Origin of the sequence: Microvirga tunisiensis (assembly GCF_009296175.1) — a bacterium.
In the GTDB taxonomy this organism is placed as follows: Bacteria; Pseudomonadota; Alphaproteobacteria; order Rhizobiales; family Beijerinckiaceae; genus Microvirga; species Microvirga tunisiensis.
The window spans coordinates 1-230,686 of the sequence record NZ_VOSK01000001.1; the positions used below are offsets into that span (position 1 = coordinate 1).

The window sequence follows — 230,686 nt, forward strand, 5'->3', positions numbered from 1 at the left end:
GGCGGCTATCTCGCGCGTGGGCATGATCCGCCGCCAGGCAACACCGTCATGTGGAGAGGACTTTCGCGCCTGATGGACATCGAACTCGGCGCCAGGATCGGAGCGCAAATCTATGGGTAATTAAAAGTCCGCGAACACTGGGTGGCAGCGTGAGGTGTCGGCGAATGCCTTGAAGGACTAGTGAGCGAGGGCGGTGGGTAAGTTGAAACCGACTGACAGCCTTGCTGGACAGAAAACCAAATTCCGCAATCTGGAGGAAATCACGATGACCATAAGAGTAACTCGTCGCACTGCTTTGACTTGGGCTGCTGGCTCTTTGACCTGTTTAGTGATGCCCGGAGTGTCGTTGGGTCAGTCCGCGGCCAAGCGTGCAACGCTTCTAATGGGTGCTCCTGGGCCGCGTCTCAGCTTGGCCCCTAGTTACATCGCCGAGTTGCTTGGCTTCTATAAGGAAGAGGGCCTTGAAGTCAGTCGGATTTTCATGCGTAGCGGTCCTGCAGGGATGACCGCATTGGTTTCTGGAAGCGGCGATGCGTACTACACGGCTCCAGGTGAGATGATCGCCGCTGCGGCACGTGGGCAGAAGTTCAAAATAGTAATGGCGCAGAGCTCTGCGCATACGCTGTACCTGGTGCTCACCAAAGGCTATGCGGCCAAGTTCGGTCTTACGGAAAACATGCCTTACGAAGAGAAGCGGAAGATCGCGGCTGCCAACTTCAAGGGGATCCGGTGTGGCGTGACGTCGCCTGGGAGTATCACAGACGGATTTGCACGGCAGGTGATCTCCAGCCTTGGGCTTAACCCCGCCAAGGATGCGCAAATTGTGCCCACCCAGTCTACGGAGAATGCCGTATCGGCCGCAGCGAACGGCGCTATCGACGCGTTCGTCGCGCTCCCACCAAACGTCGACCAAGCAGTTGCAGAGATCGGAGCCGTGCCGATATTCAGCGTAACCAAGGATGAGGTTCCGGGGTTCAAGTCACTCGGTGGCTTTGTAATCGAGGCGCGGGCGTCGGACGTGGAGAGCAATCCGGAGCTATTTCAGGCTCTGGTGAACGCCGAGGTTAGAGGCCTGCGCTACATCATCGAGAAATCAGAGGAAGCTGCGAGTATTATCTACAAGGCGCAATATGCGTCTATGATGAGTCCCGACACTTGGCGCACGATGTGGACAAAGAACTTCCCACAGTTCCAGTCTCCCTACTTCACAAAGGAGAGCATTGAAGCGTGGATTAGTCTGGGCATGGTACCGAACGTTACCGACCTGAAATCCATCGATGCAGCCTCACTCGTTGACATGCGTTTCGTCGACAAGGCAGTGCAGCAGATTGGCTGGAAGGTTCCAACCTAGAGCAATAGCGGTTCTGATAGAGCCGGCGCACCCATGCTATCTCTTCGTGATGGGGCTGCTTTCGTCGCCCGTGAAGAATGTTATGCCGGCTTGAGTCATGCGCGCTGAGGCGATGGAGCATATCCGACGAGCATCAGGACAAGGGCGCACAAAAGTGCCGCCAGCCATCGCAGCAGGAGTGAGAAGTTGTATCCGGCCGCTGCCAGAACGGCGTTGATGCGGTCGCCTTCTCGGCCTTTCAGATGATTGCGCCCCATCCGGTGTTCGGCTTTCAGGTGGCCGATCACCGGTTCTATCGCGGCCCGCCGCTTCATCTCGCGCTTGAGAGCCGCTGTGGTCCGGCGTACCTGGCCCGAGATCCAGACCTGGAAGCGGTTTGGGTGATTGTGCCCGCGATAACCCTTGTCGACATGCGTGCGCTGGACTTCAACCCCGGTCATCGCCGCCACATCGGCCACCGCGGCCGCCAACGTGTGACCGTCATACGGGTTGCCGTGCAACGCCCGGGCATGCAGCACGAACTGACCGCCCTTGGGCTGTGTGACCGGAGTGGCGATGCTCACCTTGCAGCCGAACTCATACGGTGTGCGGGCTTTGCCCTTGCCGATGCACTCCACTTCGGGCGCATGTAGGGCGTAGACCTTGGGCCCGCGCTGGCGCTGGGTCTGCTGCCGAACCCTGACCGCCAGGGCGAGCAGCGGTTCAAAGCCTTCCTCCAGGGCCGCATTCCCTTTGATCTTGCGGCGGACATCCCGGATCACTCGGCCGAGCCGGGCGCGCAGAAACCGCAGCTCGCGGTTCGCCCGCTTGAACTGATGGGCATGAAGGTAGCGGCCGATCCGGATCAGAGCGTGTTGGGCCACCCGGCGATAGCTCTGGCGCAACCGGACACCGCACTTGTGGGCGAGATCCACGAGCTTGATCAGGGCCCGGTGCATCAGGCGGACATCGGTGGGATAAGCCACCGCCTTGGGCTGGACGGTGGTGTCGACGGCCACCCGCTCGAGATCCTTCGTGGCGAGAGCCCCGGTCTGGTGCGCCACGGAGAGGCTTTCCTGCAGCAGGGCGGTCAGATGCTCTTCGCCCAGCCGCTGGCGCCACCGCGTCAGGGACGAACGGTCAAACGGCAGATCATGGCGGAAGCTGACCTCGCCGCAGAAGAACTGCACGTAGGGGCTGTCGAGAAAGCGGGCGCACAGCACCTCGTCGGACAGGCTCTCCATGTGCTTGAGGATCATCAGGCCAGCCATCAGCCGCACCGGCAAGGGCGGGTGGCCGGGTCCGGGCTTGTAGACGCCGCCGAGCCGGCGCTCAAGGAAGGTCCAGTCGATGCGCTGAGCCAGCAGCACCAGCGGATGCTTCAGGTCGATGATGCTGTCCAAGGCGGGGCGGAACAGATCCTTCTGGCGCTCGTCTTTCGGCGTCGACATGGCGCACCTCCGGCCGGATGGAGTGCTCCTGATTGAATCAGATCCCGGGCTAAAGCGGCAACGGAAAACGCAGGAAATCCACCGCTTCCGGCCCGCAACCCTGCAAAATCGACTCCAATGATGCGCCCGATATCCCAATCGTCTCAACGAGATCGGAATTCTTCACCGACGACGCTTTCAGAAGGGAACCAGGATCACATGCGGGGCACGATGCTCTAGGAGCCGGATATTACGTCCACTAAAGGAAATGGTTCGACCACCGTCGACATCATCCAGAAGAAACAGCTGAGGATGAACAGTACCGCCAGGCCTTCCGGCGATGCTGTTCATCCTCACCGATCCCCCACATTGGCCATCGACCCATCTTCGTGTGCTCTCACCCGCAGCCTTCGATCTGCCGAAATCGGAATTCAGCCCCGCGAGCTTTAAACGTTAGCTCGATCCCTTTAGCTGACGGGCTCTCCTATCTAGCGTCGATCCAGTTCTCGGACCATGTCAAGGACGAGCTTCGACAACTGCGGCTGTCGAAGCTCGTCCAGTACAATACTTTTTTGTATTGATGCTCAAAGTTATGAATGGACCCGCGGCGGCTTGTCGAGCCGTACAACGATCCCTTCGAGGTCCTTGCTCGGTGCCGGATAGAGTTGCATCACGAGCGGATCGTGCCCCGGGATGACGTGGTCCCAAGACCCTCCGGAGAGGTTATACAGAATCCGATAGCCTTCCATCATTTCATCGACCCGATGGACAGATGGGAATGGCGCGCCATTCTGCATGTTGAAATAGAGATGAGAGGCATCCGAGGCGAGCACTACCCAGCCCCGTTCGGTCCAAACGCGGACGACCTGCTGCCCTCCCGTATGGCCCCCGGTTCGATGCACGGAGAGACCAGAGGTAATCTCGACACTTTGATCGTGAAACGTCACCCGGTCGGCATATACGCATCTGACAAGATGAAGGACGTCATCGATCTCGTATCCACGCCGCATCAGGCGCGAGCACATGCATCGGCCCGTAGCATAGGCCATCTCCGAGTCCTGGAGGTGAAACTGCGCCCTGGGATATCGGTGGAGCATGCCGGCATGGTCGTAGTGCATATGTGTCAGAATGACGTCTTCCAGCTTCTCGGGATCGAGATCCAGCAGCTTGATTGCGTCGGCTGGAGCTCGGAAGAACTGCTCACCCCGGCGCTTGGCGGTTTCCTCGCCCATACCGGTGTCGATGAGAAAGACCCTATCGGATCGCTTGGCCACCCACACGTAGAAATCCATCGACGAATGCGACTCGTGGGGATCGCCGCCAATCATATTTTGTCCGAGCGTACGTGGTCCGTTGTGCGCGTACCGGATTGCAAACAGTTCAAAGGGCTGCATAGAATTCTATTCCTTGATGTGGGTGGTTAACGAGGCCGCCGCTGCACCGGTCGTGTCGCATCTCTAAATAGGGACTACATTGACCACTCGCTCGGCGGCGCCTATGCATTACAGACCTAAGTACCGCGTGACCGGGTGGGTTGGCTTCTGGTACGTTTCCATCTTTAAAGAAGAGGCTGCCGGTATTGTCGAGGTCGGCCATAGGCACTGCTGTAGGTTTGCCAGTCGCGATTGGTCTCAACCACGTCCTGGTAGCGTGACAGCGCGTAGAACCCGCGCTGTTCGTTGAAGTATACGGGCTTTTCCTGCCTCATCAGCCGGCAAATCGGAAAGGGATTGTCGATAACCGCCTTTTCGAATGGGTCGAACTCCATAACTGAACCTCCTTACTTTGAAGGCAAAGCTTCTTGATGAAGAGCACTATCTTCTCTGATCATATTATCAGGGACTGCCTATTCGTACCCGGATTCTGCAGCTACTGAGCAGTCCAGCCGCCATCGACAGCCAACGGGTGCCCAATCACGAAACTCGCGCCCGGGCTGCAAAGCCATAATACGGCTGAAGCGACCTCCTCCGGCCGTCCGAGTCTACCAATCGGTTGGTCGTACTTGGTTATCTGCTCGAGGATAGCAGGATCGCGCCTGATTAGCTCAGTCACCATAGGCGTCTCGATCGTCCCGGGACACACCGCGTTGATCCTGATACCGCGTGATGCGTATTCAACAGCCGCAGTGCGGGTAAGCCCGATGATCCCATGTTTCGAGGCATGATAGTCTCCCCGTCCCGGTATCCCGACTAGTCCACAAACTGACGAGCAGTTCACGATGGCGCCTTGGCCCTGTTCGCGCATGTGCTGGAGTTCATACTTCATGCAGTTCCAGACGCCACGAAGGTTAACCGCGATCACGCGGTCAAACTCTTCCCCAATGGCATCAGCCGTTTCTTTGGCGCCAAACTGGATCCCAGCATTGTTGAAGGCAACGTCCAGACGACCGAACTCCCTCACCGTCCGCGCGACCATGCTTGCGACGCTCGCCTCATCGGCAACGTCGCAGGCGACGGCGATTGCCCTGCCGCCGGCCGCAGTGATATCGGTGACCGCTGCCTGAGCGGACCCTTCGTCAACATCAGCAACGGTGACGGCTGCGCCTGCCTCAGCGAAGGCCTGAGCTGTCGCCAGCCCAAGACCCGAGCCGCCACCTGTCACTAAAGCAACCTTGTTCTCAAACACTAAACTCATAGCATGCGCCCTTAGTAGAGTTTTCTAAGCCCGGCTCGTTAGATGCATGAACGGTGAGTATTGGCGACCGTCACTTACAGTCCCAGCCATGACCTGATGGAAGACTGCAGGGTCAATCAAGCGCTGTTTCCGCGGGGTCATCACCTTGAAGGTCGGAGGAGGAAATGGTGTATCCCCTCCCCACACATTGATCGCGCATAAGCGGCAACTCCGATCGGCCTAGCGATGACGTACTTTGCCATTGAGTGCAGAGTCGGCAGCGATAGCCAGCAACAGAAGAAGCGCCTTGATGATCATCTGTATGAAGGACGAGATGTTCAGCAGGCTCATGCCGTTATCGATTGTGACAAGCAGTGCGGCCCCGAGGATAGCACCTGGGATAGTGCCAATGCCTCCGCGCAGTGAGATACCGCCGATCACAGCCGCGGCAATAGCGTCCAATTCGAGGTATTGCCCCATAGCAGGCGTGGATGCCGACAGGCGCGCGGTCGCAAGGGTTGCGGCGATCGCATAGAATACGCCCATAAGAAGGAATCCGAACAGAATATGCTTGCTAACATCGATACCGGCCAAGCGCGCGGCCTCACGATTTGAGCCAATTAGGTAAGCGTTGCGTCCGTACACGGTACGAGTCATCACGAACCAGAGCACGCCTCCGCAGGCTGCGACCCAGAGAACAGCGTTAGGAATGCCGCGGTACCCGGCAAAGATCCAAGCCAGCGCTCCAAAGATGATGGCCGCAGTGGCAATCCTGACGGCAATCGATGTTAGATCATGCTGGCCAGTCTCAGGATCTCGCGCCGAGCGGGCGAGCAAAGCGGCAACAACGAGAAAGGCCACCGCCAACATCAGTAGCGAAACAGGCACCGGCACAAAGCCCTCGCTGAGGGCCGAGTATGACGGGCTTAGAGGCGCGATTGTAGCGGCGTCCGTCAGATAGTAGGCAAGTCCACGGAAGCCCAGCAAGCCGCCAAGGGTCACTACAAATGACGGGACGCCAAGCGCGACCGTGCACAAGCCTTGCCAGAGACCGAGCAGAAGCCCTATGCCCAGAGTGACAAGAATTGTTGGAACCACAGGAAAGCCATAGTGGACTTGGAGCGTAGCAGCGGCAGTCCCGCAAAGATAGACTGCACTGCCGATCGATAGATCAATCTCACCTTTAATAATCAGAATCGACACCGCCATCGCGACAACGGCAGTGATCGCACATTGCCGCATTAAAAGTGTGATATTGCGAGGTGACAGGAAGATGCCATCGGTCGCAACTTGGAACCCGACTGCAACCACGATGAAGAAGGCAACCATCGGCAGCCAGCGGGCGTTCCTCGTCAAGACATGCCGGACGAATTGTGCTCTTGCTGTCTTTACAGGACGATCGACGATCTCAGTCATAAGTATGTTCCGTCCCTTCCAATGATCCAGTTGCCGCGGCCAGAAGAGTGTGCCGGCTGACCCCCGGCTTGAACTCACCCGTTATTTGACCTTTGTACATGACCAAGATGCGGTCACTTTCGTTTGCGACCTCTTCCATGTCGCTTGAAATCATCAGGATGGCCTTGCCGCTGTCGGCAAGCTCGCGGAGAATCCTGTAGATCTCGAAGCGCGCGCCAATGTCGACGCCGACGGTCGGCTCATCCACAATCAGCAGGTCGGGTTCTGCTGCCAGCCATCGAGCCAGCATAATCTTCTGCTGGTTGCCACCGCTAAACGTCTCGACCGACTTCTCGAGGTTGAGCGGACGGAGATGGAAGTTTCGTGCCAATGTCAAGTTCCGGCGTCGTTCCGCACTTCGGCCGATGACTCCCCATCGACTGAGCCGACTGATGCTTGCGGCGCTCATGTTGTAGAGCGCACTTTGGGTCTCGAAGAGTCCGGATCGCTTCCGGTCCTCTGTCAGCATAGCGCAGCCCCTACCCAGAGCATCCCTGGGACTTCGGGGTCGACCATTCACGCCATTTATGGTGACGTCTCCATGAACCCGCCCGTTCCACGCGCCGAATATCGCCATCGCCAGCTCGGTCTGTCCGGCGCCAACCAAGCCGAAGAGGCCAACGATCTCACCGCCTGATACATCGAGACTTGCCCCGTCTACAAAAGCCTTAGAGTTCGACGCTGAGCCAGAAACGTGCAAGTTAGTGACAGAAAGCCGCTTTTTCGAAAGGGTAACTGTCCGGCTTTCGCGCGATTCAGGCTCGCGACCGATCATTGCTCGCACGATCTGGTCGCGGGATCCCTTCAACTGCGATGTCTCAAACACAAGACGGCCGTTGCGCATCACCAACGCGCGGTCACATACGCCTTCGATTTCGTCAAGGCGGTGTGTGATGAAGACCGTTGCAACGCCTAGTCGGCTCACTTGCTTTATTTTGTCATAAAGATGCGCCGCCTCACCTGGCGTCAGGGCTGCCGTCGGTTCGTCAAGGATGAGAACGCGCGGCGTCCCCTTCGTCAGAGCGGACGAGATCATCAGGAGGCGCTGTTCGGATGCTGAAAGGGTGCTCGCGGGTGCGTTGGGGTCCGCGTCGATCTCGAAGAAATTCAAACAGTCGCGAGTATGCTTTATGACCTTCGCCCAATCGACGACACCATACCGGTTGGGCATGAATCCCATGCACGCATTTTCCGCGATGCTCAGGTTTGGGGCGATATGCAGCTCTTGCTGAACCAGGAGAATTCCCAGCTCTTCGGCCTGACGGACGTTGCTCGGCTGGATCTCCTTTCCATCGAGCAGAACCGTGCCGCTCGTTGCCGTGTAGACGCCGGAGATGCACTTCATCAGCGTAGACTTGCCAGCTCCGTTCTCGCCGAGCAGTGCGATTGTCTTGCCAGGCAGAAGCGAGAGCGAAACATCGTTCACTGCCAGTGCGCCGAAGAAATCTTTCGTCAGATTTTGAACTGTGAGAACTGGTTCTGACATTGATCCATCTCTGGGCTGTTTGACCAGGTTCAGCGACAAGGCTGAACGGAGCCTCTGTGAAGCCGGCACCGACGTGGCCGCGTCGGCTACCGTTCCGGTGGACTGCACGCTCGCACTGCGCGGAATCCTGGCTATGCAGCAAAGTCGGTAATGACCACGTATCCTGAGGTCCGGTACGCATCCATGTCGTGGAGCACGGAACCTACATCATGCAATCCTACTTCACGACTTACGAGTCTGCTCGGGCGTAATCGCCCCTGCGAAACCAGCGAGAGCAACTCATCGAAAGCCCAATGCGGGTTGCCCTGCGAGCCCACAATCCGAAGTTCCTTCATGACGATGAGATCCAGCGGAATGCGGGCAAAGCCTTTCTCCTGTTGGGATGTAAGACCGATCTGAGCCAGTCGACCACCCTTCTTCAGCGAATACAGCCCGGTATTCACCGTCTGCTCGAGCCCGAGCGCGTCCACAGCTAGATCAACACCGCGGTCCCCGGGCGTGAGCTTGCGGACCGCGCTGCTAACGGCATCGGGACTGAGACCCTTCGCGTTTACCGTACTAACAGCCCCGAGCGTCTTTGCCTGTTCGAGCTTCGCGTCGTCGACATCAACGGCAATCACCTCAGCACCAAGACATGCCGCAATCTCCACTGCGGCAAGTCCGACCCCTCCACACCCCACGACTGCGACGAGCTCGCCGCCTTTCACGGCGCCCTGCTTGTGCACAGCTCGCCAGGCAGTCATGTACCGGCACCCGAGCGCCGCCGCCGTCAGTTCATCAACGTTGTCTGGTAGGACGACGCAGTTGAGATCTGCATTCGGAACTCGCATGTACTCTGCCCAACCGCCGGAGCCTGGGACGTGATGACTCGAGTCCCCATCGTCGCACATGTTCTGGAGGCCGCGCATGCAGGATGAGCATCGCCCGCAGGCAAGATGAACCGGAACGGTGACCCTCTGGCCTGGGGTCAGCCGCTTGACGCGGCTTCCAACGGATTCAATGATGCCACCGATTTCGTGACCCAGAATTCCGGTTACAGGAAGATGAACACCGTTCCAGACCCAGTCACCGTTCCAGATATGCCAGTCTGATCTGCATATACCGGACGCGACAATTCGGACGAGCGCATCCTCCTCCCCGATCTCGGGCACTGGCACACTTGCCACCTCAATCGGGGACCGCACGCCGACGGCTCGCGCCGCGCGCATCTTCTTGTTCGACCACGTCGTGGGCTCAAAGAACATCCAATTCCTCCCATGTGGCGTGGCGAGATCTCGCGGCTACGCCAGCGTCCGAAGTAAGTCCGTCGAGAGCAATTAGACGAACTTCACCGTTTTCTTTGACGCTCCGACGATTCTTCAGGCTCAACTCGCGCCATAACGTCTGGCTCAAGTTCGACTTAAGGAAGTCCAGCGTCGTTTTCTCAGTAATCTCACTTAATGGGATATGTGTCAACTAAGCTGGCGGTCCGGGTTGGCAGGAGATACCCGCTTCTGCGACCAAGAGTTTTGTTTCAACCTCGTTAGAGCGAAGGGCAACCTAGGATGCAAAGGCGATCGAATTCAAACGGTGGGAGGTGCCATTTCGTGCCGCATCATTGCAGTGGGTGTTCATACATGCAGACACGCTCGGTCAGTGAAAGTGGAGCTATCTACGGGGCTCGATTCAAATCACCTGGCAAAGACGATAAACAAGGGCCGTCACCTTCGCCGGACACGCAGCACGGTTTGGGCTAACAGGCGCGTATATAGAAATAATCCCGCTTAGTAGGACAGCTTGGGATAGGCTTGCGCAAACACGATGCTCGGCGCGTGAGCCCGCCGTTCATCACAGCAGTTTGTCCGGTGTAATGGGCAACTCGCGGATGCGCTTCCCTGTCGCGTGGAAGATTGCATTCGCGATCGCAGGTGCAACGCCAACAATCGCGATCTCGCCAACACCCTTAACGCCAAGCGGGTTCACATGCGGGTCGTGCTCATCGATAAAGATGGCTTCCATTTCCGGTGGATTGTCTGCATGCACTGGGATTGCATACTCGGCAAGATTTGCGTTCACGGCGCGGCCATTGCGCCGATCCATGGGTGAATGCTCCATTAGCGCCATGCCTATCCCGCCAACCATGCCTCCGATAACTTGGCTACGCGTCGTCTTCGGATTCACAATACGGCCAAGTCCATAGCTGCCCACGATACGATTGACCCGCGCTTCGCAGAGGTCCGGGTCGACAGCAACTTCCGCGAAGACAGCGCCGAACGCATGCATCGAGAAGCGTTTCTTGGCGTCGCCGGGCGTGAAATGGAACAAAGTCTCATAAGGATGCTCAAGCCGGCGGATCGCTTCTGCGATGTCGTTGGTGCTTGCGTTCGCAAGTATGCTGGCGCGCGCCTTCTGGCATGCTCCCTGAACGGCACTGCCGACGCTGGCGGTCGTCATAGATCCCCCATGTACGGACGCGCGGGGCAGTTTCGTGTCGCCAAGGTTGAACCTCACCTTTCCCACAGGAAGACGTAGCGTCTCTGCGGCGATTTGGGTCATGGTCGTCCACGTCCCTGGGCCCATGTCGCTAGCGGCGCTCACCACTTCAGCTGTTCCGTCAGGCAAGAGTCGCACCAGCGCTGAGGCCGCCTGAAGATGTACGGGATATGTGGCGCTGGCCACGCCCCATCCAATCAGCTTGTGGCCGTCGCGCATTGAGCGCGGTTGTGGATTGCGCTGGCTCCAGCCGAACCGTTCAGCCGCAAGCCTATAGCATTCCTGCATCGAGCGGCTCGAGAACGGACGGTCCTGTGCCTCGTCCCGGGTGGGTTCGTTGCGCAGTCGCAGTTCGACCGGATCGATACCCAGGGCGAATGCCAGTTCGTCCATCGCGGATTCCATGGCAAAGATCCCGCTCGCCTCACCTGGAGCACGCATGTACGTCGGCGTGTGAACGTTCAGAGGTGCCAGACGATGGCGGGTGTACACGTTGGAGCAAGAGTACAGAAACTTTGTCGCGTGGGGCAGCGACTCCCGGAATTCCTCATAGGTGGAGGTTTCCTGCCAGCCATCGTGCAAGATCGCCGTAAGCCTTCCGTCCCTCGACGCCCCCAAGGCGAAACGCTGTACCGTGTATGGCCTGTAACCAACGCCATAATACATCTCGCGTCGCGATAGCATGAGCTTGACGGGCCGTCCGACGACGCGGGCAGCAAGTGCTGCGAGGGTTACGTGGGGCCAAGTTCGGAGTGCCGCACCGAAAGCGCCGCCGACAAACGGGGATATGACGCGGACGTCCTCCGAAGATATATCAAACACGGAGGCGATTTCATCCGCAACGTTGTGGAGCCACTGCGTCTTGTCCCAGAGCGTCAGCTTGTCCCCATCCCAAGCGGCAACCGTCGCGTGCGTCTCAAGCGGATTGTGATACTGTCGCGGGATGACATAAGTCTGGTCGACCTTGACTTCGGCTGCCGCGAGGCCTGCGTCGGCATCGCCGCGGCGAGTTTCGGACGGATGTGTGGTGCTGTTTCCTGGGCTTACAGGCTGAGCCTGAGTTGCATCCGTTGAAGCAGTGGCAGATGCGTAGACAACTCTCACTAGGGAAGCTGCATGGAGGGCCTGCTCCAACCGGTCAGCAACCACAAGCGCAACGGGCTGGCCCTGGTGGTTCACTTCATTGCTCTGAAGCACGTGCAAGCGCTCTCCGACGACCGGATCCGGATCGCCTTTGTGGGCACGATACGGCAGCTTCGGCGCGTTCTGATGGGTCAGAATGGCTACGACCCCGGACGCTTGCTCGGCTTCTGACAGATCAATTGAGACGATCCGGCCGGCAGCAATCGTGCTCCTGGCAATCGCAGCATAGGCTTGTCCCGGCTGGTCGAACTCCGCTGCGTAGGTCGCGCTGCCCGTAACCTTCTTGCGGCCGTCAACGCGGCTCAGTGGCATGCCTATGATTGCCGTGCTCATGAACGTTCCCTGGCAGTTTCGAGCGCACGCACAATGGCTCGCTGCATGAGTTCAATCTTAAAGTCATTGTGGCCATGACCGCACGCTCCGTCCGCAGCGAGCGCCGCCGCCGCACGAAGGGCAGGCGCCTCGCCGGAGGACCCGGTGAGCGCGGCCTCCACATTCCGCAGGCGCCACGGCTTTGTCGCGACCCCGCCAACGGCAACACGCGCTTGGGCTATGCGTCCATTCTCAATTGCGATGGCCACTGCTACAGAAGTCATCGCGAATTCAAAAGATGCTCTGTCGCGTACCTTGAGATAGTGCGAGTTCCGTGCCATCGGACTTGCGGGCACGATGATTGCTGTAACCATTTCACCAGCTTCAAGAACACTTTCAATGTGTGGCGTTGTACCGGGAAGCTGATGGAACTCCTCCATAGAAACTATGCGCTCGCCATTGGAATGAGCGATCACGACGCGAGCGTCGAGGGCTGCCAAGGCAACCGCCAGATCCGAGGGGTGGACGGCGATGCAGTCGGGGCTCGCTCCTAGCACCGCATGCCATCGGTTCTCGCCACCGATCGCGGCACAGCCCGAGCCGGGTGCGCGCTTGTTGCACGCATCGTAGCCGACGTCCCGAAAATAAGGGCAGCGCGTGCGTTGCAGGATATTGCCGCCGAGGGTGGCTTGGTTGCGCACCTGGGGGCTGGCCGAATTGAGCAATGCTTGGACAATGACAGGATAGCCGTCGGCGACCCCCGAATGGGCGGCTACGTCTGCCATGGTCGCTCCTGCGCCGAGCCGGAGTACCTCCGAGCTAACCTCAATCCGACTGTCGAGGAGACCCGCCAGACTGATCAGCTTGTGCGGATGTCGAACATTCTCCTGTAGGAGTTGAACCATATCCGTCCCACCTGATATGTACTCTACCAATACGTCGTCTTGTCTCGCGCACGCATGTATGGCCATCGCCGTTGAAAGGTCGCGCGGACGCGCAAGTTCGAACGGGTGCATTGCCTACAGTCCCTGCCCAACATCGGCAGCCACATCCTGAATAGCTGCAACAATGTTATCATAGGCGCCGCATCGGCAGAGATTTCCGCTCATCCACTGACGGATCTCCTCGGCAGAACCAGTGTGTCCTTGGCCAATGCAGGCAAGGCCTGCCATGATCTGGCCCGATGTGCAGTATCCGCATTGCATCGCATCACGCTCGATAAACGCTTGTTGCAACGGGTGAAGAGCTGCCGCCGATGAAACTCCTTCAATGGTGGTGATAACCCTTCCTTCCGACAGGGCAGCAAGCATCAGACACGACTTCATGGGTTTGCCATCGAGCAAGACCGTACACGCCCCGCATTGACCCAGCCCACAGCCTTTTTTCGACCCGGTGAGATTCAAATGCTCGCGAAGTGCGTCGAGGAGGGTCGTGCGGGTATCAAGGGACAGAGAGTGCATCGTCCCATTGACCACGAGCGTGATGTCCAAATCAGCAATGTCTTTCACGGTTGCATGTCCACAGAATGGCCGTTCGCAACGAGGATGGCTTCCGAGCAGGCCGTGCCGCGGCTAAGTCCATCTCGCCGAGGCAAGCAGCAGCAATTCGCGGAAACAAACGACCTGCCGCCCGAGGCAAACGAGGTGCGGGAGCCCCGCGGCCGCCTGATCGGATATGCATCGTCTCCGTCCGCTACAATTTTAGGCGGGAAACTCTTCGTCCCAGGTTGTTAAACGGGACGAAGAGTTTCCCGTACCCAGCCTTATTTGCACTCGTTCGGACCGCCGAACACCTCATTTGGCGAGGTCCATCCCTTGGCCATCGATTTCACGACATCACACAGGTTGTCCTTAGTGACCGCAACAATCGGCACAATATGGGTCGGCACTTCGCCGGCACCGTGATCGACCATCTTTTCATGGGGCGGTACTTGCTTGTTGGCCAGAGCAATCGCAGCCTTGATTGCGGAGCTGCCAAAATCATTAATGTCAGTGTAGACTGACATGGTCTGCGCACCACTCTTGATGAGCTTGAGGGTTGGCGTCTCAGCGTCATTTCCGCTGACGAACACTTTTCCCTCCAGATTGCGCGACTTCAATGCCTGGACGGTGCCGGTTGCCATGGAATCGTTCATGACCATGAATGCGGCGATATTGTCACTGTTGGCCGACAGGGCATTTTCTGCATGAGCCTGCGCGGCGGTCGGGCTCCAGCCCGTTGTATACTGGTCGAACACTACCTTGATTGATTCGTTTCCCTGCAGCACATCTTTCCACCCCTTCACAAATGCGGGGAGTTCTTGCCATTGGGTATCACCCTTGATCATTGCATAGTTGCCCTTTGGAGCAAACTTCAGCGCCTCTTTAGCTTGCAGAACCCCGACCTGATAGTTGTCTCGAGTGATGTAGAAGTCGACCTTCGCGGTCGTGACTCCGCCGTCATACGCAATGACCGGAACACCGGACTCCTTAGCCGACTTGACGATGGGTCCCGCTGAAGCGCCGTTGACCGGACAAATGATCAGGACATCAGGATCGCGGGCGAGCAGACTCTCAACCTGCGACGCCTGCTTGATGGGGTCGCCATTCGCATACTCAAATCGAAGCTCGACGTTATGCTTCGCAGCTTCCGCCTCCATTACTGCGCGGTCCACCGCCCAGCGCTGCTCCTGCTGTCGTTGGAACGAGACGGCAACCAGTAACTTGCCATCCGCCGTCTTTGCGATTGCCGGCAGACTGATTGCCGTGCAGGTCAAGATAATCGATGCACCAAAGGTACGTGCAACAACATTTCTCAGCGTCATCGTCAGCTTCCTCCACACCTTCGTTCATTCGATTGATTGTCCGCAGGGCACTTGCGGCCGATGCTTCGGGGTATGCGATTTTTTCGAATGCTATCTCAGCGGACAAAAACCCTCTCACAAACATAAATAATCGTCAATAGTGAGATTTATTATAAATAATGGTGCGGTCGGCAAGTTTGCCCGAGCGCGTCGGTTTACATTCCCATAGGAGGGAATGGTCTTCCTCATCGGGCGTGCCGACGCGGAAGACCGGCCGGAAGGGTCCTGCACTGGCTCTGGCTGACATTTTTGATCGGGCTACTCACAATCGATCAGGGATAACACGTCGCCCTGGTTCGGAGACTTCACAAGTGCCGACGATTATAAGACTTTTCGTTCGATATCATTATCGCGCTGGCTTCGCTTGGGCCGTAAGTACATGGTTCGCGCAACTCCTCCGTGCCGATACGCATGCTTTTCATGGTGTAGAGAGACTACGTACCCATGATGGGACTAGGACAAATGGGCATTGTAACGGCCGTGCTTGACAACTAGGCGCACCTTTATAGATTCGCATACTGCGACATTCTTTATGTGCCAGAACGCAGCCCTGCAGGGTTGTTTTTCCGACAAGCCAAGTGAAGGTCAGTGATGGTCAATGCACCCAAGCTCCAGGACCAAGTGATCGTTGTTACCGGCTCTGCCCGCGGAATTGGCTTTGCGACCGCAGAAATCGCTCTGCAGGAAGGCGCCCGTGTAGTTATCTGTGATCTGGATCCCAAAAACGTCGATCAGGCGGTCGGAAAACTATCCCCGCTAGGGGACGTGATGGGTGTGGCAGGCGATGTGGGCAACTTGGCGGATGTAAAGAGAAACGTTGCTGAGGTGATGGACCGTCATGGTCGCATTAACGTTCTAATCAACAACGCAGCGATTACCTCATACCATCTGCCTGAGATGCTGCCCGAAGATGTATGGCGACGCGAGCTCGAAGTATGTTTGACCGGATCGTTCTTCTGGTGCCAAAGTGCGGCCAGTGCATCAATGATTCCCGCCGGCAGGGGCTCCATCGTAAACGTGAGCTCGGGAGCAGGTCTCGCAGGAATCCCGAAGTGTGCGGGCTATGTTTCGGCCAAGCATGGTCTTGTGGGATTGACGCGGGCGCTCGCTGTTGACTGGGGTCAGCATAATATTCGCGTCAACTGCATCTGTCCCGGGCATACCTATACCGAGTTATCCAATTTCGTCGCTAGTCAAAACCCCGCTGCGATGGAGCAGCGTGTGTCGCAGATTCCGCTAGGACGTGGAGCGCAACCGGCGGACGTGGCTAAAGCAATTCTTTTTCTCGCTTCCCCAGATGCCGACTCGATCAGCGGAGCCGTCCTGGCCGTTGACGGCGGGACAATCGCAATGGAGTCCGGCTTCTTCCCGCCGAGGGATGCGCGCAGTCAAGTCGCATAAATTGCGGAGTCTCCCTTCGATTCGCTAACACCATCGCGCTGGCACAAGCATTACGGCATCGCACTGTGTCGGTGCGTTGACGTTCTATCGCGGGATTGATGTCCGTCTTGGCCACTTGGGCCTGGAAAGAGATGGCAGTGGTATCCTTTGCCAAACAGTCGCGAGGGACTTGCGCGCGGTAGTCCCGCATTGTTGGCCGCAAGGATGGACCCCCTCCTCCTGAGCAAGGCCTTTGTCTTCGCTGATTCGTTGCCCATTTCCTCGCCTGGACTTTGCGCGGCACCAATACTGACTACGACGGTTTCCCCTTCGGCTGGCCCACTCCCGCTACCTCAGCGAGCAACATCAGGTGGCCACGTCAGACTAACCAGACCATCCTACGATCCCGCCCGTAGCAGCCCCACGCCTTGGAGAGCAGGAGCACATAGGCTTGGTCACGTAGCTGGGATTCCTGCTGTACTGGACTGTTATCGCATCCACGACCATAAACTGCGCGCAGGTATGAGAGGTCGGTCAAACGTGAGGTTGGTTCAGGCCATTGTATCCAAGTCTCACGTGGGAAGAGTTTGTCTGTCGCTCAGTCGAAGCGATAGCAGAACTAGGACCGCCGAACCGAGCATCGCTGCGCTGGCCCCGGCCAGAGTTAAGAGCGATCCCCCAATTTCAAACAAGCCTCCGCCAACGCCCGCGCCGACGGTGATGGCAAGCTGGATCGACGAGATTTGCATGCCGCCTGCAACTTCAATTTCGTCTGGGATCGCTCGAGTCAGCCAGGTGGCCCAAGCGACCGGCATCACACCGAATGCAAAGCCCCAGAGAATAAAGAGGACGATGCACACGACCGTCGACCCAGCAAATGCAATCATTCCGCAACTGCTCATTGCAAGTAGCAGTGGGACGAAGGCTAGCGTCTGCCATAGGCCGCGACGCGTGAGGAAGTTGGCTGTCAATGTGCCCAGTATAGTTGCGAGGCCAAAGCAAAGGAGACTGGCCGAGACACCCTGAATTTCATATCTAGCGATCTGCTCCAGAAAGGGGCGTGAATAAGTATAGAATGTCCAGTGACCGCCAAAGTATAATATCGTCGCGAGCATCGCGAAGGCAACATTGCGTCTTCCTAATAGCCTGAAAATCGTGCTGATCGTAATATTCCTGCCGGTGTCCATCGACGGCATGACTGCGAATTGCCACGCAAACGAAGCCACTGATAACAGCAAGGCCAGGAGAAACACGCCTCTCCATCCGACTAGACTGCCGAAAAAACTTCCGAAGGGCGCAGCGACGACCATCGCGATCGAGATTCCACTCAATATGATTGCTAAAGCGCGCGGCACGTCGACTGGCTCGACCAGTCGGGTTGCAGATGCTGGAACCAAGGAGCAGAAGCCGCCCAGGCTGATGCCCAAGAGTGCGCGACTGACCAGAAGCATGATATAGTTTGTGGCGAAAGCGGCTAGTGCGTTCGAGCAGATTAAAAGCGCCGCGAAGCCCAGAAACACCGGTCGGCGATCAAACCGCTTCGTCGCTGGGGCGGCGAAGAGGCTTGAGATCATCGCCGACACCGCTGTGACGGATACAGCCTGCCCCGCCACTCCCTCACTAACGCCAAGATCTGACGCCATCGGCGTCAACAGGCTGGTCGGCAGCATTTCGGCAATAATAATGCCCATCTGGGTCACCGAGAGGGCATAGACAACGTTCCACATGCGCTTGCCCTCGAATGATTCACGGTTCCCTAAACCATCTTTCAGTAAGAGGTCTTCACCAGATTGTTCGGTTCGTCAGTGGCACCGATCCCACCCCGGAGCGACAGTGTCGAACAGCCAACCGACAATCCGTCTCAAGTCCAGGGTCGCTCGATGTTTCATACCGCGTGCTAGCTAACTCCACGTGGCTCAACCAATTCGGAGGACAATGGAAGCGCGCAACGCGGGGACTACAGTTATGTTCCGCGTTGTCTAGAGACTTTCGAGGGCAAGCGGCTGCAAGTACCAGTATGGAGGCGGGAAAGGCACATACCAGCGCGAGTACACTAAAAGGCGCCAGCAGTGCCCAGTAAACCTATCGATAACCAGCGCCATCTCAGGATCCCGCAGGTGGATCTTCGCTCTTGAATGGGTCCTTCAATGCAGGTCAGACGAAGCCGTCGATCAACGAGTAGACTTCCGTCACCGGACCAGTCGATAGTTAATTTCGCTCCGGCTCACTCAGCGAGGAACGTGCAACGTTATTTGCCTTCTCGGGCAGCGCGAGCAAGCTGCGCGCTTCTAGCGGTGTTGCGGGCTCGGCACCGAGGATCGCCATCAGATCAACTGCACGTTCGACCAGCGCCGCGTTGCTCGGCGCGAGCGTTCCTTCCGAAATCCATGGCGTGTCCTCGAGACCAACGCGAACATTGCCACCGAGCATGATTGACATTGCGGCGACGGGAAATGCCGTGACACCACGGCCGAAAGCGAGCCAGATCGCGTCCATCGGTAGTAGGCTCTTCATATAGCAAACCGTTTCAGGTGTTGCTGGGGCGGAGGCTGGCCAGCCAAGGCAAAACTGAATGACCGGCTTCGGGCCAACGAGTCCCCTTTCAATCAATTCGCGCGTGGCCACCAGATGGCCTGGATCGCTGACATCGAGCTCCGGCTTCACGCCAGCCGCTTGGAAGCGCTTGAGACTATCAAGAATGAAGCGGTCCGAGTTGAGGTAGATGCCGCCAGCCTTATTACATGAGCCCATAGGAAGGCTGCCCATGTCTGGAACTAGCTCCTCGATATGTCCGATCCGCTCGTAGGTTGTTGCTAACGACGAGGCACCTGTGGGAACGCGTGGATCGTCATCACTCGGGTAGAACATCGCACCCGCGCCCCCGGTGAGATTGATGATCACATCGCTACCTCTGTCGCGGATGCGCTGTACAGTTTCGCGGTAAAGCGCGAAATCCATGCAGCCCATGCCGGTGTTCACATCGCGTACATGAAGGTGCACCATCGCAGCGCCGGCTCGTGCCGCGTCGAGTGCGGATCGCGCGATCTGCGCCGGTGTGATCGGGATGGCAGGGTTCGCTTTCGGATCAGCGCCACCATTCACGGCACAGGAAATGACGAGCTTACGACCCATAATGTCCTCCCGGCTGCTGCGTTGTCAAACTCGTGACCTTCCCGTGTTGCGACTACTTTCGTCGTGCATGTCGCCCTGCCACAAGATGGCCAGCTTTGCCACGTCACCGATCGTTTCGAGATCCATGATTGCTGTGATCACCTGATCGGAGCGTTCCGGCGAGAGCACACGCGAGGCACAATGACGGAATTTGTCGGCGAGATCATTATCAGACATTCTTGTCTCAGGAGTTGCCGGCGAGCCCTTGCGGTACTTGCGCTCCTCGACGAACGTTACGCCGCGTGCGAAAATTTCTACCTTGCCGATGCGGCTCTGTGGCTCCTTGGTGAGCAGTTGTTCGAAGTCAGGATGCGGCTCAATCTGCACCTTCTCCATGAACGCGAGGTACTTTTTACTGCGGAGACTTTCATCGTCGTGCCATTCGGGGCCCGGCCTGAGGCCATGGATCGCCATCGATACTGCGTAGGCTGTGTTCATTTGCGCGTCGCTGGGCGTTTGGATTGTCTTAGCCGAGTAGAGCGGCAGTTTCGCAGTATGAGAGTCACTGTAGGTGACAATTCTATCGATTTCCTCAGGCGTGATCTCGTGTACTTCGATCAGATTAAAGATGCAGTCGAGAATGGTGTGCGTGTTGCGGCAATGCGGATATGGCTTGTAGATCGTAACCGCAGGGAACTTCCATTCATCGTAAAGCCGGTCCATCAACGCATCAGGATTCCACTTTGTTGAGCCCATGAAACGCCAGAAACCATGTTCGCCTTCAAGTATTTCAGTGTCGCCCGAATAGCCGGCCTCTGCGAGCTGTACTGCCGTCAACTCTGCTTGGGCCATCCATCCCGACATCAGATACTTATTGTCAGGCCCGGGGACGGTGCGCCCCCATTTGGACATGCTCTGCGCAGGCGCCATATGCCCAGCGAGTCCCATAGCATAGCCGGTCTGTCGCGCGTCGAGGCCGCGCAGCAGGGACGATGCCAGGGTGCCTCCGAAAATGGTACTGCTGAAACCGCTGATAGATGGCAACGTAAGCTTCTGCCCCGGCGTAACGTCGCGGTAGTATCCCATGGCAAGGCCGAAGCGAGTCGACACTTCGTGCGAAATCGCGATCGCGGCAATCAGGTCCTTGCCGGAGCGATGCTGACCTTCCGCCATCGCGAGACTGGCAGGCAGAACATAGGGCGTCACGTGACCCGGGGGGATCGTGAGCAAATCAAAGTCAATGGCATTGATCAGTTCCCCGTTAGCGAACGCTGCCGCGCCCATCGACAGCTTGTCCCCACTGCCAATCACCATAGATTCCGAGGCACCGGACATAGCCCGTGCGGCCTTGAGCGCCTTGTGACCTTTATCCACGGTGAGACCGGCCAGTGCGCAACCAATCGAGTCCAAAAGGATACGTTTCGATTCGACGATGACTTCGGTCGGCAGGTTTTCGAACCGCGACCGCTCACCAAATTCAACCAGCTTCGGGATAAGGGCCATAAATCACTTCTCCGCAAGGGCGCCCCCGTCGTCCTCGGAGGAGCGCTGATGTGCGTTTGGTTGGAAGCTCGCGGGAACCTGACAGCCGAGAGCTCGCCACGCTCGGTAACTTCATAATGCCCGTGCCGTGCATGTCAATAGTAACTCCTGCAAAACGGGACTATGTCATAGACGTACCTCGGCTGAACTATTACGAAATCCTCCAATACAGGATTAAACGTGACATCACAGAGCGCTCATGCTACCTTTAGGATGCGACGGTGTTTAGAGCAGTGTCCGTACCTGACGCGGCTAATCGTACGCGCTTGAATGTTCCGGCGTTCGGCGGCTTCGCATAAGTCGGTTCGTGCGACGGATCAACCAATTAGCAAAGGTTTCTAAAAGGGAGGTAGTCTATGGTGTTAGAAGTGTCACGGCGTTCGGCCATCCTATCAATGGCTGTGTTGGGGGCTCTGGCGCTGCCAGGCGCAAGTTTCGCTCAAAGTGGGACAAAGTCCGGCAAAATCGGCGTCATTGTACAATTGAGTGGGATCGGAGCGAGCTACGGGGTTGGCGTGCAGCATGCAATTGAAATCGCCAAACAGGAGCTGAAGCAAAAAGGTGTTATCGATCTCGAGGTTTTCTACGAAGATCATCAGCAGCAGCCGCAGCTTGCGGTCACTGCATTTCAGAAGCTGATCGACGCCCGTAGCGTCGTGGCTGTGCTGGCTAATTCGAGCCCAGTCAATCAGGCAATGAATCCAATCGCCAAAAGCCGTGGCGTTCAGGTCTACAACTTCAACGCGGTTTCACCAGCGTTGCGTAAGCTTGGCCCGTGGCTCATCAACGGAAGTCCCTTGGCCGATGATGATGGCGCCGTCCTAGCCAAACATATGATAGGCCTCGGATTCAAGTCAGCCGCGGTTCTCAGCGAGAACGATGAATTCGGCGTGTCGGTGTCCGACGCATTCATATCAGCGTACAAGGCAGCGGGCGGGAACATTGTTGCTCATGAGGTCAACAATGTCGGCAACATCGACATGCGGACGCAACTCTACAAGATCAAGAGCGCCCGTCCAGACTCGCTCGTCGTTTTCTGCAATATTCCGGAAAATGGCTACGCATTCGTACAGGCGCAGGAAATCGGCCTTGAAGCCGCCTACTTCGCAAACCAGTTCATCATCAATCCAGAAAACTTCAAGGTGGGCGGCGCGGCGCTGAACGGCGTTCGCGGGGTTGCTCCCAAGTTCGACCCCAACGCACCGAACGCACAGGAGTTTTCCGCCAAGTTTACCAAGGCAGCCGGGCGGCCTCCGGCTGCCTCGGACGCGCTTGCCTATGATGGAGCTCGGCTCGTTGGAGAAGCGATCGCAGCGGTCGGCAACGACTCGAAAGCGGTGGGCCAGTACGTTGTTAAGGTAAAAGACTGGCCGGGCGCCGTTGGCAATTACAACTTCGACAGCGATGGCGTTGCCAAACTTCCGTTCTCGTTCTTCACCCTTAAGGACGGTAAGGCAATCTACGAGTAATTGGCCGAGGGATGGGCGTCGGGGTCACCGGCGCCCATCGTATCTTCTTCGGTACTCAACCGACATAGGCCTGTTCGAGGCGTTCGTCATTGAGCAGCGAGCGCGGATTGTCCTCTGAGATCGCAAACTCTCCGAGCTTCATCACATACGCCTTAGACGAGATATTCAGAATACAAACATTGTGTTCGACAACTAAAAACGCTGTCTGATAGCGCTTGTTCAGTAACTCGATGGCATCCATCACGATCTGCATCACTTGCGGTGCCAATCCGAGAAACGGCTCTTCGAGAAGTACGAGCTTTGGGCGCAACATCATAGCGCGCGCGATTGCTACCATCTGGCGTTCGCCGCCACTGAGTGTTCCGGCAAGTTGCTTCATTCTTTCACCAACTCGGGGAAAGACCTGGACCGCTTCGTCGATACGCCTCCGCAACTCGGCCGGATTTTTAACGGTGTAACCGCCGAGCAGCAGGTTTCGCTCGACGGTGAAGTTGCGAAACAGCCGTCCTTTTTCCGGAACGAGCACGATACCTCGTCGCACAGCGTCGGCGATGGAAGTGCTCGTGATGTCCTCTCCATCGAATGTCACAGATCCGCTCATGACATTCACTTTACCGATGAGAGCCCCTAGCAACGTCGACTTACCCGCTCCATTGTGGCCGAGCAAAGTCGCGATGCCGTTCGTCGGCACCGTCATACTCACGCCGTGAACAATTTCTCGCTTGCCGTACCCGGCGCGAAGATCTCTGACTTCAAGCATGAATTGCTCCTTCGGCAGTGGTTGCGGGCGGCGGCAATATGTTATGGTCATCGTCCGGCCGCGAGAGATAGACCCTGAGCACGTCTGGGTGGCGGCGAACATACTCGGGCGCACCCTGTGCCAGCACCGTACCGTGGTGCATGACAATCACGTGCTCGGCATACTCGAGAACGAGCTCCATATTATGATCGACAAGAACAATCCCTTTGCCGTGCTCGGTGGCGATTCGACGTAGCAGAGCACCCATGTGAGCGACTATCGGGCGCGGCAATCCTGAACCGGGTTCATCCAACATGAAGAAGTCGGCGTCGGTCGGTAACATTCGTGCTAGTGCAAGGAGTTTCTGCTGCCCATAGGACAGGTTCCCAGCGAGTTCATCCGGGCGTTGATCAATGATTCCAATGGTCTTCAGAATTTCGAGCGCCTGAGCGATGAACTGCTGCCGCTGCCGGCGGACTTCGCCTGGCGTCAGGATGAGACGCCAAAGCTTTTCGCCGAGTTGATCTTGGAAGCCGAGCAGTACATTCTCTAAGACGGTCAGTGTCGGAAAGATTTCGACGTCTTGGAACGTACGGGTAATCCCGATCTCAACGCGGCGGTACCCAGGATGACGGGTGATATCTTCACCGTCATAGATGACTTGTCCGCTCGAGGGACGCTCGAAGCCCGATAGAATGCTCAGCAACGTGCTTTTGCCTGCTCCATTGGGGCCGATCAGGCCAGTGACCTTGCCAGTGGGAATATCGACGCTGACGTCGTCCAACGCGACGAGGTCGCCGAAAGTGCGCGTGATATTGCGCGCTTGCAGAAACAGCGGACTGCGGGTCATACGCGCCCTCCTCGGGCTTTGGGTTCAGTCAGGAATGTAAATCCGGGCTTAGCTTCAAGCGACGAACGGTGCTTGCCGCGGCGGAAAATCGGGCCTTCCGGCAACAGACCCGAAGGTCTCACGATGACCACGGTGATCAGCACCAGGCCGTAGAAAATCTGCTGCAGCGGTCCAATCCATGTGGTAGGGAGCCCCGGAATCAGCTTGATCGATTCTTGGATCACAGTCAGGAGCACGACGGCAACGATCGTGCCCCGTAGGTTCCCACGCCCGCCTGCGATCACAAAGATGATGAAAATCACAGATACATAGACGTAGAAGCTCTGCGGACTGACACTCTGCAGAAGTCCCGCCAACAGTCCTCCAGCGAAACCCACGGCGGCGCCGCTGAGTGCAAACACCTTCAGTTTCAAGGCAAACGGATTCTTACCCAGGGTTTCCAGCGCATCTTCGCCGTCACGAAGGCCACGGAGCGCAAGAGCGAATTGGGACCGTTCGAAGTAAAGAAGGTAGCCGATAACGAGAAGTGATAGGGCTGTAGTCAAGCAGAAGTAGGCAACGATATTGTCGAAAGATATACCAAACAGGTTCGGACGATCGATGCCATAGATTCCGTTGGCACCTCCTGTGAGGTTCCGCCACGTCATAAACGTTTGCCACAGCGCCATTTGCATGGCGAACGACGTAATTTTGAATGTGAAGAAGTCCATATAGCGGGTCATGATTTGGAATATGATGCCCATCAGCGCGCAGAAGACTGCGCCGACGATGCAACCCCACAGCAAATCAAGACCAAGAGTCTGCCCAAGCAATGCCGCAGTATAGGCGCCGATGCCCATAATAGCCGCTTCGTATGCCGAGAAACGGCCCGCCACGCCGAGTAACAGATTCAGTGACAATGCAACAATTGCATAGATTTCCATCAGCATGATGGTCGTCATCAAGAAATACATCGTCAGCCTCCCTGCTTGGCCGGAGCAACACTCGAACTTAGTTTCGATCGTGCCGGCTTCACACTGATTTTCTGATAGCGAGCCGAGTAGTCTCGTACCATGAGGTAGGTCACCATGATCGCAAAGACGGCGAGGTCGGTGTAATCGGTCGCGAATTGCCAAGACCAAAGGCTCCGGGCAACACCGAACAGAACGCTCCAAGCCGCCACCGCACGAAGATTGCCACGGCTGACAATGGTGACGATCAGCGCATAGAGCAGGATAATGAAGCCGTTGGCTGGCTTCACACCGGTATCGAACAGCATAATGACGCCCGAAGCTGCACCAAGACATGCGCCGGCAGCGTATGCACCGACCCGCATCAAGGATGTACGGATGCCCACGAGTTCTGCCATCTCGGGATCTTCGATCGTTGCACTAAGGCCCTGACCCACCCGTGTGCGGTTCAAGAACAGATCCAGCGCGACCGCGATGACAGCAAACAGGACCAGGACGCCGAGATCGAGCGCCCGGATGCGCAGACCGCCGATAGAAATGATCTGCGTTATCGAAGGAAAGCGAACGATGCTAACGTCTGGCGTCGCTATAATTTGGAGCACATTCTCGAGAACGATACCTGTCCCCAATGATGCCATCAGCACCGGCATCACCGACCTGAGCTTTAAATAAAGAAACCTATGCAGCGCGACGCTTACAGCGGCAGTTGCTGTCAGCGCTGCGACAATGCCGAGGAATACGCCAAAAGTGCTCTCGGCAAAGGCGGTTACCACCCAAAAACACACATATGCCCCGAAAACACACAGAGCGCCAAAAGCAAAGTGCATTTCGCGTGTAGTGAAGAAGATAAGGGCAAAGCCAAGTGCAGCAATGCCGACCTTTACGCCGGCCACCGTGCCGACCATTAACAACTCAGCCAATAATTGCATGATCTCGCGTCTCCTCCGGACTTCGATCAATTGTCTTCTTCGCAACTGCCCACGCCGCGCGGCCTGTCCGTCACCGGAATTTTTCCGGGACACACCTTCTTTGGGTTTCGGAACCGTGACAGGCTGTCAAATAGCTATACGCGCTCGTTCGATGTCAGTCAAGAAAATCCCGCAGTGCGCGACTATTTACAAAAGCGGCGAGATGTTGTTTGGTTTTAGAGGCCGCAGTGCGATAAGGTAAGAGGTTCCTGCGGACCCGCCTTATTAGCTCGCGCGGCGAGAAGCACTGCTGCGTAAACGTGGCTCCTCGCCTGCGGCTGCACGGTGAACGTGGAAAATTGGAAAGGTTTATGGAGGAACCGAATGCTGAACTATGGGCTTTCTGGCCGCGTCGTTGTTGTTAGCGGCGCCACATCGGGCATCGGCCTCTCGACCGCGGTTGCGTTGGCGCGCGATGGAGCACACGTGGCAGTTCTCGGCACGAACGAGGAACGGATGTCAGCAGCAATGGCGCAGGTGAGAGAGGCAGCTGGCGGTAGGGCGAAGTCGATCGGCATTATCGCCGACGTGCGCCAACCAGCGATGCTGGTAGACGCGGCGGCTACTGTGGCCAAGGAACTCGGGGACGTCTGGGGAGTCATCGCCGCCGCCGGCATCGCCAGCGCGGTAAAGCCTGAAGATTTGTCGCTCGAAGAGCTTAACAACGTCTTAGCTATCAACGTGGGCGGTGTTTTATCGACCTGCCAAGCGTTCGTTCGTGGTATGATAGAGCGTCGCAGCGGCAGCATCGTCTTAATTGGATCCATCAATTCGTTTGGAGGTCAACCTGGGCGAATGCATTACACGGCCAGCAAACACGCAGTGGTTGGAATGGTGAAAAACCTTGCAATCGACTGGGGTCGGCATGGCGTGCGCGTGAACGGTATAGCGCCAGGCCCGGTGGAAACCCCCTTGATCCGCCGCAACATACCGCCGTCATTCATGGCGAATGTCTTCGAAGATCGTATTCCGCTTGGCCGTCTGGCTCGGTCAGAGGAGATTGCGAGTGCGTCGCTCATGCTTCTGTCTGATGCGTCAAGCTTCGTTAACGGCGCGATGCTGGTGGTCGACGGCGGAATGACTGCTGGTCCTTTCACACGGCGGCAAGGTGCAGACATGGGATCTCGACGGCTGCTGGAGGCTGGTGCTTACAGCGAAGAATAAAGCATCGTGGCAGCGCGCGAGCTCGCCGTGAAAAGGAAGCTCGCTACCGCTCTCTCGAATTCTCGTCGCGTGAGTCAGAATATATCCACTCTCTCGGTCACCACGTTAGCGAACATAGGCCAAGGTAGTTTTTCGATGCAAGCTCAAGATTCCGAAACGCAGACTGTTGATTATTGTATCGTGGGGGCTGGATCGGCGGGCTGTGTGCTTGCAAGCAGACTTTCCGAACACGATCGTTACAGCGTTATGTTGCTCGAAGCGGGCCGGAGTGACTCGCATCCCTTTATTCATATTCCGGCCGCCTTCATCTTCATCTACAACAATAAGCGCTACAACTGGCGATACGCAGCCGAGCCGGATCCAAATCTTTACGACCGGAGCTTGGTGATTACACAAGGCAAGGTTCTGGGCGGGTCGAGTTCCATCAACGGCATGCTTCATGTGCGGGGCCAAAGAGAGGAGTTCGACCAGTGGGCGCAGTCAGGTTGCCGCGGCTGGAGCTATGACGAACTGCTACCCTATTACCGCAAGGCTGAGAGGTACCGGGGCAGCTCTAGATCCGCCCTCGCGGAGCGCGGGGTTGAAGGTCCGCACGTTGTGTCTGACGCTGCGGACGTCCACACTCTGACGCGAGCATTTGTTGATGGCGCGCAGGAAATTGGCATGCCGTTCAACCCGGATATGAATGGTGACAGCCGTGAGGGCGTCGCCTATTTCCAACACAATCGGAACGGCCGCTTTCGCAGTCAGCCAGCGCAGACTTATCTCAGGACCGCTCGTCGACGGTCGAATTTGCAGATTAAGACTGAGGCGGTCGCAACAAGGATACTCTTCGAAGGCACGCGGGCGATCGGCGTCAGGTACGTACAAAACGGGCAATCCAAGACCGTAATGGCGCGAAAAGAGGTGATCCTCGCCGCAGGCGTATTCAAGTCGCCGCAGCTGCTGCAGTTATCCGGTGTAGGTGATCCGGATGTACTGCGTGACATTGGCATCACCCCAGTTGTGGCAAATCGCTCTGTCGGCCGCAACTTGCGTGACCATTTTTTGATGACAGTTGTACAACGCGTACAGGGAATCGCCACGCTGAATGAACGATCACGCGGGCTCACCCTGGTAAAGGAGGTGCTCAAGTATGCCTTCCTCGGAGAGGGTATGTTGACGCTCGGCACAGGTTCCGCTGGCAGCTTTTTCCGCAGCCGTCCAGGTTTGGCGGCGCCGGATGCACAACTTATGTTCATCCCCGGAAGCTACGGATCGGTTCCCGGGATCCTCGAAAAGGAACCGGGGATGTCGATCGGATTCTGGCCATCACATCCTCAGAGCCATGGCACAGTGTCCGCGCGCAGCCCCAATCCGCTCGATCAACCCTCAATCCACCTGAACTTCCTCTCCGCAGAGGATGACCAGCGGGTCGTGGTCGAATGCGTGAGAAAGAGTCGCGCCATCTTCGCAAGTCGGGCGATGGCCCGATGGAGCGTTAAGGAAGTGAGGCCGGGTAAGGATGTCCACACCGATGACGAAGTGATCGACTATGCTCGACAAAACGGACGATCCGGCATGCACCTGGTAGGAACTTGCCGAATGGGTTCCGATGAAGGAGCGGTGGTCGACCCACAATTGCGGGTCAAAGGTGTAACAGGCTTGAGAGTTGTCGATGCTTCAGTCATGCCGAACTGTACAGTAGGCAATATTAACGCCACAGTCGTGGTCATTGCGGAGAAGGCCGCCGATCTCATTATGTCGGTGTGAAAGTCCCTGGCGCGGAACAGATACGATTTCCGACGCCATCGGCTCAGCTTCTCCGATCGTCAGGTCGGCCTTTGAGATTGATGCTGACCCCTGTTGCCGATGTGGAACTGTAGGCAGCGCGAGAACGCTCGGTGTCAAATCAATAGGCGAAGGGCTAGCAAGGCCATGGATCGGACGAAGGCACGTCTCGCGTGGGTCGAGCTTTACGCTAAGTCCATGGATGCCGGACTGGGTTACCCCCGCCCTGACTTTTCTCGCCGCTCTGTGCAAGGAAGCTCGCCCTTTCAGCGGATCCCGATCGGGGGGTCAGCCGGACGCGTCCAAGTTTAGGTCGAGTATCTATCGGTGAGCATTATTCGATGATCCCAGCTGCCACACGAGCTCGGGCTCTAAAGCCGCGCCATGGGCGGTAACGCGCTCGCGATTTGGGAGCAACTCATCGAGGAGATGCTGATTCCGAGCAAGCTCATCGGCACCAATCATGGGTGCGGGTTCTCTGATGAGTCTGTCCTGCAGCACCTGATGAAGGCCCTGTCAATCTAATTGAAAAGAGGCCGCCCGCTGGTATTTTAAACTATTCACCAGCGGGCCGTTGTTATTGAGAATGCATCGCCCGTTCCGGGGCTAACCAGTCGTCCGTGAAGAATTCCCTAGGGGCTGCCTGAAGCCTGAGATGGCAGATTAACGGAGGGGCAGAGGTCACCAACTCTCCTATTTCCGCTGAGATCAGGAGAGGCTAAAGGCTTGCCCTTCAACCGCAATCAGCCCTTCTCGCATCGGAGGCCGCCACGCCTCTTTGCGGATCTTCGAAGTCATGCCCCGGCCGCCATGGCCAATCGCAATCACTGGCGCGATCCCCAAAACGCAGGGAAACTGCGCATAGGGGCGTATTTCTTGCGAAATCGGCCTCACTTTACGGCGTAATTGCCTCGCGAAATCAATGACTTGGGAATTCTTCACGGACGACTAACCATCAGAAAAAGCACCCAACAACGTTGATTGGGCCACAACGCCGATAAGTCTCACTATTGATCCGGCGTGGGTGCAGTTGAAATACCGGCGGTCGTAGATAAGACCGAAATGCCCAGCCAGGCTCCGGCACAGTTCAAGACCACCCAAGCCGTCTCTATAAGTGAAGGGACGTTACGCCTGGACTAGATGCATGCGGTGATCTCAATGCATCAATTCTGGCAAGCGATGTGCTTCCTCATCGAAACCATAGATAGATTTGATTTCAAGATATTCTTCTAACCCAAATACGCCCATCGAACGCCCGACGCCAGACTGCTTATAGCCTCCCATTGGCGTGAGTGAATTGGTATTTGCACCGTTGAAGCAAATGCGCCCTGCGTGAAGTCCTTTGGCGAACTCGTACCCTCGATATCGATCGCCGCTGAAGACATACCCGCCAAGGCCATAAGGAGAGTCGTTTGCTATCTTAAGTGCCTGCTCTTCGGTGGAGTAAGGCATGACCGCGAGCACGGGGCCAAATATCTCTTCGTTTGCGATCGTCATTTCCGGCGTGACGTCGACGAAAACCGTGGGTCGGGTGAAGTATCCCCGGTTCAGCCCAGCAGGCCGGCCAGGGCCACCCGCGACAAGGCGGGCACCTTCATCGATACCGATCCGAATATAGCGCTGCACGCTCTCGAATTGATCCGCGTTCACGAGCGGCCCCATGGTCGTCTCTGGATCTCGCGGGTCGCCGATGCGGTACTTGCCCACTTCGTCGATCAGATAGGGAATAACATCATTCAGCTGGCTTTCATGCACGAGCATCCGTGATGGGGCATGGCAGGACTGTCCGGCATTGAAGAAGCATCGCTGAACGTTCCACCGTGAGGCCTTTTCGAGATCGGCGTCCTGCAGGACGATGTTGGCCGATTTGCCGCCAAGTTCCAGTGAAACTCGCTTGACAGTACGCGCAGCCGCCTCCCCAACTTTGATTCCTGCCGCCGTTGAGCCCGTGAACGAGATCATATCGACGTCCGGATGATTGGATATCGCCTCACCGACGACCCGCCCTCGACCAATTACGGTGTTCACCACGCCCTTGGGCACGCCCGCCCTCTCGAGCACCTCCGTTAGCAAGATCGTGCTGATTGGCGAAGCGTCACTCGGCTTCTGTACAACAGTGCATCCCGCCGCAAGAGCGTAGATCAGCTTAATGACAGGCGTCTGAACCGGCCAGTTCCATGGCGAAATCAACCCGCAAACTCCAATCGGTTCGCGGCGTATGACGGTATTCGCAAGTTGCGTTTCGAACTTGTAGGTTTTGAGTAGATCGCGGGCCACCTTCATATGACCTATCGGCCCAGTTGCCTGCGCCTTTACGCTAAGCGGTGCACCAACTTCCTGTGCGACGATATCTGCAAAATCGCCAACGCGAGCCTCGTAAACGGAGATGATGCTATCAATGAGCTCGACCCGCTCTATGATGGGCGTCTTGGAGTAAGTCTCGAATGCGCTACGCGCTGCGGCTACCGCTTTGTTCACGTCTTCTGCATCGCCACCGTTTGCTACCGTTGCAAATGCTTCCTCCGTGGACGGGTCGACCATCGTCCGATGCCCTGACGACGACGGCTCTACCCAAGCGCCATCGATGAAGAGTTTTCCGTAGTGTCTCATTCCCTTATCTCCGTTGCGTTCGCCTGGATCGGACGAAATGCTTGTCGGCTTGACCAGGCTGAACGTCTCGGCGGGCGATACATCTGTCGACTTCACATTTCTGCCTTACGCCGGGACTCTCAGCTGTACGCTCGCTGCACGTAATCGGCAGGAGCCGCTCACTAAGTAAGAGGGATAAATTCAGATCGACAGCGCGCCAGCGATCATTTCAGCCGCCTCCTACTTTGTTGAGATCACTGTATCTATCAATTATTCAACGATATGTCAATCCGTGGGATTTCTTTTAATGAATATCATCCCTGTGCGCAAAAGGTTAGCGGAGTTGCGTGCCTCGGAGAATATTTCCAGGCTTGGTTGGTGGCGGGCACGGATCTGTGACGTTAAGTGGGTGCACTAAGAATGGCACTCGGCGCTGCTATTCCGGACCTCTGGGGATGCCGTTAACGTGAAGAGTTGAGACAACTCTGCCTGTCTTCCCGTTCGATAGGATCCCACGCTCCGTTGGATACCCTCTTCCAATCTAGACAGGCATATGATTTGTTTCGCGATCATCGCCCGAATTAATGTCTGCGGAACGTCGGAACTGGTTCGGCAACTGATCATAGCCGAAAAGTAAAAAGGCCGCTGAGTTCATGATGCCGCTTGCGCTTCTGACACAGGGCGAGAAAACAGGCTGTCGGGTCCGCAGACCACAACAACGGGCGCCCGCTGCTCTCCTCTTGCCCGTCAGTTTCGGATACAGCAGCGGCGCGACCTCGGTCATGCGGCCATGCGTTCATCTCTCAAATGTTGCGTGTTGCCCGGCAACTCGCAGTCCCGTTCATTGGTCAGTGGCCAGCATCGCAGCCAAGCTTGCGGAGTCTGGAAGATCCTCGAGATGTAAGATGCAGTCGACCACGGCATCCGCCTGCTTCGCACTTAGTACGCCTGACGCGTTCGCCAGGAACTTGCTCGCCAAGTCTTCGTCTGTCGCCCGGGATTCCACAGCGTCATTCGTAAGCCACTTCGCGAAATCGACGCTGTGCACGTAGATCTCACCGCGCGCATGCACTTCCACCTGAGCGGGGCGGTGCTTTAAATTCTTTCGTCCATCAATCACAAGGTCCTTGTAGCGCATCTCCTCGCACCTGTCGTAGACTGCGTGCTCCACTCGCGTCATGAAATTGCGAATGTCCTGTCGCGCTAGCGTCTCGCGCGATTGCCATTTCGGCCCCCACGGCACCCGATGCGCAGCAACCGCTATGTTGTATGGAAGACTGGACGCGGCTTCAACATGGTCTCGGACGTCGGTGCTCATGTACTTCGGCAGGCCAGATAACCCTTCATTCTTAACTACGACTTTCGTGATTTCAGTCGGGGCTATATCGTGGGAGTTGATGATCTCCACGAATGCATCCAACGGAGCTTGATGCGACCCACAGCACGGCCAATACTTGTAGCCGATTGCCTCGAATGCCCATTCGTCCCCGAGCGCTGTGGTGAGCTTTTCCCAATCGCAGGATTGCGAACCGTTCATGGCCCAAAAGCCATACTCGCCATCTAGAACGGTATCATCCCCGCGATATCCCATAGCGGCGAGTTGTGCAGTAACTACGCCAGCCTGTGCGGTCCAGCCCGACGGCCCATACTTTGCTAGGCCAACGTGGATAGTGTGATTATATTTCACATGAGAAGCGATTGGTGCATGGTATCCGGCAAGGCCGAGCGCGTGCGACATCTTTTCGGCATCAAGCTTGAGAATTCTCGCGGCGCCCGCCGTCGCGCCGAACTGCGTGCAGCCTACTCCATAGCTGCGAACAGGGAGGCCGCCTGGCGTCGCGCGTAGGTTGCCCAAGGAGTGTGCAATCCTGCAACTCAGTTCATGTGCGACCGTAAGGGCCGCAATAAGCTCTTTTCCAGAGGCGTGCTCAACTTCAGCCATCGCGAGTACGGACGGAATTACGTAGGGCGTAACGTGGGCTGGCGGCTGCAATGCACAGTAATCTAATGCGTTCATTAGCTCGCCGTTAACGAATGCCGCCAAGGAGCTTGGCACCTTTCCGGCGCTCCCGAGGATAGTTGCTTCTGGCTTGCCACCAGCATCGCGGGCGAGTTGAAGTGCCATGCGTCCTTTATCAAGATCCAGCCCACCAAGCCCGCAGCCTATTGTATCAAGCAGCAGCCTTTTGATTTCGTGACTGACACCGCTGGGAAGATCGCTGAACTGCAATCTAGAACTAAACCTCGCCAACGTTTCGGTAACGCTTCCTTGCATTGCTCTTAGCCTACATATTGTCGTGTGATCTTCCTGCTGCGCGTAATGACCCGGCCTTCAAGGTTCATTAATAAGCCAGCAGCAATCACGGTTGCAGCATCCAGACGGCACACTAACCGGATTTCTCCTACGGAGGAAGTCCCTATATATAAGATTTTTTGATGACATGACGCATTCTCCATGGTAGTGTTTAACCTGTGTCGACGAGCAGGCTTCAAAATTGAGGCACAACAAACATGCGCGCAGGATTGCACAGCGCCCCAGTTATCTACCGGCCCCAGCCCTTTATCAGTGGAATCTGAGCGTGGTCTCAGCGCGAAGTTATGTGCCGCGACCGAAGTCCTGCAGGCTAGGGCGCCGCAGTATGGGACGGGTGCTGATTAGCTCAAGACAGTACGTTTTCGCGCTGCCTCCCTATGGCAGCGAGCAAGCGAAGCCGCGACCGCATCTTCTACAATGATATTACCCTCTGGCTTCGGTTCTAAGGCGCCTCCAGAATTCAGCCGCGCCGCTATATCTCGTCATGGCCTCGCCCAATTTCGGCGAAGTGGCAGACCCTGTTTCTGTGATTTGGCGCCACTGCACCGTAGTTCCAGATCAATCAGACTTCTTGCTGGATCAACAGACAGGATGCAGAACATCAAGTGAAAGCAGGTGTCAGGAGAAAAGAGTTGCTCCGACACACGCGCAAGCTCCGCAAACCCTCGAAGTAACGGATGGATGGTAATGTCACTAAGCAGAGACTCAAGGTTCAAGGATCAAGTCGTGGTGATCACTGGTTCAGCACGCGGCATCGGCTTCTCCACGGCGGAAATTGCTGCAGGCGAGGGGGCAAAAGTCGTCATCTGCGATCTTGATCCCGATAATGTCAGTGCAGCCGTGGCTCGATTGAAGACCGCTGGAGCGGACGTCATAGGAGTTGCCGGTGATGTAAGCGATCCTTCGCAGGTCGAAAGCAACGTGTCGGAAATTATAACGAGGCTCGGCCGGATCGATGTGCTAATCAACAATGCTGCGATCAACTCGTTCTTTGCGCCAGAGGCGCTGCCCATTGAGACTTGGCGCCGTGAACTCGAGGTTTGTCTGACAGGTCAATTTCTGTGGGCACAGAGCGTCGCAGTAGCCTCCATGATCCCAGCTCGCAACGGATCGATCGTCAATCTCGGATCGGGTGCAGCACTTGCCGGAATACCGAAATGTGCGGCATACGTCGCGGCCAAGCACGGTGTTGTCGGCCTGACGAAAGCATTGGCCGTAGATTGGGGTCAGTACAATATTCGCGTCAACTGTGTCTGCCCAGGGCTGACATTCACAGAACTGTCCAAGCAGACCGCAAGCCATGATCCGGAGAGAGCGCGGCAACGCGAACTTCGAATCCCACTTGGACGCGGCGCTCAGCCCGAGGATGTTGCGAGAACAATCCTGTTTTTCGCCTCCTATGAGGCCTATTCAATCAGCGGTGAGATCGTGAGTGTGGATGGTGGGACATTGGCGATGTCCTCTGGTTTCTCACCGCCACGAGACGGGATCTAGGTCGGCCATCGAAGTCTGGTAATGCGAGAGCCGAGGGTTTTTCACGTGGAGCACGCGATGACGTGTTCCATCCCGTGGGACGCGCCTCGGCGATACAGACCGCAAGTGACTTGCCACAGGGCCCGCTACCGCGGAGGAGGCGCAGGTGTATGCCGCCCCGAAAAGCTGCCGAAGATAGCCGAGTAACATTCCATGGTCTAGACAAGACGGCGCGGCCGCGTTGACCGCGCGAGTGTGTATCGTTAGCTGGTTAATTAGGGAGAGCATGAGGCCACCGCGCCCCCAACCGTCTACGTAACCACCGCTCTCGCCTTCACGATGCGCTTTCGCCACTGCGGCTATCGGACCAGGAGCTTGAACCACCGCTCCGGCTCTTGTCGAGCGCGTCCGCGTGAGATCGCTTATGGTCTGGTGCGCCGCGTGCATTCACGCTGATGCAGCTTGCGTGATCGGAAGGACGCCTTCTCGTGTTTATTGGAGCGCCCTTAAGAACGCCCGCGAGTAGCAGCGAGAGTTGCTTGGAGATGCTTGCTACTAAGCCCTTCAGCCGGCACGCAATTCTCTTGGAGCAGCGGACAAGAAAAGCCGGGCATAAAGCCCGGCTAAAGTTGAGGCCCGACAAGAGTCGGAACCTTTCAGAGGGAGTGGCCGATATGGCAGCGCCAGGAGGAAAAGGCGAAGCCAAGTAAAGATCAGCCAACGCAAATATCTCTTATATTGAGACTCTTTGCAACTATTCGTACAGCATGATGGGGCTTCGCTGAGCGCATGCCTTGCTACGCTCGTTCACGGGTTTTGCGGAGCGCGGAGCTGGCGCGCCTTGTATCCAACCGGACGCCTCATCCAATGCCTCCTCGGCTGTCACACGGAAAGCCATAGGCTGCGGTGCCAAGGTGATACCTAGAAGCTCGTGTACGCAGCGGTTTCCTCGGCCAGACCCACTTCGCACAAGTTGCAAATGGCCTCGCCAGTGGGAAACAGATCATGACTGCCGAGCTCCACTTGGAGCAGTCAGAGTTTCACCAACTCACCCACAGCGGCTGATCCTTCGGCAATCTTCCGGCCTATGACTGTTCTAGGGGCTTGCAGTCTTAGTCGAAGATTGGCGACAGCGATGCCAGCATATTTTAGCCCAGATACTCGCAATTATAGTTGGATCTGGTTCTTGATGTCCGGTGTCCCGTGGCCGGGGAAGAGGAACCAAGTAGCTGATGCCTGCCCCATGGATGACGGTATAGCCTTGATCTTTTAGCTTAGCGTCACTCGCTTCGAGTGAGTTAAGCCAGCCCTCTAGGAATATGCGCATAACTTCCTCATAGAGCTAGAAGTCGAGCGAAAAGAAGCTGCCGCAACACAGCATTACGCCGGCGGAAAACGACGTCGCATACTTGTTTCCACCGAGCAAACACGACGACCCCTGATGCAATCGGCAAAGAAGCCTACCGTAAGCAATTTTGTGCGAGGAGAACGCCTCGCCCAGAGCGGCTCTTGCGTCTCCTGCGGGATTGGCTTGTCGACTTCCTTCTCCGCCATGCCTCTTCGCGTGGCAGGATGGCCCCGCCAAGCATAGGCCGTCATGGCCGCAGGAATCCTTATACACGTCAAGGATTTCCTCGACGTGGTGGTGCCCAAAGCCGTGCACCACGCGGGAATACAATGTAGTGAGGCAGTGCGAATAATGCTGGTTGCGAACTCTGTCGAGATTGATGGCATTGTAAGTGCCAAGCATTGGATCGACGCAGTTAATCCCGCTCAATTTCATTGCCCGAAAAGGTTCCGCGCCAAGGGCGCCCCCAGCGTGGAAGGTTTAGCCCAGGAACTCCTATTCTTCACCACTGAGGTGGGCAGGTGTTGGCGTTGTCTTTTGTGATCAATGGGGGTTTGTACTCGACGAGTCGGGCCTTAGGTGTCTTGGGATCGGTAGCGGCCTCATAAAGTGATTTGGCTCCAAGCTGACCCACATTTATCCACGTTTCGCACATCGACACGGTAATTTCACCGGATTTGACCAATGGGATGCCGAGTTTCGAGCCACCAGCAGCGGTGAATAGCTTTGCCTTTGATCCTGCGTCTCTGATGGCTTTGGCGCAACCAATCGCCATGTCTTCCGCGTGGCTGAAGAACAAATCAATATCGGGATCGGCTACAAGAGCATTCTGACAAACCGCTTCGCCCTTGGCCGGGGTCCAGTCGGTTGGCTGCGACATAACTATTTTGTACTTGGACCCAGCGGCGTCGAGACTTGCCTTGAATCCCGCCGAGAGCTGATTGACAAGTGCGTAACCCGGCATGCCTTCGACAATTCCGATCTTGGCGGTACGATCAGTTGGCAACATAGTCGCAGCCGTCTCGCCGAGACGTTGGCCAGACGAGATATAGTCCTGCCCAACTAAGGCGGAAAGTCCAGGATAGACCTCCTTAAATTTCCGCTTGTTCGGATCACCCACCTGCACGGCAACAGCAGTGAACGGAATTTTGGCCTCGTTCGTCTTATCGACCCATGTCTGCGCTACCACGCTGTCAAGGATGATCACAGCGATGCCATCCACCTTCTGCGCGATTAAATCGTCGACAGCATTGGACATTTTTTCAACGCTTCCCCTGGCATCAAGGATGAGGACTTTGGCGCCCAGCTTCTCGCCCTCTTCCTTGAAGCCTTTGGTCATCGATACCTCGGCCGGATTCTGCTGGTTCGTGGTAACGAATGCTATGGTGATGTCTTTTGAATGCGCTGCAGTGCCAGCAAGCATCAATGTCGCGGGAAAGACGAAAGCCCCGACTCGCATGAACTTTTTTTGCATATTTTCCTCCCATATGCAGACAAGTTGATTGACTACACAACGGCAGCATGTTGTTCGGTTGCCGCTGTCTCGGATGGGTTCACGCTCCCATCACCATTCCACATAGAAATTCCCCTGACTGACCTTTAAGTGCCAATGCGAGGGCGTCATACGCTGCTTAAAAGCAGTCTCAGTGCAGAGATGATATCCTACAAAATGAGATTTTGTCAAACGAGAATAAACTGAGTCTGCCGGGTATCTCCGCTTTGCCTGTCCCTGGTCGTCGCATGTGGGAGTGTTGCCTCTCACGCTTGTGTACATGGGATCTATCGTTTTCAGTTACGGGTGGCGCAATTTTCTTTCCTCCGTGCTCTTTGCGCGGGATGGGTTTGATTAAGTGCGCGCATTAAGAGCATAATTCGATGTGAATGAGAGGGGCGCGGGCCTAGCCGTAGCAACTCTTCTGTTCGGTTTCTTTGTTTCCTGCTTTTGGCAATGCTCACGTTATTGCCTTGCGTGAGCGCCTACTTAGCATTCGTCATTGATGCAATGCGATATGCGTAGACATCATCATCACGAAACGGCAGTCAGCCAGAGATCCGAGAGTAGCTCTCCTAATATCGGAGGGCGTCGGATTGAGATGACTGAGTATTCAGTTGCTCTCCTACACCCCAGGTACTGCTAGCCTCGTAGAGAGCAGTCCCATCTGGTGTAGGAACGATCTCAACCGGTGCCGAGACTGGGAACTTCTTTGGTCCTAGATCAGAAATCCGCTTTGGTTCTCTGGACTTTCTCTTCAGATCGCCTGCACCAGTTGATCGATGCTGGCTTTGGCATCGCCGTAGAACATGCGGGTGTTGTCCTTGTAGAACAGCGGGTTCTCAATGCCAGAATAGCCGGTTCCCTGCCCGCGCTTGGACACGAACACCTGCTTGGCCTTCCACACCTCCAGCACCGGCATGCCGGCAATCGGGCTGTTCGGATCGTCCTGGGCAGCCGGGTTGACGATGTCGTTCGAGCCGATCACGATCACCACATCCGTCTCGGCAAAGTCCTCGTTGATCTCGTCCATCTCCAGCACGATGTCGTACGGCACCTTGGCCTCGGCGAGCAGCACGTTCATGTGCCCCGGCAGGCGACCGGCCACGGGATGGATGGCAAAGCGCACGTCCTTGCCCTTAGCGCGCAGGCGGCGGGTCAGCTCCGACACCGATTGCTGCGCCTGCGCCACCGCCATGCCGTAGCCCGGCACGATCACGATGCTGTCAGCCTCCTCCAGAGCGGTGGCTACCCCATCGGCATCGATGGCGATCTGCTCCCCGGCAATCGCCATCACCGGCCCGGTGGTGGTGCCAAAGCCGCCCAGGATCACGGAGATGAAGCTCCGGTTCATCGCCTTGCACATGATGTAGCTCAGGATCGCACCCGAGGAGCCGACCAGGGCGCCGGTGACGATCAGCAGGTCGTTGCCGAGCGTGAAGCCGATCGCGGCGGCCGCCCAGCCCGAGTAGGAGTTGAGCATCGAGACCACCACCGGCATGTCGGCCCCGCCGATGCCCATGATGAGGTGGTAGCCGATGAAGAACGCCAGCAGCGTCATCCCCACCAGGGCCCAGATGCCGGCACCATTGACGTACAGCACCAGCAGGACGAGCGAGGCCAACGCGGCTGCCGCATTGAGCCCATGGCCGCCCGGCAGCTTCCGGGCCTTGCCATCCACCTTACCGGCGAGCTTGCCAAACGCGATCACCGAGCCGGTGAACGTCACCGCACCGATGAACACGCCCAGGAACACCTCCACCCGCAGGATCGCGATCTCCACGCCGGTCTTGTGCGCCAGCACCCCGGCAAAGCCGGTCAGCACCTGCCGTGCGGCCTCATCGAGCGCCAGCACCCGGGTGAGCTCGAGGTCGGCGTTGAAGCCGATGAACACGGCTGCCAAACCGACGAAGGAGTGCAGGGCTGCCACCAGCTGCGGCATCTCGGTCATCTCAACCTTCTTGGCCACATACCAGCCGATCCCTGAGCCGATCACCAGCATGGCGGCAATGACGGCATAGTTGCCCACACCCGGGCCAAACACGGTGGCGCCGACGGCGAGCGCCATGCCGGCAATGCCGTACCAGACGGCGCGCTTGGCGCTCTCCTGGCCGGAGAGGCCGCCGAGCGACAGGATGAACAGGACAGCGGCTGCCACATAGGCGGCGGAGACAAGACCAAAGCTCATCGGACGATCCTCACGACTTCTGGAACATGGCCAGCATCCGGCGGGTCACCAGGAAGCCGCCGACGATGTTGATGGTGGCGATCAGGAAGGAGAGTGAGGCGAGTGCCACCACGAGCCAGTGGCTGGAGCCCACCTGCAGCAGGGCCCCCAGCACCACGATGCCCGAGATGGCATTGGTCACCGCCATCAGCGGCGTGTGCAGGGAGTGGCTGACGCTCCAGATCACCTGGAAGCCGACGAAGCAGGCAAGCGCAAAGACGATGAAATGAGCCATGAAGCTCGCCGGGGCATAGGCGCCCACCAGCGCAATCAGCAGGCCACCGGCCAGGAGCAGCCCCACTTGGGTGCGGGTCTGAGCCTTGAAGGCAGCCGCCTCCTGGGCCCGCTTCTCCTCCCGGGTGAGCTCCCTCACCTTCTCCTTGGGCTTGGCGGCGGCGATCGCCTGCACCTTGGGTGGTGGCGGCGGGTAGGTGACCGCCCCCTGGTGCGTGACCGTGGCGCCGCGGATCACGTCATCGTCCATGTTGTGGTGGATGACCCCGTCCTTGGCCGGGGTCAGGTCGGTGAGGAAGTGGCGGACGTTGTTGGCGTACAGCGTGGAGGCCTGGGCGGCCATACGGCTGGGGAAGTCGGTATAGCCGACGATGGTGACGCCGTTGTCGGAGACGACCTTCTCGTCCGGCACGGTCAGGTCGCAGTTGCCGCCCCGTTCGGCCGCGAGATCGACGATCACCGAGCCCGGCTTCATCGCCGCCACCATGTCGGCCGTCCACAGCTTCGGCGCCGGCCGCCCGGGGATCAGGGCGGTGGTGATGACGATGTCGATCTCCGGCGCGAGCTCGCGGAACTTGGCAAGCTGCTTGTCGCGGAACTCCGGGCTCGACGGGGCAGCATAGCCGCCGGTGGCAGCGCCGTCCTGGGTCTGCTCGAACTCGAGCAAGACGAACTGGGCGCCCATGGACTCGATCTGCTCGGCCACCTCGGGGCGCACATCGAAGGCATAGGTGATGGCACCAAGACTGGTGGCGGTGCCGATGGCGGCGAGGCCTGCCACCCCTGCCCCCACCACCAGCATCTTGGCGGGCGGCACCTTGCCGGCGGCGGTGACCTGGCCGGTGAAGAAGCGGCCGAAGTGGTTGCCGGCCTCGATCACGGCGCGGTAACCGGCGATGTTGGCCATGGAGGAGAGCGCGTCCATCTTCTGGGCGCGGGAGATGCGCGGCACCATGTCCATGGCGATGACCGTGGCACCCTTGTCGCGACACAGGTCGAGAAGCTCCGGGTTCTGGGCCGGCCAGAAGAAGGAAATCAGGGTCTGACCCTGGCGCAGGTGGCCAACCTCCCCCTCCGTTGGCGGGCGCACCTTCACCACAACGTCGGTGGCAGCGAACAAGGCTGCAGCATCCGGCACGATGTTCACCCCAGCAGCAGTGTAGGCTGCGTCCGAGATCCCAGCACCGGCCCCACCTCCCGACTCGACAAAGCACATATGCCCCAGCTTCTGCAACTGGAGAGCAGAGTCCGGCGTCATCGCCACCCGCGCCTCGCCCGGAAAGGCTTCCTTCAATGCTCCGATCTTCATCAACTAACGCCCCTGTCGCAGTTCAGTGGTGGAATTTGGCCCATGAGGATCTTCCTTTCGGTTGCGTGGGCGGATCCTGGGGACCTCGCGATTGTTGGAGTATCCTAGCTTCGCGCCCAGCCTTCATAATGACGACCACCCCTATCGTGTCGGAACTGGCTGTTCACCTCGGTAATCGTAGAAGCCGCGCTTGACCTTGCGGCCGATCCAGCCTGCCTCGACGTATTTTACGAGGAGCGGGCAGGGACGGTACTTGGAATCGGCCAGACCTTCGTGCAACGCCTGCATGATTGCCAGGCAGGTATCGAGGCCAATGAAGTCAGCGAGCTGGAGCGGTCCCATCGGATGGTTCGCACCGAGCCGCATGGCTGTATCAATGGCTTCTACGGAGCCTACGCCTTCATAAAGGGTGTAGATCGCCTCGTTGATCATCGGCAGCAGAATGCGATGGACGATGAAAGCTGGGAAGTCTTCCGCTACGGTGGCAGTCTTGCCGAGATCAGCAACAAACTTTCGAGCAAACCGAAATGTTCGCTCGTCAGTTGCGATGCCGCGGATCAGTTCGACAAGGTGCATCGCTGGTACCGGATTCATGAAGTGAATGCCGATGAAGCGCTCCGGCCGGTCCGTAGAAGCGGCCAGACGTGTAATCGAGATCGAGGAGGTGTTCGTCGCCAGGATCGTGTTAGGCTTCAGATAGGGGCAGATCTGCTGAAACACGCTGCACTTGATAGCAGCATCCTCAGTTACGGCTTCGACGACGAGGTCGCAGGACGAGAGTTGTTTGAAGTCGGCGGTCAGCTGAAGTCGCCTAAGTGCGGCCTCACTCTCGCGAATATCAAGAGCTTCCTTTCTGACCCTGCGATCGAGCTCTCCTGCTATTGCAGATCTCGCACGTGGCAGTGCCTCAGGGTCCCGATCGACTAGGAGAACACCAAAGTCTGCAAGGGCACAGACTTGGGCAATGCCTGTGCCCATCTGTCCGGCTCCGATTACTCCGATCTGACGCATGTCGACCCCTCCTGATGTCCAATCCTCAACCGTCACGAGGTTGGATGATATGTCCTCACGTGTTGCCACCTTGGCAGCGCTCGGATAAATCCATTCCCGGTTGGTCGCAGCGCTTGGCCCGCATCAATGGTACTCAAACCGCGTTGGACTGGCTGCCGTTCAGGGCAACCTTGAAATCCGCCGCCGTCTTGGCCTTGATCTCGTCCACTGTCACCCCGGCGGCGAGTTCGATCAGCGTCATGCCGGAGCCGCCCTTCTTGTCGATCGAGAAGACACCGAGATCGGTGATGACGAGATCCACCACGCCAGTTCCTGTGAGCGGCAGATTGCACTCCTTCAGGAGCTTCGGGTCCTCCGAGCCGTCCTTGGCTTTCGCCACATGCTCCATGACCACGACGACGCGCTTGACGCCTGCCACGAGGTCCATGGCGCCGCCCATGCCCTTCACCATCTTGCCAGGGATCATCCAGTTGGCGAGATCGCCGTTTTCGGCCACCTGCATGGCGCCGAGGATCGACAGGTCGATATGGCCGCCGCGGATCATGCCGAAGGAATCGGCACTGGAGAAATAGCTGGTGGTCGGCAGCTCGGTGATCGTCTGCTTGCCGGCATTGATCAGGTCCGGATCCTCTTCGCCCTCGAAGGGGAACGGGCCCATGCCGAGCATGCCGTTTTCCGACTGGAGCTGCACGCGCATGCCCTTGGGGATGAAGTTTGACACGAGCGTCGGAATGCCGATGCCGAGATTCACGTAGAAGCCGTCGCGCAGCTCCTTGGCCGCGCGGGCGGCCATCTGTTCACGGGTCCAGGCCATCAGACTTCCTCCCCTGCTCCGGCAGGCGCGGCCTCGGCGCGCTTGCGGGTCGTGCGTTGCTCAATGTGTTTGACCGGGTTCGGCACATGCACCATGCGCTTCACGAAGATGCCCGGGGTGTGGATGCAATCCGGATCGATCTCGCCTGCCGGTACGAGATGCTCGACCTCGGCGATGGTGAGCCGCGAGGCCGTCGCCATCATCGGGTTAAAGTTGCGGGCAGTCTTGCGATAGACGAGGTTGCCCTCCGTATCGCCCTTCCAGGCGTGAACCACGGAGATGTCGGCGAAGAGGCCCATCTCCATGACGTATTTCTCGCCATTGAATTCGCGCACTTCCTTGCCCTCGGCAATGAGGGTGCCCACTCCCGTCTTGGTGTAGAAGGCCGGAATGCCGGCGCCGCCGGCGCGGATACGCTCGGCGAGCGTGCCTTGCGGGTTGAATTCCAGTTCCAGCTCACCGGAGAGGTATTGCTGGGCGAAAAGCTTGTTCTCGCCCACGTAGGACGAGATCATCTTGCGGATCTGGCGGGTCTCCAGCAAGCGGCCGAGGCCGATGCCATCTACACCCGCATTGTTGGAGATGAAAGTCAGATCCTTCGCGCCCGAATCACGGATCGCCTCGATCAGCGTCTCCGGAATGCCGCATAGGCCGAAACCGCCGGCCATGATGGTCATGCCATCCTTGACCGCCCCGGCCAGCGCGGCCCGCGCATCGCTGTACACCTTATCCATCGATGTAGCCTTTATAATTGTGCATCTAGCCCGCTCTACCGTGCAGCGGCCATTGCGAATGGGGAAATTCGGTGTGTGTGGCTAACCTGGGGATCCACAGCCCACGAGCAAACTGATTGCTCGTCGGTGGCTTGCCCGATTGTAGCCAATGATAGACCGTGTCGGCTTCGGCAGCGTTTGCCGCAACACAACAAAGTGCTCTCTGCAGACCTGAACTCATGCAAAAAATAAGGCAGGCTGTTTGAGAACTGGGAGATGGTCGACATTTCGATCAGCAACCGTTCCAACTCTCAAGTCTTTCTCACGGCAGAATGGATCAGTACCTCCAGGGCATAGCCATTTCGGACGAGAGCCAATCAACATCACAGCACCATAGATTTGCTCGAGATAAGCAGCACAAGTCCAAGCACTAGGCTTCGTCATCCGGGCCTGCCTGTGCGACACTGAACGGCTACCGGTTATGACGGACGCGGAACGTCGACTCGAACTGCGTGCAACGCACCATAGGGCTTTTTGGCTAACTGGTCTGGAACCGATCCTGCATATGTACTGCAGAACAATGTCCGCCCGTCTTCACCGCCTAGCTGACAAGCGATAGCGCTTCCAGGGAATTGGATACGATGGGTGACTTCGCCTCCTTCGACGACGCGAAGCACTTCGCCTGTATTGAAAGACGGAACCCAAATGCCGCCTGCCGCATCGGCGCAGATACCATCCGGCTCCCTTCCCTCTAGGTTCGCGAAATTCCGCTTGTTGGATAGGCTTCCATCCGAGGCAACATCAAATGCGGTAAGATGCCCGCGCCAGGTTTCAGCGACAATCAACGTCCGGCCACCGTTGATGATCACGGTACCGTTCGGAAATTCAAGCCCAGTAGCGGCGACCCGAATCGCACCGTCTCGCTCGACAAGATGAACGCAAGTTTCCTGCTTCGGAGCACCTCCGAACAAATCATAGCCGTAGTTGCCGATGTAGACGCGCCCGGTCTGATCAATGGCAAAGTCATTCAGATCACCAGCGGCATCCTGTGACAAGTCGGCGTAGGTGAGTAGATTTTCATCAACGAGTTTCAGTATCTGACGCTTGACTGACGACACGATCAGGAGCGTTCCATCGGGCAGGAACCCGATGCTATTCGGTCTTGGAGGCAGGCTTTCAACAACGACCGTTTTCGCGCCGCTTTGATCAAGCTTATATAACTTTTGGCCGAAGACGTCAGGCACCCATAGATGCCCTTGGTGCCACCGAGGTGCTTCTAAGAAGATGAAGCCGTCGGCAAAAAGCTGCGATTGTAAATCGGTCATATCAAGATTCCCTCGCTAACTCGCCGCATCTCCCGAACACTTCGTCTGGGATGCCGGTAAGTGCCGTGACCTCTAGGTAGTCCCCAAAACCGAGCAGTCTCGTCTCAAGCCCGGTACCAGATTGTACGTACCTGGACATCGGTGCTGCTGAAATTCCGAACATACCATGCAACAAGGCCGAATTAACGCGAATGTTCTGGCACTGCACTGTTCCCGACGCCACCGTTACAGACGCCTTGCTACGTCGCATCGATTTTCTCTTTCCGTTCTCTCGAACCACAGTTGCCCGTAGCGTCAATTGCTGTGGGTGTAGCCACCGTCGCAAGCAATCGTCTGCCCTGTTATGAAGGACGCTGCTGGCGTCGTGAGGAACATCATAAGTCCCACCAAATCCGTTGGCATCATGCCGCGAGGAATGCACTGGAGATCTGCATTACGTTTGCGCACCTCGGCCGTCGGATTTACCGTGCGCTCGACCTCGGTAGCAACACTGCCCGGTCGAATACAATTTACCGTAATGCCGAAGGGTCCGAGTTCACGAGCAAGAGAGTTGGTCATGCCAATTACGGCAGATTTGGATGTTACGTAGTGAAGATAATTGACTGTTCCGCGTGGCACGGAGTCGGACGAAATGTTGATGATGCGGCCCCAGCCTGCCTTACGCATCGATGGCGCAACAGCACAAGCACCAAGGAATGTCCCCGTAATATTGACCTTCATCACTCGCTCCCATTCGGCAAGTGGAATCTGGTCGAACGGTCGCTTTTCAAGCGTAGCGAAAATAGAGGCATTGTTCACCAAGGCATCCACTCTGCCGAACTCTTTCAGCACTGCGGCTACCATCTCATCAACGGAACCCTTGTCCGCGACATCGACCTCTAAAGCCAAAGATGAGCCACCGGCAGCAGCAATCTCTGACGAAACCGATTCTGCATTTTTTTGATTGAGATCAGCGATGACCGGTATTGCGCCGGCTGCTGCGAACTGTCGGGCAAGTTCACGGCCGATCCCCTGACCGGCTCCAGTAATAATGACGACGCGATCTTGCACACCGAAGTCGCGCGCGAAGGCCGGAACACCGGAGTCCTTTGGAGCATGTGTGGCGAGAGCTTCACTCATTTATCGTCCTTCGCATGAACATCGTTGAGAGTTCCTCCAAGAAGCTGCGCGGTTTAGCTGGACGGGCGTCAGCATTCGTAGGCCATCCAGCATAAAGCCGATCGGAGTGTTGGTTGCCTCCTCTTTCGGCCGGATCATCTGAATGACATGTCATTCCTGCCCACTGCCCTCCGTGCAGCTCGAAAAGCGACGAAGGAATAGCAATGGCGTCGAGTTATGTCAATAGGTGGGATTTCTTGATATCCACTCACTGCAAGCTGTGCCCGAAATCGGAATGGGGCTGGCTTGCCATATCGACGCTGCTGGTGCGTCGGCGGTTTGGTAAAGTGGGCTGAGCCCCACAAAAATCGGGCTGTAACGGGGAAAGCGCGACATTCGCGATGGAATCTTAGCAATTTGCTGATGACCTTCGAATGGGCCTAATAGAAGATCCCATGTAAAAACCATTCAATGTCGTGTTGACATAATCCCACATTAAGAGATAATATCGGTAAGGCGACGACAGCGGGAAGGAACGATTGTCGTCCGGGCGGAGAGTGGCACGGGTGCCGGAACAGTCAAGGTGTAACGGTCGTAAATGACTTTGTCGCTGATGTTGGGCCCTTCCAAGATTGAGATTAGCCCCTGCGCGGCTTTTTGTAACGCGTACTATCAATCCTTTCAGCCAGTGGGCGATAGACGCATCAGTTTTTCGATCACGCGCTAAAAGTATCTACCAAAATAAATGTAAATATGAATTTGAGGATAGTTTGCGCTTATAGGGAGGAGCACATGTTGGATATTACTGTCGATCTTAAGATGGTTCCGATCGACCTTATCGGATCCTTGGTAGGTTGTGCATCATTATTGCGGCAGACCATCCCTTCTGGGCGCAGCGCCCACAATCACCCACGAATGATTCCCAGTTCGTTCGCTTGAACGGTGAACTTCAACAGGAATTCGAAGTCACGGGAGAGTTGGAATGCCGTCAACGGATAACGCTCCGCTTATGCGTCTCGAAGGTGTAACCAAGACATTCGGGAACACAGTGATAGCCCTCCGCGGTGTCGATTTGGAGATCGAGCGCGGCAAGGTTCATGGACTGCTGGGGGCAAATGGAGCCGGCAAATCAACTCTGATTAAAATCCTTTCAGGCACGTTCCGAGCATCAGGTGGCACAATCGCGTGGAAAGGCTCGACCGTAAATTGGTCGAGCCCCAAAGAGGCAAATGCGACGGGTGTTGCGACTATCCACCAGCACATCCCTCTCGTACCTACGCTCTCGGTGCTCGAGAATGTCTTTCTAGGTGAAGAGGGCCGCTGGCGGCGCTCAAAGTCGCTACGGCAAAAGTTCGAGGACATATGCGCACGCGTCGGCTACTGGATCGATCCTGATCGACTCGTTGGGGATTTGCCCATCGGGCAGCGCCAGATGACGGCGATCTTTCAAGCGCTGGGAACCGGTGCGGAACTGATCGTTATGGACGAACCGACTGCGTCCCTCGCCACCGAAGAGCGCGAATTGGTGTATCGTATCGTCCATCGGCTTTCTCGTGTGGAGAACAGGGCGATCCTGTTCGTGTCGCACTTCCTCGACGAAGTTATGGCATTGACCGACTCTGTTACGGTCCTCCGTGATGGACAGGTGGCCATGCGTGCCGACACGAGGGATCTCGATGAAGGCCGCCTCGCCGAAGCGATTGTCGGACGGCAGATCATTGCCCTTGAGAAAGCGGCACATGACCCAAACGCTCTCCGGCACCATACCGGAGCCCCGATCATATTGGAGTTACGTGGCCTCGCCTCCCCGGACAAGTTCGCGCCTGTCGACCTGAAACTCGCGGCTGGAGATGTCGTGGGGATCGCGGGATTGCTCGGTTCGGGGCGGAGCGAACTACTCCACGCGATATTTGGGGCAGACTCCCATGCCACCGGTGACGTTCAGGTGGATGGCCAATCAATTCGGCGGTCAACACAGGCTGCAGTGGCTGCGGGCCTCGGTCTTGTCCCTGAAGACAGGATGCAACAAGGGCTGGTTCCGGAGTTTGAGCTGTGGCGGAACACCACCTTGCCCGCCTTGGCGGGCGTGTCCTTCGGTGGGATTCTTCCCGTTCGGGATCGCGAAAGAGAGAGAGGACGAGAGGCAATCGCGCGACTGAAAATCAAAGCACACTCGCCCGATGCGCTCATGAGGGAGTTAAGCGGAGGCAATGCCCAGAAGGTGACCATCGCGAAATGGTTATTCAGCGACGTGAAAGTCTTCCTCCTCGACGAGCCAACAGCAGGCATCGACATCGGAGCGAAAGCCGACATTCTGAAACTGATCCGCGACCTCTCGGCCTCGGGGAAAGCGGTTATCATCGTGTCGTCGGAGTTCGAAGAATTGCTGGCTGTAAGCGATCGGATCCTCGTCATGCGCGACGGACGCATGGTTGCTGAGCGTGCCACGAGTGAAACAAACGAACACGAACTGATCCTACTTGCAGGCGGCAAAAGCGCGGAGCCGGCACCACCATCGCGAAGCGGCGCAACTTCTAAACAGAGCGAGTGATCATGAAAGCTATGGTAACGCAAGCCCAACCCGGCCATTCGCGCGATTCTTCAACGGAACTCCACCCATCTAATATCATGGATGGGTCGAAACCACTCACAAGCCAAACCTCGACGGACTGGCGACGCGTATTCAGCCTGCGTGAAATGGGTGTGTTCTACGCCCTGATCCTGGTGGTTCTCATCCTCTCGCTTACGGCAACCTACCTCGGGCGACCCAATTTCTTGAGCGTAACGAACCTCTCCAACGTCCTGTATCAATCGTCGCTCGTCGGGATCATCGCGGTGGCGATGACTGTCATTCTTATCACGGGTAACTTCGACCTTTCGGTTGCATCAGTTGCGGCTCTAGCAGGTGCGGTTCTGATCGGAACCGCGGATTCGGTAGGGTTTTGGCCAGCATTTGGTCTCGCGATGCTTGTAGCAGTCGGAGCGGGGTTACTGAATGGCGTGATCGTCCAACTTGTGGGCATCAACGCCTTCATCGTCACTCTTGGTACCCTCACTGCGATACGAGGCCTAGTGCTGGTGTATACCGACGGGAGATCGCTCGCTGTTAGCGATGACAATGTTCTTGCATCGATGCGGGCGTTCGAATCCGGACGCCTCAACGTAGGGATCTTGATGTTGCTGGCTGCGTCTGCCCTCATTCTGATCGGAATATATCAAACCATTAAGGTTCGACGAGAGCGTAAAGCGCTTTCGCCGGCATCAGTCGGCATGCTTCTTGGTGGCATAGTTCTTGCGGTCTTTTCCTGGCTGAGCAACTTCCAGCTGACACTGCCCAATCCTGTCATTTACTTGCTGACTTTCACAGGTGCGCTATGGTTCGTTCTGAACTTCACGACCATTGGAAGACGGGTATACGCGGTCGGAGGCAATCCTGAGGCTGCGCGGCTGTCCGGCATCAACGTCCTGCGCTACAAAATGGCAGCCTTCGTTCTTTGCAGCGCGGCGGCGGGCTTTGCCGGCATCCTTTTCGCCAGTAGGCTTCGTTCAATCAACCCGGCCGCGCTGACCGGCGCGGAACTTACCGTCATTGCGTCGGCCATTTTGGGAGGGACGTCCCTTTTCGGCGGCGCGGGAAGCGTGATCAAGACACTCGTCGGAGCATTCCTGCTATTCACTCTGACGAATGGCTTTAACATCCTGAACCTCGGCGCGAATTACCAAGGCATGATCGAAGGTGTGGTCGTGGTTACCGCGGCGGCAATCTATACTGTCGGAGGGAACCGCCGAGCGCCCAAGCGCTAAGGCATACCGATGCAACTTAGCGAACCGAGTTTTCCGTTCTTGGCGGTGGCGCGGATCGTCAGCCGATACTTGATCTTCAACTTGAAAGGAATGGAAAATGACCGATGTTAACCGGCGATATGACGGCAAAGTTGCCTTTGTCACTGGGGCTGCTGGAGGAATCGGACACGAAACGTCTGTTGCCTTCGCACGCGAAGGTGCCAAGGTCGCGATCGTCGACCTAGCGGATGAAGGTCTCCGAGAGACGGCTGCGGCGATAGAGGCTGTAGGAGGCAAAGCTCTTTCGATTAAGGCTAATGTGGCGAGCGCCGAGGAGGTCAAGTCGGCGATCGCTAGGACTGTCGACGAGTTCGGCAGCCTTGATGTTGCCTTCAACAATGCCGGGATTGAGCAGCCCGGAACCCGTGCCGGCGATATCGCCGAAGACATGTGGGATCGGATCATCGACATTAACCTTCGCGGTGTCTACCTTTGTATGAAGTATCAAATTCAGCAGATGCTAAAGCAGGGCAAGGGCGCGATAGTGAACACGTCGTCGGGAGCCGGCGTCATTGGATTTCGCAACCAGGCAGCCTACGCCGCTTCCAAGTTCGGTGTAACCGGACTGACAAAGTGTGCGGCACTTGATTACGCGGCCTCTAACATCCGTATCAACGCAATTTGCCCCGGAATCATCGATACCGCGATGATCGAGCGTTACACGAAGAACGACCCGGAACTGCGCGCAAAGGCTATCGCCCAGGAGCCGATCGGCCGCTTAGGCAAGACTGAAGAGATTGCAGCAGCAGTACTTTGGCTTTGCTCCGAAGAGGCTGGCTTCGTTGTAGGCCATGCAATGGTCGTGGATGGCGCGCAAACTGTCGGGCTTTGACGCTGACGTCATCCGGGAGGGAAGGCCACGCCAACACTATTCGGAAGTCGAGCCGGGCGCCCGGTCTTCCACAACTCGCCAAGGGTGATCGACTCTGGAGGACTACAACATGAGCCACGACTCTGGCCGAAAGCTGAGCGCTGCTTCGATTGGTAATTTCGGGGAAATCTACGACTTTGCCGTCTTCGCGTTTTCAATCCCGATTATCGCGCATCTCTTTTTTCCGGGGAGTGATCCCACGGCAGCGATTCTGAGTACCTTTGCGGTTTATGCAGTTGCCTTTTTCGCCCGTCCGGTTGGTGGGCTCGTGTTTGGCTATATGCTCGATCGAGTCGGCCGGGTGAAAGTTCTAGCGCTCACGATTTGGCTAATGGCCGGTGCTACAGCCCTCATTGGCGTGCTTCCCACCTACGAGACAATCGGAATCGGTGCTCCGGCGCTGCTCGTCCTTTGCCGTCTCGCTCAAGGCTTTGCGATGGGAGGGGAAACTACAGGCAGTACGAGTTACATTCTCGAATCTGCTCCGGATCAAGGTCGGGGAAGATGGGTCGGTATCATCTGGTTCTTTGCGAACATCCCGAACGCTTTCGTGGCTGTCATGTTATTGCTCATCCAGCTCGTCGCCGGTAAGGAAGCCTACACCGACTGGGTATGGCGTGTTCCCTTCTTGGCCGGTGGACTCATTGGCATCATCGGCTTCTGGCTCCGTCGCAACCTAGAGGACCCAGAGGAGTTCAAGCTAGCCATAAGTAAGGCAAAAAATGAAAACCCCCTCGCGGCTGCGACCAGCGCGGGTTGGAAGTCAATGCTTCACGTATTGATGATCCTTCCGGTCCAGACCGTTGGATCCTATCTCCTTGTCGGATTCATGTACACATTTCTGGTGCGCCAGATGCACATGGAACCAAGTGCCGCGTTGCTCACCAATGCGGCTGCCATCGCTGTAATGGCTCTTTTCTACCCCATTGGTGGAGCGCTGAGTGACAAGCTTGGCAGGAAGCGAGTAATGACCATTGGGGCGCTTTGGATCGGGCTTGCGGCTTATCCTGTGCTTCAGCTGGTAGCAACTGGGGTGCTGAGCTATGCTCTACTCGGCCAAGCTCTTCTAGCAATCGGAATTGGAATGTACTCCGGATCGGCATTTACCGCGGCCGCCGAATTCTTTCCGACTGCCTATCGTGCCACAGGTCACGCCATAGCCTATCAAGGAAGTGTCGCATTGCTCGGTGGAACCACGCCGTTTGTCAGCGCGTGGCTTGTCGAGATATTCGGGACGCCGATGGCTCCTGGGTACTACGTGATTACCGCAGCAATTGTTTGCTTGATTACCGTGCAGTTCGTACCCGAGACAAAAGATGTAAGGCTGCGTACGGGTGATAGCCAGGGTGGCCGACCACAGGCAGCCAGTTCCCAGGTCGAACTTCGAACAACGTAATCCTCGAGGAGCGACCGCGCTCGAGTCCGTCAGGCGGTCTGCCTAGCGACGGCCGCTCTGTTTTTATAGCCCAAAGAGGGAAGACATGAGCAACCAGCCCACGAGCGGGCAATAAAAACTTGCATAATGTGGGATTTATTTGTAGAAGTTGTATGGCAGGTATGGTGACTTGGCTTCGCTGGTAATCAGTCCCAGGAACAGGTTGGCTGGGTCTGGATCCCTTGCGCAGTGTGCCTAACGTGGCAGTCCGCTTCGCGGAGAAGGCTATAGGAATGTCTCAGGATCGGATTGGTTTTATTGGCTTAAGCAGCATGGGAGCTGCGATCGCAGAACGCTTCGCGGATGCCGAGGTGACCTTGACAGTATGCGATCTCAATCCAGCAAACCTCGAGCCCTTCAAAGCGGCGGGCGTATCCATTGCCGCGTCGCCAAGGGAAGTGGCCGATGTTTGTGATATTGTGTTCTCCTGCCTTCCCTCTACCTCTGCAAGTATTGACGTCGCCTTAGGTGAAGATGGTGTGGTGCACGGTCAGGCCGTGAAGATCTACGTCGACACGGCCACGATCGGCATGAAAACGGCAACAAAGATTGCCGAGGGACTGCCAAAATCTATCGGGTTTGTTGATGCGCCAGTCAGTGGCGGACCGCCGGGTGCGCGCGCCGGCACACTTTCAACGATGGCGTCGGGCCCTCGCGAGCACTTCGATCGAGTGCAGCCCTGGCTTTCGGTGATGGCAAAGAACGTTTTTTACATGGGCGAGAAGCCCGGCGTCGCGCAGATTGCCAAGCTCATCAATAACAACCTATCGGCGGCTGGTCGTCTCGCTGCGTTCGAAGGTTTTGTTCTTGCCTTGAAGGCAGGCCTCGATCCTCATGCGCTCCTTGAAGTGATCAATGTTAGTTCCGGCCGTAACTACACGACCACCGACAAAATGAAGGCAGCGATCCTCTCAGGAAGTTTCAAATTCAACGGCCATCTTGGAAATAGCATCAAGGATGAAGCGCTTCTTATCGACGAGGCAAGCGATCTCGGCGTCCCACTCTGGGTCGCTCCGAGACTCCTGGAGACCCTGAAGGCGGCCGCCGAAAGCGGATATTTGGACAAGGATAGCATGTTCGTCATCCAATTCATGGGCGAACAAGCGGGGCTAGATGTCCAGGCGAGGATGAAGGGCGCGAAGTGATACCAAGCCGTCAGCGGGACGATCCTTCAGGCTATCACGTGCTCGGTGGCCCTTCGAATTGAGAGGCGTATACGCAATGGAAGCGTACGACTACATTATTATCGGTGCGGGTTCAGCTGGCTGTGTCCTCGCCGGCAGCCTCACAGAGAATCCGGCCAACAAAGTCCTGCTGATCGAGGCTGGGCCACCATCGGATCGATTTTGGGTAAACACGCCCGCCGGCATGGCAAAGCTCTACTTTAATAAGCGCTTGAATTGGAACTACTACACTGAGCCCATGGAACTGCTGCGCGGCAGAAGGATGTACTGGCCAAGGGGCAAAGGTCTCGGTGGATCAAGTTCGATCAATGGCATGGTGTATATACGTGGCCATCGGAACGATTTTGATAGCTGGCGCGATTTGGGTAACCCAGGTTGGGGTTATGACGATGTTTTGCCTTACTTCAAAAAGTTGGAGCATTACGAGGGCGGCGCAGACGAGTACCGGGGGACAGGTGGTCCGCTCTGGATCAGTGATCCCGTCGCTAAGATGCCAAGCTCCTATGACTTCATTGAATCAGCGACCAGAGTCGGCATCCCCAAAACAAAAGACATGAACGGAGCTCTGCACGACGGCGTAGGATTCATCCAACATAACATCAAGAACGGTAAGCGACAGTCAGCTTACGTCGCGTTCGTCAAACCGGCTCTCGGGCGGTCCAATCTCACGATCAAGACAGAACTACGCGTTCAGAAGATCCTTTTTGAAGGTAAGGAAGCGACGGGCATCGAAGTTCTCGTCAACGGCGTGAGCCAGCAGATCAAGGCTAATCGCGAAGTCATTTTGTCGGCTGGCTCGCTCAACTCACCGCAGTTGATGATGCTGTCGGGTATCGGTCCGGCTTCAGAATTGCAGCGACACGGAATTCGCGTGCTTCTCAACGTGCCGGGCGTGGGCGAAAACTTGCAGGACCATTTCTACGTTCACACGGCTTTCAAAGCCACGCCGTCCAGTTCTTACAACACGAGCATCAGCGGTCTACGGAAGTATCTCGAGGGCTTCCGATATTTGACGACCGGGAAGGGCTATCTCGCGCTGGGCTCCTCCCAGGCAGCGGCCTTCGTCAAGAGTGGGCCGGAAGAAGAGATGGCCGATCTCCAAATCAGCTTCCGTCCGATGACGTTCACCTACCATCAGAGCGGCAAGGTCCATGTGGATCCGTTCCCAGGCCTGGGCGTCTCTGTTTTCATTCTTCGCCCAAGGACGACCGGGGCGGTCACTCTCCAGTCCGCCGACCCTTCTGTAGATGCTTTGTTCACCCCTAACTTCCTGTCGAACGAAGAAGACAATAGGGCGATGATGAGCGGCATCAGACAGATCAGGCAGATCATGGGGACTAAGCCCATCGCATCGCGTGTGGTCGAAGAACTGGTGCCGGGTCCTCGCGTCCAGAGCGACGCAGAGCTTATGAATTACATGGCTGAGCACGGGAACTCCGCCGCGCACCAGGTCGGAACCTGCAAGATGGGCAACGATCCGATGGCCGTCGTCGATGAGCGACTGAGAGTTCGCGGAATCGGACGATTGCGTGTCGTTGATGCCTCCATCATGCCTCACATGACCTCAGGTAACACGAACGCGCCGACAATGATGCTCGCTCTGAAGGCTGCCGACCTTATCAAGGAAGACGCTGCACGCGGCCAACCCGTAACGATAAACGCTGCATTCTCAAGCAAGGCGGCGGCAGTCAAGCGCGCCGCCGCTCATGCAACAAAGTAAGCGCTGGCGATAAGGGCCGCTAGCACGCACAATGTGGAGATGAAAATGAACGAAGTCAGCTTGCGCACGTTGGAAGATCGCGAGCGGTCTCTATATCCCAAGATTGGCCTCTTCATTGACGGCCAGTGGATCTGTGATCGTGACCCGTGGATTGAAGTCAAAAATCCAAGTACCGAGAATATTCTGGCGCCGGTTCCGAAGGCGACAGATGAGGATCTCGCTCGGGCGCTAAACGCCGCAGACCGAGGTTTCCGCGTGTGGCGCGATACGCCGCCGCAGGAACGCGTCAAGATCATCCTCAAGGGGGTGGCGCTTCTCCGCGAGAGAACAGATGATATCGCGAAAATCCTCACTCTTGAGAACGGCAAGCATCTCGCCGACGCTCAAGCCGAGATCGAACGCTGCGCCAACTTCTACGAATGGGATGCAGCGCAATCGTTGCGTACGTTCGGGCTGATCGTTCCCGGTGAGCCGCAGATGCAGAAACTCATCCTGCGCCAACCTATTGGTCCAGTTGTCGCTTTCACGCCCTGGAATGTTCCTATGAGCTCGGCAGCTCGTAAAACCAGTGCGGCATTGGCGTCTGGCTGTTCGGTGATACTGAAAGCAGCAGAAGAAACACCGGGTACGGCCTGCGCACTCGTCAAATGTTTCGAAGATGCAGGCTTGCCCGCTGGCGTACTAAATCTTGTTTTCGGCGATCCCGCCCAAATTTCGGCGACTTTGATCGCATCGCCGATATCCCGCCTGGTTACATTCACGGGCTCCACAGGTGTCGGCAAGCACCTGACCGAACTGGCGGCGAGAGCCATGAAGCCAGTCCTTATGGAGCTCGGCGGCAACGCCCCCGTGCTCGTCGGAGACGGCGTGAACGCCGCAGAGATCGGCCGATTGGCCGCCGTCGGGAAGGCACGCGCCTCGGGACAGATCTGCGCGTCTCCCTCGCGATTCATCATCCATGAGGCCTCCTACGATGATTTCGTTGGCTCCTTCGCGGAAGTCTTCAACTCGCTCAAGGTCGGCGATGGTTTTGCGCCGGATGTACAGATGGGGCCGGTCGCGAATGCGCGCAGGCTTGCCGCTGCCCAGTCAATGGTAGACGACGCCAAGCAACGTGGCGCTCGCGTCGCGGCGGGAGGCCAACGCATCGGGAATCGAGGTTACTTCTTCGCGCCGACCGTTCTGGCGGAAGTTCCTCTTGACGCCGACGCGATGACAGTGGAGCCGTTCGGCCCGATTGCGGCTTGCGTCTCGGTGCCCGACCTCGATGCGGCGCTGTCGGTTGCCAACAGTCTCTCAGTAGGTCTCGCGGCATATGCCTTTACGAACTCGCTTCACGATGCAGAGCGGATTTCACGCAATCTGGAGTGTGGAGTTCTGGCGATTAATCACTTCGGTACTCCGGATGCGGATACCCCCTTCGGTGGAGTCAAGGACAGTGGAATCGGAAGAGAAGGAGGCCCTAGCAGCCTCGACGCGTACTTTGTTACGAGAACCGTTTTGCAAAGTACAGCGCGCGTCTGAGGCGGTGATAAGAGCATTGCCACTGTAGTCAAAGGCCAGTATTTCCGCACCCTGGCGTGCGGGCCCGAGTAGCTTTATGGATCCATCATGCTCACATCCGTTCACCTCAGCTATATTTTGGGAACGCTTCCGCTTGAAGAGCGGTTCAGCGCCGCACGCAAGCTCGGCTTCAATGCGGTTGAGTTCCCCTTCCCATATGAGCTAGACGCCAAGAAGTACGCTCGCTTGCTCAATGATAATGGCTTGCGGCAGATTTCCATTGGTGCTCCCGCCTGCGACTACAAGAACGGTGAGCCTGGCTTCTCACTGACTCCGGCCTTGAAATCACAATTCGACCGCTCCATCGACACTGTGATCGAGTACGCGAAGGCGATTGATTGCCACCAAGTCCACGTGTTCGCCGGGCCAAGAGCTCCTGGGGTGTCTGAAGAGCTCGCATTCGAGACCTATTGCGAGAGGGTCGCAGATGCACATGACCGCTTGCAGGCTGAAGGTCTAAGCGTCGTGATCGAAGCAGTGAACTCAAAGGACTTTAGCGGATACTTCATCGACCATCTCGGGCTTGTCATTCGGGCGATGGAGAAGATCAACAGACATCATGTGGGAATTATATTAGACGTGTACCATGCCCATGTGAACAACGAGGACCCCATCGCGTTCCTTGTCGAGCACGCAGACAAGATTGCCCATATACAGCTGGCAGACTATCCAGGCCGTCATGAGCCGGGTACCGCCTCGATTGACTTTGACCTTCTGTTCAAAACGCTGCATGCGATCAGCTACTCAGGCTCGATCGGATTGGAGTATGTCCCAACCCGATCCATCTTCGATGGAATTCCACTTGCAGCCGAGTTGAATCTCAGCGGCCGCTGAACGTTAGCATTCCTGCTCTTATGGAGCATCGACGCGATCCTCGGGCTTAAACGAGAGTTGCGCTGCGAATGAGTGCATCACCGTTCGGTTAACATGCATTCTATATGAGGGGTGGTTATGCCCGCGGATCAAGACTTATGCTACGTGTTCGCTGACTTTGCCGCGAATGCTTCCTACAAGAAACTCCCAGAAGACGCGATTGAGGGAGCAAAGCGCAGCATCCTTGACACTCTCGGTGTAATCCTGGCCGCAAGCGGTATGGAACCTGCCTCTCGTGTTGCGGTTGACCTTGCGCGAGAAAGCGGAGGACGGCCAGAAAGCACCATTCTGGCGTTTGGTGGGAAGGTGCCCGCCGTTATGGCTGCGTTTGCAAATGGGGCGATGGCCCATAGCCTGGACTACGACGACCAAACCCCGTGGGGTCAACATGCATCCAGCACCTTGATTCCAGCAGTCTTCGCCGTGTCCGAGCGAAAGGGGCAGGTATCCGGGAAGGAAATGATCACGGCGGTTGCCATCGGCCAGGATCTTTTCAATCGGCTTCGGCGGCACATAGATTGGAAGAAAGACTGGTTCTTCACAACAGTTATGGGCGTGTTTTCGGCGACAGCTGCAGCAGGAAGGGTTCTCAACCTTCCGGCGAACCAAATTGCGAACGCTCTGGGTATCGCTAGTTTACAATCGAGCGGGACCACAGAGATGATTAATGCGACCGGAAGTGATCTGAGAGCTATCTATGCAGGCTTTCCAGCTAAGGGTGCGGTACTAGCGACATTGCTGGCAGAAAGGGGCTTGAGCGGTATACCAACACTTTTCGAAGGAAGATACGGAATCTTGTCATTGTACTTCGGTGGCCGATATGATCGGGAGAGGATCATTTCAGGCCTCGGTGAAGAGTTCACCGGCGGTCTAACACTTTATAAACGTTGGCCGGCAGTTGGAACTGCTCACAGTCATATTCATGCCACCATGGCTCTCGTGAAAGAAAATAACCTGAGTCCGGACGACATTGACGAAATTCGAGTCTTCGTCGGCGATTATCATCAACTCATGAGCGAGCCGCTCGAAGTGCGGCGTGCCCCGAAGACACTGGTGGACGCGAAGTTCAGCCTGCCATTCCTCGTTGCCGTGGCGGCTGTAAGGGGCGATATGAGGCTGGCGGACTTCACGGATGAGGCGCTCGGATCACCAGAAGTTTTGGCGGCGGCACAAAAGGTCGTGCCAATCGAAGACCGGTCCCTGGATTGGAAGCTCGAGCTCCCGCCGGGGCGGGTTGAGATTGTCATGCGTGATGGTCGGAGGTTCGAGCGTGTGGGAACCGGGATCCCGGGCAGTGTCGAGGCACCTATGTCTTGGCAAGATATCGTCGACAAGTTCGATGATTGTGTCGCGACTGCTGCTACGCCGTTTCCGGCAGCGAAGGTCAGACGAATCCGGCAACTTGTGCAAAGCCTTGAAGAGGCTGAAGATGCTACTGAGTTGCTCCGCCTCGCTGCCGGCGGTTGAGATGCTCGGGCGCTGACCGAAGGTGGCATTGTCGCCGGCCCCATTATGACGACAGGTGAAACCTGGGAGAACCGAGCGCGATTCCTACCTGCGGCTTTGACCGAGTGGACAGGGCAACGCTCCCTGGCGCGTCGAATAGGGAAAGCTACGTGCTGATCATCGTCACGTAGGTGGCGCAACATAGTCCAGAAGAGGCCACGACCTTCTAAAGCCGCTAGAGGGTGTCTGGGAAACCGGGTTGAGCCCATCTGAAGGGGCATGACAGCCCTCGGCGACCTGAGCGAGGCGGAGTGGGCGATCCTGGCGCCTCTCCTGGCGGCCCCCACAACCCGCCGCGGGCACCCGCGCAACACGATCTGCGGCTGGTGCTGAACGCCATCCTCTACATCCCGGGCGGTGGCGAGCCCTGGCGTCTGCTGCCGCACGAGCTTCCGCCTTTGCAGAGCCTAAACGATCATTTCCGCCGATGGCGCCAGAAGGGCACATGGCGGTCTATCAATGATGCTCTCCGCCCGCGCACCAGCGAGGCCGACGGTGGGCGAGGCCTCCCGCCTGACCCGTTCGCGATCCGCCATGACCAGCAGGTGGGTGATGGTCTCGACCAGGCCGGTGTCGCGCCACAGGCTGAGCCGCCGGAAGACGGTGCTGTTGGGCGGCAGATCAGAGGGCAACAGCCGCCAGCCAGACAATGCTGCCACGCAGCACTTAGAAGATCGCGTTCAGGATTTCCCGGGTGGACCAGCGCCAGGGGCGTCCTCGAGCGGGGGCTCGGGCAGGAGCGGCGCGATCAGCGCCCATTCGGCATCGGTCACATCGGTTTCGTATCACAAGCCGTCGCGGCTATACTGCCGCCGGGTGGTCGGGGTCCACATTGCGGTTCCAGGTCAGGCTTCAGCACCTCCTGGAATCATAGGGATCTCGGCCACTCAACCCTTTTCGGGACGGGCTCCTAGACATCAGCTCGCAGATCGGGTGTAGACTTACGTGGTTGATGGAACGCAAGTGGAGGGACGCGTTCACAACTTCGCAAATGCCTCATCAAGTTCTTTCGACGCGGCATCAAGTTTCGAGCGAGCCTTGCTCAACCATGCCTTATCGTCCTCGACAGATTTTGCGTTCTCTTCAATCATGGCTGTGACGGAGCTTGGCTGGGGCCCCCCAAGTCCGACTGCAGACTCAACCATGTTGGATGGTGTTAGTGCGCGCTTGAATTGTTGTTCGGTCAGACCTGACCTCTTTTGTTGCATATGGTGTTGCTCCGCAACTTCCTCAAACACTTTCTCAAAATCAGAGAACTGAATTTCACTTGCGCGCAGTCCTTTAGTGCGTCCAAATTGGACAACACCGGCAGCCACGTGATGAGCGTCTCGAAACGGAATGTTTCCTACACGCTGCAGAGTATTCGCAAGCTCCGTTGCGGTAGCGTAGTCGTTCAGCACCAATTCCATCGCACGATCTTTGTGAAACTCGAAAGTGCTAAACATAGCCGCGATCTGCCGGAGGCTCTTGGCTGCAAGGCGCAAAGCATTATCAACGGATTCGCCGCCATCACCGCCACCTCCGCCTCCGAAGTATCCGCTTTCGAAATTGTGCGCCTCGAACATGTAAGCGGCTGCTGAACCAAAGATAGCCGTAACATCGTTACGAGTATCATTGACACCGTTCGGATTCAGCTTCTGGGGCATGATTGTGCTGCCGCCAGTCAGATTCGGCGGAATAGTCAGCCACGGTCGAGTCAAGTAGTATTGATTGCCAAGATCTTCGACGAGCTGGTTAGTCGTGATCGCAATACCAGCCATCGCCCCGGTGAGACGCATATTTATTTCAGGGGCTGACAACAGAACAGCGTCGTACGAGTTATGAATTGGCCGATCAAAGCCGAGGAGATCGGAAAGGCGTTGGCGATTGATAGGATAGCTGGAGGTCCCCAATGCGGCAGCACCGAAAGGAGACAGATTTAAGCTTCCATAGGCCTCCTCTAGCGCATTGGCATGGCGTCCATAAACTTCGGCATAGGCAGTCAGAAAGTGACCTAAAGAAGTTGGCTGAGCCTGGACACCACCAGTATAGGCGGGAATAATATCGTTCGGATATTTTTGTGCGAAGTCCAGCAGAGACTGCCTGGCTTCAGTCAACGCGCTATATACGTCCGCCACGGACTCACGCTGCAGCATACGCCGATTGACGGAGCCAACATCCCAAGTGCTTCGGCCAGTATGAAGCCTCGATACTTCTGGACCACCAACTCTGATGAGAAACGGCTCAACCGAGGAATAGCTTGTTGTGCGCTTGAACCCGGGTTTTTGCCTTCTTCGTAGAGCTGATCAAGCGCCTTTGCGATGTTGTTTGTCTGTTCTCCAGACAGGATTTTTTGCTCGCTCAGCATTACAAGCGATGCCCTATTAAGCCGATCCAGCCAATAAAACCCGTCCCTAACCTCCTGCCCGAATGCTTGGGTAAAAGTGCTAAGGGAAATCCCAGCGACTAATCCGGCCATGAGCGATGTCTTCATTATCTCCTCCCTAGCGTGATAGGTGTGCTTGATGGGCGCTGCTTGAGCCCCTCGTCCCCCGCAGCCATCCAGCGGGACGGCGGCAGACCAATCCGTTACGGCGCATCGTCGATACCGTAACCGTGCACTGTCAGCTGCTCTTGAGCAGCCGTGTTCGACTTGACTGCACATCGGCAGTCGCATGGTTTTTGCGGATTCGACGCATTGTAATCCAAACGAGAAGCACGGCGATCGGCACAAAAAGGCCAATCATTATTGATGCGTCAATCGGCGGATCGTGGCCAATCGCCTTGATCAAATAACTGAATAAGCCGACGAGGTAATAGCTTATCGCTATGACCGAAAGGCCTTCAACAGTTTGCTGGAGCCGGAGCTGTAGTTCAGCACGGCGATTCATCGCCGCGAGCAAGGCAGCATTCTGCCGCTCTAACTCAACATCGATCCAGCTCCGAACCAGGGCATTGGCACGGGTAAGCTTTCGTGACAACTTCGCTTGGCGCTCCTCAACTGCCTGGCAGGTCCGCATGGCAGGAGCGAGGCGTCGCTCAAGGAACATTCCAAGCGTTTCAAAACTGGTCACAGCAACCTCGCCGAGTGCTTTGATGCGCTCCTGAACGATCTCATAATAGGCGCGCGACGCCCCAAAACGATAAAGAGATAGGACAGCATTCGCCTCGAGATCGGCCGCCAACTGTGTAATCTCAGAGAGGACGTCATCAGCATCATTGCGCGTCTCTTCTTTCATTCGCTGAGTAATGCGGGTCAGTCCATCCTCGATACGGCGTATTTCCGGTGATAGTGTTTGAGCCAGTGGCAAGCCGAGCATCGCAAGCGTCCGGTAGGTCTCAATATCGAGGAGACGCTGGACCAGCGCACCAGTCCCGGTCCGAGTCATTCCCCGATCAACCACCAAGATTTGGGTAAGCCCATCGCCATTCTGGCGGAAGTCAGTATAAATTTCTGCTTGGCCATTCATGACTTTGCTATGGCAGAGGCTTGTTGGATCGAAGAGTCCAATTGCGCTTTCCGTGCTCGGCCCATCTGGTCGTATCTCGAGGCGGACGCCCGAGATCAATGGTCCGGGCGGCTGAAAGCCATTGCCAAATGGATGCGCGGTCACTTCACCGTTGAACTTCTCTGGCAGTGGCCCATCCCAAAACCATGTGGAGAATTCTGTATGCTGTTCCCAACGGAGCGTGCCAGGACCCCACGGCAACGCATGATGATGAGCATCACGGCCTGGCGGTGAAATCCCGAGCTGCTGAGACAGCTTTGCCATGACTGCGTGGTCGACACCTGAGCCACCGTCAAGCATAAAAGCCAGTTGGAAGATCACGCGGGGCGAAGGCACGAGTACATATGGGCGTGCATGGATTTCACCGAGTGCACGGGCACGATTTTGGGCATGCGGGAACGAAAACGCGCCAGCACTCATTCCGGTTCTCGCAATGCTATCCCGGAGGTCATAGGGAATACCTCAAGCGACTTTCTCAAGCGTGTAGAGGACGCTGTGCTCGATCCAGCCATCAGTCTGCTTTAGGTACGCTTCAACATGACGTGAACCACAATGGACCCTGAAGTCTTCCTCGTCCTCCCAGCGTTCAATGAAAACGAAGCTCCGCGGATTTTTCGGATCGCGGTGCATTTCGTACTGGAGCATCCCCTTTTCCTGGCGTGTCGGCGCAATCAACGCCTCCAGTGCAATTCCTACCTTGTCTTCAAACCCGGGCTTGGCCAGAGTTATCGCCACGGCTGATACTTCCTTCATGATCGATCGCCTCCCGCCTCTTCAATCCATTGACTTTCCCAGTCTTCCGTGACGAGCCACACGACACGACAAACCGCTCTCCGATTGCAAGTGCACTTCGTCTTGCGGTCGGCCGTCTCGGGGCCGATATCCTGCGTTGATTGGCGAAGTTACCACGGCATCAGCGCTGGGCCGCTTCCGGTAGCATTCGCGTCCTTGCTGAGCGTGTGCTGCACGAGCTCTGGCAGCCTGCGCGCGGTGGCACCTGCGGTGGCTGGAAGTTTCTTGGCCTCCGGAACGATCTGGGCCGGTCCCGGCACGAGCGTCAGGATGATGCCCAAGATTTGATCGTTCTTGTCCGACCGTATTGGAGCTTTGGGTGACGAAATTTATCATTTGCTCGCCAACCGCTCCGCCTGCAAGCTTGTGACCTTTGCCATGTGCTGTACGGCGCGATAGGCGAAGGTGATGGCGGGTCCCAAGGTGATGCCGCCGGCCGGATAAGCCCCGCGCATGACCGAGGCCATGTCATTGCCGCAGGCATAAAGACCGCGGATCACGTTGCCTGCCTTGTCCAGGACCTGACCGTTTCCATTCGCCTTGATGCCTACAGCGGTGCCCAGAGTTCCCGGATAAATACGGAGGACGATGAAAGGCCGCTTGCGAATGGGGGCCAGGTTCCCGTTCGGCTTGGCTCTTGGATGAGCAAAAAGCCGGTTGTATGCGGTGCTGCCCTTGCCGAAGTCCAAATCGACGCCCGTTTCCGCGAATTGGTTATGGCGGGAAACGGTATCGACAAGCCCCCCCGGGTCGACGCCAATCTTTGCGGCAAGGTCCTCCAGAGTGGGGGCTATGGTGATGTATCCGTCCTTGATATAGCGATTGAGGCTCCAGCGGAACGGACGGATCATGCCGAGTCCGTGATACCAGACAAAGTCGCGGTCACATACGAAATGGAAGTAATTGCCCTCGCGCAGGCCCGCATCGAACAGTGACACGCCGACATGGTGATAAGAGTTCGATTCATTGACGAATCGCTTGCCGTGGCGGTCGACAGCGATGATGCCCGGCCGCCCTCTGTCGAGGTAGCCATACAAAACTCCGATCTTCCGGCCGTCGGGCATGAGTCGTGCCGAGCTAGGTTGCCAGTAACCCGAGCTTTTCAAGCTGCTGTCCATGCTTGCACCGACCGCCAGCGCCGATTGGATGCCATCACCCACATTGCCCTCGTAACCGAAAGTAAATTCATGGGGGAAGTCTTTGGAATAGCGCGCACGCATTTCCCTGCTATGGGGAAAGCCCCCCGTAGCTAGAACGATGCCGCGCCGGGCGCGCACACGCCTCAGCCCGCTGTCAGTTTGAACCTCCGCCCCGACGACACCGTCGTCGGTGATCAGCCGTACCAACGAGGCATTTGTCCAGATAGCCGCATTGCGCTTCTTCAGGCTGTATAGAAATGCAGCCACAAGGGCATTGCCAGCGCAGAGTTCGGTGCCACGCCGGTACCTCATTCGGTCCATGCCGTAGCGCCAGAAGGTCTTCAGCACGCGCAGAAAGGTCGACGGGCTTCCAAAGGGGTTCAAGAAATCATCGACCTTGCGCTTGTCGACCTGCATACCGCCGAACAGCATCAACGGCTTCAGTGGCGCGCGCACGAGGCGGAAATCCCTGCCAAGCTGCCGGCCATCAAACCGCTGCGCTTCGAGAGTTCGACCCTTGTTGATACCGCCCTTGGCGTCGGGATAGTAATCTGGCCACGGCGCAAGGTTGAATTTCACGTCGCTGTTCTCTTCCAGCGTGTCGATCGCAGCAGCCGCACTTTCGATGAATGAGTTCGTCAGCTCGGGGTTGTTGGTATTGCCGAACTGGGTTTCGAGATAGAGGCGCACCTGTTCAGCGCTGTCTTTGATGCCGGCCTGTCGGGCATGGCGGGACAGCGGCGCCCACACAATTCCACCCGAAGAGGCCGTTGTGCCGCCAAGCTGCGCATCCTTCTCACATAACAGCGATTCTAGCCCAGCGATCTCTGCGTAGAGCGCTGCGCTAAGCCCTCCTGCCCCGCTCCCGAACACCAGAACGTCAACTTCCTCATCCCAGTGAGTTGCAGGAGGCCTTTCTAAATTGTGGACTTGCGATACCATTGTATCAGCTCCGTCTGCGTGCTCTTTGCTGGGCGAAGCACACAAGAAATCCGTTGGCGTTCATACCCCTCCACCATCGACACTTAGGACCGCGCCGGAAACATAGCCGGCACGCGGTGAGGCAAGGAACGTGACGACCGAGGCGATTTCCTCGGGCCTTGCCAACCGACCAAAGGGGTAGTGTGTCGTGAGCTCTTTCCACCGCTCGGGGTCGCCTAGTTGCGCCTGTGCGCGCTCCCGCCAACGCGTGGTCTGGCGATCAGTCTCCGTTGCGCCTGGGTTCACGCCGACGACGCGGATACCATAGCTGACGCTTTCGGTTCCCAGCGCGCGTGTGAAGGCGGCCAGGGCTGCGTTGCCCGTCGCTACAGCGATCTGGTGGCCGCGCGGCTTTTCCGCCGTGTTGCCAATAATATTGATAATGACCCCCTGCCCTCGCGCTATCATGAGGCCGTAGATTGTTCGCGAAAGGTTGATGTACCCGAAGATCTTAAGATCCCATGCGTGGCGCCATTGCGGCTCATCGATTTCCAGAAGCGAGCCGTGCGGCACGTCGCCGGCATTGTTGATCAGTATGTCAATCGCGCCCGCGGCCGCAGCAATCTGCTCGTTTACTCCATCGTCGCGTATATCGCGGGCGATTACCTCAACTTCGACCGACGGGTAGGCGGCGTTGATATCGGCCTTGACACTTTCAAGGCCTTGAAGATCACGCGAGGTGAGAACCACGCTGCAGCCCTCGCTGGCTAGCATGCGTGCAATGGCTGCTCCGAGCCCGCGCGAGGCACCGGTCACCAGCGCCCTTTTCCCCTGAAGTTCCAAGTCCATTCAGCACTCCAATTACATACCAGGCGGAGCCGATTCCGCCATTAGCGCAGCCAGATCGGCCGCCTCTTCGATCCCATTGCAAAGCCGAAGGAGTCGATCAGCTCTGTCAGAACCTAGCAAGGGATGAGTCAGGCCTGCGAATTTCTGTTCCAGGCGTTCACGAGTCATCGGATGGGTTTCGCTGCCCGAATAATCGGTAACGCTGACATGGTGATCGCTGCCATCCTGCAGAGTTACCGTCAGCTCCGCTGCCGATGTCGGCAGATCAGGATTCTTTCGCAGGAGAATCTTTTGGCGGACATCCCGTATTTCGGCATTTGCAACCGAAGCTGCGGAAATCTCTTCCATGGTGGCTTGGCCACGCACTAAGGCAGCGGCAACCCAGTGCTGAAGGCTGAACTTGGCCTCAACCCCATTCCGCGGCACTGGCCTGTCGCCAAGGCTCGCGGCTTTCGCTGAGACGGTGACGACGACTTGCTGGATGGCGCCTGCGTGGGGCACTTGTCCACACAGTGACAGCGCGGCGTCAAGCGCCGGAAAAATTACAACCCCGCAGGGATAGGGCTTATACCGGTTCCGCATCAGCAGGAAATCTTCCCCGAGACCGTCGAGGAATTGTCCGGGTGCAGGCTCTTCAGAAAAGGTTTCCCAGAAGCCGAATGAGCGCGAAAGCATTTCGGACGGTGCTGTAAAATCCTGCGCCGCGAGCAATGCCGAGCGGGTACCACTAGCGGCAGCTGACGCGAAGATAAAGGAAGCAGCCATTGTGCCGTGCGTTGCGCGTGTGCCTGATGCCTCGGCAAGTGCGAGAGCAATCGCGGATTCGAGTTGCTGTTCGCTGAGATTCAGCAGCAGCCCCGACGACAGTGCAGCACCAGCACCGCAGGCGATCCCGGTTTGCGACCAGGCCAGATCGCACCTGGCCGGTGGCAGCGCAATTGAAGCTGTCAGGCGGCAGGCGAACTCAACGCCAGCCAGCAACGCCCCGAGGACTTGTGATCCCTTGGCGCCCGTTTGCTCGGCCAAGGCCGCTGTCGCTGCAAAAACGGGCCCTACAGGGTGCAACAACGCTTCGGAGAATGTGTCGTCGTATGAATAGGCCGCGCCAGCCAGAGCATTCATCATGGTCGCGTTAATGGCATCGCAAGTGCTGCCGCGTCCGATCAACGTGCTGCGACCGCTGCCGAAACTGGGCGACAGCGCCGCAAAGGCGCGGGTTGACAGCTCGTGTGCCGATCCGCCGACCATGCAGCCGAGGGCATTCAACACCATGTTGCGTGCCTCGGCCCCTAGGGGCGCCGGAATGGCGCCACCGTGCAGAGCCTTGCCAAGACCAATGATCGCTTGCAAATACATTAACATGCCATCCGATTTGGTTGCATCTTGTCGCATATTGCAGGATTTTGTCAAATATCTTTCTCAATCATCCTTCCTTTTAAGCGAGAGGATGTAGTGAGATAGATTGGATCCCTATCCCTCTTACGGAACTTGGCGAGTTGAATCCCACAGTCGCAAGACGACTGCGCCTGAGAAATCAGTAATGCTTAGGTATGGGGCGGCAAGGACGGCCGGCTTCAATAAAGGGTGCGGTGGACAGTGCAATGGCGGTTTGGCCAAAGCCAAGGCATCGCCTCTAACTTTTTGGTCCACAACCACATCCCGTTACGAACCGTTACCCAATTCCGGGCGCGCTATTGTCGTCGACCAGCTGTGTGATTACATGCCTTCGGCTTTGGATAGCGGGGCCGCGCCTGCGCTCGCCCTGCGACAAGGCAGATCTACCCACCTTAACCCTCTTTAGATCTCTCATATCTTGCAAACACGAGTGGGCCATCCGTAAAGGGCGAGTGGGCGTGAAGCAAGCGTTTGCGAAGATCGTCGGGGGCTGGTCCGAAGTGCTATACAGTAACTTCCGGGCGGAACTAAACCCCGAACCTTAAACCGCAGAACAGTTACAGTAGATAACGTAGCATTACAATGCCGCCGGGGCGCCGAAGAGGATCCAAGATTGCACTACCCGCCCGAGCCCCGAATGTGGATCACACCTCAGTTTTCCCAACCATTTCACGAGCAGCGGCTTCCCGACACTGTCACCGGTTTGTCCATATCCACAGAATCCGACCAGTTCTGCGCCGGCTAACTTACCCTCAAACGACGCAGAGTCATCGTTCGAACACAACGCTTGTGATTCAGGCAATTGCCTTAGTAGTTAGGCTTGACCGACAGCACGCGGCGGTAGTGCCATGCCGTTCATGGTCTGCGAGACCCGTTGGGTGATCTCGCGCGCGGCTCGCTTGACGGCTAGGGCGATCTTGCCACATTCGCTTTCGGGTACATCACCCTTGTGCCAAGCTACACCCACACTACCAAGAATACCGTCTTCCGCATTGAAGATTGGCGAGGCGACGCCGACGATGTTCGGGTTGAACTCGCCGTAGGTAATCGCGTAGCCCGCCTTGCGGATTTTGTTTAGGTTGCTGCGGAACGCATCCCAACTGTCGCCCAGGTCGACCTCACGGATAACCTCAGCATTGCGCGTATAGATGCTTTTCAGCCGGTGGAAAGGGATGTGCGCTAGAATGACCTTGGAAACGGCGCCGCGGAACAGTGGGCGGCGCTGACCCCGGCTGAACAAGTTCTCAGGGCTCAACGGGGCTAGATGCGTGGCGACACAAAGGACCGAGTTGCTGTATACTGTGCACAACAGCGCCGAATGGCCGGTTGTGTCTACCAATTGCTCCAAAACGCCCCTGCTCGCGATCGTTAGAGGGTCGCAATTGCGGATCTGCAGGTCCATTTCAATGATCCGGGGGCCTAGCACGTAGAAGCCGTTGCCAACGGCGCTGAGCAGACCAAATTCCTGCATGTGCTTGATATAGCGGTATCCGGTCGAGCGAGAGGTCTCTAGAGCTTCAATCAAATCGTTCGTCGCCCAAACAGGTTTTTCAGCAGTAAACAGGTCGAGAATGCTGAGCATTTTCGTGGAACTGCTCTCCTTCCGTGGGGAAGGCTGCGTTTTCACAATCCTTGGGGAGGGAGGCAATTTTTTCTTATTCGAAGCGAGCGAACTGACCATTAGGCACCGAAAGACAATATCGTGGGAAATTTGTACCAGTATCTCACAGTGCGAGACAACGCGCAAGCATAGCGCCGGCGCGGAGGCGCCGGCGCTACTGGTAGGGAGACTGGGGCTAGGCCGGACGGTTATTCTTTCCCGTCCTCAGTGAAGAATTTCGCCCCTTCAAAGAAGCGGTTCGGGCGGGTGAAGATTGAGAGGAACACCGCTCCATCCGGCGAGCGTGCAATGTGCTTGTTGCCAGCTGGTCGCCAGACGTAGGTGCCAGCAGTGCATTTGCCCTCGTCGTCTTCGAGACTGCCTTCCAGCATAAATGTCTGCTCGAAGTCGGTGTGCTCGTGGGCAGGAACAACTGCGCCGGGTGCCATCCTGAACATGATTGTCGAGCGGCCCTGTTCGTCCTTGTAGAGCATCTTCATCTCGATGCCTGGGAAATCCGTCTCAACCCAGGGCATATTTGGGACGTCGACAAAGCGCGACTGCAGTTCGGGCGGATTTACAAGATTGTCACTCATGCTGCTGTCTCCTTCTTGAGTTTGGAGTTGACGACGTCCAGCCGAAAATCCGGGTTGGACGTGAGCGAGGGGATCCGGGATCTGGCCTTGGCAACCTCGGCGAGATCGACATCGGCGAGAATAACCGTATTGGCCTCAGAACCTGCGGAGCTTAGAACGCGGCCCCAAGGGTCGATGATCATGGCATGGCCATAAGTCTGCCAGTCACCGGGATGCTCACCGGTGGTTGCCGGTGCCAGAACATAAGCTCCTGTCTCGATGGCACGAGCCCGTAGCAGCACCTCCCAGTGGGCAGGTCCAGTCTGAGCAGTAAAGGCGGCTGGCACAAACAGGGCCTCGGCCCCTGCCTTGGCCAGAGCACGATAGAGATGCGGAAAACGCAGGTCATAGCAGATCGACAGACCGAAAATGCCGAGCGGCGTTTCCACGACACGGGCACTCGCGCCCGGACAGTAATGCGCGGATTCTCGCAGTTCGCGCCCATCAGGGAGGACGACATCGAACATGTGAATCTTGTCGTAGTAGGCTACGGACTGCCCATCCGGCCCGATTAGGTAACTGCGGTTGACCGGCCTGTCTTCAATCCCATCAAGCACCAGAATGCTTCCGGCCATAATCCAGATTGAATGCCGGCGGGCCGCCGCGGACAACTGTTGAAGGACAGGATGCTCTGCCTCTGGATAGGCCGACGATTTCATGATCCTCGCCGAACGTACCAGAAAGCTGGCATACTCGGGCAGACAGACAAGCTCTGCGCCTTGGGCTGTCGCCTCGGCCACGAGCCGCTCGATCGCCGCCAGGTTCCGCTCGATGTCGTCTGTCGGATTGAGCTGCAGGCAGCCAGCGCGAAAACGGCTCATTGTTGCCGCAGTCCCATAATTTCGCGCGCCTCAGCAGGCGTGGCAAGTTCGCCACCCAGCAGACGTACGATCTGACCGGCCTTTTCAACAAGCTGCGCGTTGCTCTGCGCCTCCTTGCCCTTTTCGAGGAAGAGGTTGTCTTCCATTCCCACGCGAATATGCCCGCCCGATAGATAGGTCATAGCAACTGCAGGAAACTCTTGGCGTCCCACACCGAAGGCTGCCCATAGTGCATTCGCCGGGACGGCGTTCTTGAAGTAGGTGATCATTTCGGGCGACGCCGGAGCGCCCCACGGGACACCAAGCGCAAACTGGAAAAAGTACTTTTCCGGTAGCTTGCCGTCAGCTTGCATTTTCAGAGCCAGGGCCAAATGGCCGGTGTCGAAAATCTCCAACTCGGCCAGCGCACCGGACTGCCGGACACCTTCGGCAATGATCTCGATTTGTGTAGGCGTATTGATCAAAGCGCCTCTTCCGAAGTTCAGCGAGCCCATATCAAGGCTGCAAATCTCCGGCTTCAGCTCGACGATGTGGCGAACACGTTCAGCTGGCGTTCTCACGTTTGAGCCTGCAGCGAAGCCGTTGGTCTTCTCCGTGTCGGGCACGAAGCGCGCCCCAGGGCCTGTGGTTAGGTTGATCACGACATCGGTCGATGATGAGCGGATACGATCGACCACGTCACGATAGAGGTTCAGCTCCATGCTCGGTTTGCCGGTTTCTGGATCGCGCACATGAATGTGAACGATGGCAGCGCCGGCCTTGGCCGCGTCGATCGCGGCATTGGCGATCTGTTCAGGTGTGACAGGCAACTGCGGATAGCGGGAAGCTACATCGTCGCCCCCAGTGACTGCACATGTAAGAATGGTCTTCATAGTCTTTCCCTCTTGGGATCCATTGATAGGCCCGAGTCAGGCATTGGCTGCCGAAAGCCGCACTGGCGTCAAGACGCCCACCGCAGTGGGTAAATCATGCGTTGTGGTAATCTCGACGAGTCGGCGCGTTGAGTCGAACAGAGAGCGAGCGTCTTCCAGGCTGTGAGTTCGCTCGGTGCACTCACGGAACTTCGCCCACAATTCGTCATGGGTGAGTGGATCGAAGGCATGCCCTTTGATCTGGACAACTTCGCCCGTATCCAGCACGCGCCCGTCTTTTAGAGTTACTTTGACGCGGTCGCTGGGCGAGTGAGCCGGATCACGCGTGTCATAGGCTTCAATGGCAGTAATACGGACTTTACCATAGAAATCCTGGAAGTCCTGGCGTGTCGCAACCTCGGTGGTGACCTCGTTCACCCCCATGCGCCCTAGGATCACTGCTGCGGCCATAGCGAACTGGCCACTGAACTTTGCCTCGAGACCCGAGACGGGATGCGTGTAGACCAAAACGGTGGCCTGACCTTTGCTCATCCTCATCTCAACGTCGGCGACATCTTCCGGACGGACTGGATTGTCTTTTAGTAAGCTCACTAGCGCGTCAAACGAACGGTGCATGAAGTAACATGTTGGATATCGTTTGATACACAGTCGATGGCTGAGGATTCGCCATTCCTTCCCGGCAAGCGATGGGCTGTCGAGATCGGCATTTCCATCCAGCGAAAATGCGTTCAGAAAGCCCTTTGGCGCCTCTAACGCAACGGAAGACCCCGTTGCCCCCCTTGCAGCCAGCCGTGCCGAGATCAGTCCGTCGCGGGCAGCCATTCCGGCGTGATAGGGTTTAGTCATCGTGCCGAAGTTCACCGACAGCCCACTCGCATGGCTTGCCGCGATTGCCAACGCCGACGCGGCCTGCTCTGCGGGAAGACGATGCAGCACGGCGATCGCGGCGGCTGTGGCGATCACGCCGAATACCGACGTCGGATGCCAGCCTTTCGCGTGATAGTTTCTTCCCCGCCCAACAAGTTCTGCCCAGACCTCATAGCCTGCCATATAAGCGGTGATCATGTCCCGACCGCTGGAGCCCAGCACCTCGGCCTCGGCAAGGATTGCGGGCACGAGAACTGCACTGGGATGGCCTGTTAGTGCCTGGTCGTCATAGTCTAGAGCATGCGCAGCTGCACCGCCGATTAGCGCGGCTTGCGCAGGAGCGACGCGGACATCGGACAGGCATGCTCGAACTCCGTCTCGGCCCGTGCTTGAGGCAAGCTCTTTTTGTAGTACCGAGACAATCGGCTCGTGCGCGCCGGCCATAATGACACCAATTGTATCTGTGAAGGCGTCGATGACCAGCGGAATGGCCTCATCCGGCACGTGGTTAAATCGAATGTTCTGGAGAAACTCCCCCAAGTCCAAAGTAAGCGTCATAAGTTCCACCGGATTTTGGATCGGCGTGCGATCTGAAGCTCCAAGATATCTCGCATTGCGGGAGTTTGTCAACATTATGCAGCCAACACCTGCCTCAGGACGAGCTTAAAGGACTATCAGGTGCGCATGATTTAGGATTCTATCAAGAAGTTGAAGGGATCCCCGGCGAAGGTGAACCGTAGCAGATGCCGAATTTTGGTTGAACGGTGTACGTCTACATAAACATGTCGATGTTTCATCCCCTTTGGAAACTATCGGGGAGTGCTCCGGATTGAGAACTCAGTGACCCCACCCGGACGGCGCCAAGCCGTAGCTAAGAGGCTTGATTCAATTAAGTTATTCTGACTGTACTAGATAACATTCGACAAACAATGCCAGAGGTAGTCCCTCGTTCTTAGCGGGTGTTCGCAGGACCTCCAGTAAGAGTGGTGCAACATGAAGCGAGAGTCCGCTTCTCGGCCACGTTCGAAAGTTGGGCTCGTCATTGATATCGTTCCCAAACAGCAGGGAACTTCGAGGTTCTGGAATTAGGCAGCGCAATGGAAGGCCTACCTAAGCGAAGATCGACTGCATTGCTGGCGAAGCGCTTGGGAATGTGGCGGCAACCTTGGGCATCTGCGCCTGCTCAAGAGAGTTGGTGTCGGCATTTCGCAGAGATCGCGCTAGTCGTCAGCCGGGCGCCGTTACTAGGTGTCCTTGGCTACTGCTGCGACCATGGAGCTGAAGCCAACAAAGGCAGCGTACCCGTCGCTAGAATGCGTTCTGTTGGGATGGCCTCTGCGCCAGATAGGACGTGCCGATGAAATATCCTTCAAGGCCCATCAGCGCAGCCAAGGAGAACACCTCAAGCAATTCCTCTTTCGTCGCCCCAAATCGGAGGGCGTTTTGGATGTGCATCTTCATGCCAGGCTCGTAAGTATGAGAGACCGAGCAGTCGATCGCAATATAGATGAACTCTCTCTCTTTTGGAGAGAGCGAACCACTGCGCCAAGGTTCCATGCACGTTTCGATGAAAACCTCGAAATATTGAGGAAGGAGTTTGGCGATAGTATCGCGCATCGGGCTCCAGTAGCCACGTTCCTCGATAAATTTCTGACGGATCGCCGCGCATTGTTCGGGCATCTCAGGAAGAGTTTTGGCATCTTTTTCGCCAGCGGCCTCGCACTCCTGGAGAAGCAGTGGAATTCCTGAATAGACAGGATGGTTTGCCAAGGGCATAATTGTCAAAAGCACATCAGCTATGTCGCCCTCCGTTGCGCCGGCTTGCAGCGCCAAGTCAATTTGCTTCTTGATTGCACGCTCGTTTAGGGAACTCGGCGATGCGTGCAACGCGAGCAGAACTAAATGTTTCTGACGCAAGGTCAGGTGAGGTTGGCTTAAAACACCCTTCCAGAATTGCAGAGCTGACTCCTGAATGCGCCCGAATCCGCGGCCCGCGGCCTCCTCCAACGATTTCGATTCAAAAGGCGTATTGATTGCAGACATGTACGATCCCCATTCGCCCGTGTTTCAGCTGCCATGGACATTGAGAAATTCTTGGCGACTAGCGTAGCGCAAGACCGTGTCGGCAATCTCGTCGCTTTCAACCAATTCTCTTATCTTAGCGAAATAACGTTTGCGGTCCTCGGTTAGCGGTACCAACTCCACGATCGTACCCACCGCGGCGGGCGCCTTATAATAGGCAACGTTCTTTTCACCCTGTGGGGTATAGAAGGCGCAAATCTCCTCGAACCCTTCGCGTTCGAGCCGCTGGCACTCGGAAGCGAACTCAGACGGCCAGAATGCAATGTGGTGGAGGCCCGACCTGCCTGCGTCGAGAAAGTCCTTGTAGGGTGAAGGCTCGTCATTGATCGGTGAGACAAGTTCAATTTGGGTATCGCCCAGGTACGTGAAGGCCAGCGCCATATCCATTTGCGTGTCATGGCCGTTGTAGACGAGACGGCGTGCCCCTGCGTTAGTCTGGAATAGCACAAAGCGCTTTACGCCCAGCTTTTCGACCCAGTAGTTCAGGGCCTCTTCCATGTCACGTACCACGAAGGCAAGCTGAACCCGGTTCCCTATCCCATAGCTGCCTAATTTGCCCTCAAGCACCGCCCTCTCCTTAGCTCACTCCAGCCACGGGATTATCCGCCGCACTCATGTTTAATCGCTAGCAGCAGGGGCAACCAAAATCAATATTAATCCCGTATTGTGCGAAATTACGATGCGCAGCTTTGTTCTTCACTGTCTCCTCAACGACGCTAGCTAGGGCGTATCACTCGCTGCTCTTCAACGCAACGATTTGCGGCCGAGAAAGGGGTGGCGATTCTCCAGGCACTCGCCGCTCACGTCTCACACGCAGGGCGAACATTCCTTGCAAGGATATGGGGCCTTTCGCTTTCTCTGGAAACATATCTTATACTATGCGACTATTTGTGGATAGAACCTAGATTTCGTGCCACGGTAGGAAAGCAGATCCGAATCGAGATATATGATAACGTCAAGATCGGAATTAATAAGTCCGGAGACTCCAGGTCATGGCTGAGTTTGTCTTGAGCGAGCGACGGGGCGCCGTCGGCATCATCACCCTGAACCGTCCCCAGGTTTTGAATGCCTGGAACGCCGCCATGCGGGAGGAGCTGACCGCCACCCTCGCGATCATGGAAGAGGATGCAGAGGCCCGCGCCGTCATTCTCACGGGTGCAGGCGACCGCGCCTTCGGGGCCGGTCAGGACCTCAATGAGACGAAAACCTTCGATCCGGATCGGGCAGAAGTGTGGATGGGCGAATGGGAGCAGCTCTACGACCGCATTCGTTCGCTGTCGAAGCCGATCATCGCAGCCCTGAACGGCGTCGCCGCTGGCTCCGCGTTCCAGGTGGCCCTCCTGTGCGACATCCGCGTCGGCCATCCAGGCGTGACCATGGGCCAACCGGAGATCAACTCCGGAGTTGCCAGCACCACCGGCCCCTGGATCATGCGCGAGCACGTTGGTCTCGCAAGAACCATTGATCTGACACTCACCGGGCGCATGATGGACGCGGATGAGTGCCACCGGATCGGCGTCATCAACCGCTTGGTGCCGCAGGACAAGGTGATGAGTGAATCGCTTGCGCTTGCAGAACTTCTCGCGAGCAAGCCGCCCGTCGCCATGCGCCTTGATCGCCAGCGCTTCCGTGAGATGACGGAAGAGGGGTTCCGCGACTGTCTCGCGGCCGGCATCCGCATCCAGCGCGAAGCATACGCGTCGGGAGAGCCAGCGCGCATGATGGAGGAGTTCTTGGCTCGCAAGGCCGCGGCGAAGGAGATTTGAAGTCTTGGCCAACTCATAGAGACATTTTTGATGTCACGCGACAACACCTGTCTCGGCGATTTACTGCGACTTCAGGCCGAGAAGAACCCGGAAGGCCTTTTCGCCTCCTTCAACGGCGAACCCGTGAGCTTTGCCACGCTGGATGCGCAATCATCGGCTTTAGCCGCATGGGCGCGCTCCCGTGGCTTGCGATCCGGTGATCATGTTGCGGTGATGATGCGCAACAGCATTGAGACCCTTGCGGTGGTGTTCGGCCTCGCCAAGGCGGGCTTGGTCTGGGTGCCGCTCAACGCGCAGCAGCGCGGTCAGGGCCTGCAATATATCATCAACCACTCGAAGTCTGCTTTGGTCATCGCTGATGCCGACCTCCTGCCGACGATTGGCGAATGCGGCGCGGACGATCCCCGCGAGGGGTTCCTCGTTCGGGGAGCAGCCGACGATCATCCAAGCCTGGCCGACGTCCTGAGCACAGAATCCCTCTTCACGGAACCTGCGCCCAGCATGGATGCACCCTTCGCCATCATGTACACCTCCGGCACGACCGGCCAGCCCAAAGGCGTGATCGTCTCAAACCGCATGATCCGGCTGGCGGGAGACGGGGTCAGCCTCGTCGCAGCCTCCCGCTCAGGCGACGTGATGTTCGTGTGGGAGCCGCTCTACCATATCGGCGGAGCTCAGCTTCTGAGCCTGCCGATGACCCACGGCGTGGTCCTTGCAATGGTCGATCGCTTCAGCGCAAGCCGCTTCTGGAGCCAGGTGCGCGAGTACAATGCAACGCACATCCACTACCTTGGCGGCATTCTCCAGATCCTCCTCAAACAGCCAGAATCGCCGGCGGATCGCGACCATGCTGTGAAGATCGCCTGGGGAGGTGGTTGCTCGGGCGACATCTGGGAGGCCTTCCAGAACCGCTTCGGCGTTCAGATCCGCGAATGCTACGGCATGACCGAAGCCTCTAGCATCACGACCTTTAACGACAAGGGCGTCGTGGGATCGGTAGGAAATGCCGTGCCATGGTTCACGGTGGAACTGCTCGGTGCCGACGGTCAGCTGGTACCGCAGGGAGAGCGCGGAGAGATCGTCGTGCGCACCACGGTACCGGGCGCGATCTTCCCAGGGTACTTTGATAATCCATCGGTAACCGAGAAAGCTCTTCGGAACGGCGCTCTATATACGGGCGATCTCGGCACAAACGACCGGGAGGGCAACCTGACCTTCCACGGCCGCATGACCGACAGTGTCCGCTGCCGTGGCGAGAACGTTTCCGCCTGGGAAGTCGAGCGCGTCGTCTCTGACCATCCGGCCGTCGAGGATTGTGCCATGATCGGTGTCACGGCGGAGATCGGCGAGCAGGACATCAAGCTCTTCATCAAACCAAAGATTGGCGCCAGCATACGGCCCGCGGAGGTTTCCACCTGGCTCTCCGCACGCCTCGCAAGCTACCAAAACCCTCGCTACATCGCCGTCGTCGACGAGTTCGAGCGCACGCCGAGCCAACGCATCATGAAGCATAAGCTCTCAAAGCGTCTCGATGATTGCTGGGACAGACTCGCGAAAGGTCTCTGAGATGACGATGGAACCGACCATACTGCTCACTGGGACCGGTGCATTCGCCGCTCGCATCCTGTTCGATATCGCCGCTACCGTGGGCACCCCCACCCGCGTGGTTCTCGCGGGCCGGAACCGCGAGCGCCTGCAATGGCTCAAGGTCGCAGCGGGCGCGCGAGCTGCGATCTTCAACACACCCGTGAGCATCGTCACTCGCGAGGCCGATCTTCTTGCGCTAGGCGCCGCCACGGAAGTCCTCGACGAGACAAAACCGAATGTCGTCGTGCAGGCGGCCTCTGTGCAGACATCGTCCGTGATCGCGGGATCAGGCGATGATTGGAGCAGGCTTGTCGCAGAAGGCGGGCTGAGCGCGACCGCAGTCTTCCAGGCGCTTCTCAGCTCCCGCGTGGCAGCAGCCATGACGCGCTTGGGAAGCACCGCCCCGCTGATCAATTGCAGCTTCCCGGACGTGGTGAACGGATTGATCAAGGCGCTGGGCCATCGGGTCATGTGCGGCATGGGCAATGTCGCGATCCTCTCCAATGCCTTTGCGGCCGACCGCGATCTGATGGACAGGAGCCGCATCAAGGTCCTTGCCCATTATCAGCATCTCGGAGCATGGCGCCGCCCGGCCGAAGCGCGCGCTGGATCGGCGCCGAGGGTCTGGATCGACGATGAAGAGATCGGCAATGTATTTGGCACATTTCGGGATGTGAAGCTGACGCCGGAGCCGGTCATCGACATCTCCGGAGCGAGTGGCGTGCCGATGATCCTAGCCCTCGCGCAGGGTCGCTCCTGGACTGGCCATGTACCGGGGCCTTACGGTCTGCCGGGAGGCTACCCGGTTCAGCTTGTCGACGGCGTGCTGGATCTCGACCTGCCGCCATCCGTCTCTCGGGACGAAGCCGTCGCATGGAACGCCCGCTTCGAGGAAGAGAACGGCCTCGTGGTCGGCGCGGATCGGCATGCACGCTACACGGGCGTCCTGCGCGAACGTCTGGCACAACATTCCCCCGCGCTGGCGGAAGGCTTCGATGTGGTGGATCTCGAGGGCATCTACTGTTCGATGCAGGACCTGCGCACGAGGCTACAGAAACGGGCCTGACCCCAGGCAGCATCGTCAACTTAATGGCTTGAGATAAATCCACTCCAGCTGGAGTGTCCGATCAGGGGCCAGTGGCAACGCCCGATATCTCGGCCCAGGTCATGAAGGCTCGGGCTCGAGCCGTTCGATGAACGACGGCGCGCCAGAGCCAACGCTTCCGGCCAGCGATGCCGATGACGACCTCATCAATGTGCCACTTGTCTCCTGGCGCCGGAAGACGCCTGCGGATCTGGTTCGCGAAACTCTGGCCGAATTTCATCGCCCACTGCCCGACGGTCTCATGACTGACCCCGATCCCTCTGGTTGCGAGCATTTCCTCCACCATGCGCAGGCTCAAGGGGAAGCGGAAGTACAGCCAGATGGCATAGCTGACCAACTCAGCCCGAAAGCCTTGGCGGGCGTAACGAGGATGTCGGCTCGGAATCATGCCTCATCTATGCCGTCTAGACGGTCATCCGCCCGTTCTCCGGGCGGTGCCCTACCTTCGTAGGTTGTGTCACGCTCTGATCCCGTGGGCCCGATGCCGTCCCATTCATGAACCAGAGCGATAAGTCCTATCGGGATTCAGGGGCTAATAGAATCCTGCAACGTGCTTATCTCTGTCACTGACGCACGGGTACATCGTTCCCAAGCGGCTCTCGACAACTCACTCCATTCGGCGGGTGATCTTCAGTACCGATGCAACAAAGGAGAGAAGGACCGACATGCCTCGTGTTCGACATAGAGATACGCCTGAGTACGCCATGGATGTCATCGAGGGCGCCAAACCAATCAGCTCCCAGTTGGCCGCAGCGGCGGGGCTTCTCACCATGCTCCTGGTGGGGATGTCGGCTATGGAAGGTCCATTGACGCGGCAGGATCTCGCGGTTAACGGAACGGGCGCAATGGAAAGCCCATTCGCGGATGAACCTGGATTGCTGTGCTCGATTGGCGGCAAGATCGTGAATTGGATTCGCGTCGAGGCCGCCTAGCCACTCAGCCCGCAGCAACTGCTGGAGAAAGGGAGGATACATGGCCCAAAGGTTCTGTCCACAGTGCTCCTGCGATGCAGCATCCGTCCTGAGCTTCGCCACGGATGATGGTGGCTTCGCCGCCGCTGTTCAGTGCCACGTCTGCGGCTTCGAGCAGCCCACTGACCGTGGCTTCGAGGACGAGCAGACCGCTCGCGAGGCCGCAATCCATGATTGGATAGAGGACGCGGGGGCCCTCCCCTCAACCCGTCGCACCTGATTTAGCGCTTATCTCCCGTCACCAGGATGGTGATGTGCAGCTTCCAGAGCTCGCGCTTGAGAGCCTCCAGGCGGTCAGGTGGCAGCTCTTAAAGATCTCTACCTTCTGTCAATCCGGTAATGGTGCAGTTTGTCCTCGTCGATCTCGACTCCGATGCCAGGTTTCGATGAGGGCGTCAGCCGACCGTCCTTAACCTCAAGATAATCGACGACGAGCTGGTCGGAGAGGATTGTATAAAAATCGAGCTCACCAGGCTCACCTGCAACGCGCGGAAAGGCCGATCCAAATGCGAGCCCGGCCGCGGCACCGACCATTCCATCAGCTTGAGAGCCGATGAGCGTGCGGGCGCCCAATCCTTCTGCAAGGGCGATGAGCTTCGCCGATTCCGTAAATCCGGTGCGCGTGACCTTGATGCTGAGTGCACGTGCGGAGCCAGTCCACAATTCGCGAGCTGCATCCGCCAAGGTGGGTGCGCTTTCGTCGGCCATGACGGTGATCGGAACCTGCTGCGCAAGCCGCTGCCTGCCAATTGTGTCTCCGGCCGGACTCGGTTCTTCCACAAGGTCGACGCCGTGGTCGGCTATCGCAGTGAGCGCGCGGATCGCGGTCTCCGCGCTCCAGCCATGGTTTGCGTCGACGTAGATGTAGGCATCCTCGCCCACAGCCTTGCGCACCGCAGCAACGCGAGCGACATCTTCTCGGGGATTGCCACCAACTTTGATCTTGAAGGAAGTGATGCCAGACAGGCTGGCAATTTTGGAAGCCTGTTCCCCAGCTTCGTCAGGATCGCCCATTGTCAGAATGCTGGTCACGCGCATCGCCTTGCCGTCGCCACCGAGCAACCGCCAAGATGGCTGACTGGTAACTTTGCCTCGTATGTCATGTAGTGCGATGTCGATGGCCCCATGAGCAGTGTTATTAGCAACAATCCAGGATACCCGCGCGTTGTTCTCCTCCACAGCGAAGGGATCGGCGCCCACGAGGGCAGGTTCGAACCAGAGCCGGATCGCCGCGATGATCGAGGCCTGAGATTCTCCGTAGACGAAGGAACGTACCACGGCCTCAGAAACGCCGACTGGCCCTTCGTCGGTATATATGCGCACCAGAACGTGTTCCGCACTGTCCAGCGTACCTGAGGCTGCTATCACGGGGTAATGATAGGGAATCGTGTAAGGTATGGCTTCTATTTTGGTGATCTTCACTTTGGTATGTTCCCAGTGTTAAGGCTGGGCGGCCTGAATGGTGGGCACGGTCGTGCAACTATTCATATATGCCCCCCAGCGAACAGCCCCGGCCCTGTAGCGGCGCCCGCCCGGTAACGACGAGCGGGACTATGCTCTAACGCAATGTTGGCTCACAGATCCGATGCGCCGCCTTAGGCTGCATTCGGTGGCTAGGACAGCCATTGAACCATCGCATCGTCCAATCGCATGGCAATCCCGGAGCAGAGCATTCCCTGGCAGGATGGACGAGGAACTGCTCACCCATCTAAACTGTCGCCGGGGTGACACCGCAGCTTCCGTTGCGGTGTCGTTCGTATTTTAAGAACTACTTCCAAGCCTTCAGGCCGAGCGTCGCGCCTACCGTCGAATTCCAGTCATCGATGCAGGCCTGGGTATTGCACCGTTCGGCGTAGCGCTTGAGAACGCGGTTTTCAATCACGTCCTTAATCTTTGCTGCTTCTTCCTTGGTCGGCACAACTTCGATGAGGCCAGCGGGCTTGCCGTCAGGGCACGGTCCATTGGTGAGACAGCGCTGCATGTCGGCCTCGAGTTGCGCAGTCTTTTCCTGCATCCGGTGCTCGAGATCGGCCATGCTGGTGGACAGAATTTCCTGCTGCTTCGGTGTCAGGTTGTTCCAAGTGTCCAAATTGATGACGATGAAGCTTGCCGAATAGCCGAGGTTTATCGCTATCTTGTGCGTAAGCACTTCATAGATCTTCTGAGTATAAGTGCCGAGCAACGAGGCACTTTGGCAGTCGACCGTGCCGCGCTGGAGGGCGGTGACCACTTCGCCAAAGGGAATCGTGACGGGGACCGCACCCAATCCCTCCATCAGGTCAGATACGGTCGTCGCGAAGCTGCGGATCTTCTTGCCTTTCAGACTCGCCAGAGTAACATCTTTCTGCCCGGGGAAATTGCAGAATATTTGGTTCTGAGGCCAGGCGAAGAGTGCGAGAGGCTTCGCATTGTACTTGGTCGCAAGTTCCCTTTCAATAACGGGACGGTATGCCGAGTAGACCTTCTCGAATGCCGCAAGGTTTGGCGTAATACCGCCAAGACTTCCGCCGTTCAATGCGGGGCTGTCCTGGGTCACGTAGTTCATTGTGACAGAGGCAATGTCTATCGTGCCTTTCTTCATGAGGCGCATGAGCTCGAAGCCGGTCAGCCCCAGCTGATCAAAGGGCACAGCGTTCGCCGTCATGCTGCCGTCTGATGCTTTCGGTAGTATTTCGTTGAAATATGGTTTCTGGAAATCGGTATACCAATGTGTGGAGCTCAATTCAGCCGCCACTTCGAACTTTGTGGCGTTGTTGTCGGCTGCCACGGCTGCTTGGCCGCAGAATGGCAGCAGAATGCCCGCTAAGGCACTCATAACGTACTGTCTTGTCATTTTTGATCCTCCCGTTGCCGAAACTATAGCCTGTTACAGCGCGCCGCGATCTCGTGGTGTTCGTTCTTAAATCGGCCGCATCTCTTCATCCGCTACGAGCGGCGCCTGCTTCCAAGCAGGGATCATCAAGATCCTTCCAAGTCGCGAGTCCATCCTGGCGGTGGAAACGGACTGCTTTCCTGGACAAGCGTAGACTCTTCTGATTCCGGAGCATAAGATCGTTACCGGAACCGTTCCCGCAATATGTCGGACAGTGTCCTTCGGATGTGGCGGATCGTTACTGGGAACGTTCCTATGGTGGATGAAAGCCAGGCGCGAGTCAAGGGCCGGATTGGAGAAGCGGGAATGGAGAAATGTCGACCAATGATGGCAGTTCAATGAAGCCGGGCCGAATCACCCTGCACGACGTCGCGGCGGCTGCTGGCGTTTCGAAATCCTCGGTCTCCCGCATCCTCGACGAACGGCTCCCGCGTTCGGAAAGCGAGTCCGCGAAGCGTGTGCGGCAGGTCGCCGCCGAACTCGGCTATGTGCGGGACATTTCCGCCGCCAGTCTTCGCCGGGGCAATACGTCAACAATAGGCGTCGTTGTCCCGCATTTGACCGATACGGTCATGGCGATGTTTTACGAGGCGGTTGCCCGCGCCTGCCAGAAGGCGGGCCTGTTTGCGATTGTGGTGGCCACCTCTAGAGATGAGCCGGAGGCGGATCGAGCAGCTGCGGAGACCCTGTTGGCCCGCGGCGTCGATGGGCTCATTCTGACCACAGCGCAACTGGGCGAAAAATTCACCCAGGAACTGCAGCTGCGCAACATACCGTTCGTTCTGGCGCTTCGAAGGAGCGGCAACGGACTCGCTTCGGTTGGCGACGACACGCTTGGCGGATATCTCGCCACGCGTCATCTGCTTGATCTGGGCCATCGAAAAATCGGGATCATTGCCGGCCTATCCTATTCCTCGTCCTCCAGCGACAGGCTGATAGGATATCGGAAGGCGATGGACGAGGCAGGCGCGGAGATCGCGGACGGCTGGGTCGTACCGTCGGGCTTCGACATCGAATCCGGGGCTGAGGCTGCCGCCAAGCTCATTTCGCATCCGGACCGACCAACCGCGATATTTGCTGTCAACGACAACACGGCGATCGGCGCTATGTCGTGGCTCCCTTCGGCAGGGCTGTCGGTACCCGGCGATATTTCTATCGTCGGCTACAACGACATTCCGATCGTCAGGCATTTGGCGGTCCCGCTAACGACGGTTCGAGTGCCCTTTGATCAGATCGCGACCGGGGCGATTGAACTGCTGCGCTCGACGACACTTGGGCCGAACGACAGGATAAGGATCGCAACGCCGACGCTCATTCCGCGACGCTCAACCGCACGAAACGCATCAAAGGATGTCTGAGGACAAGGCTGGAAGACGCTGCGGCGTCCGCCTTCGGATTTGATCAATCCGAGGCGAAAGCTTCAGGGCTGGATGGAATCGTCCTGCCGGAAGCATTTAATTCGAGGGCGTGGCGCCTAGCGAAAGCGACAGGGTGTGTCCGCTAGATGTGGTTCGATACGCAGGCAGCGGCGACAGCATCGTCCGACAGCCCAGCCACGGCCAGGTTTCTCTATCTGGACCTTTTTTGACGTCTCACTTGATGAGGTTCTTGACACCGCCATAGATCGTCGCCAGTATGGGAACGATCCCGATAACGATCCTGACCGGTAGCCTAGGTACTAGGCTGTTGGGTTGAGGAGGAAACGTCGACATGCCTGGGAGAGCGGAGCCACACGTCGAGCGCGAACCCGCTTGGCGCGCCGCTGTCGTTCCAACTGCCGAGTGACTGGACGAATTTAAGGAACGTGACAGCGAAATTGCTGTCGGCCATGGGCCATTCGTACACCGCAATGATTGCTTTTGCGTTCAAACGATACCGTGGGCCCCTGCCTGCCCGTAGGTGATGACGTAGAGGCAGTTTTTGCGGGAGTGCCGTCAGTCCCGCAAAACAGGAAGGGAGAACTTGACGATGGAACGGATCTACGACCATGTAGAACGGGTTTCCCAGCTTGCCTCTTGGGTAGGCGGAGCCGCAGTCTTGGCTATTGCGCTGATGGTCACATTCGACGTGCTTGCGCGAAATCTCCTCGGCGTCACAATAACCAATGCGCCGGAGGTCGCCGGGTACATCTTCGCGGCAGCCATCGCATTCTCGTTCCCGATCGTCGTCATCAGGCGCGCCAATATCCGGATCGACACATTGTACGTCCTTCTCCCGACACCGGCGGCGCGCCTTCTCGACGTGATCGGTGCGTTCGTCCTTTGCCTATCCGCCGGGGTGATCGCCTATTTCGCCGCTCAGACCTTCTGGGAGTCGTGGCAAGCCAATTCGACGTCGATTTCGTCGCTCAGCGCAAGGCTCTGGATCCCCCAACTGTTCTGGGCGGCCGGCCTGGTGCTATTCTTCGCGATGACGGTCTTCATCACTGCCTACGCTACGATCGCCTTCTTCAGGCGCCGGTGGAGCGATGTCGAACGCATTGCCGGCTTGCCTTCTCCAAAAGAATCGCTGGTTGACGAGTCCTGACCCCCTACCGCAGCGCCCCACAACATCGATATCAGGCTGCTCCACACCGCTGCATTGAAGGTGATTTCCTATGCTGGCCATTTTCCTGGTATGCTTGGTGATACTTGTTGCCCTTGCGGTGCCCGTTGCATCGATACTCCTGCTCAGCGGCATCTTCCTCGCTGACATCACGGGACGCGGGCGTTTCATCAATGCGATCGGCGACGTCTATTGGGAGAACAGCACGGGCTTCATCCTGATTTCGGTGCCCCTGTTCATTTTTCTCGGAGAGATCATGGTCCGCTCCGGGATAGCAGGGCGAATGTACAGCTCCGTGGCGCTCTGGCTAACTTGGCTGCCGGGCGGCCTGATGCATGCCAACGTCGCCGCCTCCACCCTGTTCGCAGCCACATCCGGGTCCAGCGTCGCTACCGTGGCCACGATCGGAACGGTGGCCTATCCCGAGATCAAGAAGCGCCGCTATCACGAGGGCATCTTCCTGGGCAGCCTCGCCGCCGGCGGCACGCTGGGCATTCTCATCCCGCCGTCGATCGCCATGATCATCTACGGGGTCATGACGCAGACCTCCATACCTGATCTCTACTTGGCGGGGATCGTTCCGGGTCTTATACTGGCAGTCCTCCTTTCCGGTACGATCTTCGTGATCTGCAAGATCAAGCCGAAATGGGGCGGAGAGCAAACGATCGTCAGTTGGGCAGAACGGTTTCGAGCTCTGCCGGACCTGCTGGCTCCCATCGCCGTGTTCGGTTCGGTAGTCGGATCCATCTATGCTGGCATCGCAACTCCGACTGAGGCCGCATCGCTCGGCGTCACGGTCGCACTCGTCCTTTCCGCCTTCTACAGGACGCTCAACCTGCAGATGCTACTGATCTCCTTCGAGCGAACCATGGTCACCACCGCGATGGTGCTCGGCATCGTCTTCGCTTCCATGTTCCTGAACTTCGTGCTCGGGTTCACGGGGATAAGCAATGCGGTCCTCGCCTATGTCACTGCGCTGGACCTGTCTGCCGTCTCGCTGGTGATGTGCCTGATCGTCTTCTACATCCTGCTCGGCACTTTTATGGAGGAACTTTCCATGATCCTGCTGACGCTGCCGGTGGTATTTCCGATCGTGATGGACCTGAACGTCGCCGGATTTTCAGACGTGTGGTTTGGGATCATCATCGTCCTGGTGATGGAACTGGGGCTGATCTCTCCTCCCTTCGGCATGAACCTCTTCGTCGCTCAGGCGCTGCGCACACGCGGCGGCCCGTTCAGCGACGTTACGCGGGGCGCCATCCCCTTCGCGGTGCCGATGCTTATCCTGATCTTGGCCCTCGTGGCCTTTCCCGAGATAGCGACGTTCCTTCCCAACTGGGTCAAAGGCTAGTTCCAGGCTAATGCACCAAGGTACATGTGAGCGGTTTTCGCAGTAGTTCTCTGTCATTCATGTCAAGTGGAGGAAGATCGTGACGCATGACGTAACAGTAGATGACATCAAGCGTGCCTCCCGTGAGCTGTCTAATTGGGGCCGCTGGGGCGCCGACGACCAGATTGGCACGCTCAACAATGTGACCCCGGCACACATAGTCGCCGCTGCCGGGCTGATAAGGAGCGGCAAGGTGTTCGCGCTCGGCGTGCCGCTCTCGTGGCCGCTGCAATCGACGCCGCAGAAGCGCTGGAATGTCATCCACACCTACATGGTGGATGGGGCGGACGTACATGCCGGCCTCTCGGTAGGAGGGATCCAATATACTGACGACGCCATTCACATGCCCGTCCAATGCTCGACCCACTGGGACGCGCTGTGCCACATCCTTCATGACAATGTAATGTATAATGGCGTCCCCGCGACCGCGTTCGGCTCGCGAGGCCCGGCAAAGAACGGAATCGAGAACACCGTCAACAAGATAGTCGGCAGAGGCGTCCTTCTGGACGTGGCCCGGTACAAAAACGTCGACCATCTGGAAAACGGCTACGCCATCAGCAACGACGAGCTCGATGACTGCGCGGCAGCACAGGGCGTTACAGTCGGGGACGGCGACTTCGTAATCATACGGACTGGATATCAGGAACGCTTCCTAGCGCGCGGAAACTGGGACGGCCACTCCTATTCTGAGGCGCCTGGTGTAGCCTTCGAGAACTGCTACTGGCTCAAGGAGAAGGGCGTGGCAGCGATCGCCTCCGACACCTATTGTGTTGAGGTTCGACGGTACTACAATGATGGATTGAAAGATCCCTGGCATCAGGTCGTCATCCCGAGCATGGGGATCACAATGGGCGAGATGTTCTACTTGAAGGAACTTGCCGAAGACTGCGCGCTAGACGGCGTATACGAGTTCTTCTTCTGCGCTCCGCCGTTGAATCTCACGGGAGGTACGGGATCGCCGATCAATCCGCAGGCAATCAAGTAGTGGTTGAAATGTTTCGGGGCAGAAGGATCAACAACTCTGAAATGCGAATCGGGTTTCTCATTTTCGGCGCCTTTTGCTGAAGAAGATCCGTATCGCGGTGACTGCAGGACATTCGCTTTGCAGCAGTCGGTTCAAAATCCTACTTCGCGAAGCACACACGGCCGCCGACGCCGCAGGATCTGGTCAGGCATATTTACATCAACATCCGGTTGCCTACCTCCGGCGGATTGTGGGCTTGGGAATTCGAGAAGGAAGGTCGCGAGTTGAAAGTGCGCGTGGACGGGCAACTCGTCTTCAAAGCATTTTCCGGGTCCTCAACGCCGCCATCACTGGATTTGGCAGTGCATATGATCCGAAGGAACTGGCGCAGCTTTATTTTGCGACGGGCCGTCTTGAGCGGGTCCTTGAAGACTCGTGCCAACCATAACCAGGATACCACCTGTGTTATACGAGTCGCCGCCAGTCTTCCCCTGCCTCCGCTTTGCTGGTCGACGTATTGCGCCATTGCAGGTGATGCGACGACCGACCATGTGGAAGGTCGAGCCGCTTCCGGAAAGACCCGAATGCACCCTTAAGCGTTGGCAGGGCTGAGAACATGTTCGGCAGCCGGATGGTCCGGGATTATTTCAGATTCCCAGTTATTGGTCTCGTGTTGACCCGGATAGGGAAGCGCTGCATTCATGAGCTGTGCACATAACTCCATGCAAAAATTAACCTCTAATGGCTGGCTCTGTCATGCGCTATCTTCCGATGGGGACCAACTGGCCAGGGAAATCGCACCGTAGATGACTCCTTCACTGGCTAGGGCTGGTCTAGCGCGGAGAAGCTCTGATACCGGACGCTCACGATTCGAGAAGAAGTGGTTGTAAGATTGGAGTGAATAGTGGTTCAGAGCTCTCCTGCTCTTTCACGAGGCGATCTGCGTGACCCACATAGTTGGGCGCCTGCGGCTGCCGTCACAGCGAGCCATCTCGAGGTTCTTCGCTTTGTTACGGAGGCGGCTCAGCGCGGGGAGCGCGTCGCCTTAGTCACCATCACTAGCGTTACAGGCTCCTCGTCTAGGCCACTCGGGACGTTGATGGGAGTGGCAGCGGACGGATCCTTCGCTGGCTCATTCTCCGGCGGATGCATCGAAGCAGCCGTTGTTGCTGAGGCCCAGGAAGCAATGCTAGAGGGTCGGCCCCGGCAGGTGCGCTACGGCGCAGGCTCCCCCTACATCGACATCAAGCTTCCCTGCGGCGGCGGTGTGGATCTGCTGTTCCAGCCTAATCCCAACTTAGAAGCGATCCGCTACGCAGTAGCCCTACTTGATAGGCGGGAGCCGCTCATCCTCATCCAACGTGCATCCGGGGGCTTGATCGCCCGCACCGGTTTATCGTGCCAGCGGCCAGAATGGCAGGGAGAAGCATTTGTTTCCTGGCATGCGCCGCCACTGCAGATCATCCTCCTGGGACATGGGGCGGAGAGTCTTGCACTCGTCCAACTCAGCTCGGCATACGGCGCAAAAGTTACGCTACGATCTCCTGACAAGCGAGTAGTGGCGCTTGCCAAGCAGATGGGGGCGCAGGCGTACCACATGACGACACCACATCTGCCGCACGCCTTTGTTACAGATGCTTGGAGTGCCGTCGTATTCCTATTTCACGATCATGGCTGGGAGCCTATTCTTTTGGAGCGAGCGCTCGCTCAACCCACGTTCTTTATTGGTGCCATGGGAAGCCGGCAAACACACGCCAATCGGCTGGAGAAGCTACGTGAACTCGGTGTGCGGGAGGAGGCCTTGGCACGCATTGCTGCGCCACTTGGGCTGATACAATCGGCACGAGATCCCGTTACACTCGCTCTCTCGGCGCTTGCGCAGGTAGTTGATGGCTACCGAAAGGTGACAACTTCCGGGTAGAACTCAGCTTAGGAGGCTGAGCTGCTGCGTTATGACAAACCCTTTCTGGCTTAAAGGGAAAGTGGTTCCATTTCGCAATCCAAATACACTCGGATCTCTCGGGACAACCCTCGGAGTTTCACCTCGTTACGCCGACAAAAGAGCCCTTCTGCATTTATAGTGCCTGCCATAGTCACACAGTCCTCCGATGCGATGATCGTGCACCCGAGCCCACGGGTAGTCTCCTCTAGGCGGCTTGCAACGTTCACCACGTCTCCAACCACTGTAAACTCGATCCTCTGATCTGAACCGAGACTCCCAACGAGGACATCCCCACTATGCACCCCAATGCTGACGCGAACTGGAGCTGCTTCAAGCCGCTGCCGCTCGGCATTCCACTGTTCTATTTCTTTCTTCAGATCGAACGCGCACGCGAGCGCCAGCGATGACGGATCTAGATGATCATCGGTAGCACCGAAAGTCGCCATAAAGCCATCGCCCAAGTACTTATCGAGTGTCCCGCCATGCCGAAAGACGCTCTCGCAGCTTCTTTCCTGAAAACTGATCCTCCCTCGCATTGATGGACACCTCTGATACGCTCCTGTGGAGCAGGAAGGTGTTCGGTGACGAAGATGAGACGGGAATTCACCCCGGAGTTTAAACGAGAGGCGGTCGCGCTGCTGGAGAGCAGCGGCCGGCCCCTCATGCAAATCGCGACAGAGTTGGGAATTTCACCCTCGATGCTGCGCAACTGGCGGACCGTTGGGCACGGCGGTAGCCCTCGATCGAGGGCTGGCTCAAAGGGTTCTGCGACCAGTTCGGCCCCGATGACCTCTCCGGCTGATCAGGCGGCGGAGATTGCCCGTCTGCGCCGTGAGCTCGATCGCACGCGCATGGAGCGCGATGTGTTAAAAAAAGCCATCGGCATCTTCGCGGAGATGCCCAAATGAGGTTTGGCTTCATCGAGCAGCATGCCCGTACCTGGCCGGTGCGGCTCATGTGCCGCGTGCTCCAGGTCTCGCCCAGCGGCTATTACGCCTGGCGCTCCCGGCCGGAGAGCCATAGGGCGATAGCGAACCGGCGCCTGCTGCACGAGGTGCATCGGCTCCATGGGCAGCATCAGGGCCGTTATGGCAGCCCGCGCATGCATGCCGCTTTGCGCGCCGAGGGTCATCGGGTCAGCCGTGGCCGGGTCGAGCGGTTGATGCGCCGGCATGGCATTCGCGCTCTGGCCCGACGCCGTTTCCGGCCGACCACGACCGACAGTCGTCATCAGCTGCCGATCGCGCCCAACCTGCTGCAGCAAAAGTTCACGGCATGTGTGCCGAACCGGGTCTGGCTGGCCGACATCACGTACATTCCGACCGGTGAGGGCTGGCTCTACCTGGCGGCCGTGCTGGATCTGGCGACCCGCAAGGTGGTGGGCTGGGCCATGCGCGATCACATGCGCACCGAACTGACACTCGCAGCCCTGATGATGGCGACCCAGCGGCAGCGGCCCGGTCCCGGGCTGATCCATCACACCGATCGCGGCAGCCAATATGCGGCCGAGGCCTATGCCCGGCACTTGGCCCTCCTCAAGGCCAAGCCATCGATGAGCCGGACGGGCTGCTGCTATGACAATGCCCCGATGGAGTCGTTCTTCCATTCGTTGAAGGTGGAGCTGGTTCATCAGTGCCGCTGGGCTACCCGAGAGGAGGCGCGGCGGGATCTGTTCGGCTATATCGAGGGCTACTATAATCGGCAGCGCATCCACTCGGCGCTCGGGTATCTCACACCCGTACAAGCTGAGAGGAAAGCGAGCTAACCCGGTGTCCACGCAGTCGGGGGAAGATCAAACCTCGTAGAAGAGAGAAGGTATGCTCCGGTGGGGCGGCATCTATTATTGATCCGGCTTGGGTGATCTTGAACTACGCGGCATAACGGAAAGATGGATGCCCAAAGTAGCTTCGGATCCGTTCGGGAAGCTTTGTCAGCCGGCGCATGTGGCTGATGACGGCGCGCTTGAGTTCGGGCTTGCTGCGGGCCGGTGGCTTGCGGGTCACGGCGTGTTTCAGGTCAGCATTCAGTCCCTCGTCCGGGTTCAACTCAGGGCTATAGGATGGCAGGTAGAAGACCTCGATCTGCTCCGTGCGCTCAGCCAGCCAGCCCCGTACCGCCTGGGCCCGATGGACCGGCAGGTTGTCCCAGATCAGAAACACCTTGCCCGTGGCATCCTGGATCAGCCGGCCGAGAAAGCGGATCAGGCTCGGGGCCTTGACGGCACCATTGAGCACCATCCAGCGCAGCTCGCCCTTGTTGGTCACAGCCGAGATCAAGCCCAGCCCCGCGCGCTTGTGGCAGGGGTGCACCACAGGCGTCCGGCCCCGCGGGGCGAAGCTGCGACCGCGCACATCATCGGAGCGCAAGCCGGTCTCGTCCCCCCAGAAGATCGTGCCCTTCTCCCCTCTGGCTCGTGCTGCAATGGCCGGATAGTCCTGCCGCAGCCAGCGCCGCACGGCCTTCGGTGACTGCTCATAGGCCCGTCGGAGCGGCTTCTGGGCCGTGAAGCCCCAACGCGCCAGATAGGTGCCGATGGTCCGCACCGCCAGCCGGACCCCACATTGCCGCTCGATCAGCATCCGCACCGCGGCCCGGCTCCACAGGGCGAAGGGCAGGCCCAGTTCGTCGGGCGTGTGCCGGCGGAGCAGAGCGCGGATCTGCGCTTCCTGCTCGGGCGCGAGAAACCGTCCCGTGCCGGGGGCCGGGCCTCGCGGTCCGCTGGCCAATCCGGCCAGGCCCTGCTCGGCGAAGCGGCGGCAGATATCGAACACGCCGGTCCGGGTCAGGCCCACCTGCGCGGCAATGGCATCATAAGTCAGGCCGCTCTCGCGCAGGCCGACCACCTGTCGCCGACGCTCCTCTTGCGCTGCTGCTGGCAGCTTGCGCATGTCGACATGTTTCATCCCGCCAAACTGGATCGATTGGCCCTAGATTTCAAGTTCACCCAAGCCGGATCAATAACTTGGTAAAGCCCGCAATATCCGCAAACATCTCCGCGACATTACGGTTTGTTGGCTCCCCGGAACCCGTTTCCACGCGCGCAGCCAGCGCTTCGGCGACGTCAGGTGAGACATACCGGGCAAGGTCTCTTCGACCCAGTTCTGCCTGGACCAGATTAAACATCGAAAGCCTACCGCGCCATACCGCCATCATGATGAGCACGGTGAACAGGAATGCCCCGACGAGCTGGGTCTGCCATTGGGTTAAGCCGACAAATGCCGGTTGCAGGAAGAGCCAGAGTGTTTCGTCACTCGAATCGTCATCTCTTGCTGCTAAGTCGAGGAACCGCAACGTATCGTCGCGTGAATAGATTAGATCCACTCCAGCCGACCGAATGATCAGTATTCCCAGCCCGGTCCAAATGACGCGCCTTGGCTAATAGGTAAGCGCCGCTTCTCCGAGCAAAAGCAGAAGATAGAGGAACTCTTGCCCGCGGAGGCGGGTCTGAACAGGCCAATCAGCTCTGGGAGCTGCAGGCGGCGGAAGCAAAATGGCCGTTGTGATTAAAGCAACGTCCAACAGGACAAACCCGAGCTTGATCACCTCTGCATAACGATCGTGCCGGAGGCGATACCGTATATCTCCGAGCAAGAAGAAGACGCCTGCGAAAGCGCCGTAGTACAGATCTCTGGGCCGAGGAACCAGGAATACGAACCAGACCAAGACTATGGTGATCGCAATGCTCCGTGCGCGGAATCCGAAGGCAAGCCCCTTGAGTTCTGCCTGCCGCACACTGCTACTGAGACGGCCTCCAAGCTGAACTGTCCGTACTCCTCGGCGCATAGTTCGGAACCAGGTCGCAAGATCCTGAAGCGCTCGATCTAACATATCAGAGCGCTCCTTACGGACTGATCCGGAATGAGCTGTAGGAAATTCTTGTCAGTTCCTCCGACGTATCGACATCCACAAGGATGGCTGGATCGTTGACCGGACACTCAATTACGTCAGTTCGTTCACGAAGGATCGGCCCGGCCCCTGCATCCCCTGAAAGCTGCATAATAAGGCTTCCAAGGACTCGCGAGAGAACAACCGGGTTGCCGCGTCTACCGTTTATGGTGGGCACCAACGCCACTGGCCTGCCCATGCGATCCCACATCTGCACGAGGCCGTCGATGAGCTCCGACGTGACAAGGGGCATATCCCCAAGGATGACAACTGCTGCCTTGCTCTCTGGCGGCAGAGCGGCAAAGCCCGCTTTCAGGGATGTTGAAAGTCCTTCGCCGAAGGCGGCGTTCTGCACGATCTGAACACGGATATCGTTCAATTCTGCCTGTACCTCGCGATGCCGACACCCTGTCACTACGATCACCGGATTAGCCATGGACCGAACTGCAGCCTCGGCGACATGCCGGATGAGCACCTTCCCATCCAACGAAGCCAAGAGTTTCGGCTCTGGGCCAAAGCGGGTGCCGCGACCGGCAGCGAGTACAATGGCGGCGACATGTTTAACACTGCAGCTTCGCACGGAGATATCGCTTGCCGTCATGTATCGCCTAGTCTCAGTGACGGGAGGAGGTTCAGCTGGTTGGCTTCTCGCCAAACATACACATCAGCCAAGAGATGCCTTGTGCCGGGCCTCCGTCTTCTGAGGATTGGCTTATGTATGTACCTTGGTGCAACATAGGTGCTTCGACTGCCGACATAGCAATCATAAGCATACTGAGAAGTCCTGCACCAAGAACAAGCTGCGATCTGACGGGCTTGGCAAAACTAATGACATCGTCAGCATAGGCAGGAATATCTCTGTACTTAGCACGATGCATGTTGGTGCTCCTTTCATACGTTCATGGCTGGGTTCTGGTAATTACCCAGGCCCTTGCGCGAACAGGGATTCGCTGATTCCCTGTCGTCATGGACCGCAGCGACCTTGAGCGTCTGAGCAAGGAAGAGCTAATCGAGCTGGTGCTGCGGCTGCAGCGGCCAGAGAAGACGTCTCGCACCTCGTCCAAGCCGCCCTCGACCGATCGCAAGGAGCAGCGGGAGAAGTCCAAGCCCGGCGGAGCCAAACCCGGTCATGAGGGTCATAGCCGGACCATCAGCGACACGCCCGATGAGGTGGTCGATCACCGTCCCGGTTGGTGCTCCTGCTGTGGAGCCGCTCTGATGATGGATCTGCCAAGCGAGACGGTCAGCCTTCACAAGCATATCGACCTCCCGGAGGTGAAGCCCCTCATCACCCATCATCGACGGCTTTCGGTGTGCTGTTCGACCTGCGGGACGCGGGTTGTCGCTCCCGTGCCTGAAGCAGCACGAGGCACGCCGTTCGGGCCGCGCCTGCACGCAGTGGCGACCTACCTCAAAACCTTTCAGGCGCTCTCCTACGAGCGGCTGCAAGGCGCCTTGTCGGATCTGTTCGGGCTCACGCTCAGCCAGGGTGGGCTGATGAACCTGCTGCGGCGGGCGCAGGGATGCTTTGCCGAGGGGCAGGTCAGCGCCGTCTCGTCTCTTCGCCGGGCCGAGGTGATCGCATCAGATGAGACGGGCGTGCGCATCGAGGGCAGCAACGCCTACCACTGGGTCTTCCACAGTTCGCAAGCTGTCGTGCATCACGCTTCCCCGACACGAGCTGCCTCCGTGATCCGGGAGATGATGGATGGCCATCGCCCGGCCGTGTGGCTCTCCGACCGCTACACCGCCCAGCAGGGGCATGGGGCCGCGCACCAGACCTGCCTGGCGCATCTGGCGCGGGATGTTGCCTATGCGGTGGAGGTCAGCACAGATCCGGTGCCCTGGCGCCTGCAGCTCTGGCTGCAGGCGGTCTTCACCCTCTCGGAACGGATCACCTATCTGGCCGCCTCCACCCTCTCAGCCAAGCGCCGGACGCTGGAGCGGCAACTGGCTGACATCCTCGCTGCTGCGAGTTCCTGTGACCTGACCCGAGCGCTTCAGGCCAAGATCAGCCGGGCTCGAGATCAGCTTCTGACCTTCCTTGATCATCCTGGGCTGGTCGAGGCCACCAACAATGCCTGCGAACGAGCCCTCCGGCCGGCCGTGGTTCAGCGCAAGGTCACCAACGGCTACCGCGCCATGTGGGCCGCTCAAGGAGAGGCCGCGATCCGCACCGTCGTCGATACCGCCCGCCAAGCAACCGGCGCCACCGTCTTCGGCACCATCCTCGCAACCGTCAGGGCCTGAAGTCCACCTCGCTCAAGGCGTGGGTAATTACGGGTTCTGGATCACTTACTTCAGGCGCTGCGACCGCCCGCTTCAACGGCCGGAGTCGCTCATGGAATTGCGCTCAGCCCCCTGTCACGCTCATGTGACGGCTCAGCGCCGGGCGGGCGTGGCGCCGGTCGATGATGAAGTCGTGGCCCTTCGGCTTGCGGGCGATGGCATCGACGATAGACCGTTCGAGAAGCTCGTTGCTTTCGGAAGCGCGCACCGGTGCCCGCAGATCGGCGGCGTCCTCCTGGCCGAGGCACATGAAGAGCTGGCCAGTGCAGGTGAGGCGCACCCGGTTGCAGCTTTCGCAGAAATTGTGCGTCATCGGTGTGATGAAGCCCAGCCGCCCACCGGTCTCCTTCACCCGCACGTAACGCGCCGGCCCGCCGGTGCGATCCGCCAGATCCTCCAGCGTGTAACGCCCGGCGAGGCGGGCGCGCACCAGCGAGAGGGGCAGGAACTGATCGATGCGCTGCCCGTCGATCTCGCCCAGGGGCATCACTTCGATGAGGGTGAGGTCCATGCCGCGCCCATGGGCCCATTCGAGCAGGGGCTCGATCTCGCCCTCGTTGACGCCCTTCAGGGCGACGGTGTTGATCTTGACCTTGAGGCCGGCATTCTGAGCGGCATCGAGCCCCTGAAGCACTTTTGTCAGGTCGCCCCAGCGGGTGATACGGCGGAATTTCTCGGCATCGAGAGTGTCGATCGATACGTTGATCCGCTTCACGCCGCAGGCGGCGAGCTCCTTCGCGTGGCGCGCGAGCTGCGAGCCGTTGGTGGTGACGGTAAGTTCGTCCAGGCCACCCGAATCCAGGTGCCGGGACAGGGAGCCGAACAGGGTCATGATGTCCCGCCGCACCAGGGGCTCGCCGCCGGTGATGCGCAGCTTGCGCACGCCCCGGTCGACGAAGGCCGAGCAGATCCGGTCGAGCTCCTCCAGGGTGAGCAGGTCGCGCTTGGGCAGGAACGCCATGTCCTCGGACATGCAATAGACGCAGCGGAAATCGCAGCGATCCGTCACCGACACGCGAAGATAGGTGATCGCCCGGCCAAACGGGTCCAGCATCTTGTTTGCTCCTGAGGAGGATTCAACCCTATCTGTCGGCGGTTCCGCTGAGACTATATGGTGTTGAAGCATTCGGCCGGTCATGAGGTCACCACTCCCGCTACTTTCATGCAGAATCCATGCTCCGTCTCTTCGATCGACTGGACCACCCTTTCCGCTGACATATACATGGGTGTGTTAAAACCATTGGACGGCTACACCATGCCACTTGTGATGTAGCTATCAAAGGAGCCCACTTGATTGACCCGAGGTCACCATAGATACCCCATGCCGTTCACGCGCGGTGCAGCAGGATGTCTGGATATCGCTTGTATAGGGATTTAGCAGCGCCTCCGGCTTTTGATTAGATGGGATTGTCTGCATGAAGATATGAATACGGCTCATGAGTAATGCGAGGGTTACCCGTCCCGTCGCCGTAATAATGGAACGGCGCTGCTTCGTAAGAAATGCAAAGGTTTAAGTCGCCTACCTAAAGATGAGCCACAACGTCCAGCTGTTTGAGATCGGCTCGATGATCACTCTTGCCGCACATGACAACCAGATACCGGCTGCATTGCAGGTAATGATTGGTCATACAAGCATCGAAATGAGCATGCGTGATTGCCAATCTCACAATCTGCTCGGTCAAAGCGAGACTGATAGACCTGATTGGTTCCATCGTTCCGCGGCCTGATCGTCCAGTTCTTTAGCTTCAACCCAGGCTCCCACCGTGCCATCCTTGAGGTGCTCACGCTTCCAGAATGGCGCATGGGTTTTCAGGTAATCCATCAGAAATTCGGCAGCCTCGAAAGCAGGCCGTCGATGGGCACTGGCAGCAAGGATCAGCACGATCTCCTCACCAGGAGAGATCTTACCAAAACGGTGAATGACAGTCAGACCAAGCAAAGGCCAGCGACTCTCAGCCTGCCCAGCAATACGAGCGATCTCGGTCTTGACCATGCCGGGGTAATGTTCGATTTCAAGAGCCGACAGCCTCCCGCCTTCATCGCGGCATAGCCCAGTGAAGGCAACGAGCGCACCGATATCGGCCCTACCCTCGGTCATGGCCGCGGTTTCGGCGGCCATCTGGAAGGGCTCAGCCTGGATGCGGATGATTGCTGCCATGGGTTCTCGCTCCTTGACGGGACCTAGCCTCCTGTCATGGGCGGGAAGAAAGCAATCTCCCCCGCTCCGGCGATCCGGGCCTCAAGCTTGACATGAACATGGTCGATAGCCGCCCGGACAATGCCTTCATTCTCGAAGGCATACTCGTACTCGTCGCCCCGACTCCTCAGCCAACTCACCAAGTGGGCCACAGTCTCAATCCCTTTAGGCACTTCCACTTGCTCATCGGTCTTGCCGACGCGCTCCCGCACCCATGCGAAGTAGATGAGCTTCATAAGTTGTTCCTAAGCAATCGTGCTGATGTCTACCTGTCACGAACAACAGGATTGTTGCTATGACAGATGAGCGGAATGGAAGTCCTGATGATTGGGCTTTAGCGGCACAGATGCAAGAGCCTCGTCAGACACACTATGTGATGTGTTTGCCGAGCCTGATATTAGCTCAGCGTTGCGACCGGAGAGAGCAACCGGCTACGAATGCCACTATCAAATCGGGTTTGGGCAGAGCCGTTGGTCAAGCAGACTAGCCAAAGCTCGCTAGGATGATTGTAGCGCGTGCTCCAGTGTGGGTATGGCGAGTGCGAGGGTGAGTCAACGCTCAGCCAAACCTTTTGTGTCATGATTCAAATTCATAAGGCTTATCGGAAATGGATCATTATCAGAGACCGTCTTAAGTCTACAATCTTATCGGACATCTAACGGCAGATACGATAACGTTATCATATGGCGTCAATAAGAGTGCTAATTGGAACAAGTACTTCAGGCATACTCTGCCGCCGATGATGTCGGTTGCCGTCAGCGACTTCATGTAGCGGGCTTGGATAGGCCAACGCTACATAGGACAGGAGACCCGACGATGGCCAACTCGAATTTGACGCGCCGAGAGATATTGGAAGCCGCCGCAGCCAGTGGCGGCGCTCTGGTGGGAGGCCAACTCATGCCTGGAACGACATCTCCGGCGGCCGCGCAAGGTGCTGCCGGGATCCCCTCCCCACTCGAGGTCGTGTTACGGGTCAACGGAGCCGAGCACCGGATGACCCTCGATCCGCGGACAACGCTGCTTGATGCTTTGCGGGAGCACCTGCATCTGACCGGCTCAAAGAAGGGCTGTGGCCTTGGCCAGTGCGGCGCCTGCACGGTGCTGATGGACGGCAAGCGCGTCAAATCCTGTCTCTCGCTCGCTGCCCTCGTGGACGGCCGCGAGATCACGACCATCGAAGGCTTGGCTCAAGGCGAACAGCTCCACCCCTTGCAGGCTGCTTTCATTGAGCGTGATGCCTTCCAATGCGGCTATTGCACGTCCGGGCAGATCATGGCCGGGGTCGCGTGCATCGCTGAGGGCCACGCTGGTTCGGCACAGGAGATCCGGGACTGGATGAGCGGCAATCTGTGCCGCTGCGGTGCCTATGACCACATCGTCGGGGCCATCCAGGACGCTGCAGCGGCCACCGGTTCCGTTCGGAGAGGTTGAGCCATGCATCCCTTCACCCTCGAACGGCCACGCGACATAGCCGCCGCCCTCGCCTTCGGCGCTCAGCCCGGCCGCAACGACGCGCCTGCCGAATACATCGCCGGCGGCACCGACATGGTGCAGCTCCTGCAAGAAAATGTGCGCCGGCCTGAGCGGCTGGTCAGCCTCGCCGGCCTTCTCGACAACCGCATCGATGTCGGACCGCAAGGGCTCCGGCTCGGCGCGGCCGCCACGATGGCGGAAGTCGCGGCTCACCCCGCGGTGGTTGAGCAGTTTCCCGTCATCGCCGAGGCGTTGCTGAATTCGGCAAGCCCTCAGGTGCGCAACCAGGCGACCACGGGCGGCAACCTCCTGCAGCGCACCCGCTGCCCATATTTTCGTGACATCGGCTACGACGCCTGCAACAAGCGCGCACCGGGTTCCGGCTGCGCTGCCATCGGCGGCGAGAACCGCTGGCATGCGGTGCTTGGCACGAGCGAGAACTGTATCGCCACTAACCCGTCCGATCTTGCGGTTGCGCTCGTCGCCCTCGACGCTGCTATCGAGGTGCATGGGACCGGCGGTCAACGCACTGTGCCGCTGGCCGACTTCCACCGCCTGCCCGGCGCGACCCCGCACATCGAAACCGTGCTCGAACCGGGCGAGGTGATCGCCGCCATCACTGTGCCGGCCAATCCGGTGGCACGGCGCTCGCATTACCTCAAGGTGCGTGACCGAGCTTCCTTCGAATTTGCCATTGTGTCCGCCGCAGTGGCGCTCGAGATGGACGGTAACCGCATCCAGCAGGCACGCGTCGCCCTCGGTGGGGTCGGGACCAAGCCTTGGCGTGTCCCGCCAGTTGAGGCGGCGTTGGTCGGAGCCAGTCTTGATCCGGCAGCGCTGCGCCCGGCAGCGGCCCTTGCCGCGGCGGGAGCGCAGGGGCACGGGCACAACGGGTTCAAGATCGAATTGATGCAGCGCGCCATTGTGCGGGCCGTCGAAACCGCGGGAGCTCGCGCATGACCACCGCTTTCATCGGACAGCCCATCAGCCGTGTCGACGGTCGCCAAAAGGTCACGGGCCAGGCGACTTATGCGGCCGAGTTTGATCAACCGAACCAAGCCTATGCTGCAATCGTGGGGAGCACGATTGCAGCTGGCCGCATTGCCTCGATCGAAGCCGCGGCAGCAGAGCGGGCGCCTGGTACCATCGCGGTTCTCACTCATCACAATGCGCCCAAGCTCGCCTACGCTCCGCACAAAGGATTTACGGACCCTGAGGTCGGTGAGCGTCTACACATATTGCAAAACGACAAGGTGAGCCATCAGGGTCAGCCAATCGCCCTGGTGATCGCCGACAGTCTTGAGCAGGCTAGCCACGCGGCCATGCTGGTGCGGATCATCTACGCGCCCGAAACCGGGACCACCGATGTCACTCGAGTCGCGCCGGTGCCGCCGACTCAGCAGAAGACCGACCAGGGCGCAACCCAGCCCCCGGAGATTCAGCGCGGCAATCCCCAGGAAGCCCTCGCGGCTGCCGAAGTCAGCGTCGGCCAGACCTATGTACACCCCCGGGAGAACCACAACCCGATCGAGATGCACGCCACCATCGCCGCTTGGGAGGGTGATCGACTGACCCTGTGGGACAAGTCGCAGTGGGTGCATGGCGTGACCGATGAGATCGCCGCCGTGTTCGGCATTCCGGGCGAGAACATCCACGTCGTCTCACCCTTCGTCGGCGGCGCCTTCGGCTCAGGGCTGCGGACCTGGCCGCATGTGACGCTGGCGGCGCTCGGCGCCCGCGTCACAGGTCGGCCGGTCAAGTTGATGCTGTCACGCCGCGAGATGTATTACGGTGTCGGGTACCGCCCGCACACTGTCCAGCGCGTGGCGCTCGCCGCGGCCCGCGACGGCCGCCTCACAGCCATCATGCACGAAGGTTACCAAGAGACCTCCACCTACGAGGAATTCTCGGAAGCGCTCCTGAATGCGAGCCGGTTCCTGTATTCCTGCCCGAACGTCTACACGCGCCATCGGATTGTGCCGATGAACGTGCACACGCCGACCTACATGCGCGCACCTGGCGAGGCGAGCGGTATCTTTGCGCTCGAATCCGCGATGGACGAACTCGCGGTGGCCCTGAACATAGATCCCGTTGAACTGCGCCTGCGTAACGAGCCCGAGCAGGACGAGTTCAAGAAGCTGCCGTTTTCGAGCCGCTCGACACAGGAATGTTACCGCGTAGCGGCAGACCGCTTCGGCTGGAGCCGCCGCACCCCCGAACCGCGCTCGATGCGCGATGGACGGTTCCTCATCGGCTGGGGTATGGCGACCGCAACTTATCCGATGAACTTCGCTCCTGCCTCCGCTCTTGCGCGTCTCCTGCCAGATGGCACCGCTGAGGTGGCAAGCGCGGCAAGCGACATGGGGCCAGGCACATGGACATCCATGACCCAGGTGGCGGCGGAAGCCCTTGGCCTTCCGATTGAACGGGTGAAATTCTCCCTTGGCGATAACCGGCTGCCGAAGACGCCGCCGCATGGTGGCTCAATGACGATGGCGAGCGTCGGCAGCGCCGTGCAGGCAGCCTGCAGGAAAGTGCGTGACGGGGTTCTCGCACGCTCTGGCGGGACTGATATTGCCGAGGCGATGGGTCGCCTGACCGAGCCGTTCGAAGCAACTGCCGAGGTCAAGCCGGGTGATACAGGTCAGCGGTTCTCTACCCATGCTTTTGGAGCCGTGTTCGTCGAAGTGGCCGTTGATCCGGATCTTGGGGAGACCCGGGTGCGGCACATCATCGGCGCCTACGGAGCCGGCCGCATCATCAACCCCAAAATGACTCGCAGCCAGTGCATCGGCGGCATGATCGGTGGCATTGGCATGGCGCTGATGGAGCACTCAGTCGTGGATGCTCGCAACGGGCGGGTTCCAAACGCTAATCTCGCTGAATACCCGGTGCCGGTCCATGCCGACACCCCGCCGGTCATGGAGGCGATCTTCGTGGAGGAGCACGATCCGCATATAAATCCGCTTGGGGCAAAGGGAGTGGGTGAGATCGCTATGGTGGGCGTTGCGCCAGCGATAGCGAACGCCATCTTCCATGCCACAGGCAAGCGCATTCGCGAACTGCCGATAACGCCTGACAAGCTGCTCTGAAGGCGTGGCAGATCCGCGCGAAATTTATCGTGACGGAGGCCTTTCCCGGCACCAAGCAAAGGACAGTCTAGCAATGAAATCACAAGCAGCGGCTCGACACCTTCATGCAAGGCGTCAGCTGACCTGAGGCTGTCTGGAGGTTAAGCTGCTGCATCGCCTAATCTTTTGATCATCAGGCGTCACATCTCGAGATAGATCCACGTCTCGGTGGTGGCCGAAAGGCGTTCCCAATCCTTCGCCAAGCGCCGGTTGTGGATCAGCCACTCGAAGGTGCGCTCGACGATCTAGTTTTATGACGCTAATGCTTGTTTCGCACAGGCGGCCTTTTGCAGGATAGCTGAGGCTGAGACGGTCCAGATAAAGGGTCTGGGGTCGGCATTGTGGTGCTCCAGGTAGGCCATGATCGTGGCCTTCACGTCGGGCACGCTCGTGAAGGCGGCACGCCAGATGCGCTCCTGGGTAATCAGGGCAAAGAAGCGCTCAACCTGATTGAGCCACGGGGCCGAGGTCGGCGTGAAGTGCAGATGGAAGCGCGGATGCCTCTCGCGCCAAGCCTTCACCTTCGGGTACTTGTGGGTGGCGTAGTTGTCCACGATCAGGTGCAGGTCGAGGCGCTTGTTGGTGTTGCGATGGATGACGCGTAGGAAGCGCAGAAACATCGCTCAAGTCGGTGTCGTAGCTGAGGGCTGTCATGCCCTTTCAGATCGGCTCAACCCGTTTCTCCAGACCCCCTCTAACAGCTTATGACATACTCGTTACTTGTTAGCACATCAGGACCCTGTATCTCCTATGATTCTGCCGATATAATACGTTCGATGATATGAGGAAGATTCATTAGTGCTCCGCGGGAATGTGAATGACCTTGTTGCGTTCTTAGCCGTCGCTCGAGAGCTTAGTTTCACAAAAGCAGCAGCGAAGATCGGTGTCTCACAATCGGCCCTGAGCCATACCCTCCGCCTGCTTGAGGCGCGGCTTGGCATCCGCCTCCTCACACGCACGACACGGGCCGTCTCCCTTACGGAAGCCGGCGAGCGCCTGCTTGAGAGCATCGGGCCGCACTTCGATGAGATCGAGGCCCAAATGGAAGCCCTCAGCGAACTGCGCGACAAGCCGGCTGGGACCATCCGCATTGCAGCATCCGACTATGCGATCAGGTTCGTCCTCTGGCCGAAGTTGCGGAAGTTCCTCCCGAACTACCCAGACATCAAGGTCGAACTCGTTCAAGATAATGGGCTCACCGACATCGTTACCGAGCGTTTCGAAGCCGGCGTGCGCATGGGCGAGCATCTCGCCAAGGACATGATCTCCGCCCGGATCAGCCCGGACTTCCGCATGGCGGTCGTCGGCGCGCCATCCTACCTTGCCAACCAGCCAACACCGCTTCACCCCAAGGAGCTCGTCGGCCATAAATGCATCAACTTCCGCCTTCAGACATCGGGCGCATTGTACGCGTGGGAATTCGAGGAGAATGGCCGCGAGATCAAAATTCGTGTTGAGGGCCAACTGGCCTTCACCAACAGCTTCGATGTCCTGGAGGCGACACTCGATGGCTTCGGCCTGTCCTACATGGCGGAGGAGATCGTCCGACCATACCTTGAGCAGGGACGGCTTGTGCGCGTCCTGGAGGAGTACTGTCCTTACTGGGACCCCTACTATCTCTACTATCCGAGCCGCCGGCAGTCGTCGCCGGCCTTCGCCGCCGTGGTGGAGGCACTGCGCCATCGGGGGTGAGTCCGGGCCGTCCGAAGGCTGGGTGCACATGCTCACGCACGTGCCCCATCCTCAGACGCCGCGCTGCGCACGATCCGTGTCTGCTGCCCGCCGATAGTCACGGTACGGCGGCCCCGCCACCACACCATGATGTAGTGGGTCACAATGGCGGGCAGGCAGACGACCCCACCCAATGCCCGGAGAAGGGCGTAACTGAGGCGTTGAAGTCCCAGAAGCCGAGGCTGTAGGTGAAGGTCAGCTTGTCCCATACGCCCAGAACGAAGCAACTCCACAGTCGGAAGGCGGCCGGGAACACGCAGCGGCGCGGAGCGCCAACGCTCTCGCCGGGTTCCACGGTGTGAGCCTTAGGGTGGTGCGCGCCATCGCCATGACGCGCGTCCAGTGCAGGCCGACATGGGCGCCGACGATGATCATGACCCAGTAGGCTGCGAACCAGTGCACGTCACGCAGGTAGATGCTGTCCGAGACGGGAAGGAACTCAAGCGCCGACTTCGAGATTACGATGCTCGCCACCAGGAGAACCGCCACGTTGGTGATCTGCAGCAGATGGAGCGCGAGCGTGAAGGTCCGGCGGGTATCGTAGCGCCCCCAGAACAGGTTCGTGAACCAGGCCCGGTTCACGGCGATGTGCCAGCCAAACGGCGCGAACAGCACCGTCCCGAAGATCTCGTGCGGCAGGTTCTCGAGTCCTCGATAGAGTAGCGCGAGCAGCAGGAGGATCGGCATCGCAGCAGGCAATCCAAGACGCTTGTGGATGATGGCTTTCAAGGGGAATTCGGGCGTCATCACTTGAAGCTGGCTCAAAAGCCATACTTCAGGGAGGATCACTTTTCAGGAGGCAGACCATAACGATTGCCGTCCATAACGGGGCTCGAAGACTGACAACAGTGCGGCTCCTCGATGAGCAGACCAACTTTATTCTGCCAGCGGTGACGATAGGAGCCACCAAGTCCACCCAAACATGCTAGACGATGCAATCCGTCCCAGCAGCACATACCCCGATTAACGGTCGAGTCTGCCTGTGGCCTTTGTTACTGCTCTGGCACTCTCATGCCTACATCAGGCATTCGGACGAAAGTCGGACACCTAGAATGCATGGGAAGATTGCCGCCGAAACGGCGGCAATCCGTGAACTCTGAGCGTAGGGGGTACTGGCGATACGTGACTACTCCCTTGCCTGAGTGTCCTTTTCCGTAAGAAAGGCTTGGTTCTGCTGCTTGTCAGACGACTGGATGCTACCAGTCTTCTCTTGGCGATCCGTCGATGCAGAAGCCTGATGATACGTACAGTCTGCCATCGCAGATGTTGCAGACAGCCCGAGAAGTGCGGCAAAGATGAAGCCTACTTTCATATCCGTATCCTCTTTGTTGTCGCGCCCGTTCTAATGGCACATCGGTAAAGTAGTCTGCAATGTGCGTATCGGTAATCACGATGCTGAGATCTGCTGACTAGGTCCCTGCTGTAGGAGAACGAATGTCGTTCATCACTGCACAATGCTGAATCTCCGCCCTGCACCAGAAGTAGAAAGACATCAACGCCAGCTCTTGCCCATATGTTTCGTGAGTTAAACTCATAAGGCTTATCGAAGATGAACAATAATCAGGTTGCATGGATCGGCTATGGTCGAGCCTTGTGCGAACGCTGCCCGTAGCGCAACCCCGCGATGTGCATAAGTTGGATGGCCGAAAGTCAATGCTGATCGAAAGGGATGAAGATGGCCCATGCCAGCTCGTAACCCTCTGGGACGTCGAAAGGAGCTAGTTGATGAAACGGCGAAAACTGCTTTTAGCTGGGGGGCTCTGTCTTCTTGTTGCCACTCCTACATTGGCGTCGCCTTGTGGCGATTCCATCCGTGCATTGGAGCCGCGAGTGGATGAGGCAACATCGCAAAGCGTAGCTCTCTCGTCAGGGGGGCAAGGGGTTGCCGCCTCTCGAGAGTCTCAGGCCATGCAAGCCGAGAAGGGCGCATTTCCTCCCGGCGAATCGCCTCAGAAACTTCCAGAGCACGATGTAGAAGCGACAGCAGCAGCTACGCCGTTGGCTGGCGGGGACAGGTCCTTGAAAGCTCGCGCTGCTCTCGATCGAGCGCAGGCTTTGGACCGCGAAGGCGATGCAGCGGGGTGTGCTGCGGCATTGAACGAGGTACGACGTGAACTCGGAGTGGCGCAATAGCAATTCTGCGAGAGCTACCATTGCGGTCACAGTCTCTCGAATTTCTGCTGATGCCAACAGACGCGGAGAGTACTTGGGTTGATTAATCCTGATAGATGATTAGTCATCCCCTATTCTGAAATGTTTAATCAACTTATCGAGAAAGAACGCTATGGCAACACTCGTAGTGAATGGCGCACGAAAATCCTTCGATGGCGATGAGGAGATGCCGCTCCTATGGTACTTGCGTGATGAACTAGGCCTGACTGGCACGAAGTTTGGTTGCGGCATCGCCCAGTGCGGGGCCTGTACCGTGCACCTCGATGGCACTGCGGTTCGGGCTTGTGTGACCCCAATGGCAGCTGCATTGGGTGCCACAGTGACAACGGTGGAAGGTCTTTCGCCGGACGGTAGTCACCCTGTTCAAGTTGCTTGGAGAGACCTCAACGTATCGCAGTGCGGCTACTGCCAGGCCGGCCAGATCATGCAGGCCGCGTCGCTCCTCAAGGACAACCCGAGCCCGAGCGACGAGGACATCGACAGCACCATGAGCGGCAACATCTGTCGGTGCGGGACATACCCGCGCATTCGCGCTGCTATCAAGCAGGCCAGCACGGGAGGTCGTTAATGACAGGCCACAAGGAACCCGCTCTTGCGGTTGCGAACGTCAGCCGCCGAGGGTTTTTAGCAGGCATTACAGCCGGTTCGCTGGTGCTGGCTGTCGGCTTGTCGCCCGAAGTCAATGCGCAGGAGAAGAAGTTCGGCCCCGATGGCATGCCCAATGGATGGCGTGACGATCCGAAAGTGTTCGTCTCGATCAGCCCAGATGGTCTTGTGACCGTCACCTGTCACCGGCAGGAGATGGGCCAAGGGGTCCGCACCTCTATTGCAATGGTGGTGGCGGATGAACTGGACGCCGACTGGTCGAGGGTCCGTGTGGCCCAAGCGCAGGCCGACGAGGCTAAGTACGGCAACCAAGACACGGACGGCTCACGCTCGCTTCGCCACTTCTTTATGCCCATGCGCCGAGCTGGTGCCGCTGCACGTACAATGCTGGAGCAGGCGGCGGCTGCCCAATGGGGCGTTCCGGTCCAAGAGGTCCGCGCCCGGGAGCACGTGGTACTGCATGAACGAACCGGCCGGAGGCTTGAGTACGGTGCACTCGCGGCTGCCGCCGCATCCCAGCCAGTACCTGCACGTGAGGCGCTCAAGCTGAAGGACTCTTCTACCTTCCGCTACATCGGCAAAGACCGAATTGGGCTGGTCGATAACGGCGACATCACGACCGGTAAGGCTGTTTACGGGATTGATGCTCGCGCGGACGGCATGCTCTACGCAGTTGTTGCACGTCCTCCTGTCTTCGGAGGGCGCGTCGGAAGCGTCGATGATGCTGAGACGTTGAAGGTCCCCGGCGTCGTCAGGGTCGTGCAGATCGCACCGCCCGACATTCCGTCCGAGTTTCAACCGTTGGGTGGAGTCGCTGTTGTGGCACGCAACACCTGGGCTGCCATGCAAGGGCGCGACAAGCTTAAGATCGTCTGGGACGACGGTCCGCATGGGAGCTATAGCTCGGACACCTATCGCGCTGATCTGGAGGCTGCAGTCCGCAAACCCGCTAAAGTCGTTCGCAGCCAGGGCGATGCCGATGCCGCCATGGCCACGGCAGCAAATAGGGTCGAGGCTGAGTACTACATCCCCCATTTGACCCAGGCGCCGATGGAGCCGCCGGCCGCACTTGTCCAGATTAAGGACGGCAAGTGCGAGGCGTGGGCCTGCGTTCAAGCTCCGCAAGCCACCCGTACCCGGCTGTCGGAACGTCTTGGCATTTCGGAAGAGAACGTCATCGTCAATGTCACCCTGCTAGGTGGCGGCTTCGGCCGTAAGTCCAAGCCGGATTTCGTTCTCGAAGCCGGCTTGATCAGTCAGGCCATGGGCGGCACTCCCGTGAAGGTGACATGGACCCGAGAGGACGATCTGCACCACGGCTACTATCACACAGTGTCGGTTGAGCGGCTCGAAGCGGGTCTCGACCAGCGCGGCATGCCAGTTGCATGGTTGCACCGCAGCGCTGCACCGACGATCGGCTCCATCTTCGCCCCGGATCCCAAGCATGAGCTTCCATTCGAATTAGGAATGGGGTTTACGAATGTGCCGTTCGCAGTGCCGAACATGCGTATGGAAAATCCTGAAGCAGCGGCGCATACCCGGATCGGCTGGTTCCGATCGGTCTCAAACGTGCCGCATGCGTTCGCGGTCCAGTCTTTCATTGCTGAGTTGGCGCATGCTGCCGGGCGTGACCCGAAGGACTACCTTCTCGACCTGATCGGTCCTGCCCGCATCATCGACCCGACCGATATTGGGGACGCCTGGAATCATGGCGAGGATCCGAAACTCTATCCAATCGATACGGGTCGCCTGCGGCAGGTCATTGAGACGGCCGCTTCCGGCATCGGCTGGGGGCGGAACCTGCCACAGGGCAGCGGGCTAGGTATCGCAGGCCACTACAGCTTCGTGAGCTACGTGGCCGTCGCTGCCGAGGTACGGGTCGATGGGGACAGGCTTGTCATCCCGCGGGTTGATATCGCGATCGACTGTGGACCCCGGGTCAATCCCGATCGTATCCGCTCCCAGATGGAGGGTGCCGTCGTAATGGGAGTAGGGCTTGCGACGACCTCGGAGATCTCATTCAAGAATGGTCGCGTCGAGCAGAACAACTTCGACGGCTATGAGGTCACCCGGATCGATACGGCACCCCGTGAGATTCATGTGCATCTGGTAGCGTCGCACGATTACGGGCACCCGCTTGGGGGCGTGGGCGAGCCGGGCTTGCCGCCTGTCGCCGCAGCCATTGCCAATGCGGTGTTTGCCGCAACAGGCAAGAGGATCCGGCGTCTGCCCATCCGGGATCAGTTCGTAGCGTAGCCGGGCAGCAGGTGGACCTGATTGCTCGGTCCACCTGCTTCCGAGGCATTTTGTTTAGCTGCGAATGCCGCTCCCGGATCAGATGGTACCGCAATAAGCAGTAGTTTTGTTCGAAACTGGTGGACCTACCGGAGAGGGAATTATCCACTTGGCTCGTCTGGGGTCGACCTGACAGGTGTGGCGAACTGCAGTTGGCTCGAAAACCCGTTGCAACGTTGGTTGCTCACACCGAGTTGTGTTTACCGCCCAGCATAGGAGTTTCTGATGCGTTCCATCGCTGTTTCCGTTACCTTTCTCATCGTCGGCCTCGGCCATACCCGGGCTCAAGATATGGCCGCTGGCGAGCGGGTGTTCGCACAATGCCGAGCCTGTCACCAGGTCAATGAGAACGCAAAGAACGCTGTCGGTCCTCACCTGAACGGGCTTTTTGGCCGTGTTGCTGGATCGGTGGAAGGCTACAACTACTCCCCTGCCAACAAGAATTCCGGCATCACCTGGGATGAAGCGACCTTCCGGGAGTACATTCAGAACCCGCGTGCGAAAATTCCTGGTACCAAAATGGTCTATGCCGGCCTGAAGGACGAGCAGCGGATCAACGATCTCATCGCCTATCTGAAGCAGTTTAACGCGCAGAGGCAGAAGGCCACCCAATGACCAGCGTTTCTCCTCAAGACCTTGCCGCGGGATCGTTATCTCTGGCGGAAGTGGAAGTATGACCGCAATCCGCATCCATCCCCTGCGGAGTAGCTAGACCGGCACCATTAGGTCGTCGAGCGTAACCAGATCGATAGTTCAGAAGCCAGTGATGCTGAGTGCACGCGCGGAGGCAATCTACAAATTACGCGCTGCATCGGCCAAAGTGGGTGCGGTTTCATCAGCCGCTGCGACGCATGCCGTTATGAGCTCGGCTCATCAATCTCACCTGAAGTTGAAGGATGGGCCATCATTGTTTCAGCTCCGATGGCGCAGGGCATCGACGACCAAGTTGAAGGCCGCAGAGGATTGCCGACGGCTTGGGTAGTACAGGTGGTATCCCGTCCACGACGGGCACCAATCCTCGAGGACTCGCTCGAGGTGCCCGGAGGCGATGTGCGGCAACGCCATGTCCTCCGGCACATGGGCGAGCCCAAAGCCATCCACCGCGGCATTCAAGATCTGGAAGATGCCGTTGAACACGAGTTGTCCCTCGACCCGGACAGCCAGCTCGTGTCCGTCCCGTTCGAACTCCCAGGCATAAAGCCCACCATAGGTGGGAAGGCGCAGGTTGATGCAGGTATGGCCGAGAAGGTCCTGAGGGGTTCTGGGCCGTGGTCTGTTGGCGAAGTATGACGGTGCTCCGACCACCGCAAAGCGGACATCGGAGCTGATGCGCACCGCGATCATGTCCTTGGCAACCTGCTCGCCGAGGCGCACGCCCGCGTCGAACCGCTGCTCGACGATGTTCGTCAGGGATTGATCGAGGCCGATCTCAACCTTGATGTCAGGGTAACCGGGAAGAAATTTTCTGAGCTTCGGCCAGAGGACCGTCTCGGTGGGATGATCACCCGCTGTGATCCTGATCGTGCCGGCAGGCTTCTCCCGGAACTCGCTCAATCCGTACAGCTCGGCCTCGATCTCGGCCAGCCTGGGACCTGCCGTCTGGAGCAGGCGCTCCCCCGCGTGAGTGGGCGCCACGCTGCGGGTGGTCCGCGTCAGGAGCCGCACGCCCAATCGCTCCTCAAGGCCACGCAAGGTGTGACTCAGGGCTGATTGGGAGACGCCGAGCTGCGCGGCGGCCTTCGTGAAGCTCCGCTCGCGTGCAACGGTCAGGAAGGCGATCAGGTCATTGACGTTCCCGCGCAACATTCATGAATTCCACTCATAGGTCCATTCACGTCTTAGCACCTAATCGACGGGAGGGGTACAGCCTATGTTCAGGCTCGTAGCCATGCACCAATAGGCTCCGGAGACACTCCCCGCATAGCTCCCTTCGCTCGCCTCGGGTCCATCCCGAAGCGAACAACGTTATTACGAGGCCCCAATGACCGTGGGATATGCTTCCCCTTGCGACACGATACCCGAGCGGGCGCCTGCATGGGGGGCGGTCCTTGCCATGTCGCTATGCTGCATGGTGCTCGTCGCCTCCGAGTTCATGCCGGTCAGCCTGCTGACACCCATTGCCGCCGACCTTCACATGACCGAGGGCCAAGCCGGGCAGGCGATCTCCGTCTCAGGCATCTTCGCGGTGCTCACCAGTCTGTCCATCTCGGGCCTGACGTCCCGATGGGATCGGCGCACCGTCCTGCTCGTGTTGGCCCTCTCGCTGATCGTCTCTGGAACGGTCGTGGCCCTTGCGCCGAACTACACGATCCTAATGGTTGGCCGAGCGGTCCTTGGCATCGCCATCGGCGGGTTCTGGTCGATGTCGGCCGCAGCGGTCATGCGCTTGGTGCCGAAGGACAGCGTGCCTCGTGCCCTGGCGGTCCTGCAAGGCGGGACTGCATTGTCCTCCATCGTCGCCGCGCCGCTTGGGAGCTTTCTTGGTGGGTACATCGGGTGGCGCGGAACCTTCTTCTGCGTGGTGCCTCTGGCAGCCATTGCGTTAGTGTGGCTACTGATGAGGTTGCCCTCCATGCATGCCGGGCGGCGGACCGGCTCAGCGAACGTGTTCAGGCTGCTTCGCAGGCCAGTGGTGGCCTATGGCATGGCGGCGATCACGCTGTTCTTCATGGGTCAGTTCGCGCTGTTCACTTACCTGCGACCGTTCCTTGAGATGGTGACCCACGTCGACGTTCCGACCCTGTCGCTCATCCTGCTGCTTCTGGGTGTGACCGGCCTCGTTGGGACCACCCTCATCGGATCCTTCCTGAAGAACGGTATGTATGGCGTGATGATCGCGATTCCACTTGCAATGGCAGGGATTGCCGTTGCCCTGATCACCTTCGGGAACTGGCTTACCGGAACGGCATTCCTGCTCGGGGCATGGGGCCTAGTGGGCACTCCGGCACCCGTGGCGTGGAACACTTGGCTCACCCGGACCTTGCCCGAGGACGCGGAAGCCGGCGGCGGACTGATGGTGGCCGCCATCCAACTGGCGATCACTCTGGGCGCGACCATTGGCGGCCTCCTGTTCGACGTGAGCGGCTATCAGAGCACCTTCAGTGCGAGCGCAGCCATGCTGGCCGCTGCAAGTCTCATGGCGTTCGTGACGCAGCGGGCGGGATCATCCGCACGCACGTGAGCACCGCATGGGCCGTCGCAATCCACGCCGTCGAGCCACTTAACCCCACCACCTTACAGGAAAAGAACCGTCTCACCATGAAACTGCTGGTCGCCACATTCGTATCCCTCGCACTGGCAGCCCCTGCCCTTGCCCAAGGAAGCGCTCCTATGTCCACACCTCTTCAAAACGCTTCGGCGCTCTCGGTGGCCGATATCGGGTCCGTCTCCCCGGCCCTCGGCCGATACGCCAAGGAAGACGTTGCTGATGGCCTGTGGCAGCGCCCTCAACTCTCCCGTCGCGACCGCAGCCTCGTGACGGTGGCGATCCTGATCGCACGCAACCAGACGCTGGACCTGCCGCATTACATCAACCTTGCCCTCGACAGCGGCGTGACACCGCGCGAGCTCTCCGAGACGATCACGCACCTCGCCTTCTACGCGGGCTGGTCGAACGCCATGGCGGCGGTTGCCGTCACCAAGGACATTTTCGCCCAACGCCGGATCGAGCCGGATCAGTTGCCGACCGCATCGCCGCAGCTCCTGCCGCTGAACGAGCAGGCGGAGGCAACCCGGGTCGCGAGCGTGCAACGCCTTCTCGGAACCGCCGCTCCTGGCCTCGACCAGTACACCACCGATCCGCTCTTCAAGGACGTGTGGTTGCGCCCCGACCTGTCGCCGCGTGACCGCAGTCTTGTGACCATCACGTCGCTAATGGCGAATGGGCAGGTGGCCCAGCTCGCGGGTCATTTGAACAGGGCCTTGGACAACGGCCTGACGCAAGAACAAGCCGGCGAGGTGGTGACGCAGATCGCCTTCTATGCCGGCTGGCCCAATGCCTTCTCAGCCGGTCCGGTTGTCGCCGAAGTCCTCAAGGCTCGGTCCAACTAACCAAAACTGTCTCGCCCGCTCCTATCCTGCAGGGATTCAACGTGAAGAACACACTCATCGCAGCCACCATGACCGCGGCCGCACTCGTCGGTGAGCCGGCCAATGCGAAGGAGATCCAGGTTTTCCCGAGCGGCTCCTCGCCGTCGGTGGTCGCCGATCCGAAAAATTTCTCGGGTCAGGTGGTGGTGGATCTTCTCACGCCGCCATCCGTCGAGATCCCGGCCTCGTCGGGTCTTGTGACTTTCGCTCCACGCGCACGCACCGCCTGGCACAGCCATCCGGCTGGGCAGATGCTCATCGTCACGGCAGGAAGGGGCTGGGTCCAGCGGGAAGGCCAGGCTCGCCAGGAGATCACGTCCGGCGACGTCGTGTGGATCCCAGCCAGGATTAAGCACTGGCATGGCGCAACCGACACCAACGGCATGAGCCACGTCGCGATCACGTACATCCAAGACGGAAAGAACGCCGATTGGATGGGGTTGGTCACTGACCAGGAATACGCCACCCGATAGCGGCGCATTCAACCGGGATGGGATCCATGAACACGGCTCGTCATGGCAGGTTCGGCTGAACTCTGCTCGCCTGACCACCCTTCCGCAGACGCCCATCCAATGATCCAAGCAAAGAAAGTAAGCCTCCATGACTGTAAAGGCTTTTGGTGCCTACGCCGGAGACAAGTCGCTCGAACCGATGGACATCAACCGTCGGTCAGTCGGCCTCCACGATGTCGGCATCCAATTCGCTTTCTGTGGCGTGTGCCACTCTGACATCCATCAGGTTCGTGCCGAATGGGCGGGCACCCTGTACCCTTGCGTGCCGGGGCACGAGATCGTCGGCCGGGTGTCGGCGGTGGGCGCGCGTGTGACGAGCCACAAGGTCGGCGATCTGGTCGGCGTGGGGTGCATCGTCGATAGCTGCAAGCGTTGCGACGATTGCAGCGACGGGTTAGAAAACTACTGCGACCACATGGTCGGCACCTACAATGGCCCCACGCCCGATGCGCCGGGTCATACGCTGGGAGGCTACTCGCAGCAGATCGTTGTGCACGAGCGCTACGTGCCGCGCGTCAGTCACCCTGAAGAGCAACTGGCTGCCGTCGCGCCGCTGCTGTGCGCTGGGATCACCACCTACTCGCCGCGCGCCACTGGAACGTTGGACCCGGCCACAAGGTGGGCGTCGTCAGCATCGGCGGCCTGGGCCACATGGGCATCAAGGTCGCGAACGCGATGGGCGCGCACGCGGTGGCGTTCACCACCTCCGAGTCGAAGCGCGAGGCCGCCAAGGCATTAGGCGCGCATGAGGCCGTCGTCGCCCGCAACGCGGACGAGATGGCAGCGCACGCCAAGAGCCTCGACTTCATCCTCAACACGGTGGCAGCACCGCATGACCTCGATGCCTTCTTCGCGCTGCTCAAGCGCCTCCGGCCGCAAGCAAGGCAGATAGAACCCGGGCGCTGGAGAGTAGATAGCGTCCAAACCCGGTGAAGTCGTCTTGAGAAAAAGGTCGCATCGAAGTGTCCAGATTTTCAGCCACATCGGGATCCGAGCGAGAAGGCGTCCTCTCGATACGTTCGGCCGGTTCAGTAACTGCCTTTGAATGGTCCGTAGGTGGCCTCAATGAACTGGATTATCCGGCTCGCTGCGGGCTCCTTGGAGCCATGCGGGCGGTGTACGACAAAGAGTCTCTGTCGGCCGGCGGCGCCTGCTAGCGGTAGGAAGGCAACGATCCTCAATGTGCACTCGTCGAGAGTGTCCGACCTGGAACGGTCAGGATACCTCATCACAACCCTATCCGTTGCTGTGGACGGATAACGCGACAGCTTCGGGAACAGATGCAACCGCCTCACTGCGCCGGCCTCAAGGCTCACCCTCAAAACTGAAACCGCGGGCCGCGACACGTGCCGGTGGGACACGATGATCGAAGTGCTGAGCAGATCCTAATCCAGGGTCTACCCGCAGAGACCCTGCTCTCCCTGTTGGGCAGCCGCTACTGCGAGACGGATTGTCTCTCCGACGTCGCCTTGAGCCCCTTTGGACCAACTTCGTTAGGCTGGGCCCATGTGCAGGTGATCTGTGACCACGTGCACGACCATGTCACCTGCGGCTATGAGCACTCGCGCGCGAGCGGATCGCTACACTTGCCAGGCAGCCCCGTCATCTCTCTCAAAATTAAGATGAGGACTGATTATTGGTCAGTCTATGAATACTGCACGCCCTTATGAATAGTATTCATAAATCCCTCGGCATCTTCGACCCGAACGATGATTCAATGTCACTTCGCGGATTGATGAATACCGCTCATGACAACATGCGATTTCTGCCGTCTAGTTACGGATCGAAGCATCGGCTATCTGTGCCGAACGATCGATCCGGCGTCTGACGGGCAGCATTGACGCGCCCTGACTGCTTTTCGCCGAAAGGCGAGCTGCATGCGCCGGCCTATCGGAAAGCGAAGCAACTTCGGGAGAGCCGCGTAACCGCACTTGCGTGCCTCACAAGCGGCAAAAAATGGATGCAAGCGATGAACAGAAAAGGTTGGAGCTTCGGGTTAGCTTCGATTCTCGGTGCAGCGGCGCTCATCGGCGGATATCTCATGCTGCCTGAGGGCGTCGGGCCTGCGCCGGCCTTTGCTCAGGTGGGTACGGTCACCTTCCCGGAGCTTGAGAAGCTCGTACACTACACGACGGTACGGCGCGGCGTGACGCGCGAGCACATGCTCACCAATCAAGCCGCCCTCGACGCCATCCAGGCCGGGCAGCCGGTTCCGACCGGAACCCATGTCGTTCTGGTCGACTACCAAAGCGACGTCCTGGCCCGTTACTTAGTGGCCGAGAAAACAGGAAATAACCCGGACGACTGGGCGTATCAGGCGTTCACGCCGGAGCGGTCGATCAAGACCGACGATGAAAGCCCGGCGCGTTGCTACTCCTGTCACCAGTCCCGCCAGGATCGGCAATACATGTTCACCTTCAGCGATGCACGCAGTTTCCAGGACTAACTCCTGAACATCTATCGACAAGGAGTGCGTCATCGTGAAGTCTCCCCTTATCGACCGCCTTTTGTTGCCCGGCATGATGGCGATCTTCCTTCTGCTCTCGCTGGCCTACTGGTGGCTCGAAAACGTGCCGCACGAGATATTCGGGACGGCGATGTTCGCGTTTCTGGCGTGGCACATCGTGGTGAACCGGCTCTGGTTCAAAAATCTCTTCAGGGGCCGTTATGACGGGCGCCGTACTTTAGTCCTCGCCCTTAATCTGCTGCTGCTCGTCAACATGGTTATCCTGCTGATCACCAGCATCGTAATCTCGAAATTGCTCTTCAGCGCGCTCCCGATCCCCGACAGCATCTATCTGCGGGAAGTCCATTGGTTCTCGGCCTATTGGGTGATGATGATCGTCGGCATCCATCTCGGCCTGCACTGGGTACGCGTGATGACATTAAGCCGTTCAATTCTGGGACTGTCAGCTAACAGCGCGAGCAGGACAATGGTCCTTCGCGTCATCGCCGTTCTTCTCGCCGGTCTGGGCGCATGGAGTTTTTCAGTGCTCGGTGTCTGGACCAAGCTCATCTTCACCTATAGCCTCGATGTCTGGAACTTCAAAACCTCAGTCACGCCGTTTTTCGGCCATTGGGCCAGCATCGTCGCCCTTCCGGCAATCCTCACCCACTATTCGATGACCTTGTGGCGCAACCGCAAGCGACATCGTTCTGATGATCGCCTCCGCAATCCCCAAGGAGAAGAAGTGCAAGAGGGCGTTGCACAGGTGTAAGGGCGGTCCGGTCTGGTCTCGATCCGGGTGGCGACACTTGCGAGAGACCAGAACCGTGCATCGGGCTATGCGCGATCAGCAGAATTCATGAATCTAGTTCATGACGGCATGCAGGTTATACCGACTAGTTGCGGAGCCACGCCTTGACTATGTTCTAGAGCACAGGATCGATCCCGTAACTGATGGGCGAAAGTCCTCCGCGCCTTCGCTCTGTCACGAAAGGGCGGAGTTTCAAGACGCCGGATACGTGCGCTCAAATTCATGAAGCGCCTCCGGTGGTCAGACCGCTCGGCGGACACTTGCGTCCAGCACCGTAAGCCTGGAAGTGGAACGGAAATGTTGAACCACCCTGCTGCCCCAACGAGGGACATCGCGGATCGGCCCGCCCATTGGGGTGGGGTTCTCGCGATGTCGCTCTGCGTGTTCGCGCTCGTCGCCTCTGAATTCATGCCGGTCAGCCTGCTGACGCCCATTGCCTCCGAACTTGAGGTGAGCGAGGGGCAGGCCGGACAGACCATCGCCATCTCCGGGGCGTCCGCCGTCATGACGAGCCTGTTCATCTCGTCCATTGCCGGAGGCCTTGACCGGAAGTTGCTGCTGCTGGTGCTGACCGGGGCGATGGCGGTGTCGGGGACTATCGTGGCCATTGCGCCGAACTATCTGATCTTCATGATCGGACGGGCGCTGATTGGCGTTGCCATCGGCGGCTTCTGGTCCATGTCGGCGGCGACCGCGATGCGGCTGGTGCCGGAACGGCACGTCCCGCGCGCGCTCGCGGTCTTCAATGGCGGCAACGCGTTGGCGACGGTGGTCGCGCCGCCACTTGGAGCTTTCCTGGGGTCGATCATCGGCTGGCGCGGCGCCTTCTTCTGCGTTGTTCCGGCCGCCGTGATCGTATTCTTCTGGCAGATGGCCAGCCTACCATCAATGAAGGCGGAACAGCAACCGGGGTCCGGCCATGTCTTCAAGCTGCTGAAGCGGCCGTTGGTCGCGCTCGGCATGGTGTCGGTTGCACTCTTCTTCATGGGGCAGTTCGCACTCTTCACCTATGTGCGCCCCTTCCTTGAAACCGTGACGATGGTCGATGTCTCGACGCTCTCCCTCATCCTGCTCGGAATCGGCATTGCCGGCGTTGGCGGCACCAGCCTCATCGGCGCTTTCCTCAAAAACGGACTTTATCGCACCCTGACCATCATCTCGGCGACGATGGCGGTAATCGCGGCGGTCCTTGTCACTTTCGGATACAGTCTCCCAGTCACGGCGAGTTCACTGGGAATTTGGGGGCTGATCGGCACTGCGGCGCCTGTCGGCTGGTGGACATGGCTTGCGCGCTCGCTGCCGCAAGATGCCGAAGCCGGCGGCGGGCTCATGGTGGCGGTCATCCAGCTTGCGATTACCGTGGGGGCGATCGTCGGGGGCATGCTGCTCGACCTTAGTGGCTATCAAATGACCTTTGCTGCCAGCGCTGTTCTGTTGCTGATCGCTGCTTTCACGACCCTCCTCACATCTCGCCAGAGTGGGCCTTCAGTCTAAATTTGCAGAAACTGAAGTCCGAGCGGCTGTGGTTTGCTTAGTCTTGGACGCAGTGTGTCGTTCTGTGCTGTTGCCGGGGAGCGATCGCTAGAACCAAACCGAATTCAGCCTTGAGCTGTAGTGAGACTTAGAACAATCTGTTAGCTCCCGCAAACGGGCCACTCTCAAACGTAAGATTCATCTTCGTCGCTAAACAGCGCATAGCGGTTGCAAACCGGATACTTATCTTGCGGGTATGCTGCCAACGGCCAATGCAAATGCTGAAATCTATGATGAAACCTCACACCATCATCAACACTGTCCAGATGTCGTCCAGTGGCGAAAGAGCGCTAGCAGATGCACAGCGGAAAGGCTTTCGCTTGGCTATCGTCGGGAGGACAATTGCAGTTGGCGCTTTAGCTTTTGTCTTTCTCGCCGGTTACCATTTTCCATTCAATGTTGCAATCTGGCTTCTCACTTTGGCTTTGGCGTTAAGCGGTTTGATGGCATTGAAGACCGCCGGTACAAGGCTGGAAAATATGGTGCGCTATGTATTCTTCTTGCTGGATGCCGCTCTCGTCTCTGCAATAATTGCCTTCGCTCCTTTGAGCGGCGGGGATGATATACCGCAGAACCTGACATTCTTCACAAGCAGAACTCAGTTTTACTATGTCGTAATCACAGCATCGATTCTCACCCTGTCGCCGGGCCTCGTGCTATGGACAGGTGGATGTTGTGTGGCTGGCCTTGCCCTCTCCACGATCTGGATCGCGGCTGGCATGGAGAGCATTCTGAATTTTGCTGACCTGCCCATCGCACCGTCTCGCGAAGACTTATATCGCATTGTCCTTAATCCAGATTTCTTAGGCACTGAGTCTCGCATCGAGGAAATGCTGATTCTTTCAGCAGTGACGGGCATCGCGGCGATTGCAGTCCGCGGTGCTCGGCTCGTGGTACTTGCCAGAATCTCTGCAGAAGAAAAGCGCAGGCACACGCAACGACTTTTTGGCAAGTACCTGCCCGCTGCTGTAATTCCTGACCTCAAAAGCGACGGGCATTTGAGTCCGCAAATGCGGGAAGCGACCCTTTTGTACGCTGACGTTGAAGGATTCACGTCCATTTCAGAGAAGCTGCAGCCAGAAGAGATTATTCACCTCCTGAACGAGCTATTCACTATGGTGAGCGAGAAAATAACAATGCGAGGCGGGTTGGTAGTTAGCTATTTCGGTGATGCGGTAATCGCAGCATTCAACTCACCCCTGCCCCTCGAAAAACACGAATTTAGCGCAGTTATGGCTGCGAGGGATATCCTCAAGACGCTGGAAAGTTCGGAATTTCGTAGCCACCGTCTGCGTCTGCGCATCGGAATAGCCACCGGTCTAGTCGCCGTAGGGACGGTCGGGAGTGAGGAGCGGTTATCCTTTACTCATTACGGCGACACCGTGAACCTCTCCCAGCGACTGGAAGCCTTAAACAGGGAAACAGGAACAGATTGTCTGATGTGCGGCGCGACCTACACTGCCGTTCAGCACGAAATAGAGGGCATTCGCTCTCTGGGGTTTCATTCACTTCGCAACAAGCAGCGCGGGGTCGAGGTCTATGCGCTTGAGTGAAGGCACACAGATACTTACACGCTTGACGGCAACCCGTCTACGGAACGGGTAGGCACCATAGGCATTACTGCGGACCGCCGGAATACCCGGGCCGGATATCGTTTCTTACGCGAGGCTCTGGGGACGACGTGCACTTATCCTCCTTCCTCCATCGTCCTCACGACACCCTACCGCGCCAAGCACCCCAAAGCCCGCTTAACAATCCAGTCTCAGACTTAGACAGCGGTGCTCGAGATGTTGGACAATCTCAGGATCGATGCAGGACTTATGTGTTTCGACAACGAACCGCTTGGTCAGGTGCGCTTCGTACGTGACATAGTTGATCGTTCGCATTCTCAATTCTTGCTGAGCTTTTTTCGTGAGTGGGTCTCTAGACTTCGCCGACGATCGAGGAAGCGCCCGATTTCCCTTCACAGGTGCCTAAGCTTGAGAAATTCCACAATTCGACGACGCTGCTGCGGAAGGAGGGCGGGACCCATCCCGCCCTCCTCGGTACGAACTATTTGAGATGTTCGTTGAAGAACTCAGAGATCCGGGTGAAAGGAATCTTGTCCATGCGATCATATAGGTCGACGTGGTTGGCGTCCTTTATAATCATAAGTTCCTTGGGATCAGCCGCGGCCTCGTGAGCATCCTCGCTGAAGTAACGTGAGTGCGCGTTGTCACCCGCGATTAGCAAGATTGGCCGTGGTGAAATCTCCGCAATGTAGGTCAGAAGCGGCATGTTCATGAAGGACAATGGACTAGTTACCGCCCAGCCCGTGGTCGAATTCACCGAGCGCTCGTGGAAGCCGCGAGGCGTCTTGTAGTAGTCGAAGTACATTCTGGTGACAGGATCATCGACGCCGTCCAAGGTTTCAGGCAATCCTCCTGCCAGCGCAGGAGCCTCGCCTTCGGCGTCAGCCCAACGCTGCTGACTCAGCTTTTCCAGCATCTGCGCGCGCTGCTCGGCCGTAAAGCCATCGTAATAACCCCGCGCCATCACGCGGGACATATCATACATGCTGGTAGTCGCGACAGCTCTGATACGCTTGTCTGCGGCGGCGGCATTCAATGCCATGCCCGCAAAGCCGCAAATGCCGACGATTCCGATACGGTTACGATCAACGGCAGCGTGCCTACCGAGATAGTCAACAGCGGCGCTAAAATCCTCAGTATTGATGTCAGGAGACGCCGTTTTGCGTGGCTCGCCACCGCTTTCCCCCGTGTAGGACGGATCGAATGCGAGCGTGACATAGCCATGTTCCGCCATAGTCTGAGCGTACAGGCCGGAGGACTGTTCTTTCACAGCGCCAAACGGACCGCTTACGGCGAGCGCCGCCAACTTCTGGTTGCCACGAGCTTTGGGTAGATACAAGTCGGCCGCAAGCGTGATGCCATAACGATTCTCGAATGCCACCTTCTGGTGATCGACCTTGTCGCTGCGCGGGAACGTCTTGTCCCACTCCTGGATAAATTGCATGGTATTTTCTCCGAACGCGGTGATTGCGCAATAATGGCCTGGACGCTCATCAGGATTGATGTAGTTGCAATGGGAGAGCCTTGGATGAGTGTCCTGCGCAATGGCCCGTTTGTCAGTGCAAGGGCGTCAGCATGCGGTTTGTTGCCCATCGGACCCTCCTTGAATTTCTCTGATCAAAGCAGGGCTAAAATATCTCCAAACCTGTGAGCAGATTAGATCAGTTATTTGAGTTGCAGTTATGAACTGGAGTCATCAATCCGCCGGAGCGGTGGCCGATTTGGGTCTTCTGGACGTTGTTGACCGTAACCGTATTGATGTGCCGGGCGTTTGCGGCAATGGCGGCCTGAACCTGAGCGCCACTGCCGCCGACAACCGCATCAAGGCTGTTGCAAGCTCCATGATGTACGATATGGCTCGACTGTGGGTCACAGGCTTCCAGGACGGCTACACGCCGGAACAACGTTCCAAAGCCTTGAAGAATACGAGGCTTCGGCGCTGAGAAGACGCGGAAAACGGCACTCGCCTGCGTCAGCCACAACGTCGTATTCGATGAAACCAGCAATCTCACCTGCACAGTGGTCATCAACCTGGAGACGCTGCCTGAAAACGCAGACCCGATTCCGGTAGAGTTTATAGGTTTACTGTGCAAGACAAAGCTTCCGTCCGCGCTCTGTGAACTCCACGGCACTCTGTCGATCACGACGCCGATGGCGTTCATGACCTTCCCGCAGTTCACCTACATCAAGGAAATTACGCCACGCCCAGTGTTAATTATCGCCGGCGAGACGGCACATTTGCGCAACTTTGCCGAAACCGCTTACCAGGACCCGGCCCAGCTCAAGGACCTGGTCGATGTGATGGGTGCCGACCACGTCGATCTGTATGACAAGCAGAACGGCAAGAGCTCGTTCGACAAGCTAAAAGCGCTTTTCAAGAAGAATTCTGAATCAGGAGAAACGTTCAGCTTGACGATTTCACGTCCGGCCTTGCGGGGAAATACTGAAGCAAATCGGGATGGATGATTACAGGGATGTGATCATAGTATCCGGTTCGTGGGAACGAGTCCGAGTCCGGATTATTTCGCTAAGGCATAGATAGGCGATGGGCTCAGCGGCGACTGGCGCGGCAAGGCTGCATGTGGTTATGAGCCCTGAAACAATCGGAGCGATCTGCCCCGACGCGCACCGTTTATGAGCTAGATTCATAACGACATGCAAAACAAACGACCTAATGTCGGCGCCTGGTGTCATCTAAATTTCCGCCATGAAGGGCTTATCCCGCGGGATAAGCCCAGGACACGTACGGAGGCACAGCGATGAACAGGCAAAATGCGGATGAACGTGCCGTGGACGAGCATGCGGGCTTCGACCTCGGCAGGCGCAACCTCCTGAAAATGACGGGCACCGGTATGGCCGCGTTGAGCGTTGGTATGGCTGCCTCGGGTCAAGCCGTCGCGCAGTCGCAAGTGAAACTCAGTGACGCTTGGGACAAGACCTTCGCCAAAAGCGATAGGGTTGACTACAAGAAAGTCACCTTCAAGAACCGCTACGGCATCATCCTAGCGGCAGACCTGTACCAGCCGAAGAACGCCAGTGGCAGAATGGCGGCGATTGCCATCAGCGGCCCGTTTGGTGCGGTGAAGGAACAAGCGTCAGGCCTTTATGCACAAACCATGGCCGAACGGGGTTTCGTCACGCTGGCGTTCGATCCTTCCTATACCGGGGAAAGCAGTGGCGAAACGCGCAACGTGGCGTCGCCGGACATCAACACCGAGGATTTCAGCGCGGCCGTGGATTTTCTTGGCCTTCAGCCGAACGTTGACCGCGACCGCATCGGTGCCATTGGCATTTGTGGTTTCAGCGGCATGGCACTTACTGCCGCCACCAGCGATTCGCGCATCAAGGCGGTCGCTACAGCTTCCATGTATGACATGTCTCGCAGCATGAGCCGCAGCCATAAAGACGGTTATACGATGGAGCAGCGCCACAAGGTTATTAACTACATCAGCCAGCAACGCTGGATTGATGCGGAAAGCGGCAAACCTGCGCTGGGTTATCACGAGGTTCCGTTCGACGAGAAGGGGAATATCCTGAAAGGGCAGCGTGTCCTTCCTGAAAGCCTGCCCGCAGATCCTGACCCGGTTCTGGTCGCTTTCTTCAACTACTACAAAACCCCGCGCGGTTTCCATCCAAGGGGCATCAACTCGACAACGGCGTGGACGGCCACGACCCCCATGTCGTTCTTCAGCTTTCCGCTGTATGCGAACATCGAAATGATTTCCCCGCGCCCGGTTCTGCTGGTGGCGGGAGAAAACGCCCACTCACGCTATTACTCTGAAGATGTCTACAAGGAGGCTTCCAATCCCAAGGAATTGGTGATTGTGCCCAATGCAGACCACGTTGATCTTTATGACCAGATGGACAAGATCCCGTTTGATAAGCTGACGTCGTTCTTCAAACAGCATCTGGCTTGAGTGTGTGCCGTCTGATGGTCTGAATTCAATCGAGCGCCTATTTCTTGGCCGCACCCATCCAGCCGGACAGATGCGGCCATTCCCGTGAGCCTGCGGGCATAGAACAACAGAGCATTTCATGAGAGATCAAGTAAGCAATGATCTTGCTCCCCTTTTGTGGAGCGCGGTTTGGTAGCTATCTAGCCAGCCTTTCGGACTGAATCGGGTTGACGTGGGAGCCGGAGCGAGAACAGCAGTTTTTGTCCCGCCCCGATCAAGCAGGAGTTCTACGCATAAAGATCAAACGCCGCGGATGAAAGGGTCCACAGCGGCGCTGAAAATCACCGGCCGCTAGGTGATGGAGGTCGGCAAAGCTAACTCAATTATCTGGACCAACCGATTTGGATTTATAGGCTAGGCTCGACTTGGTTACTGCTCGCACAATGGATCGCTGTCAAACCCTGCGTGAAGCGGCGTAATGTTGATGTTGCGGCTCGAGGGGCAAGTTGATGGTTGTTGGCCTTGGTGCAGTCTCCTTTCCGCGTCATTGTGATCGGGCGAGATCGACCGACCGAAGATCCTTCCACCAACTGAAGAAGAGCGTGTTCGGCTCATCGTGGACTTGCGTCGAAAAAGATACTGCTGGCGAATTCATCATGCTGGGATGGGAGCCATCATGAGCTTGGTAAAGGCGGATTGCCGGGTTCGTGCGAGCGGTGTGCCCGCGAACCAAGCCCCTAGTCGGATGAGGTTCATGGCAGCTGCCGTCAGCACGTGCTGGAGATGCGTCTTGGTGAGACCGATGTAGCGGGAGCGCCGCAGGTGCAGAGCACGGACCCCGGCCGAGATCGTTCCCTCGATGCCGGCGCGCTTCTGGTACTCTTTGGCGAAGACACGCTGCGCCTCACGCTCGCGAGCCGCTGCAAGGGTCTCATGTTCCTCCTGAGGGCGCAGCGTCAGAAGCCGCCGATCGCTGCGGGTACAGTGTGCCTTCAACGGACTGGGACGACAGTGAGTGGTCGAGAAAGGCACCTTGAAGGCAGTCCGTCCCTGCCAGTCATCGGGACGCCAGCTCCGGCTCTCGTGCCCGGCCGGACAGATCGCAACTTGCCGATCCCAATCGAAGATGAAGTCCTGCAAGGTGAAGCCCTCACCGGATTGGGTCTGCCACTGATAATTCTGGGGAGCCGGCCCGAGGAGCGTGACGCCATAGGTCCGGCGACTGGCGACGAGTTGATCGGCCGCGACGTAACCAGCATCGACAAGATGGGTGTCGGGCAGCAGACCTTTGGCTTCGAGCGCCGCATGGATGTCTTCGAGAGCGTCGCGATCCACGACCGGTGCCGGCGTGGTCTCCACATGCGTGATCAGGTGCGGGCCACCCTCGTCACAAGCCTCGGTCAGATGAACCTTGTAGCCAATCCAGGTCGTCGTCCCCTTATTTGCATAGTGCACCTCTGGATCGTAGGGCGATCCGGCCATCAGCAGGGAGGGCGGAAATCCCTCATGGTCGGTCCGCCACCGCACCCGGGGAGTGGTCTCAGAGCATGGGCCATCCTCAGGTTCTCCGGTCTGAGCCTCGTCGGTGAGACAGAAATTCTGCACCCAAACCTGCCGCAGCAGCTCAACGGCCGGGATCTCACGCAGCCAGATTGGTGCACCAGGAGCCATGATGGCCGCCAGCAGCTGATGACCATCGCGCCCGATCTGCTCGGCATGGGCGCGCCGCTTCGCCTCGCCTTGCGGGACGTCATAGTCGTCAGCCCGCCTGCCATAGCGCTCGATCCAGGCGGGATTGGCATGAGCGCGCAACCATGCCGGAGCCGCGGACGCCAAGACATTGAGAGCCGCCCGCATGGTCTCGGTCGCGCAGGCGAGACGGTTCAGCGAACGGACCGCCCCGAGCACATGCGTGGAGTCGGTGCGCTGGCGGCCTCGAGCGCTCAGCAGCTTGTGCTCCCGGCACAGGACCAGAAGCGTATCAAGGAGCTGCTCCTCTAAGCCTCCCGCCACCAGACGACCGCGGAACTCGCTCAGAACAGAGGCATCGAAGCCAGGGTCGGTCAGTTCCAGGCCCAGCAGGTACTTCCAATCGATGCGGCTGCGGACCGCATCGGCTGCCCGCCGATCAGAGAGGTTCTCAGCGAACTGCAGCAAGCTCACCAGCGCCAGTCGCCGCGGGCATGCGGCCGGCTGCCCGCAAGGGGCAAAGAGGGACGCGAACTGGGCGTCGGAGAAGATCGTCCCAAGGTGGTCGCGCAAGCGCAGATAGGCATTGCCCTAGGGAAAGGCTGCATGGGCAACGGTTGCGGTCGAAGTTGGAACACCACCACTCGCGGTCGGGCGGAGCGACATGGAAACCTCCAGGTATGGACCTAAGCCCCTACAGCCTGAACGCTGATCGCGCCTCAACCGCTCCACCGAATAATGAATTCGCCAGCAGTATCAAATGCGGAGCAAGACCAACAACAGTATCAGCAGGAACATTGACCCACATAGCGACGTCTATTTAGCCCGAAGCTTTCAGCCAGCCCCCGACCATTTCATGCCCAAGCGTATAACCGAGCCAGCGGGGTGCGAGCCACGTTCAAAGACCATGCCGAATGATCATAGTCGGTAGACGCTAAAGCTTTCACATCTACGGGAGTTCCGCAGGTGTTCTGCCGACACAGCTCTTTCCCACGGTTCGGCAGCCGTAGAGCTTGCGGACAAATTGCCCCGCGAGCCCTTCGCTACCAGAGCTTCACCCAGCGGCCAGCCGTAGCCAGGTCCGGCCATGCGTATGCAGTGATGGACCTCATGGACGATCTGCCGGAGCAAGGCTCCATCCTGAAGGCTATTCGTGAAGTTGGGATTGTCCGGGTCCACGGTCATCGCGAACAGCGTGTCCCGATAGGCGCGGCCGACGATGCCCATTTGAGGTCTTGTTTGCCCTACCAACCGTTCAACGAGAATATCGAGACCCGGCGGCGGCAGTAGCCCGGACGGAGTACGGTAAGCGGCTTCGAAATTAGCCAGGATGTCAGCCCGGGAATTCTCAAGCTCACCTGAAGCTTCCAGCCAATGCAATGTCCAACGATCCATCAGATTTTCCGTAGCTACGAATGTTCCCTGCGAGAAGACAACTCAGGATGATACCCCACAGATGTCAGGAAATTTGCGACAGACTGCTTTGCTCATAACTCCGAGATTCGATAGCCATCCTCCATACAATGCACTCGGCCGAAGCCAATATGGCCGCCTGCGACGGCCCATCCGCCGCGGGCGGCATGCTCCAATGCGGTTTGGCGTGTTGTCGCAGCAACCACAGGAGAAAGGTCGTAGATCATCCCAATATTTGGATCGCGGGACTGGAGTGCCCCCAAATGCAGCACATCCCCCCAGATAAAAAGCGTGTCATCATTACCATGCAAAAGATATCCCGTGTGACCGGGAGTATGGCCCGGTAACCGCCGGGCCTCTATACCCGGTAGGACGTGGCCTTCAGGGCATTTTTGGATACGGGTACCATAGGTCTCTTGCAGCCGTTCAGCCACGGAGAACCCGCCGCGTCTGGCTTCTGGTGTTGCTTCACGTGCGGCCGGATCCAGGAAGAACGCCATATCAGTTTCGGGCACCAGTACTTCGGCATTCGCAAAATACGGAAGACTCCCATCAAACAAGCCGAAAACATGGTCGTCGTGAATGTGGGTGAGAAGAACGTGGCTCACGTCCTCCGGTAAGATTCCAGCGTCACGCATTGCGATTCTTGCTAGCCCAAAGCTTGGCCCCAGTGATGGTCCACCTCCCGTATCCACAAGTGTGATCCCATTCGTATCGCGCAGCGCGTAGAAATTCACATCTAACTGAATGTTAGGATTGCCCCACTCCGCGATCACGCTTTGGCGGGCCGTCTCGCCATCGATATGGATCAACGCACCTATTGGTGCTTGAAACACGCCATCACAAAAGCATGTGACTTCATATCGCCCGAAGTTATGGGAGCAAGGTGCTGTCAAAGTAGTTCTCTCCTGCATTAGCTTATACGCGGACTTTTGCGACGCATCAAAATCAGGATTTCTGCGAAAGAATTATGAGTTCATACGAGGCAATTTCAATCAAGCTTCCATCCGGATCACGACAATAGATCGACCTGATCGGCCCGCAAGCGCCGCTGCGCATCTCAGAACCAGAAACGACCTTCAGGCTGAACTTGGCTTCCAGTTCATTTGCTGGACTGGGCCGGCTACAGGCTTCCACGGCCAGCCTGCTCGCGGCCAAGTGCACGCGACCACTGTGGCGGCTTTCGAATTCATACTCCTTCTTCAACTGTATCATAGCGTCGATGCTCAGATGGATAGCGATATATTAGCGGTGGCCTTCTTGAGGATGTCGCGCTCTTGGCGGAGCACCTCGTTCTCGCGACGGAGGCGCTTGAACTCGGCCATGACGTCCTCATGGGGCGGGGTGGTCGACGAAGGCCGCGTGTCCTGGTGCTCCGCCATCCAGCGCGCGAGCGTCGAACGGTTCACGCCAAGATCGTCAGCGATTGCGCGTTGGGAGCGCCCACTCGTCAAAACGAGGCGGACAGCCTCATCCTGAAATTCTCTCGTAAAACGGGTCTTCGGCATGGAGATCCTCCTGCTTCATACAGAGTTCTCCGCTTCTGCGATGCAAGTCCACTTGAGGGGCGCACGGGAGGCTGGAGCGTCGTCGCCATGCGGGCTAGAATTACCGCATCAATTTTATCCGTCTTAGCGAGGGTGCCTGCCGCTTGTGCGAACCGCCGTGCTCGAGCCGGGTTGAGCTTGACGCATGGCAGATCCGCCAGAGCCTGCTCTCGCTACCGGTGGTAAGCGCCAGTCGCTTCAGAGGCGATCCGATCGATCTGCCATTGCGCAAGCCAATCTATCAGCTCTCTTTGATCCTTGGCGGTATTGGGGAATTGCCGCTCGCAGCCGACAGGATGGGCATATACATCAAGGGTCGCTTTTGAGATGTCGATGCGGACCGTTTGGGGTAGAAGATTATCCATCTCTTCCGCTGTCCTACTCTTGTCATCCGGGCCCGAGGCCCTGGTTTCCGCCCAGGTCTGGTGGAAAAGAAAGGGGTGACCACACTAGTCGACGGCCCCCTACGACCGAGACGACTTCGATCCATCCCCTTCCGCCCGATCCGGGGTGGCCACCCCGGATCGGACATCTCTTAATGCCAAAACCAGCGGAAAAGTCATAAGACAACAGAGCCTTTCATGATTTATTCCAATGTTCTCAAAATATGAGAACTTTGCGTAAGTTTCTGCAGCTTTGTCAAGGTAAGTACTCAAGGCTGCCAATACGGCGTGACTCAAATAGCGGAAAAATGCCCCCGGTACGGAAACACTATTCATATAAAATCCCAATGAGTGGGATTTCACTTGAAAGGAGACCGAGGCTGTGTTAGTGATGACTGGGTGGCTGGCACTGGGTCGGGGGTGATTTGATCGGCTTCTAGCCGAATCAGGCGCTCGGCCGTGAGCGCCTGCTTATCCACACGGTCAGCTAATCCGGCCTCATGCATGGCACTGAGGTCGAGCACACGTATTTTTGCCTCGGGAGGACCAGCAATGCTCCAAAATATGACTCGACGTGCGACTCGAACCAGCACGATTGCTAACGAGGCGGAGAGTAAGACTGAAACGAGTAGGAGGCGTATCGAGCGGCACACCGTGCGCAGCCTTTTCGGGGGAGCGGCCATCCTCGCGCTCGCTGGCATGAATGCGCCGGCAAACGCAGCAGATCCGGATTTTTCCCAGTATATCGAAATCACTAGGAACGCTCAAACAACGCCAAGCTGGCCTGGCCCGACCGAGCCTGCCCCCGCCCCCAAAAATAAGTTTATTGTTGAGATCTCGTGCACCCATGCCGTAGAGGGGTGCAAGAAGAATTCGGAAGCAATTGAGGATGTCGCCAAGCGCCTCGGTTGGCGATACAAGATTATCGTTGTTTCCGACGCCACCGGCTTTGATGCTGCTGTCATGACTGGCATCAACGCAGGCGCCGACGGCATCATTCTCAACGGGATCGACACGAAGCTGATTTCCGGTGGCATCGCGTCGGCCAAGGCCAAGATGATCCCGATCGTTAGTCCCCAGTTGCTTAACGAGGTCGGCCCATATGGCGTCGACGCAGATGTGTCGTCGGATGCCGCCGAGGTCGGCAAGATTATTGCGGCGGAAGCCATCGCCAACCACAATGGCAAGATGCATGTCCTCATGCTCAACATCGCCGAATGGCAGCTGCCGGCGCGGATCATGAAAGGTGTTAAGGCGACCCTCGATGGCTGCTCGAAGTGCCAGATCACCTACGCTACACCGATCGACTTCACGTCGTCTGTTATAGGAACGACGCTCCCCCAGCAGGTCGTCGCCGCCATCCGTCGGGACCCCAAGATCAACGTGATCATTGAAGGCATTGATCCGATGGCGAACTTCATCATCCCGGCTTTGGACGCCGCCGGCATGCGGGATAAGGTGAAGATGTACTCGTCTCTTGCCAACCCAGGACCGCTGCAACTGATGCGGGAGGGCAACGTGCTGGTAGCCGATGTCGGTGTCTCACTTAAGTGGGGTGTGTGGGGTGCCATCGATCAGATGATCAGAATCATGAACGGCCAGCCGACGGTGCACCAGGTTGTTCCAGTGCAGTTGCTGACGATGGAGGTGCCCGACAGCCTGCCCGCTCCCGGCACCGCCTATACGAGTGATGCCAGCGGATTCGCCGAGAAATACCTGACCCTCTGGGGCATCAAGTAAGTTTCCGGCTGCGCGGAGCGACACTCGTGATGGCACATAATTCTGCAGCTCGCAACACGCCAGCAGCTAAGGCGACCGGTCTGGTCAAGCAATTTGGCCCGCGCGCCGTGCTCGCGGATGTCGACCTGACAGTGGAACACTATCAGGTCCACGCCTTGATTGGGGCAAACGGCTCAGGCAAGTCGACCTTGGCCAAGATCATGGCTGGCTACTATCAGCGGGACGCCGGCCAACTCGTCATCGCCGGGTCGGAAGTACCCACCGACGCTGGAGTCGCCAGCACTGAGGCGCTTGGCGTCCGGGTGGTTCATCAGGACCTCGGTCTCTTCGACGGCATATCAGTGCTGGAGAACGTCGCGGCCGGCGGGGGGTATATCAGAACCCGCCTCGGGTTGATCGACTGGCCGGCGACCCGCCAGCGTGTCGCCGAGGCGCTGGCCAGGGTCGGGCTGGACAATCTCGATCCCGACAACCATGTCGATGACCTGCCGACTTGGCAGCGGGTCGCGGTCGCCTGTGCCAGGGCGCTCTACGATGGGTTGGATGTGGTTCGGCTGCTGATCCTAGACGAGATTACCGCTGCCTTGCCTCCAAGCGAGGTACGCCTTGTGCTAGACCTCGTGCGCCGGCTGCAGTTGCTGGGAGCCGGCATCCTCTATGTGACCCATCGTTTCGAGGAGGTGATGGAGGTAACAGACCGTATAACCGTACTCAGAGATGGCAAGCTGCTAGTCAACGTGCGCACGGCCGATGTGACGGTGCGGCAACTGGTCGAATGGGTATCCGGCGACCAGGTGTCCAGGGCGAATGCCTCCGGTCGGAAGGCGACTGGAGCGCCGGTCCTCGAACTCAGGGGAATATCGACTGAACGCCTCAAGAATGTGAGCCTAGAGCTGCGACAAGGCGATATCTGTGGCGTCATTGGCCGGGCAGCATGCGGCAAGAGCGCTCTCGGGCGAACGATCTTCGGTCAGGAGAAAATCTTGTCCGGCTCCATGCTGCTCGCCGGCCAACCACTCCTGCCTCGGAATCCACGTGACGCCATTCGAAGAGGCGTCGCCTATGTCCCACAGGATCGCCAACGGGCGGGCATCCTGCCCGGGGCAACCCTGCGGGAGAATTTTACAATCACTAATCTCGGCAGAGTGATGCACGGCCGACTGTTGTCGTCGGGCCTGGAGCGCAAGGTCGCCGCGGAACTGATCGATCGCCATGCCGTGGTGCCGCGCGACAGCGAGGAGTGGATCCAGAACCTCAGCGGAGGCAATCAGCAGAAGATTGTCGTTGGACGGTGGGATTTGACGGACAATCTGGTTTTTGTGCTCGACGAACCAACGGAAGGTGTCGATGCGGCTGCACGCGCCAGCATCTACGCCTTTATCCGCGAACGCGCAGCCGCCGGAGCAGCGGTTCTCGTGCTTTCGTCCAGTCTTGAGGAGATTGCCGATGTCTGCGACCGCGCAATCTGCCTGACCGACGGTCGGATGACGCACTCCGTCGAGGGCGATGCGCTGACTGTGCGGAACATGGAGCACTTGCTGGTGAGCGAACTCGAAGAGTCCGTTCCCAGTCTTGAACAGGCGTCGATTGTCGGACAAAAGCGATGAATGAAACAGCATCTGAAACAGTCAAGGTCACGAAGACCGCTCCCGGAATCGCCATTCCCCCGAAGAGCGATGAAAGACCCGCTACCCGCACTAGGCGTCGTGGCCTCGCTGGTTACCTCGGGCGGTTCGGTGTGCCAATCTTCATCGTGCTGCTGACCATCTTGTTCTCCTCACTGAACCCCGACACCTTCCCCACCCTGCCCAACGCGCAGGTTGTGGCGGCCAGCAACAGCCTGGCCCTGGTCCTTGCACTAGGTGCCCTGGTCCCTCTGATTGCCGGCGAGTTCGACCTCTCGATGGGTTTCACGTTAGAACTAAGTGCCGTGATCTCTGCGGTCCTGCTCGGCCAAGGTGGAATGAGCGTGCCCGTCGTCCTCCTGATCGTGTTCTGCACCGGCATCGCCACTGGCCTACTGAACGGGCTGCTAATCACCCGCGTCGGGATAAGCTCGTTCATTGCCACCCTCGGCGTCGGCTCGCTCGCGGCAGCCGCCTCCATTTACCTCACCGGCGGCGCGATCCTGATTGAGGGGATTCCCCGGAGCTTCGTCGCCTTCGGACAGGGTAATACGTACGGCATTCCCAATATGGTGATGATCGGCGCGGTCACGCTGCTCGTCTTCTGGGTTGCGCTGGAAAACATGCCATTCGGGCGCAACTTGCTCGCGGTCGGACTTTCCCGCAAGGCCAGCGAATTGGTCGGCATTCGCACCAAGCTCATGATCACGACGTCCTTCGTGATCTCGGGCGCGGTCGCCTCGCTCTGCGGATTCCTGGCTCTGGGCCGTATAGGCGCGGCCAGTTCCGGGATCGGCACAAGCTACCTACTGCCGGCACTAGCAGCGTGCTTTCTCGGCGCAACCACCGTCCGGGTTGGCCGCTTCAACCCTCTTGGAACTGCCTTCGCGGTGCTGCTGGTTGCGATTGGCTTGAATGGGCTGCAACTCTACGGGGTGCCAGGTTGGGCGGAGCCTGCCTTCAACGGCTGCGTGCTTCTGATCGCGGTCGGGGCGTCATCACTCGCAGCCAAACGCCGCTAACTAGACATTGCAGGGGTTCTTGACCTCTCGGAATTGAGAGACCGAAGGCGAACCACAGGGGCAAGGCTGCGTTGGCCGTTCATGTCCTACACGGCCCATACAGCGAGATACGATCGGGAGGTTAGAAGACAGATGATAAAGGAAGAGATTGAAAGAGCCTTTCGTGAGCTGTCGAACTGGGGCCGATGGGGGGTCGATGATCAAATCGGCACACTGAACAACGTGACGCCGCAGAAAATAGCCGCAGCCGCCCGTCTTATCCGGGAAGGTCGGGTGTTCGCCCTGGGAGCCTCGCTGAAATGGCCTCTACAATCCACCCCAAATAAGGGTCGCTGGAACGTAATCCATAGCTACATGCAAGATGGTGCCGACGCGCACGCTGCCTTTATAGATGGCATGGTCGAGTACTCCGACGACGCTATTCATATGCCGGTACAATGCTCCACGCATTGGGATGCACTTTGCCACACATTCCACGGCGGTCAGACATATAACGGCGGCGACGCCAGGGATTTTAGGTCCAAGGGCCCGCCAAAGCTCGGAATCGAGCATACGGCCAATAGGATGGCCGGGCGTGGCGTGCTTCTGGACATCGCACGCTTCAAAAGCGTGGATCACCTGGAGAACGGCTATACCATCAGCAACCAGGATCTTGATGATTGCGCCGCCAAACAAGGCGTCAGTGTAGGCCAAGGCGACTTTGTCATAATCCGGACAGGATACCAAGAACGCTTCCTGAACAGCGGAAACTGGCACACGCATTCATACTCGGCTGCCCCGGGCGTAGCTTTCGAGAACTGCTACTGGCTGAAGGAGAAGGACGTCGCCGCTATTGCCTCTGACACCTATGCCGTGGAGGTTGTACCGGCCTCGGCAGATGGTTACGGCTTTCCCTGGCATTCAGTCGCGATCCCAAGCATTGGCGTCACCGTCGGCGAGATGTTGTACGTGAAGGAGCTTGCTGAAGACTGCGCCAGAGACGGCATCTACACCTTCTTCTTCTGCGCGCCACCGCTCAATCTGCCTGGTGGCACGGGATCGCCCATAAACCCGCAGGCGATCAAATAGTAGTTGTGACAAAAACTTTGTCTAATGACAGTGGGATCGTGTAAGTAGGTCGCCGGAAGCGGTTCCGTCGCAAATCCTGGGCAGGGACGAGGAAGTTGGAGACACCTGTGATCGGCTCATGCAGCGAGTAGCTCGAACTGTTCGGCGAGCGACGGCTGCCGATTGCAGGCGTACTTCGCCTGCCCTTTGCACACCATGTGGATCATCTCGATCCCGCCTAGGATCACTCGCGCGGATGCCACCGACTTGAGCCCGAGCATTGGGCGAACTCGGCGTTTGATGGCGCGATGATCCTGCTTGATGCGGTTATTCAGGTAGGCACTTTGTCGAATTTGAATGGGCGTCGAATCACGCCGCGTTTTATCTTGGAGCCGGTCTGCGGTATCGCTCGATAGCATCGCTTTCCGATTCGTCTGACTGCCATCAATGGCGATGCGCTCGGGCCGGCCATGCCGCTTGAGCGCCTTGCTCAGGAAGCGCTTGGCTGCAGCCAGATAGCGCCGCTTGCTAAACCAGAATTCGACGGTACCCCTCCAACGTCTGGTACTCGCCTACAACGAGGCACTCCTGGCGCAGGCGTATCACACGGTCGCGTGCAACGCCGTCCATCCCGTCGAGGTCCGATGCTGCCGTTGAATCCTCAGCACGCATGATCGCTTGGACGAGGATGCCCTGCCCCTCACCCATGAGTTCCTGGCCGAGATGCTCGGCGTGCAGCGCTCGACGGTCAGCACCGTTCTGCGTGGCCTCCAGACGTCGGGGCTGATCGAGCAGTACCGTGGTGGGATCAAGGTCATCGACCGCGCCGGTCTGGAACGGGGAGCGTGCGAGTGCTACCGCAAGATCCGCTTCCGCTTCAGAACGCTGCTGTCCGGCACCTACGCCGAGCCCGAACGCTGAAGCGAGAGCCGCCTATTGGATCCGTGTGAATGCCCAGCAGGCAGATCTCCGCCTCCTACCCTCCCCTGATGTCACTTTGCCTTTAACTTTGAGATTCGTCGCGTTGGGTGTCGAAAAGCGACATTCTTTGCCGTTAAAGGCGAGATGCCGATCAGGTTTGTTCGCTGCTCTTTGATCCCTGCGTGTGAACGTGGTGCTGTATCTGGCGCGCGATACGATCGACGGTGGCGAGCAAACGGGCTTCCTTGTGACAGGTCCGGAGCAAGGCGACCTTGGCGAACTCTGTCAGGTCCCGTTCCATCTCCATCTCCATCTCCATCGCAGCCAGCCGCACGCCCCTGTAAACGCTGTCTCACTTTTAGGGGAAAAATCTCGATTTTATAGGCAAAGTCTCACATTTAGCGGCAAAGGATTGCCATTGATTTTGTTGAGTTCCCTATCTCGCCTTTAGGGGCAAAGCGACAATAGGGATCAGCGCACGATCTGTGCCTGATTGTACGGTAACGAAGTACGTAGCAAGAACGCAGGCTCCTGAGTTAACCGAGAGATCTCCGTGACGGCCGCATGTGCCCCGAATCGAGGTGTTTGAGCTATCATTCCAAGGCGAATCAGCAGATGGAGAAGGTTACTGCTCTCCGAAGCTGCGCCCGTGAGAGTAGCGCTGCCCACATAGGTATGACAAAGAGGTTAGTGCAATACTTTCAAATGGGTACCAGCTCGGTGCGAGTAGCATCTAGCTTCACATTCAGGGTCAGTCCGCAAGCCCATCTCGGGATGGTTTCTGATCCGTTCGAGCTAAACGTATAATTGGGCACAGATCTTGCGCTGGCCCCAAGCGGTTCCGACCCGGTACTGGCGTCCATCTTCATAGCTTTGCCGCGTACCTCGGAGACCGTGCCGGCGACGATCGCCTCGTTGCGGGTGCCGCATCTACATACCTGAAAACATGTTGTTTCAAAGACTTGGCAGCTGCGACATGCTGGGTTGAAGAAATTTTTTCATTCCCCTCTTGTGTCTTGCTCAGCGTGTGAACATTCTGTTCACAGAGGCGGATTTGCCGCTAGAGGAGAGAGATTGATGTCGCAGTACTACGTCGCCGTTCAATACGATTCCGAGACCCTCGCCCCGGCCAGGATCCTGGGTGCAGGCCGCACCGAGAGCGAGGCGATCGACGATGCGGTTTCGGACATCGCCAACGAGTTCGATCGCGAGTTCTTCGCCGGGGTTTTCTCCGAAGGCGATCACGGCACCGAGCCGTGCACCGAGGTCATCTTCAACGAATTCCGCAAGTCCGGAGAACCGAAGGAGTTCGGGGTCACCAAGGACAGGATCGTCTGCACGAAGCGCGAGAAGGACGAGCTGGAACTCGCGACCGCCACCGAGCGGAAGATCTAATCCGGGAGCGGGGCTTCGGCCCCGGCCTTCCCCTAAGGCCTTCACGGAGGCTTCGGGAGAGGGCCGTCCAATCCCTCAGAACAAACGGCGGACCGACCGCCAAGGATAGTGATTATGCAGAAGTATTTTGTTGAAGGTGTGCACCGGATGGGTGAGACCACGTTCGCCGTCGAGATCAGTGACACTCGGTACGGTTACAGCCATCCCGACCGGACGATCTGGCTTGAAGTTGAGAGCTCCAAACCTGATTTTCAGCGGGTCACACGGGACCTGACGACCGATACCGCGATCTCGAGCAGCCTTCTGGATCTGCCTGAAGAGATGATCTCGATGCTCAATCTGGCCGCCGAGGCGGTCACTGAGTTCATGGCACATGAGGAAATGGTCCTTCTGCCGATCAATCCTGATCGCAAGCTCGAGGTTGTGAAGGTTGATGACAGCGAAGGCATCTACGTGTCCGTTGTCACGGACCGCATGGTCGACGGAAAACCGGAGCAGATCACTCTAGAGTTCGCCTACTGCGGCAAACATCCGACTGTCGACTTCTGGACCAGAGTACCCATCGAGGACGACGTCCGTGCATTCGCCATGCAAGCTGCAAATGAGGCTCGTCGCCAGCGCATCCTCAAGAAGATCAAGCGGGCGAGAGAGGCCAAGGAGGCCCAGCGCGAAGCTGAGAAGATAGTCGCTCTGGAAGAGAAGCGGATCGCGAAGAAGGCCGAGCAGCTCGGATGCACTCCGGCTTTGGCTGAATACATCGACCGTCTTGAGGCTCGGATTGAGATCCTTGCCGAGACCGTCTCGCGCCATTTCGAGGACGCCTGATGCCGACTAAGACCCCTACCCTCTCACCGGAAGCCCGTCGCATTCGTGCGGCGGGTCTTCGCATGTATGGACCGCGTTGGGTTCGTGCGATGGCGGCCGCGATTGGCGTGTCGCCATCCCTCCTGTCGATGGTTGCGACCGGCAAGCGCCCGGTCACGGCCGACCTGCGGGAGAAGATCCCTGCCGTCTTCGAACGCCGCCGGAAGGAGCTCGAGAAAGCAAAGGCCGATCTCGAGGCAGCCATTCGTGAATATGGAGAAGACTGATGACCGTAGTTTCAATTGAGGCCTTGCGCCTCGCCAAGGACATCCCCGCTCTCGATCCCGAGGGCTATACCCGGGCGGCCGCCAACCCGGTCAACCCGCCGCCCGAGTTGGAGATCGATGGCTGGCCTGAGGACGATATCATCGAGGCGTACAAGCTGACGAGCTGGTACCTCAAGGAGACCGAGGACGGGATGGAGCAAGCGGCGCTCTACGTCGCCCATAAGTTCGGCCTCAGCTTTGCCCACGCATGGGATCAGGTGGAGTGCTCGTATGCGGACTACAACAGCCAGTACTCGCACAACTGAGGAGCTGGCTGCGGCTATTTCAGGCTGAACAGGGCGTCCTACGGGGCACCCTTTCTGATTGGCATAAAGTCAGGCATCCGGGATTCGACGATCTCGCGCACCAGATCTCCAGCGGCAACACCGGCGTCGGCATATTCAGCAAACGTCGCCCGGTATGCGCCGTCGCCCTCCACGAAAACTTTGCACTGCTCTGTGCCGACCAAGATGCAGACGCGAAGGTCGACGGCCTTACCCGTGCCCTCGCCTTTCCTGATGTCGTACATCACCTTTGTCGGATTGCTCATACAGTGAGAGTAGTCAGCGACCCAGAAAAGGAAAGAGCCCGGATGTCTCCGAGCCCCCTTCCCCAGCCGGCTGTGCAGACCCGAAGGCCTTGGGCACAGATCTTGTTCTGCCCCGCATATACCGGATGCTAGTCGTCGGGGTGGAGCCGCGACCAAAGCCTGTTTTGCGATCCGTCTGATGTCTCGGATCGCCGGTTTTCCTGCTCTTGAGGAAACAGACCCGCATCAAAGCCCCGCTGAAATAAACGCACTTTTGGGTGAAACCCTCTAAAACGCGACTGGAGCCTCATGGAGCGACTTCGCCGGCTGGATAGGCCAACAACCCACCGATGTCGATTTGGGCCTGCTGTCGGTCATTCTTGTGGGTCGCTTCTGACGCACAGCCTCCTTTTTGCAACTAAGTTTCCGGCAAAATAAGGTCGCTGTGATGAATGAGAATCGGGCTGGCAAAAGACCGACCTCATTAGAGCCGTCGGACAGGTCTAATTTCGGGTTGCCTGATGGTTCCCTACCTGGTGCGGAAAGTGGCTCAGTGAGGCTATAAATCTGTTTCTCGGCCAAAACCGCAACGACAAAGCGGGCCGCGGCATCGAACACCGAAGACGATCCCAGAGATAAGGTCCGCATAGCAGCCAAAGTTCGTCAGGCCATGGGGCTTCTTCCCCTGCTGGGTTGCAGTCGAATGCCAGACTGCCTGCCGTCGATCTGGGGAACGGAGGTCGGCCACGGTGCACTTTGAAACACCGTGGCCCGTGGAGTGCAACGAACCCGTCTCGATGAGCACGATCCAGATCTGCCCGTATGGCAGATCTCGATGCGGAGCCCGGCAGTCCTTGACGTGGCCTCGTGGGCTCTTCGTGCCTACAGGGGGGATGCGGCTGTTGGTTTCGGGTGCTCGAGGAAGAAGCGCATCATCTCACGGCTGGCATCGGGTCCCCGTGGCTCCGTGTAGGACCCACTCGGACTTCCCCCAGACCAGGCATGCCCTGCCCCATGAAGAGCCCAATGCTCGAGCATCGGGTGGCCGCTGTCATCGCACGCGACCGTGCGGGTATAGCTGATCCCGCCCGGAACCTGCCCGCGGCTGACTGTTGTCTGGAGATCCGAACCCGCCTTCGACTGAGCCATGACCTGGTCCCCATTGACGGGGTTCACGGTCGTGTCGCGATCGCCATGAAACACGATGGTCGGCACAGGCTGCTTGGATCCACCGTTCTGAGGCACCCCGCCCTGGCGCATGGCGGCAAACGCCGAGGGCATGTCACGCGCAGCCCCACACGCCAACCCGGAATGGACGCCGACGGCCGCATAGAGGTCGGGGTAGGCCGAGCCCATGATCGCCGCCGCGGCCCCACCGGCGGAGAGCCCGGCGGCATAGACGCGTCCCGGCTCGACCGAGAAGTCACGCATGATCTGCCGGGTGATGCCGGCAATCAGCGACGGCTCGCCCCGATCCCGCTGCTGATCGCCTGCGTTGAACCAGTTCCAGCACTTAGAGACATTGGCGGACTGCGCCTGCGCCGGGTAGGCAACAAGGAACGTCTGCTCTTCAGCCAACTCGTTCATCTGAGTCCCAGCGGCAAAATCGTCCGGCGATTGCGTGCAGCCGTGCAGCATCACCACGAGCGGCACAGGCTGACCCATGTAGCCGCTGGGGATGTAGAGCTTGTAGGCGCGGCTTCCCGCCTCGTTGGCAAAGCTCCGCTCTTCGAAGCGGGCGCCCTCCGGCAGCGGGGCCGGCGCACGGGCTGGATTGAGTCCAACCAACCCATCCAGGCCGAGCCCGGTGCCGGTTTGTCCCATGCGGTCGAGAAAGCCACGCAGCGCTTCCGGCACTTGATTCTGGCCTGACGCTCCGGCGAGACCACCAAGGTGATTAGAGGCACGGTGTGGGAGATCGAATTTCGGTGAAGTCCACGCCCCTCCCCTGGAGGACGGCGGCAGCATATCGATGATGCGAGAGAAATGCGCCGCTGCGGGTTTGCCTTCACCTCCCCCGGCGCTGCTTGAACTCGATGCTGGATCGGCACCCGCAAGCCCTCCCTGAAGAAGTGCCATGGCTTCTGCAAGCCGGCCTTCGCGGGTCAGGCGGGTGGCCTCGAGCATGTCGATGTTGGGTTGTGCGTTCATGGTTTCAATCCTGTGGTTGGGCAAAGCGAGGCCTGCCCCTTACCGAGTCGGGAAGGGTTGGGCAGGCTCGAAAGACGGTGGGACGGGTGCTACCCGGCGGTCAGCGTATGCGGTCCTTCAGCGCCTCTTTGACAGCCGGACTGGCGTGCAAGGCGCCAAGGACATGAAGGGAGGCGATCGTCAGCCGGGCCAGCTCAGGCGTGACATCGTTGGCGATGCTGGCAAGACCAAGAACCTGGATGTGCAGTACTTCGCCGGCCGCTTGCACGGCCTCCAGGTCCTGGCGGCTGTAGTGGCGCAGGCCCAGATCGAGCTGGTGTCGCTCGACCGATTTCCTGACGGCATCGTTGTGCCGATCAAGCTGATTTCGGATGGCCGTGCGGATGAAGTCGGTCCGGTTGGAGTAGAAGCCCTCCTGGACGAGGAGATCGATATGGCCGAGGTCGACATAGCCCAGGTTGATCGTGATCTTCTCGGTGTCTGCCGCCTTGGACCGAAGTTCGTGTACATTGCTCGCCATCTCAGCCATCCTGTCACCATCCCGTTGGATGGCATATGGAGGACAGAAGTGGTGAGTTCAAGCCCCAGCCCTGCTTACCACTCAACTCGGCACGCCGTTTCGCGTCTATGTCACGGGGCCGGCCTCCGCCTCCGGATTGGCAGTGTTTGCACCGCACAAATTTGTCGCGGCCGCGGTGTCTCGAAAGCGGCACCACATGCGTTAGCCTTATGCCAACCCGCAGCAATCGCTGGAGAAAGGAAGCGCCACATGGGCCAGAGGTTCTGTCCACAGTGCTCCTGCGACGCAGCATCCGTCCTCAGCATCGTTACGGATGATGGTTGTTTCGCCGCCGCTGTTCAGTGCCACGTCTGCGGCTTCGAGCAACCCACCGATTGTGGTTTCAAGGACGAGCAGACTGCCCGCGAGGCCGCAATCCACGCCTGGTTGGAGGGTGCGGAGCCCCTCCCTTCGACCCCTCGCACTTGATTTCAGCGCTTATCTCCCGTCACGAGGATGGTGATGTGCAGCTTCCAGAGTTCACGCTTGAGCGCCGCCATGCGATCAGGCGGCAGCTCTGACCCAAACATCTGGTCAAACTCGTCCCTGGTGAGATAGCCGCGTTTTCTCGCTTGCTTCAGCAGGCGCCAGGATTCGGGATTGGATAGATCGATCAGCGGCTCAGGCATGAGCGTCTCCGGCTGATCGTGTGATGGTACAGCGGCTGGGATCCTGCGCAAGAAAGGTTCGCGAACCACAGCATCCTGCTCTCACGGTCTGAAAGCAGCGGAGGAAAAGCTGGCCCGTGTTCATCTGGATGACACCGTAATCCGGCAGCTGACGGATTCCAGCTCACCTGATACTGAAGGCTTGCAGCGGGGCATAATGCTGTGGAGCGGACCAAGTGAAAGTCCGCTCACGCAGCAACTGCGGAACTCCAAATTAGGTCCGCCTCGTGCGAGTTCCGGACGTTCCGGACCCAGCAGCCTCCTTCTTGTTGGATTGTTCTGTCATGACAGCCCGCACGAAGCTCAGATGCAACAAGCGGGTTTGAGCCGTGTCCGAAGAACTCAATTCAGGCCTCCGCATCCTCGAACTCGCTGTGATATCATCGGATGGGACATCGGTTTTCTGCATCCTGCCATGACTCGGCTGACCGTGGCCCTCGGTCGAGCACATTGGTTCCGGACAGGAAGGCTAGCGTTAGGTCGTGGTCGCCTCCTGAAGGGGAAGCACCACGTATTCGTTGACTTCATAAGCACCGATGACATCAATGCCGGGGGCAGATTCGATTGCCGCGGTTTTGTTGAAGTTTTCACCAGTCGCGTCGCCCGCCAGGAAGACTTCGAGCACGCCATCTACCATCTGATTGCCGGCCGGAACGGTCGAGTCGACCCGGAAATCCCGGTCTATGATGCGGTTGAGTCGGAAGCTCCCGCCGGTCGCGGACAGCACATTGGGTAGTGCGTCCAAAAGCTGCGTGAGGGCCGCGTCGTTCCCTCGGAGAAGGTACATGAGCTTGACCCCGTTGGGGGCTGCGCGGCCGATTTGGTTCAGCTTTCCTTCTTCTTGAATCAGGATGGTCACATCACTCAGGAAGCCTTGGATATCAACGATGCAGGCATGCTGCTCGGGTGAGTCCATACCCGCCGCCATGTCGGCGACGGTGTCGAAACGGAGCTGAGAAATGCCATCAACCCGGTGAAAGCCGAACTGCTCGCCGCTCGCTAGGGTCGTCTTGATATGGTTCTGCGAATAGGCTCTCATGCGCGGAACGATGCGTGCGAGCGGCCCATGCACGTCCCTCCAATGCTTTGAGAACTCCCCGAAGTCGACGGTATCATGGTTCTTGATGAGTCCGCTTCGAATAATCACTAAGGCTCTCCATTATCTTTGTTGGTGTTGTTCATCAGACGCCGTGCCGTTCATCCAATACGGCGGCGGCGTCATTGCCCTTGCCACATTCCCAGTGAGAGGCTCTCCTCATCGATTGCCCCGGTGCACCGCCCTTTCGATTTCCTCGCCGCCGGCGCCTACTGCTCCGGCCGGATCGACCGCTGTTTCCAGCTCCTCCGGTGCAATGGCGAACAGTCTGCTTTCGCGCTTTGAACGAATACCAAAATGGGCCAGCACCGCGAGCACAGCCATGCTGGGCATCACCGTCGCAAGCGCATTCAGGGGATCGCTGAAGAGCATAGCCGCGATCGCAGATCCGGCGAGCCCAACGCCAATCTGCAGGAAGCCGGCCAGCGCGGACGCCGCACCGGCAACATTCGGAAAGCCCGCCAGGGCACCAGTGGTTGCACCTGGGATCACCAGTGCGCTGCCGAATGCCCAGATCACGACAGGGCCCATCGCCGTATACAGGGAGAGCGGCAGAAGACGCAGACCAATGCCAAACCCCAAGGCGGAAACCGCAATGAGCATCAGGCCTATCGGGACCAAACGCATGACCTCAATCCGGCGCAGCAGCCGACCCGTTACCGCCGCCCCCAGAGCATAGAAGCCGGCCTGCGCCAGCATCGCAAGACCGAACTGGGTTGGTGTCAGTCCAATCTTCTCCATCACGACGAATGGAAGAATGACGGCCATGGTATAGAACGCGCCGACGGCGCAGCCGAGGACGAGACTTCCCCGCATGAAGCCTTTGTCCACCAGGAGCATCGCGTAATTCCGCAGGATTTGACCCGGATAGGCTTGGGTGGGATCAGGGGCGGAATTCGTCTCGATACACCAAAAGCCCATCACCAGCACGGCGACGATGCCGTAGACCGCCATGACGAGAAAAATCGAATGCCAGCCTAGGGTGCTCAGGAGCACGCCACCGATTGTCGGCGAGACAGCTGGTCCGACCGCCAGCATCAAGCCGATGAGATTCATAATACGCGCTGAACTCTGACCGGTGAACTGGTCGCGCACGATCGCCCGCGAGATCGCGACCCCTGCGGCGACCCCGATGCCCTGGAGGGCTCGCCCAACCAGGAGCCATGTGATTGAGGGCGAAAAGACCGCGATGACGCTGCCCAGGACATAGATGGAGAAAAAGCCGAGGGCGACTGGCCGCCGACCAAAGGCATCCGACAGAGGCCCACAGACAAGCTGGGCAAATGCGAAACCAAAGAGATAGACCGACAAGGACATCTTGATGGCGGCCGGTGTGGTCTGCAGCACCTCGACGAGCGTGGGCATCGCCGGTGTGTAAAGCGCCATGCTGACGGATCCGAGGGCCACGATGAGGGCTCCGATTACAGCAGTGCGGGTCTCCGACATGAGGGGCTTCATTCCTGCCCCCTCCCCGGCTCGCTGCCAGCCATATTCGCACGCATGCGCTTCAGCAGGGTTCGAAGCATCTCAACCTCGTCGGGATCAAAGTCCTGCAGGGCCTCTTCCTGAACTTTCTTCGTGACCCCAAGAACCTGCTCAAGGGTTGGCTGTGCGTCAGGAGCAAGCTGAACGATTTTGGCGCGTCGATCCGTTGGATCCGGCTCCCGCACTACAAGGCCCCGGCTTTCCAATTTGTCGAGGAATGTGACGAGTGTCATGGGCTCGATATTCGTCTGAGCCGCGAGTGCGGTCTGGCGTGAGGCTGGATAGAGGCTGACATAGGCCCATGTGTGGGCCTCGCCGGCCGTCAACCCATTTTCCTGGCACACGAAATTTGAGGTGTTACCAGACATTCAAACGCCTCCCGCGGCAAAGTCAGACAATCCATTGAAAACGAGCTTCCCGCCAACCAGCACCATCAAAATGTAGATGATGGTGATGAACCTGGCTGATGACGTGCGCCGCACGATGTAAATGCCGAGCCACGTTGAGAGGACAGCTAGAGGTAGGAGTGTCGTCGACACGATCAAATTCTTGGCAGAAAATTGCCCCAGCATGAAATACGGCAAAACCTTGAGCAGATTGACCGTGGCGAAGAACATCACGCTTGTCCCGACGAATATGTTCTGCGGCAGTCGTTGTGGAATAACGAAAATCTGGAATGGCGGCGTTCCTGCATGGGCGATCATGCTGGTGAAGCCTGAAGCGGCGCCGCAGAGCCAGCCTATCAGCAAATTTGGCTTTGCGGTCAGCTCTCCCTGCCCACGTCGATCAATGACGAGACGGCGCGCTGCAAACACAATTGAGATCAGACCCACAGCGAGCTCGACTGCACTCTCAGAAACCCTTGCGGCAAGGAGATAAGCGAGAAACACACCAGGCAGTGCTCCTGCCAGGAGAACTAATAGGTTCCATCGGTCCCATGTGGCCCGATAAGCGATCACGCTGATCATATCTTGCACAACGAGTATGGGCAGCAAGATGGCCGCTGCTTCGACCGGGGAGATGACGAGCGCCACCAGCGGAGTAGCAAGCATTCCGACGCCGGAAAATCCACCCTTTGATAGCCCGAGGAGAACTACGGCCGGAATGGCAGCAACGTAGAATGAAAGATCCATCGGTGACTCCTGGATGGCACTGGTGGCATGGTGTCTTCTCGATGATGCTTTCCCGCAGTTCTTTAAATGCTGGAGCGCTCCAGTTGGAGCGACTCCGTGAACCTAGAAGACACTCTTCGCCAGATCCATGCCAATGGTACTAACCTTGCCCATGGACGCCTCCTTCAAGTGGTGCTCAACACCGCCACCCGGACACAGCGAGGCCGCTGGGGCGCCGCGCCTTGGTTCCAACTCGACGCAGCGATTCACCTCCGGGCTGTTCCTGACCGATCATTCCGCGTCCGCTTGGTTAGCAGGGTGTGCCCTTTGGAATGCTGGGTGTTCCGAGGCGTGCCAGTCCACTCTCGCAACACGCGGATATGCTTCCAATGGAACCTTGAATCGTCGTGCTGCGTAAATTTGAGGCACGAGATACACGTCGGCGAGGCTCGGATTCGGGCCAAAGCAGTAGCCGCTGTCTCCAATGAGAGCTTCCACCGCCGCAAGACCCTGTCCGATCCATTTGGCGATCCAATCCGATATCTCCGGTTCGGAGAGACCGAAGCTCCGACGTAAATGGTTCAATGGTCCGATGTTGTGCAGTGGATGGATGTCACAGCCGATGATTGCCGCGACGGCTCGAACCTTCGCCCGCAGGACAGGATCGGAAGGGAGAAGCGCTGGTGTTGGGAACGCTTCTTCGAGAAACTCGAGAATGGCAGGTGATTGCGTCAGGACCGTCCCATCATCAAGCACAAGGCTAGGGACACGGCCCTGCGGATTTATTACACGATATTCTGCCGCATTTTGCTCGCCGCCATTGCGAACGAGATGAACAAAGGTCTGCTCTGCCTCAATGGCCTTGAGGGCCAAAGCAATTCTTACCCGGTAGGGTGAGGTCGAACGCCAGTAAGTGTACAGCTTCACGGATGTAACCCCTTATGGTCCACGGGATCGGGCATGCCGCGGCACTCTAACGTCAGCCAGATCTTCGACGGCGATGCCGAGCCCACGAAAACTGCTGCGCGTGTCGCATCTCTGTGCCGCATGGTTTCAGCCCGATACCTGAATGCCTACACTCATGACGGTGACGTCAGACGGCACGATCAACCGAGTGCCTGTTGCTTCGCATACCGTCTCGACTGTCATGCCCGGAGCCGTCTCTCGGAGCACGAGACCGTCCTCCGTTGGTTCAATCACAGCCATCTCGGTGACAATGAGGGTCACCGGTCGTAAGGATGTCGCCGGCAATGTCAGTTCCTCCACGATCTTCGGTTGGCCCTTCTGCGTGTGGTTCATCGCCACGATGACGCGACGGGCACCACTAACAAGGTCCATCGCTCCCCCCATGCCGGGAACGAGGTGTCCGGGAACCATCCAGTTGGCCAAGCGCCCATCCCGGTCGATCTGGAGCCCGCCGAGAACGGTCATATCGAGGTGCCCGCCACGGATCAGGGCGAACGAGGTTGCAGAGTCGAATGCGACGGCACCGGGTCTGGCAGAGACAAAAGCTCCTCCGGCGTCTGTCAAATGCACGTCCTCCATGCCCTCCGGTGGTCGCGCCCCAAATCCGATGATGCCGTTCTCTGACTGGAAATACACTTCCAAGCCGGGCGGAACATAGCTTGCGACCAGGGTTGGAAGTCCAATGCCCAGGTTGACCAAGGTATTATTGCGCAACTCTTGTGCGACCCGGCGTGCGATCAGTTCCTTAGGGTCCATTTCCATGCCTCAGATCAGTTGTGGCCGCTCGACCAGATAATCGATCAGGACGCCCGGAGTGTGGATCACGTCCGGAGAGAGCACTCCCAGCGGCACCACTTCATTGGCCTCCGCGATTGTGGTGGTCGCAGCCATCGCCATCAGAGGATTGAAGTTGCGGGCGGTGAGCGAGTAGACGAGATTGCCGATGTAGTCGGCACTCCGCGCTGCTACGAGGGCGATGTCCGCCTTGAGGGCTGGCTCAACGAGAAAATCGTGTCCATCCACCTGCACCACCATTCGTCCTTCGCCGGCCACGGTTCCGAGACCGGTCGCTGTGAGCACGCCACCCAGTCCCGCACCTCCTGCCCGAATTCGCTCGGCGAGGGTCCCTTGCGGTACCAACTCAACCCGGATCTCTCCGGAAAGCATCAGTCGTTGCGTTTCCGGATTGGTTCCGATGTGCGAGGCAATGACACGGGCAACGCAACCGGCGCTGATCAGCTTCCCGACACCCACGCCAGGACGTGCGGTGTCATTGACGATCACCGTCAGATTTCGCACACCGCGAGCGACCAAGGCACTGATGACGCGGTGAGGTGACCCCACGCCCATGAACCCCCCAACCATCACGGTCGCTCCGTCAGGGACGAGCTCGGCGGCAGCGGCTGGCGTGATGGCGCTCCTCATGATGGCGCCATGATGGTAGCCCGGCACTCGCCGAAGCCGATTGGGGCAAAGCCCTCCCGGCGGCCACGCGCCCGCAGGATCACCTCGTCTCCGTCCTCAAGGAAGCGCCGTTCCTCCCGGGAGGCCAGGGCGATCGGGTTTTTTCCCCCCAGCGTGGCCTCCAGAATGCTGCCGCAGCTCACCTCGTCAGGCCCTGAGATCGTTCCGGTCCCGAGAAGATCGCCCGGCTGGAGATTGCAGCCATTACAGGTGTGGTGCGTCACCATCTGCGCGACCGTCCAGTACATGTTGTTCGTATTGGACAACCCCAAACGATGGGGCGGCAGACCCTTCTCCCGCAGACCCGGAGTGAGAAGCAGGACCTCGAGTTCTACGTCGAGCCCTCCCTCGCGCTGGTCGCCCTCGTCCAGCAGATATGGCAGGGGCGCGGGATCGTCCTCTCTCCGGCTTGGCTGAGCGATCCGGAACGGAGCCAGGGCCTCCGGTGTCACGATCCAGGCCGAGATCGTGCTGGCAAAGTTCTTGGACAGGAAGGGGCCGAGCGGCTGGTATTCCCACGCCTGGATGTCGCGTGCCGACCAATCGTTGAGCAGGCAGTAGCCCGCAACATGCTCGGCCGCCTCAGAGATGGGGATCGATTCACCGAGAGCGTTCCCAGGACCGATCCAGATCCCAAGTTCCAGCTCGTAGTCGAGCCTCTGGCTGGGGCCGAAGCTCGGAACTGGTGCGTCTGGCGGCTTCACCTGTCCCTTCGGGCGACGAACAGGCACTCCGGACGGGCGGATCGACGACGCCCGGCCGTGATAGCCGATGGGCACGTACTTATAGTTCGGCAGCAACGGGTTATCGGGACGGAACTGCTTGCCGACATTGGTGGCGTGGTGAATGCCGACATAGAAGTCGGTGTAATCGCCGATGCGCGCCGGCAGGTGCAACGTGCAAGCGGCGGCATCGTGCAGGCACGGCTCCACGCTACCCTGCTCCGGGCAGCCCTGGGCCAGCAATTCAGATAGTCTCATGCGCAAGGCCCGACGCGGACCTGGCCCGAGCGCCAGGAACAGATTGAGCGTTGCACGAGAAGCCGCCTCCGCTGCCTTGGCGGCCTCACCCGTGAAGAGGCCGGCTGCCAGAGCAGCCGGCAGGTCAAGGATCCGGTCCCCGATGGCCACCCCGCCCCTCGGTTCGCCACCGCTGAGGCTGAAGATCCCCAGCGGCAGGTTCTGGATCGGAAAGTCCGGGTGACCATTGGCCGAAGCCACCCAGCTTTCCAGCTTCGGATCGTGAGTCTGATCAAGTTGAGCCATTGTCCCGCTTACCGCTGGTTCGGGTTGAAGTGCTTCTTCAGCTTGTGCCCGTAGGCGCCGTAGCCCTTTTGCAGCGACTCGGTCTGAGCCGCGAAGGCGGTCACCTTCTGCGGGAAGCGGGTCTCGAACATGAAGGCGAGCGTGCCTTCCAGTTTGTGGGGCTTCAGGTCCACGTTGCTGGCCTTTTCGAACGCGTCCATGTCAGGCCCATGCGGCAGCATGGTGTTGTGCAGGGAGATGCCGCCCGGCACGAAGCCGCCGCCGGTCTTGGCATCATAGACGCCGTAGATCAGGCCCATGAACTCGCTCATGACGTTCATGTGGTACCACGGCGGCCGGAAGGTGTCCTCCGTCACCAGCCAGCGGTCGGGGAAGATCACGAAGTCGATGTTGGCCGTGCCGGGCGTTTCCGACGGCGAGGTCAGCACCGTGAAGATCGACGGATCGGCGTGATCGTACAGGATCGGCCCCACCGGCGAGTAGCGCCGCAGGTCGTACTTGTAGGGCGCATAGTTGCCGTGCCAGGCCACCACATCGAGCGGCGAGTGGTCAATATCGGTCGCCCAGAGCGAGCCGCCCCATTTCACATACATCTTCGAGGGCGCATCCTTGTCCTCGTAGGCGGCCACGGGCGTGAGGAAGTCGCGTGGGTTGGCCAGGCAGTTGGCCCCGATCGGCCCCCGCTCCGGCAGGGTGAAGGCGCCGCCATAGTTCTCGCACAGATAGCCGCGCGCCGGTCCGTTCGGAATCTCGACCCGGATCTTTACGCCGCGTGGAATGACGGCGATCTCGCCCGGCTCGATGTCGATGATGCCGAACTCCGTCCAGAGGCGTAACGAGCCCTGCTGGGGCACGAACAGCATCTCGCCGTCGGCATTGTAGAAGTACTCGTCCTCCATCGAGCGGGTGATGAGGTACACGTGAGACCCCATGCCGGCCTGCGTGCCGGCGTCGCCCGCCGTCGTGATGGTGCGAACCCCTTCCAGAAACGAGACCCGCTCGTCGGGCAGTGGGATCGGGTCCCACCGCATGGGCGCGATCGGCACCTCCACCTCCGGTGCGGGGGCGGTGCGCCACAGCCCGATGTCAGCCTTCTGGAACTCCCCCCAATGGGTCACGGTCGGCCGGATGCGGTAGAGCCAGGAGCGCTCGTTGGTTGTGCGGGGTGCCGTGAAGGGGGAGCCAGAAAGCTGCTCGGCATAGAGACCATAAGCGCATTGCTGGGGCGAGTTGCGGCCAATCGGCAGAGCGCCGGGCAACGCCTCGGTCTCGAAGCCGTTGCCAAAGCCGGACAGATAACTGCCATTCGCTTGGAAGACGGTACTGACACTCGAGTCTGCGCCTTTCCTCGGGGCCTGAATGTTCATGGTCAACCTCCTTGATGTTGGGGTGAAAATCGGGTGCGCGAGGGGCTCAGGCTTGCAGGGCCTCCCACATTTTGCGGTCGCGCTCGGCCGTCCAGATCACGGGATCGTCGATGCCTGATGCTTCGTCGTAGGCGCGGGAAACATTGAACGGGAGACAGTGTTCGTAGATCGCGAAGGATCCAAACTTCGGATCCATGGCCTCCCGGATGGCCGCATAGGTCTCTTTGAGCGTCCGGCCTTTAGCCACTGACATCTCGGCGACGCCGTACAGGGTCGTCACGAAATCACGGGTCATGGCCAACGCCTCCCGAACCGTGGCCTGCCCGTTGAGGGCATCACCCCGTCCGGGAGCAACCGATTTTGGGTCGAACTCCCGGATCCCATTCAGGGTGCCGGGCCAGGCTCGCAGGTGCGCGTCCCCGCAGTAACAGGCGGAGTGGTACTCGATGAGATCGCCCGAAAACATCACCTGCGCGTCCGGTACCCAGGCGACGATATCGCCTGAGGTATGCCCCGCGCCGAGTTGCATCAGTTTCACTTCGCGCTTGCCCAGGAACAGGCTCATCTCGCCCTTGAAGGCGAGTGTGGGCCAAGTCAGGCCAGGGATACTCTCAGCGTCCCGGAACAGGCGCGGGAAGCGGCCAAACTCCGATTCCCAATCCTGCTGCCCGCGCTCAACGATGAGCCGGTGAGTCTCCTGGGACGAGATGACTCCCTCTGCTTGGTAGGCGGAGGCCCCGAGCACGCGCACGGCATGGTAATGGGACAGGATCACATACTTGATCGGCTTGTCGGTGACTGTCCGGACCTTCTCGATGACGCTTCGGGCCATTCCGGGTGTCGCCTGCGCGTCGAAGACGGCGCAGCTGTCGTCGCCGACGATGACGCCCGTGTTGGGGTCTCCTTCGGCAGTGTAGGCATAGAGGTCGGGTCCGATTTCGGTGAAGGAAATCTTCTTCTCGGTGAGGTCGCCGGTCGAGGCGAAACCCTTCTGGCTTGACATGCTTGCTCTCCTTTTATCACGGTTTTCCGGCTTCTCATGCTCAGCGGGCGCGCAAGACTGGGCGCTGTGTGCTCAACAGCGGTGCGCTCGTCCCAGCGTGATCGTACGCGACGAATCGTTCAGTGCACGCCCAGGTAGGCGGCTCGCACCCGGGGATCGTTTAGCAGTTCGGAGCCTTTGCCCTGGTGCGTGACTTGGCCCGTTTCGAGGACGTACGCACGATCCGCGACAGCGAGGGCTTGATTGGCCATCTGCTCCACGAGCAGGATCGTCAGCCCCATCTCGCGCAGGGAGCGGATTGTTTTGAAGATGTCCTGAATGATCAGAGGAGCAAGACCGAGCGACGGTTCGTCCAGGAGGAGAAGCTTTGGCTCGCTCATCAGGGCTCGCGCGATGGCGAGCATCTGCTGCTCGCCCCCTGAGAGGGTCCCGGCCATCTGCTCCTGGCGCTCTCGAAGACGTGGGAACAGGACATAGGAGCGCTCGATCTTCGCCTTAAGGCTTTCCGGGCTGTCCTTCTTCGCGTAGGCCCCGAGCAGCAGGTTGTCCTGTACGCTCTGGTCAGAAAACACGCCACGTCCCTCCGGCGAAAGCGCGACCCCGAGCGGGGTTCTTTTGTAAGAAGGGACGGATGTGATGTCCTTGCCCTCGAAAACCACCCGGCCGGCCCCCACAGGCTCGAGCCCGACGATGCTTTTGAGAAGTGTGCTCTTGCCGGCCCCATTGGCGCCGATGATGGCGACCACCTCGCCATTCGGCACCTCGAGTGACACGCCGCGGATCGCCTCAATGGCGCCGTAGGAAACCTTTACGGAATCGAGCTTCAACATCGTTTTGATCCTAAGCTGCTTCTGCGCCGAGATAGGCCTCAATGACTCGCTTGTCGGACTGGATTGCCGCGGGCGAGCCTTCCGCGATCTTGATGCCATAATCGAGTACGACGATGTGATCGGAGATCGACATCACCAGATCCATGTGATGCTCGACCATGAGGATCGTGATCCCGAGTCGGCTGATCTTTACGATGAGCTGGCCGAGTTCCGCCGTCTCCTGAGGATTGAGGCCGGCCGCCGGCTCGTCGAGGAGCAGAAGTTTGGGCTCTGTTGCGAGCGCGCGAGCGAGTTCTACCCGGCGCTGCAGGCCGTATGGCAAGCTGCCGGCTGGCGAATGTGCCAGATCCGCAAGGTCCACGGTCCCAAGGATGGCCGAGGCCCGCCGGTGCGCCTCAGCCTCCTCCCGCCGCGAGGACGGCAACGCGAGGAGGGACGCCCAGAAGCCGTTCTTCATCCGGCAATGTTGTCCGAGCAGTACGTTCTCCAGCACTGACAGATTCGCGAACAGGCGCAAGTTCTGGAACGTGCGGCCGATCCCCATGCGGCAGATAACATGGCTTTCCGTTCCACCGATGTCCTGCCCAACGAACGCGATGCGTCCGGAGGTCGGAGTAAGAACACCCGTGATCATGTTGATCATCGTGCTCTTTCCTGCACCGTTCGGCCCGATGAGCGCGTGAACGTGCCCCGGTGTCAGCCGGAAGGACACATCCTGGGCCGGACGCACACCGCCGAAGTGCTTCGACACGTGGTCGACGTCGAGCAGCGGCTGGGATGCGCCGATTGATGCCGCGGCCGCCGCTGGCTTGAGTGCCTTCGGTTCCGGGAGCGTCTCGGGTTTGCGGGCCACAGTGCCGAATAACTGCTTCAGCAGGCCGGCAACCCCATTCGGCATGAGGTAGAGGGCAAACAGCAGCAGGGCGCCATATGCGAAGTGTTGGACCGAAGGCCACTGCGCCAAGAGGGCATCGATGAGGGTTAGCAGGACCGCGCCAATGAGCGGCCCGTACAGGTTGCCTGAGCCGCCGAACAGGACGAGCAGGAGGATGAAGATCGACAGATGGAACGTGATAAAGTCGGAGTTCACATACTGGTTCTGCTGCGCCACCATAGCGCCCGCGATCCCGCAGGTCACGGCCGCGATCCCGAAGGCGAGGATCTTATAGCGATAGACGCTCACCCCCACGGACTCGGCAGCGATTTCGTCCGCCTGCAGGGACAGGAAAGCCCGTCCGAACCGTCCGCACAGGAGATTGCGCAGGAGAAGGTGCGTTACTGCCCCGAGTGCGATCGCGAACCACACCCAATGGAGGTTGCTGAACGGCGTGCCGGCGATCGCGAGAGGCTTGATGCCAAAAATCCCCTCCGCACCTCCGAAGACCTCCGTCCACTCGCTGACGAGCTTCTCGACGACGATGCCAAAGGCCAGCGTGACCATGGCGAGATAAGGCCCGCGGACCCGCAGAGACGGCCAGGCGATCAGCACGCCGCACAGTCCCGCCACGACCGCGGCCGCCGCAAGTGCCGTCCAGGGGTCGAGATCGAAGCTCGTCGTCAGGAGCGCGGCTGCATAAGCGCCGGCCGCGAAAAGTCCGGCCTGTCCAAGGGACTTCTGCCCCGCATAGCCGACCAGGACGTTCATGCCTGCGGCGCACAGGTAATAGACACCCATCATGAAGAGGATGCGCAGATAATAGTCGTTATCGACCAGCCAGGCCAGGAGGGCGATCCCGAGCGAAACCGCAATGACGGAAAACAGATGAGGGACCCGCATCAGACCTTCTCCACTGTGCGCTGACCGAGCAGACCATAAGGCCGGAAAGCGAGGACCATGATCACAAGGAGGAAGACAACGATCTCCCGCCATTGCGCCTGCCAGAGATTAACAAGGGATTCCAGAACGCCGAGCGTGAAGCCGCCGAGGACACAGCCCCGCGGATTGGACAGTCCGCCGATGATCGCTCCCGAAAAGCCTTTGAGCGCGATGGCGAGCCCCACATAAAGCGACGCCGACGCGATCGGAGCGATGAGAACCCCGCTGAGACCGGCCAGTGCGGAACTCAGGAAGAATGCTCCCACCATGATGGCGGTCACGTTGATCCCCATGAGACTCGCAATCCGGCGGTCGTGCGCGACGGCTCGCATGGCCTTGCCCATCATGGTCCGGCTCATCACCCAGTCGAGGCCCACCATGATCACGACAGCCACGACCAACATCAGGATTTCCTGTGGTCGGATACCGATCCCTGCAATCCTGATCACCTCATCGCCAACGGGAGATGGCACGACAACCTGCGAGGGGCCCCAGATCGCGAGCCCAAGGCTGGTGAGCATAATCCCGAAGCCGATGGTGCTCATGACCCAGGACATCCCCGGCTTGCCGGCGAATGGCCGCACGGCCAACGCATAGAGGAGGACACCCAGAAGCCCGATCACGATGATGGTGCCGAGAGCTGCGACGAGATGCTGCCAGCCTGCGATCGTCGCGTCGGTCAGTGGCGCATTGATTGGCTTGCCGAGCAGCAGCCACAGGATTGAGACCCCGATGAATGCTCCGACCGAAACGAAGTCTCCATGCGAGAAATTCAGCGTCTTCGTCGTCGTGAAAGTGATGCTGAAGCCGAGGGCAATGAGCGCGTAGGCGCCGCCGACGGCCAGTCCACTCACGATCGCCTGCACCAGTGCGACCAACATCGTTTCCTCCCAATAGCTTTATGGCAACTGCTCCGGGGGCGGGCCTTCGATCAGCCGAGGCCCGCCTCTTGCGACTGGGCAATTTTACATTTTGAAGTCAGCGTCGCTCAGAGACTTGATGACGTCGTCGCTGTAAGCAACGAGCTTGCCGTCCTTCCAATGAGTCCAGCGGTAGTCTTTCGAAGTCAGCGCCTCCCGGACCGTAGGCGAGAACGGGTTGGTGTAGGTCTTCATGATGCCGTCATGTGTCCCTTGGAGGTTCTCGAGCGCCTCGCGGACCTTTACCCCGTCCGTTGAGTTGGCCTGCTTCATCGCCGCTGCAAGAAGCGTCACGGCGTCGTAGGAGTGTGCAGCGAAGCCGAAGGAGCTGGGCGAGGTCATCTTAGCCGCGAGCCGATCGTACAGCTTTTGCTGAGCGGGGGAGCGGTCCTCCGTCACGGTCCGCATGAAGATGGGACGCTCCGCGAGGGACTTGCCAGCGGCCTCATAAAAGCTCTGATTGTCGGCGGCCCAAGACATGAGCGTCGTAGGGAAGTAATTGATCTTCTCCATGCTACGCATGAGCTGACCGAGTGGCGTGCCCTGCGCCCACACCACGATCGTATCGACACCCGCAGCCTTGCACTTGTTGAGCTGAGAGGTCATGTCCGTGTCGTTAACGCCGAACTTCTCGTTACAGGCCGGCTTGATTCCCTGCAGGTCACCGAGTTCCTGAATATCTTTCAGGCCACCCTGCCCATAACCGGTGGTCTCGGCGAGGTAGCCGACGTTCTTCGTCGTAGGATTCTTTTTGACGTAAGCCATCAGTCCCGCGACCTGTTCGCGGTCGACCATCGAGACCCGAAACATGTAGTTCTCGGCACCGGCCTTCACGGGATAGGTGATTGCGGTGGCCGAGCCGACAGTCCCGATCACAGGGATCTTCTTCTGTGTGGGAATGTGCTTCCAGGCAAGGGCATTGCCTGAATTGGTAGGACCGAAGACGGCGACGACCTTCTCACTGTCGATCAGTTCCGACATGTTCTGGATCGACTTCGGAGGCTGGGAGAGATCATCTCGGACGACGAGAGTCAGCTTCCGGCCTAACACACCACCAGCCGCGTTGATGTCCTCGATAGCAGCTTGGAGTCCCAGGGTGGCCGCTTGCCCACTCAAGGCTGATGGCGAGGCCGACAGGTCTCCATTGAACCCGAGCTTGATGTCCTGTGCCTGAGCGGTGGCAGCGACGATGCTCAACGCCGCGGCGCCAAGCAGGGTATGGAAGTAGGTTGAGCGTCTCATTGCGGCTTCTCCTTAGAGTGTTTCCCGTATCGATTATTTCGGCGGCTTATCCCTGATGGCGGCCGCACTTCTTGGGCGATGTCAGACCGCCAGGAACCCGCCGTCGACGGGCAGGACGACGCCATTGACGTAGGACGCCATTGGTGAAGCCAGGAAGACCACCGGGCCGATAAGCTCCTCCGGCTGTCCGACCCGCCCGAGCGGGGTTCGCTTGAGGAACCCGGCGAGCCGGCTGGGATCCTCGCGCGTGCTCTCCGTCATCGGCGTCTCGATGACTCCGGGTGCGATCGCATTGACGCGGATTCCATCCGAGGCGAGTTCTCGAGCAAGAGCTTGGGTAAATAGCTTCACGGCTCCTTTCGAAGGCGAGTAGCCAAGGGTATCGGCAACCCCGACGAAGGATGCGATTGAGGCCACGTTGATGATCGAGCCGCGCGTTTGCCGCAGGGCCGGGAGCCAGGCGTGCACCACGTTGAACGTGCCATTGACGTTCACGTCGAACACGCGGCGCCAGTTTTCGTGGGCGCGGGGGCTATTGATGTCCTCACGGATGATGATCCCAGCATTGTTCACCAAAACGCTCACGGCTCCGATCTCGCGTCCGACCTGTTCCGCCAGCGCGGTACACGCCTCAGCGTCAGTCACGTCGAGTGGGAAAGCGCTGGCCTCGCCGCCACTCGAACGGATCTCCTGCGCGGTGGCCTCGGCCGTGCCGGCCTGGATGTCCGTCACGATCACTCGGGCGCCGCTGCGGGCGACGCCGAGGGCGATGGCACGACCATTGCCCTGCCCTGCACCTGTCACGAGGACAAGGTGCCCTTGGAGGAGGCCCGGAATAGCGATACTGCTCTCTGTCATCGAACCCTCCTACGCCACTTCGCCCATGACGATCGTCCCGTCTTCCTCGACAGACGGGCCGCTGCGCGCCGCTGGCTTCGCGTCGGACGTGAGCTCACTTTCCACCCCGGTCTGGACGCCAGCGATGTGGCAGCCCGCGATATGGCCGAAGGTCAGGGCCGGGCCGAGCGTGATGCCGGCCCCCGGGTAGTTGCCGCCCATGATGCTCGCGATGTCATTTCCGACCGCATAGAGGCCTGCGATTGGCTCCCGGTTGCCGTCCAGGACACGCGAATGCCGATCGGTGATAAGACCCGCATAGGTTCCAAGATCGCCGACCACGAGTTTGATCGCGTAAAAGGGTCCTTTTACCAACGGAGCAATGCAGGGATTCGGAGCATTCAGCGCATCGCCCTGGAACCGGTTGTAAGCCTTGCTGCCTTTACCGAAGGTAGGATCCTTGCCGTCACGGGCATGGATGTTGACCTCCCGAACGGTGGCTTCCAGCCCAGCGGCGTCGATGCCCGCCTTCTGAGCGAGTTCGGAGAGCGTTGCTCCCCGTATGAGATATCCCGTGCGGAGATGATGGCCGATCGGCAGCGGGAACGGTGCCACGCAGCCAAGACCATATTTGCGAAGCGTGCGATGGTCGCAGACAAGATGGGCCGAAACCTCTCCACGGCCAGCGGAGGCCGCGATCATGGCCTGAACGAAGTCGTGATAGGAGTTGCCTTCATTCGTGAAGCGCTTGCCGTTGGCGGCCACCGCGATCACACCCGGCTTCGCCCGATCGATGAAGTGCGGCATGACCCCCTTTGTCCCGTCCTTACGGGTCGTCACGGACACCGGCACCCAGGCCGCCGCATGCGGGAGGGTGGTGTCGACTTTGCCACCGACGGCTTCAGCAAGCCGCAACCCATCTCCCGTGTTGCCGGTCGGCCCTGGGGAGTAATGTTCCGTTCCAGTGGGCGCGTGAGGGAACAGCTCTTTGCGCCGGGCGACATCGTGGGGGAACCCGCCACAGGCCAGCACCACCGCACGCTTGGCCCTCACGTGTGTCGGCTTGCCCTCTTTCTCGATGATCGCACCCCGGACCTCACCGTTCTCGACCACAAGCTCTCTCGCGGGAGCGGACAGCCACAGTGGCACACCGAGATCGAACGCCGACTTGGCGAGACGGCCCGCGAGCGCATTGCCGTTGGTGAGTGTCATGCCACGACCGTAGCGAAGCACTTGTGTGAAGTGCTTCGAGAGTCGCTTCGCCACATAGATCGCGGAGGGAATGGAGCGGGTCGCGCGCATGAAATGCACGATCTCTTTGCCCGATCCGAGCATCATTCCGAATACCGTTAGCTCCGGCAGCGCCGCTCCGAGGTTCTTGATATTGTCTCCGAGTTCCCGGCCGTCGAAGGGGCGAGCCACCATAGAGCGGCCCCCTTGCGTCCCGCCGGGTGCCTCCGCATGATAGTCAGGGAAAACGAGAGGCATGTCGAAGCGCACGGATGTCTTTGTGACGAAGAAGTCGACAGCCTTGGGACCATTCTCCACAAAGGCATCGACCCGCTCGCTGTCAAAGCTGTTCCCAGCCTCATGCCGGAGATAGGTCTTGGCAAGAGCCGGGTCCTCGTGGATCCCCCAGGCTTTCGCGAGGGAGGTCCCGGGAATCCATAACCAGCCGCCCGATCGGGCTGTGGTTCCGCCGAATTTGGGCTCTTTCTCGACGATAAGGACTTTCAGACCGTGCGCTGCCGCGGTGACTGCGGCGCTCATGCCGGATGCACCGGATCCAATGACCAGCACATCGCACTCGTAAGTATCTCGGGCTACCATTCTCATCCTCCAGTTTGGGCTGGGCTGTGCATACGCCAGCGTCAGACGACCTCGTGCGTTTCGACGAGGAAGGTTGAAATCTCGGCGATGAACTCTTCTGCATGGGTCATCAGCGTCTTGCCGGCAGGTGAGTTAAATCCGGCGTCCAGGCTCTCGCGATCGCTGAACCAGAGCTCCACGATGCCGTCGATTGGGAGCTCGTCATAAGACGCGGGCCTGCCGCGGCCATGAGCGCGGTCGAAGATGAGGTTCTGGGTGTAGCCTTTCACCTCTGGCAACCGTTTCACCAGCACGGAATGCACTTGGAACCATTCGTGCTGGAACTTCTCCAAGGACACATCGGGCCTGCGTTTCAGGGTCGACATGCGCTTGATCAGGCGCGCCCCCGTCGGCACCGGGACCACCTGCTGCTGAATCGCGGTGATCAACTTGAGGTCGCCAATGAACGAGGCCTCGTCCGCTGCGACCTCTTCGACGAGGTCACTCGAGAAGGCGCGCTGCATGGACGGCAGGTCATCGAACCAGAGCTCTGAGATCCCGTCGAAGTCGTGGGAGCCTCTCGCATAGACGATACCACGCTGCTCGCGGTCCACCACGTGGTTTTGGTGGTAGCGCCGCAGGCTTGGAAGCTTAGCGGCCAGAGGCCCATGCAGATCCCGCCAGTGCGCTCGGAACTCAGCGTCACTAAGGCCAGGCTTCTTCTGCAACAGTCCCATCCTGACGACCATCGGGGCTCTCCTCCTCGACCGCACCTTTTTGGAATAGAGCCTTGATACAGGCCCGTTAGATAATGGTCAATACATTTGATAATAATTAATTATTGCATTAGGTCGATCGCATTTGCTAAGGTTGCCCATTAGATGAGGGATTGAACAATGGACAATGGCCAGCGCGGAATTCAGTCCGTGGAAGTTGGAGGGCAGTTGCTGGTGGCGCTGGTCGAATCCGGCAAGCCCATGATGTTGCGCGAGGTCGCCGCCCTTGCTGAAATGGCTCCTGCTAAGGCTCACCCCTATCTCGTGAGCTTCATGCGGTTGGGATTGGTGGAGCAGGACAGGGCCAGTGGGCGTTATGAACTCGGTCCGCTGGCCCTCCAGATGGGCCTTGCGTGCATGCGCCGCCTAAGCCCGGTCCGCATCGGAACAGATGCAATCGTTGAACTTGCCCCCGAGATCGGGCAGACGGTCGCCCTCGCCCTATGGGGCAATCATGGTCCCACCATCATCCGCATCGAGGAGGCAAGCGCTGCCGTTCATGTCAACATGCGCGCAGGAAGCGTGATGTCGCTCCTTGGAACGGCCACGGGACGAGTATTCGCAGCGTTCCTGCCGGCCAAGCTGATCGAGACCTTCCTTGAAGCCGGCCAGCGCGAGGCCACTGTCGGGAATGAAGCGGCGCGGCATATGTCACGCGAGCAGATCGAAGCAGCATTGGTGGAGGTGCGGCAAAAGGGTATGGCGCGAGCCGTCGGCCGTCCGATTCCGGGCGTCAATGCCTTCAGTGTCCCGGTATTTGATCAATCGGGCTCTGTCGCGCTCGCGATCACTGCAATTGGGCCCGAGGGCACCTTCGATGCGGATTGGGAAAGCCCTATCGCGACCAAGCTTTTGGAGTGTGCTGCCAAAGTATCAGAGCGACTTGGATCCCCATCCAACCGCTCGCATCAGGCGGCCTGATTGTTTCTCGTACAGGCGCACTGCCGTGTTTCACGCTGAACTTATCAAGGTGGTGGCGCGATCACCAGAGAAGGCACGCGAGCATTTCTCCAAGGCTGTATGGACGTTCTTCTGCCAGTCGCCGCAAAGCTTGGTACACCCACGTTCGGTGCAAAATCGGAACGGGAATCGTTGCGCGCCGCTTCAGCCGATCTGGACCGCCCGCTTGGCGTCCCTGACATCTGCCTGCGCGAGCTCGTGGTCACGTTGAGGCGTGTTCCCGACCGACCGAGGACAGCCCAAGCAACGGAAAAGTCGGAGTGAGGAAAGGCCGCGTCGGGTCAATGACAGCCTTTAAGCGCAGCCTTGTAAGAGTCTGCTCATCGCGCGAATGCAGAAATTCGACTTAGGTCAGCCTCGTGCCAAAAGCGGCCCTTTGGCTTTTCTGGCATGGCCCAATGCAAAGTATGGGGCGTCCCGACAACGGCCATGCGCAGGTCCGGCCCAATTCGGGCCGCGATCATATCCTTCGCCACCTGCTCTCCGAGCCGAACCGCGCCCAGAAAGCGGATAGGAGTGCCAGATCTAAGCAGCGTTGAGCACTTGCGAAAGTCGCACTACGAAGTCTCGGCCCGGATTCGTCCCGACCCCACCGAACCGCTCCAGATAAACTGCGAAGAACAAGTCCTGCCGCTTCCGGGAGCGGGTCAGATCAGCCGCTGCCAGAGCCTCAGGTAGTTCTGCGAGTGTGACCTCGGTGCAGTAGCAGGGCGAGCCACACTGCTGTCGCCAGGAGTCCGCTATCGCGCCCGCATCATAGGCGTCGAAGCCCGACTCCTCGACAAGTGCCATCGTCACGTCCCGATCCCGGTCACGATCGGCCGCAACGGGAGCGGCGAGGCGCTCCGGGTGGCCTGCGGGCCTGCCCATCTCTTTCAGTGTCACAGAATAGATCGAGTTCCACGCCTTCGCGATCGGACGACCAAGTTGCTCGGAGACCCAGACGCTGTCGGTCTGCCCGTTCTCGATTGCCTCGATCCTATCGTCACGCGCCGGGATGTAGTTCGACGTATCGATCACCACCGTCTCCGCGGGAAGGTCGGCGAGCAGTGGTGCGAGGTCGGGAATGCGGATGAAGGGGATCGAGAGGATCAAGACGTCAACGTCGGCCACGGCTTCCTCCTTCGTGACCGCGCGGGCACCCGTGGACAGCACGTCGGCGTCGATCGTAACCGGTCCACGCGAGTTCGCCACCTTTACGGTATGGCCAGAAGCACTGAACTTCTTAGCCAGAGTTCCGCCGATGGACCCACTCCCCAAAATTCCGATTTTCATGACAAATTCCTCAAGGTCGAATGTTTCTGTTCTCAGTTGCCTGAATGCACCGAGCGGTTCATGTGGATGATGTCGGCATGGCTGGGGTTGGGGCTAAGCTGTCCGATGCAGTCGTAAAGCTGATTGCGGATCGCAGGCGCCTTGCCGGGAACGGCTTCCGCCAAGGCGTTGCGCATCGTCTCCGCGTCGTAGTCGCAGCAGTAGCCCGGGGTGCCGGGTTGCTGGCGCCAGGACTCCGCCAGCGAACCTGTGTCCACGGGGTCGAAGCCGACCTCGTTCACGATGCCCATGACGATCCGCTTCGCCTCGGCGTCGTCGCCTGCCACCGCAACGGCGATGCGGACGGGCGATGCTTCCGGACGGCCGAGTTCGGCGAGCGAATGGGCGAGGATGTTGTTGAAGGCCTTGATGATGGGACGGCCGATCTGCTCGGAGACCCAGATGCTCTCGGTCTTCCCGTCGTCAAGCTCGGGAATGTGGGGATCACGAAGGTCGGGATAGTAGTTGCCCGTATCCACGATCGGGGCACGCTCGGGAAGGCCATCGAACAGGTCCTTGGGAAGCTTCGCCACGGCAGGAAACGGGATTGACAGGATGACGAGGTCCGCGCCCTCGACTGCCCCGCGGGCATCGACGGGGGTCGCGCCAATCTCCTGAGCGAAGGAGCGCACGCCCTCAGGGCCTTTCGAGTTCGCGACACGGACCTCGTGCCCCGCCGCACTGAGCTTGCGGGCAAGTGTGCCGCCGATGTTGCCAATGCCAATGACGCCAATCTTCATGTTTGTTCCTTTCGATTGGTGTTGGTTGCGCCCCTCAAGGGGCAGTGATCGGACGCGCAAGGCCGTCGAGCGTGCGGCGAAGCTCTTCGAGGCCGTCCACGGTGAGCTGACACGCCACCCTGATCTTGTCGGGGATGGCGCGGAGCTCGCCTTCCAGGCCACGACCACGCGGGGTGAGATCGATGAGAACCCGGCGTTCGTCAGAAGCGTCACGTGTCCGCGTGACCACGCCAGCGGCCTCCAGTCTCTTGAGCAGCGGCGTAAGCGTGCCGGTTTCCATGTCGAGGCGGGCACACAGCTCACCAACGGTCAGGGGCGAGCCGTTCAGCAACTCCAGCGTGACCAGGTACTGCGAGAAAGTCAGACCCAGCGGCTCAAGAAGCGGTTTGTGCAACCGCACCATCCGGTTGGCGGCGGCGTTGAGCGCGAAGGAAAGCTCCGTGGCAATGCTCTGTCGGTCGGAAACCATTTATGCAGCTTACTATTATGTAGTGTACTACACAAATGGATGCCGGAGATCGAATTGTCAACCAATGTCCGCGCCTTACCCTCCGATTTCAGGCGGGACAGATATGCCTCCGAACGGCAGCATGGGTCGAAGGCAGACCCTCCGCTTGGTCGGTTGAGGCCAAACCTACGGTTGCAGAGTCCATCCAGAGTCGGCCCTGGGTCAAAATTTCACGTTACGACCGCTTAACAAACGTCGGCACTTGAATGCCGAAGCGGACCAAACGCTTACGCTCAGGAGTGCCATGATCCGACCTTCCCGCCATCGCACGGTCAGATGAATTCGGCAGCTGGCGACGTTTCTTGCCTGCGGTTCAGGCAGACAATTCGATTGGGTCGAGGTGACAATATGGGCGGCTGCAGCGTGTCGTGAAACCGCTCATTAAGCGCCATGGCCCACTTATGGCAGCCTCCTTTTGCGTAGTTGAGACCACCGTGCGTACTTGCTCCTGTCCTGCCTGCCACAGCACCATCAACATAGGTTCTACTCGCTGCCCATACTGCGCGACTCAACTCACTCGAGCCATCGTTCCCATCCATGGTTGGGCTACGAGAGCCACGCGAGGCCTCGTGGGTCTTGCTGGTGGCGCATTCACTGGCGCTGTTGGTGGTCTCGTGTTCAGCGCTGCAACAGGTTGGAACTGGCTAACATACGCCTGCATCATCGTGTCCGCCCTGTTCTCCGGACACAGGCATTGGCAAGGTGGGCCCGCGGCAACGGTCGCAAAGCGCCGGTGACCATGTCCGACAGGATGATTGGCAACGTGTCCGGCATGGATCGGCCCCTCTATAGGGTGTGCCTTTCCGCACGCCTCCCCGGTCCCGAAAATGCCACGGTATGCTCGCCCCCTGTGTTCCCGGATGGAGTCGAACCATGCGCGCGATCCTCGCACTCCTCTGTCTGTTCTCCGGCTCGCCGGATGATGCGATGGAGAGCGTCGACACGGCGCAGGAACCCAAGATCGAGAGGTACCGGGCGCTCCTCTCTGAGCTCGCTTCCTCAGGAACAGCCTCGGAGTCCAAGGCTCCGATCGACTTGCCTGCGGGCTTGAAGGAAGCCATCGAGACCTGGACGGGCCAGTAAGCTGCAGCAATCGGACTGGTGCGGGCGGAGGGACTTGAACCCCCAACCAGACCGTTATGAGCGGCCGGCTCTAACCATTGAGAGGCCCACGCCTCCCGAAATGTGCCGCATTCATAGGTGCCTGGCTATGTCAGGAAAGGCACACCGGCACGGAACTCCTGGTGACCAAGGCCCTTAGGAGTCAGGTCACTGTCACTGAGTATTCGATGCCTGAGATCCCCGAGCCTTCTTCCCGCGACCGAACCACGCTCTTCAAACTGCGGGCGCAGCAATGCCGCTATGTTGTCTCGGACGAAACCGAGGCGATCTTCTGCGGGGCCCCGACCGATGACGGATCCAGCTGGTGCCCGTGGCATCGACAGCTTGTCTACACCAAGCCAGCTTCCGGTGGTATGAGGACTGGGCGTGGGTTCGCCCTTCCCGGTCCTCGCTAGAGCGGGCTGATGATGGGATGCGGGCGGTACATGCTCAGAGGGTGGATTGCAGAGCGGTGATGGTCTGGCGAATACCCTCCCGTAGCGGCGTGACTGAGCCCCCGAACACTTGCTCGAACTTGGACGTGTCCATCACGAACGGCTGCTCGAACTGATAGAGCACCTCTCGTGCCTCGCGGATCTGGCGATTGAACAGGCCAGCCAGCATCAGCATGCCCCGTCCGAGCCGCCGCATCCGGGGCGGCTGGCCCAGGGCCTCGAACACCTCGGCGATGAAGGTCCGGCCCGTCACCGGCGGGCCGCTCGGAATGTGCCAGACATCGCCCCAGGCGCGGGCATTCGTCCCGAGAGTGATCAGACCGCGGGCAAAGTCCGGCAGGTAGGTGAGCGTATGAGGCGCATCCAATGAGCCGAGCCAGGAGGCCGTCTTTCCCCGCAAGGCCAGCTCGATCACCAGCAGGTTGGCGGCTGAGGTGGCATGGGGTCCATAAAAGTCCGAGCCGCGACCGACCGCAACACCGACCCGGCCACTCCTGTGTGCGGCCAGGAACATCTCTTCCAGGCGGGCCCGCAGCTGCCCCTTGGGACCGCTCGCCCGGCGCGGGCTATCCTCGGTCATCGGACCCCTCGACAGGCCGTACATGTAGAGGTTGTCGACCACCACGAGAACGGCATCGGCAGCGGAGGCTGCGGCGATCACGCTCTCGGTCATCGCCGGCAGGACCTGCTGCCACTGCGCGTAGGGCACGCTCGCCGCGTGATAGACGACTGCCGCATCCCGGCAGGCCTTCCGGACCTCGTCTGATCGCATGATGTCGGCCGTGACGGCCTCAACGCCTTTAGGCCATGGCTCGGTGGCTCGGCGGCTGACGGCCCTCACACGGCGGCCTTGGCGTGCCAGCTCAGTCACGAGGGCACGCCCGGCGCCGCCGGTGGCGCCGAGGACAACGTGGTAGCCTCCTGTCTCTGCCACGATCTCATTCCTCTCGCGAACGGCCGATCGTCATTAACGCGTCCTGCATCCTGCCATAAGGACGTCCTCAGGCGCCGGGCGCACTCAAGATTGGGCAGGGAAAGGCGGCAGGCACCTCCCTCCAGAACTCTGCTCTGCACCCCCTGCCCTCCCCTCTTCAACTGCCGTGAATACGTCTTGGGTGGCGCGACAATCTCTACTCTGATGCTGACAGAGGCCGCGGGGTTTCTGCGGGTGAGGCTCCTCTCACTTGAGGTTTTCCGATCCTTGCCCGTTTCAAAGGCTACGCTTCCACGCAACTGCTAAGTTGTTGAGGTAAAACGCTGGAACGAAGTTAGTGGAAGCTTGCTCGCGGCTGGTTACGGTCTGATGGACGGATGCGAGCTGTTTTGTCGGCTGCATCGTGAGCCACTCTACCTGAGGCCTCATCATAAGCGCTTATGCAGCTCCCCGGACGGCTGAAGGATCTCAGAAGTCCTTGTTTTAAGCCATTTTAGCAGGGCTGAGGGAAGCCCTGCCCTCTTTGAGTGGTAAACGGAATCGCTTACCGATCGTCATCAACCGATCGTTTGCACAGGACTTCTGACTTTGTACGAAAACCCGTTTGTCGATAGCAAGCCCTCCAAGTTCGGCACCCTCCCCTACTGCCGTTGCTCGGTAGACCACGAGCCCACTTTCTGATTGCTCCAATCTGTCTAAGTAGGTCGCCAAAAGTTCTGCAACATTTTTCTGAGCCAGAAGTGTTTGGAGGCCATGCCCGCCTTGCGACATGCCTGTTGCGGCGTCAGCGTCAGCACCCAGGCTGCGGCATCGGCGGCTAGAGCATCGATGGACGCGGCCTGCCGGTTGGCCGCGACCAGCCGCTTGAGCTCACGCCAAAGCTGATCCATCGGGCTCAGTTCGGGGGCCTGCCGGGGCAGCCACACGAAGCGGATGCGCAACCGGGCTGCCAGCGCCTGGGTCTGCGGGGCGGTGTGGGCGCTGGCCCGATCGGTCAGCAGCCAGAGCCAGCCGGCGCGGCGGTAGCGGCGCCGCAGCGTGCGCAGGAACGCCTGGGCATCGGCCTGACCGGCGTGGGAACGGATCAGCACCACCCGGCGCGCGCTTTGCAGGTCGATGCCCCCGAACAGTACCCGCTTGGCATTGCGGCCGGTGATCGGCACGACCGCCTGAGCGCCCTTGAGCGCCCAAGTCGCGCGCAGCGGCGGAAACAGCCGCAGCAGCGTCCAGTCGAGGCACAGCAGCCGATCGCCCCTGTGCCAGCCCGCCTTCAGACGTCGGGTGATCCCCCCTTTTTCTGCGGCAGGTGAGGCGCGCGCGCGACATAGACGTAGCGCGGCCGCTTCCAGCGATAGCCCGCTTCGTGCAGCCGCCGCCGCAAGGTCCGGGGGCTGACCGCGATGCCTTTCGCGCTTAGGTCGTGCGCCAGCAGCGGCACCGTCCAGCTCGTGGCCTGATAGCCGCAGCGGCGTGGGTCGCGCGCCAGGGCCGCCGCCAGTCGCTGCGGCGTCAGCGGGCGATGCAGGCGAGGCCGCCCGCTGCGCGGCCGGTCGAGGAGCGCGCTGGCCTCATGCTCGGCCCGGTACTGCGCCAGCCAGCGATGCACGCTGGAGCGGTTGACGCGGCAGCGGCGGGCCGCCTCAGCCATGGAATGGCCCTCGGCCACCAGCAGCAGCGCCTCGAGGCGGCGATACACACGAGCCTCACGGGCGCCAGCAAGCGCTGCGGCCAGCCGCTTGCGATCCGCCTCGTCGAGCCACGTCTCGGGAGAGTGATCATGTCGTTGCATGCTCCCCAGGGAACACCCGCAGCTCTCGCGTTGCAAGTCTTATGGCGACCTACTTAGCAGTGCGGTCGATAATTGCCCGTTCATGAGTGAGGGCAGTCGAACACAACTGCCCTCTAGAACGCACGGATCAAGCTTGCTTGGCGCCTTGGAACTCGTTGTAGAGATCTTCTAGTCGTGATTTGAGAAAGTCCCCAAATTCTGGTGATACCTTCCGATCAATGACAAGAGAGAACCTGTCATCCGTAACGGAAATCTTCGCGAGACGGACGCCGTCGGGAGCAGTCCATGTTTCAGGCTTTGAGCCAGGTTCCTTTGTAATGAGTGCCCTATACGCAGCTTCGAAAATGGCATCGCTGTCCCGGCCCGCCTTCTCGGCACGCTCAATTGCACTGCGAACCTTGTCAATGGTGCGTGGCTTGATCAATCCGGAAAGGTCTTCCCATTTCCTTCTGCCGATCTTCGGTGCAGGGCCGATTGCATCGATGATGTGACCGGGAACTGCGTTTGCGACTGAGAGCATCTTTGAAAGCATAGATTTGTCGACGCAAAGTGCCTGCATTATTACTTCCCGCCGGAAGCCGCGCTCTTCCAGGCGTGATGCAAAACGAGCCTTCTCAATGAAGCTCAGGTTTGTGCGGGCATTGTTCTCTTGGCCTTGAGCAACGACGAGTTGCTCATCGGTGAGTTCGCGAACGACGGCTCTGATCTTTATGCCGAGTTCCTTGATCGCTCGAAGTCGGCGGTGGCCGTAGGCTACCTGGTACCGTCCAGAGTGCTCAGGGTGTGGCCGCACTAGGATTGGAACTTGCTGCCCTTCAGACTTGATGGCTGCAACGAGCTCCTTATGGGCTTCGTCTGAGTAGGCCATTCGGTCAGGAACAAACGACGCATCAATCTCGGAAGGATCGAGATCGACAATAGTGTGACCAGCTCGAAGCTGTTCCTCGAGTTCCTCAACGCGACCAACAGAGTCGACAGCTTCCTTCATTGCTCGAAGAGGCGAGGTCTTGAGAGATGGAAGCTTAGTTGGGAGCACGGCGATCTGCTCGCCAGCAACGTTGCTTGCAAGAGGACGGTCTGCGAGAGGACGAGAGGCTAGTGGCCGATCAGCAAGTGGCCGATCAGCAAGTGGCCGGTCGGAGAGAGGACGATCACCGGTAATTGCAGCAGCGGCCTCGGCCTGAAGTTCCCCTACAGGGTTGGGAGCGGGTGCTCCGGCAGTCCCAAGGTTCGCGCTGGGGGAGCCATCAGCATCATCGTTCCCAAAGGAAATAAGATTCTTGCGCGCCATTAGTGCCTCCCCCACGCTTTACGGATTTGATCTTCGATTTCGCCGTTAACGAGGTCCAAGGCCTCCAAAGCTCTGTCGTAAGTACCCTTGTTGAATTTGGTCCGATCGACTTCGTACAAGGTTTGCTTTGTGATCCCGGAATCCGCAACCGCGGTGCTCTTCAGCATGCTGTTCTGCAGCACGCGATGTCCGAACAGAGACCGCATGAACCCAACCATCTGGTTCTGAGGTCCATCGCTTGGCTCGTATCGAGTAACAAGGTATCGCAGCCAGTCATAGTCGTTGCGGTGCCTTCCAAGAGTGGTCGTGACTTCGCCAACCATCCTGAGGAATTGAGCCATGGACAGCACATCAAGCATTTGCGGATGAACTGTCACAAGAAGCGATGTTGCAGCACATAGAGCCGCCATGGTCAGGTAACCGAGATTCGGTGGGCAATCCATGACGACAACGTCGTAGTGCTGGTCCACCGACTCCAGGGCTTCCAGGACCTGCATGAAGAAGATCTTGGAATTCCTTCCGGCAGGCGCGGTTGTCTCAAATTCCATGAGTTCGAGATTGCCGGGGATGAAATGAAGGCCCGGGAGGTAGGTCGACCGAATGATGTTCTCAATCTGGGTGCGATGTTCGTCGAACCGGATTGCCCCATACAGCGTTTCGTTGTCCCGCACGTCGAGTTCCGGCTGGTTCCCGAAGAGTGTCGAAAGGCTCGCTTGCGGGTCCAGGTCGATAGCGAGCACGCGATAACCGCGAAGAGCAAGATACTGAGCTAAGTGGGCCGTCGTCGTCGTCTTCGCACTTCCGCCCTTGAAATTGATTACCGAAATGACTTGGAGCTTCTCGCCCTCAACTCGATGAGGGATATAACGGCGGTTGGACTTTGTCCCTTCGAGGAACTCTCGGACTGCGTTCACTTCCTCAATCGAGAAAGTCCGCCGGCCATTTGGCTGCATCTCTGGCAGGGGAGCTTTGCCCTCTGCCGCAAGTTGCCGGAGATAGCCCTCATGAATGCCTAAGAATTTCGAGGCTTCGCTTGAGGTAAAGCGGCGGATGGCCTTCTTCGCAACTGGAGGAAAGATCCTCTGGGTGTGTTCCTGTAGCTTTTTTGCGAGGATGTCGGCGTCAAGGACGATCTGCTGCTTATTGGAAGCGGTGTCGAGAGCCGGTGGGACTACAGGAATGGATGAAGGCTGCTGAACTGCTGTCATGTACGGTTCCTTGCGTTTCCGCGCGGAATTGGCCCTAGATCGGTAAATCTGCGCTGACCTCAGTACGCCCTTGGGATGTTAAGAACCGGTTAATAGCACGCTCGAATTTTGCTCAAGTGAGCTGAATAGGTCGAAATATCCTCGACGGAAGCGAAGAATTGAAGGCAGCAGTGACCGCCCCCTCCCCTCTTTGACGGGCACGGCCCCTCTCAGAAAGGCGCCGGCCAGGCTGCTGGGGGCATTCTCAACGAATGTGCCGGTTGAACATCAGCCGCCGGTTGTCCGCGGACAACCCATCCTGGGCCGTCAAGTGCAGCTCTATTCTAAGTGCGAGCAACTATGTGGTTGCGCCAGAGCGGCGTGGCTCAGTGAGAGTGCAGATATATGGTTAATGAGCCGTTTCCTTCAGGTGGCATAGCATGGAGGCTGCCCGCGCTAGCTCACGCTACGGCGCAATCTGCCAGTAACGGGATGCCAGCCCTGACGGCGATGGAACGACGTAGATCCGCGATTCCCAACCCGTTCGATCTGAAATCCAGTAGGTTTTTCCCCGTTCGGCGCTCGAGGAACCTGGCTGCGGCCTCCTTCCCGTTAAAGGCAATGATCTTGGATCCGGACTGGGCCATCCGTCCTGCGAAAGACCTAATGTTGTAGTCGCTATCCCCGAGACCGGGGGCGGTTTCGGACGCCTTCTTTGCGAGATTGGTGAAGCCAATGCCGAACTTGGGCAATTCCAAAAAATCGTGGGGCTGGAGCTGCCTAGATGTCAGCCCTACCTAAGAGACGGCCGACCAAAAGCGATTGCCGGGTTGCGCGTAGTAGGCACCGGACGCGGCAGAGCGGTTACCGGCAGCCAGTCCGCAGAACACGATCTTGAGGCTCTGAAGGAGAACGTCTGGGAGCCTTTTCGGTCGTAGGCCCGATCTGGAGTGAGATCGGCGGGACAGTGTAGTTGTCCGCGGACAACCCATCAATCAAGGCGCCGGCGGACACCCCCTACCCTATTCCATTGCCGTCCCAAAACGAGAGTTAAGCTACCGGAATGGTCTTGTCCTGTGTAGGATCCGTCGTGCTGTAACTTTGCCAACTTTCGGCCGGGAGATCGGTTGTCCGCGGACAACCGACTGAAAGGAGCTGTGTGGAGGCCGCCATTTCTTAAAGGGCGGACCGAGTGTGGAACGGGTCGAAGCCATGGGTTGTCCGCGGACAACCCTCGAAATACAAATCTCGAGCGCGCTTGTTGCAGCGGGACGAACCTGATGTCCGGCGCCTAGTTGTCCGCGAACAACCGATCAAGTCCTCACCTGCACTCTTCGTGGATAACATCTGGCCCTTCGCACTCACCAACCGTAGCGGCCCGCGTCTCCTAAGTGGCCATACGCTGTGATATGTCTGACCGATGTTTGAGCCCTACCTGACTCTTTGGAAGCTGGTTCCCGACGGCAATCCTATCACCACCCCAGCCGCTCGGTTGTTGCCGGTAACACAGGATGGCGAGCCCGCCATGCTCAAGATATCCCATGAGGAGGACGAGCGCTTCGGCGGCGTGCTGATGGAATGGTGGGACGGAGAAGGCGCAGCGCGGGTTCTGGCTCGGGACAATGAAGCCCTATTGTTGGAGCGTGCTACCGGCTCTGACTCTCTCGCTGAAATGGCCCGGTCCGGCCGCGATGACGAAGCCTGCCGCATTCTATGTGCTACCGCTGCTCGGCTCCACGCCCCCAGGCCGAAGCCTCATCCTGACCTGATCCCACTGATGGTTTGGTTTCGCGACCTGGAGCCGGCAGCCGCCACGCATGGGGGCATTCTGGTCCACTGCGCTGAGGCGGCCCGTACGCTGCTGGCTGCACCCCATGAGGTCGGGGTTCTGCATGGTGACTTGCACCACGACAACGTGCTCGACTTCGGAGCACGCGGCTGGCTCGCCATTGATCCGAAGCGCTTGCTCGGGGAGCGCAGCTTCGACTTCGCCAACATCTTTACGAACCCCGATCTGGCGGATCCTACACACCCGGTTGCAACTATGCCCGGCCGCTTCGCGCGTCGTCTGGAGCTCGTCACCTCTGCCGCAGGGCTGGAACGGCGACGGCTACTACGCTGGATCCTAGCCTGGACTGGGCTATCGGCTGTGTGGTTCTTGGGCGACGGTGATCCGTTGGCAGCTATTGATCTAGAGGTCGCGTCGTTGGCCGCTGCGGAGCTGGATCGATGATCAGCCCCGCGGTTATGGTAAAGACCAAGAGGGCGGGGTGAATCGTGGATCCAGGAGCGAGTTGACCGCCTTGCCATCCTGCAGGGCAGGGGAGGCCAACCTTTGGGACGGGGCCCGACGCGGCGGCGACAATCCTGGGACGAGAGGCAGGGAGACCTATTCGGAGTCTCCCCACCCAAGCCTGCTGCCGCTAAGCGTCCAATCCCTGCCATCCCGAGGGAAACTCCGGTAAACCAACCTATAGAGGCCGTGTCGCTTACTTCTTTGGCAAAGCGGGCCAGCCGCCACGAGATCGACGATATGGTTAACGAGTTGGGCGACGATGAGCTTGCCCACCTGATCGTGAGAGGGGTTAGGACTCTCAAGCGACGATTGGCACGGGTAGGGCAGGGGGCCGGTCGCTCCAGTCGAATTGGCGGGCGGCGGAGCGCATTGGATCGGGCGCTCCAGGACCTCGCGGCCGAACTGTCAGGCTTCGACGAGTCAGATGCAGATTGGTGAGAGCTTGAATATAAGCCTAGCTTGAGACCTCGCTACTGGTAGTTAATCCGAGCTTGTTGGCTCGATCGAGGAGCGATTTCACAGATGAAGCGGACCATCTGCTGCCTCCACGAGGAGCCCGCTCTCGCATCCTTTCCAACTGGGCTGCGATGTCACGTAGGGTGAGCTCAGGCGCCGCTATGGCAATGCCAGCGACGAGGGTCAGAAGGCGTTCACTCAGCAGCCGGGGAGGGGACTTCGTTAAGAGCGCCTTTTCGGCCAGGCCCTCCTTCACGAGACGTCTGGTGGTCCGGCGGAGTCGTTCCGCTGTCCATGATTGGCCTGAGGCATTGAGGACTCGTGCTACGTCATCCCAGGTGTGTTGAGGGCGCAGTCGACGGACAGTGGGCAACCAAGTGTCGAGCGTTTCCAGAACTACTTCGAGATGAGCGTGAGACCAGCCGGCCGCCGCCTTGCGAATTGCAATCGGATCTCGCGCCCTCAAGCCGGGATTGCCCGGCAGCTTGCCGCGCCGGGCCGCGGCCTTGATGCCTGCCTTGGTGCGCTCGGCGATCAGGGACCGCTCCAATTGGGCAACAGCCCCCAGCACCTGGAGGGAGAACATGCCCTGTGGGGTTGTGGTATCGATCGGGTCGCCGAGAGACCGGAAATGCGCGCTGCGGGCCTCCAGCTGCTCGATGACCTCGAGGAGGTGCTTCACCGATCGTGCTAGTCGATCAAGACGGACCACGACCAGTGTCTCTCCGGGCTGAATGTTGCGGAGAAGGCTTGCCAGGACCGGACGGCTCCGCGAGGCGCCGGAGGCGAACTCCTGATGGATTACAAGGCAGCCGGCAGCGCGGAGCTCGTCAGTCTGAGGATCGGTGGCTTGGTCCTCCGTTGAGACGCGGGCGTATCCGACCAGGTTGGCTTTGAGAGGGGAGGGGGGCACGGCTGCAAGTGGCCTTTGATAAGGTGATGGAATATTCGGGAATGCTAGACCACAGCCCAGAATTGAGCCGCACACGGAGGCATGCACCTCAGGAGATCGTCTAGAGCCGTCTCATCGACGTGGCGACGTAGGGCGGTTGCGACATCCCGTATGGCAGTTTCTGGCGAGAAGTTGTGGTCACGGCGGAGGCTTAGAACCTCAAGGGTCAAATCTGCTCGATCCCTGAATTCCCTTTGCGGCTCCTCTGAGTCCCAGTCGGCTACGAAAAGCGCTCTCAGAACCGGCGGCAGGATGTTAGCGAAGCGGATCGCCTCGATAACGGAGAGCCGGCGCCGGAAGGTGAGCAGGACCGCTTGCACCATCGTGTAGGTCTGGTTGCGCGTGGACAGGCCGGAGATGTCCCGAGCATCGCGCAAGAAGGCTTCGAAGTCCTCTGACACGTGCTGGAACTCCATGGGTATCGTCATAGCCGTTTTGCCTCCAAATCTAGCCCTTTGTACAATGTCTGCAGATAGCCGCAACTGGCCGTTTGGGAACGTTGCTGAGGGCATTTGGATGGCGCGACGAGGAGGGCAGGGGGATTACTAAGACGGGCGAAAGTGCCTTAAAAATTAAGGTTTTGGCAGTTCGCTCAGGGAATGCGAGGCTTTCGTTGGCCTTCTTGATCAAGATGCCGATAAGGGGTAATTATCGATACCAAAGGCCAAGCTGCAAGGGGCTCATACCGCAGCGAAGCTAATCCCCGATTTGGTTCCCTTGCTGGCGCAAAGCGTGGCTGGTACAAGAGCTTAGAACAAGGGGGGTGGCCGTGCATCGGGATTGGGACGAGGAGCACATCGAGCGCGCCGCGCTCGCCCTGCCGGACCTGCCGTGGGAGAGCATCGCCGGTCGGCTCGAACAGATCACGATTGCCGTTCTGCGCTTCGACGCGCGCCTGGAAGCCTCCGGCCTCGCCGCCGGCTGGCAGTCCCGCTGCGACATGACCGAAGCCGTGCGCGCCCTGATCCTTGATGGTCACTTGGTCGATGTCGGCGATCTGGTGCTGCACGACGCCGGCATGGATGTGCGCCACCCCACCCATGAACTCACCCGGGCCGCCGCGGCGCTGAAGTCCCGGCGCACCGCGATGGCGCGCAAGGCCCCGTGGCCGCTGTCGATCGACGGCTTATCCGCCCTGAGGGGCATCGGAGGTGTCGCGGACGAGGCGTCGCGGCCGTCCAAGGTAAAGCGGCCCAATCCGGACGATGACGAGGCCTACCCGCTGCATGCCAACGATGCCGACCCGTGGAAGGCCCACTTTGCCGAGATCGATGCCCTGCTCGATCGCACCAGCAAGGTGCTCGCCGGCGAAACCCCGCTGCGCAAGAGCCGCTCGCACCTGGTCTACGATCCGGATCAGGATGAAGCCGAAAACGAAGATCTGTGGCTGGATCTGATCAAGCGCACAAGCCATTGGCCGGCAGTCGCGGCGGCGGCCGTGGCGTGGAATGCCTGGCTCGATCTCAACCTCTACACCCGCCATCCCTGGCTCGGCCTGACGATGGCTGCGTCCGTTCTCCGGGCTCGTGGCCTGACGCACCATCTGCTGCCGCTCGCGGCGGGGTTCAAGCAGTCGAAGTTCCGGCCGCAGGGCCGGGAAGGGGCCCGGGAAAAGTTGGAGGGCTTCTGCCAAGTGCTCGAGGAGGCGCTGGCCATCGCCAACAAGGATCTGGATCGCCTGATCCTGGCCCGTGAGCTGATGAACCGGGTGACCAAGGAGTGCCGCAGCAACTCGAAGCTGCCGGGACTGGTGGAGCTGTTCCTGTCGCGGCCGCTGGTGACGGGGCCGCTCGCGGCCAAACTGCTGAAGGTGACCCCAAAGGCTGTCGACCTCATGCTAGCGCAGCTGGGAGGCGCGCTTCCGCGGGAGCTCACCGGCCGCACCCGCTATCGCGCCTGGGGCATCGTGTGACAATTTCCTTAATCTTGACGCGGTGTTGTCATTGTCGGTTCATCTTCGTCAATCTATGACTGTGTCCCGTTCAAAGGGACGGTTGCGCATGTTGATGTGGGGTACGGTCGTTGCTTTTCTGCTCTCCCTCGCGGCGGTAGGCCCGCTGCGGGAGATCTCGCCATCCTGGCTCCAGAGCGGGGCTGAGCTGATGGCGGTCATCAGCGTCTTTGCCCTCGTGTGTTTTCTCGAATCCAGCAGCAGTAACCCCGACCGCGGCAACTCGGCCTCCTGAAAAGTTTGGTAAGGACCCGCGCGCTACGGTGCTGACCCGTCACCGGAGACAGCACTGTGCGAAAACTTCTGCTCGCGGTAATCGGGATTGTCCTGGCGGCCCCCGCCGCTGTTGCCGACGGCATGAGCCTTGCAGGCTCCCTCTGGCAATGCACCCGCTCTACCGATCAGTCTCAGTTCGTGATCACGTTCTATCCAGGAGGAGGGGTCGGAGGCGGCGAGCTGGAGAAGGACGAGGTAAGCCCCTACATCTTCGATGCTTCCCAGACGAATCCGGGCGAGTGGCCTGGGAGATGGGAACAGACAGGCCAACATTTCACATGGGCATTTCCGGATCAGAGCATTCAGATCGAAGGTAGCCTCTCAGGATCTGGTCAGCCGGCTGCGCGGCTCACCGGCACCGGAACTGACGCTGGCGGTAAGTTTGCAGTGACGTGCAGAAGCTTGGTGAAACTGCCCCCGATCGGGGACGGGCTCGTTGTCCCAAGGGACAGCCGCTTTATCGACCTGGATGGAGATGAGGGAGAACTGAAGGTGCCCGCTGGGGTCTCCCTTCAAGAGCCAGAACAGCGCTAAACTTCACTTCGCGGCGGGGGATTGAGGAGATCGTCCTTAAGCTGACTGTCTCGCGCCATACCGTGGGCTGTGCGCAGGTAGGCAGGGGATAATGCGACAGGACCGGATCAATCGTCCCTGTGCTCCCATCCGCCGCTGGAGAAGGGACAGGGCCCATTCCAGCGAGGGAAGGGCCCTGAGTGACACGAAGTCACCATCTGTTTTGATGATCCGGCATCGCCGGTGGAATAGTCCAGATCGGTGAGCTGGAGTACGTCTCAGCACTCAATCGAAGGTGGGGAGGCGCGCTTCAGCCCTGGGGGTTGCACTATCTTAGCCTCCTTATGTCAGAGCCGAGGCGGGTGCGGGGCTCACGGACAATCTGGATCTGGCTGCTGTTTCAGAACCCACGAAAGCAGTCGGCAAATCCTGTGTGTGATGGCGTACTTACGCAATCCAGGTGAGTAGCCGTCGAAGGATCAAGCTGGGGAAAGCACAATGGTTTCAGCGTAACTGGAAAGAAAGAAGCGACTGGCTTTCGCATGTTTGCGCTGCAACCGACGACGTCAGCGCGAGTTGCCTCTTCACATATGTTAATCAGGGGCAATGCAGGGCATAGCCATGAGGATGATGTCATGCAGCAGAATAACACTCGGGATTGGTCGCGTGAGATCCCCAGCAGCTTGAACTTTTCTCAGGAGCAGGTGGTCTTCGTCATCGGGCATTCCTTGAGGAGCCTGTACGACAATGTCCTTGCGGACGACGTGCCCGATCACCTGAAAGCTCTTGTGCACAAGCTTGAGGAGAAATATCCCCTGTAGACCACGCCCTCTGCGAGGGCACCTTCGGACTATGGGATTCTGGATGACCAGCAAGAACGTCACCCGTGCTGACCTGGCGCAAGCCGTAGCCTATGCCGTCGGGCTGCCCAAGCATGAGGCGATCGCTCTAGCCGAGCAGGTACTCACCGAGATCTGCGATACACTCGAGCGAGGAGAGAACGTGAAGCTCTCCGGCTTCGGGAATTTCGTGGTCCGAGAGAAAGGCGAGCGGACAGGCCGCAATCCCAAGACGGGTGAAGAGGTTCCGATTGAGCCCCGCCGGGTCGTCACCTTCACTCCATCGCCCAATCTGAAAGACCATGTGAACGGGCAGCCCGCCGGCACCTGATCTACAAGGTGGTCAACTCGCCTCAGACACAGGTGAGCCATCCCAGAGGCCATTCGCGTGCAGCAGGAGTTTTGACGTGTTTGTTGTGCCTCCGCGGCCCCATCAAGCAGCCATCATCCTGGTGCCCAGTTGCTCCGCGGCGGTGACTGAAACTAAGTGATGCCGCCGCGCTGATCCGCGCAGGAAGAGGAGAAGCCCATCATGTCGAGATTGGTAGTCGCGTTTGCACTGGCATTGGCCGCAACCACCGCCACTGCTCAAGAGGCTCCGTCCAGTCCATCGCAGGCTCCGGCTGCTACGAGCACGAATGGAACACAGCCGTTCCTATTCGATGGACGGATGAAAGGTGATGGTGCCCAGCGGAGAGAGCAGGTGGACAATCGCCACCCGAACGCTGGTACCATCATCGTGCAGCCGAAGGAAAGCCAGCCTGAGCGCAAATAATGCGTCCGGGCATCATCAAGCCGGGGTGATCTCTTCGGCGCGAAATGATGCCCGTGCGCTCTATAAGCTCCCGTTTCGCGAAATTAGCTGCGCGCGAGCGTCAGCACGGTTAGCGCATTCCTCCCGACGTTCTCTTCGAGGCGTTGCCATCCCAAGCGCTCATAGAAGGCGCGCTTTTCTGGTAAGGCGCAGAGATAAACAAGATCGGCCCCACTCTCGAATGCACCCTGCGCTGCCTTCCGGACTAGGGCGGCCCCAATACCTCGGCGTCGGTGCTCAGGATCGACCCAAACTGCGGCCACCCAGGGCGAGTATTCGGGTCGCTCATCAAGATCCGAGGGGATCACAGACGCCGTTCCCAAGAACAGGCCATCCTCGTGAGCCACCACAGCACAGGGCACCGCTGCACCGTCCAGGCTCTCCGCAACGCGGCCTTCAATATAGTCGAGCGGATATCCCTTCCCCTGCCACCAAGCTCGCCAAACACGATCAGCGACTGCTTCGGTAAACTCAGGGCGCTCCCGAAGGTCGGAGACAACAAAGGAGCCTTCTGGTGAACTCATCCTACAATGCCCGTTTCGAGAAAAAGCCTTGGCCCGTTCCGTCGCTTGCATTGCGACGACAGGGTTGGGCGGATATCCCTATCTTAGGTAGGGAAGGAACCTGATGATCCGTGTAGCCACAGCCATTGATGCAAGCAATCTCGCAGCTCTATCCATCCAGGTTTGGCTCCATACCTACGCCAAGACTGGGCTGCGCAGCGCGCTTTCCGACTACGTACTGGCCGAATATACCCCGGAGAAGATTGCGGAGCGCCTGAGAGACGAGAACCAGGTCTTCATGGTCTACGAGCAAGATGCTCATCTCGTCGGATATCTGAGGCTGCTCTTGGACGCGCCATGCCCGACTGATCCGAGCTCCCATGTCGAAATTGCGACGCTTTACGTCCAAGAGCACTTCATTGGACGAGGGATCGGAAGCAAGTTGCTAGAATACACCTTCGATTTTTGCAGCAAGCACGGGATCAACAGCGTTTGGCTCTCTGTAAATCACGAGAATGCCCGCGCCATAAGCTTCTATGACAAGCATCATTTTCAGCGAAATGGCTCGATCATCTTCCACTTGGAGAACGAAAAACACGAAAATTTCGTGCTCCACAAGCCAGTCCCCATGCACTTGGCTGAGGCCGCTGATCCAGTCGGGTGAGGTCGATTGGAGCTTGGCGCGGCCCGGAACGGACTATACGGGAGGTAATTCGAGGCCGTTCGGCAGTGAAACCCAGATGACAGTTTGCGCATCTGGCGAATGACGTGACAGATGGCCCTTGCCGTGGGTGTCCTCCACCAACACGAAGCTGCCCGCCGGAACGTGGCGCACCTCTCCGTCGCTCGTCTCGTATTCAACTGAACCATCGAGCCTGATCGTCAGCACCGGCTCTGGGACCGTATGCCAAGCAACCTCGCGCATACCCGCTGGAATATGGGTAATGCGGACGCGGGACGCCGGATAGTTTCCGGTAACGTCAAACGGCACGGCATCAGGGTGCACTTGCCTCTTCGTCGTCGGCAACTCGACTTCGTCAAAATGCGACTCGCCATCCGGGGTGGCATAGATGCGCAGGCACTTCATTGCGGCTGGCTCCTTCTGGTTCGCCGTACTGACACGATATCGCTCCATAGATGCGTTATCGGAAATTCAGGCCCATCGTTTGGCCATCCAGACGCGGTCGTGACCGGGGGGACGATCCTTCAAGCGGCCAATCTCGGCATAGCCTTGCTTCTGGTAGAACCCAATCGCCTGAAACGTTGACGTCGTCAGTTGCGCGCCAATTGCGCCGTGCTTCTGAGCAGCATCCTCAGCCAACCTGAGCAGGCGGGAGCCGTAGCCCTGCCCACGCAAGGACTCATCCACCCAGAAGTGGTCCACTTGCAACCAGCAGAGGACAACGGTTCCCCGAATGCCCCCGCGTACCTGGTGATCCTCATCGCGTATGAGCAGGGTCAGGGGAACACGCGCTAAGTCGCCAGTTTGCTCAATCATGTGAGCGCGCAGGCCTTCCGTCACGTCGTCTGCCCCGGGAGGGTTGGTTTCCTCAAGAACCTCGATCTGCATGTTGTCGCCTTGGTTTTTAGCAGCAATATCACAGGCTCTATGAGTAGCAACTCCGTTCCACGCACGGCCTAGAACGGCCTTCTGCGAAATCCGATGCGGGCATTGGGGAAGCACTTTGCCGAATAGTAGCGATCCGATGCGATCGTCTCCGCTGAGAGTGCCGAAGCTGATCGCGTTAAGGCTCTCTTCACGGTGCTCATGTTCTCAAAATGTTCTATGATGTTGTGAGCCACCTGAATCGGAAGATTCTACTGTCCGTGATGGGGCTCTCGTGTTTCGAATATTCCCTTCAACCCTCTTCTGATCTCTGAACGATGCGGCCTCTAACCAAACTCGCCGATGCTTCTGATGAGGCATCTGTCCTCCATCTTTGCCGTGTTGTCGGCGACAAGCAGGCCGAGCCTTACCAGGCCAGGATCATGTTCTCGCTGCGCGAGGCAATCCAGCGCGGTCGCTCGGGTGCGGTTCTAGCGCCCACGGGAAGTGGTAAGAGTCTGAAGGCAGCCGCTGCGGCCGAGGATGCGTTCAGTCTCGGCAAGCCCATTTTGATCCTGCACCCGGATGTCAGCCTGCTTCGGCAGAACTACGCACAGCTGCAGGCCATCCCGTCCCTGCGGGAGGCACGCTTGGCGTTCTTCGTTGCCAAGACAGAGGTCATCGGGGACGGGTCGATGCTCCGCAACACTCTCGATGCCGACGTGATCATGGCGACGAACATGTCGCTGGTGAACAAGCTGGATGACGAGGACTTCCTGCGCGGCCTCGACGAGTTCGGCCAGCGAGGGGGCGTTGCGCTTATCGACGAAGGCCACAAGGCGGCCGCCGAACAGCTCTCGAAGATTCTCCAGCGGATTGCCCGTGCCGGCGGCTCAGGCATCGTGCTCACGGCCACTCCGTTCAGAACGGACGGTCAGGACCCGCTGGATCCCTTTGGTGCCAGCATCGAGCACGATCTGATCGATGTCGCCACCTATGATGAGGTCCTGGCGACGGGCCGGACGGTGCGGACCCGGTTCGACATTGCGACCGGAGAGTTCGAGCGCCACCTCGGCGCCGACGCCGTCCGGCTGATCGAAACGGCCTTTCTAGCCCTGTTGGCCGAGAACAAGTCAGTGGATCAGGCCTCGCAGCAGGCGTTCTCCCGCTTCTTCAAGCCGGATGCGAGCGAGGGCGACAGCGCGATTGCCGAACTAATCGTTGCGGCTCTCGTAGGGATCTGGGCCAAGCGGGCGGGCAATGCCGTTCTGGCGATGGTCCATTGCGACAGCGTGGAGTTCGCCAAAGCGCTCTCAGGAGCTCTGGCGGTTCAGCGTCTGCCTGAGGAGCACCCGCGCGCCGGTGAGCGTCCGCGCGTCGCCTTTGTGGTTGCTGGTGAGATCCGCGTCTGGCGCGACGGACGGGAGACTGGTCTTAAACTCGGCGAGGAACCCGGCCGGAAGATCAAACGTGACGATCTTCTGAATGAGGCCCGGGCGGGCGAGTTCGATATCCTCGTCAACGTGAATGCCCTCGGCATCGGGACCGATGTTCCCCAGACGGATCTCAATATCCTGGCGTGTCAGGAACGATCGATCGGTCCCGTCAAACAGATCAGCGGCCGCGGCGAGCGCTCGCACAAGGCCACTCGGAAGACGCACCAGGTCTTCGTCGACGTCGGCAACTCGATCCTGCGGATCTTCAATGACATCGATGCAATGCGCCGCAATGATCCTGAGCGGTGCCGCCGTCAGGTGCGTGGTCTGGCTGCGCCAATCCGGGAGCAGTTTGAGGCCTGGTTCGACAAGGATCCGTCCCTTCGAGACCAGATCGAGGAGCGCCAGCGCCAGATCCGGCTGCGTCTCGGTGAATCCGATCGGGAGCAGTACGAGGATCCTCTTGACCCCTCAATGTCCTGGGGCGAGGAAGATACCCTGCCGCTGCCGAAGCCGTTCGCGTCTGGCATGATGGCCGCCGGGATGCGCCGGTATGACTCCGAGAGCAAGAAGTTCTCCAGCCGCTTGGCCCTGTTCTGCGATCTCTATCAGTCGGGGATCTATAGCGCAGAGGCCGTACAAGATCTCCCGCGCTGGTTAGTGGCAACCCACGATGAGAAGACAGGGGCGCAGCAGGCGTTCCTGTGCTCGACCCTCGACGTTGCTCGCAAGTACGCGGCGTTTGTCGGCATCCGCTACGATGGAGAGTATGAGCAGAGTTCTCCGAGCGATAAGCAGCGGCGCTTCCTTGCTAGCCTGCAAAAGGAGAAGCCTCAGGCCCAGCCCTGGCTCGTACCCTTCGAAGAGGCGAGGAGTGCGACCCAGATCGCGTGCGGGATCGATCTGCTGAAAGATCGGGCCGCGCTGCTGGTGACGCTGCTCGCCATGGGGGCGACCCGTCTGATCGAGAGAGCGACAGGGGCCCACAGCCTGCAGCCCAAGCTGCGGTCGGTCATTCTGGATCGGCCCAACCAGATCACACCCCAGCGCCGTGATCTCCTGGCCGCCTATTGCCGGCTGCGCCAGCGCCTTGCGGAGATCGCGCCCACGGGGTTCGACCGCAAGGCGGCTCCGTTCTCGATCACGACGTACGATCCGAGCGTCCTGCCGGAAATCCGGAGCGTGGTTGCCAGCACAAATGTTGGCTTCTTCGTCATTGAGGATCCGGACAAGGAAGAGGCCCTGAAGCCCCGCCTGGCCGAAGGGCTGATGAATGCCAGCATCGTTGCCGTCGGGCCGAAAGGTCCGACCGAAGCGTGGATCCGCCAGAAGGCCGGGTTTACCCGCCACGACGATGCGGCCCGCGTGCGCGAGCGCAGCTTCAGACTGGCGCTGGAGGACTTGTGCGATGCCGGCAAGATCTCCCGGCAGAATTCCATCGCGATCACCCTGACACGTCTCGAGTACATCGAGATTGCGAGTGCAAAGCCGGGGCGCGAGCTCACCCGGGCTATGGCTGATGTCGTCAAGGATCTGATGGTCGTTCTGAGTGACGACGGGCAGATCCCTGCCGATGGTGCTCAGGTCGAAGCCATCCGGTCGGCCATCGCCAACAATCTTCCGGAGCTCGCCATCGAGCTTCCGGTCGGGCGGCTCTGCGCGCGCTATGCCCAGCAGACGGTTCCGAACCAGAAGAAGATCCTGAAGACGTTGGAGCGGGCTGCCGTTTTCAAGAAGAACCGCGATGCCTTCCTTCGGGCCCGGCAGCAGGTCTCAGACAACGGCCTCAGAGCAGGGGCGCAACGCTAGTGGTTAAGATCTGACGCTTGGTGCCCTGACTGCGTTTGTCAGCGATGTGCCAGGATGTTGACCAGGCGACCGAATGGATCACGGACATAGAAGCGGGTTACGCCCCAGGGCTCAGTCGCGGGGCCATATTCAATCGTGAACCCTGCGGCCTGCATCTTTTTATAAATGTCAGACAGATCGTCTACCTCAATGGAGAGGTCGGGAACAGGCGTTCCGGACCCGCCCTCGGTCATCACGCTGATCTGTGGCGTCATGCTGCCATCAGCCGCAAAGGTCATGATCCACCCGAGGTCCATAGCGATATTCATCCCGAGCACGTCGCCATAGAAGGTCTTTGCGGCATCGGTCCGGTCGACAGCCAGGTTTGCAACAATGCGCCTCACGGCCATGGATTGTCTCCTTGCATAGCCCTCATGGGCGGCGACCAAGCATCAGATTTCGTCCCCTCGGTCAGTTGTCAAAGCCCTGGCTTCCATTTGATCGAGCAGCCCATCGAGGGTTTCTGCCCGGCTGGGGCGATGCCCGTTGCTGCCACCGCTCGCAGGGCCTCGAGGAGTTCCCGCGGGGCGGTCGGGGAGGGCTGGTTCGTGCGGCCCTCGTCCAGGCGCCCGTGGTACCTGAGCCTTCCCTCTCGGTCGTATCCGAAGAAGTCCGGCGTACAGACCGCTCCATAGGTAAGGGCGACCGATTGATCCTCGTCATGCAGATAGGGGAAAGGCAGTCCGTGGCTCGTGGCGAAAGCCTTCATGTTGTCGAATGAGTCTTCCGGATAGGCGGTGGCATCGTTCGAGCAGATCGCCGCGAACCCAACTCCCTCGTTCTGTAAAGCCAGCGCGTCCTGAACCGCGCGATTGATGACAGCTTTCACATAGGGGCAATGATTGCAGATGAACACGATGACGGTTCCCCGTTCGCCTGCAACATCATCGAAGGAATAGATCCGCCCATCAGTCCCGCGGAGTCGGAAATCACCGGCCGGGGATCCCAGGGCGACACTGTCGGATGCTGTTGCCATATGAACCTCCTCTGTCGTGGTCCGGGTCCTGTGGTGCTGCGAAGAGTAAGGAACCCGGTTGGAACAAATCAACAACGAAGATTCTTGTGCGGCTTGAAAATAGAGATTCCGTGATCCTATTCTGTCCCTGGTCCTCCGATATGGACGTCAGAACTGGGCGGCGCGTCCGCTCTTGGTGAAGTCTTCACAGGAACCCAAACCCAGCGTGCGCGCGTTGGATCCGGCTTTCGAGGAGTATACCGTTTGACCACTCTCAAGGAGTTTGAGACCGCATTGCGGGAGCAGGGCATGAACATGGCCCTCGCCATCCTGGAGAAGCTCAAGGAGCGCGATCGCGCCAATCGGACGGTCAGAGTCGGGCGGCGGATCGCCGGCAAGAAGATGACGCCCGAGTTGGCGAGGCGGATCATCGAGCTCAACCAAACCACTGAGATGACCCAGCAGGAAATTGCGTTTCAGCTGGGCGTCAACCAGGGCCGCGTGAACGAAGTGCTCAAGCACGGAAAATGGCTGCAGGACAATCCAAAGTCCGAGGAAGCCGTGTCGCGCGACCGGGCCAAGGCACGCATGGAAAAGGCGCGGGCCGAGAGCGTTCCTGTGAGCATGCGCAAGAGTGTGGCTCCACCAAATGAGATAGCGCATCGCCCAAAGCCAAGACCACGCAATGTGGCGCAGCTCTCGATTGAGGACTTCCTGAGTTCGCCGCCCAAGTCCGAACAGCGATAGGCCCAGCGGCGCCGGTGCCGGGATTGCCGGTGCCCAGACATGCAGAAGCCCGCCGGAGGGCGGGCTCGACATCTCTGACGAAGCTGAAGCGGGTTAGGCCGCAGCAGCAGAATTGCGTGCGATGTAGTCAATGTCGTTCCGCACGATGCCAAGGTCGTTGAGCTCACGATCGCTGAGATGCGACAGCTCACGAACCGTCTCGCGGTAACGCATATACGCGCGGATTTGGGAGAGAATGTAGGTTACGAACATAATATGCCTTCAGGTGCTAACTGCCTCGACCACCGAGGTTTTTTCCATTGTCTGTGACAGGACTGATATGGGGGTGAGACACTTAAATGAACAGTCGGCCCTATGTAGAGGCGTTATGCACTAAGAGCATATCGAGCCTAGCCGTATGGGACGGAAATGGATCCTAAGCTGCCGAATTCGGCTGGCCAGAATCCATGTTTGCCTGAAGGAATTGAGATCCGACTTTCCGGGCGCTGGCGCGGTTTGTGACGTTCAGGCCCTGCAGGATGGCGGCAACGTGAACTTTCACTGTGCCAAAGCCCATCTGAAGCTCTCGAGAGATCTCCTTGTTGGTCATACCTTTCACAAGGAGGTCGAGTACTTCGAGCTGACGACGGGTGAACTGGGGCTGACCCTGGGTAGGTCGGAATTTTGGCTGAGAGCTGTCGCCTACCTCCGATGATTTCAGCTCATCCATCCCAGGTGGAACGAAGATACTGCCGTCGAGGATGCTGGTGACTGCACCAGCGATGTCGCTGGAGCTCAACCCCTTCGGGATGTAGCCGTGGATTCCAGCCTGGAGCGCCATTTCGATATCAGTCGGGTGGCTTGAGCCAGACACGATGGCGATCTTGGTGTTGGGAAAGGCTTTGGTGAGCGCTCCGATCGTGGCGGCGTTCTTCACGCCTGGCATCTGAAGGTCGAAGAGAGCGAGTTGTACGCGCGGTGTCGCTTCCAGCTGTTCCACGGCTTCGTCGAATGAGCCGACTGTAATGGCATCGGCGAACCCGAGACGGTTGGTCAGAATGGCCGCAAGAGCTTCGCACATGACCTGATGGTCGTCGGCAACGATCGCAATTTTGTTCTTCTTCGCTGGCATATGACGTACTTGCTTCCGGCCTCTGGGAGGTGATTGTTAGCCGGGTAAGCTGACCCCTGATTTGATTTAGCCCAATTTCCTTAAAGCTATGCAAGAGCTAAGGTCCATTCCGCTAAATCGCCCTACCCATTAGGTGGTAGGTTTGACGCCCGAGGGTCTTCGTCTGGTGCGTCTAGCTGAGATCTAATCCTGAGAACCGCCCGCCCGTGGAGAGCAGCGGAGCGCGATATGCCTTCGCGCAAGCATAAATCATGGCGTCGCCCATATTGAGTTTGCCCGTCTCGCTCGCCTTCTTCCCATGCTTCTCATAGGCCTGGGCGGCACGGCGGCCGATCTCGGGCGTAATCGAAATGACTTGGATCTTGCTTAGGGTGAGGAACTCGTTGACCAGTTCCTGGGTCTTGGAGATCGGGGCCCCGGTGGCATTGGATAGACCGACGGCGGCCTCGAGAAGGCTCATCGGGGAAATGATCAGCGGGGATTTAGCCTCCTCGATGCGTCTGGCGAGCTCGGGAGCTTCGGCCCGATCGAGCAGCAGGGCCAATACGGCGGTGGAGTCGAGATACATCAGGCGGCCTCTCCTGGTGACTTGCTTTCGTTGTCGAGAAGCGCACGGACTTTCCGCCGCACTGGCTCTACACGTTCCAGAAAGGGTTGCTTGCTTTTCTCTCTCTCAAGGGCCTCTTGGCAGGCATCGCGGATGACGTCGATGATTGGCTTGTTGCGGCGGCGGGACAGCTCACGGATGAGCCGGTCAACTTCAGGGTCTTTGATGTGGTAAGGCATAGGGATATCCAGAAGATGTGGTAAGGCATAGGGATATCCAGAAGAAGATATCCGGATACCCCGAGGCAGATATCTCCGCAAGGTGACTTTGGCCATAGTTGTTGATGAAAATCGTCAGAAATCGGGGACGTCGCCCGTCCGATTTTCCTCGTCAGTGAGCATGGCTATGCGGCTTCGGTCCACGCTATAAGGCGTGGTTCTGAATTCCACTGCGGCGATATGGTGGACAACCAACGACTGGACATCGAGCTTGAGGCTCGGATCACGGTTGTCTTGAGTGACAGGATTGTGTTCGTCCCATCCGAAGAAATGGGCGTACTGATCTGCCTTCTTGGCCTTTGGCGTTTCTGGCACTTCCTCCGATACCCAGTAATGCGGCTCGAGCCCATCATCCCATTGGGACGCGACCGAAGCCGTTATCCTTGACCCTTCCGGCAGATCCTGCGCTTGCACACGAGCAGCCTTATAGAATAGCACCACGTTGCTTTGCCCACGCCCGGCTTGAACAGACGGGAACAGGATCCCGTCTAGCGTAGGACTTGCCTCGGTCGCGAGATAGTCGGCGATTGCCTGCGTCGCGAGATACTCGAACGGCTCGTCATTCGGCATGACCGGGATAGTGATACGGCGGCTCAGGCGATCGAGGAACTTCGCTCGCTTAATCTGTGTGACATAGGCCGGATCGAAGAGGCTCCCATGGGCCTCAACCTCCTGCAGCGCAGAGAGATCAAGGAGGCGCAAAGATCTTGTGACATCGAAACGGCCGACCAGTACCTTGCTACCGACTGGCGGCCGCACTTCTGCGAGTGCCACGATCGGATCGCTGGACCCATAGAAGACGGAGATTCCCCTGGCGTTCATTCGTCCGTCCTTGCTCAAGGACGAGGGGGCAGGACCAAGTTTTCGTTCCGGCGCTTCCAAGGCTTCCTGAAGGGTATCATCGGACTCGAACGTGCGTGCACGGTAGAAGGCGGTAAATTCCGTGCCTGGCCCCACCTCGATAATGACGGAGCGGCCGGCTTGGGTCTTCAAGCCATCAAGTGAGCCGAAGATTTCTTTGAGAGTGTCTGCGGCTTCCTGGCTGAAAAACCGGGTTTGTGTCTTCAGAACATGCTCGAACTGGCGCCACTTGGTGTGCCATTCCGCATCATCATGTTTCTTGGGTGTGTAACGGGCTTCCCGCTCGAACTCATATTCCACTTCGCGCGGAGCGCCGGGATCACGCTCAGCGTAACGGTCCGCCAAAATCTCTTGGACGTCGGTGGCCGGCTGCACATCGATTTGGGCCGCCTCCCCAATCACATCTATGGTCTCTTCGCCTTCGCGCTCCCACTCGCGAATACCTTCCCGCTGCATGGCATATTCAAAGCCGTCTGGTTGGGTCTCAGTGCGCTCATAGTGCTGCTGAAAAGCCACCTCGACGAGGCTCGCCATGTCCTCAATCGTGAAGGTCCGTCCGGTCTGGTTGCAATAATCGCATTCAGCCTCCTGCCCTGACTCCTCAATCTGATCTTGGAGGTACGGTTCTCCAACACATTCGGAACAGATCCGCTTTTCCTTCAGTTGATCGACGTAGTCACGCATTCGAAGCTCCGGGCCGGGTCTACTCTAGCCTATTCGGCGTAGTGGCAATCGATGTGGCAACGAGCATTCGGCTTTTCCAGAACGGAACAAGCAGACGAGGCGCAATGTCCCTCCCTGTAGCCTAACATTCGCTCGTCGTGTTTATATTGCATCGTGGCCGTTGGCGCGGTGGAGGTACGTAACGCGGTGCCCTTTACCGAAAATCTCTGACTGCGACTCGGATCTCAGGTTCGGCGCGGTGTTCTTCTGGAAGCGCAACAGAAGGATTTTGGGGTTCCTTTGCCCCTTCGCGCAGAACTGAGCGGGAGCCAATCTTAGCCTCATCGCCGCGACCATGCCGAAGGTGGAAGCCTTGATCGCGGTCGCCGACACTTCGGAGAAGTTCGGAGAGATCCATCAGGTGTTCCGCAACAAGGTGGATGATATCGCCTTCCCGTTGTAGGCGTCCGCGACAGGCGATCATTCCGCTGGATAGGATAAGGCGCCGTTGTCTGTCGAACAGCGATGACCAGATGACCAGATTGGCGACATCGGTTTCATCCTCAACCGTCATGAACATCACGCCTTTGGCCGAGCTTGGCTTCTGTCTTACTAGCACCAGTCCGGCCACGGTGACCCGATGGCCATCGCGAACTCGCCGGAGGTCAGCACAGGTGATCATCCGGCGCTCGTTCAACTCCTGGCGCAGGAAAGCCAAGGGGTGCTGACGGAGGGTCAGTCCATTTGAGCGGTAGTCCTCAACGACCTCCCGCCCTTCCGTCATGGGGATCAGCGTAACATCAGGCTCGATGCTCTCCGGTTGGATCAGATCTGCTCGACGGTCAGCTGCTGCGAAAAGCGGAAGTACCTCATTGCCGAGGCCGCGTATCGTCCATAGCGCATCACGACGGTTGACGTGTATGGAGCCAAAGGCATCTGCATCCGCCAGTCGCTCCAAGGCTGAGACCGGAATACCTGCGCGCCGCCAGAGGTCCTCAACGGAGGTGAAGGGTCTCTCTTGACCAGCAAGCGGGATCATCGCGGCGTCAGAATTGGCAAGACCTCTTACCAGGCGAAGTCCGAGCCGGACGGCAAAGCGACGGGGGTTTCTTGTGGGCTCGAGGGTACAGTCCCAGCGGGAATGATTAATGTCGATGGGTCTGATTTCGACGCCATGGTTTTTCGCGTCCCGCACCAACTGCGCCGGCGCATAGAAGCCCATCGGTTGCGAGTTTAGGATTGCGCAGCAAAACACATCCGGGTGATGACACTTCATCCACGATGATGCGTAAGCGATCTTGGCGAAACTCGCGGCATGGCTCTCTGGGAAGCCGTACGAGCCAAAGCCTTCGAGCTGTTTGAACGTACGCTCTGCGAAGTCGCGATCGTACCCGCGACTGGTCATTCCCTGAACAAGCTTGTCACGGAACTTCGTGACGCCAGCTGTCAGCTTGAATGTCGCCATCGCCCGTCTGAGTTGATCGGCCTCAGAGGGTGTAAAGCCAGCGCACTCGATAGCCACCCGCATGGCTTGCTCTTGGAAGAGCGGGACGCCTAGGGTCTTTTCCAAAACCCGTTTCAGCTCGGGCCGCGGATACTCAGGCTTCTCACGCCCCTCTCGGCGCCGCAGATAGGGGTGGACCATATCCCCCTGGATGGGGCCCGGCCGCACGATCGCAACCTGGATGACGATATCATAAAAGTTCTTCGGGCTGATCCTCGGGAGCATTGCCATCTGAGCCCGGCTTTCGATCTGGAAGACACCGACGGTGTCGGCGCGCTGGATCATCCGATAGGTCCGTTCGTCATCCATTGGGACGGAGGCGAGGCTTCGTTCCTCACGCTTATGCTCGCGAAGCAGTTCGAAGGCGCGGCGCATGCAGCCGAGCATGCCGAGCCCCAGCACGTCGACCTTCATGAACTTCAGGGTGTCGATGTCGTTCTTGTCCCATTCGATCACCTGGCGATTTTCCATTGCCGCTGGTTCGATCGGCACGAGATCGTCCAATCGCTCCTGGGTCAGAACAAAGCCACCGGGATGCTGGGACAAATGGCGCGGAGCACCAATCAGTTCGGATGCAAGCTCTAGCGTTAACCGCAAGCGAGTGTCATCGAGATTTAGGTTGAGATCCGCAGCGTCCTTCTCAGAGATGCCGTTCTCGCCCCAGCCCCAAACTAGTCCAGCGAGGTTCGCTGTGACATCCTCCGGCACACCGAGCACCTTACCCACCTCACGCACCGCGCCCCGCGCCCTGTAACAGGTCACGACGGCGGTGAGAGCAGCGCGGTGGCGCCCGTAGGTGTCATAGATCCATTGGATCACCTCTTCCCGGCGCTCGTGCTCGAAGTCGACGTCAATGTCAGGCGGTTCCTTGCGTTCCTGGCTGACGAAGCGCTCAAAGAGCAGATCGTGTTCCGTGGGATTGATCGAAGTGATCCCAAGCACAAAGCATACGGCCGAGTTGGCCGCTGATCCGCGACCCTGACAAAGGATGCCGCGCCCTCTAGCGAACGTAACAATCGAATGGACCGTCAGGAAATATGGAGCATATCCCAGTTCCTGAATGAGGTTGAGCTCGTGCCGGCAGGTTGCGGCGACCACGTCCGGGATCCCATCCGGATAGCGGCGGCGGGCGCCGTCCCAAGTCAGGCGTTCGAGCTTTTCTTGGGCAGTCTCACCGTTTCCTGTTTCGGCCGGGTACTGATACTGGAGCTCGTCGAGAGAGAAGGTGCATCGTGCGAGGATCTCTTGAATGCGCGCGATCGCCTCGGGGTGGCGCTCGAAAAGCCGCGCCATTTCGGCAGGATCTTTGAGATATCGGTCAGCATGGCGCTCCAGCCGATAACCGGCCTCGTCAATCGTGCAACCCTGTCGAATACATGAGACAACATCCTGCAAGCGCCTTCGATCTGAATGGTGATATAGGACATCCCCCATAGCGATCGTTGGTACCTTGGCCGCTTGAGCAGCCTGTTCAACATAGTAGAGGCGCAGGTGCTCATTTGGAGCGAAACGCCGGATCAGAGACATGTAAGCGCGATCGGCGAAGACGGCTCGCATCCGGGACAGGTTGGCCCGAAGTTCGTCATTGTCTTCGTCGCCGAGCAGAATTGCGATGAGTCCGTCATTCCAGGTAACGACGTCATCCCACGTGAGGAAACACTTGCCTTTGCCGCCCCGGCTTTTACCGACACTGAGCAGCCGGCAAAGTCGCGAGTAAGCGGGCTTATCTGTCGGGTAGACGAGAAGAGATGTGCCATCGGTGAGATCAAGGCGACACCCGACGATCAGCCGAACGCCGGTTTCCTTCGCCGCCTCATAGGCACGGACGATTCCAGCCAGCGAGTTGCGATCTACGATTCCAAGAGCCTCGATACCAAGAAGCTTCGCCTGTTCGAAGAGCTCGGCCGGACTCGATGCGCCGCGCAGGAAGCTGAAATGAGTGGTGACCTGGAGTTCTGCGTAGGTCATGCAAACAGTCCATGCAGCCACCAGTGTCCCCCATCCGCAGCGGGGGCATCGCGGAACATCCAGAAGCGAGCGCCTTTGTCGGTTTCAACCCGATAGTAGTCGCGGATCGCCTTGGGTTGATCACCCAGCCACCACTCGGACGTGATCCGTTCGGGACCGTCGGCCTTGGCGACCCGGTGGCGAACATGGCGCCAGATAAAGGCAGCCGGCGGGTGATCTGGCAAAAGCGCGGTTACGGTGACGGGCTCCGGCGGATCGATGAGGCGCGAAGGCCGCAGGAGGCTCTTAGGCCAAGCAACACCCGTAGCAGGCGACAGGGGAGGAACTTTAGCCGTCATCCGTTCTGGGACGATAGATTGGACTGGCGCCAAGCGGTAGACGCGGCCCGATCCGACCCGCGCAGTCAGGCGGTCGACAAGTTGGCTCATGTCCGGCGCAGCAGGCTCCTCATCGATGCCACGAGCTTCCGTCTGATACTCGTAAAGGGGCTCTGTTCGGCTCGCGATCAGCACGACTTCTTCGATGCCGAAGCCAGGATCAATAGTTTCCAGACGCTCGTCGAACAGTTTTGCAAGGTGCCCGTGGTCGCGCGAGGCCTTTGCCGTGCCGACACGAAGGGATGCGCCCTTTGAATCGACACGGCGGAAGATGAGATCAAGGCGACGAACCCCTTCTCCTCGCTTGGTGAGATCAGCACAAAGACGCTCTGCAAGATGGCGCACTACCTGCTTGAGATCCTCAAGGCGCCCAATCGGGTCGGCGAAAGCGACGGAGGAGACAGCCGCTTCCTCTGGTATGAGAGGATTGAGAGGTTCAAACGCGTGTCCCAGTGCCTGGTCCAGACGCAATGCAGCTTCCTTGCCGAACCGTCGCACCATTGGGGCTAGAGGCATGGCGGCAAGCTGGCCGACACGATCGATGCCGAGCCGATGCATAGCGCTCAGTGTTTCGGGAGGAAGCCGTAAAGCTTCAACTGTGAGCGTTGCGACAGCATCGACCATACGTCCAGGAGGAACGACGCCTGCTTTTCCATATCGGACGACGGCCCAAGCCGCGCCGGGCGCATCTGCGACAGCCGCTCGCGCTGCGATACCGGTCTTTTTCAAACGGCCTATCAGATCCGCAAGTAGCGCTTCCTCGCTGCCGAAGAGATGAGCAACGCCGGCAATGTCGATCCAGATGCCACTAGGGTCATCAGGGGAAACAACGGGCGAATAGCGGATTGCCCACCGGGCGAGCTCGCGTAACGCAGCCGCGTCATCATCTGGTGTTGCTTCAACCACATGAAGATTTGGAATGAGTGCCTGGGCCTGAGCTAGAGGCATTCCCGCCTGCAGTCCGAGGTCTTGGGCAGCTCGGCAGGCCGACACCACAATCCGGCGCGCGCCATTCATGCCGACGGTGACGAGGGGCTTATCGCGCGGCGGATCGCCGAGCCGTCGCCTGATCCGATCTGTCGGCCAGGTCGGCAGGTAGAGCGAGACGACCCTTCTCATCACATGCCTCAACAATCCAGCTGTGGGGTTCTGCCCCACGACAGCGCACAAGATCGACCTGCCATCGCTCTCGTCCGAGCCCGGGGGCAGGCATGGTTTCAGAAGATGCGGGCGCGATGCGCCAGCGCGTTGTGGCGGCGGTCGGAAGGTTCGTCAGATCCTTTTCCGCAACCGTCCACCAGCGCCGAAGCACAAGAGCCGGTACTCCTGATCCCTCTGCGGCAAGTTGCAACCGGCGGGAGGCTGTGAGGCCAAGGCGAGTAACTTCCCCGACCACGGCACCGAGGCCCTTCTCTCGAAGACCCTCCTCAACAAGAGGGAGAATGTCGCGGTCGTGGGATGTTTCGGCATAGATGACACGATCAGGATGTAGACCGACTTGGTGGAGCCCAGGCGCGAATAGATCACGGCGGGTGAGGCACCACAGAATGGGACCCTTGAGTCTTGCTGCGATGCCCGCGACGAAGAGGGTGGCGGTTCCGGCAAATTCGCTAGCTGGACCCGCTTCGATCACCTCGTGCAGCGCTCCGAGCGGGAGGCCTCCGCCCGGAAGGTGCCCGTCGAAGCTGGAAACTCCGAAGGGAAGGGGCTTCCGTCGGCGTGATCCGCCTTCCAGCCGCTCGATCTGGCGTCGTAGGTCGTCGATCGCGCTCTGGGTCCGGGGTTGCATTGAATCTGCTCAAAGCACCGATCCGCTAAGGCGACGACAAGGCAAAAGGGAAGGTCTCATGCTCAATGTCATGCCTGGAACTCGCTGCGACAAAATAGAACAAAAAGAGAACACGCGGACAGGCTGTGAGTCAATCAGCGGGGAGAAGCCGCCCCTGTGGATAATGGGGATGAAGTCCTCGGGGGGCGGCCCAAAAGCCTGTGCCGCCTCGAACCAAAATGATGGCGCTCACGGTGCGCCCGGCAGTCAGGATGCCGGAGGTAGACCGCAGATAGACCCTTTTTCAGAACGCCTCAAGAGCAATCGTGTTTTTCGAGAGTTGTACTGTCTTCGTTCGTTGACAGGGATAGAGGTCAGGGGCTCTGCTTGTGTTGAAGAGGGCTCTTCACAAGTGATTACGTTAAAAGGGTAGATTCGTGTCCGATGCCAACTTTGAACAGACGCTGGTAACGCTTACCGCCAACGTTGCGTCTGCGTTCCTTAGCAATAATACGGTGAGCCTCGATCAGATCCCGAAAGTTGTCGATGAGACCCACAAGGCTCTCAAGAGGCTGGCGAGTCCGGATGTGCCTGAAACCCCAGCAGCGACCCCGGCTGTATCAATCAAGAAGTCGGTGCAAGAGGACTATCTCGTGTGCCTCGAGGACGGCCGCCGGTTCAAGTCACTCAAGCGGCACCTGAAGACGAAATACAATCTGACGCCAGATGAGTACCGTAGGAAGTGGAGCCTCCCGGCCGATTACCCGATGGTTGCGCCGGGCTATGCCAAAAGGCGATCGGAACTAGCGAGGGGTATGGGATTAGGCCAGATTCGTCAGCGGTCAGCCGCTGGCTAAGCTTAAGAACGGAACCTATAAAAGAGGGCCGGTTCATGCCGGCCCTTTTTTGTTGCGGGAATGCAAGCGGAATAGATTGGGGGGAAGTGCAATGCTGATGCTGATCGAAGATTATTCGGAGAAGTTGCGGATTCAGAAGACGCTTGAGGGCATCCTTCTCGATGCACTGCCGGAAAAGGGCAGGTACACTTTGGGGTACAAGGGAGCAAACCGCGAGAGAACGCTCCGATACCATCCTGACAGCCCATTGTATTACGTACCAGGCCGACACGACGATGCCCATGTGCCACGGTACGCAAACACGCTGGGTATTCTTGATCGCACGAAGGCGCCGCAGGACATCGTTGTTGTGATCAACATCCCTATGAAGTCGAATGGTCAGAAGGCAGCAGGGTTCTTTGCGAAGGACAGCCGGTCCGGCCGAATCTACCTCATGCATACTGGCAGAGTGGGAGGAGGGCGAGCCGGCATCGGCAAGCTGGCTTACCTGGCTTGGAGTGATCGGAAGCCTGTCGCTGTGATCGACAATGACGGCGGAGAGCGTTTTGGAATCGTCGTCACTGAAATTGACGAGAAGGGGCTCGTCTCCGAAATCACGAAATTTGTCGAGGATGTCAAAGAGTTCAAGCGCTATGCGACTGGCACCAACGAAGAGGTCGAAGCGCTGAAGAAGAAGATCGGGCGCTTTCAAGCTCTCCATGGAGATGAGTTCTCAGGCACGAAGCGCGGGCGTACCCAGGGAGTTCTCGAGTACGACACCTATCATGGTGACATCGTTAAGGCGCTTCGCCAGATGTTGGAGGCAGATCTTCGTTCAGATGAAGAGGTCTTTAGAACTGGGTTGATCGACCTACTCGTCGAGCGCAAAGGAAAGCGGAGCCAGGTATACGAGGTCAAAACCGGGATGACGCGGCAGCATCTCTACACGGCCATCGGCCAGCTGATTGTCCATTCCGGCGATAATAAGAATTGTCGGAAGTTCCTTGTCATTCCCAGTGGCGAGGATTTGCCTGACGACGTGAACGGCGCTGTGGGGCGGGCCGGGATTGAGATCATGCGGTTTCGGAAGGTTCGAAAGGACTGGAGAATAGAGCCCGTATGACGCATCGCTTGCTCAGGATCGTCATCAGTCGGGTATAATGCAGCTTGAAACATAGGGCCGGAAGATTCCGGCCTAGTGAAACGAGGAGCTGACTGATGCAGGTAGGGGCCGGCCGTGATGTAATGCAGGCGTACCTTGAAGCGTGTGGTGGCGACGCTCAGCGTGCCATGGAGGCCATGTCGGATCGTCTGGTTTGGTTCGCAAGCCTCTCGAACGGCGGGTTCCTGAAGCGGAACGTGAACCTGTATTTTGCAGACGATGTGGAGAAGCTCTCGCACGAGACGGATGCGCTTACGGCGCCACTCCCGCCCATTGATGAAAGCATGGCAGGCTGACGAGCTAACGCCATTCCGGAAGCGAGGCCGCAACTTTATGGCTTCCGGCCCGTTCAACCTATCGATTGGGCGAGCCAGCGTTCAAATCTGGCACCGCCCGACGTCGCTCAGACGTAGCGGAGGCAAGGAACTTTACTGTTCCTTTGCCGATCCTGCATTAGGCTCTGCCTCGGACTGGAAAGGCGGATCAACTCCATCTGCGTCCGCTTTGCCAAGATATGCCAGGCGGGCTGGGTCAGATGATCGATTGAGAGTTGATCGCAACGGAGAATGGGTTCGAATGTCGACCGCCAAGAAGAGTGCTAATCCCAGCTTTACGACCGGTGAAACCGTTGTTTATCCCGCGCATGGGGTAGGCCAGATCACTGCGATTGAAGATCAAGAAGTGGCTGGCTTCAAACTCCAGGTGTTCGTTGTGTACTTCGCCAAGGAGAAACTTACGCTGCGGGTTCCGATGGGGAAAGCTGCGGCCATGAGGAAGCTGTCGGGGTCTGAAACTGTGGATCAAGCTATTGAAGTGCTTGGCGGCCGCCCGCGGCCGAAGCGCGGCATGTGGAACCGCCGGGCGACTGAATATCAGGAGAAGATCGCGACCGGAAAGTTGATCCCTATCGCAGAGGTGGTGCGCGATCTTTACCGCGGGCCAAATCAGGAGGATGCGTCTTTTAGCGAGCGCAGGATCTACGAGACTGGTATCGATTTTATGGCCCGAGAGCTCGCATCCATTAAGGGTATGACTGAGGCGGAGTCCCTGAAGCTCATTGAGCAGGAACTAGCTAAGTCACCTCGGACCGCCAGTGACGTCAAGGCAGCCGAAGATGATGCCGAGGGCGAGGCTGACGCCGCTTGATCATGGAGCTCTGCCTGAGATGGGCAAACAAATTCGGGCCGAACTGAATCGGCCCGAAAGTAGCAGATGAATGTGTCTGGAGTTTCCGTTAGAGCGTGGAAGCCCAGGGCAAGAGCCTCAGTGTCGGCTTCTTAGCTGCAACACGCTTCGGCTTCGTGAAGGGGACATAGTTCATGCGATGGTGATGCACGCAGAATGAGGATCCATCCTTTTTGTGCTGCCCGCAGAACACAGCGAGGCCGCCATCAGAGCCCATGATCTCCCGGCAATGGCGTTCCTTGACGTCCATGAAGGAGACGTCGAGGGATCCGGGATAGGGAGGCAGTTCTTCCTGCTGTGCCGCTTCCTTCACGCGTTCCTTCTTGGTGGGAGCCGCTTTTGGAGCTGCCTCCTCTGAGGCTTGCTTCTTCCGCGGAGCGCGGGCCACGGGGATTGCGGGCGAGAACGGTGTCGGAGCCCTCACCGAGATCTGGTTGACTGTGCAGATTTCCTGGACCGTTTCGGCGGCGACGCGAAGGACCTGAGCGGTATCTTCGGTCGACAGGCCATGAACCTCGATGAGATCGCGGACGCTGGCAATCTCTGCTGACCCGGTGTCGTAGGCGAGTTGGATCCAGGAGAGGTCCACTTCGGCATTTACGACTGGGACGGTAGCTCTACGGTTCGCGCGCGGCCGAAACGTGAGCAGCTCAGCCGGAATGCCCGACTGTGCTACGTCTGAAGTGGCCGGGCGGGAGTTGTTGAGCTGTTCTGCGTTCTGGATACGCAATTGAAGGCGGGCGGTGCGTTTCGCCACTTCCTCTTCCGAGAGAGGCTTGCCGTTCTTGGTCTTTTTGGCGATGCCCTTCAGGTTGTCCATGTAGGGCTTCTTGTGCTTGAGCTCGATGCCGAGACGATTGCACTTGCAGATGACCGAGTTTTTGGTCGTGCCCATAATCTCGGCGATCTCTCTGGCCTTCTTGCCCTCCGCAGCCAGTGACTTGAGGTGTTCGATGCGGCCTTCGGTACTCCAGGAGAAACACTCTTCCTTCGCGGCGGCATCGACAGAGTTGACCGGCGCCATCGGAACATCTTGGCGAGACAAAATGACTGGAAGCTGAGTGACGTTTCCTTGCCGGGCAGGCACGGGCGCCAGGAGCGGAGCAGTGTCCTCCGCAGCTTGGAGAATCCGATTGAGTGGAGCCTGCCGGATGGGAGCGGAGGAAAAATCAGCGATGGACTGTACAGCGTTTGTCATTGTTGCCCGCCTCTTAAATATCTTGCACCGGAGTGCTTATCTTGGTCCCTGTGTGGAAGGCGGTTGTCCGCCTCCCGTTGATACTGATCCGGGATCATCCCGGCACTGGTGGGGTTCGTTAGAGGAACCCAAACTGCGTCACCTTCTCGCCGCGATCTTCACGCTCTTGCCTGAGCCAAGTCAGAAGCTTTGCGGGATCGTTGGTTTTGAAGAGACTTGCTTTCCTCGCGACGTTCGCGAAGTCTGCGACCGTAAGTGCTTCGAGATCGCGGTCTTGCGGAACCGTGGTCTCACTGAGGCCCAGCACTGAAGTCCAGGCGAGCCTGGCGCGTTCAGTGTCGAGCGGCTTCAACTCGTAGCGCAGCGTGAAGCGACGTACCGCCGCTCCATCGAGCTGGTCGAGAAAGTTCGTGGTGCAGGCGAACGGGAGGGGATGGGAGTTCATCCAGGTCAGCATCTCGTTCACCTGAGTCTTCTCCCAGAGGTTACGAGCGCCTTCGCGCTTGGATAGAAGCGAATCCACCTCGTCGAAGAGGAGGAAGGCATTCTGGGCCTGAGCATCCTGGAACGCTGCGGCGATTGCCTTCTCCGTGTCACCCACATAGCGGCCAAGAATATCGGACGCGCGCTTCATCAGGAGCGGCAGACCCATCTCGTCAGCCATATACTGGGCTAACGTCGTTTTGCTCGTGCCGGGAGCGCCGTGGAGCAGGATTGAGATCGGCTTGTCTTTGTTCTCCACGACCGTGGAGATGATATCTGCAAGCGGCTCCACGGTGTTGACGAGCCGGATGTCGAACGCTTCCGGGCCACGCGGGGGGAGAGACCTGTGGATTTTCGAGCCAACGATGATCGACCGGACCGCAGCCTCTAGCCCATCCACGTTGTTCGTCAGGGCGGCAGCCCGAATGGCGCCTGCAATCTCGTTTGGATTGGCGACAAACGAGGCGAGACGACGGGCGACTGAGTGCGGGAGTTCGAGCCCGAACGATCCGGCGAGCCTCAGGATTGCACTAGCACGCTCTGCCGTATCATCCTGCGGCATGGTGTGAATGCCCGACAGCACAGACAGGAGTTTAGCCGTGACTGGCTTTTCTTCTGGAAGAAGCCAGATGGAGGGCGTGACCGTGTTGTTCAGCAGATGGCCGAGCAGGACCTTCTGCGGGGTCATGCAGGTGATGTCATATCGGGCCGGGCCCTGCTCACTTTGCGGAGAGAGCGGAGCCAAGTCGTCATGTTCCTCTTCGATCGCGGTAATGAGATCGGCGTCATCCGTGATGATCAGAACCGGCTCGACCTCGGTGGAACGGAAGGCCTTCAACTGTGAAACGACCAGTGAGACCAGGATTTCGTTCGGGTTGGAGTCTTCGTCAATGACGATCGGGAGAAAGTTCTTGGCTGCAAGAGCGTCGACGATCTTGCCAGCGGCAGTAAGAGCCGCTTTCGTGCGAATGGCGATATTGATACCAGTGACGTCGTTGGCGACAGACTTTTCAATGAGCTCGAGGACCGGCTGCAGGTGGCGGTCGGCGGAACCGGTAGACAATGCGTCGCAAGAGGAGCCAGAATAGATCTGGCCGGCCTTCATCGTGCTCAGAATCCGATCATGGACGCGGACAGCGTTCGCAGGAGTTCCGTGTGGAGTGTCCTCGTCGATGACCTCGTGCTCCGAAAGGATCCTGGTTTTCTTCTGAGCATGCTTGGAGCAATGCAGGTGTGCTGGCAGCAGAAGCCCGGACGACAAAAGAGTGGCGAAGCCGTCGCGCGGGTTACGGGCTCGGGCAACCGTGTAGGTCACGTCCGCAAGTTGCAACGCGGCGATGCCGGCCATCGGAAGGGCCGACGTGCTGGGATGCGGAAGAACCCCGTATCCGGCGAGCGTGCAGGTGGTGAATAGGTGTTGGTCGCAAGAGGCGAGGAGGATCGTCTGTAGGATCTCCTGATCCTCTGCCCGGTCCGCAAGGAGGCATGCAGCCAGTTTGGCTGTGTCGTAGAGCTCGCTCTGGAAGTCTACCGACTGTGCGCCAGTGGAGATGATGCCCTGAATGAAAGGCCCGACCACTTCCTGCTTCTTAAACTGGAGCAATTGGCGGCGATCCTCCCCAGACGGCTCGGACAGGCCGAAGGCGAGGAACTGGTCTGCGATATAATCGAGCAACTCGTAAGCGAGGTCGTAGGTCCCAGCTGCGATGAGACGCTCGACGGCTTTTGCTGCGTAGCGGATTCTGGTGTGCTTCGTGAGCATGGTGGTGATTGCTTTGACGGTTCTTGATGGGCCTGGAGGAAAGTCGATCGCAGCGTCCAGGTGGGTTGGGATGGGCTAGGAGTTGAGGAAGCGGCGGGCGATGGCGTCCTCGGCCTGCTTGAGAGCAAGGACGAGCTCATCGCCAATTCGGTCTTGAGCAACATCTCGGCCGCGGAGCACATCTAGAGCCTGAGCGGCTCGGCGAATGGTGTCCCGGTCCTGAGGGTTCTTGGCCCCAGAGGCGACCTGGAAGAGGAGCTCTCCGAGAACAAGGTCGGCCGGGTGTTTGGGATGGTTGGGATCGAACTCCGTGGCCAGGTGGAAGGAGGACCCGTCGATAAACGTCGAGGTAATATCGAGTGTCAGTTCCCGCTGGCCTTTGAAGGACTTGGCATAAACGAGGACCTGATCACGGGCGCCCTGCCATGAAGGAGCCGAGGAGTGCCGCAACGACTGCCCCGACCGGCTAAGAACTCTGAGTTCGATGCTTTCCACGGGGAGCCGCAGACCAACTGGGGACGTAGCGCTGAAGGAAATTGAACCTTCCTCACCTGGAAGACTGATGGGAAGGTTGCTGATGAGCGATCCGCTCCGGAGGAGGCGGAGAGCCTCGCGCTGTCCCTCGGACGAGAGTGTGGAAGGAATATCCACCAGAACATCCAGATTGAGGCACATCCGGCGAAACGGCCGGCTTGAGGCGTTAGAGTGGGCCATTGGTGAAATCTTTTTGCGTGAGAGTGGCAACCTGAAGAGCCGGGCAATGAACGATATGATCGCCGGCATCGTCGGTCAGAGCGATCGGACGGTTCGGGAAGCCTGTGCGGAAGGGACGGAGGAACTTCGTCGTCGCCTGCAGGTGTGCAAGCCAGCCGGACGCCTTGAGAGCGGTGTCTTCGATTGAACTGAGGTTCCCGTCCCGGCCGAGGCAGGCAAGAACAGCCGTACCTCGCAGGGTGCCGGACGAATTCAGGCTCTCGGGTTTGAAAATCTCGATGAAGCGCTGGCCCGGGACGAACAGTGAATGCTCACCCACTAGGGCTACAACGTTGTCATAGACAGGAATGCGGTCGAAATCAGGTTCGGAAAGAAGACCGACAAGGTCATCCTCCGACTGAACGTCCTGACAAGCGATCTGCCGAGAATTGGCGTCTATCACGATCACCTGCACCGTAAACCCCCTCAAACGTTCATTGAACGTTAATGGGGTTTTTATGGGAATCTAAAAAGGGTGTCAAACCTTTGATTCGATTTTTGTTCGGTATTCGTACGGTCTCTAAAATAGGGTTAAGGACCTGCTGCCATTTGGCGGAAAGGAAGGCTCTCGCTAACAAATTCAACAAGTTAGTTCACTTAAAAGGGATTAAATATTTTAGTTAAAGATGCCACTGGGCACTCAATAGTGGCGTGTTCGCTGTCCAATTCGAGATTCGTAAGCCTGGGGAAAACCGGCATAACCCGAGCAGGATAACCAGTACGGCCGCAGAGGCGGGCAGTCCTCGGGGTTCGCGAGGGCATGGATTTACTTTGTAGGGGTTGGGTCACAACCCCCATTTAATTTCGTGACAAACCAGGGACCTGAGGGCGGATGGTCCGAGATGCGCTGCGTCAGCCTTCTAAGTTCTCGTTAGCGGGGGCATGAGCTTCGTCTCCGTCGCGGGGTAGACCAAGACCCGCTTCAATCCTTTCTAGGAAGCGCTCCTCGTCTAGAACGACAACGATGGAGGGATCCTCCAGGACCTCTTCCATCCCAGGGCTTGCCGCCACCCGTTCAGCAATCCGAATGAGCAAAGCGAGGTTTTTGGCAGTCTCCCTTGGCAGAATGTCAATTTCGGGAACACCGTGCGGAAAGAGGGCGTCGAGAATGTTCTCGGCGCCATGGATCGGGGCCAGGGCGCGCGTTCCATGGACGAATGCGGGAAGGGGCCGGTGAGCAGCCGAATAGGCCGTCTTAAGTGCCTCAATGGTCGGATAGATTGTCTCTTGGTCAACAATCGGCTTCGCCCATTCCTCCGGGGCGACGAGTCGGGATGTTATGAGGCGAAACGCCTGGTCGTCCGGGGAAGGGGCCATTTGCCGATCCTCTTCGAGTGTCTGTGTCGGCCTGATCGCGATCGGGGCAGATGGAGATTCCGCCGCCCGTAAAGTCTAGGCCGGATCTGAATAGCGCAGATTTACCTAAATAGGACCAGAGCCTTTGCTGGAAAACCCACCAGTCTCTTAAAAAGCCATAAACTAGCGCATCCGGTGGTGTGGTCCGTGAAAAAAGGGATTAAAATGAATCTGCACCCTAATGTGTACCTGCTTTATGGTAAAGCTGACGCAATTGGGACGATTCTCGGGAGTCCAGAATGTTGAATCTCGCCTTCGAAAATGACGGAGAAGAGCGTCAGGGCTTTATGAAGATGTTCTCATCCCTGGCGGATGAGGGACTCAAGAATGCCAGCAAAGGCTTCTCTGAGTTCGTGTCTGGTCATGAGATCGGAGCTCCTTCGGCTCCGGAGAGTAACCGCGGTCAGCAGTCGGAGAGATTCTATGCAACGGCCCTGGCAGCGGCTGACCGGGGTATGGACGAACTGGCCGGTAAAGGATTCGAGCAGGGATGCCACCGGGCGGCCGCTGAGCTGTTTCATGCTCAGGAGGCTCGGCCCGCGAAGTCGCGCACTTCGGCCGGGCGGGACTTTGATTAAGGGGCCCAAGTGTGAGCAGTCTACGTGCGGCGTTGCCCATCAGTGCTCTCCCGTTTTGGGAGAGCCATCGGGGCGTCTATATTTCGACCGGCGTGGGCGGAACAGCGTTCGTCTCCGTCTACCTGTTGTCTGGATCATGGTTTGCCAGCGTCCTGGCGCTGGGACTTGCGATTAGGATCTCGCTTGTTGGTAAGCCATTGGTGCTCTGGGGAGCTGCCGTCAGTTTGAACTGGCTTCTGCTGACATGGCTCGTCTCAGGAGTGAACCTGATCTACCCGCCGGATCTGGTGGAGATTGCGCGGAGCTGGTCGTCCGACACTCCCATCAACGGGTGGGTCCCTGGTCTCACCTTCGTTGCGCTTTTGGCTTGGCTTGGTCCGGCTAGGTGGGGAGAGACCAGGACGAAAGCGTGGATTGGCCGGCATTCCTTACCAAACGTCGCCCTGATCCTAATCGGCCTGGTGGCTTTGCTGATGGTCGGTCGTCTTTTTCTTTCAGATTTTGGAATGCTTGTGCGGCTTGGTGCCGGAATAGGAGTTTTTCTCATGGGATGGCAGTGGCTCAACAGGCTTCAGACCTCGATGAAGAAGGATCTGAAGCAGATGGTGGTCGACAGCTCGGTTGATCGTTCGCGGTCCGACGTCGCGGACGCCAGGATTGCATCCCTAACACGTGCCCAGGCTGCGGCGCCTCAGGTCAACCGTAGCACAGGGATGGTTCAAGCTAGCCCACTTGTGGCCCCGGCGGTTCCGCAGGTCGTTTCAGTCTTCGACCCTCTAATGAATGGGGGAGGGGAGGACTTCACCACATCGCTGACTTCGGAGGATGTCGAAGCCGTCAATGATAACGACGATGGCGAGACCGGCGAAGAGATTCCCCTAGGGCGGTTTCACGACACGATCGATCTCGATCTGGTCGAGAACCTTCTTGCTGGCTCAGAGGATGATGACGAGAGCTACGTGCTATTGCGCGACGCGAGGGCTCTCCTCATCGAGAGGCAACGGCAACAGACCGCAGCTTCCGTCGAGTCAGATGATGCCGATCTCGTCCAAGAACCTGAGATCGTCCCAATCATCCCGCCAGAGAGTGTGGCTCCAGTCAAAGTTGAAGTAGCGGAAACGAAGGCAGTAGAACCCGTGCAACAGTCTCTCGCATCCGTGGCCCCTGTCGTGGTCACGCCATCCATTCCTGAGATCTCTGAAGATCAGGAGCACCGCCTGCGGATCAGGAGCGAAGCTGTCCGACTGCTTGAGCTGTACAAGCGGATCCTATCCAGCGGTTCTGTCGAGGAAAAGCTCACGACGGACATTCTTCCGCTTATTACAGAAGAGCATGAGGAGGTCATCGCGACCCTCGAAGGCGGCTTGGATCTGAATCGTTCCGTTAAACATCTTAGGGAGGGTAAGCCCCCAGAAGCGGCCGAGCAGGGCTCTGAGGCCACTGAGGACGATGTCGGACAATCCAGTGAGGAGGAACTCTACAACGCAGCCGCCGGGGCTGCGATCATGCCTCAGCATGAGATCGAGCGGCGCCTTGGCGAGCGGGGCCGGGAACTCCCGGAGGAAGACGAGATCAACCAGCTTCTGAAGCGTCTGATTAAGTATAACGGGACCGATGAATTTTTCAGCTATTTAGACCTGCACGTCCGGGGTCTGATCGCGAGGGATGCCTCGATTGAATTCGATCGAGTGGATTTCGGATTGTGCAAGGGTCTGCTCGGACTGGCGAGTGAAGACAGCCTTGCCAAGAAAGGGTTTGGATCGATCGAGGCCGCGGCCAACCGTCTGACTTTCTTTCTGGCGCATAAGGTAACCGCCAGTCGATTTGCAAAGGTGAAGGAGCTCGCCGAGGTCGGCTTCCAGAACAAGACTGAGCTCAAGTGGGCTCAAGGAGTGCGGCCCTATCTGGAAACGTTCTTTGAAGCCTTTCCAGAGCATCAGGATATTGGCGCAGGGTTCGCCTCCCTACTGAGTGAAGCAGAATTTCGGTACGACTTCGCCGGGACAAGGGACTGGGTACAGGAGGGATTGTCGGGCCGGTCTGGGCTGGATCAGAAGGCAATCAGCATTGGCCGCAGTCGTGTGCTGGGCAGCAGCTTACCTGGAGCAACTCAGGAGGCGTTAACCCAGTTCATCAACCTGCAGAAGCCGATTGATATCATTGAATTCGCGATGCGGCAGGAAAGCATGATCACCAGGAAGGATGAGGGGGATCACCCCCTTTATCCGGCCTATATGGCGCTGTACTGCCGTGCGTACCAAATCGTATGTCAGATGAAGGCGAGCTTGCAGGGACGCCCATTCCTGCTTGACCAGCTTCCGGAGATCCTAAAGTCCCGTGACGAGAAGTTGCTCGGCTTGTTCCATAAGATGGAACGTGACGGCGAGATGTACGAGACATGGGTCCGGGAGCAGAAGGACAAGATTGATAACGTGGCTAGCCTCGAAGGGACGATCGGTCGCCTGACTGAGGATCTCTCGAACCGGAATCAGGAGTTGCAGGTTTTCAAGGAATCCAAGACCGGCCTGCGTGTCGATCCACTCGAGGAGGTCGCCCGCCTGATTGTCGAGAAGAAGCCGATGTTCAAGATGGTTAAGGACCAAGGCCCCATCAGACTTCAGGCCAATTCAAGTGGGCACATTATCTCTTTCGTTCATGGGATGTCGCTGAACTGGAAGGTCGAGAACGGAGGGAATGGATTGGCCTCGGAGAACGGCCACTTCAAGGTTGATTTGGCGGCTCTGAGGGCCAGCCTGCGCGGAAAGAGCGGCTTGGACGAAGCAATGCCAATCCGGCTAAGAGTCGTGGTGGTAAATGGAGCAGTTGTGGGCGCACGACCGCAGAACTTTGCCTTCACAGATAAGGAAGTTCTGCAGAACCCTGATATTGTGATGAATCGGAGCGAGGTCGACCAGGACAAGAACGCTAAGGCGTAGTCTGTCGAGCAGGTACGGCTCGAGCACGGACTTATGTTGAATAGGCCCGGACTTAATTGCGCCGTGGGTCTGCTCGGGTTAGCAGGCCCACGGCGCAAAGGTCGTTAACCACTATTTTGGTTAGAGAATAAATCCCATTAGAGTGGCCTAGGTCATTTTCAACGGTTTACTGTTCAGGTTTACGGGTGTTATGATTCTTATGTTGCGGCGGGAGATGCGCTGCCCCGATTCCCGGCACTGGGCCGGCGGGATGTCCGAATGGACAATGGAGAGTGAGCATGGCGACGGCGGTACAGCACGCTGAAAACACCACTCAGAAGGCTTCCAAGAACACCGCGATCGATGAGGCTCTGGCCACCATCGACGGCCTGACGAACCGGAAGGGTCACATCCCGATGGTTCTTCCGCGGCAGGTTCCGAGGCAGAACCCGGAGACTAAGCAGTTTTTCTTCACCGGTCGTTTCATTTCGATCGACGGCAAGTACTTCGACCAGGCTGCCAAAGCCCATGAGAAGGCGACCGGCGAGAAGGTAAATGAGATCAAGGTCGGCAAAAACACGCTGACGCGTGACGAGAAGGGTCACTTCCCGTCTGCTCGGGTCAACTGGTTCGTGGGTAAGGAAAACCCAATCGTAGCGGACGCCGCCTACAAGAAGGTTATGGGGAACCATCGGATGCAGTTCCTGATGATGAACCACGACCTCGTTCGCAATGACAAGACTGGCAAGACCGGTCTCGAGGCGATTGATAAGTCGGGCTTCGCCTTCATAGAGGCAAAGGGTCTGCGTGAGCGGGTCAACCAGGTGAACGCACGAGCCATCAAGGATGCCGTGACGCAAGGTAACCAGATCTATAAGGATAAGGTTGCCGAGATGCGGAGCGCCAAGGATCAAGGTCAGTCTCGCTAAGCAACTGGCGAACAGCGTCAAGAGATTAAGGGGGAGGTTCACTGGAACCTCCCTTTTTTTGTCTCTGCCAATTTGGTAGCCGTTGAGAAGTCAACCAATCTGTATTGGACAGATTCTATGCTGCATACACCCCAAGTCATGCACGAACTGGGTGATCGCTTTGTCGCCCTGTGCCGCGAACTAGCCGCCCACTATAAGAGTCCGCACGATTTTCCTATGACCGCTACCTCTCTTGTCCGTGGTCGCGAGCCTTCGGTGGCGCGGTCGATCGGGATCGTTAATCCGATGAACCTGGACGGCAAGATCTCAGATCCGATCCTCGTACTGTCGCAAATGAGCCAATGCTCGCCGCTCCAACCGGTCTCGCCACTGGACAACGTCGTGGAGCAGAATCTCAAGAACGGCGCGCGCCGAGGCCTCAATCGACGGCGAACGGCGGAGATTCATGCTCGCATGCGGGAGGAGGGGCATACCCAGATCCCCATGAGTGGGCGTGGATTCGAAGGCGGCGGATCCGCCGGCGGACCGGGTTAGGAGGTCGCGATGAGCTATCCAGTATGTCGCCGGGATCTCGATCTTGTGGCTCGGCCGAATGGACGTCCGATGCTCCTGATGAAGGGTCCGCGCGTTCCGGAAGAGGACTATCTTGGCGCCCGTCTATTCATCGACTTCGACCGCAACTCAATCAAGGGCTACTTTAAGCACTACGAGAGCGAGAATAACGAGGAGCGTATTGTCTCGATAGTGGAAGTTGACGCCGTGGAATGGTCACTCTCGATGCCGCTCACCGAAGGCATCTATGTAGACTTCCTAGTCCTCAACGACGCAAAGGATCCGGCGTCATACGGAACTGAGGATATTCAAAACTTTATGGCTTGCGTTCGCAGGGTCGGACAGTAGCCTTTCTACGTTGTTGTTACTTGCCGTGAAATCTCCGGCAGATTCCTAGGGATAGAACCATGCAGCCCGCAATCCTTGTCGGCAACCGTACTGGCGGCCAGGGCAAGACCTTAGTGTCTCATATTCTCCATTATTCATACGGCCTGGTAGGGTCCGATATGAAAGCCGTTGCGGCTGACACTCCAGAGGAGGGAACAGATCAGCATTCCAAGCTCGGTCGGATCCTCCCGGATGTGGCGGAGTTGGGCATTGGTGCTGGACTGGCCAAGATTCGCGCCAACCCCCAATCCGCGGTCCAGTATTGGGATAAGATTGGTGCATACCTGCGAAGGGGAGACTGCATCATCGACCTTGGTGCCAATGTCCTGCCGCTGGTTTTCGACTGGGCTAACGCGCGCAATGCAGGACGGCTTTTTGAAGCGTCGGAGATCTATCTAGTTATTCCAGTGACGGCACAAGCGCAGTCCGTACACGATGCGAAGGAAATCCTCGAGCTTGCAGCCAAGAACCAAGATAAGCTTCCAATCACCAGGCGCTACGTCATTCAGAATGAGTATCATGGCAAATTTGATGCCCTGAAGACACTGCCGGAGTACCGAGCCCTCCTTGAAGCCGTGAAGGCAAATAAGGCAACGCTCATCACCATTGAGCGCTGCCAGTCTGAAGTCTGGGATCAAATTGAAGGGAAGTTCATGAACTTCCGCGACTTGGCAAACCTCGATTACAAAGGCTTTGCTGACAAGTTCAAGATCGACGATTTTGCAGCTTCCGGTGCTCAGCATGATTTCATCACGTGGCTGAACAAAAATGACGAAGTGTTCACGGCTGCGGGATTAGTAGCGAAGCGCATGAACCACGAATCGCTGAAGATCGCGTGATCAGAACCTCAGGCGATCTAAAGCGTGCTGCCGAGGAGGCGAAGCGACGTCATGCAGTCATGCGTCGGACGCGCCTCCTAGAAATTACCGCAAACATCGAAGCGGCAATTAAGCAGGGTAAGGGTCAAGTCGGGCAGGTTCTGGAGGCGCTCTCTGAACGGGAGCGGTCTGATCTGCTCATTCACTTCCCCGAAATACTTGAGCGCCTTGCTGGAGCTCAGAATGTAGATGAGATGTCCGAGATTCTTCGCGGAGCTCGGACATTACTCTTGAAAGGTAGGTCAAGCTGCCGGTCTGATGGCGACATAGATCTGACCTTGCGGGCATTCGTGACTGCGCGAGTACCTGAGTCGAGGCAGCGGGACACCTGGGAAAAGCTGAAGGAGATAGAGAGCACTTCGAGGAAAGGCCTTCTTCCTCTAGCTTGGCTTTGGCTTAGGTATCGACTGTGCGTGAAGTGGTAGTTGAACCCATTCGCCACAAAAAAGGCCCGGAGGCTTCTCCGGGCCTTTTCGTTTCGTCTAAGGGGATCTGAGCCAATGAGGCTCCGATTAGTTCCAGTCCTCATCATCGTCGGCCGGGACTCCTGGGATCGCAGGACCGACCTCGTCTGCAGCTGTTGTTTCTGCCCCCGTGCCAAGGAGAGAGGCAATGAGCGGATCGGCCGCCTGTTCGTCGTGGCCTAGGGAATGTCCTGACGTAACAAGGTGTGCCTCCGCGAGGCCTGCGAAGGGATCATCGCTAGTCTGCGTTGTCTCGCTGTCTTCGTCGATCAGCAATTCAGACCCTTCAAACCCTCCGTTGTCTCGCGTCAAGGACTCGTGCGTAGACTCCTGGTAAGCTCCGTCGACTGAACCAGCGCTATCGTTGCTCGGCTGCTGCTCATCACCACCCAGTAATTCTGAATGAGCTGCGACATCCGCCGCCTCTCCTACGGGGTTAACCTCGTCAGAGCCCGAATCCGCGGCGGGGGTATCCGCGGTCTCGCCGCGAGTACGGCGCTTTGTGCCTCTGGCTGGTCCCGGCCGGCGCTGCGGCCTGATCTCCTCGATCGGAACCTCTAAGCTGGCGACACCGGCTAGCACGAGGGCGTCGGTTCTCTGGGAGATCAGAGCACGTACCGCGTCTTCGTTCAGGTTCCGCTCGTGCAGGATATCATGAAGAGACTTTTCGTAAGCATCCTTGGCGATCGAGATAATCGCGTTGATCTCTTCAATCAGAGTGTCATGATCGCGCCGGAGTTCCTCCATGCGTTGTTCGAACTCAGTCGAACTCTTGGTCAACGCCAGTTCCGCGGCGCGCAGCTTCAGAAGCGCTTCTTCAGCGCGGGCGAATTCTATTGGATTGAACATTTTTCTCTCTAGGGGATTGAAACCGTGAATGCCTCTGCAAGGCGAGTACAATCAGAGTCCCGACCGGTTGACTCTAGGCTCGCTCATTTCCTGGCTGCGTCCCCGCCTTAGTGGGCGAAAATCGGAAATAGCGTCAGACTTTCCTGCAATTTGGGTCAGCGTATTGCATTAGAAATTCATACTTCTGGGTGTTCGAACACACTGTCAAAGAAGCCTCACCAAACCCTGATCGGCCCAGTGTCGCAGTGACAGAATCCTGGATAGCGCCCGAGCCCGCCATACCGCATGCTCTGGACGTAATCGGCGACACGGCTCGCGGAGATCCCGTCGAGCACTATGTCACAGGCCTGACTGTGCAGATGATACGAGTTAAGAGCGGATCCTTCGGACCGAAGCAACTCGTTCGTTTTGACCGTCCGATATCCAGAGTTGATTAGAAGTGGACGCTCAAACCCAGATCCGCGCTGGATAGCCCACAGCAGGTGAAGCAGACGCGGATCCATCGGCATTACCTCATTCTCACGCCAATCACGTAGAATGTAGCAAGTTCGGTCATAGCCATACCGGTCATAGACTCCCTGGCGCCAGAAAATGGCTACGAGCTCCTCATGCGTATGCGGGTTGCGCAACCAGAGTCCGCGATCAGCAGGTAGACCGTTGTCGGTAAGTACCGATAGAGCGTCCATCTTGCGGAGCTCCGAGGGCGGGAAGCCGGTGGAGACGTCCGGTGCTGCGCCGAGCGCTCGCGTTGGTGAGACTGCTCCGAGGCCAAGTGATGCGAGCCCGGTCAAGATGGATCGCCGCGTCGGAGCAGGGTATGAATCTTTAAACACGACAAATTACTCTGTGGGACCTTAGCACCGTTTAGGCCATACGACGGAACCGGGACAGGTCTCTGAGAACGGTATCAAGGGTATCGTGGTACTTCGGGCTTGCTCGTTTTGTATGGTCGAGCGGGACGACGACGACTTGCCAGCCAGTGCTTTTCAATTGTGCAATTTCGGCCTGCTCGTCCAGGGGATGCTTCGCGCCTGTCGTGTAGATCGCTCCAATGTGAATGCCACGCTCGTCCCTGATGCACATTACATCATTGTAAAGTTCGGCTTCGAAACTATTGAGCCTTAGCGCACGAGTTAGCTCAGAAAGTGGGAACTTGGGCTCGAGCGCAGGGAAGCCCAACTCCGCCAGTCGAAGGTAATACTTCAGCACCTCTACGCCGGGGGTTTTGGCCGGGCTCATTTGCGCTGCGCGGAACGACGCGAAAACATCAGTTCGGTACTTGGCCCGAGTGATGACGACATTGAATCTCTTATCGCCCCCCGGTTGGTTAAGCGAACCAAAGTTTGCCGAGAGTTTCCCGTTGGCATCTCTCCCGTATGTGAGGGACAGCAGGACAATGTCGCGTTCGTCACCTTGAACGTGCTCCGCACTGCGGATGAAGAGCTCCGCGTCCGTCGTCAGGTTTAGCTGATCTATCGATAGGCCAGCTTCGGAAAGCCTTGCCTCAACCTTGGCCCGAATGAGATCCCGCTGACTGTCATTCATGGCGATTACGCCTAGGGAAAAGGTCGGGTTCTTTTGGGCATTCCTGACCACTTCTTGGGCGACAGCCTCTGCCTCGAGTTCATTGGTGTTTGTATCTCCTCGATCGTACACCGCGCCATCGACGTAATGAAGTTTGACGCCGATACTGGCGTTGGCGAAGGGAGAAGGGATTTGCGAAAGCCGTCTTTCGTAGAAAATTTGGTTGGAGACATAGATCAAGGAAGGATGAAGCGATCGATAGTGACGCTCTAGCATCGTGCTCGGCATATCGGACCGATCGGCAGCTTCTAGAAGGCTGGCCGGGGGATGGTTCGTATGGACGGAGTCCAAGCTCTTCTGGAAGGTAAGGCTCGGGCCCATCTGTTTGGAATCCCCGCACACAATGAGCTGTCTAGATGAGGCGATCGCAGCGGCGGCGGCCGCTAGGTTCATCTGCGAAGCCTCATCAATGATCAGGAGGTCAAAGCGCCAATCTGATGGGACGTGGAGCGCGAAAGCTGCTGGCGAGGTCATAAGGATGGGCCGAACCCGCTGGGCATCGGACTGTCGGAGAAGATTTGCGACACCGAGAACGCCTTCAGCTGAGATGTTTAGCTCGTCAGCAAGGGCGGCTCGGTCGAGCCGCGATCCATGAAGAGCTAGGATGCGGTTTTGGATCTCCGGAGCAGTTAGGCGCCGATGGACTGCATCAAGCGCGGTAATCTTCTCAGTCATGAATAGGACCGAGCGACCGTCCTTGAATGCGTTGACGATGATATTGGCTATCGTTTGGGACTTTCCCGTTCCCGGCGGACCCTGGATAACGAGATGCTCGCCACTTCTGCTGAGCGCGATAGCACGATCCTGTGATGCGTCGGCAGGCACGGTATGAATGTTTTCCGACGGAAGAGCAAAGGCCCCGACGTTCAGATGGCGTTTTGCGGCCGGCGGGCGATAACCTGGCCGAGTCGTCGCAATGAGACGCTGGAGAATATCGCTCTCAAGAATTTCCGGATGAACGGTGGGATCCGCTCTTCGACTCATGGCAAGACGGGCTTGGGAGAAGAGGCCGAGGACCGCTTCATCGATGACACTTCGGATGACAGCGCTTGCTCCGGATCTAAGATAAGGGATCGGATTATGGCGGAGCTGCTCAAGATCCAGCCCAGCTTTGCTCGCGAACGACTCGTTGATCTCGAGGTTGTCGTCCGCTGCTCGGATACGGAACTCCTTTCCGTGTTTAGAGACCGTTACAGGAAGGATCCAGAGGGGCGCATAGCGATCGCGGTCGTCCTTCGGCTCGCGCCAGCGGATGAGGTGTAGGCCGAGTTTCAGGGAGGAGATTCCCTGTTCTTCCATTAGAGTTGCATTGTCGGCCAGAATGGCCCGGAGCTTCTGGAGTACCAGAGCTGGATCTGTCCATGTCGCGAGCTCGTCATCGCCGATTGTGAGTTCCCGCCCTTCCGCTATCAGTTGGTCCTTGATGCGGCTGGCCGTCCCAGCGAACTTGATGACGCGAGCCCGATCATCGACCGGAAGATTAATGAGACGGTTCCTCAGGGAGAGGTCGAACATAGAGGATCGGAGGGCAGCCAAATCCTGCTCGAATGAGATCGAAGTCGTCATGGGGATCTCACGCGGCCATACGGAGGGAGGACAAGCGATCACGCCGGCTCTCAACGAGCTGAGTGATTGCCTTGGATTCCGCCATCACTTGATTGCAGATGGCCGGCGGAATGAAGTCGAAACGTTTTACGTCAGGCGACTTGTGGTCCCAGATGAACCAAGCATAGGCAACGGTGCCGGCCTTCTTCTTTTCGCCTTCCGGAACCTTGTCGCCGGGATGAATCACTCGATTTTTTACCATCGTGAGGCGTTTGCTGAAGATCCAGACGCGCGAGGGCGGAATCTTCGTATAGACATCATGGTACCGCTCCTGGCCCTCCAGTACGGCAAGGCGCATTAGGAGGGCGAGCTTGTTGCGCGTGACCGAATGTCCGATCTTCATGAACTCGGCCGGGAGGTCTTCTAGGTAAGGCGGGTTTGTAATGATGTTATCGGCCAGCTTTTGGCCTTGATCAGCATGTTCGCGGTACGAGGTAAAGTCGACTCCAGCGGTTCCGTAGCCCCGGCCGAACAGATCGGAGGAGTGAACCTTCATGCCCCGCGAGCGTAACGTCAGGCTGAGATAGCCTTCGCCGCAGGCTGGCTCCCAAACATTCCCTTGAAACTCCTCGACGGCGAGGAGGGCGAGGAGTGCCCAAGGAGGCGTGGGATAGTAGTCACCTTCAGAGGAATCCGCCTTGCGCTGAACCCGCGGCTGCGGAGCCAGTACGTATTCCTTTCCTGAAAGCTTCGACTTCTTTGTCTTCGGCATAGGGGTTTGAAATCTTTCTTGTCCGAAGTGCACACTCCGCCATCACGCCAAAGTACTCGGCGTGACGGCAGAGGCGCGGGATCGGGGGGCGAAGATTCACCAGGATCCCCGGTCCTTGAGATTCTTGATGTAGACGTTGTTGATTGTATCAGTGCTGAAGAGATCGTTGCTTACTCCGATCTGGTAGCTGACACACAAATGAGCTGCCCAAATGGCACCTTCGATTGGGGACGGTTCCCTCCCGGCGCTCTGCTTGGTCGAGAAATAGGCTTGCTTGAGGTAGCGGCCGAAGAACTGGTTCTTGCCAGTGATTGCGTCGATCGTCTCGTCGGCAGACTTCTTCATGACCTCGTCAGCCTGCTTGCTCACATAAGATCCGGTAGGGCCGATCGGCCCGGCCCAGTAGATGCGATAGGGCTTATTGTTGACGAAGAATTCGAACGCGTTTGCCGGGATGGAGAGCATGATTGTCTGCAAAGTGCCGGTAAAGCCAGTAACCTGCTTCATCTTTTCGGCACTGAGGGGAGACACGTCCTGCGATGTCCAGGCAGAAGTGGCAGCCTGATTGACTTCGTAGAAGAATTCACTGCTTCCCTTTAGCTCGGCGAGAACAACCTGACGGGCAGCTGAGATAAAACTGAAGGCGTTGCCGTCGCCATTCATCTGGCTGGAGAGCTTAGCGAACCATTGGGGATCAGTGATGTTGTTCTTGATCTCTGCAGCGATGGCTTGGACGATGCGCGCCCTTGCAGACCGAAACTCCTCCTTCTCCCGGGTCCGGATTGCATCGAGCCTTCGGGCTTCATTGGCTCGATTGTTAACCTCCATGTAGCGGGAGAGATTCCCGAAGAAGGCCTCTCCGATCGCTGCATTCGTTTCGTCGGGACCGCATGCCTTCTCGACGAAGGCTACACGGGCTGCTTCGCCGGACAGATCCTGCGCAGACACGGGGACAGCGTATGCCGCTGATGTAACTGTAAGGGCGACAAAAACTGCCCGTGACGTCAAATCCGGCTTGCTCAGCATGTTTTTCCTCATTGGGACCCAATCTAATGGGGTTTTGGTATTTCTGTGAGTCCCGCTTTGGCTTATAAATTCCTGAAAAGGAACCCCCATGAATCCTACAGATTCCGCCATAAGCTTTTGGTTTAAGCAAGTCTCAGATGTCTCCTATGCCCAGGCCTCACAGGGTCTGCAGTCTGGCGGTAGTTCGATCAATGGTTTTCTCCAGCAGGGCATGGGGATCGATTTTTGCTGGTCCTGTAACGTCTACAAGACGCTCTTTAATGGGATGGATGGGCTCATCCTGACCATGTATCGTCAATTGGTTGAGAATTCGCCTGAACTGATCACGCTGGCGACGATCATTGCCCTCCTGGCACTCTGCCTTAGGGTAGGGAAGATGATTGCGACGCCGTTCGCCGGGGATCACGGGCATGAGTGGCGGGATCTGTATGGTTTCCTGATCCGACTGGCAGTGGTCTACGTCGTCTTCTTGACCTCGGCGACGACTGCAGGGGTGTCACAGTCCCAAGCCGATCAAGGCAAGCTCGCTCCGGTCTCAGACCTCTTCATTATGGGACCACTGGCCTTGGGTACCGAGATCGGTTCGCTGCTCATGTCAGCGAGCTGTGATGTCGCCCGATCCGGGGGTGCAAATCTTGCGGTATGCCAGGGGGGCGACCAGCAGCCATCGGACATGAACGGCTATTCTCAGACCCACGTGTTTCAGGCGCAGAAGCTGCTGCTGGCCCTGCACCAGCTGGGTGTCAGCGGAATCGCGGCCGGGACCTGGATCGCGACACAGCTGCCGAGCACTCAGAATTCCGGCTGGATGATGTTGCTATCGTACATGATCGCTGGGCTCATTATGGCTGGAACATTCTTTATGCTCACCCTGACCTTCGGGTTCAGATATGTCGATGCACTGCTCAGGATGATGGTCGTATGCGCCCTAGCGCCGATCTTCTTCTTCCTGTGGATATTCGAGTCGACACGACATATTGCCCAGACGGCACTTCGGTCTGTGCTGACAGCAGGAGCGGCGTTCGCTGTGTCCGGGCTGGTCATCACCACAGCCGCCTTCATTTTGGACAGCGGCTTCAAGCAGGCGTTCGGCAGTCAAGGAGCGTCGGGGATGTTCAGCCCAGAGTTCTTCGCCAACATGCGGCCTGGGTCGAGCCAGTTCGACTGGATGTCCTATTTCTATCTGCTTGGGTGCGCGTTGATCGTTCAGGGGCTCGCGAAGGTGGTTTTCGATCTCTCGCAGCAGCTCTTCCAGACGGGAGCAGGGCTGACCGGAGTTGGTGCGCAGATGGAAGGTCAGGCCGGTGCAGGTGTGAACTTCGTTCGGAAGCAGACCGTCGGCCGTCTCGGAATTTAAAGGGTGGAGGTATCCTTGCGTCAGTGGTTGCTTTCGAGCAGTGGGAACCGGACCCTTTGCCAGGATGAGGTGACAGGCCTCTGGGCGATGGCGTTCGATCTTAACGGGCTTGTGTACGGCCAAGTAGGCCTAAAATCGATTTGCCGGAAGAGAGAGGCGAGGGTCATTGTCGGCCCATTCGCACACCTCTCTGCTTTTGTTGATACGCTTTGGGGTGTGAGGAGGAGGCACCTGGGCGAGGAAAGTGACGAATCCGTGGTTTTTCACCGCGTCGATGACGCAACGTTGGTTCGGGCTCCGGCAGAGGTTCCCTTTTTCAGGACTGCGAAGGATCCAATGCACCCATTCCTGGCTGCTGAGCTCCTGTGGCGGGCGCAGACGGCTCTGGATTCTGATGAGGACGTAGATTCAAGGCTGGCCATCGTAGAGCAGGGCTATGGCGGGCCACGGATCGATCCGAAGACCCGCGAGGAGTATGAGGAAGAAGCGGACTTTGACTTGCCGGCGGATGCGCTTGTTCCTGGTCCCAAGGCCCAGGTAAAAGGAGAGGCGATCCGGGTCCAGGTAGTTCCCGTATCGCCTGCGAAAGCGGAGGCGTGTGTTTCGTCTCTGCCTGTGCCCGCTGTATCAGGTTTGCGTGCATCTAGGACCGTTAATTCGCTGTCGGCTGCTCCGGTTTCTCCTGCTCCTGCTGAGAAGTCTCCTCCTGAGAAGGACAGTGCGCCGGGGCGCAGAACATCGGTCTCGATAGACTGGAGCAATCTGCCCGTGTGTGTGGTGGAGCAAAAGATCACCGCGGGCTTCTCATACCTGAAGGCAAAGCCGCGGATCGGTTGATGGGTGGAGGGTGAGCCTCCTGATGCTCCCGAAGCAAACCGGGCTCAGTGGGATATGAGCCCGGCCGCAGTGCGCGAAAGTTTAGGGCTTCACGATTACACGTGAGGTTCTCGTGCTCTTGCGGAGGCGTTGTTCCTCAGGTGGATACATCCAGGCATCATCGTCGAAGGGTTTCTGCTCGATGTAATAGGCCTGGTTGGTGAGGGGAACGAAGGTTTCCTTCCCGGCGACAGGTGCGTCGCTGACGTTTGCGCAACCTGCAAGTCCGAGACCCAAGAGAGCGAGCGTCACTGGCTTAATCATTGTTTTCCTTCCTGATGATGTAGACGTCGTTGATCCGGGTGCGTTCAAGATCAAGGAGCGGCCCGAGATCGCATTGCAATGACCAGGCAATGGTGAGAAGCCGGTCCAGAGTGGCATGGCGAGCCACCGTCGCGGATACACCCGCGAGATCGCGGTGCGAGGTATTCTTTGGATCGGTCGGAGGAAGGCGCGGATCCGATGTCATAACGCGCTTGTAGTCGTCGACGATTTTCTCGCACGCCTCCGTCTTAAACCGATCTCGCAGACTGCTTTCGGCCCGAGCTGATGGGACAGTGGAGACGAGCGGCGGTATAAACATAAGCGCCATCAAAAGGGGTGAGATTCTCATCTGATCCGGTTCGCGATTGATCTGATCTCATTCGTACCGGCAAATTCTGTCCGAACAACACATCAAATGCGGAGTGATCAACTTGTCGAGTTTTGGGTTAAGCGGAGGCACGCTGTTGGGCACTGAGGTTTCAGAGTTCCGGCCCCATTGGATTGCGTTCTCGAGAGCCGTGGTCATCTGGACGCTTGTCTTCGCATCTTTCGGATATCTGGGGGTGTTCGTTTCCGACTACCCTGATGCATTTAAGATTTGGATGGATGTCGCGCCCTGGGCCTCCTTGATTTTGTTGGCTGGCTTCGTGTTCGCCGTCCTGTCAGCATGGGTTCGATGGCGGTTTAGCATCCTGACGGTTTATGGAGGTCGCATCGAGTATCGGATCGGTTTCATCCGGGTTCGGCTGATGACGGTCCCTCTTCGTGAGATCGCCAACATGGAGGTAGCCCAAGGAGCAATGCAGCGAGTCCTTGGATTTGGCGATTTGGTTGTCGACATGAGAGGAGCGTCGTTGCTGCGGGTCTCGGACGTTGTGTCCGTCCAGCAGGTGATGGCGCTGATCAGGTCCAATCGGGACAGATTGTTAGCCGGTGATCGACTTTGAAAGGTCATGGGCTGCCCCGAAGGGGTGTCCGACCCACTCATGACAGGCGAGGATCGCGCGAGCTGACTTCTTGGGCTTAAGGGGGAATCGCGGCTCGACGAGACTGAGATCGACCGTCCATCTGTCAACACGACTGTTACGGGTATGCTCGGCCAAGGCCCTTTGTGCCTCTTTCCAGGCCATTTCCTCCTTTATACCGAAAACCTGAGCGTATCGAACGACGGCTCTTTGGAGACCCACCTGGCCATGAACCGCAAGCATGCGTCCGGGATGCATCATATCGTGGCAGTTACCACAGACAGGCCATAGGGCCTCTAGGCTTGCGGTTCCTTCCTTGTAGCGCCAACGTTCGTGTAGGTGGATTGAGCCAAAGTGATGTGTGCGGCGGTCAGGGTTGTCGGCATACATACACCGCGCGCCGGAGCGTAGCGCATCGGCCCGAATGGCTCCCCAGCAAGATCCCGTACACAGGCCGGCCAGGGAAATTCCCCACAAGGTCGTTGGGATAAGGCGGATGTCGGGACGTAAGGGGCTAATGGGGATACCCAAATCCTTATTGAAGGTCATTCTTGAGGTTCCGCTTAGAGGCAATCACGGATTCGCAACGGGATGGCCCCATCTCAGGATAGGATTCACCGGGAATCCTTGCGCCGGGATGGGATTTTCTCCCAGAAATAAAGGATTAAGGCCCTTGTCCGCGGGTAAAACGCCAGCAGATACTGCGAAAATGGCCTAGGCCACATTTGCTCCCTAATCCAGAGGAAAAGCTGCTAAAAATGGAACGATTGAGCAGAATAGGTTGAAGCCTTTGGCGAAGCAGGCGAAAGCAGGTAGGTGGCAGCCTCGGCGGAGCCATGCGGCCAGGGGAAGCCGTCCAAAGGGAATCCTTAAGGGCGCAAGTAGACTGTCATTATAAGATCCAGATTTGGGGAATTCAGTGGTCGATCACTCTGGAAAAAAGGGAACGGAAGTTCCGAAGGGTAAGAAGAGCGCAGCGAAAGGGCGGGCGGCCGCGAGGGCTCGAGGGTCGGCAAAAAACAGGGGATCGGAGGATGCGACAATTTCCGCGCAGCCCCTTGAACCCGCCGGGACCAGCCAAGGGTCGTCTGGCGTTCTAACGTCGCCACTGGTGAGTGGCCTGATGGGTATGTTCGGGACGCAGCCCAACACGGACGCGGCCGCAGGCACCGAAGCTGTTAAGTCCCAGCTGGCGTCTGTGATTGGTGAGACCGCTTCGCGGAACCTGACACCGCTTGAATCCTGTCTGATGCTGGGCATCGCAGTCGTCGGGCGCGCGATCGTGTCGGGCACTCTGCCCCGGACCCAGGACGAGCTCATGCAGATCTTGCAGCAGGGAGTTCCGTCGGTAGGCCCAACAGCCCAGCCGGCGCGCGTTGAGCGGGACGTGGCGCCGATTGACGAGGCGGATGTCGAAGCAATCCCGACGGCGGCAAGTGTCAAGGAGTCGATCGATGAGATCATCGCGAGGACGGTGTTCGACGACTACATCGTATCACTGATCGATGGCCGGCGGTTCCAGACCCTGACCAGGCATCTGCGGTCAGCTCACAATATGACGCCGGAGGATTACCGGAAGAGGTTTGGACTGCCTGAATCCTATCCGATGACGGCGAAGAACTTCCGTGAAAAGCGGCGGGAGAAATCTCTTCAGATTGCCCAGGAATCGACCATGGAGGATGTGCCGTTCTACCTGATCGGCGATCCGAACTACTCAACGATCGATGAGAAGTTCCCTGATCCAAGCGTTGATCAGATCGGGCGTCCAGTTGGCCGCCCGCCGACACGGGAGCGGGATACCGAAGGGCCGCTGCTCTCACAGGAAGCGGTCGACAGCATCCTGAGTGGCGTTTCTAAGAACGACCCCGACTTCCAGATCCTCTGGGACTATCGCGAGCGGATGTGGCCTAGCAACGAGAATGCGAAGGCAGGAGCCCGGGCTAGCGCACGTCGTCAGGGTTGAATGCGTTAGGATCCAACAAGCCCTCCGCGTCAGAATGCGCGGGTGGAAGCATGGTTGGAACCTGTGACTGCGCAACGCGGCGGGTCGGCATGGATTGCCGGCCCGTTTTGTTTTTTGTGGTCAGCCGGTGCTCGACCCAACTCGTAGCTCCGAGTGTGTCCTCTGCATCCGTTAAGGTTGAGGACGATTTGGCTTTCTGAGGCCCGACATCACGATCACTGGCGCCCAAGTCCGCGTCATGATCCACGTACGAGGTCGTAGCATTCGTGCTGAAGGCGTTGTCGAGCGTCTGGCATCCTCCGAGCGTCATGCAGGCGGCAAGAAGGGCGATGCGGACCTGTCCAGTTGTTGCGATCATCGAGATTCCACTGAAGCCAAATTCGTAAAGTGCAGGCTGGGCGTATCTGTTGGTTTATTGATCCCTTTTCGTTCGTGCAAGAATGACATCAGATGGAATTCTGCTTAGATGTTGGCAGCCTTCTTGGAAGCGAGGATTCCTATCAATGTTCTTTTCCGCAGCGCGACAGATTCGCCTCGGGTCAATCGCTTTTGCTGCAGCCGTTTTTGTCGCCGGATGCTCACAGAATTCGATAGAACCCGGAGACGTTCAGGCTGTGCGGGATTCCTACGAGGACGTGGTATCGTCCTTGAGTGACAATCCCGGTCAAGTCAGGGGCTTCTCCCTTGCTCTTTATCGCATCGCGGTTCCTGGAAAGTTCCCGGAGATTTCCGATGATTTCGACCCTTCCAAGCCCCTCCCGGTAGCGGTTGATCGCGGGGCGATGCCCGCAATTGGGACAGACACCTTTTTTGAAGCCATCGTCCAGGCCGCTCCGAAAGTTGCCGGGATGACGCCGGCAACCATCGTGAACAAGTATGTATCCGAAGATTCCATGTTGTTGAGCCGACAGGAGGCATGGGTCCGTGACTGGCAGGTTCGTAATCGGATTAGGGTGAGGAACGAGCGCCAAGAGGCCGAGCGGCGGCAACAGTTGCTATCGCAGTTCCATCCCATTCGACCGAGCTATTCATGGTGGCAGAGCAAGCCTGTGCTGCGCTTCTCGATTTTCAATCCTCTTGACGTGCCTCTAACCAAGGTCGGTATCGACCTGGATCTCTTTGATGCGAACGGTCAGGCTCTGGCATCAGGGTTTGTCGAGGGAGCTCTCCAGACCCCCTTGCAACCCGGCACCGAGACAACGGCAGCCTTTGATCTGTCTCGATATGAAGCATTCTCTAGGAGAGGCCTGCAGTCAGTGGTGGGTGGCTTCCAAGTTGTGCTGAAGGTCAAAAATGTTTGGTCAGGTCAGAAGAGCCTAATCGACACCAATAGTAATGTGGATGCCGTCGTTGAGGCCCGTCAGAACGCTGTCATCGATCTCCTGAGCAAAATCAGGGAAGCCCGCGAGAACTTGTCGAAGTTCCGTATTACCTTCGACGAGGGGAAGACATCATGAGGACCTGGGGCCTGGCTAGAGGAGTGTCGTGGAAGGCCGCCATCGTGGCGGCGATCTCTGCTCAACTCATCGCCGGCAGCCCGAGCTGGGCACTGGATAGTGAGACGGTGCGCTTGGACAAGGCGATCGCAGATGCTGGGGGCGAGGCGGCTGCCAGGGACATGTCGAATGCGCTCTTGACCATCTACGGGCGGCTGGCGTCCGAGGGGCTCACGACAAGTAGGGATGGCGCTGTGCCCGTGGCAAAGGACGGCGCGAGAGATGACATTTGTGGCTGTCGCTTCGGCCCGGATGGGCGAGCCATCCACCCTGAACTCTGTGAACCGATCGATCGGAGCGGAAGCGAGGATCTCGCGCGATCCGGGATCGTCCGGGTGATAACCCGTGAGCAGCTCGGGGCGACCCGTCAGTGCTTCAAGGAAGGATCCCCGCGATGCGTCATGGGAAGGAACCTCAAGTATGTCGGACTGCGCTGTTGCAGTGATTCAGATACGGAATTTCGAGCCATGGAGCGGGATCCGCACCTGGTGCTACTGGCGCCACTGCCTGTGGCTGACCGACTGTCTAGACTGCAGATAGGCAATGTTGAGAATCCCAAGCAACCATGGCAGGCCTGTGAAGTCGCGGTTGACCAAGAGCACTTTGCCCCGCCCGCGCGGTTGAACGGCTTCATTGCCCGGGCCATGCTGTATGCCGCCGACCGGTATAAGGTGCAGGTGGAGTATCCGCTTGGAACCTTGAAGAGGGTATCAGATCAAAACCCGCCTGAGGCTTGGGAGATGCGCCGGAACGAACTGATTGCTGAGATAAGTCGGTCATATCGCGTTGTTGGCCCCAATCGCTTCATTACGGAGGCCGCGAAAGCCAGCGGAGCCATCAGACCGGAGACGGTGCAAGGGCGGTAGAAGAGCCTACTGGAACTCGGCGCGGCAGCTGTCTTGTTGCCGCGCGACGCTCCGATTGGCTCGAGATAGCCTTAGGGTGTTGGAAACGAAAGAAGTATGATCTTCTGGAGATCGCTCCAGGTCACAAGTATGCCCGTAAAGGCGATGACGGCGACTGAGATGCCCGCCAATGCGTTCTCAACGCTGCGGCTCGCAGGCTTTTTAACGCAACTCTCAATGGCATAAAGCAGAATCCGCCCCCCGTCGAACAACGGGACGGGCAGGAGATTGACAAGAGCAAGGCCAAGGTTGAGGTGGGCGAGAAGCAGAAGGACGGTAAGCAGGGCCTCTTCGCTTTGAACCGCTTTGCCCGTGACATGAGCAATCCCGACTGGGCCAGAGAAGACCTCGATCGGATTGCCTCCCATGCTGTAGACCAGTGCCGGGATGTTGAAGATTCCGACAGAGGCGGAGACCATCTGCTTCATGGCGAGAACGAACGACTTGGGGAGGTCGGAGCGCGCATGTTCCCGGTTGAAGACCAGGCCATACTTGCCGTCAGCCTTCAGGACGTCGAGCTCCATCAGAGATCCGCTGCGGTCGAGTTGAAAGCGATCGATGCCGTCAGGATCGCCGAAGTGGCTCGCCGCATAGAGATCGTCGACGGACGAGATTGCCACTCCGTTAATCGAGACAATGCGGTCGCCCGGGTGAATGTCAGCCAATTGGGCTCCGCTGCCCGGAACAGTCGCAAGGATGGTGGTCGAGGACCAGGTAAGACCGGCATAGAAGACGGCGACGAAGAAAACGAATGATGCCAGGATATTGAAGCTCGGCCCGGCGAATGCAACGGTAATGCGGGAAAGGCCGGATGCTTTGCGGAAACTTTTCTCGCCGGTCTCCGCAAATCGCACATACCCGCCGAGCGGAAGGGCACGAATGGTCCAGAGATTGTGCTTCCCCTGGTCGCGCCGAAGCAGAGGGCCAAAGCCGATGGAGAACTCCTCAACCTTGATCCCCAGCCATCTGGCGACCCAGTAATGTCCTGCCTCATGGATTGTAACAACCACGGTCATGATGAACAGGAAGGGCAAAATCGTGATCAAAATGGTTTCGGCCATGATGGCTCCAAGGCGGACTAGTGGGGTTTGCTATCTATTTCTAATGGGGTTCTATGCCTGAGGTGAAGCGGTTTGTATAATGGCTTCACCCCTTTTGTGGGGTTTTAGATTCTACCCACATGATCCAGCGAGGACGTTTTGAACCAGTCGAACGATGAAGATCGGACCACAGGTCCAGACGAAGGCGGGGCTGATATTGACGAGGCCTATGAGGCGTCATCGGCCGGACATGACGCGACGTCTGCGGAAGCTGATCCAGCAGGTGACGCATCGAACATGGCTGAGCCTGAGTTTTCCGGGGAAGGGGCGGAGATGCTAAATTCGCCATCCCTCGACGTCACGGCGGACGGATCTTTAATGCCTCAGTCGGGCTTCCACGATGATCCGTACATCGAATTCGATAACGTCACTCGCAAGGAGATCATGCGGATGACGACGGACAATTCAATGAGATTCTATCAAGCCGTCGTGATCAAGGATCATGAGCTTTTGCCTATTGAGGAAGGAGCCCGACTGTTCGGAGCTGTCCTTCAGCACATTGTCATGGGGCTGAGCCAGACATTGAGTGACCAGGAGATGGGACTTCGGTTCGACGAATTCGCCAGGCGGCAGAACGGAGAAGACCCGTGGCATCTTTCTATCCGCCGTGAGCGGTTTCGTATTGAGACCTCACGAGGGGAAGGATGAGTGCCATGAACGATCCAGAGGTGATGCGGCACTTTATGAGCTCCCTGCCACGGGCCGGATTGGTCCGCCTTCTGGGTGAGTCAGGTGCTGGGCGGACCTCGGTGGCACTTAGGATTGCCGAGGCGCTGACCTCGGCATCAGGACACAGCTCGGGGAAATGCGTGGCCCTGATTGACACCTTGGGGCACGGTAAAGAAGCCCTTGAAGGCGTGCTTCCCAAGGCGCTCGATGCCGATCGCGTGGTCTACTACCAGGGCGCGGGGATGTGCACGGCGATGGGCGTGGCGAGGCATCTCTGCTTTAAGCCGGATATTGCCGTCGTGGTCATTGACGACTTATTAGGGCTTGATCCCGCAACCGGTCCTGAGGGTACTGGCTCGTTCGGATCGATGGTTCGCCGGCAGATCAACGTACTGGCGTCGGCCTGTCTGTCCCAGAATGTGCTCGGAATCTTAGTGGATCGGCTGTCACCTTCCTGGCTCTCAAGAGAACCTATCGGTTGTTCAACCTATATTGTGTCGGCTGTGAAGCATTCAGGAGTGGGCGGCCGCGGATATCAACTTCGCCGTGTTGGAAATATCGATCCGTCCCGACCAAGCGACGTGATCATTCCTGCTGTATCAATCGGAAATGAGCGGCTTGCGGAAGTTGCCTGAGCTGGCGGACTGCCACGGACTTCTACGGTGTACCTGACTTAAAAAAATGAAAGAGGGCGCGAACTCATTTCGGGCCCTCTTTCTGGCGTCTTCATCTTGCGGAGCATTCGAAGATTATGTGAAGGCCGCCATGGGCGAACGGTCAAACGTCGTTCTCGATCAGGTCATCAAGTGAATACTGGAAATCGGAGAGAGCCTCGAGGCCGGCTTCGAGCTCGGCATCATAGCGGTCGTTGGTGCTGTTGGGATCGATCTCGCGAGCAAACTCGGTCTCAAGATCCTCGATAGGGGATACGCGATGATTGCCGGTTAGGCGGGCAAGAACCTCATCTTCACGAGTTCTGCCGGAGAAGGCTGTGTCCACGGGAATGCTCCTATTGGGGTATTGGAATCTGATGTGTGAGCATCAGTTTAGTCTAATTTTCGCCATAAAGCACATCAGATTGCAAAGTGCTCGGTCAAAGGCCATTTACGGTAAAGAAGAGTATTTAACGTCCATGCGAGGCCTCGGCATTGCGGGGGCCTGCATAGCGCCGCCGGCGGACGGACTCTCCCTGGTGGGTCTCTGGTAAGCTCTTGTCTTTCCTTTCATTTTGCGAGCGGTCCGGCCCAAGTGCGGACGATCCTAGATGCCCTGCGGCGAGCCCCGCAATTGCACCAAACGCGGTGAGAATCTGCTGTGTATTAATGTGCGCTGGTGCGATTTCGACCCGGGCGTTAAGGGATTTGTCACCGGTTGCTCTAATAGTGCCCGGTTGCTCCGTGCGATGTCCGGCAGATCCGTTTTCCCGAGCCTTCAAAAGGACATCAAGGCTGTCGCGTAGAACGGCTTTACGGGTTTCTGGGACAAGAAGAGCACTCTCACGCTGGAGCTTCGTTTCGACGTTTGCGACGGCATCCTGCCGCTGAGCGACTGTCTCCAGCAGCTCGTCCTTTTTTGACTGAAGCTGTTGGGCTTCCACCGCGAGCTCCGAGACTGTCTTCAAGTTCTGGGCATATCGGGTGAGCAGCTGAAACGCTTGGCCGCTATTGATGATGGCGATGTTGTCGCGGCTGGTGGCCTGCTCTGATGTTTCGAGGAAACCCGGCTGCCGATTGGGCTGGCCGAAGAGGGCGGGGCGCTTGGTCAGGTTATCTAGGGTTTGTTCCGACCCGATCCGCTGCGCACTCATTTCGAGATTGGATAGGAATTGATCGGGCTGCCTCAGGAAACCGATCTCTCGAAGGGCTTGGGCGATCTCCGCATTATCCTGGATGAGGGTCCTAGAGCGAATCTCCCGTTCCTCACAGGCCCGGTCGATCAGGCCGGTCTTGCGGTCGGTCTCGTCCTTTTCCTCTTCCAGGCGCCGACGGGCTTCGATCAGATCGGCGTCAATGACCTCAAACAAAGCCTTCTTCAGTTCGGTGTCGAAGTCTGACTTGATGATGCGGTCAATGGTCGATTCCGCCCGATCAGGGGCAAGATGGCCTTCTTCTGCAATGATCTGGCTGATCTTAGCGACTGCCTCATGTCCATTCTGGAAAGCCGGCATGGCATCTCGACGCTTGGAAGCAGAATCTCCCAGATCAAGCTCGATGACGTTTAGCCCCGCCTCGCGGGCGCGGCTGACGAATGCCTTGTACCCGTCTTCACTGAAGATCAGGTCTGCAGTGACGGGCTTCTCCTGAGAGGTCATGGCCTTAGCCATGAGCTTCTCGAAATCCTGAGCATTCTTGCTGGAGTAGATTGGGCGTTCACCACGCTCAGGCATAGTGCCTTCACGGACGCCGGGACCAGCGATCATGCATGTCACGGCCCGAATGCCTTTGACAGTGCGGCCGATGCTCGTCCCTATCGCGTCATAGGTGAGGTCGACTAGGCGACGGTTAGACGTTTTCTTGGGCTTCAGCATATGCCAAGCGGCATTCCAGACGACGACCGTTCCGACCGCTGCGCCTGCCACGCCCAAAGTAGTTGGGGCAAGAGTTGCGAAGAGGCCGGCTCCAATAAGTTTGGTTGCTGCCACTTCGCCGATCGCTGTGATAGCGCCTGCTTTGAAGATTCCTCGTTTCAAGGTTGCCCCCGTTTTGATGCCTTCTATGAATTATACCTTTCCTTGATAAACGATGAAAACGATTAGATGGCTTGATCCCCTTTCTACGCCTCCACCGCGACCGAAACGACACCATCAATAGCCTCGACGCTCTGTATGAACTCAGCTGTCGGGTTCACTCGATTAAACAACGTCTTGATCTCGTTTTGCTGGGTTTCGTGACCGTCGGCAATAACAGGCCCAGCATTGAAGTAGACGAGGCGGTAGGTTCCGCCTTTCCCGTATAGACGGATCGAAGTCTTTACTTGGGTTTCAAGCTCTCGCGCTGGGGTTGCAGTCAGGCGGGAGTCTGCTTGAACGACTACAGCAGGGGATGAGGTTTTCCTTGCCTCATCGGGGGTCTGCCAACTGGACAGGACGCGCCCATCATTTCTGGAGACCAGTTGCAGAACCGCCACATCGCCAGCCTGTGGCGCTTTGGTCGGGCTCTCGGCAAAAGCCCGGATCCTGCCGGAACTGTCGCTGATGATGAGTTCCACGCCGGTCGCGTCTATGCCGGCAGGGCGGCGGTCTTTGGCCGGGTAGATCGCTTCGATTTGAGCAATGACCGTGAATGTCGTGTCATTTCGGACTTTGCCGACGGCTGATACCGGTGAGGCCGCAATCCGGTAGGAGAGGATCTTGTAGGCATCGGCCGGATGGTTTCTGAGGCGGAAGCCGATGGCCTTGGTTTCGGCTTCGATCTCCTCGGAGACAGCTTGAGGCGGCGGAGGGGGCAACTTGCCCTGAGCAAGCGCCTGGCGACGAAGGCGGCGTTCGGCGTCGATGGCCGTCTCGCTTTGGAGATCCTCGAAAAGAGAGGGCGCCGAGCGGTCGACCTTGCCGCCGGTCATGTCGGACACAATCTCCCGAAGATCAAAGCGCCGCTCCCGGCTGCTGTGGTCAATGAGTGGATCGAAGGCGCCGGCATCTATGAGGGTGACGATCTGAGCCCGGTTGAGCCCAGTCTCGAACAGGCGAGCTACGGCGTCTGAAGCAGATCGGAACGGACCTTGAAGCGTCCGGTTACGCACGACGTCTGCTGCCGTAGAGCCACTGATGCCAGATAGGCCGGCGAGGGGAAAGCGGATGGCGTGATTACCCTCAGGATCGAAGGTGGCGGTCGAGACGTTGATGTCGGGCGGTAAAACAGCAATCCCGAGCCGCTCGGCCTCCCGTACCACCGCTTCCAGCTTATCCGCATCGCTGCGATCGTAATCCATGTTGGCGGCCATGAAGGCGACCGTATGGTGGGTTTTAAGCCAAGCCGTGATCCAGGAGATCCGCGCATAGGCCGCGGCATGGCTCTTGTTGAAGCCATAATCGGCGAACTTCTCCACGGTATCGAAGAGGCTTGCGCCTTGATCCCTAGGAATGCCGGAGTGACTTTCACAGCGCGAAATGAACTGGTCACGATTGCGCTTGAGCTCGTCCGCCTACTTCTTGCCGATAGCACGGCGTAGAACGTCCGCTTCTCCCAGAGAGTAGCCAGCGAGGACCCGGGCGGCCTCCATGATCTGCTCCTGATAGACCATGATGCCGTACGTCTCTTTTAGCACGGGCTCTAGTTTGGGATGAGGATACTCGACCGAGGTCCTGCCCGCTTTACGCTCGGCATAGAGGGGAATTTGATCCATCGGGCCGGGTCGGTACAGGGACACGAGGGCG

The 230,686-nt window shown here is 58.4% G+C and carries 206 protein-coding genes, 1 tRNA gene and 7 pseudogenes (1 of these 214 cut by a window edge); 85 read left to right on the forward strand and 129 right to left on the reverse strand.

Translation table 11 applies throughout. The features are described from left to right. The first annotated feature begins 202 nt into the window (after positions 1-202). Positions 203-1,351, forward strand: a complete 1,149-nt coding sequence (locus tag FS320_RS00005) for an ABC transporter substrate-binding protein (RefSeq protein ID WP_152708564.1) — start codon at positions 203-205, stop codon at positions 1,349-1,351. Positions 1,352-1,446: 95 nt separating this feature from the next. On the opposite strand, the gene FS320_RS00010 is transcribed toward FS320_RS00005, so the two are convergent. From FS320_RS00010 to FS320_RS00060, 11 genes are all read right to left on the reverse strand, one after another. Beyond that, entirely contained in the window at positions 1,447-2,781 is a 1,335-nt protein-coding gene (locus FS320_RS00010) for an IS5 family transposase (protein WP_152708565.1), read from the reverse strand. A gap of 569 nt (positions 2,782-3,350) precedes the next feature. Continuing rightward, positions 3,351-4,052, reverse strand: coding sequence for an N-acyl homoserine lactonase family protein (locus tag FS320_RS00015; protein WP_244626885.1), 702 nt, complete (start codon positions 4,050-4,052; stop codon positions 3,351-3,353). 266 nt (positions 4,053-4,318) lie between these two features. Beyond that, complete coding sequence (locus FS320_RS00020) at positions 4,319-4,528, reverse strand: hypothetical protein (protein ID WP_152708567.1); 210 nt, start codon at positions 4,526-4,528, stop codon at positions 4,319-4,321. A gap of 101 nt (positions 4,529-4,629) precedes the next feature. Then, positions 4,630-5,394 (reverse strand): glucose 1-dehydrogenase, encoded by a 765-nt coding sequence (locus FS320_RS00025; protein WP_152708568.1) that lies wholly within the window; start codon positions 5,392-5,394, stop codon positions 4,630-4,632. Positions 5,395-5,613: 219 nt separating this feature from the next. Beyond that, the gene (locus FS320_RS00030; RefSeq protein WP_152708569.1) at positions 5,614-6,789 is read right to left on the reverse strand and encodes a sugar ABC transporter permease; all 1,176 of its coding nucleotides are present in this window, start codon (positions 6,787-6,789) and stop codon (positions 5,614-5,616) included. After that, on the reverse strand, positions 6,782-8,314 hold the full coding sequence (locus tag FS320_RS00035; RefSeq protein WP_152708570.1) for a sugar ABC transporter ATP-binding protein: 1,533 nt from the start codon (positions 8,312-8,314) through the stop codon (positions 6,782-6,784). Before FS320_RS00035 ends, FS320_RS00030 begins: the two co-directional genes overlap by 8 nt. A 131-nt stretch (positions 8,315-8,445) precedes the next feature. After that, positions 8,446-9,471, reverse strand: coding sequence for an alcohol dehydrogenase catalytic domain-containing protein (locus FS320_RS00040; protein ID WP_202882813.1), 1,026 nt, complete (start codon positions 9,469-9,471; stop codon positions 8,446-8,448). A 670-nt stretch (positions 9,472-10,141) separates the two neighbouring features. Further along, complete coding sequence (locus FS320_RS00045) at positions 10,142-12,262, reverse strand: xanthine dehydrogenase family protein molybdopterin-binding subunit (RefSeq protein ID WP_152708571.1); 2,121 nt, start codon at positions 12,260-12,262, stop codon at positions 10,142-10,144. Beyond that, the gene (locus FS320_RS00050) at positions 12,259-13,257 is read right to left on the reverse strand and encodes an FAD binding domain-containing protein (RefSeq protein ID WP_152708572.1); all 999 of its coding nucleotides are present in this window, start codon (positions 13,255-13,257) and stop codon (positions 12,259-12,261) included. Before FS320_RS00050 ends, FS320_RS00045 begins: the two co-directional genes overlap by 4 nt. Positions 13,258-13,260: 3 nt before the next feature. Beyond that, complete coding sequence (locus FS320_RS00055) at positions 13,261-13,701, reverse strand: (2Fe-2S)-binding protein (RefSeq protein ID WP_152708782.1); 441 nt, start codon at positions 13,699-13,701, stop codon at positions 13,261-13,263. Between the two features lie 302 nt (positions 13,702-14,003). Then, positions 14,004-15,044, reverse strand: coding sequence for a sugar ABC transporter substrate-binding protein (locus FS320_RS00060; RefSeq protein WP_152708573.1), 1,041 nt, complete (start codon positions 15,042-15,044; stop codon positions 14,004-14,006). 630 nt (positions 15,045-15,674) lie between these two features. On the opposite strand from FS320_RS00060, the gene FS320_RS00065 reads away from it, so the two are divergent. Then, positions 15,675-16,484: an SDR family NAD(P)-dependent oxidoreductase gene (locus FS320_RS00065; protein ID WP_152708574.1), complete on the forward strand. Its 810-nt coding sequence runs from the start codon at positions 15,675-15,677 to the stop codon at positions 16,482-16,484. 551 nt (positions 16,485-17,035) lie between these two features. On the opposite strand, the gene FS320_RS00070 is transcribed toward FS320_RS00065, so the two are convergent. The 3 genes from FS320_RS00070 to FS320_RS00080 form a co-directional block, all read right to left on the reverse strand. Further along, positions 17,036-18,190 carry an MFS transporter gene (locus FS320_RS00070; protein WP_152708575.1) on the reverse strand — a complete coding sequence of 385 codons (1,155 nt, stop codon included), beginning with the start codon at positions 18,188-18,190 and terminating at the stop codon, positions 17,036-17,038. Between the two features lie 481 nt (positions 18,191-18,671). Continuing rightward, on the reverse strand, positions 18,672-19,595 hold the full coding sequence (locus tag FS320_RS00075) for a beta-keto acid cleavage family enzyme (RefSeq protein WP_152708576.1): 924 nt from the start codon (positions 19,593-19,595) through the stop codon (positions 18,672-18,674). Positions 19,596-19,619: 24 nt separating this feature from the next. Then, positions 19,620-21,077, reverse strand: coding sequence for an MmgE/PrpD family protein (locus FS320_RS00080; RefSeq protein WP_152708577.1), 1,458 nt, complete (start codon positions 21,075-21,077; stop codon positions 19,620-19,622). 395 nt (positions 21,078-21,472) lie between these two features. Between FS320_RS00080 and FS320_RS00085 the strand changes: the two genes are divergently transcribed. Continuing rightward, positions 21,473-22,585 (forward strand): ABC transporter substrate-binding protein, encoded by a 1,113-nt coding sequence (locus FS320_RS00085; RefSeq protein ID WP_152708578.1) that lies wholly within the window; start codon positions 21,473-21,475, stop codon positions 22,583-22,585. Positions 22,586-22,640: 55 nt separating this feature from the next. Here the strand turns inward: FS320_RS00085 and FS320_RS00090 are convergent, their stop codons facing one another. The 4 genes from FS320_RS00090 to FS320_RS00105 are packed head-to-tail and all read right to left on the reverse strand — an operon-like array spanning position 22,641 to position 26,053. Next, entirely contained in the window at positions 22,641-23,345 is a 705-nt protein-coding gene (locus FS320_RS00090) for an ABC transporter ATP-binding protein (protein ID WP_162002717.1), read from the reverse strand. Next, on the reverse strand, positions 23,338-24,174 hold the full coding sequence (locus FS320_RS00095; RefSeq protein ID WP_152708580.1) for an ABC transporter ATP-binding protein: 837 nt from the start codon (positions 24,172-24,174) through the stop codon (positions 23,338-23,340). Before FS320_RS00095 ends, FS320_RS00090 begins: the two co-directional genes overlap by 8 nt. Continuing rightward, positions 24,171-25,127, reverse strand: a complete 957-nt coding sequence (locus FS320_RS00100; protein ID WP_152708581.1) for a branched-chain amino acid ABC transporter permease — start codon at positions 25,125-25,127, stop codon at positions 24,171-24,173. Before FS320_RS00100 ends, FS320_RS00095 begins: the two co-directional genes overlap by 4 nt. A 2-nt stretch (positions 25,128-25,129) precedes the next feature. Beyond that, the gene (locus FS320_RS00105) at positions 25,130-26,053 is read right to left on the reverse strand and encodes a branched-chain amino acid ABC transporter permease (protein ID WP_152708582.1); all 924 of its coding nucleotides are present in this window, start codon (positions 26,051-26,053) and stop codon (positions 25,130-25,132) included. 363 nt (positions 26,054-26,416) lie between these two features. Between FS320_RS00105 and FS320_RS00110 the strand changes: the two genes are divergently transcribed. Both FS320_RS00110 and FS320_RS00115 read left to right on the forward strand, forming a co-directional pair. Further along, complete coding sequence (locus FS320_RS00110) at positions 26,417-27,256, forward strand: SDR family NAD(P)-dependent oxidoreductase (RefSeq protein ID WP_152708583.1); 840 nt, start codon at positions 26,417-26,419, stop codon at positions 27,254-27,256. 6 nt (positions 27,257-27,262) lie between these two features. Continuing rightward, positions 27,263-29,008, forward strand: a complete 1,746-nt coding sequence (locus FS320_RS00115) for a GMC family oxidoreductase N-terminal domain-containing protein (RefSeq protein ID WP_152708584.1) — start codon at positions 27,263-27,265, stop codon at positions 29,006-29,008. Between the two features lie 1,173 nt (positions 29,009-30,181). Here FS320_RS00115 and FS320_RS00120 read toward each other — a convergent pair. Then, positions 30,182-31,636 carry an aldehyde dehydrogenase family protein gene (locus FS320_RS00120; protein ID WP_152708585.1) on the reverse strand — a complete coding sequence of 485 codons (1,455 nt, stop codon included), beginning with the start codon at positions 31,634-31,636 and terminating at the stop codon, positions 30,182-30,184. Positions 31,637-32,456: 820 nt separating this feature from the next. Next, positions 32,457-33,890, reverse strand: coding sequence for an MmgE/PrpD family protein (locus FS320_RS00125; protein WP_152708586.1), 1,434 nt, complete (start codon positions 33,888-33,890; stop codon positions 32,457-32,459). A 765-nt stretch (positions 33,891-34,655) separates the two neighbouring features. Here FS320_RS00125 and FS320_RS00130 point away from each other — a divergent pair. Beyond that, positions 34,656-35,423, forward strand: coding sequence for an SDR family oxidoreductase (locus FS320_RS00130; protein WP_202882814.1), 768 nt, complete (start codon positions 34,656-34,658; stop codon positions 35,421-35,423). A 1,829-nt stretch (positions 35,424-37,252) separates the two neighbouring features. Here FS320_RS00130 and FS320_RS00135 read toward each other — a convergent pair. From FS320_RS00135 to FS320_RS00170, 8 genes are all read right to left on the reverse strand, one after another. Further along, the gene (locus FS320_RS00135) at positions 37,253-38,224 is read right to left on the reverse strand and encodes a sugar ABC transporter substrate-binding protein (RefSeq protein ID WP_244626886.1); all 972 of its coding nucleotides are present in this window, start codon (positions 38,222-38,224) and stop codon (positions 37,253-37,255) included. A 775-nt stretch (positions 38,225-38,999) separates the two neighbouring features. Continuing rightward, a complete protein-coding gene (locus FS320_RS00140) occupies positions 39,000-40,430 on the reverse strand; it encodes an NAD(P)(+) transhydrogenase (Re/Si-specific) subunit beta (protein ID WP_152708588.1) in 1,431 nt (476 codons plus the stop codon). Between the two features lie 10 nt (positions 40,431-40,440). Continuing rightward, the gene (locus FS320_RS00145) at positions 40,441-42,012 is read right to left on the reverse strand and encodes a Re/Si-specific NAD(P)(+) transhydrogenase subunit alpha (RefSeq protein WP_152708589.1); all 1,572 of its coding nucleotides are present in this window, start codon (positions 42,010-42,012) and stop codon (positions 40,441-40,443) included. Between the two features lie 141 nt (positions 42,013-42,153). After that, positions 42,154-43,023 (reverse strand): 3-hydroxybutyryl-CoA dehydrogenase, encoded by an 870-nt coding sequence (locus tag FS320_RS00150; protein ID WP_152708590.1) that lies wholly within the window; start codon positions 43,021-43,023, stop codon positions 42,154-42,156. A gap of 133 nt (positions 43,024-43,156) precedes the next feature. Beyond that, complete coding sequence (locus FS320_RS00155; RefSeq protein WP_152708591.1) at positions 43,157-43,837, reverse strand: 3-oxoacid CoA-transferase subunit B; 681 nt, start codon at positions 43,835-43,837, stop codon at positions 43,157-43,159. After that, the gene (locus FS320_RS00160) at positions 43,837-44,571 is read right to left on the reverse strand and encodes a CoA transferase subunit A (RefSeq protein WP_152708592.1); all 735 of its coding nucleotides are present in this window, start codon (positions 44,569-44,571) and stop codon (positions 43,837-43,839) included. Before FS320_RS00160 ends, FS320_RS00155 begins: the two co-directional genes overlap by 1 nt. Before the next feature lie 458 nt (positions 44,572-45,029). Further along, positions 45,030-45,875, reverse strand: a complete 846-nt coding sequence (locus FS320_RS00165) for an SMP-30/gluconolactonase/LRE family protein (RefSeq protein WP_152708593.1) — start codon at positions 45,873-45,875, stop codon at positions 45,030-45,032. A 294-nt stretch (positions 45,876-46,169) separates the two neighbouring features. Beyond that, a complete protein-coding gene (locus FS320_RS00170; RefSeq protein WP_152708594.1) occupies positions 46,170-46,994 on the reverse strand; it encodes an SDR family NAD(P)-dependent oxidoreductase in 825 nt (274 codons plus the stop codon). A gap of 961 nt (positions 46,995-47,955) precedes the next feature. Between FS320_RS00170 and FS320_RS00175 the strand changes: the two genes are divergently transcribed. From FS320_RS00175 to FS320_RS50580, 10 genes and pseudogenes are all read left to right on the forward strand, one after another. Beyond that, positions 47,956-49,524 carry a sugar ABC transporter ATP-binding protein gene (locus tag FS320_RS00175; RefSeq protein WP_244626887.1) on the forward strand — a complete coding sequence of 523 codons (1,569 nt, stop codon included), beginning with the start codon at positions 47,956-47,958 and terminating at the stop codon, positions 49,522-49,524. A gap of 77 nt (positions 49,525-49,601) precedes the next feature. Beyond that, on the forward strand, positions 49,602-50,777 hold the full coding sequence (locus tag FS320_RS00180) for an ABC transporter permease subunit (RefSeq protein WP_420846688.1): 1,176 nt from the start codon (positions 49,602-49,604) through the stop codon (positions 50,775-50,777). A gap of 97 nt (positions 50,778-50,874) precedes the next feature. Next, positions 50,875-51,648, forward strand: coding sequence for a glucose 1-dehydrogenase (locus tag FS320_RS00185; RefSeq protein ID WP_152708595.1), 774 nt, complete (start codon positions 50,875-50,877; stop codon positions 51,646-51,648). Between the two features lie 109 nt (positions 51,649-51,757). Continuing rightward, entirely contained in the window at positions 51,758-53,083 is a 1,326-nt protein-coding gene (locus tag FS320_RS00190) for an MFS transporter (RefSeq protein WP_152708596.1), read from the forward strand. A 272-nt stretch (positions 53,084-53,355) separates the two neighbouring features. Beyond that, the gene (locus tag FS320_RS00195; protein ID WP_152708597.1) at positions 53,356-54,267 is read left to right on the forward strand and encodes an NAD(P)-dependent oxidoreductase; all 912 of its coding nucleotides are present in this window, start codon (positions 53,356-53,358) and stop codon (positions 54,265-54,267) included. A 76-nt stretch (positions 54,268-54,343) separates the two neighbouring features. Continuing rightward, complete coding sequence (locus tag FS320_RS00200) at positions 54,344-56,026, forward strand: GMC family oxidoreductase (RefSeq protein ID WP_152708598.1); 1,683 nt, start codon at positions 54,344-54,346, stop codon at positions 56,024-56,026. Positions 56,027-56,071: 45 nt separating this feature from the next. Next, entirely contained in the window at positions 56,072-57,550 is a 1,479-nt protein-coding gene (locus FS320_RS00205; protein WP_152708599.1) for an NAD-dependent succinate-semialdehyde dehydrogenase, read from the forward strand. A gap of 87 nt (positions 57,551-57,637) precedes the next feature. Continuing rightward, the gene (locus tag FS320_RS00210; RefSeq protein ID WP_152708600.1) at positions 57,638-58,423 is read left to right on the forward strand and encodes a hydroxypyruvate isomerase family protein; all 786 of its coding nucleotides are present in this window, start codon (positions 57,638-57,640) and stop codon (positions 58,421-58,423) included. Positions 58,424-58,540: 117 nt separating this feature from the next. Next, a complete protein-coding gene (locus FS320_RS00215) occupies positions 58,541-59,929 on the forward strand; it encodes an MmgE/PrpD family protein (RefSeq protein WP_152708601.1) in 1,389 nt (462 codons plus the stop codon). A 365-nt stretch (positions 59,930-60,294) separates the two neighbouring features. Continuing rightward, positions 60,295-60,366, forward strand: a pseudogene (locus FS320_RS50580) (hypothetical protein); the annotation flags it as partial. A 72-nt stretch (positions 60,367-60,438) separates the two neighbouring features. Here FS320_RS50580 and FS320_RS47510 read toward each other — a convergent pair. From FS320_RS47510 to FS320_RS00300, 16 genes and pseudogenes are all read right to left on the reverse strand, one after another. After that, a pseudogene (locus FS320_RS47510) lies at positions 60,439-60,741 on the reverse strand (transposase); the annotation flags it as partial. Between the two features lie 204 nt (positions 60,742-60,945). Further along, entirely contained in the window at positions 60,946-62,103 is a 1,158-nt protein-coding gene (locus FS320_RS00230) for a lyase family protein (RefSeq protein WP_192926240.1), read from the reverse strand. Next, on the reverse strand, positions 62,061-62,441 hold the full coding sequence (locus FS320_RS00235) for a hypothetical protein (RefSeq protein WP_152708603.1): 381 nt from the start codon (positions 62,439-62,441) through the stop codon (positions 62,061-62,063). The genes FS320_RS00230 and FS320_RS00235 overlap by 43 nt, the downstream gene beginning before the upstream one ends. A 130-nt stretch (positions 62,442-62,571) precedes the next feature. Further along, on the reverse strand, positions 62,572-63,876 hold the full coding sequence (locus FS320_RS00245; RefSeq protein WP_152708604.1) for a DUF3422 family protein: 1,305 nt from the start codon (positions 63,874-63,876) through the stop codon (positions 62,572-62,574). Between the two features lie 42 nt (positions 63,877-63,918). Further along, positions 63,919-64,209 carry a putative quinol monooxygenase gene (locus FS320_RS00250; protein WP_152708605.1) on the reverse strand — a complete coding sequence of 97 codons (291 nt, stop codon included), beginning with the start codon at positions 64,207-64,209 and terminating at the stop codon, positions 63,919-63,921. Positions 64,210-64,358: 149 nt separating this feature from the next. After that, the gene (locus FS320_RS45005; RefSeq protein ID WP_153885274.1) at positions 64,359-64,529 is read right to left on the reverse strand and encodes a hypothetical protein; all 171 of its coding nucleotides are present in this window, start codon (positions 64,527-64,529) and stop codon (positions 64,359-64,361) included. 51 nt (positions 64,530-64,580) lie between these two features. Next, positions 64,581-66,329 carry an FAD-dependent oxidoreductase gene (locus tag FS320_RS00255; protein ID WP_152708606.1) on the reverse strand — a complete coding sequence of 583 codons (1,749 nt, stop codon included), beginning with the start codon at positions 66,327-66,329 and terminating at the stop codon, positions 64,581-64,583. A 60-nt stretch (positions 66,330-66,389) separates the two neighbouring features. Then, positions 66,390-67,157, reverse strand: a complete 768-nt coding sequence (locus FS320_RS00260; RefSeq protein WP_152708607.1) for a short-chain dehydrogenase/reductase — start codon at positions 67,155-67,157, stop codon at positions 66,390-66,392. Between the two features lie 12 nt (positions 67,158-67,169). Further along, on the reverse strand, positions 67,170-68,567 hold the full coding sequence (locus FS320_RS00265) for an MmgE/PrpD family protein (RefSeq protein WP_152708608.1): 1,398 nt from the start codon (positions 68,565-68,567) through the stop codon (positions 67,170-67,172). Between the two features lie 799 nt (positions 68,568-69,366). After that, complete coding sequence (locus tag FS320_RS00270; RefSeq protein WP_162002718.1) at positions 69,367-70,134, reverse strand: IclR family transcriptional regulator; 768 nt, start codon at positions 70,132-70,134, stop codon at positions 69,367-69,369. A gap of 227 nt (positions 70,135-70,361) precedes the next feature. Then, positions 70,362-70,748: a cupin domain-containing protein gene (locus FS320_RS00275; RefSeq protein ID WP_152708610.1), complete on the reverse strand. Its 387-nt coding sequence runs from the start codon at positions 70,746-70,748 to the stop codon at positions 70,362-70,364. After that, a complete protein-coding gene (locus tag FS320_RS00280) occupies positions 70,745-71,608 on the reverse strand; it encodes a carbon-nitrogen hydrolase family protein (protein WP_152708611.1) in 864 nt (287 codons plus the stop codon). The genes FS320_RS00275 and FS320_RS00280 overlap by 4 nt, the downstream gene beginning before the upstream one ends. Further along, positions 71,605-72,480: a beta-keto acid cleavage family enzyme gene (locus tag FS320_RS00285; protein WP_152708612.1), complete on the reverse strand. Its 876-nt coding sequence runs from the start codon at positions 72,478-72,480 to the stop codon at positions 71,605-71,607. Before FS320_RS00285 ends, FS320_RS00280 begins: the two co-directional genes overlap by 4 nt. Positions 72,481-72,516: 36 nt before the next feature. Then, positions 72,517-73,905, reverse strand: coding sequence for an MmgE/PrpD family protein (locus FS320_RS00290; protein ID WP_162002719.1), 1,389 nt, complete (start codon positions 73,903-73,905; stop codon positions 72,517-72,519). Positions 73,906-74,655: 750 nt separating this feature from the next. Beyond that, the gene (locus FS320_RS00295) at positions 74,656-75,390 is read right to left on the reverse strand and encodes a carboxymuconolactone decarboxylase family protein (protein WP_152708614.1); all 735 of its coding nucleotides are present in this window, start codon (positions 75,388-75,390) and stop codon (positions 74,656-74,658) included. Between the two features lie 24 nt (positions 75,391-75,414). After that, entirely contained in the window at positions 75,415-75,996 is a 582-nt protein-coding gene (locus FS320_RS00300; protein ID WP_152708615.1) for a VOC family protein, read from the reverse strand. 425 nt (positions 75,997-76,421) lie between these two features. On the opposite strand from FS320_RS00300, the gene FS320_RS00305 reads away from it, so the two are divergent. The 3 genes from FS320_RS00305 to FS320_RS00315 are packed head-to-tail and all read left to right on the forward strand — an operon-like array spanning position 76,422 to position 79,848. After that, positions 76,422-77,195, forward strand: a complete 774-nt coding sequence (locus FS320_RS00305; protein WP_152708616.1) for an enoyl-CoA hydratase/isomerase family protein — start codon at positions 76,422-76,424, stop codon at positions 77,193-77,195. 30 nt (positions 77,196-77,225) lie between these two features. Further along, positions 77,226-78,761, forward strand: coding sequence for an AMP-binding protein (locus tag FS320_RS00310; RefSeq protein ID WP_152708617.1), 1,536 nt, complete (start codon positions 77,226-77,228; stop codon positions 78,759-78,761). Between the two features lie 7 nt (positions 78,762-78,768). Next, positions 78,769-79,848 (forward strand): hypothetical protein, encoded by a 1,080-nt coding sequence (locus tag FS320_RS00315; RefSeq protein WP_152708618.1) that lies wholly within the window; start codon positions 78,769-78,771, stop codon positions 79,846-79,848. Positions 79,849-79,981: 133 nt separating this feature from the next. Here FS320_RS00315 and FS320_RS00320 read toward each other — a convergent pair. After that, a pseudogene (locus FS320_RS00320) lies at positions 79,982-80,275 on the reverse strand (IS6 family transposase); the annotation flags it as partial. Positions 80,276-80,591: 316 nt separating this feature from the next. Between FS320_RS00320 and FS320_RS00325 the strand changes: the two are divergent. After that, positions 80,592-80,819: a hypothetical protein gene (locus tag FS320_RS00325; RefSeq protein WP_152708619.1), complete on the forward strand. Its 228-nt coding sequence runs from the start codon at positions 80,592-80,594 to the stop codon at positions 80,817-80,819. A 357-nt stretch (positions 80,820-81,176) separates the two neighbouring features. Here the strand turns inward: FS320_RS00325 and FS320_RS50140 are convergent, their stop codons facing one another. Continuing rightward, on the reverse strand, positions 81,177-82,280 hold the full coding sequence (locus tag FS320_RS50140; protein WP_152708620.1) for an enolase C-terminal domain-like protein: 1,104 nt from the start codon (positions 82,278-82,280) through the stop codon (positions 81,177-81,179). A 346-nt stretch (positions 82,281-82,626) separates the two neighbouring features. Next, on the reverse strand, positions 82,627-83,691 hold the full coding sequence (locus tag FS320_RS00335) for a TRAP transporter substrate-binding protein (RefSeq protein WP_152708621.1): 1,065 nt from the start codon (positions 83,689-83,691) through the stop codon (positions 82,627-82,629). Between the two features lie 377 nt (positions 83,692-84,068). Here FS320_RS00335 and FS320_RS00340 point away from each other — a divergent pair, with 377 nt between their 5' ends. The 5 genes from FS320_RS00340 to FS320_RS00360 all read left to right on the forward strand — a co-directional run bounded on the left by FS320_RS00340 (position 84,069) and on the right by FS320_RS00360 (position 90,549). Next, positions 84,069-85,088, forward strand: a complete 1,020-nt coding sequence (locus tag FS320_RS00340) for a LacI family DNA-binding transcriptional regulator (protein ID WP_244626889.1) — start codon at positions 84,069-84,071, stop codon at positions 85,086-85,088. 610 nt (positions 85,089-85,698) lie between these two features. Beyond that, positions 85,699-86,256: a TRAP transporter small permease subunit gene (locus FS320_RS00345; protein ID WP_152708623.1), complete on the forward strand. Its 558-nt coding sequence runs from the start codon at positions 85,699-85,701 to the stop codon at positions 86,254-86,256. 70 nt (positions 86,257-86,326) lie between these two features. Continuing rightward, on the forward strand, positions 86,327-87,625 hold the full coding sequence (locus tag FS320_RS00350) for a TRAP transporter large permease (RefSeq protein ID WP_152708624.1): 1,299 nt from the start codon (positions 86,327-86,329) through the stop codon (positions 87,623-87,625). A 79-nt stretch (positions 87,626-87,704) separates the two neighbouring features. Then, complete coding sequence (locus FS320_RS00355) at positions 87,705-88,649, forward strand: cyclase family protein (protein ID WP_162002720.1); 945 nt, start codon at positions 87,705-87,707, stop codon at positions 88,647-88,649. Between the two features lie 883 nt (positions 88,650-89,532). Further along, the gene (locus FS320_RS00360) at positions 89,533-90,549 is read left to right on the forward strand and encodes an XdhC family protein (protein ID WP_202882816.1); all 1,017 of its coding nucleotides are present in this window, start codon (positions 89,533-89,535) and stop codon (positions 90,547-90,549) included. Positions 90,550-90,599: 50 nt separating this feature from the next. On the opposite strand, the gene FS320_RS50585 is transcribed toward FS320_RS00360, so the two are convergent. After that, the gene (locus FS320_RS50585) at positions 90,600-91,106 is read right to left on the reverse strand and encodes an adenylate/guanylate cyclase domain-containing protein (protein ID WP_152708625.1); all 507 of its coding nucleotides are present in this window, start codon (positions 91,104-91,106) and stop codon (positions 90,600-90,602) included. Between the two features lie 45 nt (positions 91,107-91,151). Here FS320_RS50585 and FS320_RS00370 point away from each other — a divergent pair. Next, positions 91,152-92,335 (forward strand): IS3 family transposase gene (locus tag FS320_RS00370; RefSeq protein ID WP_420846687.1). Its coding sequence is split into 2 segments (ribosomal slippage): positions 91,152-91,449 and positions 91,449-92,335, totalling 1,185 coding nucleotides; the frame shifts between segments, so codons are not numbered across the junction. Positions 92,336-92,438: 103 nt separating this feature from the next. On the opposite strand, the gene FS320_RS00375 is transcribed toward FS320_RS00370, so the two are convergent. The 4 genes from FS320_RS00375 to FS320_RS00390 all read right to left on the reverse strand — a co-directional run bounded on the left by FS320_RS00375 (position 92,439) and on the right by FS320_RS00390 (position 95,333). Beyond that, positions 92,439-93,473, reverse strand: coding sequence for an IS630 family transposase (locus tag FS320_RS00375; RefSeq protein ID WP_152708626.1), 1,035 nt, complete (start codon positions 93,471-93,473; stop codon positions 92,439-92,441). Between the two features lie 37 nt (positions 93,474-93,510). Beyond that, positions 93,511-93,891, reverse strand: a complete 381-nt coding sequence (locus FS320_RS00380) for a hypothetical protein (RefSeq protein ID WP_152708627.1) — start codon at positions 93,889-93,891, stop codon at positions 93,511-93,513. A gap of 520 nt (positions 93,892-94,411) precedes the next feature. Then, a complete protein-coding gene (locus FS320_RS00385; RefSeq protein WP_152708628.1) occupies positions 94,412-95,056 on the reverse strand; it encodes a nucleotidyltransferase family protein in 645 nt (214 codons plus the stop codon). A 31-nt stretch (positions 95,057-95,087) separates the two neighbouring features. After that, positions 95,088-95,333, reverse strand: a complete 246-nt coding sequence (locus tag FS320_RS00390; protein ID WP_152708629.1) for a hypothetical protein — start codon at positions 95,331-95,333, stop codon at positions 95,088-95,090. A gap of 88 nt (positions 95,334-95,421) precedes the next feature. Between FS320_RS00390 and tnpC the strand changes: the two genes are divergently transcribed. Continuing rightward, positions 95,422-96,705, forward strand: coding sequence for an IS66 family transposase (tnpC, locus tag FS320_RS00395; protein WP_152708630.1), 1,284 nt, complete (start codon positions 95,422-95,424; stop codon positions 96,703-96,705). A gap of 103 nt (positions 96,706-96,808) precedes the next feature. On the opposite strand, the gene moaA is transcribed toward tnpC, so the two are convergent. From moaA to moaD, 3 genes are all read right to left on the reverse strand, one after another. Beyond that, entirely contained in the window at positions 96,809-97,798 is a 990-nt protein-coding gene (gene moaA / locus FS320_RS00400; protein ID WP_244626890.1) for a GTP 3',8-cyclase MoaA, read from the reverse strand. A gap of 624 nt (positions 97,799-98,422) precedes the next feature. Further along, on the reverse strand, positions 98,423-98,902 hold the full coding sequence (locus tag FS320_RS00405) for a molybdenum cofactor biosynthesis protein MoaE (RefSeq protein WP_152708631.1): 480 nt from the start codon (positions 98,900-98,902) through the stop codon (positions 98,423-98,425). Positions 98,903-98,925: 23 nt separating this feature from the next. Then, positions 98,926-99,177 carry a molybdopterin converting factor subunit 1 gene (gene moaD, locus FS320_RS00410; RefSeq protein WP_152708632.1) on the reverse strand — a complete coding sequence of 84 codons (252 nt, stop codon included), beginning with the start codon at positions 99,175-99,177 and terminating at the stop codon, positions 98,926-98,928. A 580-nt stretch (positions 99,178-99,757) separates the two neighbouring features. On the opposite strand from moaD, the gene FS320_RS00415 reads away from it, so the two are divergent. The 3 genes from FS320_RS00415 to FS320_RS00425 are packed head-to-tail and all read left to right on the forward strand — an operon-like array spanning position 99,758 to position 103,506. Further along, entirely contained in the window at positions 99,758-100,372 is a 615-nt protein-coding gene (locus FS320_RS00415; protein ID WP_152708633.1) for a (2Fe-2S)-binding protein, read from the forward strand. 3 nt (positions 100,373-100,375) lie between these two features. Further along, positions 100,376-101,374 carry an FAD binding domain-containing protein gene (locus tag FS320_RS00420; protein WP_152708634.1) on the forward strand — a complete coding sequence of 333 codons (999 nt, stop codon included), beginning with the start codon at positions 100,376-100,378 and terminating at the stop codon, positions 101,372-101,374. Then, on the forward strand, positions 101,371-103,506 hold the full coding sequence (locus FS320_RS00425; protein ID WP_152708635.1) for a xanthine dehydrogenase family protein molybdopterin-binding subunit: 2,136 nt from the start codon (positions 101,371-101,373) through the stop codon (positions 103,504-103,506). Before FS320_RS00420 ends, FS320_RS00425 begins: the two co-directional genes overlap by 4 nt. A gap of 290 nt (positions 103,507-103,796) precedes the next feature. Here FS320_RS00425 and FS320_RS00430 read toward each other — a convergent pair whose 3' ends face one another. Next, complete coding sequence (locus FS320_RS00430; RefSeq protein WP_152708636.1) at positions 103,797-104,165, reverse strand: transposase; 369 nt, start codon at positions 104,163-104,165, stop codon at positions 103,797-103,799. Between the two features lie 178 nt (positions 104,166-104,343). Here FS320_RS00430 and FS320_RS00435 point away from each other — a divergent pair, with 178 nt between their 5' ends. Further along, positions 104,344-105,237, forward strand: a complete 894-nt coding sequence (locus FS320_RS00435) for a LysR substrate-binding domain-containing protein (protein ID WP_162002723.1) — start codon at positions 104,344-104,346, stop codon at positions 105,235-105,237. A 234-nt stretch (positions 105,238-105,471) separates the two neighbouring features. Here the strand turns inward: FS320_RS00435 and FS320_RS00440 are convergent, their stop codons facing one another. Next, complete coding sequence (locus FS320_RS00440; RefSeq protein WP_244626891.1) at positions 105,472-106,041, reverse strand: DUF4405 domain-containing protein; 570 nt, start codon at positions 106,039-106,041, stop codon at positions 105,472-105,474. A gap of 1,519 nt (positions 106,042-107,560) precedes the next feature. Here FS320_RS00440 and FS320_RS00445 point away from each other — a divergent pair. The 3 genes from FS320_RS00445 to FS320_RS00455 all read left to right on the forward strand — a co-directional run bounded on the left by FS320_RS00445 (position 107,561) and on the right by FS320_RS00455 (position 110,964). After that, positions 107,561-108,016, forward strand: a complete 456-nt coding sequence (locus tag FS320_RS00445; RefSeq protein WP_152708637.1) for a (2Fe-2S)-binding protein — start codon at positions 107,561-107,563, stop codon at positions 108,014-108,016. After that, the gene (locus tag FS320_RS00450; RefSeq protein WP_152708638.1) at positions 108,016-110,310 is read left to right on the forward strand and encodes a xanthine dehydrogenase family protein molybdopterin-binding subunit; all 2,295 of its coding nucleotides are present in this window, start codon (positions 108,016-108,018) and stop codon (positions 110,308-110,310) included. The genes FS320_RS00445 and FS320_RS00450 overlap by 1 nt, the downstream gene beginning before the upstream one ends. A gap of 264 nt (positions 110,311-110,574) precedes the next feature. Then, positions 110,575-110,964: a c-type cytochrome gene (locus tag FS320_RS00455; RefSeq protein WP_152708639.1), complete on the forward strand. Its 390-nt coding sequence runs from the start codon at positions 110,575-110,577 to the stop codon at positions 110,962-110,964. Positions 110,965-111,261: 297 nt separating this feature from the next. On the opposite strand, the gene FS320_RS00460 is transcribed toward FS320_RS00455, so the two are convergent. Further along, positions 111,262-112,155: a LysR family transcriptional regulator gene (locus FS320_RS00460; protein WP_152708640.1), complete on the reverse strand. Its 894-nt coding sequence runs from the start codon at positions 112,153-112,155 to the stop codon at positions 111,262-111,264. Between the two features lie 175 nt (positions 112,156-112,330). Between FS320_RS00460 and FS320_RS00465 the strand changes: the two genes are divergently transcribed. From FS320_RS00465 to FS320_RS00500, 8 genes and pseudogenes are all read left to right on the forward strand, one after another. Next, on the forward strand, positions 112,331-113,530 hold the full coding sequence (locus FS320_RS00465; protein WP_152708641.1) for an MFS transporter: 1,200 nt from the start codon (positions 112,331-112,333) through the stop codon (positions 113,528-113,530). Positions 113,531-113,607: 77 nt separating this feature from the next. After that, on the forward strand, positions 113,608-114,399 hold the full coding sequence (locus tag FS320_RS00470; protein WP_152708789.1) for a carboxymuconolactone decarboxylase family protein: 792 nt from the start codon (positions 113,608-113,610) through the stop codon (positions 114,397-114,399). A gap of 41 nt (positions 114,400-114,440) precedes the next feature. Next, a complete protein-coding gene (locus tag FS320_RS00475) occupies positions 114,441-114,911 on the forward strand; it encodes a (R)-mandelonitrile lyase (protein WP_338105261.1) in 471 nt (156 codons plus the stop codon). A 127-nt stretch (positions 114,912-115,038) separates the two neighbouring features. Then, positions 115,039-115,817: pseudogene (locus tag FS320_RS00480) on the forward strand (NAD(P)-dependent alcohol dehydrogenase); the annotation flags it as partial. Positions 115,818-116,919: 1,102 nt separating this feature from the next. Further along, on the forward strand, positions 116,920-117,396 hold the full coding sequence (locus tag FS320_RS00485; protein WP_152708642.1) for a cytochrome P460 family protein: 477 nt from the start codon (positions 116,920-116,922) through the stop codon (positions 117,394-117,396). A 34-nt stretch (positions 117,397-117,430) separates the two neighbouring features. Next, the gene (locus tag FS320_RS00490) at positions 117,431-118,168 is read left to right on the forward strand and encodes a DUF4405 domain-containing protein (RefSeq protein ID WP_338105262.1); all 738 of its coding nucleotides are present in this window, start codon (positions 117,431-117,433) and stop codon (positions 118,166-118,168) included. 408 nt (positions 118,169-118,576) lie between these two features. Then, positions 118,577-119,701 carry an MFS transporter gene (locus tag FS320_RS00495; RefSeq protein WP_152708792.1) on the forward strand — a complete coding sequence of 375 codons (1,125 nt, stop codon included), beginning with the start codon at positions 118,577-118,579 and terminating at the stop codon, positions 119,699-119,701. 257 nt (positions 119,702-119,958) lie between these two features. Then, the gene (locus tag FS320_RS00500) at positions 119,959-121,293 is read left to right on the forward strand and encodes an adenylate/guanylate cyclase domain-containing protein (protein ID WP_244626892.1); all 1,335 of its coding nucleotides are present in this window, start codon (positions 119,959-119,961) and stop codon (positions 121,291-121,293) included. Between the two features lie 499 nt (positions 121,294-121,792). On the opposite strand, the gene FS320_RS00505 is transcribed toward FS320_RS00500, so the two are convergent. Further along, on the reverse strand, positions 121,793-122,755 hold the full coding sequence (locus FS320_RS00505) for an alpha/beta hydrolase (RefSeq protein ID WP_152708643.1): 963 nt from the start codon (positions 122,753-122,755) through the stop codon (positions 121,793-121,795). A gap of 238 nt (positions 122,756-122,993) precedes the next feature. Here FS320_RS00505 and FS320_RS00510 point away from each other — a divergent pair, with 238 nt between their 5' ends. The 3 genes from FS320_RS00510 to FS320_RS00520 all read left to right on the forward strand — a co-directional run bounded on the left by FS320_RS00510 (position 122,994) and on the right by FS320_RS00520 (position 125,228). Then, the gene (locus tag FS320_RS00510) at positions 122,994-123,254 is read left to right on the forward strand and encodes an alpha/beta hydrolase family protein (protein WP_152708644.1); all 261 of its coding nucleotides are present in this window, start codon (positions 122,994-122,996) and stop codon (positions 123,252-123,254) included. 76 nt (positions 123,255-123,330) lie between these two features. Continuing rightward, positions 123,331-123,777, forward strand: coding sequence for an alpha/beta hydrolase family protein (locus tag FS320_RS00515; protein WP_152708645.1), 447 nt, complete (start codon positions 123,331-123,333; stop codon positions 123,775-123,777). A gap of 293 nt (positions 123,778-124,070) precedes the next feature. Beyond that, a complete protein-coding gene (locus FS320_RS00520) occupies positions 124,071-125,228 on the forward strand; it encodes an alpha/beta hydrolase (RefSeq protein ID WP_152708646.1) in 1,158 nt (385 codons plus the stop codon). Positions 125,229-125,861: 633 nt separating this feature from the next. Here the strand turns inward: FS320_RS00520 and FS320_RS00525 are convergent. The 5 genes and pseudogenes from FS320_RS00525 to FS320_RS00545 form a co-directional block, all read right to left on the reverse strand. Then, positions 125,862-127,562: pseudogene (locus FS320_RS00525) on the reverse strand (IS1182 family transposase). Positions 127,563-127,814: 252 nt separating this feature from the next. Next, positions 127,815-128,291 (reverse strand): DUF2268 domain-containing putative Zn-dependent protease, encoded by a 477-nt coding sequence (locus tag FS320_RS00530; protein ID WP_202882817.1) that lies wholly within the window; start codon positions 128,289-128,291, stop codon positions 127,815-127,817. A gap of 92 nt (positions 128,292-128,383) precedes the next feature. Further along, complete coding sequence (gene aidB / locus FS320_RS00535) at positions 128,384-129,205, reverse strand: AidB family quorum-quenching N-acyl homoserine lactonase (protein ID WP_244626893.1); 822 nt, start codon at positions 129,203-129,205, stop codon at positions 128,384-128,386. Positions 129,206-129,257: 52 nt separating this feature from the next. Then, positions 129,258-129,515, reverse strand: a complete 258-nt coding sequence (locus FS320_RS00540) for a VOC family protein (protein WP_152708648.1) — start codon at positions 129,513-129,515, stop codon at positions 129,258-129,260. A gap of 20 nt (positions 129,516-129,535) precedes the next feature. Further along, the gene (locus FS320_RS00545) at positions 129,536-129,817 is read right to left on the reverse strand and encodes a transposase (RefSeq protein WP_152708649.1); all 282 of its coding nucleotides are present in this window, start codon (positions 129,815-129,817) and stop codon (positions 129,536-129,538) included. Between the two features lie 1,076 nt (positions 129,818-130,893). Between FS320_RS00545 and FS320_RS00550 the strand changes: the two genes are divergently transcribed. The 4 genes from FS320_RS00550 to FS320_RS00565 all read left to right on the forward strand — a co-directional run bounded on the left by FS320_RS00550 (position 130,894) and on the right by FS320_RS00565 (position 135,694). Beyond that, on the forward strand, positions 130,894-131,979 hold the full coding sequence (locus FS320_RS00550) for a substrate-binding domain-containing protein (protein ID WP_162002724.1): 1,086 nt from the start codon (positions 130,894-130,896) through the stop codon (positions 131,977-131,979). Between the two features lie 29 nt (positions 131,980-132,008). Next, positions 132,009-133,586: a sugar ABC transporter ATP-binding protein gene (locus tag FS320_RS00555; protein ID WP_152708651.1), complete on the forward strand. Its 1,578-nt coding sequence runs from the start codon at positions 132,009-132,011 to the stop codon at positions 133,584-133,586. Positions 133,587-133,717: 131 nt separating this feature from the next. After that, the gene (locus tag FS320_RS00560) at positions 133,718-134,626 is read left to right on the forward strand and encodes an ABC transporter permease subunit (protein WP_162002725.1); all 909 of its coding nucleotides are present in this window, start codon (positions 133,718-133,720) and stop codon (positions 134,624-134,626) included. 132 nt (positions 134,627-134,758) lie between these two features. After that, positions 134,759-135,694 carry a cyclase family protein gene (locus tag FS320_RS00565; RefSeq protein ID WP_152708653.1) on the forward strand — a complete coding sequence of 312 codons (936 nt, stop codon included), beginning with the start codon at positions 134,759-134,761 and terminating at the stop codon, positions 135,692-135,694. Positions 135,695-135,810: 116 nt separating this feature from the next. Here the strand turns inward: FS320_RS00565 and FS320_RS00570 are convergent. Beyond that, a pseudogene (locus tag FS320_RS00570) lies at positions 135,811-136,221 on the reverse strand (DDE-type integrase/transposase/recombinase); the annotation flags it as partial. A gap of 130 nt (positions 136,222-136,351) precedes the next feature. On the opposite strand from FS320_RS00570, the gene FS320_RS47515 reads away from it, so the two are divergent. Then, the gene (locus FS320_RS47515; RefSeq protein WP_244626894.1) at positions 136,352-136,594 is read left to right on the forward strand and encodes a Crp/Fnr family transcriptional regulator; all 243 of its coding nucleotides are present in this window, start codon (positions 136,352-136,354) and stop codon (positions 136,592-136,594) included. A gap of 151 nt (positions 136,595-136,745) precedes the next feature. Here FS320_RS47515 and FS320_RS45010 read toward each other — a convergent pair whose 3' ends face one another. Continuing rightward, complete coding sequence (locus FS320_RS45010; RefSeq protein WP_153885275.1) at positions 136,746-136,895, reverse strand: hypothetical protein; 150 nt, start codon at positions 136,893-136,895, stop codon at positions 136,746-136,748. 776 nt (positions 136,896-137,671) lie between these two features. Between FS320_RS45010 and FS320_RS00580 the strand changes: the two genes are divergently transcribed. The 4 genes from FS320_RS00580 (at position 137,672) to FS320_RS00595 (ending at position 139,385) form a co-directional block, all read left to right on the forward strand. Further along, on the forward strand, positions 137,672-137,989 hold the full coding sequence (locus FS320_RS00580) for a hypothetical protein (protein ID WP_152708654.1): 318 nt from the start codon (positions 137,672-137,674) through the stop codon (positions 137,987-137,989). Positions 137,990-138,103: 114 nt separating this feature from the next. Then, positions 138,104-138,814 carry a hypothetical protein gene (locus FS320_RS00585; protein WP_152708655.1) on the forward strand — a complete coding sequence of 237 codons (711 nt, stop codon included), beginning with the start codon at positions 138,104-138,106 and terminating at the stop codon, positions 138,812-138,814. After that, positions 138,814-139,080: a helix-turn-helix domain-containing protein gene (locus FS320_RS00590; RefSeq protein WP_152708656.1), complete on the forward strand. Its 267-nt coding sequence runs from the start codon at positions 138,814-138,816 to the stop codon at positions 139,078-139,080. The genes FS320_RS00585 and FS320_RS00590 overlap by 1 nt, the downstream gene beginning before the upstream one ends. Further along, entirely contained in the window at positions 139,080-139,385 is a 306-nt protein-coding gene (locus tag FS320_RS00595) for a hypothetical protein (RefSeq protein ID WP_152708657.1), read from the forward strand. The genes FS320_RS00590 and FS320_RS00595 overlap by 1 nt, the downstream gene beginning before the upstream one ends. Positions 139,386-139,423: 38 nt before the next feature. On the opposite strand, the gene FS320_RS00600 is transcribed toward FS320_RS00595, so the two are convergent. The 21 genes from FS320_RS00600 to FS320_RS00700 form a co-directional block, all read right to left on the reverse strand. Then, positions 139,424-139,648 carry a hypothetical protein gene (locus FS320_RS00600; protein ID WP_152708658.1) on the reverse strand — a complete coding sequence of 75 codons (225 nt, stop codon included), beginning with the start codon at positions 139,646-139,648 and terminating at the stop codon, positions 139,424-139,426. An 882-nt stretch (positions 139,649-140,530) separates the two neighbouring features. Further along, a complete protein-coding gene (locus tag FS320_RS00605; RefSeq protein ID WP_152708659.1) occupies positions 140,531-141,799 on the reverse strand; it encodes an extracellular catalytic domain type 1 short-chain-length polyhydroxyalkanoate depolymerase in 1,269 nt (422 codons plus the stop codon). Positions 141,800-141,899: 100 nt separating this feature from the next. Then, a complete protein-coding gene (locus tag FS320_RS00610) occupies positions 141,900-142,319 on the reverse strand; it encodes a CopG family transcriptional regulator (protein WP_152708660.1) in 420 nt (139 codons plus the stop codon). 470 nt (positions 142,320-142,789) lie between these two features. Then, positions 142,790-142,987 (reverse strand): hypothetical protein, encoded by a 198-nt coding sequence (locus FS320_RS00615; RefSeq protein WP_152708661.1) that lies wholly within the window; start codon positions 142,985-142,987, stop codon positions 142,790-142,792. Between the two features lie 514 nt (positions 142,988-143,501). Further along, positions 143,502-144,173 (reverse strand): EthD family reductase, encoded by a 672-nt coding sequence (locus FS320_RS00620; protein WP_152708662.1) that lies wholly within the window; start codon positions 144,171-144,173, stop codon positions 143,502-143,504. Positions 144,174-144,281: 108 nt separating this feature from the next. Next, a complete protein-coding gene (locus FS320_RS00625; RefSeq protein WP_152708663.1) occupies positions 144,282-145,580 on the reverse strand; it encodes a multidrug effflux MFS transporter in 1,299 nt (432 codons plus the stop codon). After that, a complete protein-coding gene (locus FS320_RS00630) occupies positions 145,577-145,975 on the reverse strand; it encodes a MarR family winged helix-turn-helix transcriptional regulator (RefSeq protein WP_152708664.1) in 399 nt (132 codons plus the stop codon). The genes FS320_RS00625 and FS320_RS00630 overlap by 4 nt, the downstream gene beginning before the upstream one ends. Next, positions 145,976-146,740, reverse strand: a complete 765-nt coding sequence (locus tag FS320_RS00635; protein WP_152708665.1) for a sulfite exporter TauE/SafE family protein — start codon at positions 146,738-146,740, stop codon at positions 145,976-145,978. Between the two features lie 270 nt (positions 146,741-147,010). Next, positions 147,011-147,646, reverse strand: a complete 636-nt coding sequence (gene maiA / locus FS320_RS00640; RefSeq protein WP_162002726.1) for a maleylacetoacetate isomerase — start codon at positions 147,644-147,646, stop codon at positions 147,011-147,013. Between the two features lie 126 nt (positions 147,647-147,772). Further along, positions 147,773-148,441: a 3-oxoacid CoA-transferase subunit B gene (locus FS320_RS00645; RefSeq protein ID WP_152708795.1), complete on the reverse strand. Its 669-nt coding sequence runs from the start codon at positions 148,439-148,441 to the stop codon at positions 147,773-147,775. A gap of 9 nt (positions 148,442-148,450) precedes the next feature. After that, entirely contained in the window at positions 148,451-149,110 is a 660-nt protein-coding gene (locus tag FS320_RS00650; protein WP_152708666.1) for a CoA transferase subunit A, read from the reverse strand. Continuing rightward, complete coding sequence (gene fahA, locus FS320_RS00655) at positions 149,107-150,414, reverse strand: fumarylacetoacetase (protein ID WP_152708667.1); 1,308 nt, start codon at positions 150,412-150,414, stop codon at positions 149,107-149,109. Before fahA ends, FS320_RS00650 begins: the two co-directional genes overlap by 4 nt. An 8-nt stretch (positions 150,415-150,422) precedes the next feature. Further along, the gene (gene hmgA, locus FS320_RS00660) at positions 150,423-151,781 is read right to left on the reverse strand and encodes a homogentisate 1,2-dioxygenase (protein ID WP_152708668.1); all 1,359 of its coding nucleotides are present in this window, start codon (positions 151,779-151,781) and stop codon (positions 150,423-150,425) included. Positions 151,782-151,827: 46 nt separating this feature from the next. Beyond that, positions 151,828-152,784: an MBL fold metallo-hydrolase gene (locus tag FS320_RS00665; protein WP_152708669.1), complete on the reverse strand. Its 957-nt coding sequence runs from the start codon at positions 152,782-152,784 to the stop codon at positions 151,828-151,830. Positions 152,785-152,903: 119 nt separating this feature from the next. Next, positions 152,904-153,614, reverse strand: a complete 711-nt coding sequence (locus FS320_RS00670; protein WP_152708670.1) for an ABC transporter ATP-binding protein — start codon at positions 153,612-153,614, stop codon at positions 152,904-152,906. A 10-nt stretch (positions 153,615-153,624) separates the two neighbouring features. Beyond that, positions 153,625-155,391: a branched-chain amino acid ABC transporter ATP-binding protein/permease gene (locus FS320_RS00675; RefSeq protein ID WP_152708671.1), complete on the reverse strand. Its 1,767-nt coding sequence runs from the start codon at positions 155,389-155,391 to the stop codon at positions 153,625-153,627. Then, positions 155,391-156,311: a branched-chain amino acid ABC transporter permease gene (locus tag FS320_RS00680; protein ID WP_152708672.1), complete on the reverse strand. Its 921-nt coding sequence runs from the start codon at positions 156,309-156,311 to the stop codon at positions 155,391-155,393. The genes FS320_RS00675 and FS320_RS00680 overlap by 1 nt, the downstream gene beginning before the upstream one ends. Positions 156,312-156,395: 84 nt before the next feature. After that, the gene (locus FS320_RS00685; RefSeq protein WP_152708673.1) at positions 156,396-157,592 is read right to left on the reverse strand and encodes an ABC transporter substrate-binding protein; all 1,197 of its coding nucleotides are present in this window, start codon (positions 157,590-157,592) and stop codon (positions 156,396-156,398) included. A gap of 81 nt (positions 157,593-157,673) precedes the next feature. Next, positions 157,674-158,450 carry an SDR family NAD(P)-dependent oxidoreductase gene (locus tag FS320_RS00690; RefSeq protein ID WP_152708674.1) on the reverse strand — a complete coding sequence of 259 codons (777 nt, stop codon included), beginning with the start codon at positions 158,448-158,450 and terminating at the stop codon, positions 157,674-157,676. A gap of 9 nt (positions 158,451-158,459) precedes the next feature. After that, positions 158,460-160,259, reverse strand: a complete 1,800-nt coding sequence (locus FS320_RS00695; RefSeq protein WP_152708675.1) for an FAD-dependent oxidoreductase — start codon at positions 160,257-160,259, stop codon at positions 158,460-158,462. 41 nt (positions 160,260-160,300) lie between these two features. Continuing rightward, positions 160,301-160,987: an EthD domain-containing protein gene (locus FS320_RS00700; RefSeq protein WP_152708676.1), complete on the reverse strand. Its 687-nt coding sequence runs from the start codon at positions 160,985-160,987 to the stop codon at positions 160,301-160,303. Positions 160,988-161,134: 147 nt separating this feature from the next. Between FS320_RS00700 and FS320_RS00705 the strand changes: the two genes are divergently transcribed. After that, the gene (locus FS320_RS00705) at positions 161,135-161,935 is read left to right on the forward strand and encodes an IclR family transcriptional regulator (RefSeq protein ID WP_152708677.1); all 801 of its coding nucleotides are present in this window, start codon (positions 161,135-161,137) and stop codon (positions 161,933-161,935) included. A gap of 449 nt (positions 161,936-162,384) precedes the next feature. Here the strand turns inward: FS320_RS00705 and FS320_RS50590 are convergent. From FS320_RS50590 to FS320_RS00720, 4 genes and pseudogenes are all read right to left on the reverse strand, one after another. Next, positions 162,385-162,483 (reverse strand): annotated as a pseudogene (locus tag FS320_RS50590) (LysR family transcriptional regulator); the annotation flags it as partial. 16 nt (positions 162,484-162,499) lie between these two features. Continuing rightward, a complete protein-coding gene (locus FS320_RS00710) occupies positions 162,500-163,249 on the reverse strand; it encodes an NADPH-dependent F420 reductase (RefSeq protein ID WP_152708678.1) in 750 nt (249 codons plus the stop codon). A gap of 32 nt (positions 163,250-163,281) precedes the next feature. Further along, positions 163,282-164,073 carry an NADPH-dependent F420 reductase gene (locus tag FS320_RS00715; RefSeq protein ID WP_274597136.1) on the reverse strand — a complete coding sequence of 264 codons (792 nt, stop codon included), beginning with the start codon at positions 164,071-164,073 and terminating at the stop codon, positions 163,282-163,284. Next, positions 164,063-164,497, reverse strand: coding sequence for a MarR family winged helix-turn-helix transcriptional regulator (locus FS320_RS00720; protein WP_152708680.1), 435 nt, complete (start codon positions 164,495-164,497; stop codon positions 164,063-164,065). The genes FS320_RS00715 and FS320_RS00720 overlap by 11 nt, the downstream gene beginning before the upstream one ends. Before the next feature lie 912 nt (positions 164,498-165,409). Here FS320_RS00720 and FS320_RS00725 point away from each other — a divergent pair. Then, positions 165,410-165,619 carry a hypothetical protein gene (locus tag FS320_RS00725; RefSeq protein ID WP_152708681.1) on the forward strand — a complete coding sequence of 70 codons (210 nt, stop codon included), beginning with the start codon at positions 165,410-165,412 and terminating at the stop codon, positions 165,617-165,619. Between the two features lie 16 nt (positions 165,620-165,635). Here the strand turns inward: FS320_RS00725 and FS320_RS00730 are convergent. Beyond that, a tRNA-Met gene (locus FS320_RS00730) sits at positions 165,636-165,716 on the reverse strand. Between the two features lie 109 nt (positions 165,717-165,825). Here FS320_RS00730 and FS320_RS50595 point away from each other — a divergent pair. Next, a complete protein-coding gene (locus tag FS320_RS50595; RefSeq protein ID WP_152708682.1) occupies positions 165,826-166,053 on the forward strand; it encodes a GcrA family cell cycle regulator in 228 nt (75 codons plus the stop codon). Positions 166,054-166,087: 34 nt separating this feature from the next. On the opposite strand, the gene FS320_RS00740 is transcribed toward FS320_RS50595, so the two are convergent. The 5 genes from FS320_RS00740 to repA all read right to left on the reverse strand — a co-directional run bounded on the left by FS320_RS00740 (position 166,088) and on the right by repA (position 171,314). Next, complete coding sequence (locus tag FS320_RS00740) at positions 166,088-167,026, reverse strand: NAD-dependent epimerase/dehydratase family protein (RefSeq protein WP_162002728.1); 939 nt, start codon at positions 167,024-167,026, stop codon at positions 166,088-166,090. Positions 167,027-167,721: 695 nt separating this feature from the next. Beyond that, on the reverse strand, positions 167,722-168,375 hold the full coding sequence (locus FS320_RS00745; RefSeq protein WP_338105264.1) for a transposase: 654 nt from the start codon (positions 168,373-168,375) through the stop codon (positions 167,722-167,724). Further along, the gene (locus FS320_RS00750) at positions 168,297-168,815 is read right to left on the reverse strand and encodes a helix-turn-helix domain-containing protein (protein WP_244626895.1); all 519 of its coding nucleotides are present in this window, start codon (positions 168,813-168,815) and stop codon (positions 168,297-168,299) included. Before FS320_RS00750 ends, FS320_RS00745 begins: the two co-directional genes overlap by 79 nt. A gap of 127 nt (positions 168,816-168,942) precedes the next feature. Further along, entirely contained in the window at positions 168,943-170,106 is a 1,164-nt protein-coding gene (gene repB, locus FS320_RS00755) for a plasmid partitioning protein RepB (protein WP_152708684.1), read from the reverse strand. Next, positions 170,106-171,314: a plasmid partitioning protein RepA gene (gene repA, locus FS320_RS00760; protein WP_152708685.1), complete on the reverse strand. Its 1,209-nt coding sequence runs from the start codon at positions 171,312-171,314 to the stop codon at positions 170,106-170,108. Before repA ends, repB begins: the two co-directional genes overlap by 1 nt. 1,399 nt (positions 171,315-172,713) lie before the next feature. On the opposite strand from repA, the gene FS320_RS00770 reads away from it, so the two are divergent. Further along, positions 172,714-173,526 carry an aminoglycoside phosphotransferase family protein gene (locus FS320_RS00770; RefSeq protein ID WP_152708687.1) on the forward strand — a complete coding sequence of 271 codons (813 nt, stop codon included), beginning with the start codon at positions 172,714-172,716 and terminating at the stop codon, positions 173,524-173,526. Between the two features lie 517 nt (positions 173,527-174,043). On the opposite strand, the gene FS320_RS00775 is transcribed toward FS320_RS00770, so the two are convergent. After that, on the reverse strand, positions 174,044-174,958 hold the full coding sequence (locus FS320_RS00775; RefSeq protein WP_162002729.1) for a recombinase family protein: 915 nt from the start codon (positions 174,956-174,958) through the stop codon (positions 174,044-174,046). 44 nt (positions 174,959-175,002) lie between these two features. Continuing rightward, on the reverse strand, positions 175,003-175,425 hold the full coding sequence (locus FS320_RS00780) for a DUF2267 domain-containing protein (RefSeq protein WP_152708688.1): 423 nt from the start codon (positions 175,423-175,425) through the stop codon (positions 175,003-175,005). 341 nt (positions 175,426-175,766) lie between these two features. Here FS320_RS00780 and FS320_RS00785 point away from each other — a divergent pair, with 341 nt between their 5' ends. The 6 genes from FS320_RS00785 (at position 175,767) to FS320_RS00810 (ending at position 179,351) form a co-directional block, all read left to right on the forward strand. Next, positions 175,767-176,909 (forward strand): RHE_PE00001 family protein, encoded by a 1,143-nt coding sequence (locus FS320_RS00785; RefSeq protein WP_338105263.1) that lies wholly within the window; start codon positions 175,767-175,769, stop codon positions 176,907-176,909. 88 nt (positions 176,910-176,997) lie between these two features. Next, complete coding sequence (locus FS320_RS00790) at positions 176,998-177,183, forward strand: hypothetical protein (protein WP_152708689.1); 186 nt, start codon at positions 176,998-177,000, stop codon at positions 177,181-177,183. A 56-nt stretch (positions 177,184-177,239) separates the two neighbouring features. Next, positions 177,240-177,758, forward strand: a complete 519-nt coding sequence (locus FS320_RS00795) for a hypothetical protein (protein WP_162002730.1) — start codon at positions 177,240-177,242, stop codon at positions 177,756-177,758. 614 nt (positions 177,759-178,372) lie between these two features. Then, positions 178,373-178,558: a NepR family anti-sigma factor gene (locus FS320_RS00800; RefSeq protein ID WP_152708690.1), complete on the forward strand. Its 186-nt coding sequence runs from the start codon at positions 178,373-178,375 to the stop codon at positions 178,556-178,558. Between the two features lie 43 nt (positions 178,559-178,601). Further along, entirely contained in the window at positions 178,602-178,907 is a 306-nt protein-coding gene (locus FS320_RS00805) for an integration host factor subunit alpha (RefSeq protein ID WP_152708691.1), read from the forward strand. Positions 178,908-179,108: 201 nt separating this feature from the next. Then, complete coding sequence (locus tag FS320_RS00810; RefSeq protein ID WP_152708692.1) at positions 179,109-179,351, forward strand: hypothetical protein; 243 nt, start codon at positions 179,109-179,111, stop codon at positions 179,349-179,351. Between the two features lie 83 nt (positions 179,352-179,434). Here the strand turns inward: FS320_RS00810 and FS320_RS00815 are convergent, their stop codons facing one another. Continuing rightward, positions 179,435-179,914, reverse strand: coding sequence for a GNAT family N-acetyltransferase (locus FS320_RS00815; RefSeq protein ID WP_152708693.1), 480 nt, complete (start codon positions 179,912-179,914; stop codon positions 179,435-179,437). Between the two features lie 103 nt (positions 179,915-180,017). Between FS320_RS00815 and FS320_RS00820 the strand changes: the two genes are divergently transcribed. Beyond that, the gene (locus FS320_RS00820) at positions 180,018-180,557 is read left to right on the forward strand and encodes a GNAT family N-acetyltransferase (protein ID WP_152708694.1); all 540 of its coding nucleotides are present in this window, start codon (positions 180,018-180,020) and stop codon (positions 180,555-180,557) included. 33 nt (positions 180,558-180,590) lie between these two features. On the opposite strand, the gene FS320_RS00825 is transcribed toward FS320_RS00820, so the two are convergent. Continuing rightward, positions 180,591-180,980: a cupin domain-containing protein gene (locus FS320_RS00825; protein ID WP_152708695.1), complete on the reverse strand. Its 390-nt coding sequence runs from the start codon at positions 180,978-180,980 to the stop codon at positions 180,591-180,593. 66 nt (positions 180,981-181,046) lie between these two features. Then, positions 181,047-181,463 carry a GNAT family N-acetyltransferase gene (locus FS320_RS00830; protein ID WP_152708696.1) on the reverse strand — a complete coding sequence of 139 codons (417 nt, stop codon included), beginning with the start codon at positions 181,461-181,463 and terminating at the stop codon, positions 181,047-181,049. Between the two features lie 314 nt (positions 181,464-181,777). On the opposite strand from FS320_RS00830, the gene FS320_RS00835 reads away from it, so the two are divergent. Beyond that, positions 181,778-184,684, forward strand: a complete 2,907-nt coding sequence (locus FS320_RS00835) for a DEAD/DEAH box helicase (protein ID WP_152708697.1) — start codon at positions 181,778-181,780, stop codon at positions 184,682-184,684. A 38-nt stretch (positions 184,685-184,722) separates the two neighbouring features. Here the strand turns inward: FS320_RS00835 and FS320_RS00840 are convergent, their stop codons facing one another. Beyond that, positions 184,723-185,073: a VOC family protein gene (locus FS320_RS00840; RefSeq protein WP_152708698.1), complete on the reverse strand. Its 351-nt coding sequence runs from the start codon at positions 185,071-185,073 to the stop codon at positions 184,723-184,725. 68 nt (positions 185,074-185,141) lie between these two features. After that, a complete protein-coding gene (locus FS320_RS00845; RefSeq protein ID WP_152708699.1) occupies positions 185,142-185,699 on the reverse strand; it encodes a thioredoxin family protein in 558 nt (185 codons plus the stop codon). A gap of 243 nt (positions 185,700-185,942) precedes the next feature. Here FS320_RS00845 and FS320_RS00850 point away from each other — a divergent pair, with 243 nt between their 5' ends. Beyond that, the gene (locus FS320_RS00850) at positions 185,943-186,425 is read left to right on the forward strand and encodes an RNA polymerase subunit sigma-70 (RefSeq protein ID WP_152708700.1); all 483 of its coding nucleotides are present in this window, start codon (positions 185,943-185,945) and stop codon (positions 186,423-186,425) included. 93 nt (positions 186,426-186,518) lie between these two features. Here FS320_RS00850 and FS320_RS00855 read toward each other — a convergent pair whose 3' ends face one another. The 8 genes from FS320_RS00855 to FS320_RS00890 all read right to left on the reverse strand — a co-directional run bounded on the left by FS320_RS00855 (position 186,519) and on the right by FS320_RS00890 (position 195,523). Continuing rightward, positions 186,519-186,677 (reverse strand): DUF1127 domain-containing protein, encoded by a 159-nt coding sequence (locus tag FS320_RS00855; RefSeq protein WP_152708701.1) that lies wholly within the window; start codon positions 186,675-186,677, stop codon positions 186,519-186,521. A gap of 163 nt (positions 186,678-186,840) precedes the next feature. After that, positions 186,841-187,536, reverse strand: a complete 696-nt coding sequence (locus tag FS320_RS00860) for a response regulator transcription factor (protein ID WP_152708702.1) — start codon at positions 187,534-187,536, stop codon at positions 186,841-186,843. Positions 187,537-187,708: 172 nt separating this feature from the next. Further along, positions 187,709-188,104 carry a type II toxin-antitoxin system VapC family toxin gene (locus tag FS320_RS00865; protein ID WP_152708703.1) on the reverse strand — a complete coding sequence of 132 codons (396 nt, stop codon included), beginning with the start codon at positions 188,102-188,104 and terminating at the stop codon, positions 187,709-187,711. Continuing rightward, positions 188,104-188,322 (reverse strand): type II toxin-antitoxin system VapB family antitoxin, encoded by a 219-nt coding sequence (locus FS320_RS00870; RefSeq protein ID WP_162002731.1) that lies wholly within the window; start codon positions 188,320-188,322, stop codon positions 188,104-188,106. The genes FS320_RS00865 and FS320_RS00870 overlap by 1 nt, the downstream gene beginning before the upstream one ends. Positions 188,323-188,436: 114 nt before the next feature. Beyond that, positions 188,437-189,906 carry an RES family NAD+ phosphorylase gene (locus tag FS320_RS00875; RefSeq protein ID WP_152708705.1) on the reverse strand — a complete coding sequence of 490 codons (1,470 nt, stop codon included), beginning with the start codon at positions 189,904-189,906 and terminating at the stop codon, positions 188,437-188,439. Positions 189,907-190,099: 193 nt separating this feature from the next. Further along, positions 190,100-193,357 (reverse strand): error-prone DNA polymerase, encoded by a 3,258-nt coding sequence (locus tag FS320_RS00880; RefSeq protein ID WP_152708706.1) that lies wholly within the window; start codon positions 193,355-193,357, stop codon positions 190,100-190,102. After that, positions 193,354-194,853: a DUF6504 family protein gene (locus tag FS320_RS00885; protein WP_152708707.1), complete on the reverse strand. Its 1,500-nt coding sequence runs from the start codon at positions 194,851-194,853 to the stop codon at positions 193,354-193,356. Before FS320_RS00885 ends, FS320_RS00880 begins: the two co-directional genes overlap by 4 nt. Beyond that, the gene (locus FS320_RS00890) at positions 194,771-195,523 is read right to left on the reverse strand and encodes an ImuA family protein (protein WP_152708708.1); all 753 of its coding nucleotides are present in this window, start codon (positions 195,521-195,523) and stop codon (positions 194,771-194,773) included. The genes FS320_RS00885 and FS320_RS00890 overlap by 83 nt, the downstream gene beginning before the upstream one ends. Positions 195,524-195,939: 416 nt before the next feature. On the opposite strand from FS320_RS00890, the gene FS320_RS00895 reads away from it, so the two are divergent. The 4 genes from FS320_RS00895 to FS320_RS00910 all read left to right on the forward strand — a co-directional run bounded on the left by FS320_RS00895 (position 195,940) and on the right by FS320_RS00910 (position 198,646). Beyond that, complete coding sequence (locus FS320_RS00895) at positions 195,940-196,359, forward strand: MucR family transcriptional regulator (RefSeq protein WP_162002732.1); 420 nt, start codon at positions 195,940-195,942, stop codon at positions 196,357-196,359. Between the two features lie 97 nt (positions 196,360-196,456). After that, a complete protein-coding gene (locus FS320_RS00900; protein WP_162002733.1) occupies positions 196,457-197,461 on the forward strand; it encodes a hypothetical protein in 1,005 nt (334 codons plus the stop codon). A 95-nt stretch (positions 197,462-197,556) separates the two neighbouring features. Further along, the gene (locus tag FS320_RS00905; protein WP_152708710.1) at positions 197,557-197,796 is read left to right on the forward strand and encodes a hypothetical protein; all 240 of its coding nucleotides are present in this window, start codon (positions 197,557-197,559) and stop codon (positions 197,794-197,796) included. Positions 197,797-198,076: 280 nt separating this feature from the next. Further along, on the forward strand, positions 198,077-198,646 hold the full coding sequence (locus FS320_RS00910; RefSeq protein WP_152708711.1) for a CarD family transcriptional regulator: 570 nt from the start codon (positions 198,077-198,079) through the stop codon (positions 198,644-198,646). An 88-nt stretch (positions 198,647-198,734) separates the two neighbouring features. On the opposite strand, the gene FS320_RS00915 is transcribed toward FS320_RS00910, so the two are convergent. From FS320_RS00915 to FS320_RS00935, 5 genes are all read right to left on the reverse strand, one after another. Next, on the reverse strand, positions 198,735-199,709 hold the full coding sequence (locus FS320_RS00915; protein ID WP_162002734.1) for a GcrA family cell cycle regulator: 975 nt from the start codon (positions 199,707-199,709) through the stop codon (positions 198,735-198,737). 292 nt (positions 199,710-200,001) lie between these two features. Further along, positions 200,002-202,128 carry an ATP-binding protein gene (locus tag FS320_RS00920; protein ID WP_152708713.1) on the reverse strand — a complete coding sequence of 709 codons (2,127 nt, stop codon included), beginning with the start codon at positions 202,126-202,128 and terminating at the stop codon, positions 200,002-200,004. 75 nt (positions 202,129-202,203) lie between these two features. Beyond that, on the reverse strand, positions 202,204-202,578 hold the full coding sequence (locus FS320_RS00925; protein WP_152708714.1) for a hypothetical protein: 375 nt from the start codon (positions 202,576-202,578) through the stop codon (positions 202,204-202,206). A 250-nt stretch (positions 202,579-202,828) separates the two neighbouring features. Further along, complete coding sequence (locus FS320_RS00930; RefSeq protein WP_152708715.1) at positions 202,829-203,296, reverse strand: hypothetical protein; 468 nt, start codon at positions 203,294-203,296, stop codon at positions 202,829-202,831. Between the two features lie 437 nt (positions 203,297-203,733). Beyond that, positions 203,734-204,198 (reverse strand): hypothetical protein, encoded by a 465-nt coding sequence (locus tag FS320_RS00935; protein WP_152708716.1) that lies wholly within the window; start codon positions 204,196-204,198, stop codon positions 203,734-203,736. 278 nt (positions 204,199-204,476) lie between these two features. Here FS320_RS00935 and FS320_RS00940 point away from each other — a divergent pair, with 278 nt between their 5' ends. From FS320_RS00940 to FS320_RS00965, 6 genes are all read left to right on the forward strand, one after another. Next, positions 204,477-204,815 (forward strand): hypothetical protein, encoded by a 339-nt coding sequence (locus tag FS320_RS00940; RefSeq protein WP_152708717.1) that lies wholly within the window; start codon positions 204,477-204,479, stop codon positions 204,813-204,815. Positions 204,816-204,826: 11 nt separating this feature from the next. After that, positions 204,827-207,751, forward strand: coding sequence for a hypothetical protein (locus FS320_RS00945; protein ID WP_152708718.1), 2,925 nt, complete (start codon positions 204,827-204,829; stop codon positions 207,749-207,751). A gap of 278 nt (positions 207,752-208,029) precedes the next feature. Further along, positions 208,030-208,659: a hypothetical protein gene (locus FS320_RS00950; protein WP_152708719.1), complete on the forward strand. Its 630-nt coding sequence runs from the start codon at positions 208,030-208,032 to the stop codon at positions 208,657-208,659. 117 nt (positions 208,660-208,776) lie between these two features. Further along, on the forward strand, positions 208,777-209,193 hold the full coding sequence (locus tag FS320_RS00955; protein ID WP_152708720.1) for a hypothetical protein: 417 nt from the start codon (positions 208,777-208,779) through the stop codon (positions 209,191-209,193). 9 nt (positions 209,194-209,202) lie between these two features. Beyond that, positions 209,203-209,559, forward strand: a complete 357-nt coding sequence (locus tag FS320_RS00960; RefSeq protein ID WP_152708721.1) for a hypothetical protein — start codon at positions 209,203-209,205, stop codon at positions 209,557-209,559. Between the two features lie 59 nt (positions 209,560-209,618). Next, the gene (locus tag FS320_RS00965) at positions 209,619-210,437 is read left to right on the forward strand and encodes a hypothetical protein (protein ID WP_152708722.1); all 819 of its coding nucleotides are present in this window, start codon (positions 209,619-209,621) and stop codon (positions 210,435-210,437) included. Positions 210,438-210,988: 551 nt separating this feature from the next. On the opposite strand, the gene FS320_RS00970 is transcribed toward FS320_RS00965, so the two are convergent. From FS320_RS00970 to FS320_RS00990, 5 genes are all read right to left on the reverse strand, one after another. Continuing rightward, on the reverse strand, positions 210,989-211,789 hold the full coding sequence (locus FS320_RS00970) for a hypothetical protein (RefSeq protein ID WP_152708723.1): 801 nt from the start codon (positions 211,787-211,789) through the stop codon (positions 210,989-210,991). Positions 211,790-212,004: 215 nt separating this feature from the next. Continuing rightward, the gene (locus tag FS320_RS50600) at positions 212,005-212,475 is read right to left on the reverse strand and encodes a YcbK family protein (protein WP_152708724.1); all 471 of its coding nucleotides are present in this window, start codon (positions 212,473-212,475) and stop codon (positions 212,005-212,007) included. 178 nt (positions 212,476-212,653) lie between these two features. Further along, positions 212,654-214,939, reverse strand: a complete 2,286-nt coding sequence (locus FS320_RS00980) for a DEAD/DEAH box helicase (RefSeq protein ID WP_152708725.1) — start codon at positions 214,937-214,939, stop codon at positions 212,654-212,656. Positions 214,940-214,946: 7 nt separating this feature from the next. After that, complete coding sequence (locus FS320_RS00985; protein ID WP_152708726.1) at positions 214,947-215,723, reverse strand: hypothetical protein; 777 nt, start codon at positions 215,721-215,723, stop codon at positions 214,947-214,949. Between the two features lie 63 nt (positions 215,724-215,786). After that, complete coding sequence (locus tag FS320_RS00990; RefSeq protein ID WP_152708727.1) at positions 215,787-216,716, reverse strand: hypothetical protein; 930 nt, start codon at positions 216,714-216,716, stop codon at positions 215,787-215,789. 88 nt (positions 216,717-216,804) lie between these two features. On the opposite strand from FS320_RS00990, the gene FS320_RS00995 reads away from it, so the two are divergent. Both FS320_RS00995 and FS320_RS01000 read left to right on the forward strand, forming a co-directional pair. After that, positions 216,805-218,073, forward strand: a complete 1,269-nt coding sequence (locus FS320_RS00995; RefSeq protein WP_152708728.1) for a hypothetical protein — start codon at positions 216,805-216,807, stop codon at positions 218,071-218,073. A gap of 69 nt (positions 218,074-218,142) precedes the next feature. Beyond that, positions 218,143-218,910, forward strand: coding sequence for a hypothetical protein (locus FS320_RS01000; RefSeq protein ID WP_152708729.1), 768 nt, complete (start codon positions 218,143-218,145; stop codon positions 218,908-218,910). An 81-nt stretch (positions 218,911-218,991) separates the two neighbouring features. Here FS320_RS01000 and FS320_RS01005 read toward each other — a convergent pair whose 3' ends face one another. Both FS320_RS01005 and FS320_RS01010 read right to left on the reverse strand, forming a co-directional pair. Beyond that, the gene (locus FS320_RS01005; protein ID WP_152708730.1) at positions 218,992-219,213 is read right to left on the reverse strand and encodes a hypothetical protein; all 222 of its coding nucleotides are present in this window, start codon (positions 219,211-219,213) and stop codon (positions 218,992-218,994) included. Beyond that, complete coding sequence (locus tag FS320_RS01010) at positions 219,206-219,532, reverse strand: hypothetical protein (protein ID WP_152708731.1); 327 nt, start codon at positions 219,530-219,532, stop codon at positions 219,206-219,208. The genes FS320_RS01005 and FS320_RS01010 overlap by 8 nt, the downstream gene beginning before the upstream one ends. Positions 219,533-219,677: 145 nt before the next feature. Between FS320_RS01010 and FS320_RS01015 the strand changes: the two genes are divergently transcribed. From FS320_RS01015 to FS320_RS01030, 4 genes are all read left to right on the forward strand, one after another. Further along, positions 219,678-220,160 carry a PH domain-containing protein gene (locus FS320_RS01015; protein ID WP_152708732.1) on the forward strand — a complete coding sequence of 161 codons (483 nt, stop codon included), beginning with the start codon at positions 219,678-219,680 and terminating at the stop codon, positions 220,158-220,160. A gap of 1,141 nt (positions 220,161-221,301) precedes the next feature. Continuing rightward, positions 221,302-222,141 (forward strand): MucR family transcriptional regulator, encoded by an 840-nt coding sequence (locus tag FS320_RS01020; protein WP_152708733.1) that lies wholly within the window; start codon positions 221,302-221,304, stop codon positions 222,139-222,141. Between the two features lie 503 nt (positions 222,142-222,644). Beyond that, positions 222,645-223,598, forward strand: coding sequence for a hypothetical protein (locus FS320_RS01025; protein WP_152708734.1), 954 nt, complete (start codon positions 222,645-222,647; stop codon positions 223,596-223,598). 44 nt (positions 223,599-223,642) lie between these two features. Next, positions 223,643-224,503, forward strand: a complete 861-nt coding sequence (locus FS320_RS01030; RefSeq protein ID WP_152708735.1) for a hypothetical protein — start codon at positions 223,643-223,645, stop codon at positions 224,501-224,503. Positions 224,504-224,574: 71 nt separating this feature from the next. Here the strand turns inward: FS320_RS01030 and FS320_RS01035 are convergent, their stop codons facing one another. Next, entirely contained in the window at positions 224,575-225,603 is a 1,029-nt protein-coding gene (locus FS320_RS01035) for a M50 family metallopeptidase (RefSeq protein WP_152708736.1), read from the reverse strand. A 138-nt stretch (positions 225,604-225,741) separates the two neighbouring features. On the opposite strand from FS320_RS01035, the gene FS320_RS01040 reads away from it, so the two are divergent. Further along, on the forward strand, positions 225,742-226,290 hold the full coding sequence (locus tag FS320_RS01040; RefSeq protein ID WP_152708737.1) for a hypothetical protein: 549 nt from the start codon (positions 225,742-225,744) through the stop codon (positions 226,288-226,290). Between the two features lie 5 nt (positions 226,291-226,295). Beyond that, entirely contained in the window at positions 226,296-226,946 is a 651-nt protein-coding gene (locus tag FS320_RS01045; RefSeq protein WP_152708738.1) for a hypothetical protein, read from the forward strand. A 142-nt stretch (positions 226,947-227,088) separates the two neighbouring features. Here FS320_RS01045 and FS320_RS01050 read toward each other — a convergent pair whose 3' ends face one another. The 4 genes from FS320_RS01050 to dnaE all read right to left on the reverse strand — a co-directional run. Then, positions 227,089-227,310 (reverse strand): hypothetical protein, encoded by a 222-nt coding sequence (locus tag FS320_RS01050; protein ID WP_152708739.1) that lies wholly within the window; start codon positions 227,308-227,310, stop codon positions 227,089-227,091. 124 nt (positions 227,311-227,434) lie between these two features. After that, complete coding sequence (locus FS320_RS01055; RefSeq protein ID WP_152708740.1) at positions 227,435-228,838, reverse strand: hypothetical protein; 1,404 nt, start codon at positions 228,836-228,838, stop codon at positions 227,435-227,437. A 245-nt stretch (positions 228,839-229,083) separates the two neighbouring features. Next, positions 229,084-230,358: a helix-hairpin-helix domain-containing protein gene (locus tag FS320_RS01060; RefSeq protein WP_152708741.1), complete on the reverse strand. Its 1,275-nt coding sequence runs from the start codon at positions 230,356-230,358 to the stop codon at positions 229,084-229,086. 96 nt (positions 230,359-230,454) lie between these two features. Continuing rightward, on the reverse strand, positions 230,455-230,686 hold the 3' portion of the coding sequence (dnaE, locus tag FS320_RS01065) for a DNA polymerase III subunit alpha (protein WP_152708742.1). It continues 1,856 nt past the right edge of the window; the window shows 232 of its 2,088 coding nt (coding positions 1,857-2,088); its start codon lies off the right edge, out of view; its stop codon occupies positions 230,455-230,457.

Excerpts from the sequence above, each read along its gene's own strand:
- FS320_RS00030 (WP_152708569.1), bottom strand. The coding sequence starts at position 6,789 with ATGACTGAGATCGTCGATCGTCCTGTAAAGACAGCAAGAGCACAATTC.
- FS320_RS01005 (WP_152708730.1), bottom strand. The coding sequence starts at position 219,213 with ATGATTAAGCCAGTGACGCTCGCTCTCTTGGGTCTCGGACTTGCAGGT.
- FS320_RS00060 (WP_152708573.1), bottom strand. The coding sequence starts at position 15,044 with ATGACGCTGAGAAATGTTGTTGCACGTACCTTTGGTGCATCGATTATC.
- FS320_RS00085 (WP_152708578.1), top strand. The coding sequence starts at position 21,473 with ATGGTGTTAGAAGTGTCACGGCGTTCGGCCATCCTATCAATGGCTGTG.
- FS320_RS00865 (WP_152708703.1), bottom strand. The coding sequence starts at position 188,104 with ATGTATCTCGACTCCACCGCCGTATTGGCCCTGCTGCTCGATCGGGCC.
- FS320_RS00545 (WP_152708649.1), bottom strand. The coding sequence starts at position 129,817 with ATGCCGAAGACCCGTTTTACGAGAGAATTTCAGGATGAGGCTGTCCGC.
- FS320_RS00625 (WP_152708663.1), bottom strand. The coding sequence starts at position 145,580 with ATGAAGCCCCTCATGTCGGAGACCCGCACTGCTGTAATCGGAGCCCTC.
- FS320_RS00335 (WP_152708621.1), bottom strand. The coding sequence starts at position 83,691 with ATGACAAGACAGTACGTTATGAGTGCCTTAGCGGGCATTCTGCTGCCA.
- FS320_RS00990 (WP_152708727.1), bottom strand. The coding sequence starts at position 216,716 with ATGCTGAGCAAGCCGGATTTGACGTCACGGGCAGTTTTTGTCGCCCTT.
- FS320_RS00885 (WP_152708707.1), bottom strand. The coding sequence starts at position 194,853 with ATGAGAAGGGTCGTCTCGCTCTACCTGCCGACCTGGCCGACAGATCGG.
- FS320_RS00185 (WP_152708595.1), top strand. The coding sequence starts at position 50,875 with ATGACCGATGTTAACCGGCGATATGACGGCAAAGTTGCCTTTGTCACT.
- FS320_RS00195 (WP_152708597.1), top strand. The coding sequence starts at position 53,356 with ATGTCTCAGGATCGGATTGGTTTTATTGGCTTAAGCAGCATGGGAGCT.
- FS320_RS00205 (WP_152708599.1), top strand. The coding sequence starts at position 56,072 with ATGAACGAAGTCAGCTTGCGCACGTTGGAAGATCGCGAGCGGTCTCTA.
- FS320_RS00375 (WP_152708626.1), bottom strand. The coding sequence starts at position 93,473 with ATGAAACATGTCGACATGCGCAAGCTGCCAGCAGCAGCGCAAGAGGAG.
- FS320_RS00010 (WP_152708565.1), bottom strand. The coding sequence starts at position 2,781 with ATGTCGACGCCGAAAGACGAGCGCCAGAAGGATCTGTTCCGCCCCGCC.
- FS320_RS00890 (WP_152708708.1), bottom strand. The coding sequence starts at position 195,523 with ATGCAACCCCGGACCCAGAGCGCGATCGACGACCTACGACGCCAGATC.
- FS320_RS00950 (WP_152708719.1), top strand. The coding sequence starts at position 208,030 with ATGGCGACGGCGGTACAGCACGCTGAAAACACCACTCAGAAGGCTTCC.
- FS320_RS01020 (WP_152708733.1), top strand. The coding sequence starts at position 221,302 with ATGGGTATGTTCGGGACGCAGCCCAACACGGACGCGGCCGCAGGCACC.
- FS320_RS00145 (WP_152708589.1), bottom strand. The coding sequence starts at position 42,012 with ATGAAGATCGGAGCATTGAAGGAAGCCTTTCCGGGCGAGGCGCGGGTG.
- FS320_RS00325 (WP_152708619.1), top strand. The coding sequence starts at position 80,592 with ATGGATGTCATCGAGGGCGCCAAACCAATCAGCTCCCAGTTGGCCGCA.
- FS320_RS00180 (WP_420846688.1), top strand. The coding sequence starts at position 49,602 with ATGGATGGGTCGAAACCACTCACAAGCCAAACCTCGACGGACTGGCGA.
- FS320_RS00600 (WP_152708658.1), bottom strand. The coding sequence starts at position 139,648 with ATGTACGACATCAGGAAAGGCGAGGGCACGGGTAAGGCCGTCGACCTT.
- FS320_RS00390 (WP_152708629.1), bottom strand. The coding sequence starts at position 95,333 with ATGCATCGTGCTAAGTACAGAGATATTCCTGCCTATGCTGACGATGTC.
- FS320_RS00310 (WP_152708617.1), top strand. The coding sequence starts at position 77,226 with ATGTCACGCGACAACACCTGTCTCGGCGATTTACTGCGACTTCAGGCC.
- FS320_RS00150 (WP_152708590.1), bottom strand. The coding sequence starts at position 43,023 with ATGCGTCAGATCGGAGTAATCGGAGCCGGACAGATGGGCACAGGCATT.
- FS320_RS00460 (WP_152708640.1), bottom strand. The coding sequence starts at position 112,155 with ATGTTGCGCGGGAACGTCAATGACCTGATCGCCTTCCTGACCGTTGCA.
- FS320_RS00255 (WP_152708606.1), bottom strand. The coding sequence starts at position 66,329 with ATGGTATCGCAAGTCCACAATTTAGAAAGGCCTCCTGCAACTCACTGG.
- FS320_RS50595 (WP_152708682.1), top strand. The coding sequence starts at position 165,826 with ATGCCTGAGATCCCCGAGCCTTCTTCCCGCGACCGAACCACGCTCTTC.
- FS320_RS00350 (WP_152708624.1), top strand. The coding sequence starts at position 86,327 with ATGCTGGCCATTTTCCTGGTATGCTTGGTGATACTTGTTGCCCTTGCG.
- FS320_RS00020 (WP_152708567.1), bottom strand. The coding sequence starts at position 4,528 with ATGGAGTTCGACCCATTCGAAAAGGCGGTTATCGACAATCCCTTTCCG.
- FS320_RS45010 (WP_153885275.1), bottom strand. The coding sequence starts at position 136,895 with ATGGAACGGGACCTGACAGAGTTCGCCAAGGTCGCCTTGCTCCGGACC.
- FS320_RS00670 (WP_152708670.1), bottom strand. The coding sequence starts at position 153,614 with ATGTTGAAGCTCGATTCCGTAAAGGTTTCCTACGGCGCCATTGAGGCG.
- FS320_RS00465 (WP_152708641.1), top strand. The coding sequence starts at position 112,331 with ATGACCGTGGGATATGCTTCCCCTTGCGACACGATACCCGAGCGGGCG.
- FS320_RS00510 (WP_152708644.1), top strand. The coding sequence starts at position 122,994 with ATGAACTGGAGTCATCAATCCGCCGGAGCGGTGGCCGATTTGGGTCTT.
- FS320_RS00165 (WP_152708593.1), bottom strand. The coding sequence starts at position 45,875 with ATGACCGATTTACAATCGCAGCTTTTTGCCGACGGCTTCATCTTCTTA.
- FS320_RS00645 (WP_152708795.1), bottom strand. The coding sequence starts at position 148,441 with ATGGACCCTAAGGAACTGATCGCACGCCGGGTCGCACAAGAGTTGCGC.
- FS320_RS00630 (WP_152708664.1), bottom strand. The coding sequence starts at position 145,975 with ATGTCTGGTAACACCTCAAATTTCGTGTGCCAGGAAAATGGGTTGACG.
- FS320_RS00665 (WP_152708669.1), bottom strand. The coding sequence starts at position 152,784 with ATGTCAAGCCAGAAGGGTTTCGCCTCGACCGGCGACCTCACCGAGAAG.
- FS320_RS50585 (WP_152708625.1), bottom strand. The coding sequence starts at position 91,106 with ATGCGAGGGAGGATCAGTTTTCAGGAAAGAAGCTGCGAGAGCGTCTTT.
- FS320_RS00780 (WP_152708688.1), bottom strand. The coding sequence starts at position 175,425 with ATGACGATACCCATGGAGTTCCAGCACGTGTCAGAGGACTTCGAAGCC.
- FS320_RS00750 (WP_244626895.1), bottom strand. The coding sequence starts at position 168,815 with ATGCAACGACATGATCACTCTCCCGAGACGTGGCTCGACGAGGCGGAT.
- FS320_RS00530 (WP_202882817.1), bottom strand. The coding sequence starts at position 128,291 with ATGGATCGTTGGACATTGCATTGGCTGGAAGCTTCAGGTGAGCTTGAG.
- FS320_RS00500 (WP_244626892.1), top strand. The coding sequence starts at position 119,959 with ATGCTGAAATCTATGATGAAACCTCACACCATCATCAACACTGTCCAG.
- FS320_RS00565 (WP_152708653.1), top strand. The coding sequence starts at position 134,759 with ATGATAAAGGAAGAGATTGAAAGAGCCTTTCGTGAGCTGTCGAACTGG.
- FS320_RS01055 (WP_152708740.1), bottom strand. The coding sequence starts at position 228,838 with ATGCTGAAGCCCAAGAAAACGTCTAACCGTCGCCTAGTCGACCTCACC.
- FS320_RS00120 (WP_152708585.1), bottom strand. The coding sequence starts at position 31,636 with ATGAGACACTACGGAAAACTCTTCATCGATGGCGCTTGGGTAGAGCCG.
- FS320_RS00090 (WP_162002717.1), bottom strand. The coding sequence starts at position 23,345 with ATGCTTGAAGTCAGAGATCTTCGCGCCGGGTACGGCAAGCGAGAAATT.
- FS320_RS00685 (WP_152708673.1), bottom strand. The coding sequence starts at position 157,592 with ATGAGACGCTCAACCTACTTCCATACCCTGCTTGGCGCCGCGGCGTTG.
- FS320_RS00810 (WP_152708692.1), top strand. The coding sequence starts at position 179,109 with ATGTCGAGATTGGTAGTCGCGTTTGCACTGGCATTGGCCGCAACCACC.
- FS320_RS00425 (WP_152708635.1), top strand. The coding sequence starts at position 101,371 with ATGACCACCGCTTTCATCGGACAGCCCATCAGCCGTGTCGACGGTCGC.
- FS320_RS00580 (WP_152708654.1), top strand. The coding sequence starts at position 137,672 with ATGTCGCAGTACTACGTCGCCGTTCAATACGATTCCGAGACCCTCGCC.
- FS320_RS00965 (WP_152708722.1), top strand. The coding sequence starts at position 209,619 with ATGCAGCCCGCAATCCTTGTCGGCAACCGTACTGGCGGCCAGGGCAAG.
- FS320_RS00275 (WP_152708610.1), bottom strand. The coding sequence starts at position 70,748 with ATGAGTGACAATCTTGTAAATCCGCCCGAACTGCAGTCGCGCTTTGTC.
- FS320_RS01010 (WP_152708731.1), bottom strand. The coding sequence starts at position 219,532 with ATGTTTATACCGCCGCTCGTCTCCACTGTCCCATCAGCTCGGGCCGAA.
- moaA (WP_244626890.1), bottom strand. The coding sequence starts at position 97,798 with ATGCTGGACCCGTTTGGCCGGGCGATCACCTATCTTCGCGTGTCGGTG.
- FS320_RS00285 (WP_152708612.1), bottom strand. The coding sequence starts at position 72,480 with ATGAAGACCATTCTTACATGTGCAGTCACTGGGGGCGACGATGTAGCT.
- FS320_RS01035 (WP_152708736.1), bottom strand. The coding sequence starts at position 225,603 with ATGGCCGAAACCATTTTGATCACGATTTTGCCCTTCCTGTTCATCATG.
- FS320_RS00125 (WP_152708586.1), bottom strand. The coding sequence starts at position 33,890 with ATGCAAGGAAGCGTTACCGAAACGTTGGCGAGGTTTAGTTCTAGATTG.
- FS320_RS00155 (WP_152708591.1), bottom strand. The coding sequence starts at position 43,837 with ATGGCCTGGACCCGTGAACAGATGGCCGCCCGCGCGGCCAAGGAGCTG.
- FS320_RS00605 (WP_152708659.1), bottom strand. The coding sequence starts at position 141,799 with ATGAACGCACAACCCAACATCGACATGCTCGAGGCCACCCGCCTGACC.
- FS320_RS00845 (WP_152708699.1), bottom strand. The coding sequence starts at position 185,699 with ATGGCAACAGCATCCGACAGTGTCGCCCTGGGATCCCCGGCCGGTGAT.
- FS320_RS00835 (WP_152708697.1), top strand. The coding sequence starts at position 181,778 with ATGCGGCCTCTAACCAAACTCGCCGATGCTTCTGATGAGGCATCTGTC.
- FS320_RS00140 (WP_152708588.1), bottom strand. The coding sequence starts at position 40,430 with ATGAGCTTTGGTCTTGTCTCCGCCGCCTATGTGGCAGCCGCTGTCCTG.
- FS320_RS00725 (WP_152708681.1), top strand. The coding sequence starts at position 165,410 with ATGCGCGCGATCCTCGCACTCCTCTGTCTGTTCTCCGGCTCGCCGGAT.
- FS320_RS00235 (WP_152708603.1), bottom strand. The coding sequence starts at position 62,441 with ATGAAGACATCGCTCATGGCCGGATTAGTCGCTGGGATTTCCCTTAGC.
- FS320_RS00855 (WP_152708701.1), bottom strand. The coding sequence starts at position 186,677 with ATGTTCGTAACCTACATTCTCTCCCAAATCCGCGCGTATATGCGTTAC.
- FS320_RS00610 (WP_152708660.1), bottom strand. The coding sequence starts at position 142,319 with ATGGCGAGCAATGTACACGAACTTCGGTCCAAGGCGGCAGACACCGAG.
- FS320_RS00035 (WP_152708570.1), bottom strand. The coding sequence starts at position 8,314 with ATGTCAGAACCAGTTCTCACAGTTCAAAATCTGACGAAAGATTTCTTC.
- FS320_RS00135 (WP_244626886.1), bottom strand. The coding sequence starts at position 38,224 with ATGCAAAAAAAGTTCATGCGAGTCGGGGCTTTCGTCTTTCCCGCGACA.
- hmgA (WP_152708668.1), bottom strand. The coding sequence starts at position 151,781 with ATGAACATTCAGGCCCCGAGGAAAGGCGCAGACTCGAGTGTCAGTACC.
- FS320_RS00250 (WP_152708605.1), bottom strand. The coding sequence starts at position 64,209 with ATGAAGGAAGTATCAGCCGTGGCGATAACTCTGGCCAAGCCCGGGTTT.
- FS320_RS00870 (WP_162002731.1), bottom strand. The coding sequence starts at position 188,322 with ATGCCTTACCACATCAAAGACCCTGAAGTTGACCGGCTCATCCGTGAG.
- FS320_RS00805 (WP_152708691.1), top strand. The coding sequence starts at position 178,602 with ATGACCAGCAAGAACGTCACCCGTGCTGACCTGGCGCAAGCCGTAGCC.
- FS320_RS00230 (WP_192926240.1), bottom strand. The coding sequence starts at position 62,103 with ATGCTGCAGCGTGAGTCCGTGGCGGACGTATATAGCGCGTTGACTGAA.
- FS320_RS00215 (WP_152708601.1), top strand. The coding sequence starts at position 58,541 with ATGCCCGCGGATCAAGACTTATGCTACGTGTTCGCTGACTTTGCCGCG.
- FS320_RS00800 (WP_152708690.1), top strand. The coding sequence starts at position 178,373 with ATGCAGCAGAATAACACTCGGGATTGGTCGCGTGAGATCCCCAGCAGC.
- FS320_RS00875 (WP_152708705.1), bottom strand. The coding sequence starts at position 189,906 with ATGCGTGACTACGTCGATCAACTGAAGGAAAAGCGGATCTGTTCCGAA.
- FS320_RS00825 (WP_152708695.1), bottom strand. The coding sequence starts at position 180,980 with ATGAAGTGCCTGCGCATCTATGCCACCCCGGATGGCGAGTCGCATTTT.
- FS320_RS00045 (WP_152708571.1), bottom strand. The coding sequence starts at position 12,262 with ATGAGCACGGCAATCATAGGCATGCCACTGAGCCGCGTTGACGGCCGC.
- FS320_RS00405 (WP_152708631.1), bottom strand. The coding sequence starts at position 98,902 with ATGGCAGCAATCATCCGCATCCAGGCTGAGCCCTTCCAGATGGCCGCC.
- FS320_RS00910 (WP_152708711.1), top strand. The coding sequence starts at position 198,077 with ATGTCGACCGCCAAGAAGAGTGCTAATCCCAGCTTTACGACCGGTGAA.
- FS320_RS00190 (WP_152708596.1), top strand. The coding sequence starts at position 51,758 with ATGAGCCACGACTCTGGCCGAAAGCTGAGCGCTGCTTCGATTGGTAAT.
- FS320_RS00505 (WP_152708643.1), bottom strand. The coding sequence starts at position 122,755 with ATGCAATTTATCCAGGAGTGGGACAAGACGTTCCCGCGCAGCGACAAG.
- FS320_RS00690 (WP_152708674.1), bottom strand. The coding sequence starts at position 158,450 with ATGACAGAGAGCAGTATCGCTATTCCGGGCCTCCTCCAAGGGCACCTT.
- FS320_RS00520 (WP_152708646.1), top strand. The coding sequence starts at position 124,071 with ATGAACAGGCAAAATGCGGATGAACGTGCCGTGGACGAGCATGCGGGC.
- FS320_RS00430 (WP_152708636.1), bottom strand. The coding sequence starts at position 104,165 with ATGTTTCTGCGCTTCCTACGCGTCATCCATCGCAACACCAACAAGCGC.
- FS320_RS00555 (WP_152708651.1), top strand. The coding sequence starts at position 132,009 with ATGGCACATAATTCTGCAGCTCGCAACACGCCAGCAGCTAAGGCGACC.
- FS320_RS00450 (WP_152708638.1), top strand. The coding sequence starts at position 108,016 with ATGACAGGCCACAAGGAACCCGCTCTTGCGGTTGCGAACGTCAGCCGC.
- FS320_RS00615 (WP_152708661.1), bottom strand. The coding sequence starts at position 142,987 with ATGCCTGAGCCGCTGATCGATCTATCCAATCCCGAATCCTGGCGCCTG.
- FS320_RS00650 (WP_152708666.1), bottom strand. The coding sequence starts at position 149,110 with ATGAGGAGCGCCATCACGCCAGCCGCTGCCGCCGAGCTCGTCCCTGAC.
- fahA (WP_152708667.1), bottom strand. The coding sequence starts at position 150,414 with ATGGCTCAACTTGATCAGACTCACGATCCGAAGCTGGAAAGCTGGGTG.
- FS320_RS00635 (WP_152708665.1), bottom strand. The coding sequence starts at position 146,740 with ATGGATCTTTCATTCTACGTTGCTGCCATTCCGGCCGTAGTTCTCCTC.
- FS320_RS00280 (WP_152708611.1), bottom strand. The coding sequence starts at position 71,608 with ATGAGCCGTTTTCGCGCTGGCTGCCTGCAGCTCAATCCGACAGACGAC.
- FS320_RS00705 (WP_152708677.1), top strand. The coding sequence starts at position 161,135 with ATGGACAATGGCCAGCGCGGAATTCAGTCCGTGGAAGTTGGAGGGCAG.
- FS320_RS00260 (WP_152708607.1), bottom strand. The coding sequence starts at position 67,157 with ATGGACTTGGAACTTCAGGGGAAAAGGGCGCTGGTGACCGGTGCCTCG.
- FS320_RS00680 (WP_152708672.1), bottom strand. The coding sequence starts at position 156,311 with ATGTTGGTCGCACTGGTGCAGGCGATCGTGAGTGGACTGGCCGTCGGC.
- FS320_RS00860 (WP_152708702.1), bottom strand. The coding sequence starts at position 187,536 with ATGCCAGCGAAGAAGAACAAAATTGCGATCGTTGCCGACGACCATCAG.
- FS320_RS00790 (WP_152708689.1), top strand. The coding sequence starts at position 176,998 with ATGTTGATGTGGGGTACGGTCGTTGCTTTTCTGCTCTCCCTCGCGGCG.
- FS320_RS00830 (WP_152708696.1), bottom strand. The coding sequence starts at position 181,463 with ATGCAGATCGAGGTTCTTGAGGAAACCAACCCTCCCGGGGCAGACGAC.
- FS320_RS00095 (WP_152708580.1), bottom strand. The coding sequence starts at position 24,174 with ATGACCCGCAGTCCGCTGTTTCTGCAAGCGCGCAATATCACGCGCACT.
- FS320_RS00415 (WP_152708633.1), top strand. The coding sequence starts at position 99,758 with ATGGCCAACTCGAATTTGACGCGCCGAGAGATATTGGAAGCCGCCGCA.
- FS320_RS00290 (WP_162002719.1), bottom strand. The coding sequence starts at position 73,905 with ATGACGCTTACTTTGGACTTGGGGGAGTTTCTCCAGAACATTCGATTT.
- FS320_RS00270 (WP_162002718.1), bottom strand. The coding sequence starts at position 70,134 with ATGCTCAGCATTCTCGACCTGTTTACTGCTGAAAAACCTGTTTGGGCG.
- FS320_RS00675 (WP_152708671.1), bottom strand. The coding sequence starts at position 155,391 with ATGCGGGTCCCTCATCTGTTTTCCGTCATTGCGGTTTCGCTCGGGATC.
- FS320_RS00495 (WP_152708792.1), top strand. The coding sequence starts at position 118,577 with ATGTCGCTCTGCGTGTTCGCGCTCGTCGCCTCTGAATTCATGCCGGTC.
- FS320_RS00900 (WP_162002733.1), top strand. The coding sequence starts at position 196,457 with ATGCTGATCGAAGATTATTCGGAGAAGTTGCGGATTCAGAAGACGCTT.
- FS320_RS00880 (WP_152708706.1), bottom strand. The coding sequence starts at position 193,357 with ATGACCTACGCAGAACTCCAGGTCACCACTCATTTCAGCTTCCTGCGC.
- FS320_RS00915 (WP_162002734.1), bottom strand. The coding sequence starts at position 199,709 with ATGGCGCCGGTCAACTCTGTCGATGCCGCCGCGAAGGAAGAGTGTTTC.
- FS320_RS00175 (WP_244626887.1), top strand. The coding sequence starts at position 47,956 with ATGCCGTCAACGGATAACGCTCCGCTTATGCGTCTCGAAGGTGTAACC.
- FS320_RS01025 (WP_152708734.1), top strand. The coding sequence starts at position 222,645 with ATGTTCTTTTCCGCAGCGCGACAGATTCGCCTCGGGTCAATCGCTTTT.
- FS320_RS00955 (WP_152708720.1), top strand. The coding sequence starts at position 208,777 with ATGCTGCATACACCCCAAGTCATGCACGAACTGGGTGATCGCTTTGTC.
- FS320_RS00470 (WP_152708789.1), top strand. The coding sequence starts at position 113,608 with ATGAAACTGCTGGTCGCCACATTCGTATCCCTCGCACTGGCAGCCCCT.
- FS320_RS00700 (WP_152708676.1), bottom strand. The coding sequence starts at position 160,987 with ATGGTCGTCAGGATGGGACTGTTGCAGAAGAAGCCTGGCCTTAGTGAC.
- FS320_RS00585 (WP_152708655.1), top strand. The coding sequence starts at position 138,104 with ATGCAGAAGTATTTTGTTGAAGGTGTGCACCGGATGGGTGAGACCACG.
- repB (WP_152708684.1), bottom strand. The coding sequence starts at position 170,106 with ATGGCGCGCAAGAATCTTATTTCCTTTGGGAACGATGATGCTGATGGC.
- FS320_RS00315 (WP_152708618.1), top strand. The coding sequence starts at position 78,769 with ATGGAACCGACCATACTGCTCACTGGGACCGGTGCATTCGCCGCTCGC.
- FS320_RS00970 (WP_152708723.1), bottom strand. The coding sequence starts at position 211,789 with ATGTTCAATCCAATAGAATTCGCCCGCGCTGAAGAAGCGCTTCTGAAG.
- FS320_RS00050 (WP_152708572.1), bottom strand. The coding sequence starts at position 13,257 with ATGCACCCGTTCGAACTTGCGCGTCCGCGCGACCTTTCAACGGCGATG.
- FS320_RS00160 (WP_152708592.1), bottom strand. The coding sequence starts at position 44,571 with ATGGATAAGGTGTACAGCGATGCGCGGGCCGCGCTGGCCGGGGCGGTC.
- FS320_RS00420 (WP_152708634.1), top strand. The coding sequence starts at position 100,376 with ATGCATCCCTTCACCCTCGAACGGCCACGCGACATAGCCGCCGCCCTC.
- FS320_RS00590 (WP_152708656.1), top strand. The coding sequence starts at position 138,814 with ATGCCGACTAAGACCCCTACCCTCTCACCGGAAGCCCGTCGCATTCGT.
- FS320_RS00340 (WP_244626889.1), top strand. The coding sequence starts at position 84,069 with ATGAAGCCGGGCCGAATCACCCTGCACGACGTCGCGGCGGCTGCTGGC.
- FS320_RS50600 (WP_152708724.1), bottom strand. The coding sequence starts at position 212,475 with ATGGACGCTCTATCGGTACTTACCGACAACGGTCTACCTGCTGATCGC.
- FS320_RS00305 (WP_152708616.1), top strand. The coding sequence starts at position 76,422 with ATGGCTGAGTTTGTCTTGAGCGAGCGACGGGGCGCCGTCGGCATCATC.
- FS320_RS00105 (WP_152708582.1), bottom strand. The coding sequence starts at position 26,053 with ATGCAATTATTGGCTGAGTTGTTAATGGTCGGCACGGTGGCCGGCGTA.
- FS320_RS00940 (WP_152708717.1), top strand. The coding sequence starts at position 204,477 with ATGTTGAATCTCGCCTTCGAAAATGACGGAGAAGAGCGTCAGGGCTTT.
- FS320_RS00075 (WP_152708576.1), bottom strand. The coding sequence starts at position 19,595 with ATGGGTCGTAAGCTCGTCATTTCCTGTGCCGTGAATGGTGGCGCTGAT.
- FS320_RS00080 (WP_152708577.1), bottom strand. The coding sequence starts at position 21,077 with ATGGCCCTTATCCCGAAGCTGGTTGAATTTGGTGAGCGGTCGCGGTTC.
- FS320_RS00935 (WP_152708716.1), bottom strand. The coding sequence starts at position 204,198 with ATGGCCCCTTCCCCGGACGACCAGGCGTTTCGCCTCATAACATCCCGA.
- FS320_RS00295 (WP_152708614.1), bottom strand. The coding sequence starts at position 75,390 with ATGTCTGCAATCAATACGCCTTTTGAATCGAAATCGTTGGAGGAGGCC.
- FS320_RS00710 (WP_152708678.1), bottom strand. The coding sequence starts at position 163,249 with ATGAAAATCGGAATTTTGGGGAGTGGGTCCATCGGCGGAACTCTGGCT.
- FS320_RS00995 (WP_152708728.1), top strand. The coding sequence starts at position 216,805 with ATGAATCCTACAGATTCCGCCATAAGCTTTTGGTTTAAGCAAGTCTCA.
- FS320_RS00445 (WP_152708637.1), top strand. The coding sequence starts at position 107,561 with ATGGCAACACTCGTAGTGAATGGCGCACGAAAATCCTTCGATGGCGAT.
- FS320_RS00170 (WP_152708594.1), bottom strand. The coding sequence starts at position 46,994 with ATGAGTGAAGCTCTCGCCACACATGCTCCAAAGGACTCCGGTGTTCCG.
- tnpC (WP_152708630.1), top strand. The coding sequence starts at position 95,422 with ATGGACCGCAGCGACCTTGAGCGTCTGAGCAAGGAAGAGCTAATCGAG.
- FS320_RS00345 (WP_152708623.1), top strand. The coding sequence starts at position 85,699 with ATGGAACGGATCTACGACCATGTAGAACGGGTTTCCCAGCTTGCCTCT.
- FS320_RS00840 (WP_152708698.1), bottom strand. The coding sequence starts at position 185,073 with ATGGCCGTGAGGCGCATTGTTGCAAACCTGGCTGTCGACCGGACCGAT.
- FS320_RS00920 (WP_152708713.1), bottom strand. The coding sequence starts at position 202,128 with ATGCTCACGAAGCACACCAGAATCCGCTACGCAGCAAAAGCCGTCGAG.
- FS320_RS00980 (WP_152708725.1), bottom strand. The coding sequence starts at position 214,939 with ATGACGACTTCGATCTCATTCGAGCAGGATTTGGCTGCCCTCCGATCC.
- FS320_RS00455 (WP_152708639.1), top strand. The coding sequence starts at position 110,575 with ATGCGTTCCATCGCTGTTTCCGTTACCTTTCTCATCGTCGGCCTCGGC.
- moaD (WP_152708632.1), bottom strand. The coding sequence starts at position 99,177 with ATGAAGCTCATCTACTTCGCATGGGTGCGGGAGCGCGTCGGCAAGACC.
- FS320_RS00820 (WP_152708694.1), top strand. The coding sequence starts at position 180,018 with ATGATCCGTGTAGCCACAGCCATTGATGCAAGCAATCTCGCAGCTCTA.
- FS320_RS00905 (WP_152708710.1), top strand. The coding sequence starts at position 197,557 with ATGCAGGTAGGGGCCGGCCGTGATGTAATGCAGGCGTACCTTGAAGCG.
- FS320_RS00200 (WP_152708598.1), top strand. The coding sequence starts at position 54,344 with ATGGAAGCGTACGACTACATTATTATCGGTGCGGGTTCAGCTGGCTGT.
- FS320_RS00110 (WP_152708583.1), top strand. The coding sequence starts at position 26,417 with ATGCTGAACTATGGGCTTTCTGGCCGCGTCGTTGTTGTTAGCGGCGCC.
- FS320_RS00100 (WP_152708581.1), bottom strand. The coding sequence starts at position 25,127 with ATGTATTTCTTGATGACGACCATCATGCTGATGGAAATCTATGCAATT.
- FS320_RS00015 (WP_244626885.1), bottom strand. The coding sequence starts at position 4,052 with ATGGATTTCTACGTGTGGGTGGCCAAGCGATCCGATAGGGTCTTTCTC.
- FS320_RS00065 (WP_152708574.1), top strand. The coding sequence starts at position 15,675 with ATGGTCAATGCACCCAAGCTCCAGGACCAAGTGATCGTTGTTACCGGC.
- FS320_RS00485 (WP_152708642.1), top strand. The coding sequence starts at position 116,920 with ATGAACAGAAAAGGTTGGAGCTTCGGGTTAGCTTCGATTCTCGGTGCA.
- FS320_RS00245 (WP_152708604.1), bottom strand. The coding sequence starts at position 63,876 with ATGAGTGCTGGCGCGTTTTCGTTCCCGCATGCCCAAAATCGTGCCCGT.
- FS320_RS00595 (WP_152708657.1), top strand. The coding sequence starts at position 139,080 with ATGACCGTAGTTTCAATTGAGGCCTTGCGCCTCGCCAAGGACATCCCC.
- FS320_RS00070 (WP_152708575.1), bottom strand. The coding sequence starts at position 18,190 with ATGTGGAACGTTGTCTATGCCCTCTCGGTGACCCAGATGGGCATTATT.
- FS320_RS00720 (WP_152708680.1), bottom strand. The coding sequence starts at position 164,497 with ATGGTTTCCGACCGACAGAGCATTGCCACGGAGCTTTCCTTCGCGCTC.
- FS320_RS00770 (WP_152708687.1), top strand. The coding sequence starts at position 172,714 with ATGTTTGAGCCCTACCTGACTCTTTGGAAGCTGGTTCCCGACGGCAAT.
- FS320_RS00815 (WP_152708693.1), bottom strand. The coding sequence starts at position 179,914 with ATGAGTTCACCAGAAGGCTCCTTTGTTGTCTCCGACCTTCGGGAGCGC.
- FS320_RS00055 (WP_152708782.1), bottom strand. The coding sequence starts at position 13,701 with ATGCACTCTCTGTCCCTTGATACCCGCACGACCCTCCTCGACGCACTT.
- repA (WP_152708685.1), bottom strand. The coding sequence starts at position 171,314 with ATGACAGCAGTTCAGCAGCCTTCATCCATTCCTGTAGTCCCACCGGCT.
- FS320_RS00210 (WP_152708600.1), top strand. The coding sequence starts at position 57,638 with ATGCTCACATCCGTTCACCTCAGCTATATTTTGGGAACGCTTCCGCTT.
- FS320_RS00385 (WP_152708628.1), bottom strand. The coding sequence starts at position 95,056 with ATGACGGCAAGCGATATCTCCGTGCGAAGCTGCAGTGTTAAACATGTC.
- FS320_RS00960 (WP_152708721.1), top strand. The coding sequence starts at position 209,203 with ATGAGCTATCCAGTATGTCGCCGGGATCTCGATCTTGTGGCTCGGCCG.
- FS320_RS00025 (WP_152708568.1), bottom strand. The coding sequence starts at position 5,394 with ATGAGTTTAGTGTTTGAGAACAAGGTTGCTTTAGTGACAGGTGGCGGC.
- FS320_RS00695 (WP_152708675.1), bottom strand. The coding sequence starts at position 160,259 with ATGGTAGCCCGAGATACTTACGAGTGCGATGTGCTGGTCATTGGATCC.
- FS320_RS01045 (WP_152708738.1), top strand. The coding sequence starts at position 226,296 with ATGAACGATCCAGAGGTGATGCGGCACTTTATGAGCTCCCTGCCACGG.